The organism is Stenotrophomonas sp. SY1, assembly GCF_021202945.1.
Lineage (GTDB): Bacteria > Pseudomonadota > Gammaproteobacteria > Xanthomonadales > Xanthomonadaceae > Stenotrophomonas.
In genome coordinates, this window is the sequence record NZ_JAJOYR010000001.1 from 114,281 (window position 1) to 344,966 (window position 230,686).

General features: G+C 66.0%; 167 protein-coding genes and 1 riboswitch (2 of these 168 cut by a window edge). Of the genes, 110 read left to right on the top strand and 57 right to left on the bottom strand.

Going from position 1 to position 230,686, the window contains the following annotated elements; translation table 11 throughout:
• Both LR961_RS00465 and LR961_RS00470 read left to right on the top strand, forming a co-directional pair.
• A protein-coding gene (locus tag LR961_RS00465; protein WP_232146470.1) for a TonB-dependent receptor crosses the window boundary here: on the top strand, positions 1 to 2,297 show its 3' portion. It extends 460 nt beyond the left edge of the window; 2,297 of the gene's 2,757 nt are visible here — the last part of the coding sequence; its start codon lies off the left edge, out of view; the stop codon is at positions 2,295 to 2,297.
• 163 nt (positions 2,298 to 2,460) lie between these two features.
• Positions 2,461 to 6,234, top strand: a complete 3,774-nt coding sequence (locus LR961_RS00470; protein ID WP_232146471.1) for a LamG domain-containing protein — start codon at positions 2,461 to 2,463, stop codon at positions 6,232 to 6,234.
• Positions 6,235 to 6,477: 243 nt separating this feature from the next.
• Here LR961_RS00470 and LR961_RS00475 read toward each other — a convergent pair whose 3' ends face one another.
• Positions 6,478 to 7,353: a methylglyoxal synthase gene (locus tag LR961_RS00475; protein WP_232146472.1), complete on the bottom strand. Its 876-nt coding sequence runs from the start codon at positions 7,351 to 7,353 to the stop codon at positions 6,478 to 6,480.
• Positions 7,354 to 7,650: 297 nt separating this feature from the next.
• Positions 7,651 to 8,352 carry an AraC family transcriptional regulator gene (locus LR961_RS00480; RefSeq protein ID WP_232146473.1) on the bottom strand — a complete coding sequence of 234 codons (702 nt, stop codon included), beginning with the start codon at positions 8,350 to 8,352 and terminating at the stop codon, positions 7,651 to 7,653.
• 178 nt (positions 8,353 to 8,530) lie between these two features.
• On the opposite strand from LR961_RS00480, the gene LR961_RS00485 reads away from it, so the two are divergent.
• The 14 genes from LR961_RS00485 to LR961_RS00550 all read left to right on the top strand — a co-directional run bounded on the left by LR961_RS00485 (position 8,531) and on the right by LR961_RS00550 (position 30,073).
• A complete protein-coding gene (locus LR961_RS00485; protein ID WP_232146474.1) occupies positions 8,531 to 9,475 on the top strand; it encodes a proline racemase family protein in 945 nt (314 codons plus the stop codon).
• A 1-nt stretch (position 9,476) separates the two neighbouring features.
• Positions 9,477 to 10,583, top strand: coding sequence for an FAD-dependent oxidoreductase (locus tag LR961_RS00490; protein WP_232146475.1), 1,107 nt, complete (start codon positions 9,477 to 9,479; stop codon positions 10,581 to 10,583).
• A complete protein-coding gene (locus LR961_RS00495; RefSeq protein WP_232149126.1) occupies positions 10,580 to 10,828 on the top strand; it encodes a (2Fe-2S)-binding protein in 249 nt (82 codons plus the stop codon). The genes LR961_RS00490 and LR961_RS00495 overlap by 4 nt, the downstream gene beginning before the upstream one ends.
• Positions 10,821 to 12,125 carry an FAD-dependent oxidoreductase gene (locus LR961_RS00500; protein ID WP_232146476.1) on the top strand — a complete coding sequence of 435 codons (1,305 nt, stop codon included), beginning with the start codon at positions 10,821 to 10,823 and terminating at the stop codon, positions 12,123 to 12,125. The genes LR961_RS00495 and LR961_RS00500 overlap by 8 nt, the downstream gene beginning before the upstream one ends.
• Complete coding sequence (locus tag LR961_RS00505) at positions 12,122 to 13,024, top strand: dihydrodipicolinate synthase family protein (RefSeq protein ID WP_232146477.1); 903 nt, start codon at positions 12,122 to 12,124, stop codon at positions 13,022 to 13,024. Before LR961_RS00500 ends, LR961_RS00505 begins: the two co-directional genes overlap by 4 nt.
• Before the next feature lie 2 nt (positions 13,025 to 13,026).
• Complete coding sequence (locus LR961_RS00510; protein WP_232146478.1) at positions 13,027 to 14,622, top strand: aldehyde dehydrogenase (NADP(+)); 1,596 nt, start codon at positions 13,027 to 13,029, stop codon at positions 14,620 to 14,622.
• Complete coding sequence (locus LR961_RS00515) at positions 14,619 to 15,821, top strand: Xaa-Pro peptidase family protein (RefSeq protein ID WP_232146479.1); 1,203 nt, start codon at positions 14,619 to 14,621, stop codon at positions 15,819 to 15,821. The genes LR961_RS00510 and LR961_RS00515 overlap by 4 nt, the downstream gene beginning before the upstream one ends.
• 370 nt (positions 15,822 to 16,191) lie before the next feature.
• Entirely contained in the window at positions 16,192 to 17,772 is a 1,581-nt protein-coding gene (locus LR961_RS00520) for an APC family permease (RefSeq protein WP_232146480.1), read from the top strand.
• 116 nt (positions 17,773 to 17,888) lie between these two features.
• Entirely contained in the window at positions 17,889 to 20,108 is a 2,220-nt protein-coding gene (locus tag LR961_RS00525) for a S9 family peptidase (RefSeq protein WP_232149127.1), read from the top strand.
• A gap of 26 nt (positions 20,109 to 20,134) precedes the next feature.
• A complete protein-coding gene (locus LR961_RS00530; RefSeq protein ID WP_232146481.1) occupies positions 20,135 to 21,946 on the top strand; it encodes a DUF885 family protein in 1,812 nt (603 codons plus the stop codon).
• A gap of 560 nt (positions 21,947 to 22,506) precedes the next feature.
• Entirely contained in the window at positions 22,507 to 22,788 is a 282-nt protein-coding gene (locus tag LR961_RS00535) for a hypothetical protein (RefSeq protein ID WP_232146482.1), read from the top strand.
• A 215-nt stretch (positions 22,789 to 23,003) separates the two neighbouring features.
• Entirely contained in the window at positions 23,004 to 25,964 is a 2,961-nt protein-coding gene (locus LR961_RS00540; protein ID WP_232146483.1) for a TonB-dependent receptor, read from the top strand.
• A 115-nt stretch (positions 25,965 to 26,079) separates the two neighbouring features.
• Positions 26,080 to 27,684: an amidohydrolase family protein gene (locus tag LR961_RS00545; protein ID WP_232146484.1), complete on the top strand. Its 1,605-nt coding sequence runs from the start codon at positions 26,080 to 26,082 to the stop codon at positions 27,682 to 27,684.
• On the top strand, positions 27,677 to 30,073 hold the full coding sequence (locus LR961_RS00550) for a beta-L-arabinofuranosidase domain-containing protein (RefSeq protein ID WP_232146485.1): 2,397 nt from the start codon (positions 27,677 to 27,679) through the stop codon (positions 30,071 to 30,073). Before LR961_RS00545 ends, LR961_RS00550 begins: the two co-directional genes overlap by 8 nt.
• A 153-nt stretch (positions 30,074 to 30,226) precedes the next feature.
• Here the strand turns inward: LR961_RS00550 and LR961_RS00555 are convergent, their stop codons facing one another.
• From LR961_RS00555 to LR961_RS00575, 5 genes are all read right to left on the bottom strand, one after another.
• The gene (locus tag LR961_RS00555) at positions 30,227 to 31,261 is read right to left on the bottom strand and encodes an Ldh family oxidoreductase (protein ID WP_232146486.1); all 1,035 of its coding nucleotides are present in this window, start codon (positions 31,259 to 31,261) and stop codon (positions 30,227 to 30,229) included.
• Positions 31,262 to 31,672: 411 nt separating this feature from the next.
• A complete protein-coding gene (locus LR961_RS00560; RefSeq protein WP_232146487.1) occupies positions 31,673 to 33,118 on the bottom strand; it encodes an FAD-dependent oxidoreductase in 1,446 nt (481 codons plus the stop codon).
• Between the two features lie 217 nt (positions 33,119 to 33,335).
• Positions 33,336 to 37,790: a glutamate synthase large subunit gene (gltB, locus tag LR961_RS00565; protein ID WP_232146488.1), complete on the bottom strand. Its 4,455-nt coding sequence runs from the start codon at positions 37,788 to 37,790 to the stop codon at positions 33,336 to 33,338.
• Positions 37,791 to 38,104: 314 nt separating this feature from the next.
• The gene (locus LR961_RS00570) at positions 38,105 to 38,449 is read right to left on the bottom strand and encodes an I78 family peptidase inhibitor (protein ID WP_232149128.1); all 345 of its coding nucleotides are present in this window, start codon (positions 38,447 to 38,449) and stop codon (positions 38,105 to 38,107) included.
• Between the two features lie 131 nt (positions 38,450 to 38,580).
• Complete coding sequence (locus tag LR961_RS00575; protein WP_232146489.1) at positions 38,581 to 38,904, bottom strand: hypothetical protein; 324 nt, start codon at positions 38,902 to 38,904, stop codon at positions 38,581 to 38,583.
• A gap of 161 nt (positions 38,905 to 39,065) precedes the next feature.
• Here LR961_RS00575 and LR961_RS00580 point away from each other — a divergent pair, with 161 nt between their 5' ends.
• The 3 genes from LR961_RS00580 to LR961_RS00590 all read left to right on the top strand — a co-directional run bounded on the left by LR961_RS00580 (position 39,066) and on the right by LR961_RS00590 (position 42,590).
• Positions 39,066 to 40,181 carry a saccharopine dehydrogenase NADP-binding domain-containing protein gene (locus LR961_RS00580; protein WP_232146490.1) on the top strand — a complete coding sequence of 372 codons (1,116 nt, stop codon included), beginning with the start codon at positions 39,066 to 39,068 and terminating at the stop codon, positions 40,179 to 40,181.
• A gap of 189 nt (positions 40,182 to 40,370) precedes the next feature.
• Positions 40,371 to 40,757, top strand: coding sequence for a BlaI/MecI/CopY family transcriptional regulator (locus LR961_RS00585; protein ID WP_232146491.1), 387 nt, complete (start codon positions 40,371 to 40,373; stop codon positions 40,755 to 40,757).
• Positions 40,758 to 40,760: 3 nt separating this feature from the next.
• A complete protein-coding gene (locus tag LR961_RS00590; RefSeq protein ID WP_232146492.1) occupies positions 40,761 to 42,590 on the top strand; it encodes a M56 family metallopeptidase in 1,830 nt (609 codons plus the stop codon).
• A 554-nt stretch (positions 42,591 to 43,144) separates the two neighbouring features.
• Here LR961_RS00590 and LR961_RS00595 read toward each other — a convergent pair.
• Together LR961_RS00595 and LR961_RS00600 are read right to left on the bottom strand one after the other, a co-directional pair.
• The gene (locus LR961_RS00595; RefSeq protein WP_269670520.1) at positions 43,145 to 44,374 is read right to left on the bottom strand and encodes a ribonuclease H-like domain-containing protein; all 1,230 of its coding nucleotides are present in this window, start codon (positions 44,372 to 44,374) and stop codon (positions 43,145 to 43,147) included.
• The gene (locus LR961_RS00600; protein ID WP_232146493.1) at positions 44,371 to 46,854 is read right to left on the bottom strand and encodes a DEAD/DEAH box helicase; all 2,484 of its coding nucleotides are present in this window, start codon (positions 46,852 to 46,854) and stop codon (positions 44,371 to 44,373) included. The genes LR961_RS00595 and LR961_RS00600 overlap by 4 nt, the downstream gene beginning before the upstream one ends.
• Positions 46,855 to 47,041: 187 nt before the next feature.
• Between LR961_RS00600 and LR961_RS00605 the strand changes: the two genes are divergently transcribed.
• The 3 genes from LR961_RS00605 to rlmF all read left to right on the top strand — a co-directional run bounded on the left by LR961_RS00605 (position 47,042) and on the right by rlmF (position 49,541).
• Positions 47,042 to 47,521: a hypothetical protein gene (locus tag LR961_RS00605; protein ID WP_232146494.1), complete on the top strand. Its 480-nt coding sequence runs from the start codon at positions 47,042 to 47,044 to the stop codon at positions 47,519 to 47,521.
• Positions 47,522 to 47,783: 262 nt separating this feature from the next.
• Positions 47,784 to 48,458 (top strand): dTMP kinase, encoded by a 675-nt coding sequence (gene tmk, locus LR961_RS00610; protein ID WP_232146495.1) that lies wholly within the window; start codon positions 47,784 to 47,786, stop codon positions 48,456 to 48,458.
• An 87-nt stretch (positions 48,459 to 48,545) separates the two neighbouring features.
• The gene (gene rlmF, locus LR961_RS00615) at positions 48,546 to 49,541 is read left to right on the top strand and encodes a 23S rRNA (adenine(1618)-N(6))-methyltransferase RlmF (protein ID WP_232146496.1); all 996 of its coding nucleotides are present in this window, start codon (positions 48,546 to 48,548) and stop codon (positions 49,539 to 49,541) included.
• A 12-nt stretch (positions 49,542 to 49,553) separates the two neighbouring features.
• Here the strand turns inward: rlmF and LR961_RS00620 are convergent, their stop codons facing one another.
• A complete protein-coding gene (locus LR961_RS00620; protein WP_232146497.1) occupies positions 49,554 to 50,768 on the bottom strand; it encodes a DUF3667 domain-containing protein in 1,215 nt (404 codons plus the stop codon).
• A gap of 276 nt (positions 50,769 to 51,044) precedes the next feature.
• Positions 51,045 to 51,491 (bottom strand): nuclear transport factor 2 family protein, encoded by a 447-nt coding sequence (locus LR961_RS00625; protein WP_232146498.1) that lies wholly within the window; start codon positions 51,489 to 51,491, stop codon positions 51,045 to 51,047.
• Between the two features lie 91 nt (positions 51,492 to 51,582).
• Here LR961_RS00625 and LR961_RS00630 point away from each other — a divergent pair, with 91 nt between their 5' ends.
• Positions 51,583 to 51,918, top strand: a complete 336-nt coding sequence (locus tag LR961_RS00630; protein ID WP_232146499.1) for a hypothetical protein — start codon at positions 51,583 to 51,585, stop codon at positions 51,916 to 51,918.
• Between the two features lie 39 nt (positions 51,919 to 51,957).
• On the opposite strand, the gene LR961_RS00635 is transcribed toward LR961_RS00630, so the two are convergent.
• Entirely contained in the window at positions 51,958 to 54,036 is a 2,079-nt protein-coding gene (locus LR961_RS00635) for an IgaA/UmoB family intracellular growth attenuator (RefSeq protein WP_232146500.1), read from the bottom strand.
• Between the two features lie 480 nt (positions 54,037 to 54,516).
• Positions 54,517 to 55,185, bottom strand: coding sequence for a DUF480 domain-containing protein (locus LR961_RS00640; RefSeq protein ID WP_232146501.1), 669 nt, complete (start codon positions 55,183 to 55,185; stop codon positions 54,517 to 54,519).
• A 155-nt stretch (positions 55,186 to 55,340) separates the two neighbouring features.
• Here LR961_RS00640 and LR961_RS00645 point away from each other — a divergent pair, with 155 nt between their 5' ends.
• The 4 genes from LR961_RS00645 to plsB all read left to right on the top strand — a co-directional run bounded on the left by LR961_RS00645 (position 55,341) and on the right by plsB (position 60,912).
• On the top strand, positions 55,341 to 56,243 hold the full coding sequence (locus LR961_RS00645) for a 5'-nucleotidase, lipoprotein e(P4) family (protein WP_232146502.1): 903 nt from the start codon (positions 55,341 to 55,343) through the stop codon (positions 56,241 to 56,243).
• Positions 56,240 to 56,968, top strand: coding sequence for an orotidine-5'-phosphate decarboxylase (pyrF, locus tag LR961_RS00650; RefSeq protein ID WP_232146503.1), 729 nt, complete (start codon positions 56,240 to 56,242; stop codon positions 56,966 to 56,968). The genes LR961_RS00645 and pyrF overlap by 4 nt, the downstream gene beginning before the upstream one ends.
• Positions 56,969 to 57,301: 333 nt before the next feature.
• The gene (locus LR961_RS00655) at positions 57,302 to 58,279 is read left to right on the top strand and encodes a hypothetical protein (RefSeq protein ID WP_232146504.1); all 978 of its coding nucleotides are present in this window, start codon (positions 57,302 to 57,304) and stop codon (positions 58,277 to 58,279) included.
• Entirely contained in the window at positions 58,279 to 60,912 is a 2,634-nt protein-coding gene (gene plsB / locus LR961_RS00660; RefSeq protein WP_232146505.1) for a glycerol-3-phosphate 1-O-acyltransferase PlsB, read from the top strand. The genes LR961_RS00655 and plsB overlap by 1 nt, the downstream gene beginning before the upstream one ends.
• A 166-nt stretch (positions 60,913 to 61,078) precedes the next feature.
• On the opposite strand, the gene LR961_RS00665 is transcribed toward plsB, so the two are convergent.
• Positions 61,079 to 61,591, bottom strand: a complete 513-nt coding sequence (locus LR961_RS00665; RefSeq protein ID WP_232146506.1) for a hypothetical protein — start codon at positions 61,589 to 61,591, stop codon at positions 61,079 to 61,081.
• A 317-nt stretch (positions 61,592 to 61,908) separates the two neighbouring features.
• On the opposite strand from LR961_RS00665, the gene LR961_RS00670 reads away from it, so the two are divergent.
• Positions 61,909 to 63,033: a PAS domain-containing protein gene (locus tag LR961_RS00670; protein ID WP_232146507.1), complete on the top strand. Its 1,125-nt coding sequence runs from the start codon at positions 61,909 to 61,911 to the stop codon at positions 63,031 to 63,033.
• An 82-nt stretch (positions 63,034 to 63,115) separates the two neighbouring features.
• Here the strand turns inward: LR961_RS00670 and LR961_RS00675 are convergent, their stop codons facing one another.
• Complete coding sequence (locus LR961_RS00675; protein WP_232149129.1) at positions 63,116 to 63,319, bottom strand: YdcH family protein; 204 nt, start codon at positions 63,317 to 63,319, stop codon at positions 63,116 to 63,118.
• 69 nt (positions 63,320 to 63,388) lie between these two features.
• Between LR961_RS00675 and ttcA the strand changes: the two genes are divergently transcribed.
• The 3 genes from ttcA to LR961_RS00690 all read left to right on the top strand — a co-directional run bounded on the left by ttcA (position 63,389) and on the right by LR961_RS00690 (position 66,156).
• Entirely contained in the window at positions 63,389 to 64,288 is a 900-nt protein-coding gene (gene ttcA / locus LR961_RS00680; protein WP_232146508.1) for a tRNA 2-thiocytidine(32) synthetase TtcA, read from the top strand.
• A gap of 108 nt (positions 64,289 to 64,396) precedes the next feature.
• The gene (locus LR961_RS00685; protein WP_232146509.1) at positions 64,397 to 65,305 is read left to right on the top strand and encodes a recombination-associated protein RdgC; all 909 of its coding nucleotides are present in this window, start codon (positions 64,397 to 64,399) and stop codon (positions 65,303 to 65,305) included.
• A gap of 53 nt (positions 65,306 to 65,358) precedes the next feature.
• A complete protein-coding gene (locus LR961_RS00690) occupies positions 65,359 to 66,156 on the top strand; it encodes a SprT family zinc-dependent metalloprotease (RefSeq protein WP_232146510.1) in 798 nt (265 codons plus the stop codon).
• A 175-nt stretch (positions 66,157 to 66,331) separates the two neighbouring features.
• Here LR961_RS00690 and LR961_RS00695 read toward each other — a convergent pair whose 3' ends face one another.
• From LR961_RS00695 to hemH, 3 genes are all read right to left on the bottom strand, one after another.
• A complete protein-coding gene (locus LR961_RS00695) occupies positions 66,332 to 68,164 on the bottom strand; it encodes a methyl-accepting chemotaxis protein (RefSeq protein ID WP_269670522.1) in 1,833 nt (610 codons plus the stop codon).
• Between the two features lie 684 nt (positions 68,165 to 68,848).
• Entirely contained in the window at positions 68,849 to 69,709 is an 861-nt protein-coding gene (locus LR961_RS00700) for an alpha/beta hydrolase (RefSeq protein WP_232146511.1), read from the bottom strand.
• A complete protein-coding gene (gene hemH, locus LR961_RS00705; protein WP_232146512.1) occupies positions 69,706 to 70,668 on the bottom strand; it encodes a ferrochelatase in 963 nt (320 codons plus the stop codon). Before hemH ends, LR961_RS00700 begins: the two co-directional genes overlap by 4 nt.
• 184 nt (positions 70,669 to 70,852) lie before the next feature.
• Here hemH and LR961_RS00710 point away from each other — a divergent pair, with 184 nt between their 5' ends.
• The 8 genes from LR961_RS00710 to LR961_RS00745 all read left to right on the top strand — a co-directional run bounded on the left by LR961_RS00710 (position 70,853) and on the right by LR961_RS00745 (position 79,383).
• A complete protein-coding gene (locus LR961_RS00710; protein WP_232146513.1) occupies positions 70,853 to 71,752 on the top strand; it encodes a lipid-binding SYLF domain-containing protein in 900 nt (299 codons plus the stop codon).
• A 73-nt stretch (positions 71,753 to 71,825) separates the two neighbouring features.
• On the top strand, positions 71,826 to 72,053 hold the full coding sequence (gene tatA / locus LR961_RS00715; protein ID WP_232146514.1) for a Sec-independent protein translocase subunit TatA: 228 nt from the start codon (positions 71,826 to 71,828) through the stop codon (positions 72,051 to 72,053).
• Positions 72,054 to 72,068: 15 nt separating this feature from the next.
• Entirely contained in the window at positions 72,069 to 72,539 is a 471-nt protein-coding gene (gene tatB / locus LR961_RS00720) for a Sec-independent protein translocase protein TatB (protein ID WP_232146515.1), read from the top strand.
• Positions 72,536 to 73,285 (top strand): twin-arginine translocase subunit TatC, encoded by a 750-nt coding sequence (tatC, locus tag LR961_RS00725; RefSeq protein WP_232146516.1) that lies wholly within the window; start codon positions 72,536 to 72,538, stop codon positions 73,283 to 73,285. The genes tatB and tatC overlap by 4 nt, the downstream gene beginning before the upstream one ends.
• Before the next feature lie 98 nt (positions 73,286 to 73,383).
• Entirely contained in the window at positions 73,384 to 76,974 is a 3,591-nt protein-coding gene (locus LR961_RS00730; protein ID WP_232146517.1) for a response regulator, read from the top strand.
• Positions 76,959 to 77,825, top strand: coding sequence for a CheR family methyltransferase (locus tag LR961_RS00735; protein ID WP_232146518.1), 867 nt, complete (start codon positions 76,959 to 76,961; stop codon positions 77,823 to 77,825). Before LR961_RS00730 ends, LR961_RS00735 begins: the two co-directional genes overlap by 16 nt.
• The gene (locus LR961_RS00740; protein WP_232146519.1) at positions 77,822 to 78,403 is read left to right on the top strand and encodes a chemotaxis protein CheB; all 582 of its coding nucleotides are present in this window, start codon (positions 77,822 to 77,824) and stop codon (positions 78,401 to 78,403) included. The genes LR961_RS00735 and LR961_RS00740 overlap by 4 nt, the downstream gene beginning before the upstream one ends.
• Positions 78,400 to 79,383, top strand: coding sequence for a diguanylate cyclase (locus tag LR961_RS00745; protein ID WP_232146520.1), 984 nt, complete (start codon positions 78,400 to 78,402; stop codon positions 79,381 to 79,383). Before LR961_RS00740 ends, LR961_RS00745 begins: the two co-directional genes overlap by 4 nt.
• Positions 79,384 to 79,538: 155 nt before the next feature.
• On the opposite strand, the gene LR961_RS00750 is transcribed toward LR961_RS00745, so the two are convergent.
• From LR961_RS00750 to LR961_RS00760, 3 genes are all read right to left on the bottom strand, one after another.
• A complete protein-coding gene (locus LR961_RS00750) occupies positions 79,539 to 80,450 on the bottom strand; it encodes a BPSS1780 family membrane protein (RefSeq protein WP_332311001.1) in 912 nt (303 codons plus the stop codon).
• Positions 80,451 to 80,757: 307 nt separating this feature from the next.
• On the bottom strand, positions 80,758 to 81,522 hold the full coding sequence (locus tag LR961_RS00755) for a glutamine amidotransferase (protein ID WP_232146521.1): 765 nt from the start codon (positions 81,520 to 81,522) through the stop codon (positions 80,758 to 80,760).
• On the bottom strand, positions 81,519 to 83,309 hold the full coding sequence (locus LR961_RS00760; protein WP_232149132.1) for a GspE/PulE family protein: 1,791 nt from the start codon (positions 83,307 to 83,309) through the stop codon (positions 81,519 to 81,521). The genes LR961_RS00755 and LR961_RS00760 overlap by 4 nt, the downstream gene beginning before the upstream one ends.
• A gap of 107 nt (positions 83,310 to 83,416) precedes the next feature.
• Here LR961_RS00760 and glyQ point away from each other — a divergent pair, with 107 nt between their 5' ends.
• The 4 genes from glyQ to LR961_RS00780 all read left to right on the top strand — a co-directional run bounded on the left by glyQ (position 83,417) and on the right by LR961_RS00780 (position 92,390).
• The gene (gene glyQ / locus LR961_RS00765) at positions 83,417 to 84,328 is read left to right on the top strand and encodes a glycine--tRNA ligase subunit alpha (RefSeq protein ID WP_232146522.1); all 912 of its coding nucleotides are present in this window, start codon (positions 83,417 to 83,419) and stop codon (positions 84,326 to 84,328) included.
• Positions 84,325 to 86,397, top strand: a complete 2,073-nt coding sequence (gene glyS, locus LR961_RS00770) for a glycine--tRNA ligase subunit beta (protein ID WP_232146523.1) — start codon at positions 84,325 to 84,327, stop codon at positions 86,395 to 86,397. The genes glyQ and glyS overlap by 4 nt, the downstream gene beginning before the upstream one ends.
• A 348-nt stretch (positions 86,398 to 86,745) precedes the next feature.
• Positions 86,746 to 88,533: an autotransporter assembly complex family protein gene (locus tag LR961_RS00775; protein ID WP_232146524.1), complete on the top strand. Its 1,788-nt coding sequence runs from the start codon at positions 86,746 to 86,748 to the stop codon at positions 88,531 to 88,533.
• Positions 88,534 to 88,577: 44 nt separating this feature from the next.
• Positions 88,578 to 92,390, top strand: a complete 3,813-nt coding sequence (locus LR961_RS00780; RefSeq protein ID WP_232149133.1) for a translocation/assembly module TamB domain-containing protein — start codon at positions 88,578 to 88,580, stop codon at positions 92,388 to 92,390.
• Between the two features lie 315 nt (positions 92,391 to 92,705).
• Here the strand turns inward: LR961_RS00780 and LR961_RS00785 are convergent, their stop codons facing one another.
• Positions 92,706 to 94,190 (bottom strand): J domain-containing protein, encoded by a 1,485-nt coding sequence (locus LR961_RS00785; RefSeq protein ID WP_232146525.1) that lies wholly within the window; start codon positions 94,188 to 94,190, stop codon positions 92,706 to 92,708.
• Positions 94,187 to 95,875, bottom strand: coding sequence for a molecular chaperone HscC (locus LR961_RS00790; protein ID WP_232146526.1), 1,689 nt, complete (start codon positions 95,873 to 95,875; stop codon positions 94,187 to 94,189). Before LR961_RS00790 ends, LR961_RS00785 begins: the two co-directional genes overlap by 4 nt.
• Before the next feature lie 342 nt (positions 95,876 to 96,217).
• Between LR961_RS00790 and LR961_RS00795 the strand changes: the two genes are divergently transcribed.
• The 6 genes from LR961_RS00795 to LR961_RS00820 all read left to right on the top strand — a co-directional run bounded on the left by LR961_RS00795 (position 96,218) and on the right by LR961_RS00820 (position 117,499).
• Complete coding sequence (locus tag LR961_RS00795; protein WP_232146527.1) at positions 96,218 to 98,362, top strand: S46 family peptidase; 2,145 nt, start codon at positions 96,218 to 96,220, stop codon at positions 98,360 to 98,362.
• Between the two features lie 504 nt (positions 98,363 to 98,866).
• Positions 98,867 to 99,595, top strand: coding sequence for a winged helix-turn-helix domain-containing protein (locus LR961_RS00800; protein WP_232146528.1), 729 nt, complete (start codon positions 98,867 to 98,869; stop codon positions 99,593 to 99,595).
• A 631-nt stretch (positions 99,596 to 100,226) separates the two neighbouring features.
• A complete protein-coding gene (locus LR961_RS00805) occupies positions 100,227 to 109,103 on the top strand; it encodes an SdrD B-like domain-containing protein (protein ID WP_232146529.1) in 8,877 nt (2,958 codons plus the stop codon).
• Entirely contained in the window at positions 109,100 to 112,480 is a 3,381-nt protein-coding gene (locus LR961_RS00810; RefSeq protein WP_232146530.1) for a hypothetical protein, read from the top strand. Before LR961_RS00805 ends, LR961_RS00810 begins: the two co-directional genes overlap by 4 nt.
• Positions 112,481 to 112,490: 10 nt before the next feature.
• Complete coding sequence (locus LR961_RS00815) at positions 112,491 to 113,513, top strand: OmpA family protein (RefSeq protein ID WP_232146531.1); 1,023 nt, start codon at positions 112,491 to 112,493, stop codon at positions 113,511 to 113,513.
• A 536-nt stretch (positions 113,514 to 114,049) separates the two neighbouring features.
• Complete coding sequence (locus LR961_RS00820; protein ID WP_232146532.1) at positions 114,050 to 117,499, top strand: PAS domain-containing hybrid sensor histidine kinase/response regulator; 3,450 nt, start codon at positions 114,050 to 114,052, stop codon at positions 117,497 to 117,499.
• 195 nt (positions 117,500 to 117,694) lie between these two features.
• On the opposite strand, the gene mntP is transcribed toward LR961_RS00820, so the two are convergent.
• Complete coding sequence (gene mntP / locus LR961_RS00825) at positions 117,695 to 118,276, bottom strand: manganese efflux pump MntP (RefSeq protein ID WP_232146533.1); 582 nt, start codon at positions 118,274 to 118,276, stop codon at positions 117,695 to 117,697.
• 13 nt (positions 118,277 to 118,289) lie between these two features.
• Positions 118,290 to 118,456: riboswitch (yybP-ykoY riboswitch) on the bottom strand.
• 173 nt (positions 118,457 to 118,629) lie between these two features.
• Here mntP and LR961_RS00830 point away from each other — a divergent pair.
• Positions 118,630 to 121,119: a methyl-accepting chemotaxis protein gene (locus tag LR961_RS00830; RefSeq protein WP_232146534.1), complete on the top strand. Its 2,490-nt coding sequence runs from the start codon at positions 118,630 to 118,632 to the stop codon at positions 121,117 to 121,119.
• A gap of 255 nt (positions 121,120 to 121,374) precedes the next feature.
• Here the strand turns inward: LR961_RS00830 and LR961_RS00835 are convergent, their stop codons facing one another.
• Both LR961_RS00835 and acs read right to left on the bottom strand, forming a co-directional pair.
• Positions 121,375 to 122,040, bottom strand: a complete 666-nt coding sequence (locus tag LR961_RS00835) for a response regulator transcription factor (protein WP_232146535.1) — start codon at positions 122,038 to 122,040, stop codon at positions 121,375 to 121,377.
• 121 nt (positions 122,041 to 122,161) lie between these two features.
• On the bottom strand, positions 122,162 to 124,105 hold the full coding sequence (gene acs, locus LR961_RS00840) for an acetate--CoA ligase (RefSeq protein ID WP_232146536.1): 1,944 nt from the start codon (positions 124,103 to 124,105) through the stop codon (positions 122,162 to 122,164).
• 237 nt (positions 124,106 to 124,342) lie between these two features.
• Here acs and LR961_RS00845 point away from each other — a divergent pair, with 237 nt between their 5' ends.
• The 4 genes from LR961_RS00845 to LR961_RS00860 all read left to right on the top strand — a co-directional run bounded on the left by LR961_RS00845 (position 124,343) and on the right by LR961_RS00860 (position 129,693).
• On the top strand, positions 124,343 to 125,776 hold the full coding sequence (locus LR961_RS00845; RefSeq protein ID WP_232146537.1) for a DcaP family trimeric outer membrane transporter: 1,434 nt from the start codon (positions 124,343 to 124,345) through the stop codon (positions 125,774 to 125,776).
• Positions 125,777 to 125,927: 151 nt separating this feature from the next.
• Positions 125,928 to 126,245, top strand: coding sequence for a DUF485 domain-containing protein (locus LR961_RS00850; RefSeq protein WP_232146538.1), 318 nt, complete (start codon positions 125,928 to 125,930; stop codon positions 126,243 to 126,245).
• Positions 126,242 to 127,963, top strand: a complete 1,722-nt coding sequence (locus tag LR961_RS00855) for a cation acetate symporter (protein ID WP_232146539.1) — start codon at positions 126,242 to 126,244, stop codon at positions 127,961 to 127,963. Before LR961_RS00850 ends, LR961_RS00855 begins: the two co-directional genes overlap by 4 nt.
• A gap of 314 nt (positions 127,964 to 128,277) precedes the next feature.
• On the top strand, positions 128,278 to 129,693 hold the full coding sequence (locus LR961_RS00860; protein ID WP_232146540.1) for a coniferyl aldehyde dehydrogenase: 1,416 nt from the start codon (positions 128,278 to 128,280) through the stop codon (positions 129,691 to 129,693).
• Between the two features lie 460 nt (positions 129,694 to 130,153).
• On the opposite strand, the gene LR961_RS00865 is transcribed toward LR961_RS00860, so the two are convergent.
• From LR961_RS00865 to LR961_RS00920, 12 genes are all read right to left on the bottom strand, one after another.
• Positions 130,154 to 131,116 carry a transaldolase gene (locus tag LR961_RS00865; RefSeq protein ID WP_232146541.1) on the bottom strand — a complete coding sequence of 321 codons (963 nt, stop codon included), beginning with the start codon at positions 131,114 to 131,116 and terminating at the stop codon, positions 130,154 to 130,156.
• 108 nt (positions 131,117 to 131,224) lie between these two features.
• The gene (locus LR961_RS00870) at positions 131,225 to 132,418 is read right to left on the bottom strand and encodes a CoA transferase (protein ID WP_232146542.1); all 1,194 of its coding nucleotides are present in this window, start codon (positions 132,416 to 132,418) and stop codon (positions 131,225 to 131,227) included.
• A gap of 172 nt (positions 132,419 to 132,590) precedes the next feature.
• On the bottom strand, positions 132,591 to 134,447 hold the full coding sequence (locus LR961_RS00875) for a beta-L-arabinofuranosidase domain-containing protein (RefSeq protein ID WP_232146543.1): 1,857 nt from the start codon (positions 134,445 to 134,447) through the stop codon (positions 132,591 to 132,593).
• The gene (locus LR961_RS00880; RefSeq protein ID WP_232146544.1) at positions 134,444 to 136,633 is read right to left on the bottom strand and encodes a formylglycine-generating enzyme family protein; all 2,190 of its coding nucleotides are present in this window, start codon (positions 136,631 to 136,633) and stop codon (positions 134,444 to 134,446) included. The genes LR961_RS00875 and LR961_RS00880 overlap by 4 nt, the downstream gene beginning before the upstream one ends.
• 30 nt (positions 136,634 to 136,663) lie before the next feature.
• On the bottom strand, positions 136,664 to 137,605 hold the full coding sequence (locus LR961_RS00885) for a ribokinase (RefSeq protein ID WP_232146545.1): 942 nt from the start codon (positions 137,603 to 137,605) through the stop codon (positions 136,664 to 136,666).
• Positions 137,602 to 138,891, bottom strand: coding sequence for a serine hydrolase domain-containing protein (locus LR961_RS00890; protein WP_232146546.1), 1,290 nt, complete (start codon positions 138,889 to 138,891; stop codon positions 137,602 to 137,604). Before LR961_RS00890 ends, LR961_RS00885 begins: the two co-directional genes overlap by 4 nt.
• A 337-nt stretch (positions 138,892 to 139,228) precedes the next feature.
• Positions 139,229 to 141,409 (bottom strand): TonB-dependent receptor, encoded by a 2,181-nt coding sequence (locus tag LR961_RS00895; RefSeq protein WP_232146547.1) that lies wholly within the window; start codon positions 141,407 to 141,409, stop codon positions 139,229 to 139,231.
• Between the two features lie 366 nt (positions 141,410 to 141,775).
• Positions 141,776 to 142,654, bottom strand: coding sequence for a LysR family transcriptional regulator (locus LR961_RS00900; protein ID WP_232146548.1), 879 nt, complete (start codon positions 142,652 to 142,654; stop codon positions 141,776 to 141,778).
• Between the two features lie 185 nt (positions 142,655 to 142,839).
• Positions 142,840 to 145,254, bottom strand: a complete 2,415-nt coding sequence (locus LR961_RS00905; RefSeq protein ID WP_232146549.1) for a sodium:solute symporter — start codon at positions 145,252 to 145,254, stop codon at positions 142,840 to 142,842.
• 62 nt (positions 145,255 to 145,316) lie between these two features.
• On the bottom strand, positions 145,317 to 146,168 hold the full coding sequence (locus LR961_RS00910; RefSeq protein WP_232146550.1) for a CoA ester lyase: 852 nt from the start codon (positions 146,166 to 146,168) through the stop codon (positions 145,317 to 145,319).
• A 316-nt stretch (positions 146,169 to 146,484) separates the two neighbouring features.
• Positions 146,485 to 147,366 (bottom strand): phosphatase PAP2 family protein, encoded by an 882-nt coding sequence (locus tag LR961_RS00915; protein ID WP_232146551.1) that lies wholly within the window; start codon positions 147,364 to 147,366, stop codon positions 146,485 to 146,487.
• A 91-nt stretch (positions 147,367 to 147,457) separates the two neighbouring features.
• The gene (locus LR961_RS00920) at positions 147,458 to 149,152 is read right to left on the bottom strand and encodes a sensor histidine kinase (protein WP_232146552.1); all 1,695 of its coding nucleotides are present in this window, start codon (positions 149,150 to 149,152) and stop codon (positions 147,458 to 147,460) included.
• 232 nt (positions 149,153 to 149,384) lie between these two features.
• On the opposite strand from LR961_RS00920, the gene LR961_RS00925 reads away from it, so the two are divergent.
• From LR961_RS00925 to LR961_RS00935, 3 genes are all read left to right on the top strand, one after another.
• Positions 149,385 to 150,356 (top strand): AraC family transcriptional regulator, encoded by a 972-nt coding sequence (locus LR961_RS00925; RefSeq protein WP_269670523.1) that lies wholly within the window; start codon positions 149,385 to 149,387, stop codon positions 150,354 to 150,356.
• 212 nt (positions 150,357 to 150,568) lie between these two features.
• On the top strand, positions 150,569 to 151,219 hold the full coding sequence (locus tag LR961_RS00930) for a response regulator transcription factor (protein ID WP_232146553.1): 651 nt from the start codon (positions 150,569 to 150,571) through the stop codon (positions 151,217 to 151,219).
• Between the two features lie 123 nt (positions 151,220 to 151,342).
• Entirely contained in the window at positions 151,343 to 151,750 is a 408-nt protein-coding gene (locus LR961_RS00935; protein ID WP_232146554.1) for a response regulator transcription factor, read from the top strand.
• A gap of 27 nt (positions 151,751 to 151,777) precedes the next feature.
• Here the strand turns inward: LR961_RS00935 and LR961_RS00940 are convergent, their stop codons facing one another.
• Complete coding sequence (locus LR961_RS00940; protein ID WP_232146555.1) at positions 151,778 to 152,944, bottom strand: hypothetical protein; 1,167 nt, start codon at positions 152,942 to 152,944, stop codon at positions 151,778 to 151,780.
• Between the two features lie 262 nt (positions 152,945 to 153,206).
• Here LR961_RS00940 and LR961_RS00945 point away from each other — a divergent pair, with 262 nt between their 5' ends.
• The 10 genes from LR961_RS00945 (at position 153,207) to LR961_RS00990 (ending at position 163,784) form a co-directional block, all read left to right on the top strand.
• Positions 153,207 to 153,578: a hypothetical protein gene (locus tag LR961_RS00945; protein ID WP_232146556.1), complete on the top strand. Its 372-nt coding sequence runs from the start codon at positions 153,207 to 153,209 to the stop codon at positions 153,576 to 153,578.
• Positions 153,575 to 154,087, top strand: coding sequence for a DUF202 domain-containing protein (locus LR961_RS00950; protein ID WP_232146557.1), 513 nt, complete (start codon positions 153,575 to 153,577; stop codon positions 154,085 to 154,087). The genes LR961_RS00945 and LR961_RS00950 overlap by 4 nt, the downstream gene beginning before the upstream one ends.
• An 80-nt stretch (positions 154,088 to 154,167) precedes the next feature.
• Positions 154,168 to 155,766: an arylsulfatase gene (locus LR961_RS00955; protein ID WP_232146558.1), complete on the top strand. Its 1,599-nt coding sequence runs from the start codon at positions 154,168 to 154,170 to the stop codon at positions 155,764 to 155,766.
• A 108-nt stretch (positions 155,767 to 155,874) separates the two neighbouring features.
• A complete protein-coding gene (locus LR961_RS00960; protein ID WP_232146559.1) occupies positions 155,875 to 156,801 on the top strand; it encodes a formylglycine-generating enzyme family protein in 927 nt (308 codons plus the stop codon).
• Between the two features lie 173 nt (positions 156,802 to 156,974).
• A complete protein-coding gene (locus LR961_RS00965) occupies positions 156,975 to 157,964 on the top strand; it encodes a transporter (protein WP_232146560.1) in 990 nt (329 codons plus the stop codon).
• Positions 157,965 to 158,026: 62 nt separating this feature from the next.
• Positions 158,027 to 158,845 (top strand): DUF2092 domain-containing protein, encoded by an 819-nt coding sequence (locus tag LR961_RS00970; RefSeq protein ID WP_232146561.1) that lies wholly within the window; start codon positions 158,027 to 158,029, stop codon positions 158,843 to 158,845.
• 1 nt (position 158,846) lies between these two features.
• Positions 158,847 to 159,401, top strand: a complete 555-nt coding sequence (locus LR961_RS00975) for a hypothetical protein (protein ID WP_232146562.1) — start codon at positions 158,847 to 158,849, stop codon at positions 159,399 to 159,401.
• A gap of 160 nt (positions 159,402 to 159,561) precedes the next feature.
• Positions 159,562 to 160,110: a DUF4136 domain-containing protein gene (locus LR961_RS00980; RefSeq protein WP_232146563.1), complete on the top strand. Its 549-nt coding sequence runs from the start codon at positions 159,562 to 159,564 to the stop codon at positions 160,108 to 160,110.
• Positions 160,111 to 160,290: 180 nt separating this feature from the next.
• Complete coding sequence (locus LR961_RS00985; RefSeq protein WP_232146564.1) at positions 160,291 to 161,496, top strand: BamA/TamA family outer membrane protein; 1,206 nt, start codon at positions 160,291 to 160,293, stop codon at positions 161,494 to 161,496.
• 44 nt (positions 161,497 to 161,540) lie between these two features.
• Positions 161,541 to 163,784: a patatin-like phospholipase family protein gene (locus LR961_RS00990; RefSeq protein WP_232146565.1), complete on the top strand. Its 2,244-nt coding sequence runs from the start codon at positions 161,541 to 161,543 to the stop codon at positions 163,782 to 163,784.
• A 15-nt stretch (positions 163,785 to 163,799) separates the two neighbouring features.
• Here the strand turns inward: LR961_RS00990 and LR961_RS00995 are convergent, their stop codons facing one another.
• The 5 genes from LR961_RS00995 to LR961_RS01015 form a co-directional block, all read right to left on the bottom strand.
• Entirely contained in the window at positions 163,800 to 163,976 is a 177-nt protein-coding gene (locus tag LR961_RS00995) for a hypothetical protein (RefSeq protein ID WP_232146566.1), read from the bottom strand.
• Positions 163,977 to 164,037: 61 nt separating this feature from the next.
• The gene (locus LR961_RS01000) at positions 164,038 to 164,637 is read right to left on the bottom strand and encodes a YSC84-related protein (RefSeq protein WP_232146567.1); all 600 of its coding nucleotides are present in this window, start codon (positions 164,635 to 164,637) and stop codon (positions 164,038 to 164,040) included.
• A 79-nt stretch (positions 164,638 to 164,716) separates the two neighbouring features.
• Complete coding sequence (locus LR961_RS01005; protein WP_232146568.1) at positions 164,717 to 165,544, bottom strand: hypothetical protein; 828 nt, start codon at positions 165,542 to 165,544, stop codon at positions 164,717 to 164,719.
• A 37-nt stretch (positions 165,545 to 165,581) separates the two neighbouring features.
• Positions 165,582 to 165,731, bottom strand: a complete 150-nt coding sequence (locus LR961_RS01010; protein WP_232146569.1) for a hypothetical protein — start codon at positions 165,729 to 165,731, stop codon at positions 165,582 to 165,584.
• A gap of 518 nt (positions 165,732 to 166,249) precedes the next feature.
• Positions 166,250 to 167,032 carry a DUF2092 domain-containing protein gene (locus LR961_RS01015; protein WP_232146570.1) on the bottom strand — a complete coding sequence of 261 codons (783 nt, stop codon included), beginning with the start codon at positions 167,030 to 167,032 and terminating at the stop codon, positions 166,250 to 166,252.
• 496 nt (positions 167,033 to 167,528) lie between these two features.
• Here LR961_RS01015 and xth point away from each other — a divergent pair, with 496 nt between their 5' ends.
• Positions 167,529 to 168,299, top strand: a complete 771-nt coding sequence (gene xth / locus LR961_RS01020) for an exodeoxyribonuclease III (RefSeq protein WP_232149137.1) — start codon at positions 167,529 to 167,531, stop codon at positions 168,297 to 168,299.
• 74 nt (positions 168,300 to 168,373) lie between these two features.
• On the opposite strand, the gene LR961_RS01025 is transcribed toward xth, so the two are convergent.
• A complete protein-coding gene (locus LR961_RS01025; RefSeq protein WP_232146571.1) occupies positions 168,374 to 168,628 on the bottom strand; it encodes a GlsB/YeaQ/YmgE family stress response membrane protein in 255 nt (84 codons plus the stop codon).
• A 105-nt stretch (positions 168,629 to 168,733) separates the two neighbouring features.
• On the opposite strand from LR961_RS01025, the gene LR961_RS01030 reads away from it, so the two are divergent.
• The 22 genes from LR961_RS01030 to LR961_RS01135 all read left to right on the top strand — a co-directional run bounded on the left by LR961_RS01030 (position 168,734) and on the right by LR961_RS01135 (position 191,022).
• Positions 168,734 to 169,318, top strand: coding sequence for a 4'-phosphopantetheinyl transferase superfamily protein (locus tag LR961_RS01030; RefSeq protein ID WP_232146572.1), 585 nt, complete (start codon positions 168,734 to 168,736; stop codon positions 169,316 to 169,318).
• A gap of 587 nt (positions 169,319 to 169,905) precedes the next feature.
• Complete coding sequence (gene rsmG, locus LR961_RS01035) at positions 169,906 to 170,556, top strand: 16S rRNA (guanine(527)-N(7))-methyltransferase RsmG (RefSeq protein ID WP_232146573.1); 651 nt, start codon at positions 169,906 to 169,908, stop codon at positions 170,554 to 170,556.
• Between the two features lie 211 nt (positions 170,557 to 170,767).
• Positions 170,768 to 171,565, top strand: a complete 798-nt coding sequence (locus LR961_RS01040; protein ID WP_232146574.1) for a ParA family protein — start codon at positions 170,768 to 170,770, stop codon at positions 171,563 to 171,565.
• Complete coding sequence (locus tag LR961_RS01045; protein ID WP_232146575.1) at positions 171,565 to 172,479, top strand: ParB/RepB/Spo0J family partition protein; 915 nt, start codon at positions 171,565 to 171,567, stop codon at positions 172,477 to 172,479. The genes LR961_RS01040 and LR961_RS01045 overlap by 1 nt, the downstream gene beginning before the upstream one ends.
• Before the next feature lie 33 nt (positions 172,480 to 172,512).
• Positions 172,513 to 172,815, top strand: coding sequence for a helix-hairpin-helix domain-containing protein (locus LR961_RS01050; RefSeq protein ID WP_232146576.1), 303 nt, complete (start codon positions 172,513 to 172,515; stop codon positions 172,813 to 172,815).
• On the top strand, positions 172,812 to 173,777 hold the full coding sequence (locus LR961_RS01055; protein WP_232146577.1) for an NAD-dependent epimerase/dehydratase family protein: 966 nt from the start codon (positions 172,812 to 172,814) through the stop codon (positions 173,775 to 173,777). The genes LR961_RS01050 and LR961_RS01055 overlap by 4 nt, the downstream gene beginning before the upstream one ends.
• Before the next feature lie 72 nt (positions 173,778 to 173,849).
• Positions 173,850 to 174,572 (top strand): glycosyltransferase family 2 protein, encoded by a 723-nt coding sequence (locus LR961_RS01060; RefSeq protein ID WP_232146578.1) that lies wholly within the window; start codon positions 173,850 to 173,852, stop codon positions 174,570 to 174,572.
• A 2-nt stretch (positions 174,573 to 174,574) separates the two neighbouring features.
• The gene (locus LR961_RS01065) at positions 174,575 to 174,910 is read left to right on the top strand and encodes a lipid-A-disaccharide synthase N-terminal domain-containing protein (protein ID WP_232146579.1); all 336 of its coding nucleotides are present in this window, start codon (positions 174,575 to 174,577) and stop codon (positions 174,908 to 174,910) included.
• A gap of 102 nt (positions 174,911 to 175,012) precedes the next feature.
• Positions 175,013 to 176,797, top strand: coding sequence for a DUF885 family protein (locus tag LR961_RS01070; protein ID WP_232146580.1), 1,785 nt, complete (start codon positions 175,013 to 175,015; stop codon positions 176,795 to 176,797).
• A 361-nt stretch (positions 176,798 to 177,158) separates the two neighbouring features.
• A complete protein-coding gene (locus tag LR961_RS01075; protein WP_232146581.1) occupies positions 177,159 to 177,542 on the top strand; it encodes a hypothetical protein in 384 nt (127 codons plus the stop codon).
• 55 nt (positions 177,543 to 177,597) lie between these two features.
• On the top strand, positions 177,598 to 178,878 hold the full coding sequence (locus tag LR961_RS01080; protein ID WP_232146582.1) for a TolC family protein: 1,281 nt from the start codon (positions 177,598 to 177,600) through the stop codon (positions 178,876 to 178,878).
• Positions 178,875 to 179,897 carry an efflux RND transporter periplasmic adaptor subunit gene (locus tag LR961_RS01085; protein WP_232146583.1) on the top strand — a complete coding sequence of 341 codons (1,023 nt, stop codon included), beginning with the start codon at positions 178,875 to 178,877 and terminating at the stop codon, positions 179,895 to 179,897. The genes LR961_RS01080 and LR961_RS01085 overlap by 4 nt, the downstream gene beginning before the upstream one ends.
• A 32-nt stretch (positions 179,898 to 179,929) precedes the next feature.
• Positions 179,930 to 183,094, top strand: coding sequence for a CusA/CzcA family heavy metal efflux RND transporter (locus LR961_RS01090; protein ID WP_232146584.1), 3,165 nt, complete (start codon positions 179,930 to 179,932; stop codon positions 183,092 to 183,094).
• 289 nt (positions 183,095 to 183,383) lie between these two features.
• Complete coding sequence (locus LR961_RS01095; RefSeq protein WP_232146585.1) at positions 183,384 to 184,016, top strand: cation transporter; 633 nt, start codon at positions 183,384 to 183,386, stop codon at positions 184,014 to 184,016.
• 58 nt (positions 184,017 to 184,074) lie between these two features.
• A complete protein-coding gene (locus tag LR961_RS01100; RefSeq protein ID WP_232146586.1) occupies positions 184,075 to 184,761 on the top strand; it encodes a hypothetical protein in 687 nt (228 codons plus the stop codon).
• Positions 184,762 to 184,974: 213 nt separating this feature from the next.
• Complete coding sequence (gene rpmB / locus LR961_RS01105; RefSeq protein ID WP_232146587.1) at positions 184,975 to 185,211, top strand: 50S ribosomal protein L28; 237 nt, start codon at positions 184,975 to 184,977, stop codon at positions 185,209 to 185,211.
• Positions 185,212 to 185,221: 10 nt separating this feature from the next.
• Positions 185,222 to 185,389 (top strand): 50S ribosomal protein L33, encoded by a 168-nt coding sequence (gene rpmG / locus LR961_RS01110; protein ID WP_172675037.1) that lies wholly within the window; start codon positions 185,222 to 185,224, stop codon positions 185,387 to 185,389.
• A 153-nt stretch (positions 185,390 to 185,542) separates the two neighbouring features.
• A complete protein-coding gene (locus tag LR961_RS01115) occupies positions 185,543 to 186,922 on the top strand; it encodes an FAD/NAD(P)-binding protein (protein WP_232146588.1) in 1,380 nt (459 codons plus the stop codon).
• 63 nt (positions 186,923 to 186,985) lie between these two features.
• Complete coding sequence (gene rhlP, locus LR961_RS01120) at positions 186,986 to 187,882, top strand: rhombotarget lipoprotein (protein WP_232146589.1); 897 nt, start codon at positions 186,986 to 186,988, stop codon at positions 187,880 to 187,882.
• Positions 187,828 to 188,430, top strand: a complete 603-nt coding sequence (gene rrtA, locus LR961_RS01125) for a rhombosortase (protein ID WP_232146590.1) — start codon at positions 187,828 to 187,830, stop codon at positions 188,428 to 188,430. The genes rhlP and rrtA overlap by 55 nt, the downstream gene beginning before the upstream one ends.
• A 63-nt stretch (positions 188,431 to 188,493) precedes the next feature.
• Entirely contained in the window at positions 188,494 to 190,689 is a 2,196-nt protein-coding gene (gene uvrD, locus LR961_RS01130) for a DNA helicase II (RefSeq protein WP_232146591.1), read from the top strand.
• A gap of 6 nt (positions 190,690 to 190,695) precedes the next feature.
• Positions 190,696 to 191,022: a low molecular weight protein tyrosine phosphatase family protein gene (locus tag LR961_RS01135; protein WP_232146592.1), complete on the top strand. Its 327-nt coding sequence runs from the start codon at positions 190,696 to 190,698 to the stop codon at positions 191,020 to 191,022.
• A 167-nt stretch (positions 191,023 to 191,189) separates the two neighbouring features.
• On the opposite strand, the gene rtcR is transcribed toward LR961_RS01135, so the two are convergent.
• Positions 191,190 to 192,791, bottom strand: coding sequence for an RNA repair transcriptional activator RtcR (gene rtcR / locus LR961_RS01140; protein WP_232146593.1), 1,602 nt, complete (start codon positions 192,789 to 192,791; stop codon positions 191,190 to 191,192).
• A gap of 186 nt (positions 192,792 to 192,977) precedes the next feature.
• Between rtcR and LR961_RS01145 the strand changes: the two genes are divergently transcribed.
• The 4 genes from LR961_RS01145 (at position 192,978) to LR961_RS01160 (ending at position 198,071) form a co-directional block, all read left to right on the top strand.
• Positions 192,978 to 194,525, top strand: a complete 1,548-nt coding sequence (locus LR961_RS01145; RefSeq protein ID WP_232146594.1) for a VWA domain-containing protein — start codon at positions 192,978 to 192,980, stop codon at positions 194,523 to 194,525.
• A 710-nt stretch (positions 194,526 to 195,235) separates the two neighbouring features.
• Positions 195,236 to 196,462: an RtcB family protein gene (locus LR961_RS01150; RefSeq protein ID WP_232146595.1), complete on the top strand. Its 1,227-nt coding sequence runs from the start codon at positions 195,236 to 195,238 to the stop codon at positions 196,460 to 196,462.
• Between the two features lie 51 nt (positions 196,463 to 196,513).
• Complete coding sequence (gene rtcA, locus LR961_RS01155; protein ID WP_232146596.1) at positions 196,514 to 197,530, top strand: RNA 3'-terminal phosphate cyclase; 1,017 nt, start codon at positions 196,514 to 196,516, stop codon at positions 197,528 to 197,530.
• A 91-nt stretch (positions 197,531 to 197,621) separates the two neighbouring features.
• Positions 197,622 to 198,071 (top strand): universal stress protein, encoded by a 450-nt coding sequence (locus LR961_RS01160; protein WP_232146597.1) that lies wholly within the window; start codon positions 197,622 to 197,624, stop codon positions 198,069 to 198,071.
• A gap of 313 nt (positions 198,072 to 198,384) precedes the next feature.
• On the opposite strand, the gene LR961_RS01165 is transcribed toward LR961_RS01160, so the two are convergent.
• Positions 198,385 to 198,666 carry a DUF2782 domain-containing protein gene (locus tag LR961_RS01165; RefSeq protein WP_232146598.1) on the bottom strand — a complete coding sequence of 94 codons (282 nt, stop codon included), beginning with the start codon at positions 198,664 to 198,666 and terminating at the stop codon, positions 198,385 to 198,387.
• Positions 198,667 to 198,740: 74 nt separating this feature from the next.
• On the opposite strand from LR961_RS01165, the gene polA reads away from it, so the two are divergent.
• Positions 198,741 to 201,509, top strand: a complete 2,769-nt coding sequence (gene polA / locus LR961_RS01170; protein ID WP_232146599.1) for a DNA polymerase I — start codon at positions 198,741 to 198,743, stop codon at positions 201,507 to 201,509.
• A gap of 376 nt (positions 201,510 to 201,885) precedes the next feature.
• Positions 201,886 to 202,368 (top strand): YetF domain-containing protein, encoded by a 483-nt coding sequence (locus LR961_RS01175; protein ID WP_232146600.1) that lies wholly within the window; start codon positions 201,886 to 201,888, stop codon positions 202,366 to 202,368.
• Positions 202,369 to 202,438: 70 nt separating this feature from the next.
• On the opposite strand, the gene hemF is transcribed toward LR961_RS01175, so the two are convergent.
• The 5 genes from hemF to LR961_RS01200 all read right to left on the bottom strand — a co-directional run bounded on the left by hemF (position 202,439) and on the right by LR961_RS01200 (position 208,643).
• A complete protein-coding gene (hemF, locus tag LR961_RS01180) occupies positions 202,439 to 203,341 on the bottom strand; it encodes an oxygen-dependent coproporphyrinogen oxidase (protein WP_232146601.1) in 903 nt (300 codons plus the stop codon).
• A gap of 43 nt (positions 203,342 to 203,384) precedes the next feature.
• A complete protein-coding gene (locus tag LR961_RS01185; RefSeq protein ID WP_232146602.1) occupies positions 203,385 to 204,950 on the bottom strand; it encodes a hypothetical protein in 1,566 nt (521 codons plus the stop codon).
• 17 nt (positions 204,951 to 204,967) lie between these two features.
• Entirely contained in the window at positions 204,968 to 205,528 is a 561-nt protein-coding gene (locus LR961_RS01190; protein ID WP_232146603.1) for a hypothetical protein, read from the bottom strand.
• A gap of 43 nt (positions 205,529 to 205,571) precedes the next feature.
• A complete protein-coding gene (locus tag LR961_RS01195) occupies positions 205,572 to 206,006 on the bottom strand; it encodes an NUDIX domain-containing protein (protein WP_232146604.1) in 435 nt (144 codons plus the stop codon).
• Positions 206,007 to 206,276: 270 nt separating this feature from the next.
• Positions 206,277 to 208,643 (bottom strand): S9 family peptidase, encoded by a 2,367-nt coding sequence (locus LR961_RS01200; RefSeq protein ID WP_232146605.1) that lies wholly within the window; start codon positions 208,641 to 208,643, stop codon positions 206,277 to 206,279.
• A 439-nt stretch (positions 208,644 to 209,082) separates the two neighbouring features.
• Between LR961_RS01200 and LR961_RS01205 the strand changes: the two genes are divergently transcribed.
• The 3 genes from LR961_RS01205 (at position 209,083) to LR961_RS01215 (ending at position 212,936) form a co-directional block, all read left to right on the top strand.
• On the top strand, positions 209,083 to 210,474 hold the full coding sequence (locus LR961_RS01205; protein WP_232146606.1) for a cytochrome ubiquinol oxidase subunit I: 1,392 nt from the start codon (positions 209,083 to 209,085) through the stop codon (positions 210,472 to 210,474).
• Between the two features lies 1 nt (position 210,475).
• Positions 210,476 to 211,489 carry a cytochrome d ubiquinol oxidase subunit II gene (gene cydB, locus LR961_RS01210; protein ID WP_232146607.1) on the top strand — a complete coding sequence of 338 codons (1,014 nt, stop codon included), beginning with the start codon at positions 210,476 to 210,478 and terminating at the stop codon, positions 211,487 to 211,489.
• Between the two features lie 118 nt (positions 211,490 to 211,607).
• Positions 211,608 to 212,936, top strand: a complete 1,329-nt coding sequence (locus tag LR961_RS01215; protein ID WP_232146608.1) for an AMP-binding protein — start codon at positions 211,608 to 211,610, stop codon at positions 212,934 to 212,936.
• Between the two features lie 30 nt (positions 212,937 to 212,966).
• On the opposite strand, the gene LR961_RS01220 is transcribed toward LR961_RS01215, so the two are convergent.
• Positions 212,967 to 213,977 (bottom strand): pteridine-dependent deoxygenase, encoded by a 1,011-nt coding sequence (locus tag LR961_RS01220; protein ID WP_232146609.1) that lies wholly within the window; start codon positions 213,975 to 213,977, stop codon positions 212,967 to 212,969.
• A gap of 199 nt (positions 213,978 to 214,176) precedes the next feature.
• Between LR961_RS01220 and LR961_RS01225 the strand changes: the two genes are divergently transcribed.
• From LR961_RS01225 to fabG, 8 genes are read left to right on the top strand one after another with little or no spacing between them, the layout of a single operon-like run.
• Positions 214,177 to 214,446 carry a phosphopantetheine-binding protein gene (locus tag LR961_RS01225; RefSeq protein ID WP_232146610.1) on the top strand — a complete coding sequence of 90 codons (270 nt, stop codon included), beginning with the start codon at positions 214,177 to 214,179 and terminating at the stop codon, positions 214,444 to 214,446.
• Between the two features lie 5 nt (positions 214,447 to 214,451).
• Complete coding sequence (locus LR961_RS01230; protein WP_232146611.1) at positions 214,452 to 215,174, top strand: ketosynthase; 723 nt, start codon at positions 214,452 to 214,454, stop codon at positions 215,172 to 215,174.
• Positions 215,175 to 215,224: 50 nt separating this feature from the next.
• On the top strand, positions 215,225 to 215,524 hold the full coding sequence (locus LR961_RS01235) for a hypothetical protein (protein ID WP_232146612.1): 300 nt from the start codon (positions 215,225 to 215,227) through the stop codon (positions 215,522 to 215,524).
• Positions 215,521 to 216,492 carry an acyltransferase gene (locus LR961_RS01240; RefSeq protein ID WP_232146613.1) on the top strand — a complete coding sequence of 324 codons (972 nt, stop codon included), beginning with the start codon at positions 215,521 to 215,523 and terminating at the stop codon, positions 216,490 to 216,492. The genes LR961_RS01235 and LR961_RS01240 overlap by 4 nt, the downstream gene beginning before the upstream one ends.
• Positions 216,401 to 217,057: a LolA-related protein gene (locus LR961_RS01245; protein WP_232146614.1), complete on the top strand. Its 657-nt coding sequence runs from the start codon at positions 216,401 to 216,403 to the stop codon at positions 217,055 to 217,057. Before LR961_RS01240 ends, LR961_RS01245 begins: the two co-directional genes overlap by 92 nt.
• Positions 217,033 to 219,393 (top strand): MMPL family transporter, encoded by a 2,361-nt coding sequence (locus LR961_RS01250; protein ID WP_232146615.1) that lies wholly within the window; start codon positions 217,033 to 217,035, stop codon positions 219,391 to 219,393. The genes LR961_RS01245 and LR961_RS01250 overlap by 25 nt, the downstream gene beginning before the upstream one ends.
• On the top strand, positions 219,380 to 219,811 hold the full coding sequence (locus LR961_RS01255) for a phosphotransferase (protein ID WP_232146616.1): 432 nt from the start codon (positions 219,380 to 219,382) through the stop codon (positions 219,809 to 219,811). The genes LR961_RS01250 and LR961_RS01255 overlap by 14 nt, the downstream gene beginning before the upstream one ends.
• 31 nt (positions 219,812 to 219,842) lie before the next feature.
• A complete protein-coding gene (gene fabG / locus LR961_RS01260; protein WP_232149139.1) occupies positions 219,843 to 220,574 on the top strand; it encodes a 3-oxoacyl-ACP reductase FabG in 732 nt (243 codons plus the stop codon).
• Positions 220,575 to 220,591: 17 nt separating this feature from the next.
• Here fabG and LR961_RS01265 read toward each other — a convergent pair whose 3' ends face one another.
• From LR961_RS01265 to LR961_RS01275, 3 genes are read right to left on the bottom strand one after another with little or no spacing between them, the layout of a single operon-like run.
• Positions 220,592 to 221,380: a glycosyltransferase family 2 protein gene (locus LR961_RS01265; protein WP_232146617.1), complete on the bottom strand. Its 789-nt coding sequence runs from the start codon at positions 221,378 to 221,380 to the stop codon at positions 220,592 to 220,594.
• Complete coding sequence (locus tag LR961_RS01270) at positions 221,373 to 222,167, bottom strand: beta-ketoacyl synthase chain length factor (RefSeq protein WP_232149140.1); 795 nt, start codon at positions 222,165 to 222,167, stop codon at positions 221,373 to 221,375. Before LR961_RS01270 ends, LR961_RS01265 begins: the two co-directional genes overlap by 8 nt.
• Complete coding sequence (locus LR961_RS01275) at positions 222,167 to 223,366, bottom strand: beta-ketoacyl-[acyl-carrier-protein] synthase family protein (RefSeq protein WP_232149142.1); 1,200 nt, start codon at positions 223,364 to 223,366, stop codon at positions 222,167 to 222,169. The genes LR961_RS01270 and LR961_RS01275 overlap by 1 nt, the downstream gene beginning before the upstream one ends.
• Before the next feature lie 242 nt (positions 223,367 to 223,608).
• On the opposite strand from LR961_RS01275, the gene LR961_RS01280 reads away from it, so the two are divergent.
• Positions 223,609 to 223,884: a YcgL domain-containing protein gene (locus LR961_RS01280; protein ID WP_232146618.1), complete on the top strand. Its 276-nt coding sequence runs from the start codon at positions 223,609 to 223,611 to the stop codon at positions 223,882 to 223,884.
• Positions 223,877 to 227,218 carry an ankyrin repeat domain-containing protein gene (locus LR961_RS01285; RefSeq protein ID WP_232146619.1) on the top strand — a complete coding sequence of 1,114 codons (3,342 nt, stop codon included), beginning with the start codon at positions 223,877 to 223,879 and terminating at the stop codon, positions 227,216 to 227,218. Before LR961_RS01280 ends, LR961_RS01285 begins: the two co-directional genes overlap by 8 nt.
• A 257-nt stretch (positions 227,219 to 227,475) precedes the next feature.
• Here LR961_RS01285 and LR961_RS01290 read toward each other — a convergent pair whose 3' ends face one another.
• Positions 227,476 to 229,329 carry a monovalent cation:proton antiporter-2 (CPA2) family protein gene (locus tag LR961_RS01290; protein ID WP_232146620.1) on the bottom strand — a complete coding sequence of 618 codons (1,854 nt, stop codon included), beginning with the start codon at positions 229,327 to 229,329 and terminating at the stop codon, positions 227,476 to 227,478.
• Positions 229,330 to 229,651: 322 nt separating this feature from the next.
• Between LR961_RS01290 and mgtE the strand changes: the two genes are divergently transcribed.
• Positions 229,652 to 230,686, top strand: partial view of a magnesium transporter gene (gene mgtE / locus LR961_RS01295; RefSeq protein WP_232146621.1) — the 5' portion only. 336 nt of this gene lie beyond the right edge of the window; the window shows 1,035 of its 1,371 coding nt (coding positions 1-1,035); it begins with the start codon at positions 229,652 to 229,654; its stop codon lies beyond the right edge, outside the window.

The window sequence follows — 230,686 nt, forward strand, 5'->3', positions numbered from 1 at the left end:
TGTTCTCGCAGCTGATCGCACGCAAGACCGCCTCGGCCGACGTGGAAGAGGGCTCGCTGGGCGCCACCGTCGACCTGCGCACCGCGCGCCCGTTCGACTATGACGGCCTGACCATCGTCGGCAACGCGCAGGCCGGTTACAACGACGCCTCGCAGTCGGCGATGCCGCGCTTTGCCGGCCTGATCGCCAACAGCTGGGCTGACGGCAAGTTCGGTGCGCTGCTGTCGGTGGCATATTCCGAGCGTGAGACGGTGGAAGAGGGTACCGGTACGGTGCGTTGGGCCGGCGGCACCACCAATGGTGGCTACAACCCCAACTCCGCATACAAGGATGCGCTGCGCGCGGACGTGTATTCGCCGCGTTTCCCGCGCTACACGCTGATGGAGCATGACCAGAAGCGCCTGGGCGTGACCGGTGCACTGCAGTTCAAGCCCAGCGACCGCACCATCTTCAGCCTGGACGCGCTGTACTCCAAGATCGACGCCAAGCGCGACGAGAAGTACATCGAGGCCAACGGCCTGAGCAAGTCCAGCAATGACGGCAAGAAGGAAATCCTGGTCAACAACGGCGAAGTGCGCAACGGCGCATTGGTCTACGCGCAGATGGACAACGTCGACATCCGCGCCGAGAACCGCCATGACGAATGGACCACGGATTTCTACCAGATCAGCCTGGACGGCGAACACAAGCTGACCGACAACTTCTCCATCACCGGCAAGGTGGGTACCTCGCGCTCCAAGCACGAGAACCCGATCCAGGCCACGGTGATGATGGATAAGCTCAACGTGGACGGCTACAGCTACGACTACCGTGGCAACGCCAACAAGCCGGTGTTCAACTACGGCGTCAATCCGACCGACCCCAATGGCTGGACGCTGTCCACCATCCGCCTGCGCCAGAACTACGTCACCAACGATTTCGACAACGGCCAGGTGGAGTTCTCCTGGGCGATCGTGCCTTCGTTCACGCTGGAAGGCGGCATCCAGGCCAAGAACTTCAACTTCGATTCGATCGAACGCCGCCGTGCCGCCACCGAGACCAACGTGCCCAGCTTCAACGGCAGCAAGATCGTGCCGGTGGACATGACCGAGCTGGCCAGCCTGCAGGGCATGTCCGGCGCGCCGGGCAAGTGGGTGGTGCCCAACTTCGACGGCATCGCCAACACCTTCGGCATCCTCAGCGGCACTGGCGACTATGCGTTGATTGATTACGCACCCAGCATGCGCAGTGTCACCGAGCAGGATCGCTCCGGCTGGTTGATGGGCAAGTTCGGTTTCGATATCGGCTCGGTGCCGGTGTCGGGCAATATCGGCGCGCGCTACGTCAAGACCAAGCAGAGTTCCACCGGCACCGCCACCGCTACCGGCAAGCCGGTGGTGGCCACGGTAAGCCGCGAGTACAACGACTTCCTGCCGTCGTTGAACCTGGTGGCCGAGATCACCCCGGACTTCCTGATCCGCTTTGGCGCGGCCAAGGTGATGTCGCGTCCGGGCCTGGGCAGCCTGACCCCGGGCGTCACCGTCAGCGTCAGCGGCAGCGCCCGCACCGTCAGCGGTGGCAACCCGCTGCTCGACCCGATCCGCGCCAAGACCGCCGACCTGGGCTTCGAGTGGTACTTCGATGCCGGCGCAATGCTGGGCGTGGCGGTGTTTTACAAGGACATCGAGAGCTTCATCCAGAACACCCGCGAAAGCCGCATCTATTCGCAGAGCGGCCTGCCGGCCAGCCTGCTCGATGGCACTACCGCCACGGTCAACGACGAGTTCGTGTTCAGCGTGCCGATCAACACCCCCGGCGGCGACCTGACCGGCGTGGAGTTCAACTACATCCAGCCGTTCACCTTCCTGCCAGGCAAGTGGTCCAACCTCGGCGTGCAGCTGAACTACACCTACGTCGAGTCCAAGATCCAGTACCTGACCAGCACCGGCGCACCGGCGCAGAAGACCGACCTGACCGGCCTGTCCGAGAACGCCTGGAACGCCACGCTGTTCTATGAAGGCGAGCGCTGGTCCGGCCGCGTGTCGGCGACCAACCGCGACGACTACCTGATCCAGGTGCCGGGCACCGAAGCCGGCTTCAACAGCGCGGCCGATGGCGTCCATGGCCAGAGCGGCACCACCTTCCTGGATGCGTCGATCCGCTACCGCATCAGTGACCAGCTGGAAGTCAGCCTGGAAGGCGCCAACCTGACCAACGAAGCGCAGGAGTCGTGGGTGGCCAACCCGACCGTGTCGCTGCCGCTGGAGTACAGCGAAACCGGCCGTCAGTACACGCTGGGCCTGCGTTACAAGTTCTGATGAAAGACGCCTGCCCCGGCGCAATGCCGGGGCAGGGCAGGGATGGTGCGACGCAGAATGTGTTGACGCGTTGGCGTCGCTAACTTGGCCCACCGCGTGCGGAACCACCGACTCACCGCACGCCTCCAAGAGATGCACGATGTCACCACGTTCCGCAGGTTCCATGCTCCGCCCGCTGCTGTTGACCGCTGCACTGCTCGCAGCGCTTCCCGCAGCCGCGCAAGGCACCACCTCCCCGCAACTGCTGTTCCGTGTGTCCGCCGACAAGGGCTTCGTCGCCGATCACGCCCTGGGCGATCCGGTACCCAACTTCCAGGACAAGGTGAGCCTGGTCGACGACGGTGCGCATGGCCGCGCCATCCAGTGGCAGGACGACGGCGTGCTGTCGTGGAATGCGCCGGGCAACATCCAGGCCGCGCGTGGCACCTTGTCCTTCTTCTGGCGCTCGCGCTATGCGGTGGGTGAAGCGCCGTTCGTGATCTTCCGCGTCGGCTATGCCGACCACAGCAGCTGGGACATGGCCTGGCTGCGCATCGACTGGAACGGGCAGGGCTTTGATGCCTTCGTCACCGATGCCAACCTCGCGCGCACCCGCGTGTCGTTCAAGCTGGACAAGAACCCGACACCGGCGCAATGGCAGCACATCGCCTTTGCCTGGGATGAAGAAAAGGGCGTGAAGCTGTTTGTCGATGGCCGCGAAGTGGCACGCGCGGAAACCACGGGCGACTACGATGCCGCACTCGACCAGCTTGGCCTGGCCGGGCGGGTGATGGCGCCGTATCAGGTGCAGAGCCGCTACAACTTCCTGCGCGGCAGCGATTTCGACGAGATCCGTGCCTACGACCACATGCTGGATGCAGCGGCGGTGGCTGCCTTGGCGCGCAACGCCGAGCCACATAGCGACCAGAATGCGGGTACCTCGCAGCGTGCATGGTGGCACCGTCATGGCTGGGACGGCGCCGCACCGCCGGCGCTGTCCACGCCGGCGACAACGATTCGCAAGATCGAGTTTGCCGACGTCAAGGACAACAAGCAGTGGATGTGGAAAGGCACCGATGGCATTGCCGAAACCACCTGGCCGGGCGTCTACAACCGTTCGCGCCTGGCCGGGCGCGATGACTATTTCCAGCTGCCGGACTGGAACACCTACGTCGAAGGTGGCCAACACCTGGACCTTACCGTTCCGGACGGCGAGGGCATCAACCGCATCGAGATCCGTGGCGCTGCATTTGGCACGCTAGACGGCAGCAACGGCACGTTGTTCACCCGGCCCAAGGGCATCGTGCGCAGCGTGGACAGCTTTGCCGAACAGCAGGGCGGCACGTTGCGCTTTTCCAACATCGAGCAGGAAACGCCGATCCAGGAAATCTGGGGCTACCGCGTCAGCGATGCCGCCGAGCCGGAGGGCACGGTCAAGCAGCGCTACCTGATCGACAGCAGCGTGCAGCCGGACTACATCAATGTTGCCTCCTTGCGCGAGTACATCGATGGCCGCTTCGCGGCGGATGAACGCAGCACGGTGATGGCCCTGCCCAAGGGGGCAGGATCACGCAAGCGCAGCGCCGGTTCGCTGCCGAGCACACCGCTGCCGATCGTGCATGTGCTGATTCCTTCGGGCGTGGGCGACGCACCGGCCGCGCAGCCGCTGATCCGCAGCTGGGCGCACAGCTGGGAGAACATGCACGACGGCCTGGATGGCGTGGCCATCGATATCCCCGCGTTGGCGCTGCCGGCCACGCACGCTGGGCTGATTCCGCTGAACATCCGCATCAAGGACCCGATCTGGCCGGCACGCGACATGATCGATGTGTCGGTCTCGGTGAAGCCGGGCGAAGCGCGCACGCTGTGGCTGGACCTGCGCGACCGCATCCTCACCGCCGACAGCCTGTGGCTGTCGATCGCCTCGGCCGCGCCGGGCTTCAACGCCGCATCGCTGGATGGTGCGGAAGTGCGACTGGTGTTCAAGGACCGCAAGGAAGCGATCAAGGAACACGTTGCCGACCGCTTCAACCAGGTGCGCGACAACTGGGGATTTCTGGTCGAAGAACACACCACGTCGAAGCGGCAACGCTTGTATGCGCGCGTCTACGCCGACCTGAGCGATCTGCTGCGGGTTGATCCGGAGCACCCGCTCGGCCGCCTGTACTGGAACTACATCAGCTACAACAGCCAGGGCAGGCCACCGTTCACCGCACCGCAAGCGCCGAAGGGCGTGCCGGCGTGGGCGTTCAACCAGCTCGAGGACCTCAAGCACGTGCGTCGTTTCGTCGACTGGTGGATCGACGAACGGCAGGTGGCATACGGCGATTTCGGGGGCGGCATCTCCGATGATTCCGACCTGACCCAGCAGTGGCCGGGGCTGGCCCTGATGGGCGTGCAGCCGGACAAGCTCAACGCCTCGCTGACCGCGTTGTCCGACGCGGTGTACCGCAACGGCATGTTCTCCCATGGCCTGAGCACGATCGAGACCGACGAGCTGCATGCCTACGAGGAGGGCATCAACACCAACAGCGCGATGCTGTACCTCAACTGGGGCGACCCGCTGACCGTCGAGCGCCTTATGGAAACGGTCAAGGCGTTCGATGAGCGCATCGTCCTGCCCAACCCGCAGGGCCATCTGCTGTTCTCCAGCAACTGGTACGGTGGCAACAAGGTCTACCGCGAGCCGAACTGGCAATGGCAGAAGCCGTATTCGTTCCCGGCGCTGCATCCGGCGTTCCTGGTGGGCGAATACAACGCCGATCCGACCGGCCGCAAGTTGGTCACCGGCCTGGCCGACGGCTATCTGGCCCACGCCTATACCGACGACAAGGGCCGCTGGGCACTGCCCAACGAGATCAACTGGGCGACCGGCAAGACGCGCGGCGGCGAGTTGAACCAGGGTTCGGGCAGTGGCGATGTCATGCACCTGTTCTGGGCGGCATGGCGCTGGAGCGGTGATGACAAGTACCTCAAGGCGCTGGACTACCGCGTGGTGCGTGGCGGGCCGGGCGTGCTGTCCAACCTGGGCGAGAACTACATCGACGTGCTCGGCCGGCAGCAGGACTGGGGCAAGCAACTGGTTGCCGATGCCGACAAGGGCGGCGCCGGTTTCGCCAACATCGCCGCCTGGCAGCTGACCGGTGACATGAAGTACCTGCAGCAGCTGCATGCAGACGGCATCCAGGCCAAGGCACAACGCGAATACATGAACACCGAAGGGCATTGGTGGAGTGATCGCGTCGAAGCGCCGAGCGAGTTCCTGCAGCGCGTGCGCCTGGGTGGCATCGCGCTCAAGCGCAACCAGAGCTGGCCGGGCCACACCGTGAGCTGGACATTCGCACAAGCGGAGGGCGCCGAGCAGGTGGCGCTGGCGGTGCATGCGCCTTCGCGTGAGCGTTTCAAGGTCATTGCCTACAACGTGAGTGGCAAGCCGCAGGATGCGACGCTGACCGGGTGGAACATCGCGCCCGGTACATGGCGAATCAGCAGCGGCATTGATCGCGACGGGGACGGTGTGATCGACGGAAAGCCGCAGCTGCGTGAGGTGCTGCTGGAGAAGAGCGTCGGCACCGAGTTGCGGTTCATGCCAAGGCAGACGCAGGTGTTCGAATTCGAGTTGATCACGGCGGGCGTGCCGGTGGAGACACGTGCGGATCTGGGTATTGGTCGTGGGGATCTGCGGGTCGAAGGTGAGCGCGTGGTGCTGACCGTGCACAGCCTCGGCCATGTGGCCACGACGGCAGGGCATGCGGTGCTGGAGGATGCGCGCGGCCGCGAGGTTTCGCGTGTGGCGATTCCCGAGCTGGAGGCGCCGTTGGATCTGAAGCCGCGCACGGTGCAGGTGGAGCTCGCATTGCCTGCAGGCTTCAATCGCAGCGGCGCGCACGTACGGGTGATGCAGGAAGGGCAGGGCGGGGAAGTGACTCTTCGCAACAACCGTCTGCCGTTGGAGTAAGCAGAGCCGCCGTTCTCGTTGGAAAGAGCTGTCCGCAGATCGCGAACGGCACCCCTCCCCAGCCCTCCCCTTTGCTTCGCAAAAGGGAGGGGGCAGAAGCGGATTTCGCAGCAGACCCACAGATCATGCAGGCCTGCCCCTCCCTTTGCCGCAGGCAAGGGGAGGGTTGGGGAGGGGTAGCTCTGGCGCCTTATCGCAACCGCATCTACGATCGCGCAGCCCTCAGCCCTCAGCCCTCAGCCCTCAGCGCCGCTGCCGCCGCAACACCACAGCCTGTGCCCAGCGTTCAGCGATGTTCGGCGCGGTAATGCACACCGCTTCATCCGTCACCGTGGTGACCGCGCGCTCCAGCAGCTGGATGTCGGCTTCGTGCTGGCGTGCCACATGCGGGTCCTCGAAGAAGATCGCGCGCTGGCAACGATGCTCCAGCACACGGTCGGCGATCTGTGCGTCGCCGCCCAGCGGGCCGCTCTGGAAGCGCTGCACCCATTCCTGCTCGCGGGGCCAGCCACGGCTCCAGGCCATCTCGTTCAGATGCTGGCCGGTGGTGCCGGTGCCGATGCGCTCGGCAAACAGCGACAGCACATCGAAGTGCTCGGCAGCGAAGTCCAGCATCTGCGGCTTGCGTGCGTCGTGGGCGATCAGCGCCAAGGTCTGGTTGCCGAAATCATTGAGATCATCGGCCCCCGGGTCCGGCGCAAGACCCGCGCGGATGCGCTCCATCTCGATCCAGTCACGCGCGGTGGCAACCGTCGAGATGAAGGGCTTGCCGTGGATCACGCATTGACGCTTGAGCGCGATGGCTTCGGGGAAGATGGAAGACGGATCGACCGGGTCGATGAAGTAGATCGCACCATCGAGCGTGCGCTCCGGCGTGCCCATGCCGACCACTTCGGCCACCAGCTTCATCAGCCCGCCTTCGCGGCCGTTGGGATAGCGCTTGAGCGCCGGGTAGCCGCTGAGTGGGCCGGCGCCGGCAATGGCATCGTAGGTGCGTCCAACCGCATGCAGCTCCACGTCCAGTTCGCGGATGCCGTGCTCGCAGGCACGCAGCCAGCGGAACAGCGCCGCGTCGGCGCTCTCATGGTGCAGGCGGTTGGCGGCCAGGCCGATGCGCATCGGGGTTCCCCTTGGTTCGTTGGCTGATGAGTTTAGGTCACGCCTTCCCAGCCTGCCCATGATTGATTACAGGCGAAAGCCAAAGCCTCCTCATCCGCCCTTCGGGTTCTTTCCCCGTCAACGGGGGAGGGGAGAGATCAGGCACTGCTGTTGCTGCCCATCCCGCATGCGAGGCGATACGGGCTTGTCTGCGGACCATGGGTTCGCAGCCCCGCTGAGCGCCCTATGCGCTGGCGCAAGGGCCGGGGCGCGGAGCGGGGCTGGGGCGCGGGCAGCTCCTGAGCTTCCGCGGAAGCCTCAGCGCATCATCGCCCGGTAGTCCCTCGGGGTGATGCCCACCGTGGCCTTGAACTGCCGGGAGAACGCGCTCTGGTCCGAGAACCCGCAGGCCTGGCCGATCTCGGCGATGTTCATCTCGGTCAGCAACAGGCGCATCGCTTCCTCGATGCGCAGCTTGGTCAACAGCTGCTGCGGGCTGAGCTGGAAGACCCGCTTGAACAGGCGCTCCAGCTGCGCTACCGAAACCCCGGCGATGTCCGCCAACGCCTGCACGCGCAGCGGCAGGCCGTAGTTGGCCTGCATGTGCGCCAGTGCGCGCTGCAAGCGGGTGAACGAGGAGTCGCGGTTGTCCGGCCGGCCGAGGTCGCGCGAGATGCCAATCAGCCCGCCGATCTGCTTGCCGGCGTTCAGTGGCCGCTTGATGGTCAGGCACCAGCCGGCGCTGCGGTTGGCATACAGGTGCAGCTCCAGCTGGTTCTCGATGACCTCGCCTTCCAGCACCCGCTTGTCCTGGGCAAGGTAGGAGCTGCCCAGCCGCTCGGGAAACACCTGCAGCGCGGTTTTGCCGACCAGGTCGTCGCGGCTCTTCATCCCAAGCCGCTTCACCAGCGTGTTGTTGACGTGGGTGTAGCGGCAGTGGCGGTCCTTGATGAAGAACACCACGTCCGGCAGGGCATCAAAGATCTCCTGCAACTCATCCAGAGAAAGTTGCACATCCATCTGGGCAGTTTTCTTGTTGTGCTGCATTGCGTCGTAGGCCTTCACGTAAGAAACGGTGGCTGACGCAGTAATACAGCATTCCACGACGCGATGCGCGGTTTTGATTGTGCGGATTTCCGCATCCGCGTTGGGGAGTCTGTCCTAGCGTGGATTTACCCGGCGGGAAGAAGATGTCGCCATGCAGACCATCCACGTCATCGACTCCCACACCGCCGGCGAACCCACCCGCGTCGTCATGTCCGGTTTCCCGGACCTGGGCAATGGCAGCCTGGCCCAGCGCCGCGAAGCCTTCCGCGCTACGTATGACCATTGGCGCAGCGCCATCGCCTGCGAGCCGCGTGGCTCGGACACGATGGTGGGTGCGCTGTTGCAGCCGCCGACCGATCCGCGCTGCTGCGCGGCGGTGATCTTCTTCAACAATGTCGGCTACCTGGGCATGTGTGGCCACGGCACCATCGGCCTGACCCGCACCCTGGCCCACGTCGGCAGCATCCAGCCGGGTGAGCACCTGATCGAAACGCCGGTGGGCGTGGTCGGTGTCACCCTGCATGACGATGGCCGGGTGTCCATCGACAACGTCGAGAGCTACCGCTACCGCGCCGATGCCGAAGTGGAGGTGCCCGGTTACGGCACCATCACCGGTGACATCGCTTGGGGCGGCAACTGGTTTTTCATCACGCCGCAGACGCCGCGCGCGCTGGACATCGGCCACCGCAATGAACTGAGCAGCTACACCATCGCCATCCAGCAGGCGCTGGAGGCCGCCGGCATCCGGGGCGAGGATGGCGGGGTCATCGACCATGTCGAAATCAGCGGCGATGCACCGGATGGCTCGGGCGCACGCAACTTCGTGATGTGCCCGGGCGGCGCCTACGACCGCTCCCCCTGCGGTACCGGCACCAGCGCCAAGATCGCCTGCCTGGCCGCCGATGCCGAACTGGCCGAAGGCGAGCGCTGGGTGCAGCAGGGCATTCTTGGCAGTGCATTCGAGGGCAGCTACCGCAACGGCGGGCGCGGGGTCATGCCGACCATCACCGGCCAGGCCTGGATCACCGGCACCTCGCAGATCCTGATCGAGGACAGCGATCCGCTGGCCTGGGGCATCGGCGGGACGCGTCCCTGACATGCGCCACTTCGACCTCATCGTTGTCGGTGCCGGCATCGTCGGTGCGCACTGTGCGTACCTGGCGAGCCAGCGCGGCCGCAAGGTTGCCATCATCGAGCCGGAGGTGATCGGCGGTGGTGTCACGGCCGCATCGATGGGGCATCTGGTGCGGATGGACGACGACCCGGCCGAACTGGCCCTGGCGCGTTATTCACTGCAGTTGTGGGAGCAGTACCGCGACATCGCCGAGGCCGAATTCAGCCGTTGCGGCACCTTGTGGGTGGCGGCCACCGAACGCGAGTGGCAGGCGGTGCCGGGCAAGATGCAGCGCCTGGCCGCTGCCGGCATCGCCAGCGAGGCCATCGACGCGCACGCGCTGCGGCAACTGGAGCCGGGGCTGGCGCACGACCTGCTCGGCGGCATGCTGGTGCCCGATGAATCAGTGGTCTACCCGCCGCGCATCTGCGACTGGCTGGTGCGCCAGGCGGTCGCCGCCGGAGCCTGTCTGTTGCAGGGCCGGCGCGTGGTCGAGGTGGGAGCCGAGCAGGTCGACCTGGACGATGGTAGCCGGCTCGGTGGCCCGGTGCTGGTTGCCGCAGGCACCGCCAGCCCTCGTTTGCTGCCGGAACTGCCGATGCACCTGCGTCGCGGCCACCTGGCCATCACCGACCGCTATCCCGGCACCCTGCGTCACCAGGTGCTGGAGCTGGGCTATGCCGACAGCGCGCATGGCCATGACGATGTCAGCGTCGCCTTCAATGTGCAGCCGCGCCCGACCGGGCAGCTGCTGCTGGGCTCCTCGCGCGAACATGGCCAGCACGATGCCGGCATCAATCCGGATGTGCTGCGCAGGATGATCGAGCGCGCGCTGCGCTACCTGCCCGCTCTGGGCGCATTGAAGGTCATCCGCGTGTGGACCGGGCAGCGTCCCTGCACCAGCGATGGCCGCCCCTACATCGGCGCGGTGCCCGGGCGTCGCAACGTCTGGGTTGCCAGTGGCCATGAAGGCCTCGGCGTTGCCACGTCCACCGGCACCGCCCAACTGCTGCTGGACCTGATCGACGGCAACACCCCGGCCATCGACCCCACCCCGTACGACCCGGCAAGGGTGGCGGCATGGGCATGACCGGCGCCATGGTGAAGTTGCGCATCGATGGGCAGCAGGTCGCGGTGCTGGCCGGCAGCAGCGTGGCGGCGGCCATCGCCCATGTCGGTGGCACCACTCGCACCTCCTGCACCGGCATGCGCCGCGCACCGTTGTGCGGCATGGGTGTGTGCTTTGAATGCCGCGCCACCGTCAACGGCATCGCGCAGGAGCGCACCTGCCTGTTGCCGGTGGCCGAGGCCATGGAGATAAGCACCCATGGCTGAGCATCTGCGCTGTGATGTTGCGGTCATCGGCGCCGGCCCGGCCGGTCTTTCCGCTGCGGTTGCCGCCGCAGGGCAGGGCGCGCGCGTGGTCATCGTCGATGCATCGCCGCAGGCCGGTGGCCAGATCTGGCGCAATGACGTGCGCTTCGGCGCGCCTGCCGCTGCGCGGGCCTTGCGCGAGCAGGTGATGGTCAGCGGTGCCATGGTGCTGTCTCGGCATGAAGTGGTGGCCGCCAGCGGCGGGCAGTTGCTGCTCAACGGCGATGCCGGCGCAGCCACGCTTGAATACGGCAACCTGGTGCTGGCCACCGGCGCGCGCGAACTGCTGCTGCCGTTCCCCGGCTGGACCCTGCCCGGCGTGACCGGTGCCGGTGGCGCCCAGGCGCTGGCCAAGCAGGGCGCACCGATGCAGGGCCGGCGTGTGGTGCTGGCCGGCTCCGGGCCGCTGCTGCTGGCCAGTGCGTACACCTTGAAGCGCCACGGTGCCGAGGTGGTCGGCATCCATGAGCAGGCCACGCGCCAGCAACTGCATGCTTTTGCCGCCGCGCTGTGGCGCTGGCCGGCAAAGGTGATGCAGGCCGTACAGCTGCGTACCGCGCTGGCCGGTGTTCCGTATCACTGCGACAGCCACGTGCTGCGCGCGCTGGGCGATGCGCGGGTGGAGGCGGTGGAGCTGCAACGCGGCAACCGCACGCAAACCATCGCCTGCGATCAACTGGCCTGCGGCTTCGGCCTGGTGCCGAACATCGAGCTGGCGCAGTTGCTGTCCTGTGACCTGCATGCGCAAGGCCGGCATGCCGCCGTGCGCGTGGACGAGTTCCAGCGCACCAGCGTTGCCGGCATCTTCGCCGCCGGCGAAGCCTGCGGTATCGGTGGCGTGGACTGTGCGACGGTGGAAGGTTCCATCGCCGGGCTGGCGGCGGCAAACGCCTCCGGGGCGGCACGCCGCCTGTTCCCGCGCCGTGCGCGTGCCCGGCACTTCGCCGCGCTGCTGGGCGAGCACTTCGCCCTGGGCGATGCGGTACGCCGCCTGGCCGATGCCGACACCCTGGTGTGTCGTTGCGAAGACGTACGTTTTTCCGATCTTGCGGGCATGCACGACGCCCGCGCGATCAAGTTGAAAACGCGATGCGGCATGGGGCCGTGCCAGGGGCGCATCTGCGGCCCGGCCCTTGCCGAAATCGTCGACCTCCCCCGCACGGGCTCGCGCCCCCCCGTTTTTCCCGTTCCGTTGAACGTGCTGGCCGCGTTGCATGCCGGCACGCCAACGGATTCATCCTCAGGAGTCATGAAATGAGCAAGAGCATGTGGCAGGGCGTCATTCCTGCACTCACCACGCCGTTCAATGCAGATGGCAGCGTCGATCACGCCTTCCTCGCCAAGCACGCGCAATGGCAGATCGAAGCCGGCTGCATCGGCGTGGTGCCGCTGGGATCGCTGGGCGAAAGCGCCACGCTTTCGTTCGACGAGAAGGTCGCCATCGTCCGCACGCTGGTCAAGGCACTGGGCGATACCGCGCCGGTCATTCCGGGCATCGGCGCGCTTTCCACCGACGAAGCCGTGCGCCTTGCCCAGGCCTGCGAAGCCGAAGGCGCGCGTGGCCTGATGGTGCTGCCGCCCTACGCCTACTCCACGGACTGGAAGGAGATGAGCGCCCACTTCCGTGCCATCGCCACCGCGACCAAGCTGCCGATCCTGCTGTACAACAACCCCATCGCCTACAAGACCGACTTCACCGCCGCGCAGATCGCCGAGCTGGCCAACGCGCTGCCGCAGATCGAAGCGGTCAAGGAATCCTCCGGTGACATTCGCCGCCTTGCCGACATCCAGGCACTGATCGGCGACCGCCTGGTGCTGATGACCGGCATCGACGATGCCATCGTCGAAGGCCTTGCGATGGGCGTCACCGGTTGGATCGCCGGCCAGGTCAATGCGTTCCCGCATGAATCGGTGGCGCTGTTCGAGCGTGCCCGCGACGGCGGCTATGACGCGGTGAAGGACCTGTACAGCTGGTTCCTGCCGTTGCTGCGCCTGGATACCGTGCCCAAGTTCGTGCAGCTGATCAAACTCACCCAGCAGTGCGTTGGCTGGGGCGATGAGCGCGTGCGTGCACCGCGTCTGGTGGTGGACGGTGCCGAGCGCGCCGCCGCGTTGGAAGTCATCGAACACGCCATCAAGCACCGTCCGGAGCTGTAATCATGAGCAAGCTGCAACCTGTCCTTGTCGCCGGTGGCTGGCGTGATTCGGTGGAGCCGGTCGGCTCACTGGGTGCGCATGATCCGGCCACCGGCGAGCCGATCGGCGAGTTGTACCCGGTCAGCTCACGCCGCGAAGTGGAGCAGGCACTGGTTGCGGCAATCGGTGCGGCGGAGGCAATGGCCTCCGCCGACCCGGCGCGCATCGCAGGCTTCCTCGACGCCTATGCCGACGCCATCGAAGCCAACGCCGATGCGCTGGTGGACATCGCCCACCGCGAAACCGGCCTGCCGAAAACGCCGCGCCTGCGCGATGTGGAACTGCCGCGCACCACCGGCCAGCTGCGCCAGGCCGCACGTGCGGTGTGGCAATGGAGCTGGGCGCATCCGGTGATCGATACCGCCACCGGGCTGCGTGCGATGTTCGGCCCGCTCAGCAAGCCGGTGGTCGTATTCGGCCCCAACAATTTTCCGTTCGCCTTCAACGCCATTGCCGGCAGCGATTTCGCCTCGGCCATCGCCGCACGCGCACCGGTGATCGCCAAGGTGCATCCGCTGCATCCGGGCACCAGCCTGTTGCTGGCGCGTATCGCGCGCCAGGCGCTGCTGGAGTCCGGTCTGCCGGCGGCCGCCATCCAGATGCTGTACCGGGTGGAAGGCGCGGCCAGCGAACTGCTGGTCGGCAATCCGGCCATCGGCGGCGTGGGCTTCACCGGTGGTCGCGCCGGCGGGCTCGCGCTCAAGGCCATGGCCGACAAGGCCGGCGTGCCGTTCTACGCCGAGATGTCCAGCATCAACCCGGTGTTCCTGCTGGAGGGCGCACTGGCCGAACGCAGTGCCGCGCTGGCGCAGGAGTTCTTTGCGTCCTGCACGATGGGCAGCGGCCAGTTCTGCACCAACCCCGGCCTGCTGGTAGTGCCGCGCACCGAAGCCGGCGACCGCTTCCTGAGCGAAGCGTGCAAGCGCTTCGACGGCGCATCGGCACAGGTGCTGTTCTCGGCCGACGGCAGGCAGCATCTGAATGCCGCCATCCATGCCCTGCAGGACGCCGGTGCATGGCGCTGCGCGGGCCAGCCCGAGCCGAAGCGTGATGGCTGGTGGGTGCAGCCGCAGCTGTTTGAAGTTGATGGCGAGCGCTTCCTGCAGAACCCGCAGGCGTTGCAGGTTGAAGCCTTCGGCCCGGTCAGCCTGGTGGTGCGCAGCCGCGACGCCGCACAGGCATTGGCCATCGCCCGTGCGTTCGAGGGCAACCTCACCGCGACGATCTACCGCGCAGGCAACGGCGATGACGATGGCGTCGCCGCCGCGCTGATGCCGCTGCTGCGCCCGCGCGTGGGGCGCCTGATCGTGGACCGCATGCCGACCGGCGTGGCGGTCAGCCCGGCGCAGAACCACGGTGGTCCGTATCCGGCCACCAGCCATCCGGGTTTCACCTCGGTGGGCATGCCCGGTGCGATCCGTCGCTTCACCGGCCTGCACAGCTACGACAACGTGCCCGACGCGCTGTTGCCGCCGTTGTTGCGCGACGCCAACCCGGCGCGCGCATGGCGGCTGATAGACGGGCAATGGAGCACCGATGACGTGGGAGGCGCGGCATGAGCAGCCAGATCGGTCACCTGAGCCTGGAACAGGCGCGCGCGCGCTTGCAGCGGTGGAGCGCGCAGGCCGCGCCGATCAGCGCCGCCGAGTACCAGCAGCGCGTCGAACACGCCCGCGCACTGATGCGGGCGCAGGGCGTTGATGCGCTGCTGGTGAACGCCGGCACCTCGCTGCGCTATTTCGCGGGGGTGCCATGGGGCGCCACCGAACGGCTGGTGGCGTTGCTGATCACCGCGCAGGGCGATCCGGTGATGCTGTGCCCGGTGTTCGAGGAAGGTTCGCTCGATGCGGTGCTGCGCATCCCGGTGGACAAGCGCCTGTGGGAAGAGCACGAAGATCCGTATGCACTGGCAGCGCAGGTGCTGCACGAACGCGGCGGCACGACCCTGGCGCTGGACCCGGGCGCGGCCTTCGTCATCCACACCGGCCTGACCCGGCACATCGACGCCACGCGCGTGACCGACGCGACGGCCATCATTGATGGCTGCCGCCTGTGCAAGTCGCCGGCCGAGCTGGCGCTGATGCAGCAGGCCTGTGACATGACCCTGTTCGTGCACCAGCTGGCGGCGGGCATCGCACACGAAGGCATCGGCACCGACGAACTGGTGCGCTTCATCGACGAGGCCCATCGCGCGCTGGGTGCTGACAATGGTTCGACCTTCTGCATTGCCCAGTTCGGCCATGCCACGGCGTTTCCGCATGGCATCCCCGGCGTGCAGCACCTGCGCGAAGGCGAGCTGGTGCTGATCGATACCGGCTGCACCGTGCAGGGCTACCACTCCGACATCACTCGCACCTGGGTACTGGGCGCGGCCGATGACGCACAGCGCCATATCTGGGATCTGGAAAAGGCCGCGCAGCAGGCCGCATTTGATGCAGTGCGCCCGGGCGTGGCCTGCGAGGACGTGGATGCCGCCGCACGTCGCGTGCTTGAGGCCGCAGGGTTGGGCCCGGACTACCGCTTGCCGGGGCTGCCGCATCGCACCGGGCATGGCTGCGGACTGGCCATCCATGAAGCGCCGTACCTGGTGCGTGGCAACCGCACGCCGTTGGCGGTGGGCATGTGCGCGAGCAACGAGCCGATGATCGTGGTGCCCGGAAAGTTCGGTGTGCGGCTTGAGGACCACTTCCATGTCACCGAAGACGGCGCGCAGTGGTTCACGCCGCCGTCGGTGGCGATTGATGTGCCGTTTGCCTGACGAGCGAAGCGAGACAGAGCCCCTCTCCCGTTTACGGGAGAGGGGTTGGGGTGAGGGGAAGACGAAGCGGCCGAAGTGAAGCCCGCGATTCCACTTCGAAGAAGGGAAACGCAAGGAGCGGAGCAACAAGCAACAACACGCTGCGCGCTCCCCTCATCCGCCCTTCGGGCACCTTCTCCCGTAAACGGGAGAAGGGAAAAGCCAGAAGCAAAACCAAAACCAAAACCAAAACAACAGCCAAAACAACAGCCAAAACAACAGCAACAGCAACAGAAAACCAGCACTCACCCCACCCCCACGCAGCAGAGGCAGTACCCCGCACGAAGTCCCCCCGCTTCGCCGAAGAGTCTTCATTACCAGCAGGTGATCCATGGCTTCACAAGGCAAGTTCAAGAAAAGTCTCAGCCTCACCGACCTCACCTTCATCGGGCTTGGCTCGATATTCGGGTCCGGTTGGCTGTTCGCCGCCAGCCACGTCTCGGCCATGGCCGGGCCGGCAGGCATTCTTTCCTGGGTGTTCGGTGGCTTCGCCGTGTTCCTGCTTGGGCTTGTCTACTGCGAACTGGGCGCAGCACTGCCGCGTGCCGGCGGCGTGGTGCGCTACCCGGAGTTCTCGCACGGGCCGCTGCTCGGCTCGTTGATGGGCTTCATCACCCTGATCGCCTTCTCCAGCCTGATCGCCATCGAGGCCGTGGCCAGCCGCCAGTATGCGGCGGCGTGGTTTCCCAGCCTCAACGTACCCGGCAGCAGTGATCCCAGCCTGCTCGGCTGGGCCGTGCAGTTGGGCCTGCTGGTGCTGTACTTCCTGCTGAACTACTTCAGCGTCAAAAGCTTCGCCATTTCCAACAACATCGTCAGCATCTTCAAGTTCATGGTGCCGCTGCTGGTGATCGTCCTGTTGTTGACGCATTTCAACAGCGACAACATGACCATCCACGGCTTCGCACCCAACGGTTCGGCCGGCGTGCAGCTGGCCATTTCCACCGGCGGCATCATCTTCGCCTACCTGGGCCTGACGCCGATCGTCTCGGTGGCCAGTGAAGTGCGTGAGCCGCAGAAGACCATCCCCATCGCGCTGATCCTTTCCATCGCGCTGTCCACCGTGATCTACGTGCTGTTGCAGGTGTCGTTCCTGGGCGCGATTCCGGCCGAACATCTGGCCAACGGCTGGGCCGGCATCGACAAGCTCTACGCACTGCCGTATCGCGACATCGCACTGGCGCTGGGCCTGGGCTGGCTCGCCTTTCTGGTGGTGGCCGATGCGGTGGTCTCGCCCAGTGGCACCGGCAACATCTACATGAACGCCACGCCGCGGGTGATGTACGGCTGGGCACGCAGCGGTGGCTTCCTGCCGTCGCTGACCAAGATCGACGCCAAGTCCGGCATTCCGCGCCGTGCGCTGTGGGCCAGCTTCGGCCTGTCGGTGTTCTGGACGCTTCCGTTTCCGTCCTGGGAAAAGCTTATCGGCGTGGTGTCGGCGGCGCTGGTGCTCAGCTACGCGGTGGCACCGGTGACGGTGGCTGCACTGCGGCGCAGTGCACCGGGCATGGCACGGCCGTTCAAGGTGCGTGCCTTCGCCGTGCTGGGGCCGGTGTCGTTCATCGTCGCCGCGTTGATCGTGTACTGGTCACGCTGGCAGGTGCTGTCCTGGCTGCTGGGCCTGCAGGTGGTGGTATTCGCCGCCTACGTGCTCTACAAGCTGCCCTCGGCCGAAGGCCGCCAGCGCCTGTTGCGGCAGGTGCAGTGCTCGCTGTGGCTGATCGTGTTCTACCTGCTGATCATGCTGATGTCCTGGCTGGGCACTTTCGGCGGCATCGGTGCGGTCGGCCACCCGTGGGATTCGCTGGTGGTGGCGGTCATCGCCCTGGGCATCTATCTGTGGGCCGCACGCAGTGGCCTGCGCGCCGATGAATTGAACCTCGACGAGGATGAGGCCGAAGCAGAGGACTGAACTGCCGGCGTCACCTTTCCCGATCCACTGTATCTGCCGGAGTCTGCTTGAAAACCTCGATTGCCCTTGCCGCCCTGTTGCTGGCGGCCTCCAGCCACGCTGCACCCGTCACGGACATGCAGCGCTCACTCGCGCTGCGTGAGCAATGGATCGGCCTGACCCGCGATGTGGCGTGGCCGGCGCGCTGGCATGACGATGGCCGCTTCCATTATCGAAAGACGGTGGAGGGTGGCTTCCGTTTCCTGCTGGCCGACCCGGTCACGGGCAGAAGCGAGGATGCGTTCGATCATGCGCGGCTGGCGCAGGCCATCACCACGGCAACGGGGCAGGCGCAGCAGGCGTTGCGGCTGCCGTTCGAGGACTACAGCGAGGAACGGGCGGACGGGCACAGCATCGCTTTGCTGGACGTGGCAGGCACGTCGCTGCGCTGCGATCTGCAGGCCTATGTGTGCACACCGCAGCCGGCATCTACGCGGCGCCCGCGTGGCTTCGGCGTGGTGCGTGACCTGCGCGTGCCGGCCGACCCCACACCGCAGCGCTCACCAGACGGGCAATGGGAGGCGTTCGCGCAGGGCTACAACCTGGCGCTGCGGCGCGTGGCCGACGGCAGCGTGCGCGCGCTCACGCACGATGGTGACGCGCAGAACTTCCACGACCCGGAAAGCATCGTCTGGTCGCCGGATTCGCGGCAGCTTGCGTTCTATCGGGTAAAGCCTGGCACCGCGCGACTGGTGACGCGGGTGGAAACCGCGCCGCCCGGTGGTGGCCAGCCCAACGTGCAGTTGCAGCTGTATCCCAAGCCCGGTGACGCGGTGGATATCGAACGGCCGCTGCTGGCCGATGTCGCCAACGGCAAGTTGACCGTCATCGATGACGCGCTGTTCGCCAACCCTTACCGGCTTTCGCCGATCCGCTGGCGCGCCGATGGTCGTGGCTTCGCCTTCGATTACATCCAGCGCGGCCACCAGCGCGTGCGCCTGATCGAAGTTGCCGCCGGCGATGGCCAGGCGCGTACCGTGGTCAATGAAGACAGCCGCACCTTCGTCGATGCCTGGCGTCCGTACCAGTACGAAATCGATGACGGCAAGCAGGTGCTGTGGCTGTCCGAGCGCGATGGCTGGCGCCATCTGTATCTGTACGACGGCCTCAGCGGCAAACCGCTGCGGCAACTCACCCGGGGTGATTGGGTGGTGCGTGAGGTGTTGAAGATCGATGCCAAGCGTCGCGAGGTGTGGTTCAGCGCCAGTGGCATGGATGCCAGGCGTGATCCGTATTTCCGCCAGGCATTCCGGGTGAGCCTGGATGGCGGCGAGCCCGTACGCCTCACCCACGCCGACGCCGATCACGATGTCGCGCCGTCGCCGGATGGGCAGTGGTACGTGGACGTGCATTCGCGCGTGGACCTGCCGCCGGTGATGGAACTGCGTCGCGCCGATGGCAGCCTGGTGCGCACGCTTGAGCAGGGCAACATCGATGCGCTGCGCGCGGCCGGCTGGCGTGCACCGGAGAGCTTCGTGGCCAAGGGCCGCGATGGCAGAACCGATATCTGGGGCCTGATCGTGCGTCCGCGCGATTACGACCCGGCCAAGCGCTATCCGGTGATCGAAAACATCTATGCCGGCCCGCATGATTCGTTCGTGCCCAAGCGCTTCTGGCCGTTCGGTTACCACAGTGGTGGCGACAAGGGGATCGGCATGCAGGCGCTTGCCGACCTGGGCTTCATCGTCGTGCAGATCGACGGCATGGGCACCTCCAATCGTTCCAAGGCCTTCCATGACGTGGCCTGGAAGAACCTGGGCGACTCCGGCTTCCCCGACCGCATCGCCTGGCACCGTGCGCTGGCCGCGCGTGATGCGTCCTATGACATCTCCCGCGTCGGCATCTATGGCGCGTCGGCCGGCGGCCAAAGCACGCTGGGCGCGCTGCTGTTCCAGCCGGATTTCTACAAGGCTGGCGTTGCGTGGAACGGCTGCTACGACAACCGCATGGACAAGATCAGCTGGAACGAACAGTGGATGGGCTGGCCGGTGGATGAAAGCTATGCACGCGCCTCGGGCGTGGACAACGCCCATCGCCTGCGGGGTGATCTGCTGCTGATCGTTGGCGAACAGGACAGCAACGTGGACCCGGCATCGACCATGCAGGTGGTGGATGCGCTGGTCCGCGCCGGAAAGGATTTCGACCTGCTCAACATCCCGGGCGGCGAACACACCGTCGGACGTTCCACCGGGCCCATCGACTACGCACACCGGCGTCAGTTCGATTTCTTCATCCGTCATCTGCAGGGCCGGCAGACGCCAGCCTGGAACGCGGCGCCGGATGCTCCTTCCAGATAGGTAACGCAACCGTGAGAGGTTCCACCATGTCTGTCGCACGCCCAACCCGCCAGAAGCTTTCCGTGCTGGCACTGTCGCTCGCCCTTGCCACGGGGCTGGTAATGTCGCCGGCCGCCCTGGCCCAGTCGCCGGAAACCAAGCAGGCGCTTGCGCCGCCAGCCAACGCCACCGAAGCCAAGCTGCGTGATCTGTACAACAGCGAGTGGGACTGGCGGCAGAAGGAGTTCGCCCGCGAGAAGATCGACGGCCGCTGGCAATCGGCGGCACACCTGCCTTCGGAGACGCCGCAGGCCTGGCAGCGACGCGCCGAGTATTGGGCACAGGTACTCAAGCAGCTTGACGCGCTGGACCAGGCGCAGATCTCGCGCGAGGAGAAGATCAACGAGGCGGTGTTCCGCACCACCGTCGAGGGTCTGCACAACGGCGCGGTGTGGAAGACCTACGAAGCCCCGTTCAACAGCGACACGTTCTTCTGGGTCGGGCTCAATCCGCGCCAGCCGTACCAGAGCGAGGCCGACTGGCGTCGTTTCATCGGCCGCCTGGATGACATGCCGCGCTACTTCGCTGAAAACATCGCCAACATGGATGCCGGCCTGAAGCGCGGCTGGAGCGTGCCTCGCTCGTCGGTGCAGGGCCGCGACAACACCATCGTTCCCTACACGAAGGCGGATGTGGAAAACCCGTACCTGGCGATGTTCGACCGCATCCCCAGCTCCATTCCCGAGCCGGCGCGCAGCCAGCTGCGCGAGCAGGGCCGCAAGGTGGTGCTGGACAAGGTGGTGCTGGCCTACAGCGGCCTGCTCACCTTCATGCGCGAGCAGTACCTGACCCGCGCGCGTACCACCACCGGCGCCAGCGACCTGCCCGATGGACGTGCGTTCTACAAGACCCAGATCCGCGAGTTCGTGACCCGTGACATGACGCCCAAGCAGGTGCATGACATCGGCCTGGCCGAGGTGGCGCGCATCAACGGCGAGATGCGGCAGGTGATGGCACGGTCGGGGTTCAAGGGCAGCTTCCCGGAGTTCCTGCAGTTCCTGCGCACCGATCCGCAGTTCTACGCAAAGACACCGAAGGAACTGCTGTCCTACACCGCGTGGATTGCCAAGAAGGTCGATGGCGAGCTGAAGAACGTGGTCGGTACGCTGCCGCGTTACCGCTTCACCATCCTGCCAGTGCCCGATGAAGTGGCACCGATCTACACCTCCGGCCGTGGTGGCCTGGATTCGTGTCTGTTCAACACCTACGACCTGCCCTCGCGGCCGTTGTACAACCTGCCGGCGCTGGTGGTGCATGAGTGCGCGCCGGGCCACAGCTTCCAGGCGGCGCTGGCGCTGGAAGCACCGGCACGCCCGGACTTCCGTCAGCAGACCTACTTCTCCGGTTACGGCGAAGGCTGGGGGTTGTACACCGAATGGCTCGGCACCTTGATGGGCATCTATGAGACGCCGTACGACGACTTCGGCCGGTTGACCTTCGAGATGTGGCGCGCGGCTCGCCTGGTCATCGACACCGGCCTGCACGAGTACGGCTGGACTCGTCAGCAGGCCATCGACTATCTCGCCGCAAACACCGCGCTGGCGCATCACGACATCGTGACCGAGATCGACCGTTACATCGCATGGCCGGGTCAGGCGACGGCGTACTACCTCGGTTACAAGACCATGCGTGACCTGCGCAGCGAGGCCGAGCGCGAGCTGGGGCCGAAGTTCGACCAGCGCCCGTTCCACGACACCATCCTCAACCTGGGCTCGGTGCCGTTGCCGGTGCTGGAGTCGGAAGTGCGCAGTTTTGTGGCCGAGCGCAAGACCGGTAAGAGTGCTGTCGGCGAAGAGTGAGGCCGACCCGCAGGCTGCCTGCCGCAACAGGCAGCCTGCGGCTTTCTCTCGACGCACGCGCATCGTCCTGTTCATGCAACGGAACCCTACTATGACGTGATGCAGATAACGCACGCGCTTCGCGTCGCTTCGTCGTAGGAGCGGCTTCAGCCGCGAAGCCACCGATCTCACCGACGCCAACGATGGCTGGCAATCATTGCAGCTATTGCGCACGCACCGATTACGGAACCTCCACGAGCTTCGCGGCTGAAGCCGCTCCTGCAACGGAACGATGCGATCGTCGGGAATGCCGTGCAGCACACGTGAAACCGGGACTCATCCGCAGACTGCACGCCCTTTCCGTAGGAGCGGCGTAAGCCGCGAAGCCACCGGTGCCACCGGCGCCAACGAAGAGTGGCAATCATTGCGGCGATTGCGAATCGCACCGATTCCGGAACCTGCATCAGCTTCGCGGCTGAAGCCGCTCCTACAACGGAGCGGTTTGATCGTGTGCTGAAGATATGGTGCTGCCAACCGTAGGAGCGGCTTCAGCCGCGAAGCCACGGATCTCACCGGCGCCAATGACCGCAGGCAATCATCGCAGCGATTGCGAACGCAACCATTGCGGAACCCGCATGAGCTTCGCGGCTTACGCCGCTCCTACAACGAACTGCTGCAATGTGATTTGTGCAGATTGCGACACGTTTGAAAGCGAAAAGATTCAAACAACGCGCTTCGATAGCGATGTCATGCATCGCATCATCGCAGCGATGGCCGGAATCAAATCGCGAAATATGCGCATCCGCGCAATCGCTCGAAAGCAAACAACCACCAGCGCAGGGTGGCAGCAACGCGATAGATAATCTTGTTTGTGCGGATATCTGCATCCGATTCCGTCAAGAATCACAAGACCATCCGCATCGCCAGCAAACAGACTGGATGACAGGGAAGTTTCACCTGTCGGCTTGCATGAAGATCAAGGGATTGGTGGCTCACGCACGAAGTCGGCAGAACGACGTCCTGAACGCTGCCCCGCATTGCCGGGGGCATTCAGCCAGCTTGTCACGGGAGAGAGACCATGACAGTCGTATCTGCTTCTGCTGCCCGTTGTACGCAACACACGTCCGCAAGGCCCGCCGCGCTGCCGCGTGCCGGAACGCTCGCCGCCAGCCTGGCGGTGGCATTGTGGGGAAGCCCGCTGCTGATCGCACCGGCCATGGCACAGAGTGCCGGCAGCGATGACGCGGTCAAACTCGACACGGTGATGGTGACCGGCTCGCGCCTGATCCGCACCGACCTGGATGCGCCCAGCCCGACCACCATGGTGACCCGCGAGGATATCCAGGCCGCCGGCAGCGCTACCATTGAAACCGTCCTCAACGAATTTCCGCAGCTTGCCGCCGGTAATACGTCCAGCGTCAACAACGGCGGTGGCTCGGGCGTGTTGACCGCCAATCTGCGCGGCCTCGGCGCCAACCGCACGCTGACCCTGGTCAACGGCCGCCGCTTCATGCCGGCCGACTCCGATGGCGTGGTCGATCTGGCCAGCATTCCCGATGCCCTCATCGAGAACGTGGAGATCGTCACCGGTGGCGCATCTGCCGTGTACGGCTCCGATGCCATCGCCGGCGCGGTCAACTTCATCATGCGCAAGAACTTCAGCGGCATCGAAGCGGCGTACACGCATGGGCAGACGTCCGAAGGTGATGGTGCCTACGACAAGTACGACATCACCCTGGGCGGCAACTTCGCCGATGACCGCGGCAACGCGGTCATCTCGTTCAGCCGTACCGACCGCGATCCGGTGCTGCAGGGCGCGCGTGATTTCTCCAAGGTGCCGCTGGATACGGTGGACGGCAAGCTGGTGCCGGGTGGCTCGGGCTCCATTCCCGGCACACGCATCGGCCTGAGCGGCAGCCAGCTCGGCTCGCTGGTCGGCGTGAACCTCACCCCGGCCGGCGAATGCAGCGCCATGACCGGCATCCGCTTCGGTGAAAACGGCACGCCGCTGCCGTACTGCAACCCGCAGGATGCCTACAACTACGCGGCCATGAACTACCTGCAACGCCCGCTGGAGCGCACCCAGGTCACCGCGCTGGCCAACTACAAGGTCAATGATGCGGTCGAAGCCTATGCCGAGGTGTACTACTCCGATTCGGCCAACCGCTATCAGCAGGCCCCGGATTCGTTCACCCCGGTGACACCCGGCGCGGGCTCCTCGACGCTGCTGGTGCCCAACTTCGCCAACAACCCGGTGCTGCTGCCGGCAGTGCGGCAGTTCTTCACCGACAACGCGCACATCTTCGATCCCGATGGTGACGGCACCGCCAGCATCGTCGGCGCCGGCCGTCGTGCCGATGAACTGGGGCCGCGCTATTACACGTATGACCGCGTCAGCCGCAATCTGATCGGTGGTCTGCGCGGAGACTTCGAAGTCGGTGGTGGCCACTGGTGGCGCTGGGATGCGTTCGTGCAGGAACAGCACACCCGCACCGACACCACCCAGAACAACATGATCAACCAGGCACGCCTGGCGCAGGCGCTCAACGCCACCGTCGACAGCGCCGGCAACCTGGTCTGCGTGAACCCGGCCAGCGGCTGCGTGCCGGCCAGCATCTTCGGCCTGGAATCGATCAGCCCGGGCTCGGCCGCGTTCCTCACCCCGCAACGCGCGCACACCGAAACCTTCGACCGCAACGTGGTCGGGGCAACGCTGAGCGGGTCACTGTTCGACCTGCCGGCCGGCTCGGTGGCGATGGCCTTCGGTGCCGAGTACCGCAAGGACGAATACGCCTTCCAGCCCAGCGCGATGGACGTGGCCGGTGAGTACGGTGCGGTGTCGCAGATGCCGATGGCCGGCGAATACAGCGTCAAGGAAGTGTTCACCGAGTTCCGCGTGCCGTTGCTCAGTGGTGCGCGGTTCGCTCAGAGCCTGGCCATCGAAGGTGCGGCACGGTATTCGGACTACTCGACCATCGGTGGCGTGAACACCTGGAAGGTGGGCCTGGAATGGTCGCCCACGGACTGGATGCGTTTCCGCAGCGCATACAACGTTGCCATCCGCGCGCCGTCGTTGAACGAGTTGTACTCGCCGCAGGCGCGCGGCTTCACCTCCGGCGTTGATCCGTGTACCGCCTCGGCCAACCCCAGCGCGGCGCAGCAGCAGCTGTGCATCCAGCAGGGCGTGCCGGCAGCGGACCTGCCCAACTTCTCGCAGGGCTCGGTGGGCTTCGAGCGCACCACCGGCGGCAATCCCAACCTCACCGAAGAGAAGTCCGACACCTTCACTGTCGGTGCGGTGTTCAGCCTGCCGCAGGTGGACGGCCTGAACTTCGCGGTGGACTACTTCCAGGTGGACGTGGAAGACGCCATCACCAGCCTGGGCGCCAACCAGATGCTCAGTGACTGCTTCAGCCAGCTCGATCCCAACTCCACCACCTGCCGCGCCATCATCCGCCTGCCCAACGGCCAGATCGACGATGTGCGTTCCACCCTGCAGAACATCGGCAAGCTCAAGGCACGCGGCCTGGACTTCCAGACCGACTACCGCTTCAACGTGCCATGGGGCATCGGTGGCAACGACGGCAACATGTCGTTGACGCTGCTCACCAGCTGGTTGTTCGAGCGCTCCATGCAGGTGGTCAGCAACCAGCCGGCGCTGGATTGCGCCGGCTACATGGGCGGCGGCTGCGGTGGCGGTACCGGCGCGATCATGATTCCCGACTTCAAGCTCAACTTCACCGTTGGCTACAAGAGCGGCCCGCTGTCGGTGCGCCTGCAGACCCGCATGATCGACAGCTTCGACCTGCGCCCGGGCCTGACCGCCGCGGTCAACAAGGCGCCGCGTGTGTGGTACGTGGACAGCAACGCGATCTACGACTTCAACGAAACCGTGCAGCTGTTCGCCGGCATCGACAACCTGTTGAACAAGCAACCACCCATCCTGGGCACCGGGCTGGCCGGTGATGCCAACACCGATGTGGGCGTCTACGACGTGCTGGGGCGCCGCTACAACTTCGGCATCCGGGTCAAGTTCTGAGCCGGGGCGCCGCATCCACGGGTGCGGCGCTTTGCAGTGGAGGGCGTTGTCGGGCCGGCCGCGCGTTGGCCCGCGACGCTGCATGCAGTTCATCAGGGGAGGTAGGGTTGTGGGAATGAACAAATGGGTGCTGGCCGCTGCACTGGGCGTGCTGACGTGCCAGATGGCGGACGTGCAGGCGGGCCCGAGTGCCGCCGACATACCGGCGCGCGACGCCGGGCAGGGGCCGTATGCGCGGCTGGTGATCCGCAATGTCGACATCATCGACGGCACCGGCGCGCCGATCCAGGGGCCGTACGACGTGGTGATCGTCAACGACCGCATCGCCGAGATACGTTCCATCGGCGTGCCCGGTGGCATCGAGGCCGACAAGCGCGCGGCGGCCGGCGATCATGAAATCGACGGCACCGGTTTCACCCTGCTGCCGGGGTTCGTGGATACGCACGTGCATCTGCATGGCGACAATGACAGCCAGGGCGTACCGCCGGAATACATCCTCAAGCTGTGGCTGGCCCACGGCGTGACCACCGCACGCGAACTGGGCAGTGCCAAGCCGATCGAGTGGATGGCCGACGTCAAGCGGCGCAGCGAGGCCAACGAGATCGTCGCGCCACGCCTGGACATCTATCCGTTCTTCAACGCGATCCAACCGGGCATCAACACGCCGGCATTGGCGCGCGATGCGGTGCGCAATGCCCGCAAGCGCGGTGCCGACGGCATCAAGTTCATCGGTTCGATCCCCGAGGATGTACTGTTTGCCGCGCTGGACGAAGCCGAGAAGATCGGCATGCGCACCACCATGCACCATTCGCAGCAGATGGTGGCCTACGCCAACGTGCTCAAGACCTCCGCGCATGGGCTCGATTCGATGGAGCACTGGTACGGGCTGCCCGAGGCGATGTTCACCGACCGCCGCCTGCAGCAGTGGCCGGTGGCGTTCAACAACACCGACGAGCAATGGCGCTTCGCCGAGGCCGGGCGGCTGTGGCAACAGGCCGCCGAGCCAGGCAGCGAGCGCTGGAATGCGGTGATCGACGAACTGCTGGAACGCGACTTCGCACTCAGCCCCACCTTCGTTGCCTATCTGGCCAGCCGCGACCTGATGCGCATGACCAATGCCAGCTGGCACGGCGCCTACACGATGCCGGCGTTGTGGGACTTCTATCGGCCCAGCCGGCATCACCACGGTTCCTACTGGTTCGACTGGACGCTGGAACACGAAGTCGACTGGCGCCGTAATTACGGCCTGTGGATGCGCTTCGTCAACGACTACAAGAACCGTGGCGGCCTGGTTGGCGTGGGCAGCGACAGCGGCTACATCTACAACCTGTACGGCTTTGGCTACGTGCAGGAGATGGAGCTGCTGCGCGAAGCCGGCTTCAGTTCACTGGAAGTGCTGCACGCGGCCACCGGTGCCGGCGCGAAGATACTTGGCCATGAAGAGCGTGCCGGCAACGTGCGGGTAGGGCGCAAGGCCGACCTGGTGCTGGTGCGTGGCAATCCGGTCGCCAACCTGAAGCTGCTGTACGGCACCGGCACCATCCGCCTGGATGATGCGACCGACAAGGTGCAGCGCATCGGCGGCGTGGATTTCACCATCAAGGACGGCATCGTCTACGACGCGGTCAAGCTGCGCGCCGATGTGCGGCGCATGGTCAGCCAGGCCAAGGCCGCCGCCGGTCTGCCGGACGCACCGATGAAGGTGGCGCACGATGACTGAGCACTCCGTGCGCGGTGAGGCAGGTTGCAGTGGGCACAGCGCGATGACGCTGGACCGGCGCCGCTTCCTGGCCTGGAGTGCGATGGCCGCAGCAGCCGGAATGCTCGGCTTTGCCGACACGGCGGCGGCGTTGGCACCGACGATGTCGCGGCAGACCTTGGGCGGACGGGTACGCCTGTCGCCATCGCTGTTCCATGATTCGGTGGAGGCCACCCATGGCTATCTGATGCGGCTGTCCGCCGACCGCCTGCTGCACAACTTCCGTGAGCAGGCAGGCTTGCCGGTAAAGGCTGAGGTTTACGGCGGCTGGGAGTCGGACACCATTGCCGGGCACACGCTGGGCCACTACCTGAGCGCGTTGTCGTTGATGTATGCGGACAACGGCAAGGCCGATTGCAAGGCGCGCGCCGACCATATCGTCAGCGAACTTCGCGCCTGCCAGCTGGCGGGCGGCGACGGCTATGTGGCCGGCTTCACCCGCAAGCGCGCCGACGGCAGCATCGAAGGCGGCCGCGTGGTGCTGGACGAAGTCGCGCGCGGCGACATCCGCGCCCTGCCGTTCGACCTCAACGGCAGCTGGGCGCCGTTCTACACCTGGCACAAGCTGCTGGCCGGGTTGCTCGATGCGCACCGCTGCTGCGGCAACGCGGACGCATTGCTGGTGCTGGAAGGCATTGCCGGCTACATCGATGGCAAGCTGGCGCCGCTGGACCACGCGCAGATGCAGCGACTGCTGGACTGCGAGTTCGGTGGCATGCAGGAATCACTGGCCGAGCTGGGCGCACGTACCGGCAACGCGCGTTGGTCGCGGCTGGCGGCGCGCTTCAACCACGACAAGGTGGTTGATCCACTCATTGCCGGCAAGGATCAACTCAACCGCCTGCATGCCAACACGCAGATCCCCAAACTGCTCGGCACCGCGCGCCAGTTCGAGTTGCAGGCCACCCGGTCCGATGCGGCAGCGGCGCTGTTCTTCTGGCAGCGGGTGACCGGGCATCACAGCTATGCCATTGGCGGCAATGCCGACCGCGAGTATTTCCAGGGGCCGGATACGATCTCGCGCTACCTCACCGAGCAGACCTGCGAACACTGCAACACGCTGAACATGATTCGGCTGTCGCGGTACCTGTATCGCTGGTCGGGCGAAGCGCGGTACTACGACTACATCGAACGCGCGCAGTACAACCACGTGCTGTCGCAGCAGCATCCGGACGGCGGTCGTTTCACCTACATGACGCCGATGCTGACCGGCGAGGCGCGCAAGTATTCCGAGCCCGAAGGTGAGTTCTGGTGCTGCGTGGGCACCGGCATGGAGAGCCACGCCAACTTCAGCGATGACATCTTCTGGCAGGACGGGGCTGACATCACCGTCAACCTCTACATCCCGGCCACGTTCGAAGATGCGCAACGCGGCATTGGTCTGCAACTCCAATCGCAGCTGCCCGCGCATGGACAGGTGCGACTGACCGTCAGTGGCGACCGCGCGGCCTCGTTACAGCGGCTACGCCTGCGCCAGCCGCAATGGGCCGGAACGGTTACCGTACAGCGCAACGGCACGCCGCAGGTGCTGCAGGCGCGTGCCGGCTACCTGGAGCTGGCCGGTCCCTGGCGCGCCGGTGACCAGGTGCAGCTGGAGTTCGGCATGACTTTGCAGGTGGAGCCGTGCACGGACGATGCAACGGTGGTGGCATTGCGCCGTGGCCCGTGCGTGCTGGCGGCTGATCTTGGTCCTGCCGATCAGCCCTGGGATGGCGTGGAGCCGTGGATCGCCGCCGATGACATGGCTTCGGCATTTGCCGCCGCACCGGATGGCGACGTGTTCCAAGTGCGGCTGCCATCGCATCCGCAGGGGTTGCGCCTTGCACCTTTCCACAGTCTGCATGAGCGGCGTCACGCCGTTTACTTCCGGCATCTGGATCAGGCCGCCCTGGTACGGCGCGACCGCGAACGTGCGGCAGAAGCAGCAAACCTGGCACGTGTGGCCGAGCGCCGGATCGATCATCTGCAACTGGGCGATGACACCGACGAGGCCGCGCATCGGCTGACCACCACAGGCAATTCGTACGCGTTGGCCTACCGGCGACAGAAAGGGCGCGACGTGCGCACCGGCGGGCAGATGAGCTTCGCATTGCGTGGCACGCGCCCGGCAACGGTACTGCGGCTGCGTTACTGGGGCGAGGAACATCGCCGCCGCTTCTCAGTGGCGGTCAACGGCGTGGTGCTGGCCAACGAAGTGTTGGACGGTGGCCGAGGTGATCGCTTCATCGATGTGGACTACGAGCTACCGGCAGCGCTACATGCACCGACCGATGGCGGCTGGCAGGTTCGCATTGAACCGGAACCAGGCTATTCGGCCGGCCCGGTGTTCGGCGCGTGGTTGTTGGCGTGAAGCACACGTAACGCCTTCTCCCGCTGGGAGAAGATGCCCCGCAGGGGCGGATGAGGGTTCGTACGAAGTACTTCGCGACCCAGCATTGCGAGGCTGCGCCCCAACCCTCTCCCCAACCCCTCTCCCGTTGGGAGAGGGGCCAGCAGCGTCAGCTCAACCCGGCATCACCCGCATCGCAGGATCATCCCGCAGCGCCAACAGCTCCGCATGCAACTGCTCCGGAATGCGTACGCCGTCCACGCAACTCCTCGCACGGGCCTCATAGCGCCGCTGTGACGGCAGCCGCGCACCACTGGGTACGAAGGCATCCAGCAGCGCTTCGGCACGTGCGGCGTGCGGCGCAGGGTCACCATTGATGAAGCGCGACGGGTCCAGCGCCAGCACCAGCTCGCCGTGATACGGCGAGGCACCCGCACCGCCGTCGAGCTGCAATGATTCCTGGCTGGTGAGGTCACCGATCAGCGGCCCTGCGATCAGCTCGATCATGGTCGACAGCGCTGAACCCTTGTGGCCGCCGAAGGTCAGCATCGCGCCGCCATCGACGATGGCCTGCGGATCGGTGGTGGCATTGCCGGCAGCGTCGATGCCCCAGCCTTCGGGAATCGGCTGACCGGCGCGCCGCCGCAACTCGATCTCGCCGCGCGCCACCGCGCTGGTGGCGAAGTCGAACACATAAGGCGGTTTGTCCGGCCGGGGCCAACCAAACGCGAACGGATTGGTGCCAAGCAGCGGCACGCGGCCACCGCTGGGCGCGACCCATGCATGGCTGGGATTGCAGGCCAGGCCAACGAGGCCGGCGTCGGTCAGGCGTTCCACTTCGGGCCACAGCGCGGAGAAGTGCACGCAATGATTGATCGCCATCGCAGCAATGCCGTTGTGGCGTGCTTTCTCGATCAGGTGTGGAAGACCGGCTTCAAAGGCCAGCAGCGAGTAGCCGCCGCGCGCATCGACGCGGACGATGGCCGGCGCCTGGTCATGCACGCGTGGCACCGCGTTGCCATCGACCTTGCCGGTGCGCAGCGAGTGCGTGCAGACCAGGGTGCGGTATAGACCATGCGAAGTGCAGCCATCACGCTCACCGGCAACGATGGTGTCGGTCAGCGTCCGCACATGGCCTTCGGAAAAGCCGGCGTTGGCAAGAATGGTGGCGACCAGCGTGGCTGCGTCGGCCAGTGACAGTTGGATCATCGGATGCGGCTCCTTGCAGAATCATCGGGCGCGCATCCATCGGGCGTACAGGTGCCGTGCGTCGGCAGAAGCGCGCGGGACGATGGTGTCATGCAGGGAGCGCGGTGGCTGCGTTGAAAGCCACCGGTTTGATGCTGATAAATGCCGAATGGGGAGCAGTGGCCGAAAGCAAGATCAAAGCCAAAGCCCCCTCATCCGCCCTTTAGGGCACCTTCTCCCGCCTGCGGGAGAAGGGATTTCTGCAAGCACTATCTGCGCTCTGGCGCCCTAGCTTCGGACGCATGCCGAAGTAGCGGAGCCAAGACCGAAGCAAAAAGAGATCGAAGCAATCCCCTCTCCCGTTTACGGGAGAGGGGTAGGGGTGAGGGCAGCTTTAAAAAAGCTTCTAAAGCTCTCAACCCCCCGAACCCCTCACTCCTTCAACAACGCAACAATGCTCTCCGCCGCATCCCGCCCTTCGGCAACCGCCGTCACCACCAGGTCCGCACCGCGTACCGCATCGCCGCCGGCGAACAGCTTGGGGTTGTGGGTCTGGTAGGGCAGGCGGCCGGCACCCCCGGCGACAATGCGGCCATTGTTGGTGGCTTCCACGCCCTGCGCGCCCAGCCACTCCGGCAATGTCGGTGAGAAGCCAAACGCGATGATCACCACGTCCGCTTCCAGCAGCGATTCGCTGCCTTCGATCGGCTCGGCGTTGCGGCGGCCATTGGCATCGGCTGCGCCGAGCTGCGTCTCGATCACGGTCACGCCGATCACTTCATCATCGGCACCGGCTTCGATGGCGAGCGGCTGGCGGTTGAACAGGAAGCGCACGCCTTCCTCGCGGGCATTGGCCACTTCGCGGGCCGAGCCCGGCATGCTGGCTTCGTCGCGGCGGTAGGCGCAGGTCACGCGTGCGGCGCCCAGGCGGATCGCACTGCGCACGCAGTCCATGCCGGTGTCGCCGCCACCCAGTACCACCACGCGCTTGCCGTTGAGGTCAGGCAGGGCGATCTGGTCTTCCCAGCCGGCAATCGGCCGGCCATGCGGGTCGTTGCCGCCGACGATGCGGCTGTTCTGCACCAGGAACGGCAACGCCGGCAGCACGTTCTTCAGGTCCTGGCCGATCAGGCCGCCGTCGGTATAGCGGTAGGCACCGGTGCCGAGAAACACGGCGTCGTAGTCGGCCTGCAGTTGATCGACGGTGATGTCGCGGCCGATCTCCACGCCCAGGCGGAACTCAACGCCCATGCCTTCGAGGATTTCGCGGCGACGGTCAATCACGCTCTTGTCCAGCTTGAAACTGGGAATGCCGAACTGCAGCAGGCCGCCGATCTGCTCATAGCGGTCGAACACCACCGCCTGGATGCCGGCGCGTGCCAGCCGATCGGCGCAGGCCAGCCCGGCCGGGCCGGCGCCGACGATGGCCACGCGCTTGCCGGTGGGCTGCACCGCGTGCAGGTCCGGCTTCCAGCCGGTGGCCAGCGCGGTATCGACGATGTACTTCTCCACCGCACCGATGGTGACCGCGCCGAACTCCTCCAGCGTGCAGCTGCCTTCGCACAGGCGGTCCTGCGGGCACACCCGGCCGCACACTTCGGGCAGCGGATTGGTCGAATGGCACAGCGTTGCCGCTTCATGGATGCGGTCTTCCTGCACCAACTGCAACCACTGCGGAATGGCGTTGTGCACCGGACACTTCCAGCTGCAGTACGGGTTGCCGCAGTCCAGACAACGACCGGCCTGGTACTGCGCATCGGCCTTGTCGAATTTCCCGTACAGCTCGCCCCAATCGCCGGACGTGCGCAGTTCCACCGGAATGCGTTGCGGCATGGTGCGGGGGAGATCGAGGAACTGGAAGGCTTGCTTGCGGCTCATGGCGGACTCGTGATGTCTGGGGAGGAGCCCTTCTCCCGCAGGCGGGGTGAGGGCAAGCTGCTCGTGAGCCACTGGCTCACGCTTGGTCGAACGCCCAACGCTCCGTGTTGGGCCGGGGCGCGGAGCGAGGTGCCCCGTAGGGGCGGATGAGGGGCCTTGCTTTCAAAGCGCCCTCACCCCAACCCCTCTCCCGCTTGCGGGAGAGGGGCTCCTGGCTTCATGCAGCGTTGCGCAGCGCCGCAGCCAGCGATTCGATGCTGGCCGCCTTGGGCTTCACCAGCCAGAACTTGCCGACGTAATCGCGGAACTCGTCCAGGATCTGCTGCGCCCAGATGCTGCCGGTCATCTCGCGATGACGGCTGATCAGGGTGTGCAGGTGCTGGCGGTAGCTCTCGAAGCCTTCGGCCGAAATGCGGTGGATGTCGATCAGTTCGTGGTTGTAGCGGTCCACGAAATCACGGTCGATATCCAGCACGTAAGCCAGGCCACCGGTGAAGCCGGCGCCGAAGTTCAGGCCGACCTTGCCGAGCACCGCGACGATGCCGTCGGTCATGTACTCGCAGCAGTGGTCACCGGCACCTTCGATCACCGCCAGTGCGCCGGAGTTGCGCACGCCGAAGCGCTCGCCGGCGCGGCCGGCGGCAAACAGCTCACCGCCGGTGGCACCGTACAGGCAGGTGTTGCCGATGATGGCGGTGTTGCGGGCCTCGAAGCGCGCGCCGCGTGGCGGACGCACCACCAGCCGGCCGCCGGCCATGCCCTTGCCGACGTAGTCGTTGGCTTCGCCTTCCACTTCCAGGTTCAGGCCATCGACGTTGAACGCACCCAGGCTTTGCCCGGCGGTGCCACGGAAGCGCAGGTTCAGCGGCGCATCGACCATGCCGTGGTTGCCGTGCGCGCGGGCGATGGTGCCGGACAGGCGGGTGCCCACCGAGCGGTCGGTGTTGTGGATCAGGAAGCGATGCTCGCCCCCGCGCTTGTGCGCGATGGCATCGGCCAGCAGGTTGTCCATCTGCGTGGCCAGGCTGTCCGGCGACTGGTACAGGCGCTGCGCCGCGCAGTGCGAACCTTCGTAACGGGCCGGCGCCAGCAACCGCGACAGATCCACCTTGACGCCTTCGCGCGGTGAGACTTCCAGCTGTTCCAGCAGGTCGGTGCGGCCGACGATCTCATCCAGCGAACGTGCACCCAGCAGCGCCAGCCACTCACGCACTTCCTCGGCCAGCAGCCGAAAGAAGTTCTCCACGCGCTCGGGCTGGCCGGTGAAGTAGCCTTCGCGCAGGCGCTCGTCCTGCGTGGCCACGCCAGTGGCGCAGTTGTTGAGGTGGCAGATGCGCAGGTACTTGCAGCCCAGCACGATCATCGGGCCGGTGCCGAAGCCGAAGCTGTCGGCACCCAGCAGCGCCGCCTTGATCACATCAAGCCCGGTCTTCAGGCCACCATCGGTCTGCAGGATGGTGCGGCTGCGCAGGTCGTTGCCGATCAAGGCCTGGTGCGATTCGGCCACGCCCAGTTCCCACGGCACGCCGGCGTAGCGGATCGAGCTGATCGGCGATGCACCGGTGCCGCCGTCATGGCCGGACACGGTGATCAGGTCGGCACCGGCCTTGACCACGCCGGCGGCAATCGTGCCAACGCCGGCATGCGAAACCAGCTTCACCGACACCAGCGCATCCGGGTTGACCTGCTTGAGGTCGTAGATCAGCTGCGCCAGGTCTTCGATGGAGTAGATGTCGTGATGCGGTGGCGGCGAGATCAAACCGATGCCCGGCTTTGCATAACGCAGGCGCGCGATCAGCTCGTTGACCTTGTGGCCCGGCAGCTGGCCGCCTTCGCCGGGCTTGGCGCCCTGCGCGACCTTGATCTGCAGCACCTCGGCATTGACCAGGTACTCGGCGGTGACGCCGAAGCGGCCCGAGGCCACCTGCTTGATCTTGGAGCGCTTCTCGGTGCCGTAACGCACCGGGTCTTCGCCACCTTCACCCGAATTGGAACGGCCACCGAGGCGATTCATCGCGATTGCCAGCGCCTCATGCGCTTCCGGCGACAACGCACCCAGCGAAATGGCGGCGGTGTCGAAACGCTTGAACAGCGCTTCGGCCGGTTCCACTTCATCCAGTGGCACCGGTGTGGCGGCCGGCTTGAGTTGCAACAGATCGCGCAGCGCCGAGGTCGGGCGCGAATGCACCGCGTCCGTGTACTTGCGCCAATCCTCGGCCTTGCCGGTGCGCGCGGCGCGCTGCAGCGTCAGCACCACGTCCGGGTTGTACATGTGGTACTCGCCGCCGTGCACATACTTGAGCAGGCCGCCCACTTCGGCCGGCGCCAGTTCGTTCCAGGCGCGTGCAGCCAGCTCGCGGGCTTCGGTATCCAGCCGCGCCAGGTTGACGCCGCCGATGCGCGCGGTGGCATCCGGGAAGCACAGCTGCACCACATCCGGATCAAGGCCGATGATCTCGAACAATTGCGCGCCGCGGTAACTGGCCACGGTGCAGATGCCCATCTTGGAGATGATCTTGCTCAGGCCCTTGTAGATGCCCTTGCGATAACTGCGGCCGATCTGTGAAACCTCACCGCCCTTCTTCAGCTGCAGGATGCCGCGCCGGCCCATGTCGAACAGCGTCTGGTAGGCCAGGTACGGGTACACCGCCGTGGCACCAAAGCCGAGCAGGCAGGCCATGTGGTGCGCATCGCGCGCGGTGCCGGTCTCGACGATCAGGTTGACCTCGCAACGCAGGCCCACCTGTGAGAGATGGTGATGCACGGCGCTGGTGGCCAGCAGCGCATGCACCATCGGCCGTTCCGGCACCGGGTAGCGGTCGGACAGCAGCAGCATCACCATGCCGTCGCGCGCGGCCTGTTCGCACTCGGCGCAGATGCGCTCGATGCCGGCCTTGATGCCTTCCTCGACGCTGTAGGACAGGTCGATCAAACGGTTGCGGTCGACGTACTGCTCCATCTTCACCAGCTGGCGCAGCTTGCGTTGGCTCAGGACCGGCGAGTTCAGGATGATGTGGTTCACCGTCTCCGCACCGGCGTGGAAGATGTTGGTCTCCTTGCCGAGCTGGGTGCTCAACGACATCGCGCACTCTTCGCGCAGCGGATCGATCGGCGGGTTGGTGACCTGCGCGAAAGCCTGGCGGAAGTAGTCGTACAACGGCCGCGTGTTGCGGCTGAGCACGGCGATGGGCGTGTCATCGCCCATCGAGCCGGTGGCTTCCTGGCCGATCTCGGCCAGCGGCCGCAGCACCTGCTCCACTTCCTCGGAGGTGAGCTGGAACAGCTTGTGGTAACTGCGCAGGGTCGGCTCGTCGAACGGCTCCTCGGCCAGCGACGGATCGATCAGTTCGGTCTGCAGATAGGTGACGCCCTGGTGCAGCCATTGCTTGTACGGGGCGCGCGCACGGTTGATGCGGTCGATCGCGTCCGAGTCGAGCAGGTCGCCGCGCTTGAGGTCGATGGCCATCATCTGGCCCGGCCCCAGCTTGCCCTTGCGCACCACGCGCTCGGCCGGCACTTCCCACACGCCCGCCTCGGAAGCGACCAGGAAGTGGCGGTCGGAGGTCTGCATCCAGCGGGCGGGTCGTAGGCCGTTGCGGTCCAACGTGCAGGCCGCATAGCGGCCGTCGCAGGCGACGATGCCGGCCGGGCCGTCCCACGGCTCGCAGTTCAGTCCGTGGAATTCGTAGAAGGCGGCCAGGTCGGCGTCCTTGAATTCCAGCGACTGGGTTGCCGGCGGCACCAGGATGCGCAGCGCCTGGATCAGCTCCATGCCGCCGGCGACCATCAGCTCCAGCATGTTGTCCATGCTCTGCGAGTCGGACCCGTGCATCGAAATCACCGGGTCGAATTCGGCGATGTCGAACTTCGGCGTCTTCCACACCTTGCTGCGCGCCTGCGCCCAGTGGCGGTTGCCTTCGATGGTGTTGATCTCGCCGTTGTGGGCGAGCATGCGGAACGGATGTGCCAACGGCCAGCGCGGCATCGTGTTGGTGGAGAAGCGTTGGTGGAACACCACCACGCTGGACGCCAGCTCGTGGCGCTGCAGGTCCGGGTAGAACGTGCTCAGCTTGTCCGGCAGCACCATGCCCTTGTAGCTGATCGCCTCGGCACTTAGCGTGGTGACGTAGTAGTCGGCGACATCGCGCAGCTGCTGTTCGCTGCGGCGGCGGGCCAGGAACAGTGCCAGCGCGAACTGCTCGGCGCTCTGGCTGGCGTCGGCATCAACAAACACCTGCTCGATCCTGGGCAGCGTGTCGCGGGCCAGTTCGCCGCAGACGCTGTCATCGGTGGGTACTTCGCGCCAGCCGCGTGGCAGGCAGCCGGCGTTGCGCAGCTGTGCATCCAGTTCGTCGCGACATCGCCGTGCGGCATCGGCATCGTGCGGCAGGAACACCACGCCGGCGGCGAAGTTGGGGCCGATACGGATGCCGGCTTCTTCGGCCAGCTGGCGCAGGAACACCGTGGGTTTGCGCAGCAGCAGGCCGCAGCCGTCACCGGTCAGCCCGTCGGCGGCAACGCCACCGCGATGGGTCATGCGTGAGAGCGCGGCAATGGCGGTATCGACCAACAGGCGGGATGGCTGGTCGTCGAGCTGCGCGACCATGCCGAAACCACAGGCGTCGCGTTCGTCTTGCGGGTCGTAAAGCCCTTGCGGGGTACCGGCGGCCATCTGTGCCTCGTAGCGATGTCAGGTGAGCGGCGACACTCTTGCCCGCTCGCCAAGCACGCCATGCACACGGGAGTGAGGCGCGCCGTCCTGAATCGCTCGGCTGTGTGGGGAAAGGCCGGTGGTGGCCGCCGTCACGGCGGGCTTTACCAGCACAAGCGCCCTCGCGCTCACCCAATGCACACGGTGTGCTCTTCCTGGAGCGCACCCTGAGGTCACCGGATGCGCTCGACTAGATCACAGTTGCTGCAGCGCCGCAATACATCGTTGCTTGCGCAACCAAAGCCTTGCAGGACAAGGCTTTGGCCCTTGCCTGTTCAGCCGCAGCGCACGCCGCTGATGACGTTCTTGTCGTCGATTTCGATGTTCAGGCGCTCGCCGATGAACTCCATGGTGACCGGCTGGTTGGGCTTGAGCACGCGCACGTCGCTGGCACCGGAATCTTCCTTGGCCTGGGTCTGCACGGCGTCGGAATAGGTCTGACCGACCAGCCCCTGCACCTGGCTGGCATCGCAGCTGGCCGGCGGCGGCGGAGTGGCTTCGGCAGTGGAAGCAGCGGCCTGGGCAGCCTGGGCGGCCTGGTCCAGGGCTTGCTCCTGCTCTTCAGGCGCAGGGCCGTTGCAGGCGGCCAGGGCCAGGGCCAGAGAAAGGGCGCCAATCATGGCGGCGGGGCGGCGCAGGCCGCGCGGCGTCGACAGGAACTGCATCGGAACTCCAGAGCATAGGAAGACGCCCCAAGCATATCGCCTGTGTCTGAATGTGTACCGTCGCTCTGCACCAATGCGTGTGGGGGTTATCCGCAGCGCAGCGTGGTGATGTTGTTGGTGCGGCCTACCTCGATGACCAGGCGGTCGCCGCCGCTGGTGGTCGCCGGTGGCTGCGAAGCGAGCTGTTGGCCTGCGTTGCTGCGGACGACATCGACCTGCAGGCTGTCGCTGTCCACGCGTGCCCGTTCAACCGTATTTGGCGCGGCGGCCAGGCCAACGGCGCCACGCACCATGTCGGTGTGGCACTGGCCGGAAATCACGCCATCGATGGGTTGCACCTGCGCAACCTGCGTGGTGCTGCAGGCGGTGGCGATGATGCTGACGCCGGCCAGAAGAAGAATGCGCTGCATGGCGTGCTCGGTTGTGTGGAGTAGGTGCAGCCTGCGGCGCTGGGAGTAAGCGCGGGGTGAAAGGTGGGGGCTGCACGTTTGAGGTGCGGCTCGCTCCGCTCCCGCCGCAATCAACCTCCACTCAACCATAATCCCCGCATTCACCCGCACAGGATGTACCAATGCCGCAGCAGGAAAGCTGTCGTGTTCTCGTACTCGGGGGGTACGGCCACTTCGGCGCACGCATCGTGCGGGCGCTCTCGATCACGCCGGGCATCAGCGTCATCGCCGCCGGCCGCAACCCGGCGCAGGCGGCGGCCCGGCTGCCGGGCGTGGACCTGTCGCGTATCGAACTGTGCCGGCTGGATACGGCCGAAGCCGGCTTCGCCGACGCGCTTGCCGCCACCGGCGCGGACCTGGTCATCCACACCGCCGGGCCGTTCCAGGGGCAGGGCTTCGATGTCGCCCACAGCTGCCTGCAGGCCGGCATGCATTACATCGACCTGGCCGATGGGCGCGATTTCGTCCGCGATTTTCCTGCCCAGTTGGATGCTGCCGCGCGCGCGGCGCAGCGCAGTGCGATCAGCGGTGCGAGCACCCTTCCAGCGCTGTCCGGTGCGGTGGTGGATGCGCTGGCCGCACGGTTCGACCAGCTGCACGGCATCGACATCGTCATCGCGCCGGCACAGGCCACGCCGCTGGGCATGGCCACCGTGCGCGCGGTGCTGTCGTATTGCGGGCAGGGGTTCGATGGCTGGATCGATGGCCGCTGGCAACGTGTGGTCGGTTGGTCTGATCCGCAGCCGGTGAACTTCGCGCATATCGCCCCGCGACTGGCATCGCCCTGCGATGTGCCCGACCACGACCTGCTGGTGCAGCGCTATCCCGGCGTGGCGACGGTGCGTTTCCGCGCGGCATTGGAGCTGCCGTTCCTGTCGCGCTGCCTGGCAGCCATCGCCGGACTGCGGCGCATCGGCCTGCCGTTGCCGATGGAGGCGCTCGCAGGTGTGTTCGCGCGTGCAGGGCGCTGCTTCGACCGCTTCGGCACCGACCTCGGCGGCATGCGCGTGACCCTGCGTGGTCTGCGCGGTGGCGTCGCCCACACGGTGCATTGGGACCTCACCGCACCGATGCTGCATGGCCCGGAGATTCCCACCTTCGCTGCAGTGCTGCTGGCCCGCCGGCTGGCCGGCGGTCAGGCGCTGCCAACCGGCGCGCATGCCTGCCTCGGCCTGCTCACCCTGGCGGACTTCGAAAGCGAATTCGCGCGCTGGCAGATCGACAGTGAAGTTTCGTGAGGCGCACCCGGTAGGGCGGAACCCGCGCCGCTGCGGCCGTCTCCGCAGCCCGGTTGCCGTGCCCGGCTCGGCTCGGCACTGCGGTCCCCTGAAGCATTCAGCAAACCAATGGCAGGGGTGCCCACCGGACTATTGACTACATTTGTAGTCATGCCTACCGTGGCGACAACTGTAGTCACGGAGACGGCCATGCGCCGCAAGACCATCGGGGACCAGGAACTGGCCCTGTTGCAGTACATCGGAGAGAACGAACCCACCAGCGTGGGCGAGGTGGCAGCCAGCTTCGGCGACGCTCGTGGCCTGGCGCGTTCGACCGTGCTGACCATGATGGAGCGGCTGCGCGGCAAGGGCTATCTGGAACGCCAGCCGCACGAAGGCGTCTATCGCTACCACAGCACCGCGCAGCAGCATGAAGTGGTCAACAGCGCGGTCGGCAGTTTCGTCGAGAAGACCCTGCAGGGCTCGATCTCGCCCTTCGTGGCGTGGATGTCGGAGAAGGCCGAGGTCAGTGACAACGAACTGGCCGAACTGCAGGCGCTGGTCGCCCGGCTGCAATCGCAGCGCAAGGAGGATTGAGCCATGAACCCGATGCTCGAACTGCTCGGCAACCGCTTGCTGGCCACCAGCGTACAGACCGTGCTGCTGACGGCGCTGGTGTGGGCCTTGTGCCGCTTCGTCAAGCGCCTGCCGGCCAGCACGCAATGCGCGTTGTGGTGGCTGGTGGCGGTGCAGGCGGTGGTGGGCCTGTTGTGGGCCGCGCCGCTGGAGTTGCCGGTGCTGCCGGCGGCCGAGGCCGTGACGGTGATGCAGCAGGCACAAGCTGCTGTACCGCAGGCGACCAATGCACTGCTGATCGTGATGAACCCGTTGCCGTTGGACAGTGGCTGGTCGTGGCTGCTCGTGGCGATGGCGTTGTGGGGCGCCGGCGTGCTGGTGATGGCGCTGCGCACGTACAACGCCTGGCGCGGCAGCCGCGCTTTGCTGCGTCACGCCGAACCCTGCCGTGACCACAAGCTCAACGCGGCCCTGCAGCTTGCCGCCGAAGCGCATGGCCTGCGCCGTGCACCGCGGTTGATGCTCAGTGCCGCGGTCGATTCGCCGCAGTTGATCGGCCCCTGGCGTCCGGTACTGCTGCTGCCGGCACGTGGCCTGCCGCGCATGGCCGACAACGATCTGGACATGGCGCTGACCCACGAGCTAGTGCACCTGCAACGCCACGATCTGTGGCTGGGCCTGGTGCCGGCGCTGGCGCAGCACCTGTTCTTCTTCCACCCGCTGATCCATCTGGCGGCGCGTGAGTACGGCATCGCCCGCGAAGCCGCGGTGGATGCCGCCGTGGTCGCCGGTGACCGCCATTGCCGCCAGCACTATGGGCGCCTGCTGCTGCAACTGGGTGTCGCACCGCGTCCTGGTGCCGGCCTGGCCAGCGCATCACCCACCTTCCTCAGCCTCAAGCGGAGATTGCTCATGCTGCAGAACACCTCTTCCTTCTCGCGCATCGGTGCGGGCCTGATCCTGGTGGCGGTGGCAGCGGTGGGCGTGATCCCGCTGCGGCTGGTGGCGATGCCGGTGCCGCCGGCGCCGCCCACGCCGCCTGCCCCTCCGGCACTGACCGTGCCAGCGGCACCCCCGGCCTCGCCTGCTCCGGTGGCGGCGACGAAGGGCAAGTCGGTGACGCACACGATGATCCACACCGACGGTGACATCGACGACATGCCCGTGCCACCGGCGCCGCCCGCGCCTCCGGCAGCACCTGCCGCCCCCGCTGCACCGCCCGCACCGATCAGCACGCAGGGCGTGATCCACCTGTCCAACGACCACAGCCGCAATGCCTACGTGTTGCTGCAGGGCGATCACAGCATCATGAATGGCTCGGTCGGTGACCTGCGCAGGGTGCGACGCATGGACGATGGCAACGGTGTGTTGTGGCTGCGTCGTGACGGCAAGGATTACGTGGTGCATGACACCGCCACGCTGGCGCGCTTCCAGCAAGTGCATGCCGAAACCATGCGACTGGGTGACCTGCAGGGCAAGCTCGGTGATCAGCAGGGCGAGCTCGGCGAGCGTCAGGGGGAGATCGGCGCGCGCATGGGCGAGATCGGTGCGCGGATCGGTGAACTGGCCAGCGAGCAGGCACAGTTGGCGCTGAGCGGAGGTGAACGCACCGAGGCGCAACGCAAGGCGGCTGCGGAGGCGCGTCGCAGGTTGGCCCAGGCAAGGCAGGAAATGGATAACCCGGAGATGCGCGCGGAGATGGTAAGCCTGTCGCGCCAGCAGTCGGAACTGGGCAGGCAGCAGGCCGAACTGGGTCGCCAGCAGGCGGCGGCCAGCGTGCGTGCACAGCGTGAGACAGAGCAGTTGATCGAGCAGGTGATCCGCGATGGCGTTGCCAAGCCGGTTCGTGGGTGAGGACGCGCGCTGAGGCGTTGCTTTGAGGCATTGCTCTTCAAGCCCCTCTCCCCTTGCGGGAGAGGGGTTGGGGAGAGGGCAGAACGGAGCAGAAATACAGGAGCGGAGAGTCCCTGGTAGTCAGCACGTACGCACTCACCTCTTCGCCGGTACGGGAGGAGGGCTCGCCCTTGAAGCCCCTCTCCCCTCGCGGGAGAGGGGTTGGGGAGAGGGCAGAGCGGAGCAGAAATACAGGAACCGAAAGTCCCTGGTAGTCAGCACGTACGCACTCACCTCTTCGCCGGTACGGGAGGAGGGCTCGCTCTTGAAGCCCCTCTCCCCTTGCGGGAGAGGGGTTGGGGAGAGGGCAGAGCGGAGCAGAAATACAGGAACCGAGAGTCCCTGGTAGTCAGCACGTACGCACTCCCTCTTCCGCCCAGCGGGCACCTGCATTCGACACATCGCTGCGTCTCACCTTCGGGCGGCTTCGCCGTGCAACCCGGCAATCCTGCCGGTTTGTCCTCCTGCAACGGAAGAAGAATGGCGCCCAAAAGCCAAAGCCCAACGGGCAGTCTTCAGTCCTGCCCCACCAGCTCCAACTCCGCGAGCTCATCGGCTTCGGCTTGCACCAGATGCAGGAACAGCTGTGCCAGCGTCACCACGTCCTGGTGGTTGTGTTCGCCGACACGGCGCAGGTTGCGCGCACTGCCGCCGCGCAGGTAGTTCAACCATGCGGCCGGTGCTTCGGAACCGGGCAGGTCGTCCTCGCGGGCGATGCGCAGCAACTGCCGTTCGATGGTTGCCAGCCGGCAGTTCTCCCATCTGCCGCGATAGCGGCGGCGCGTGGGGTACAGCAGGTCCACATGATCCAGCGCGGAAATCGGATCGCCGCGACGGGCCAGCCGGTAACGTGTCTTGAGCAGCGGCGCGTCGTAGCTGCGGCCGTTGTAGCTGGACAACACCGTGGATGGCGACAGCCAACCGAGGAACACGTCCAGCATCGCGCTCTCCGCCCCCATCGTGGACATCAGCAGTTGGCGGATGCGCAGGCCTTCGCCGCGCGTGGCATCGCGATGCCAGTCCGCCGCCCCGATCATGAAAGCGCGCGTGCCGGTGCCGCCCGCCAGGCCGGTGGTTTCGGTATCGAAGAACAGCAGGTCGCACGGAGCGACGGTCTCCTCCGGTCGTTTGCTGAAAGCCAGCGACAGCGGCTGCGCGGGGATCGGCTGCGGCAGGAACGCTTCGATCAGGTGCAGGCCGGGCGCGATCACGGTGCCGGGAAGGTCACGGTCCACCGGGCCGCTGCGTTCGGCGCGCGGCGCCGGTGCAATCGCACGATTGCGCGACGCCAGCAGCCGACGCAGTGCACCACCGTCCTGCGCACGCGGCGGCGTTGCCTTGTGCTGGATCTTCTCGACCCAGCCAAACACCGAGCCGCCTTCCTCTGCCTGATGTGGGAGCGGCCTTGGCCGCGAAGCTGGCAATGCATCTGCAGCCGATGAAGAACCTGCGGCAACCGCAGGCTTGGCTTCGGCTTCCACCTGCACCGGCTTCGCAGCTGACGCTGCTCCTACAAGAGGACTGCCCGCTTTTCGTAGGAGCGGCCTTGGCCGCGAAGCTGACAATGCATCCGCAGCCGGCGAAGAACCTGCCGCAACCGCAGACACGGCTTCGGCTTCCACCGGCACCGGTTTCGCGGCTGACGCCGCTCCTACAGGAGCATCGTGGGCGCCTGCCGGGGGCGGCTTGTCCGCATGCCCTGCCTGTCTCCGCAGTGCCTTCAGCTTGTCCAGACTGATGCTCATGGCAGCAGATCGAGCGCCTCATCCATCACGACAGCCTGCACCCGCTCGCAATGTTCGGCCGACAGCAGCGACAACACCCGCAACGCCAGCGAGCGCGGCGTGATGCCGTCACCTTCTTCCTGCGCCGCCAACACCGGGCCAACGCAGGCCGGGCAACCGGCAGTGCAGTCGCAACGCTCGACCAGTTCCAGCGCGCGCTGCACCAGCTCGCCCTGACGCTGCCACAGCGGCTCGCTCAGGCCGACGCCACCGGGGAAGTTGTCGTACAGGTACACGGTCGGCACAAAGCTCTGCATCAGCTCGACCGTGCCTTCGCCGCCCTCAACGCCACGCAGCTGGCCGCGACCGGTCTGGTCGGCCACCGCGAACCACGCGCCGTCGCCGTTGCCGACCGCCTTCTGCAGGTCGCGGGCATCGGCCATCACCGCCACCGTGGCGACGATGTGCAGCGCGTATGCCGCGCCGAGGAAACCGTCGAGCGCGTCCTGCTTCTGCGCGAAGCTGCGCAGCAGCGTGGCCTGCGGCAACTGCCACCACACCGACGTGGTGTGCAACTCCTGATCGGGCAGGTTGACCGGGCCGTAGCCGATGTTCTCGTGTGTGTAGTAGCGGATTTTCTTGTAGCCAGCCACGCGCCGCACCACATGCACTTCGCCATGATGCGAATCGCCGCGCCCTGCAGCGTTGCCGTCGAAGCGGTCCAGCACCTTGAGCTTGGTGTAGTCGATGCTGTCGGTGTAGTAGTCCACATGCGTGCGGGTGACGTAGGCCTTGCGGCCTTCCCAGTCCAACCGCTCCACCTGGTAGGGCGTGCTCTGCACCATGTGGATGGCGCCTTCGTACAGCGTCAACGCGGCGGCGGAGTAATCCACTTCGGCGATGATCTTTTGTTTTCCGTCGCTGCGGTCCACCACCACGAAGTTGCCATCGGCCACCGCGCGCAGGCTCACCGCATTGGCCGGATAGCTGTCGGCGATCCATTCCCAGCGGTCGCCTTCCTGGTGGATCACCTCGGTTTCGGCCAGCGCCTGCAGGAACACCAGCGGGTCGATCGGCCCGAACGGCTCGCCGGCCAGGAACGGCAGCTCGAACGCCGCACAGCGGATGTGGTCGAACAGGATCAACGGCTGATCCGGCGAAATGCGTGCGTGCTCGGGCGAGGCGTTGGCGAAGAAATCCGGATGCCGTACCACGTACTGGTCCAGCGGCTGGCTGCTGGCGACCATCACCCCCAGCGCGGCCTGTTGCCGACGACCCGCACGGCCGAAGCGCTGCCACGTTGCCGCGACACTGCCCGGATAGCCATTGAGAATGACCACGTCGAGCGCGCCGATATCCACGCCCAGCTCCAGCGCCGAGGTGCTGACGATGCCGTCGATGTCACCCGCGCGCATCGCGCGTTCCACCTCGCGGCGCTCGGTGGGCAGGTAGCCGCCACGATAGGCGCGGATGCGCGCCGGCTTGCGCGGGTCGTTGTCGAAGATGTCCTTCAGGTACTTGGTCAGCACTTCCACCATCAACCGGCTCTGCGCGAACACCAGCGTCTTCAGCCCGCTCTTGATCGCGATGCGGGCGATGCGGTTGGCCTGCGAACGCGCCGAGGCGCGCAGGCCCAGGTCCGGGTTGATCACTGGCGGGTTCCATAGCAGCACATGCTTGGGCCCGGTGGGTGCACCGGACTCGGTGATCGCATGCACCTGCTCTTCCACCAGCGATTCGGCATGCGCATGCGGGTTGCCGATGGTGGCCGAGCACAGGATGAATTGCGGTTGCACGCCGTAGAACGCGCAGATGCGCTTGAGCCGGCGGATGACGTTGGTGACGTGGCTGCCGAACACGCCGCGGTAGGTGTGGATCTCGTCGATTACCACGTAGCGCAGGTTCTCGAAGAACTGCGCCCACTTGGTGTGATGCGGCAGGATTGCCTGGTGCAGCATGTCCGGGTTGCTGACCACGATGTCGCCATGCAGGCGGATCGCCTGCCGCGCATCACCGGGGGTATCGCCGTCGAAGGTGAAGGCCTTCACGCCGAGGTCGCCGGCGCGGTTGAGCTCCAGCAGCTCGGCCACCTGGTCCTGCGCCAACGCCTTGGTCGGGAACAGGTACAGCGCCTTGGCGTTGCCCTGCATCGCCGCGCTCACCACCGGCAGCGTGTAACACAGCGACTTGCCCGACGCGGTGGGGGTGACGATGGCGACATGCTCGCCGCGCTGGCTGGCGTCCCAGGCCTCGGCCTGGTGTGAATACAGCTGCTCGATGCCGCGCGCCTTGAGCGCGGCCTTCAGCGCTTCGGGCACATCGTCGGGGATCGGTGCATAGCTGCCTTCGCGGCCCGGGATCGTGAAGCTGCCGGTGACCCGGTCGCTGTAGCGCTTGGCCAGCCGCTTGCCGAGCAGCGAGCCGTCACGCGAAGGCAGGCCGTCGGTGGTTGCCAGCGCCCGTTCGCTGGCTTCGGTGCGGGGAGCGAGGGAGAACGCCATGCGCGCGACTGTCGATCAAAGGAGGGGCATGGAAGCACAAAGTGATCTCAGTCTGTGAGACAGGTTTGCGGCTGTTGGCTGAACGCCTGCACTCGCGCAACAAAATCTGAAGCCCGCATCCGTATCCTGCTGATTCCGGCAACGGTAGAGGGCGGTAGCGGTGGCGACACGTGGATGGCAGGGAGCAATGCTGGCCGGCATGATGCTGGCGGGTTCGACGCAGGCACAGCAGGTACCGCCGGAGCAACCGCCAACGGTCGATGCCGCCATTGAGCCGGCCGACGTGATGGCGGATGAGTCGCGGCCACCGGCCGGGACCGAAGGCAACGTCACCACGCTGGAAGAGGTCCGCGCGCTCAAACCCGAGGACGACCAGCCGCTGGACCTGTACCGCTTCAAGAACCCGGTGCAGGCCGAATCCAACCGCTTCAGCAAATCCTGGAGCGAGCCGCCCACGCCGGAGCAGATCAGCCAGGGCGGCGGCTACCTGCTGATGGGCATCAGCTACGGGCTGATGGCAGCTGCCAAGGGCCTGCACAAGCTCACCAATGGCCGCGACCAGATCCAGTCGGCCATCGCCCGTCCGCCTCCTGGGCTGACCGAGCAACAGCAACAACGCGCCGACCAATACTGCGAAAGCGATGATTGCGCGGCCGACGGGCGCTGAGCGTAAGGCGCAGCATCAGGCCCCTCTCCCGTTCACGGGGTGAGAGAGGCCGCTTACGAACCACCGGTTCGCCGCCCATCGAACGCCCTTGCGCCAACGCAAGAGCGGGGGCCGCGGAGCAGGGGTTGGGGTGAGAGGACATCGAAATCCGATCAACGCCCCGGCCAGCGGCGGATCCTAAGCCATACCCAGCCCCAGTCGTCACCCCCGCATCGGCCAGCCACAACCCCGCAAACAAGCCCATGCGTTTAAAGTAGCGCCCATGATCAAAGAACAGATTCCCGGCGGCCTGCTCATCGCCATTGAAGGCATTGATGGCGCTGGCAAGACCACCCTGGCCCAGTCACTGGCACGCGTTCTGGAAGCTGCAGGCGCACGCGTGGTGCTGGGCAAGGAGCCGACCAACGGTCCGTGGGGCACGCGCCTGCGCCAGACCGCCGCCACCGGCCGCCTGAGCCCGGAACAGGAGGTCGAATTCCTGTTGCACGACCGCCGCCAGCACGTTGAAGAGGTGATCCAGCCGGCGCTCGCGCGCGGCGATGTGGTGATCCTGGACCGCTATTTCCCGTCGATGGTGGCTTACCAGGGCGCCGCCGGCCTGCCGCTGGACGAGATGCTGCACGCCAACGATTTCGCCCCGCGCCCGAACCTGCTGCTGTTGCTGGACCTGGCCCCGGAGCAGGGCCTGGAGCGCATCCGCGCCCGTGGCGACAAGCCCAACCATTTTGAAACCGCGCAGAACCTGGAACGCTGCCGCGTGATCTTCAACCAGCTCGAACTGCCCGGCAAAGTGGTCATCGACGCAAGCCAGGGCGAGGCCGAGGTGCTGCGCGACGTGCACGCCGCCACGGTGGCCGCACTGGCACGGCGCATCGCCGAAGACGGTGGCATGAACGCGGAAAACACCCGCAAGCTGGAACGCCTCAGCGCCAACTGAAGCCCGTCGTTTTTCCGGAAAGCCACGAACCACCGCTCCTGCGGGGCTGTCTGACCGCCGGCGGCTGCCTTGGCGTCTAATACGCACATGACTTCCTCGCACCATCGGCCATCACCGCGCCGCACCGCCGCCAAGCCAGCAGCGGCGGCGACACCGTCCCTGCACCCGCGCAACCGTCACCAGGGGCGCTACGACCTGCCTGGGCTGGTCGCCATCAACCCGGCGCTGCGTGCCCATCTGGTCCGCACCCCGGCGGGCAGTGAGAGCATCGACTTCAGCAACCCCGTCGCGGTGCGCGAGCTCAACCGCGCGCTGTTGGCCAGCGACTACGGCATCGCGCACTGGAACATTCCCGACGGTTACCTGTGCCCGCCGGTGCCCGGCCGCGTGGACTACCTGCACGGCCTGGCCGACCTGCTTGCCGCCGATGCCGGTGGCACCATTCCGCGCGGCCCTGCGGTGCGCGTGCTGGACATCGGCGTGGGCGCGAACTGCATCTACCCGCTGCTGGGCCAGGCCGAATATGGCTGGTCGTTCGTCGGCAGCGATATCGACGCCGCTGCGCTGGAATCGGCCCGCGCCAATGTGCAGGCCAATGGCCTGGGGCAGCTGATCGAACTCCGGCAGCAGCATGCGCGCGGCCAGCTGTTCAACGGCCTGCTGCAAGCGGAAGAGCGTTTCCACCTGACCCTTTGCAATCCGCCGTTCCATGCTTCGGCCAAGGAGGCCGCGCAGGGCAGCCAGCGCAAGGTACGCAATCTTGGCGGCACGCCGGCCGTGCGCGGCAAGGCACCGCCGTTGAACTTCGGCGGCCAGGCCAACGAACTGTGGTGTACCGGCGGTGAGGCCTCGTTCCTGCGCCGGATGATCCGCGAAAGCGTGGACGTGCAGGCGCAGGTGCTGTGGTTCAGCTCGCTGGTGGCCAAGCGCGAACATCTGCCTGAGCTGCACCGGCAGCTGGCCAAGGCCGGCGCGGCCGAGGTGCGTGAGGTCGCCATGGCCCAGGGCAACAAGCAGAGCCGCTTCGTGGCGTGGACGTTCCACGCCGCCGATGTGCGCCGGGGCGCGCTGCGCGTCGGGTAAACCGGCCGAAGATCAGGCCGACACCCCGGCCAGCACCGCGTACATCACCACGAACACCACCAGCCAGAAGTAGATGCTGCCGATGAACACGTAGCGCGACAGCGTCACCCACCAGCGTCCGCCATACACGCGCTGCTGCATCCACAACAGATACACCGGCACCGACAGCCACAACAGCACAATGACAAGGTTTCCAAGCGCGCTGATCACCAGGCTGCCGGCTGCGTGGGTGATGCCCATGGTCAGGAAGCTGGACAGCAGCACCAGCATCAGCCATGCATGGCTGTACAGCGCCACCACCAGGTGTTCCAGATAGCCGATACCACGGCCCAGGTAGGCCGCCCGCAACACCAGCGCGAAGAGCGGCATCAGGAAGAACAGCGCGCCGGGCAGCGCGGTAAGGACGGCCTGTACGTACAGGTCGGTCTTGCCCCCCATGCGCTCGACGTTGGCCTGGCCATTGGCCAGGCGTCGGTTGAGCCAGTTGTTGACGAACTGCGGCATGCTGGAGAACACGACGGGGTTGGTCTCCGGATCCCAGGGTTTGCCGTTGATGTCGGAGTTGAAGAAGGTGCCGCCATGCCGCTCTGTGGCACGGCCTGTCGCCTGCGCCGCGCGGTTGATCGTGACTTCAGTGGTGCCCTGCGCGGCAGGCTGCGCCTGCTGCTGCAATTCGGCGGTGCGTTGCGCGGCGGCTGTATTCACCGCGGCTACCGCCACGGCGAAGGCGGCTGTGGCCGTCGGTGAACCCCCATGCTGGCCTTCGATCTTGGCCACCTGTGCGACACGCATGGCCTCTACTTCCTGCGCGGTTTGAGCGGTCGCAAAGAGCGCGTTGTCGCCGCTGTTCAATCTGATGTCGTCGGCATGCACCGTCAGCTTGCCGACAAAGAAGGTAAACAGGGTGAGGATGACGAACAGCCGCAGCGGCTGCACATAGCCAACGCGGCGGCCCTTGAGGAAGTTGACCGCCACCCTTCCGGGCACCAGCAGCTCACGCAGGGTGCGGAAGATACGCCCATCCAGATGCCAGAACGACTCGAACACTTCCTCGACCGCATGCCCGAAATGTTTGAGCGGATTGTGCGAGGACTGCCCGCAGGTGTGGCAGTAATGGCCATGCAATGCGGTATGGCAGTTCTCGCAGCTGCCATGCGCATGCGGGGTGTCTTCGACAACAGCAACAGCGGACGGCTCGGTAACGGGCAAAGCGTCGGTCTGGCTCATGGGGCTGACAGGTCGGGCTGCTGGCGGAAGCCGCATACGATAACGGTGTTTGCCGGCAGCGTTCAGCATCAGGTCTCAATGCGGTCGCGGAGGGGAAGCCCTTCCCCTTTGCGGCGCTTGATCGGCGTCGCGCCCCGGCTGGCTCGTGCTTCCGCCGGCTTGGCCGCCAGCGTTCAGTGGCAGACGCCGCACGGCGTGTAGATCATGAGCCCTCCCCCATGGATGGGAGAGGGGGTGGGGTGAGGGCGCTCCTGCTTCTGGGCCGTTGCCAGCCGGTCAGCTGCGCAGCTTCCGATGCCACAGCGCATTGACGATCACCCAGCGTCCCTCGAAGCGCCCCATCTGCAGGTGATCGATGAACCACGGACTCTCCACACGCACCGTCGCGATGTCTTCGTCCACCGCCAGCACGGTGATCGTCCGCTGCCACTGTGCGCGCGGCGTCTTCAGCGCACCTTCGCGGGTGTAGCGGATCAGCTCGTCGGAGGTCATCCGGCCCAGGCCCAGCGTCTCGTTGGGATTGGCCACCAGGTTGCGCTTGGCCAGGTCCGGATGCAGCGCGCGCGTCACCCGCGCCACGTCGCCTTCCAGTTGCCCGTCCATGTAGTCGTGGGCGGTGGCTTCGACGGCCTTCAGCGTGGCCGCGTCCGGTGGAGCAGCCACCGCGTTTCCGCTCAGCAGCAGGCCTGCCAACATCCATGCCTGGATCATCCGCATCGTCATCGCCCACTCCTGATCGTCAGTGGCGCAAGCCTGACAGCCGCCAGCCAGCCGTCAATGGGCCGGTGGTCATCCCGTCGCCCGGTGGTGCTGGATGGGTTCCTCGCCCATGCGTTACCGTGTGCCGCAACCCGCACGGATGCCCTGCCCGATGGATGTCACCCCACGATCAAGCCACCGCTCGCACAGGTTGGGCCTGCTGTCGCTGCTGATGCCTTTCGTCACGGCGCTGGCCGGTTTCATCGCGGTATCCGTGGTCCACGGCAGTCTGGAGAAACTGGCCGCCGGGCTGATCGTGGCCATCGGCGGCGGTGTGATCGGTACTGGTCTTGGCATCGCCTCGCGCTGGCGCAAGGAGCGCGACGAGTGGATGGGCTACGTTGGCATGCTGCTCAATGGTGTGCCGGTGGTGGTGCTGTTTCTTCTGTAGCGGCAGGGCAAAGCGGATGCGCCGTTGCACCTGATGACGCTAGATGCCCCCGGGCGCAGGACGCTTCTGCATGTCCTCGGCCAGGGCGCGCGTACGAGCGCGTGCCTGGCGGATGCGTCGATACAGCCACATCGCGTGGTAGATCACCAGGGTCATCGCCAGCAGGAGCCAAAGGGTGTTGACCCAGGCGATACCCACGGGATTGGTGTCTGTGGCCGTGTCCACTTCCAGGCGCAATCCGCCGGCATCGTCATGGCGGTCCACGACCACGCCGTTGATAGCAAAGGGAACGGCATGTGCGGCGAGTGTGCGCGCCTGCTCCCAACGTTCCGAGAGGTTGGTCATGTCGGTTGATTGCGGATCATCGGCCTCCGCGTTGGTGCTGACCTGGAGATCATGCGGTGCGATCAACACCACGCCACCCTGCTGTACGGACAACAGCTGGGGAGTCAAAGTCTGCAGTTGTTGCAGCAGGTGCCTGTTGGCATAAGCACGCATGATGCTGCGGAGCGCATGGATTCGTTCCTTGCGTGTGCGCATGTGGTCGTCATCCGATTCGGCCAGTTGACGAACCTCGCGGGCCAGCACCGGCCAGCTGTTCAGTGGAGTGCTGCTGTCGGTATCAAGGTGCGCACCAAGAGTGCCCACGAGTTCCGTCTGCAGCGCCTGGCAACCCTCCAGTCCGGTTTCGCAGGCCGCTTCGACCGCATCGATCATGCGAGCCATCCCGATCAGAATGACATTCGGACGGTTGGCCCTGGCAAGGATGGCCTCGATCGAGTTCTCGCCCCTGGGCAGCATGGCGTCCATCATTCGCGCCATCGGGTCTTCGACGGATTCGAGGAAGTCGGCACGTTGCAGATGCGCTATCGGCTCGGGCAAAGCCAGTTCGGGCAGGGTCACGGGTTGCCCTCCCCAACGCATGCGGCTGCAGTCCGGCAACACGACCAGGCCTGCGCTGTCGGACAGCTCAGCCAGCGCCAACTCACAGTGCGCCAGGCCCTGTAGCTGGATGTGGTCGCCAGGCCGTGGCGGATTCTGTTGCAGCGACGCGGCGGAACTGTCGGTTCGCACCTCACTCCCGAATAGGCTGAAGCGGGCGAGATTGATGTCCTTTGCCAGGCTGTCGCTGTTGAGCGAGACCAGCAACAGGCCAATCAATGCGGCGCCCAGCAACGTGATGTGCCGGCCCCATCGAATGCGCGGGAAGCGACGCTGCTCTTCAGTCAGCGACCAGCCTCTGCCAAGGCCCAGTACCCGGGAATCCCGGGTACGGACATCCATGTGCATGGACTGACCCCACGCGATACGGCCGGATTGCAGCCAGTGATCAGGCATGCCGACCTGCCTGGACTCGCCCAGCAGCAGGTGGGTGCTGACCTTGCCGTGCTGGTCCGAGGCCATGATGAGGTTCAGCGGTCCATGCAACTGGTTGACGCTGCCGCTGGTGTCGACGGCCTTTCGTGCCGCACGCCGTGGCAACCAGATAGCAACGGCCATGAAGGGAATTGCCAGCCAAGGCCAAGCCGGTTGGCCACTGGTGAGGTACAGCACCATGAAGCCCAGCAGCCAGAACCAGGCGGCAATGAAGCCCTTGTCGCTAAAGGTTCCTTCCTCGGCTTCTTCCACGGTTTCCCTGCGCTGGGAGAGCATTTCAACCGTATCCAAGGGGACGTCTCTGGAATCATCGGCAAAGGGGCTGTCCGGGGTCTGCCGTTCACCCGAGTGAGGCTCGCCGGCTGTTGTCATGGCCTGCCCGGCTTCCCAGGCCTGCTCCTGCGCGTTCTGCTCCTGCTGGCGCCGCTGGCCCTCCAGTACGTGAAAGCCGTTGAGGCGAACCACGACGGCGTGCTTGGCGGTGATGACGACTTCCGCTTCGTTATGGGCGTCCAGGAACGAAGCCGCATCAAACGGCAGCAGTACCTCCACGCCACCGATCGTGTCGTGCATGGTTTCGCCGCCATTGGTGGAGATGCCGTGGCGCAGATAATTGCCGCTGAGACGAAACACCTGGCCACTGACGAAGTTCACCTGGTGTGCCCGCCGTAGCGGTTCCATGGCTTGCCGTTCGTCATCATCCAGCGTGCGGATCGGCTGAGTGCCGCGCAGCGCCTGCAACGCACTGCGGTCGTCACTGCGCCGCAGCAGGTAGATGACGGCACTGATCAGTGCACATCCCAGGACGATGAGATTCAGCATCAGGATCATGACGCGCTCCCCGTGTCCCGGCGGCAGGGAGGGGAGGGCTGTGAACGTGATGAAACAGGCAGTGCGCCCACGGCGCGTGACGTCATGTCATGCATGGCTCCCTCCAATGGAGCAGCTTGCGGCGGTGGCTAGTCTGCATTCCCTCCGGGGATGCCGCAATGTGCGATGCAGGGAAATGTCCGCGCTCGCTGCGCCGACTGTGATGAGGCGCGTGGTTCAGGAAATGCAGGGCATTCCGGTCTGGAATTTCAGTCGATTCTCATCGACAGCACATCCTGGATGTGCCGTCTGAGCCTTCGGATGAAGTGGCCGGCGCATCGCAGCGTTGTTCTGCGCACGCGGCCACGCCATTGGCGGTGCTTGTGGACAAGCGCCACGCACGGTGGTGATTCAACCCCCAACCGCCGCCTTCAATTCAGCCAACTGCTCCTGCAATTCGGCCACGGTGGCTTCCAACTGCTGCACGCGCGCTTCCAGTGCGCTGTTGTCCGCAGCGCCCGCCGCAGACGGGGCCGATCGGTACGTTTCCGCCAGCGCCTCCATGTCCAGCGGGCCGCACATCAGGTGCATGTAGCGGTCTTCGCGCTGGCCACTGGCACGCGGCAGCTGCACCACCAGGCCACGCTGTTGCAGGCGCTCCAGTTGGTGGCGCAGGTCGGCGGCGTCGGCGAACTTGGCCATGCGCTCGCTGCGGGTGGTCAGCTCGCCGATGGTCTGCGGGCCGCGCAGCAACAACAGGCCGAGCAGGGCCACGCGCTGGCGCGACAGGTCGAGCTTGATACCGGCCAGGTGCTCGTAGCGCTCGGCGCGCGAGGAGAAGTGCTGGCGCGCCAGGCCCAGGTTTTCCAGCTGGCGCAGGGCGTGCTGCACCTTGCCTGCGTCCAGGTTCATCACCGGCTCGCGTGCGGTCTTCTGGTTGGCGGCCACCTGGGTGGCGTTGACGGTGAGCGGGTAGGCGTCCGGGGTGGTGGCCTCCTTCTCGATCAGGCAGCCCAGCGCGCGCGCCTGTGCGGCGTCGAGGATGGGGAAACTGAGGGCTTGCTGGCTGTCGTCGGTCATCGTCGGTGTTCCGGTCACGCGGGGGCGCAAGGATAGCCGAGGAAGAAAAAACCGGGGTCAGAGTCGGGTTTGCCGGGGCAAACCCGACTCTGACCCCGGTTTTTTCTCCTGAGCCGGTAAACTTGCCGGGTTTTGGAAGATTCCCGGTAGTTTTCATGTCCCGATTCCCCACCTTCACCCTGCTGGCCGGCGCCGTGTTGTCACTGGCCGCCTGCACCTCGACAGGCCGCGTGCAGCAGCCCGCCACGCCGACGGCTGCGGCCGTGGTTGCCCCCGCCAATGGCGCCAACGACAACCTCAACGCCGTGTTGTGGGTGCAGCGCTCGCAGGAATACCGTGCCAGCGCCTTGCAGACCTGGTTGCTGGCCGGCCAGCAGCTGGACCGCGCCCTGGCCGATGCCCGCTGGACGGCGCTGCTGCCGGAGGAAGGTGGCAACCACCAGTCAGCCAAGCTGAAGCCGGCCGTGGTGGTGGACGTGGACGAAACCGTGCTGGACAACTCCCCTTACCAGGCGCGGCTGGTGCGTGACGGCGGCAGCTACAGCGACGCCACCTGGGAAGCCTGGGTGGATGAGCGCAAGGCCGAAGCCGTGCCGGGTGCGGTACGTTTCGCACAGCTGGCTGCATCCAAGGGCGTGACCATGATCTACATCAGCAACCGCACCGCGGCGATGAAGGACGCCACCGTGGCCAACCTGCGCCGGGTCGGTTTCCCGGTGGCCGATGACAGCGTCTATCTGGGTCTGGGCACCGACGTGCCGGGTTGCACCCAGGTGGGCAGCGAGAAGGGCTGCCGCCGCCAGCTGGTGGCGCAGCAGTACCGCGTGCTGATGCAGGTGGGCGACCAGTTCACCGACTTCCTGCAGGTCGAGGACAACACGCTCGCCGCACGCGACGCGCTGCTGGACAAGCACAAGGACTGGATCGGCTCGCGCTGGTGGATCCTGCCCAACCCGACCTACGGCGGCTGGGAAGGGGCTTCGTTCAACAATGCATGGTCGCTGCCGGCGGACCTGCGCAATGCGGCAAAGCGCGACGCGCTGGAGGTGGCCCGATGAGCCGCGCCCCGTTGCCGCTGCGTAATGACGAGAAGCTGATCTTCGCCCTGGATGTGCCGGGCAAGGCCCAGGCCATCGAGTGGGTGGATCGCCTTGGAGACTCGGTGTCCTTCTACAAGATCGGCATGGAGCTGCTGGCCTCGGGCGAGTACTTCGACGTGCTGGACGAACTGGCCAGGCGCGACAAGCGGGTGTTCGTGGACCTTAAGTTCTTCGACATTCCTGCCACCATCGGTGGCGTCATTCGCCGTCTGTCGCAGTGGCCGGTGAGCTACTGCACCATCCACGGCTGGCACCCGGCGATGATGGAAGCCGCCGCCGCGGCCAACACGTCGGACATGCGCCTGCTGGCGGTCACCGTGCTGACGTCGATGGGCCGCCCGGATCTGGCGCAGATGGGCATCGACCGCGAGCCGGTGGACGTTGTCGTGGAGCGCGCATTGGCCGCGCAGCGCGCCGGCATCGATGGCGTGATCGCCTCCGGCCAGGAAGCCGCGCCGATCCGCGCCGCTACCGGTGCCGGTTTCTCCATCGTCTGTCCGGGTATCCGCCCTGGCGGCCCGGTGGGTGATGACCAGCAGCGCACGGTGGGCGTGGCCCAGGCCTTTGCCGATGGTGCCGATGCCATCGTCGTTGGCCGACCGATCCGCCTGGCGCCCGACCCGCGTGCCGCAGCGCTGTTGATTCAACAGGAAATTTCTAACGTATTTGAACAAAATCAATAACTTGAAATGTTATTTATCAAGTGTTGCATTAACTGAATCTGGCGCGTAGGCTACGTTCCGTCCGGCCTTGCCGGCGATGCGTCAAACCAGTCCACCGGCCCTGTGCCGGCTTGAGGAGGTCTGCCACCGGCAACGGGGCGGCCTCTTTTTTTTGGTGCCGGGTTGGGGGTTGGTAGCGCCGGGCCATGCTTGGCGGGCGCTTTTCCGGTAATGCTCCTGCCGGGCATGGCGTGGCACTACAGGCCGCCATTCCCGCCCCGTGACGCCCGTGCTTGCCGCTGTCACCGGGCTGGCCTCAAGATGCCCCGGCCTTAGGGGAGGACCAACGACGCCATGCCACGCCGTTCATTACGTACCTGCCAGCACCTGGTGTTCCTGTCCGTATGCACGGTGGCTTTGCTTGCCGGCTGCAAGCGCGATGCGGAACCCCTGCCCGGTGCCGGCACCGAACCGGCGGCGACGGTGCGGCAACTGGCCCAGCACCTGCGCCACAACGACCTGCTCGGCTATGCCAAGGCGGCAGTGCCGCCGGCGCAATACGCCGAATTGGAAACCGCCTGGGCCCAAGGCCACAGCCGCTGGCCGTTGACCGAGCTGCCGCTGGACGAAAAGCTGCCGTCGTTGCTGGCCACCCTGTCGGACAAGGGCGCCGAGCAGCAGCTGCAACGCGCTTTCCGGGCGCAGTTCGAAGGCCAGTCCGCCGCAGTCCGGCAGGCCGCGCATTCATTGGGCCTGTTCGGCGAGCAGTACATCACCCATCAGGGCGACTACACCCCGGCCGAACGCGCGCATTACGTGCAGTTGGTCAAGGCGTTGAGCGACTGGGCGCAGGCGGCGCCGCTGTCCGATGCCAAGCTGGCCAGGACCAACATCACCACCCTTACCAGCGCCGCCCGCGCGACCGGCCTGGCCGGCGAGGCGGCCTTCCAGCAGGCGGGCATGAGCGCCAGCCTGGAACGGCTGGGGCCGTTCGCCGGGGCCATCAAGCAGGTGCTGGCCAGCTACGGGCTGGAGCTGGACCAGAGCGTGGAGCAGATGCGTACCGGCCTGATCAGCCAGGACGGCGACAACGCCGTGGTGCGTGTGCAATACCCGCTGGCCGGCAAGGACGTGGATCTGCAACTGGCCCTGGTGCGGCGCGACAAACGTTGGTATCCGGCGCGCACGTTGGCCGAAGCCGATGCGGTGCTGGCCACCGCGCGCGCTGCCGAGCAGGTCAAGGCCGACGCGGTGGCGGCCACAGCGGCCGCTGAAGCCGAGGCAGCAGCGTCGCAGACCCCTGGCAACGCGGATACAGCGGCTAAGCCATAATGACGCCGATGTCGAAACAGAAATCCCGGCCCGAACAGGGCGAACTCCTTCCGTCGGACGACGCCAATGCGCCGGCCACCCCTCCTGCTGCCATCGTGCCGGGCGCCGACGCGCGCGCGCCGCATGCCCGTGCCGCCGGCCGTCGCCCGTTGTGGGCGCGCCTGCTGGGCAAGCTGATCGAGCCGTGGCTGGGCCTGAAGATCGAACCGGAACAGGCCGGTGAATACGACGACGGCCGCCCGGTCGTGTACGTGCTGGAAAACTACGGCCTGTCCAACGCGCTGATCCTGGACAAGGCCTGCCGCGATGCCGGCCTGCCTTCGCCGCTGGTGCCACTGGCCGGCGACCCCACCGGGCGCAAGCGCGCCTACGTGGCGCTGTCGCGGCGCTCCAGCAACAGCGCGCTGATTCCCGAGCAGCGCGGCGCCAAGACCCACTCCGACTCGCTGGCCAAGCTGCTGCAGGCGCATCGCGCCAACCCGGCGCTGGACATCCACCTGGTGCCGGTGTCGATCTTCGTCGGCCGTGCGCCGGACAAGCAGAGCGGCTGGTTCGCGGTGCTGTTCTCGGAAAACTGGGCGCTGGTCGGCCGCTTCCGCCGCCTGCTGGCGGTGCTGCTCAACGGCCGCGACACCATCGTCCGTTTCGCCCCGCCGGTATCGCTGCGCGACACCGTGGCCGAAGGCCTGGAGCCCGAGCGCACCGTGCGCAAGCTGCAGCGCGTGCTGCGCACGCACTTCCGCCGTATCCGTGAATCGATCATCGGCCCGGACCTTTCCACCCGCCGCCTGCTGGTGGACAAGGTGCTGGAAGCGGACCCGGTACGCGAAGCCATCGCCATCCAGGCCAAGCGCGACAACTCCAAGACCACCGACGCCTGGAAGAAGGCGCAGGGCTATGCCTGGGAGATCGCCGCCGACTACTCCACCCCGGTGGTGCGCTCGGCCAGCTTCATGCTCAGCCACGTCTGGAACCGCATCTATGCCGGCGTGCTGGTGCATCACCTGGACAAGTTCAAGGAAGCCGCGCCCGGGCACGAAATCGTCTACGTGCCCAGCCACCGCAGCCACATGGACTACCTGCTGCTGAGCTACCTGCTGTACGACCGCGGCATCGTGCCGCCGCACATCGTGGCCGGCATCAACCTCAACCTGCCGGTGGTGGGCACGCTGCTGCGCAAGGGCGGCGCGTTCTTCATCCGCCGCTCGATCAAGGGCAACGCGTTGTACTCGGCGGTGCTCAGCGAGTACGTCGCGCAGCTGGTGGCCGGCGGTTACTCGATTGAATACTTCGTCGAAGGCGGGCGCTCGCGTACCGGCCGCCTGCTGCAGCCCAAGGGCGGCATGATCTCGATGACGCTGCGCGCGTTCCTGCGCCAGCCGCGCAAGCCGGTGTTGTTCCAGCCCATCTACATCGGCTACGAAAAGCTGATGGAGGGCAACAGCTACCTGGACGAACTGACCGGCCGGCCCAAGGAAAAGGAATCGATCTGGGCACTGCTGTGGGGCATTCCCAAGGTGCTCAAGCAGAACTACGGCCAGGTGGTGGTGAACTTCGGCGAGCCGATCGCACTGAACGACGTGCTGGCCAGGATGGCGCCGGAGTGGGACGGCCAACCGATGTCCGAGGACGAGAAGCCGAGCTGGCTGTCCGGCACGGTGGATACGCTGGCCGAGCAGATCCAGGTACGCATCAATGGCGCGGCCGACGTCAATCCGATCAACCTGCTGGCGTTGGCGCTGCTGTCCACGCCCAAGCACGCGATGGGCGAAGCCGACCTGATCGCGCAGATCGAGCTGTGCAAGAAGCTGCTGGTTGAAATGCCGTACTCCGACCGCGTCACGGTCACCCCGCATTCGCCCGAGCGCATCATCGCCCACGCCGAGGAAATCAACGTCCTCACCCGCATCAAGCACCCGCTGGGCGACGTGTTGAGTGTCAGCGGCGACACCGCGGTGCTGCTGAGCTACTTCCGCAACAACGTGCTGCACCTGTTCACGGCCTCGTCGTGGGTGGCGTGCTGCTTCCAGAACAACCGCCGCATGAGCCGCGGCGGACTGCTGCGGCTGGGCCGGGTGTTGTATCCGTTCCTGCAAGCCGAGTTGTTCCTGCCGTGGAGCGAGGACGAATTCGCCGCGCGCATCGACCAGACCATCGATGTGTTCGTGCGCGAGGGCCTGCTGCAACAGGTCGGCGAGGACGACGGCGGCATGCTGGCACGCAGTACCGGCCAGACCGACGAAGTGTTCCGCCTGCGTGCCATCGGCCACTCGCTGCAACAGGCCTTCGAGCGTTACTACATCGCCATTTCGGTGCTGGTGAAGAACGGCCCGGGCACGCTGGGTGCGGCTGAACTGGAAAGCCTGTGCCAGCAGGCCGCGCAGCGCCTGAGCCTGCTGTACGCGCCGGCCGCGCCGGAGTTCTTCGACAAGACCCTGTTCCGTGGCTTCATCCAGAAGCTGCGCGAACTCAAGCTGGTCTGGCCGGACCAGAACTCCAAGCTGCTGTTCGACGAACGCCTGGACGCCTGGGCCAAGGATGCCAAGTTCATCCTCGGCCGCGAACTGCGCCACACCATCGAACGGGTCAGCCCGGAAGCGGTGAAGCCGGCCGAACCGCCGACGCCGGGCTGAGGCCGGGCGGTGCTGCGAGTTGTGGCATCGGGCCGCACTCGCTGAGCGTGGTCATGCAACCGACCAGGCACCACCGCGAAGGCGGCAGGCCTGGTCGTTTCATATCTGGCGGACGTGAGCGCGGGCCGGTCTGGGTCCGGCATCGCCTTCCCGGCAGCTAGTCAGCTCAGCCGCAACGGGCGTGCGTCATGCGGATCTGTACCTGTGCCGGCGCGCAGCGCATCGGGCCGATGCGGACGCTGTCGGCAAGGCTGCAACTGGCACCGACGTAGTTGTCGCGTCCGAAGCGGGTGCCCGTGCCTTCGCGGGTGCCCGGGCAGCGGGCTTCAAAACGGACATCGCATCCGCTTCTGGAAGGCGTGGCGCTGCGCAGATAGAGCACTGCCTTGCCGCCACCTGCGCAGGACATCGCGCCGCCATGGAAGCTCTCGCGCAGATTCTGTTCGGCCTTGTGCTGCATGTGTTGCTGCGCCGTCGATCCGCTGCTGGATGGGGTGCGTTGCCGTGACGCGGGAAGCGTGGTTGAAGACTTGGGCGGCTTCTGTTGTTCGGCGCGATCCGGCTGTTTCGTCAGCCCATCCTTGTGCGAGCGCAATGGCGCGTCCTGCACCTGCGATGGCGCCGTCGCGGTGAGCGTCAGCAACGCGGTCAACAGATAGGGCGCGCGCCTGAGGGCCATGTTCAGGGGGCCGAGTCCGCAGCGGTTCCAACGTGCGTGCGCGGCCTTCCGCCCGACTCGTCGCCAGCGGTGATGGCCGTCATTGCGGTCGTGCAGTCCCTACGCACCGTTGCCCCCGTGGTTTCCATGGCACACGTCCCTTCGCGCGGAAGGGAAGGGCCAGTTGATCCCATCCGGAAAAGCAGGAACACTCCCAGCCAGGGCTTGACAGGGGGTTGTCATGCGTGCGCACGAGTTGCCGTTGAACAGGCCGTCGATGCCGCTTGCCGTGGCTGGGGCAGTTGCGGGTACGGCCGTGTGTGAATGGGCCTGGCCCAATGCCTGAGCGTCCCGCCCTCGGCGATCTGCTGGAGTCCCTGTATGCCTCGGTGCTGGATATCTCCGCACTGGAAACCTTCAATCGGCGCTTGGCCGAAGCCACCGACAGCCACATCACCGGTGTACTGATCCACGATGTCGCCGGCGGCCGTGGCCAGGTCAGCCACATCCACGGCGTGGACAACGAGCGGCTGGCGGGGCTGCTGGCTGAAGTGGACCTGCGTGATGATCCGTGGATGCAACGCGTCACCCCGCAACTGGCCATTGGCCGGGTGCTCGACAGCGACGACTTTGTTCCGCGCGCCGAGGCACTGCGCAGCGGCTTCTTCAACAACTACTACCGCAAGCTGGACATCGTGCAGCAGGTGGCGTCGGTAGGGATGTATGACGGCAGCAATTCCGTGACCCTGTCCTTGTGCCACGGCGACGTCAGGCGCAGGTACGGCGAAGCCGAGTTGGGCCTGCTGCGCGCGCTGACCCCGCACTGGATCAATGCCTACGCGATGCTGCGGCGGCTGGGCGGGCTGGAACATCGTGTGGCAACGCTGGAACAGGCGCTGGACCACTCCCCGCTGGCGATGTTCCTGCTGAAGCCGGACCTGTCCATCTGCCGCACCAATGCCGCTGCCGAGCGGCTGCTCGGCGCGGGCATGCTGCGACGTGAGGCTGCGGTGCTGACCGTGAACGGCCGCGCCCGCGCCGGCCTGCATGCACTGCTGCAACGCGCGCTGCGTGGCACCAGCCAGCTGACCGGTGGTGAAGTGGAGAAGCTGGTCCTGCGCGATGCCGACGAACGGCCCTGCCTGGTGGTGACCGCGCACCGATTGGTGCAGTGGTCACCGCAGGAGCAGGGTGCCCTGCTCGTGTTTGCCCGCGAAGTGAGACAGGCCTCGGTTGCGCTGGAACCGGCGTTGCGCCGTCTGTTCGGATTGACCGAAGCCGAATCGCGCCTGGCGCTGGCATTGTTCCGGCATGCCGATGTTGGTGCCGCCGCGCGCGAGTGCGGGGTCACCTCGGGGACCGCGTTGAGCCGGCTCAAGACCATCTATGACAAGACCGGCGAGCACGGTCAGGCAAGCCTGGTGCGCCTGGTTGCGGCAGTCGCGGCGACGGCCGAAGGCTGATTGTTGCCTGTACCGGATTGAGTGCCCCTGCCTGGCAGCGCCATCGCTCCGAGGCCGGGAAGACACGTGCGTGACGGCTGGCTCAGGCCGGCTCGTCGGGGATCAACATGCATTCCAGCTTGATGATGCAGTCCTTGAGCTGGAGCTTGCGCCGTTTCAACCGCTTGGCATCCAGCTCGTCGTCCGGATTGGCGGCAAGGCGCGCGATGCGTTCGTCCAGCTCGCGGTGCTCGGTCCGCAGCTGGGCGATACGTTCACTGATCTCGGCGGGTGTCAGGGTCTCCACAGGCGATGAGCATACCCGGTTGCCGTGACCGGCGAGAGGGGGCATCCCCGAGCCGGTAGAATGCGGGCAATGAGTGCTGTCCTTCCCCTGCCTGATCCGGTGTCGCGCGTGACCGACCCGCGCGTGACCGAACGCGAGCACCATGCGCTCGGCAGGCGGTTGCGGCGCCAGGTGGGCGAAGCCATCGCCGACTTCGGGATGATCGAAGCCGGCGACAAGGTGATGGTCTGCCTGTCCGGCGGCAAGGACAGCTACACGCTGCTGGACATCCTGCTGCAGCTCCAGAAGAAGGCGCCGGTACCCTTCGAGCTGGTGGCGGTGAACCTGGACCAGAAGCAGCCCGGTTTCCCGGAGCATGTGTTGCCTGGGTACCTGGCTTCGCTCGGCGTGCCATTCCAGATCATCGAGCAGGACACCTATTCAGTCGTCAGCCGGGTGATCCCGGAGGGCAAGACGATGTGCTCGCTGTGTTCGCGGCTGCGACGTGGCGCGCTGTACAACCACGCCGCGCGGCACGGCTTCACCAAGATCGCGCTGGGCCATCACCGTGACGACATCGTCGCGACGTTCCTGATGAACCTGTTCCACCACGCCCAGATATCCGGAATGCCGCCCAAGCTGCTCAGCGACGATGGCAAGCACGTGGTGATCCGCCCGCTGGCGTATGTGCGTGAAAGCGACATCATCGCGTACGCCGCCGCGCGCCAGTTCCCGATCATTCCCTGCAACCTGTGCGGCAGCCAGGAAAACCTGCAGCGCCGGCAGGTCGGCGCGATGATGCAGCAATGGGACCGGGAGCATCCCGGCCGCGTCGAACAGATCGCACGTGCGCAAAGCGCCATCCGTCCTTCGCAGATGGCCGATCCGGCGTTGTTTGATTTCATGGGGCTGGGCCGCCAGGGCCCCGCGTCACTGGCCGATGCATCGCCAGGGAGCGGATGGCCGGAAACAGGGAGCGGGGAATCGTGATTCCCGTTGTCCTGACCGGTTTCTGATCGTTCCGCCCGCGCCCCGCTTTCATTTTCTGTTTCTCCCTTTCATTTCCCCTCATTCCCATTCTTCTCCGGCACCCAATTCATGTTTTTCAAGAACCTCACGCTGTTCCGTTTTCCCACCTCCATTGATTTTTCCGAAGTCGATACGCTGCTGCCGAACGTGGTGCTCAAGCCGGTTGGCGCACTGGAAATGACCTCGCGCGGTTTCATCTCGCCGTTCGGTCGTGAAGAGAAGCAGCAGTTCTCGCACCGCATCGGTGACGCGCTGTGGCTGACCGTCGGCGGCGAAGACAAGATCCTGCCCAGCGTGGTGGTCAACGACCTGCTGGCGCGCAAGCTCGAAGAGATCGAGGAAAAGGAAGGCCGCAAGCCCGGTGGCCGCGAGCGCAAGCGCATGAAGGACGACCTGCTGCATGAACTGCTGCCGCGCGCCTTCGTCAAAAGCTCGCGTACCGATGCCTTCCTGGACCTGCAGCACGGCTACGTCGCCGTGGACAGCTCCAGCCGCAAGACCGGCGAGAACGTGATGAGCGACATCCGCGGCATGCTCGGCAGCTTCCCGGCGATGCCGCTGAATGCGGAGGTCGCGCCGCGTTCGATCCTGACCGCATGGATTGCCGGCGAGCCGCTGCCCGAAGGCCTGAGCCTGGGCGAAGAGTGCGAGATGAAGGACCCGGCCGAGGGCGGCGCGGTGGTCAAGTGCCAGCACCAGGAACTGCGCTGCGACGAGATCGACAAGCACCTGGACGCCGGCAAGCAGGTCACCAAGCTGGCGCTGATCTTCGAGGACAACCTGTCCTTCGTGCTTGGCGACGACCTGATCGTGCGCAAGCTCAAGTTCCTGGACGGTGCGCTGGACCAGCTGGAGCACATCGACGAGGAAGGCCGTCGCGCCGAACTGGACGCACGCTTTGCCCTGCAGAGCGGTGAGATCCGTCGTTTGTTCCTGCTGCTGGAACAGGCGTTCAAGCTCAGCAAGGCCGATAGCTGAACCGGTAATCGGCCGGTCCCTTCCTGTCATCGGGCAGGGACTATGCTGTGCACATGGTCCGCTTGTTCCGTCGTCTGCTCACACCCACCGCGCCGGTGATCCAGCGCGACACGGTGCGCCTGCGTCTGGACGATGCCGAGATCGATGTGCTGCGCGTGCGCGACCCGCGTGCGCGCAGGCTCAAGCTCAGCGTTGATGAGCGTGGCGCGCGGCTGACCTTGCCGCTGCGCGCGAGCCTGGTTTCCGGCGAACGTTTCCTGCAGGCCAATCGCCAGTGGCTGCAACAGCAGCTGGCGCGCTTCGGTGGCGACGGCCTGCTGGCACCGCCGTTGCGGCTGCGTGAGGCGGGCATGTTGCCGCTGCGTGGCGAACTGCTGCCGGTGCGCTGGCAGGAAGGCCGTTTCACCCGCGTTGAAACCGACGCCGAAGGCATCTGCATCCAGCTGCCTTCGCGTGCCGGCGAGCCGGCCCTGCGCCGCGCGCTGCGTGAGTTCTACGAAGCGCAGACCCGTGCCGATGTCGGCCATTGGTTGCCGAAGTACCTGCCGGGCCTGCCGCGTGCGCCGGCACGGCTGCGGCTGAAGGTGATGTCCTCGCAATGGGGCTCACTGGCGCCGGATGGTTCGATGGCGCTGGACCTGGCGCTGGTGCTGGGTCGCCCGTCGGCCTTCGAATACGTGCTGGTGCACGAGTTGTGTCATCTGATGCAGGCCAACCACTCGCCCGCGTTCTGGGCCGAGGTGGAAGCGCGCTTTCCGCACTGGGAGCAGGAGCGCGACTACCTGCGCGTGGAAGGGCGCAGGTTGAAGGGCACGTTGCATCAGTTGTTGCAGGTGCGCGACGCGGCGTGATCGCCGGGTTGTGGTCGCCAATTGTTCTGGCTCTCGCCAGCCCTCCCCTGCCCACGGCCAGGCAAGCAGACAGGAGCGGCATTGCTGCCAACCGACAGGGCGCGTGGGCTACTTCCGCCTCCACGCCAAAGGCGCGGGGAGGCCGGAAAGACAACCTACCACGCAGTTCAGAACATCAGCCAACCCGTCGCACTGGCGCCTGCACGTCCGCCTCGCAACCGTCCGAATAACGGAACACGGAAACCGCTCCGGAAAGTGCATCGGCCTGCTGTTCCATCGCGCGCGCTGCCGCGCTGGCTTCTTCCACCAGCGCGGCATTCTGCTGGGTGGTTTCATCCATCTGCATGACGGTGTGATTGACCTGCTCGATACCGGAGGACTGCTCCTGTGAAGCCCCGGCAATGCGCGTCATCAGTTCGGTGACTTCCTGCACGGCGGCGACAATCTCGCCCATCGTGCTGCCGGCGCGTGCGACCAGCGCGGCGCCGTCATCGACCTTGCCCATCGAGTCGTCGATCAGCTGCTTGATCTCGCGCGCGGCCGTGGCCGAGCGCTGTGCCAGCGCACGCACTTCCGTGGCCACCACGGCGAAACCGCGGCCCTGTTCGCCGGCACGTGCCGCTTCCACCGCCGCGTTCAACGCCAGGATGTTGGTCTGGAACGCGATGCCGTCGATCACCGAAATGATCTCGGCGATGCGGTGCGAAGACTGTTCGATGGCCTGCATGGTGGTCACCACCTGTCCAACCACCTCGCCGCCGCGCGCGGCCACGTTGGCGGCGCCATTGGCCAGGGTATTGGCGTGACGTGCCGACTCTGCGTTCTGGCGCACGGTGGCGGTCAGCTCCTCCATCGAAGCGGCGGTTTCTTCCAGGTTGGCAGCCTGCTGCTCGGTGCGGCGCGACAGGTCGTCGTTGCCGCTTGCGATCTCACGCGCGGCGGTGGTGATCGACAGAGAGCACTGGGTGATCTGCCCGATGATCGCGGTCAGTCGTTCGGCGGTGAGGTTGGCATCGCGCTTCATCGCCTCGAAGTCGCCGGCATGATTGCCGGTGATGCGATGGTCCAGGTCGCCTTCGGCCAGTGCGGCGAGCATCGCCCGGATCTCGCCGGTGGCACCGGCCACCGTATCCAGCAACTGGTTGATGCCGGTGGTCAAGGTCTGGATGAAGCCGGCCTTGGCGACCGGTTGCAGGCGCTGGCTCAGGTCGCCGGCCGTGGCGGCGGCGACGATGCCGGCCACGCTGTTCTCCAGCGCCAGTTCCTCGGTGCGGTCGTGCCACTCCACCGCAAAGCCGCCGCGGCTGCCGTCGGCATTGAACACCGGCGTCACCACCTGGCTGAAATGCACATCGCCGATCTGGATGCGGCCGATGTGCTGCTGCTGCAACTGGTCAAGCATGCCCCGGATGCGCGAGGGGTTGGCATGGAAGCGGTGGATGCTGCTGCCGATCAGCGTGTCCACGTCGAAATCGGGGAAGGCCTTGCGCAGCGTGGCCTGCTGGTTGCGCAGCAGGGCCACGACCGAGTGGTTCACGTAGCGGATGATGTGCTGGTTGTCGGCGATCATCATGCCGGTGCGCGAGGCGTCCAGCGATGCGCGGATCTGGCTGTTTTCCTCGTGCGCTGCCTGATCGCGCTGCTGGCGTTCGTGCAGTTGCGCCTGCATGCGCATCACGCTTTCGGCCAGCGTGCCCGGCGCGATATCGTCCGTCACCGCGAGCGGCTGGCCGCTGCCGATGGCATCGACCATCGCACGCAGCCGGGCCGGTGCCGCGCCGAGGCTGCGCATCCGAGCCCGGTCGCGCAGTGCCAGCCACATCGGCGCGCCCAGCGACAGCACGCCCACCGCCATCACCGGCAACCAGTGCCCCGTCCATGACGCCAGCGCCAGCCAGGCCGCACCCAGCGGCAGGCCGAGCAGCAACAGCGGGTGAAACAGAATGCGGGCAGGTGACTGGCGGCGGGGAGGGGTTGGTCGGGTGGCGGGAAGCGGGCGGGGGGACATGCGAACTCCGGTTCAACAGCAACAACAGGACAAGAAAACAGCTGCGGGTTGGATACGGGCAGCGAGCACAACGGCAAGCGGGCGTGCTGGCAGTGGCCAACGCCCGGATGGAGTGGAAACGGGAAGGGGAAACGCCCGCGCTGCGCCTTCACGGCGATGGCGCGTGGCGAGTGTTGCCGCGTGGCAGGAGGGCCTGGCCCCGGAAACCATGGGCCAGAACAAAGCGGGAGCAGACATACGACGGCGGGATGCACAGGGCCGGAATGGCCTGCGTCACAACAGCTCCATGACGATCATCACCGTGTTATCGGCCGGTGGCGGCACTACTGAACGTTGCAGTGGACGTTGTGATGTGGCGGGAGCTGAAATCCTGCCTGTGCGCGTGGAGTGATTGCTTCTGTAGGAGCGGCGTGAGCCGCGAAGCCGGCAATGCATCCGCGACGAGGCATCTGCAATTGCAATTTGTTCGGCACCCACACATCTCTGGCTTCGCGGCTGAAGCCGCTCCTACAACGACCGGTTTGCACCACGCCGCTGTTGCGAACCTCGATTTCCGGGTGCAGTTGCAGGCGCGTCCTGCCCGGATGCTTTGCCGGCTTCGCGGCTCACGCCGCTCCTGCAGGGCGGCCGGCATGCGCGATGCCGTTGTTGCCAAGTGCCGCTATCCAGTCGCCAGGCCGCAGGCTACGTGCCCGGCAGCGTGGCGATGAAGTCGACGATGATGCTGGCCACTGCCTGCGGATCGTCCATGTGCACATGATGGTGGCCGGCCAGCGTGTGCAGACGGCCGTCGGGCAGCAGCGCCGCACGCTGGCTGCGTTCGGGTTCGGGGAAGTACGGCTGCGCCGGGGTGGCGTAGATCACCTGCACCGGGCATTGGATGGTGCTGACCACGTCGCAGACCTGGTCTTCGGTCATGCGTACCGCGGTGGGCAGCATCAGTCGTGGATCACTGCGCCAGGTCCAGCCGCCTTCGACCGGTTGCACACCGCGCTCCACCAGCAGGCGCGCCGAGCTTTCACTGAGCTGGTTGACCATCATCCGCGCGCGTACCGGCGCGGCCAGGTCGGGAAACACGCGCAGCTGTTTGGCATCGAGCTTCATCGCCGCGTCGACGTGGGCGCGCAGCCGTTGCACGGTTTCGTTGGCCGGTGCAGCCAGGCCACCCAGCGCTTCGATCGACACCAACGCCTGCACCCGCTCCCCGGCAACGGCCGCAACCAGGCTGGCGATGGCCGCGCCCATCGAGTGGCCCAGCAACACGAAACGCTCCCAGCCCAGTGCGTCGGCGATGGCCAGCGTCTGCACGATGGCCTGTGGCGTGGTGTACGGCGTGGTCAGCGGCAGGTGGTCGCTGAAGCCGTGGCCGGGCAGGTCGACCATGGCGATGTCGAGCATCGGCAGCTGTTCGGCCAGCGGCAGGAAGCTGGCGGCATTGTCCAGCCAGCCGTGCAGGGCCAGTACCTTCAACCCGCTCGGTGTGCCTGCGCGCAGGCCGGCGACGCGTTGCTCGCCCAGCTGCAGTTCGAATGCGGTGGCGTTCATGTCGTCTGTGCCGTTGCCAGTGCCGCCAATGCACGGGCATGCGCCGGCGCATCGTTCAGGCAGGGGATGTAGCGCATGTGCGCGCCGCGTGCGGTCAGGCTGGCGGAGAAGCCCATCGCGACTTCCTCCAGCGTTTCCAGGCAGTCAGTGGCAAAGCCGGGGCAGACCACGTCGATGCTCTTGATGCCGCTCTCGGCCATCGCCCAGAGCGTCGGTTCGGCATAGGGTTCCAGCCAGCGTTCGCGACCAAAGCGTGACTGGTAGGCCAGCGTCCATTGGTCATCGGACAGGCCCAGCGCCGCAGCGATGGCCTGGGCACTGGCTTGGCAGCGCAGCGGGTAGGGGTCACCGGCATCGGCCAGCCGCTGCGGAATGCCGTGGAAGGAGAACATCAATTTTTCGCCACGCCCGTGCTGTTGCCAATGCGAGGCGATGGACGCCGCCACGGCGGCAACCCACTGCGGGTCTTCGGCGTAGTCACGGATCAGCTCCACCTTCACCTGCGGGTTGCGTGCCTGCCATTGCTGCACGCAATCCTCGACCGAAGCGGTGGTGGTGGTGGAGTACTGCGGATACAACGGCAGTATCACGATGCGGCGCATGCCTTCGGCGGCCAGTGCATCCAGCGCCGGTTGCAGGGCCGGGCGGCCGTAGCGCATGGCATCGCGCACGCGCCACTGCGGCATTTCGTGCTGGATGTTCCTGGTCAGGCGATGGGTATGGACGGCCAGCGGCGAGCCTTCAGGCATCCATATCTGTGCGTATTTTTCCGCCGAGCGGCCGGCGCGCAGCGGCAGGATCAGCCCATGCAGCAAAGGCTTCCACAGCAAAGGGGGAATGGACACCACGCGCCGATCGCCGAGGAACTCGGCCAGGTAGCGACGTACCGCCGGGGCGGTGGGTGTCTCGGGCGTGCCTAGGTTGACCGCGAGCAACGCGGTGGTGGGTGCGTCGGACATGACGCGCATTTTCGCAGGTAACGCCGCTGAGGAGGAAATGTGCAGGCATCCGGGCTGCCCTGCCTTTCACTTCTCACGGATGATCACTGGCTCCGGGCCCTGCCACTCACCACCGATTCATAGCGGCAGCCCTAATTTCAGGCACTTGCGTTATCTTCCCGTGTATCGACCTACGGAGTTCACCATGCGCCGCCTGCCGTGCCTTGTCCTGTTGCTGTCCGCGAGCCTGTTGTCCGCCACTGCGCTTGCCGGCCCCAAGGAAGACCAGCGCGCCCGCAATGCGGTGCGGGTACTGGCTGAAATCCAGGATATTCCCGAGCAGGCCATTCCCGACAAGCTGCTCGATGAAGGCCGCGCGGTCGTGGTCATTCCCGACACGATCAAGGCTGGCCTGGTGCTGGGCGGACGTCGTGGCCATGGCCTGATGTCGGTCAAGACGGCCGATGGCAGCTGGTCCAACCCGGTGTTCATCAAGCTCACCGGCGGCAGCATCGGCTTCCAGGCCGGCGTGCAGTCCTCGGACGTGATCCTGGTGTTCCGCAATGACCGCAGCCTGGACAACATCGTGAACGGCAAGTTCACCCTCGGCGCCGATGCCGGTGTGGCTGCCGGCCCGGTCGGCCGCAACGCCGCTGCCGCCACTGACGGCCAGCTCAAGGCTGAGATCTGGTCGTGGTCGCGCGCGCGCGGCCTGTTTGCCGGCGTGGCGCTGGATGGCGCGGTGCTGCAGATTGATGATGCCGCCAACCTCGATGCCTACGGCCAGGGCACCACGCCGCGCATGATCATCGAAAGCCGCCTGACTGCTGCACCTTCCAGTGATGTGGTGGCATTCCGTGACCGCCTGGAAGAATCCACCTACGCAGCGCGCCAGAAGCGCGGCACGCAGGGCGCCGCCGCGCCGGTTGTGGCCTCGGCCAATCGCGCTGCACCGGTCAGCGTTCAGGCTCCGGTCGCCGAAGGCGCCGATACCGCCACCACCGCGCCCATTCAGTCGGCGCCGGCGCAGGCTGCGCCGCAGCAGGGTTTCCAGCCGGTGAGCGAAGGCGAAATCCGCACCGAATCGCTCGATGGCGGCAACTGACCTTTGGCATAGCGATCGGGTAATGCCCGGTGCGCTATGCTCACCCACCTTCCACAAATAACGCGAGCGGATCATGGGCAGTTTCAGCATCTGGCACTGGTTGGTCGTGCTGGTCATCGTCCTGCTGGTGTTTGGCACCAAGCGCTTGACCAGCGGCGCCAAGGACCTTGGCAGCGCGGTCAAGGAATTCAAGAAGGGCATGCGCGACCAGGACAAGCCGGCAGCTCAGCTGGGCGATGAATCGGCCAAGGCCGAGAACAGCCAGGAAAAGCAGTCCGAGCACGACAATCAAGCACGCTGATCCGGAGTACCGGGCGTGTTCGATATTGGTTTCAGTGAGCTGCTGCTGATTGCGGTAGTGGCATTGGTGGTGCTGGGTCCGGAGCGTCTGCCCAAGGCGGCGCGCTTTGCCGGCCTGTGGGTGCGGCGTGCCCGTGGCCAATGGGATTCGGTCAAGCAGGAGCTGGAACGCGAACTGCACGCCGAGGAAATCAAGCGCAATCTGCAGGATGTGCGCCAGTCGATGCAGCAGGCCGGAACCGAGCTGCGCGACCAGGCCCGCAGCGTGCAGGGCGAGGCGGATGCCTTCAAGCAGGAAGTCGAGCGTCCGGCTGACGCCGCCGCACCGGTGGCTGAAACGGTGATCGAGCCGCGGCCGATCGCCTTGGCCGAGCCGGCGCCGGAACAACTCAATCGCGCCATCGCGCTGGACGAAGTCCCCGCGCCGGCCCCCGCCGATGCCGAACCGGCCAACAGCGCCGAAGCCACGCCGGAGCGGCCGCAATGAGCGATTCCAGTTTCAATGAAAGCCCGTTGATCGAGCACCTGATCGAGCTGCGCGCGCGCCTGGTGCGCGGCCTGCTCGGGCTGGGCGTGGTGCTGCTGGCGCTGCTGCCGTTCTCACGCACGCTGTATCACCACCTGGCCACGCCGCTGGTGTCGCAGCTGCCTGCCGGGCAGACGATGATCGCCACCAACCCGGCCGGTGCGTTCTTCGCACCGTTGAAGCTGACCTTCTTCGCCGCCGTGTTCGTGGCTGTGCCCTGGCTGCTGTACCAGGCCTGGGCATTCGTGAAGCCGGGCCTGTATGCGCGCGAGAAACGCCTGGCTGTGCCCTTGCTGGGCTCGGCGGTGGCGCTGTTCTACATCGGCTGTGCGTTCGCGTACTTCCTGGTGCTGCCGGCGGTGTTCCATTTCCTGACCACGTTCCGCCCGGACGTGATCGCCATTACCCCGGACGCCACCGCCTACCTGGATTTCGTGCTGGCCATTTTCTTCGCCTTCGGTTTCAGCTTCGAGCTGCCGGTGGCGATGGTGATCCTGGTGCTGCTGGGTTGGGTCAGCCCGCAGCAGCTGCGTGATGGGCGTGGCTACGCGGTGGTGGGCATCTTCGTGCTCGCCGCGATCCTGACGCCGCCGGACGTGGTGTCGCAGCTGATGCTGGCCATTCCCATGTGCATCCTCTACGAGCTGGGCATCCATGCCTCACGTTGGTTGCTGCCGCGTGACCAGGACAAGACAGCCGCTTCCTGAATAGACCTGTCAGCACCTGACGGGGTTCTGCGTTACCTTCTGGCCCAAATCTGGCTGCGCGTTGATCGGGCAGGCGTAGGCGCGGCAAGGGGGATTGCATGACGAATAAGAACGGCGGTTGGATCGGCAACGTTTCGTTGCTTGGCAAGATGTTGGCAGCCTTTGCGTTGGTGTTCCTGTGTTTTCTGGCTGAAGGCGTGGTCAGTTACCGGACCTCGGCGCAGGACGAGGCCACACGCAGGCACGAGGGCCGGCAGATCGAAGTGATCCGTCAGGTGGGAGCGGCCATGCAGGCGGTGCGCCTGCAGCAGATCACGCTGCGCAACCAGCTGTTGGGCGAAGGCGAGAATCAGCTGGAGGTGTTGGAGCAGCAGCGCATGCTGCGTGACAAGGCGCTGGTGGCGGCCATCGCCGCAGGCGACCCGGCGCAGGTTGAACGGCTGCAACACGTACAGGCGCAGGCCAGTGTCTGGGACAGTGAATTGGCCAATGTGCTGCGTCCGGTGGCCGGTGAAGCGCTGGCAATGACGCCGCTGCAACGTCTGCATGCGGTCAGCAACCGTGGCCAGGGCAACGCGCTGGCCGCAGCGCTGGACGGTATCTACGAGTCGGAATTGACCATGCTGCTGGACGAACGCAGCCGCATGAGTGCGTGGATCGATCGTGCACACCGGATATCGCTGGCGCTGCTTGCAGTCGGCTTCCTGATCATCATCGGTGCGTTGTGGATGATGTCGCGGCTGGTGGTGCAGCCGATCAACCGCCTCACCGAGAAGATGACGCGGCTATCCAACGATGACCTGGATGTGGAGATCGATGGGCTGGGCCGTGGTGACGAGATAGGTGCCATTTCCCGTGCGCTGGAAGTGTTCCGGCGCAACTCGATGGCCTCGCGCGATGAACACTGGGTCAAGCTAAGCGTCGGCGAAGTGACGGCGGCCATGCAGGCGATCCAGGAGCCGGAGGCATATGGGCAGGCGCTGGTCTCGCAGCTTGCAGCGCGCATCGGTGCTCCCATCGGCGTGTTCTTCGCCTGGGACGAGGACCAGCAGGACCTGCGTCTGCAGGGCAGCTATGGATTCCAGCGACGCAAGCACCTGGGGCTGCGTTACGGGCTGGGTGATGGACTGATCGGCCAGGCGGCGCTGGAGCGACAGCGCATCAGCGTGGAGCAGGTGCCGGACGAATTCTTCGGCGTGCATTCGGCGCTGGGTGAAGCGCCGCCGCGTCAGTTGCTGGCAATACCGCTGCTGCTCAACGGACAGCTGCTGGGCGTGCTGGAGTTCGGCACCTTCGGCCAGTTCAGTGCCACCCAGGAAGCTTTCCTGGACAACATGCTGCCGCGTGCGGCGCTGGGCCTGGACAGCATCCGTCGCATCCAGCAGACCCGGTTGCTGCTGGAGCAGACCCGCGCCCAAGCCGAGGAGCTGCAGCGTTCGCAGGCGGCCCTGCAGGCGCAGGAGGAAGAGCTGCGCAGTACCAACGAGGAGCTGCAGGGCAAGACGGTCGAACTGGAAGAACACGCCCAGCGCCTGTCCGCCTCGGAAGAGGAGCTGCGCGTGCAGGCCGAGGAGCTGCAGGCCTCCAACGAGGAGCTGCGGCAGAAGACCGAAGTGCTCAACGAGCAGAAGGACGTGCTGCAGGTGCTGCAGCGCGAAACCGAATTCAAGGCGCAGGAACTGGCGCGTGCCAGCCAGTACAAGACCGACTTCCTGGCCAACATGTCGCACGAACTGCGCACGCCACTCAACAGCCTGCTGATCCTGTCCAAGGAGCTGGCCGAGAACGAGAGCGGCCACCTGGACGTCGAGGAAGTGGAGGCGGCGGCGGTCATCCATGATTCGGGTTCCAACCTGCTGCGCCTGATCAACGACATCCTCGACCTGTCCAAGATCGAAGCCGGCAAGATGGATGTGCATCGCGAGGAGGTGCGCATCGAGGCGATCACCCGCGAGGTGATCCGCCATTTCCGCCATATGGCGATGGAGAGCCGGTTGGAGTTCGCCATCGATGTCGATCCGTCGGTGCCCGATGCGTTGATCACCGACCGCTCCAAGTTGCTGCAGGTGCTCAACAACCTGCTCGGCAATGCATTCAAGTTCACCCGCGAAGGCAAAGTGACGCTGCACCTGGCCGTGGCCGACAGCGCGATGCGGACCCGCATCGGTGCGGCCGCCGACACGCAGCACCTGGTGCTGGCGGTGCGTGACACCGGCATCGGCATTCCCGAAGAGCGGCTGGATTCGATCTTCGAGGCATTCGAGCAGGTCGATTCGAGCACCAGCCGGCATTACGGTGGCAGCGGCCTGGGCCTGGCCATCGCCCGTCGCCTGGCGCAGTTGCTGGGTGGGGAACTGGTGGTGGACAGCGAGCACGGCAAGGGCAGCAGTTTCGCGCTGGTGTTGCCGCTGCTGTCGACATTGACCGCCCCCGCGCCGTTGCCAGTGGCGGTCGAACGGCGCCCGGAAGGGCCGCGGGTACGCACCAGCAGCGCACCGTTGATCGACTGGATTGCCGATGACCGCCATGCCATCGCCGCCGGTGAAACGGTCATCCTCACCATCGAGGACGACCCCGCATTCGCGCGCATCCTGGTGGACCTGATCCGCCGCAAGGGCCACCGCGCGCTGGCTGCGGCCGATGGCGAAAGCGGCCTGGAACTGGCGCGCCGCTATCGCCCCACCGGCATCCTGCTGGATGTGATGCTGCCGGGCATGGATGGCTGGTCGGTGCTGCAGCACCTCAAGCACGAGCCGGTGACGGCTGCCATACCGGTGCATTTCATTTCAGCCGTGGACGAGGCGGCCAAGGGCGTTGCGCTGGGTGCGGTGGGTTACCTGACCAAGCCGGTGGACCGCAAGGCATTGATCGCCGCCTTCGATCACCTGCTGGAAGTGGCCGGCAAGATCGTGCGCAAGCTGCTGCTGGTCGATGACGATGATGATTCGCGGTTGGCGCTGACCCACCTGCTGCAGGCCGACAACGTGGAGATCGACCAGGTTGCCTCCGGCGAGCAGGCACTGGAGCGCATCGCCACCCACAGTTACGACTGCATCGTGCTGGATCTCAATCTGGGCGGCATCTCCGGCGTGGAGTTCCTGGAAAAGGCCGCCACGCTGGTGGCGGTGCCGCCGGTGGTGATCTATTCCGGCCAGGAGCTCAGCCGCGAGGACAGCCTCAAGCTGCGCCAGTACACCGACAGCATCGTGATCAAGGGCCAGCGCTCGCCCGAGCGGCTGCTCGATGAGGTGAGCCTGTTCCTGCACAGCATCGGTTCGCGCGGTGCCGGCGCCACACCATCGGACGACCAGAACCTCGCCGGCCGCCAGGTGCTGCTGGTCGATGACGACATGCGCAACCTGTTTGCCCTGTCCAAGTCGCTGCGCGCGCGCGGAATGAACGTGAGCATGGCCCAGGACGGCTACAAGGCCCTGCAGCAGTTGCAGGAAAACGAGGGCATCGAGCTGGTGTTGATGGACATCATGATGCCGGGCATGGATGGCTACGAAACCACCCGCGAGATCCGCAAGCGTGCGCAGTGGGCCAACCTGCCGATCATCGCCGTCACCGCCAAGGCCATGCACGGTGATCGTGACAAATGCCTGGATGCCGGCACCAATGATTACCTGACCAAGCCGGTGGACCTGGACAAACTGCTGTCGATGATGCGCGTATGGCTGCAGAAGTAGGCACATCCAACATGCCGGCCGGTCGCGATGAGATCGACGACATCGAAGTCGACGCCTTCGTCCAGGCCATGTCGCGGCGCCACGGTTACGATTTCAGCGGTTATGCGCCGGCGTCGCTGAAGCGACGCGTGCAGTCGCTGGTACCGGCGCTGTCGGTGCAGCACGTCGGCGAGCTGACCGCGCGCGTGCTGCGTGACGATGCAATGGTGGCGCAGGTGGTGTCGCGGCTGTCGGTGCCGGTGTCGGAAATGTTCCGCAACCCGGCAGTGTTCCGGAAGCTGCGCGACGAAGTGTTTCCGCTGCTGGCTTCGTACCCGCAGATAAACATCTGGCAGGCCGGCTGCGCGCATGGACAGGAGGTCTATTCACTGGCGATCCTGCTCAAGGAAGCCGGCCTGTATGACCGCTGCCAGATCTACGCCACCGACTTCAGTGACGAGGCACTGGCACGCGCACAGGAAGGCATCTTTCCAATCCGCGACGCGCGCTTGTACTCGGAGAACTACCTGGCCGCTGGTGGCCGGCACACGCTTTCGGACTACTACCACGCACGCTACGACTTCATGAAGCTCGATGCACGGCTGCGCGAGCGGGTGACCTTCGCCAACCACAACCTTGTCTGCGACGGGGTGTTCTGCGAAGCGCAGCTGATCCTGTGTCGCAACGTGCTGATCTACTTTTCCGATGCGTTGCAGGACCGCGTACTGGGCCTGTTCCGCAACAGCCTGGTACGTGGCGGCGTGCTGTGCCTGGGCAACCGCGAGTCGATCCGCTTCGCACCCAGCGCCCGCGATTTCGTGCCGCTGGATGCGGAGCTGCGGTTGTATCGCAATGCCGGGGCAATGCCTTGAGCAGCGGTCCGAAATCCAGGCCGCAGGTGCTGGTGGTGGGGTGCTCGGCAGGTGGCTTGTCGGCACTGCACCAGTTGCTGGGCGGGCTGCATGCGCCGTTGCCGGTGCCGATGGTGGTGGTCTGCCACAGCGGCTCGGAAGACATGCGCACCTTCTGCGAACTGCTGCAGAGCCGCAGCGGGCTGCCGGTACAGGAGGCCGAGGAACGGCAACTGCCGGCGCCGGGCGTGGTCTACGTGGCACCGGCCGGCTATCACCTGCTGATCGAGCGTGACGGCCGCTTTGCCTTGAGCGTGGATCCACGCGTGGCGTTTTCGCGGCCGTCCATTGATGTGTTGTTTGAATCGGCGGCAGAAGTGTGGCGCGATCGCGTGCTCGCATTGCTGCTGACCGGCGCCAACGCCGACGGTGCCGAAGGCAGCCTGCGGGTCCGCCAATGTGGCGGCACTCTGATCGTGCAGGACCCGGACACCGCGCAGGTGCCGATGATGCCGGCCGCTGCGCGCGAACGGGCCGGTGCCGACCACTGCCTGCCTCTTTCCGAAATTTCCCCCTTGCTGGAAACCCTATGCTCGTGACCAAGCCCGTTACCGCGCCGCGACCGAAAATCCTGGCGGTGGACGACAACCCGGCCAACCTGCTGGTGATCCGCCGCGTTCTGGCCAAGCTGGATGTGGATGTGGTCGAAGCCAGCTGCGGCAACGATGCACTGAAGGCCACACTGGATGATGAGTTCGCGCTGGTGCTGCTGGACGTCTACATGCCGGACATCAACGGCTTTGAAGTGGCCGAGATCCTGTCGCAGGAAGAGAGCACCCGGCAGACGCCGATCATCTTCGTCACTGCCACCTACGCCGACGATGTGCACCGGCTCAAGGGCTACGGCTTCGGTGCGGTGGACTACATGGCCAAGCCGCTGGAAGCGACCATCCTGTTGTCCAAGGTGCAGGTGTTTCTGGAGTTGTACCGGCACCGGGTAGCGTTGCGTGATGCGCTGAGCGAACTGTCCGAGCGCAACCGCCAGCTGGAGATCGAAGTGGAGCAGCGCAAGCAGATGGAGCAGGAGATGCGCCATCTGGCCATGCACGACATGCTCACCGGCCTGCCCAACCGCGCGCTGTTCATGGACCGGCTGCAAAGCGCGCACCATCGTGCGTCACGCCACGGCGGCATGTTCGCGCTGGTGTACGTGGACGTGGATCGTTTCAAGGATGTCAACGACACCTGGGGGCACGGTGCCGGCGATGCGCTGCTGGTGGAACTGGCTGCGCGGCTGTGCAGCACCCTGCGCGAGAACGACACCGTGGCGCGTCTGGGGGGCGATGAGTTCGCGCTGGTGCTGGAGGAGTTGGAAGACATCCAGGACGCACACCGCCTGCTCGAGCGGGTGCGTGCGGCGCTGCTGACGCCGATGAGCTACCAGCGCGACGGCCAGGAAGTGATGCTGTCCATTGGCGCCAGCATCGGCCTGGCGGCCTATCCGGTCGATGGCGCCGAGGTGGATGCGTTGCTGCATGCAGCCGACCAGGCGATGTACCTGATCAAGCGCAAGGGTTAGGGCGCGCAGCACAGCACGAGGAACGTGGCAGCGGCAACAGCGGCGAAGGTGATCACCGCGTTGCTTGACCCGTCACTCCCGCCTGCGCGGGAATGACGGGCGGGAAAGCATGGCAGCCATTGCGCGGCTCCAGCCTGCCCCAGTTTCCGGCGGCATCAGGCCTCGAACACGTGGCCCTTGTTCAGCGGCGGCGGCGTGCCGTTGCCGTTATTGGCCGCAGCCGGCGCCAGCATCTGCTTCCACGCCGCGTAGACCGAGCCGGCGAACACCGGCATCAGCACCGCCATCAACAGCAGCTGCGCGATGGCCATGGCCGCGGCCTGGCCGGCGACCAGGCCGATGATCAGCGCCACGATCATCACCGCGAAGTAGATCGCGAAGATCGCGATGAAGGCCAGCACGAAGAACACCAGCATCGCCGGCAGGTTGTGGGCGCTGGCACGCAGGCTCTGACGCAGTGCCTGCACGCCGGTGGCGTTGTCGAACATCACCTGCGGCGGCATCACGAACAGCGCCAAGGTCAGCGCGGCGAAGGTGCCCAGCATCAGCAACAGCCACAACAGGATGCGACCGGCCGGCAGCGTGCCGACCAGTGCCTCGATCTGCGACGGCTCCGGCTGCACGCCGGACTGGCTGATTTCGTTGAGCTTGAGCGTCACTTCCGAAAGCTTCTGCAGGCCATCGGTGCCGACCAGCACGAACAGCAGCGCGCCCAGCACCAGCGCCGCCAGGAACTGCGGCAGCAGCGCCATCAGCAGGTGCGGCGCGCGGCCTTCCTGGACGCCGTGCAGCAGGTGTGCCGGACGTGCATGACGGCCCTGGTCGACCTCGCGGATGGCCCACAGCAGGCCGCCCATGAACAGCGGCCCGGCCAGGATCAGCAGGAATTGCAGCACCAGGCCGATAAACGCCGGGGCCAGCAGCGCCAGCGACAACACCAGCGAGGTGCCCACGCCCCACAGCACGCCAAGCGAACCCAACGCCAGCGGCGCGCGCTTGAGCAGACCAAAGCCGGTCAACAGCCATTCCGCACCGGCAGAGGCCGGTACCTTGCGAATCTCGCTCATTGCAGTTCCGAAACAGGGGGGGACGCCGGGCAGGCCGACGTGCGCGGATTATCGCCTGAAACCCCGGTTCCGGTTATGAGGAACAAGTCATGGCTGGTGGGATGGAGTAGTGCGTCGGGTCAGCCTGGAGGCAGAGAGCACCCCTCCCCAACCCTCCCCTTGGCTGCGCCAAAGGGAGGGGGTAGAAGCGACGGCGCTGCCATCCGATCGACCTGCACGAACCGCCCCTCCCTTTGGCGCAGCCAAGGGGAGGGTTGGGGAGGGGTAGCTTCTGAACGGCGAAAGATCGCGAGAACCCGATCCCGGCCTACGAATGCCGCTGCACCGAACCCCGGAGCCCGCCGTCATCAATCCCGCCCCGCCGCACATGCCGCACGAAGCGGCGCAGCAGCTGACGGGCCAGCGGCGCGGCGCTGACCTCGCGGGCGACGCTGCGGGCGCAGCCGCCGTGACGGGCGATGCAGTCGGCGCGGGCGCGCACGTAACCGCGCATGTGGTGGGTGGCGAACTCGGGGTGGAACTGCAGGCCCCAGGTCTGTTCGCCCCAACGGAAGGCGTGGCAGTTGTCCTGCGCCGAGCGGGCCAGCACGGTGGCGCCGTCTGGGGCGCGCAACACGGTCTGCAGATGGGTGGCATGGGCCGGGAACCGCGCCGGCAGGCCGGCAAACAGCGGGTCGGCCGAGGCCGGGGCTTCGAGTTCCAGCTGGATCGTGCCCGACTCGCGTCCACTCGGGTTGTAGTCGACCTGCCCGCCCAGCGCATGAGCCAGCAACTGGTGGCCGTAGCAGATGCCCAGCAGCGGCATGCCACCGTGGGCGGCTTCGCGCAGCCAGTCCGCGCTGCGCTCGCTCCAGTCGGCGCGGTCGGTGACGAAGGCGGCCGAGCCAGTGACGATCGTGGCGGCAAAGCCGTCGCGTTCGGGCAGCGCCTGGCCGTGCTCGACGTTGACCACCACGGTTTCGGCCGGCTCCAGGCCGGCGGCAACCCGAATCCAGTGCGGGAAGCGCCCGTAGCGCTTCAGGGTCGGGAACGGCTGCCCGGTTTCAATGATCAAGAACGGCTGGGGCTTCATTCCGTGGGCGGCAGGACAGACAGGACTTCCTCGATTGTAGTCAGCCCCGCGGCCACCTTTTCAAGCCCGGTGCGGCGCAGGGTACGCAGCCCTTCACCACGTGCGGCGCGGCTGAATCCGGCCAGATCCATGTCGCGGGTGATCAGTGCGCGCAGCCGCGAACCCAATGGCAGCAACTCATACAGGCCAACCCGGCCCATGTAGCCGGTGCGTCGGCACTCCAGGCAACCGACCGGCGCATATGCGGTGATGGCATCAGGTAATGCATCACCGGCATCACGCAGCGGCGCCCAATCGGCGTCATCGAGCGTGTCGGGCACCTTGCAGTGCGGGCACAGCGTGCGCACCAGGCGCTGCGCCAGCACCCCGTTGACGGTGGAGGCGATCAGGTAATGCGGCACGCCCAGATCGAGCAGGCGGGTGATCGCCGAAGGTGCATCGTTGGTGTGCAGGGTGGACAGCACCAGGTGGCCGGTGAGCGAGGCCTGCACCGCCATCTGCGCGGTTTCCAGGTCGCGGATTTCGCCGATCATGATGATGTCCGGGTCCTGTCGCAGCAGGGTGCGCACGCCGGCGGCGAAGTCCAGGTCGATGTTGGCCTGCACCTGCATCTGGTTGAATTCCGGCGCGATCATTTCGATCGGGTCTTCCACCGTGCACACGTTCACGTCCGGCGTGGCCAGTCGCTTGAGCGTGGAATACAGCGTGGTGGTCTTGCCCGAGCCGGTCGGGCCGGTGACCAGCACGATGCCGTGCGGGCGGGCCACCAGTTCGTTCCAGCCGGCTGCCTCTTCCGGGCTGAAACCCAGCTGCTCGATGCTCTTGAACGCCGAGTCGGGGTCGAAGATGCGCATCACGCACTTCTCGCCGAACGCGGTGGGCATGGTGGACAGGCGCATTTCCACTTCGCGCCCGCCTGGCGAGCGGGTCTTGATGCGGCCGTCCTGCGGACGCCGGCGCTCGGCCAGGTCCATGCGCCCGAGCACCTTGATGCGGCTGACCACGGCGGTCATCACCGACGGCGGAATCTCGAACACCTTGTGCAGCACGCCGTCGATGCGGAAGCGGATGCGGCCCTTGTCGCGGCGCGGCTCCATGTGGATGTCGCTGGCGCGCTGCTCGTAGGCGTACTGCAGCAACCAGTCGACGATGCTCACCACATGATGGTCGTCGGCGTTGACGTCGCCGGAGCTGCCCAGTTCCACCAGCTGCTCGAAGCTGGGCAGGCCGGTGCTGTTGCCGCCATCACGCACGTCGCCACGGGCACCGCGCACCGAGCGGGTGACGCCGAAGAACTCCATCGAATAGCGGTGCAGGTCCAGCGGGTTGACCAGCACGACATCGATCCGGCGCCGGGTCAGGTGCTGCAGGTCCGGCATCCAGTCGCGCGCCATCGGCTCGCTGGTGGCCACCAGCACGCGCTCGCTGTCCACGGCCAGCGGCAGGATGCGGTGCCGGCGCGCGTAGGCATGGGAGACCACGGCAGTGGCGGCGGCCACGTCCACGCGGGTGGGGTCGATGCGCAGGTAGCGGGTGTCGGTGCGGGCGGCCAGCCACTCGGTGAGCCGCTCCAGGGCCAGCTCACCGGTCGCCGGCGGCGCAGCGGCCAGCTTCAGATTGGCCAGCAGCACCAGCGGATGCACCTCGCTGGCATTGCGCGCGCCCTGGGCGGAAAAACGGATGCGTTCCTGGTCCTGCGCAGCGACCAGGCCATCGCCCAGCAGGGCGCTGACCACATTGGAAAACTGCAGCCTTCCGGTGGCGATCGCGACGGCAATCGGCGGTATCTGTGCGCTTTGCGCGGCGTGCTGTTCCACCCCAAACCCCTTGCTGGCACGGCCATCGGGCGGCCGCTGGCTATACTAGCGCACCCCTTTTGCATGGCTCAGGCAGCATGTCCGTGACCCCCAACGTTCCCATCACCTTCCAGGGCCTGATCCAGACCCTCAACGATTTCTGGGCAAAACAGGGCTGCGTGCTGATCCAGCCGCTGGACCTGGAAGTGGGCGCCGGCACCTTCCATCCGGCCACCTTCCTGCGCTCGATCGGCCCGGAAAGCTGGAACGCGGCCTACGTGCAGCCCAGCCGCCGTCCCACCGACGGCCGCTACGGCGAGAACCCCAACCGTCTGCAGCGCTACTACCAGTACCAGGTGGCGATGAAGCCGAGCCCGGACAACATCCAGCAGCTTTACCTGGATTCGCTCAAGGCGCTGGGCATCGACCCGCTGGTGCATGACCTGCGCTTCGTCGAGGACAACTGGGAATCGCCGACCCTCGGTGCCTGGGGCCTGGGCTGGGAAATCTGGCTCAACGGCATGGAAGTCACCCAGTTCACGTACTTCCAGCAGGCCGGTGGCCTGGAGTGCAAGCCGGTGCTGGGCGAAATCACCTACGGTCTGGAGCGGCTGTGCATGTACCTGCAGAACTGCGACAACGTCTATGACCTGATCTGGACCTACGGCCCGGACGGCACCCCGGTCACCTACGGAGACGTCTACCACCAGAACGAGGTGGAGCAGAGCACCTACAACTTCGAGTACGCCGACGTGGAAGAAATGTTCCACCGCTTCGACGCCTGCGAGAAGGAAGCGCAGAAGCTGGTCGAAGCCGGCCTGCCGCTGCCGGCCTATGAACAGGTCTGCAAGGCCTCGCATTCGTTCAACCTGCTCGATGCGCGCCGCGCCATCTCGGTGACCGAGCGCCAGCGTTACATCCTGCGCGTGCGCGCGCTCGCCATGGCCGTGGCCAAGCTGTACGAGGCCAAGCGCATCGAAGCCGTGGCCGCCAAGGAGGTGCAGGCATGAGCATGCAACCGCTGCTGATCGAACTGGGCGTGGAAGAGCTGCCGGTCAAGGCGCTGCCGGGCCTGGCGCAGGCATTTTTCGATGGCGTGATCGACGGGCTGGCCAAGCGTGGCATCGCCTTCGAGCGCGATGACGCCAAGCCGTTGTCGACCCCGCGCCGCCTGGCGGTGCTGCTGCCGGGCGTGGAAACCGAACAGCCCGAACAGCATTCGGAAGTGTTCGGCCCGTATCTGAACATCGCGCTGGACGCCAACGGCGAGCCGACCAAGGCGCTGCAGGGTTTTGCCGCCAAGGCCGGTATCGAGTGGACCGCGCTGGAGCGCACCACCGATGCCAAGGGCGAGCGCTTCGTGCTGCGTTCGGTCACCCCGGGCGCGCAGACTGCAGCGCTGCTGCCGGAGATCGTGCGCGAGGCCATCGCCGCGATGCCGATTCCCAAGCCGATGCGCTGGGGCAGCCACGAGTACGCCTTCGCCCGCCCGGTGCATTGGCTGGTGCTGCTGCACGGCAACGACGTGGTGGATGCCGAGCTGCTGGGTTTGAAGTCCGACCGCATGAGCCGTGGTCACCGCTTCATGGCCGACAAGCAGGTGTGGTTGAGCAACCCGGGCGACTACGTCGAGTCGCTGAAGGCGGCCAACGTGCTGGTCGATGCCGACGCGCGCCGCGAGCGCATCGTCGCCGAGGTCAACGCTGCAGCCGCCCAGGCTGGCGGCGTTGCGCGCATCACCGACGACAACCTGGAGCAGGTGGTCAACCTGGTCGAGTGGCCGGCGGCGGTGATGTGCAGCTTCGAGCGCGAGTTCCTGGCAGTGCCGCAGGAAGCGTTGATCGAGACGATGGAGATCAACCAGAAGTTCTTCCCGGTGCTGGATGACGGCGGCAAGCTGACCGAGAAGTTCATCGGCATCGCCAACATCGAATCCAAGGACGTGGCCGAAGTGGCCAAGGGCTACGAGCGCGTGATCCGTCCGCGTTTCTCCGATGCCAAGTTCTTCTTCGATGAAGATCTCAAGCAGGGCCTGGTGTTGATGGGCGAGGGCCTGAAGACCGTCACCTACCAGGCCAAGCTCGGCAGCGTGGCCGACAAGGTGCAGCGTGTCAGTGCGCTGGCGCAGGTGATTGCCGCCCAGGTGGGTGCCGACCCGGTGCAGGCCAAGCGTGCCGCCGAACTGGCCAAGAACGACCTGCAGTCGCGCATGGTCAATGAGTTCCCGGAACTGCAGGGCATCACCGGCCGTCATTACGCCGTCGCCGGTGGTGAATCGCCTGCCGTGGCACTGGCCATCGATGAGAGCTACCAGCCGCGTTTCGCCGCCGATGACATTGCGTTGTCGCCGCTGGGCAAGGTGCTGGCGATCGCCGAGCGTCTGGACACGCTGGCCGGTGGTTTCGCTGCAGGCCTGAAGCCGACCGGCAACAAGGACCCGTTCGCGCTGCGTCGCAATGCGTTGGGGTTGGCGCGCACGGTCATCGAGTCGGGGTTTGATCTGGACCTGCACGCGCTGCTCAGCGCCGCCAACGCGGGCCTGGCCGAGCGCAAGGTGCAGGCCGATGTCGGCGAGCTGTACGACTTCATCATCGACCGCCTGAAGGGCTACTACGCCGACAGGGGCGTGCCGGCCACCCACTTCAACGCCGTGGCCGAACTGAAGCCGGTCTCGCTGTACGACTTCGACCGCCGCATCGACGCCATCGGCACCTTCGCCCAGTTGCCGGAAGCCGAGGCACTGGCTGCGGCCAACAAGCGCATCCGCAACATCCTGCGCAAGGCCGAGGGTGAGATCCCGGGCATGATCGACGCGTCGCTGCTGCGCGAGCCGGCCGAGAGCGAGCTGGCCGAAGCGGTGGCTGCGGCCATCGACGATACCGGCGCCAGCCTGCAGCAGAAGGACTACGTGGCCGTGCTCGGCCGCCTGGCCCGTCTGCGCCCGCAGGTGGATGCGTTCTTCGACAACGTGATGGTCAATGCCGAAGACCCCGCACTGCGCGGCAACCGCCTGGCGCTGCTGCGCACGCTGGGTGACCGCCTCGGCAGCGTGGCCGCGATCGAGCACCTGTCCAGCTGATCGGATGGTTGTTTCAACAAACAGGGCCCGCGAAAGCGGGCTTTGTTTGTTTGGAGGTTGGGAGAAGCAGATGGTGGCGACTTGCCGCAGCAGAGGGCCGTTCTTGTAGGAGCGGCGTCAGCCGCGAAGCTGGCGGCCCACCAGATGCCGAGCATGTATGCAATCGCACATCTCTCCGGCGCGGGCATGTTCCCGGCTTCGCGGCCAAGGCCGCTCCTGCAATGGCCGGCCTGCATCCAGCCGCTGTTTGCGAATCGGCAGTACCAGATCCAAGCCCCCGCCATACCGATCCCCGCGTTACCGCGCTGTGATTTTGCCGGTCATGATCACCCCGGTATCCTGACCGGCATGCAGCCCTACCGAATCGCCCAGATCCTCCTGTTTGCCGCGTCTTTGCTGACGGCAACCATCGCCCATGCCCGCGGCACCATCGACAAGGTGCAGATCAAGGGCCTGGACAAGGGAGCCGATGCCGAGATCATCGAGAACATCGAAGTCTCGCTGTCGCTGTATGACGCCATCGGCAAGGTGCAGGGTGAATCGCGGCTGGAGTACCTGCTCTCGCAGGCCGAACGCCAGACCCGCCAGGCGCTGGAACCGTTCGGTTACTACAACCCCACCATCAGCATCGATGCGCCGCGCACCGGCGACAACCTGCAGGTGCTGATCCAGGTGGACAAGGGTCAGCAGATCAAGGTGCGCCAGGAGGAGGTGATCATCACCGGGCCGGCTTCGCGCGACCGCTACCTGCAGGAAGATCTGGATGCGTTCACCCCCAAGGCCGGTCAGCCGTTCGACTCGGTGAGCTACGAAGCCAGCAAGGTGGTGATCACCCGGCGCCTGGCCGAGCGTGGCTACTTCGATGCCGACTTCACCCAGCGCAAGGTCGAAGTTACCCGCGCCGAGAACGCCGCCGACATCTTCCTCAGCTGGGACAGCGGCCGCCGCTACAACATGGGGCCGACCACCTTCCAGGAGGATTACTTCCGCCCTGGCCTGTTCGAGCCGCTGGTGTACTGGGAAGAAGGCAGTTACTGGCACGAAGGCAAGCTCGACCGCCTGCGTGAATCGCTGACCAAACTCGATTACTTCAGCGTCATCGACATCCAGCCGCGCCCGGACCTGGCCGACGAACACGGCGACGTGCCGGTGAACGTGAAGCTGACCAAGGCCAAGCGCACCATCTACACCGCCGGTGTCAGCTACGGCAGCGAGAGCGGCGCGGGTGTGCGCGGCGGCGTGGAGCGCCGCTACGTCAACCGTCGTGGCCACAAGCTCAATACCCAGCTGGATTACGCGCAGCGGCGCAAGAGCCTGATCACCAGCTACCGCGTTCCCGGCTTCCGCTGGCTTGATGGCTGGTACACCTACGCCATCAGCGCCTACGACGAGCAGACCGATTACATCGACATGCGCAACTTCAAGCTCATCGCCAGCCGCAGCGGCGAGATCAACGAGCATTGGACCGCCATCGTCTCGATGAACGCACTGCGCGAGCGTTGGCGCTATGGCACCGGCAAGACGTTCAATGACCCGGTTTACCAGTACTCCACGCTGGTCTATCCGCAGTTGACCGGCGACTACATCAACGTCGATGACGAGAGCTTCCCGCGCAGCGGCTTCAGCGGCAACGTGACCATGCGCGGCGGCATCGAAGGCGCCGGTTCGGACACCAGCTTCGTACAGGCCGACGCCACCTTGCGCTGGTTCATTCCGGTGGGCGCTGCCGACCGCCTGATCCTGCGCGGCCAGGCCGGTACCACCTGGACCAGCGACCTGGTGGCCATGCCGCCAAGCCTGCGCTATTTCGCCGGTGGCGATCGCTCCATCCGCGGTTACGCCTACCGCGAAGTCGGCCCGCGCACGCCACCGCCGGACAACTACGCGCTGGGCGCCAAGAACCTGGTGGTCGGTTCGGCCGAATACGAGCATTACTTCAATGGCGGCCCGTGGGGCGCGGCGGTGTTCGTCGATACCGGCAGTGCGTTCGACAACAACATCGACCTGCATACCGGCGTGGGCATCGGCGTGCGCTGGAAATCACCGGTGGGTCCAGTGCGCATCGATATCGCGCGGGGTCTGAATGACCCGGATTCGGCGTTCCAGCTGTACCTCAACATCGGAGCCGACCTGTGAGCCGCCAACCGGACGACGTGACACCGGAAGAACGCGAAGCCCGCATCGCCGAGCTGCGCGCCAAGCGCAAGGCGCGGCTGCGCACGCTGGCCATCCGCAGCGGCATCAGCGTGACGGTGCTGGTGCTGCTGGGGCTGTTTGCCCTGTACTGGTTGCTGCAGACCGTGGCTGGGCGCGAAGTGTTGTTGGCGCAGGTGGTGGCACGGTTGCCGGCCGGTTCGTCGTTGACCTGGAGCAAGGTCGAAGGCCCGTTGGCCGGGCCGCTGGTGCTGCACGACCTGGATTTCCGCTTCAACGACCTGCATTTCACCGCCGGCCAAGCGTATCTGGACCCGGACATCCGTCCGCTGCTGGGCCGCAAGCTGCGCCTGGATGCGCTGCGCATCACTGACGCCACGCTGGAGCTGGGCCCACCGGAAGACAAGCCGTTCGAACTGCCGCGCTGGCCGGACGTGCTGCCAGCCATCGACCTGCCGCTGGCGCTGCAGGCCGACACCATCGTGGTCGACGGCCTGCGCATCACCCAGATGCAGCAGCCGATCATCGACATCACCCGCATCCGCGGTGGCATCGAAGCGGCCGATGGCGAAGTGCGTACCACCCAGCTCAAGGTCAACAGCAACCTGGGCGATTTCCGCATCGACGGCCATTACCTGCCGCGCGAGGATTACCAGACCGACCTGACCGTGCGCGCGCTGATGGCGCCGCGCCCGGGCCAGGCACCGGCACGCCTGGGCCTGGTGGCGCGCGGCAACCTGGCGCACATGGAAGTGGCATTGGCCGGCTACGTACCCAAGCCGTTGCATGCCCGCCTGGTGTTCGACGGTCGCAACGACCCGGTGTGGAGCGCCTCGGCCCGCAGCGAGGAACTGGACCTGGGCCAATTGGTGCCTGCGCAGTTCATGGCCGAGGCACCGGCCGCGCTGGCGCTGGACTTCAACGCGCGTGGCCGTGGCGGCAAGGCGCAGTTGCAGGGCCGCGTGCGCCAGGGCGACCAGGAACTGGTGCTGGCGCCGTCCAACATCATTCTCGACAACCAGGTGCTGACCGTCGCACCGCTGGTGGTGGAAGCCTTCGGTGGCACCGTGCGCCTGCAGGGCAAGGCGGATTTCACCGATACCCAGAACCCCGGCTTCCGCTTCGCGGTGGTGGCTGACCAGCTGACCTGGACGCCCGAACCGGATCCGGCCGCCGCCGACACCACGCCTGTACCGCTGCACCTGAAGCAGGCCAAGCTGGGTGTGGCTGGCAACCTGAAGAACTGGGCGGCCATCGGCAATGCCGACGTGGCGCGCGAGCAGCAGGATGCCAACCTGGATTTCGACGTGCGCGGCAACGACCAGCAGGCGCATATCGAACACCTGACCGCGACCACGCCCGGTGGCTCGCTGGATCTGACCGGTTCGGCAGCGTGGGCACCGGAGTTGGCGTGGGATGTGAACGCCAAGCTGGCCCGCTTCGATCCCGGCTATTTCCTGCCGGGTTGGGAAGGCGACCTGTCCGGCACGCTCGCGTCCAAGGGCAAGCAGCTGCCGCCTCCGGCCGGTACCGAGGAGATGCTGTTCGAGGCCACGGTCGATGTGCCGCAGCTCAAGGGCCGCCTGCGCGGCCGCAGCGTGGATGCACGCGCCAAGCTCGCCCTGCAGGGCAAGCAGGGCGAAGGCGACGTGCGCCTGGTGATGGGCGATAGCCGCATAGAGGCCAAGGGCAAGGTGGGCGAACGTCTGAACGTGGACGCACGGCTGGAGCCGCTGCGCCTGTCCGATCTGCTGCCCGACGGCAGCGGCAGCCTAGCCGGCACCCTGCAGTTGCGCGGCACGCCCAGCCAGCCTGACATCACCGCCGACCTGCGCGGCAGCGGCCTGCAATGGGAAGACTGGAAAGCCGGGCAGATCAGCATCAACGGCCACCTGCCGTGGAAGGGCGACAACGGCGCCCTGCAGGTGCAGGGCAATGCGGTGGAAGTGGGCATGCTGCTGGACAGCGTGCGCATCGACGCGCGCGGCAGCGTGCAGAACCTGCGCCTGGATGCGGACACCGGCAATGAGCTGGGCACCCTCGCACTCAGTGGCAGCGTGCGCCAGGTCGGGCAGGCGTGGCGTGGCGAACTGGCGTCGCTGCGCGTGGCGCCGGCCAAGGGCGCGCCGTGGCAACTGCGGCAAGCGGCGGCGTTCAACGTGCAGGGCAGCAACTTCAGCCTGGGCGATGCCTGCCTGGGCGCGGACACTGGCGGCGCGTTGTGCGTGGCCGCCAACTGGCCGCGAGAAGGCATCAAGCTGCGCGGCGATGCCTTGCCGCTGGCGCTGGTGCAGCCGTGGCTGCCGCCCAACGAGGGGCGGCGCCTGCACCTGCGCGGCGAAGTCACCCTGGATGGCAACATCCGCCCGCGTGGCAACGCCTGGGAAGGCAGCTTCAAGGTGGCCTCGCCCGAAGGCGGCATCCGACTGGGTGACAACGCACGCGGTGAGCTGGTGCGCTATGACCAGTTCTCGATCAACGTGGACATGCAGCCCAACAGCATCAAGGGCTACCTGGGCGTGGGCTTCCAGGGCGACGGCTTCGTCGATGCGCGGGTGCAGACCGGCTGGGAGCCGAATGCGGCATTGACCGGCGAGCTGTACCTGAACATGGCGCGCCTGTACTGGATGGAGTTGTTCTCGCCGGATCTGGTGCGGCCCAAGGGCCTGGTCGAGGGACACGTCAGCCTGCGCGGCACGCGCTCGCAGCCGACCCTGGGCGGTGAGGCAAAACTCAGTGACTTCACCGGAGAACTGCCGGCGCTGGGGCTGACCCTGAGCGAAGGCGTGGGCGACTTCATCGCACAGCCCGATGGCTCGGCGCGGATCAGTGCTTCGGCCAAGACCGGCGGTGATGGTGCACTCAAGGTGGACGGTGGATTGTCCTGGTTCGGCGATGCACAGCCGCTGCAACTGCATATCCACGGCGAAAACGTATTGCTGGCCAACACCAGCGAGATGCGGGTGGTTGCCAACCCCGACCTGGACTTCACTTTGGCCGGCACCGCGATGGAACTGCGCGGTAGCGTGCATGTACCCGAGGCCGACCTGGACCTTGAGCGTCTGGATCGGGGTACTTCGGTATCGGAGGACATCGTGGTGCTGGACCCGGTGGACCCGGAAGAAGGCCCGTCCTCGCCGCTGGACATGGATCTGACCGTCAGCCTGGGCAACAAGGTCAAGATGAGCGGCTTCGGCCTGAAGGGCGCGCTGACCGGCAAGATGCAGGTACGTGCACGGCCGGGCCGCGAGATGACCGCCAACGGCGGGTTGGAAGTGAGCGGCCGTTACAAGGCCTATGGCCAGGACCTGACCATCACCGAAGGCCAGCTGCTGTGGAACTACGGCATCGTTTCGGACCCGCGCATCAACATCAAGGCCGAGCGCGAGGTGGGTGACATCACCGCCGGCATCCATGTCACCGGCCGTGCGCAGGCGCCGAAAGTGGACGTCTGGTCATCTCCGGCGATGTCGCAATCCGAGGCGCTTGCCTACCTGGTGCTCGGCCGCAGCATGAGCATGGCCAGCAGCGACCAGGCACAGCAGGTCAACGCGGCCTCGGCGGCGCTGTCGGCCGGCAGCGGCCTGTTGGCCGCGCAGGTGGGTGCCAAGCTCGGCCTGGACGACGCCGGCGTGAGCCAGTCGCGCGCGCTGGGTGGTTCGGTGATCGGCGTGGGCAAGTACATAACGCCCAAGCTTTACGTCGGTTACGGCGTATCGCTGGTAGGCAGCGGTTCGGTGTTGACCCTGAAGTACCTGCTGCGGCGCGGCTTCGACGTGGAAATCGAATCGTCCACCGTGGAAAACCGTGGCTCGGTCAACTGGCGCACGGAAAAGTAAGCGGCAATTGGAGCGGGGCGGATCGGCGGTTGGCAGAGGCAGGCGCAGCGACATGTCGCTGCAGGAGCGGCGTCAGCCGCGACACTGACAGCATGTCCGTACTGGTGGATGTGCAATTGCAGGGATGTCCTGCCTCGGGCACGTCGCCAGCTTCGCGGCTGACACCGCTGCTGCAGGCGCCGGCTGCGGAAGGCCCGCGCAGCACCACCGGTAGTGCCGAGCCATGCTCGGCAGGGGCTTCACCGGTAATGCTCCAGCGCAGCATGGCTGCGCTCTACTTGCCAATCGCGGTATCACCAATGCCCAGTCCCGGCCTTACCGCTTCCGCAGCCGCCAACGTTCGAAGCCGTAGATCAGCAGCGCCAGTCCGCCGGTCAGTTCGGCATAGGACAGCTTCATGTGGCTGGTGACGAAGGGCGCGACAAAGAACAGGCCGATGGCCAGCATCATCGGTACCACCCTGGCCACCGATGGGAAGTTGCGCAGTACCAGTATCGTCACTATCCACAACGCCGCGCCGCCAAATATGGAGCCGATGAACCGCACTTCCGTTCGACCGATGGCAATGCCAATCACGGCCAGGCCAGGGATCAGCAGCGGCAACATGCGTTGCCACAACAACTTCCACGGCAGCGTGCCCATGCCTACCAGCATCACCACCCCCACGCCGATGCCGCCCAGGGTCAGCAGGCTGCCGGCCGCCGGCCAACCACGACCGGCGCTGATCTCGGCAATTGCGCCCATCGTGTAGACCACCACTGGCAACAACAACCACAGCGCCGACAGCATCAATCCACGCATCAGGCCAAGCAGTGCGCGGTTGCCGGTGATCCGGCTTTCATCGGTCACCTCGTGCCAGAACTGCACCTGTTCGGCGCGCAGCGGCGGACAGGGCAGCGTGTCCCCAAGATTGCCGAGCTGTTGCAGGGCCGCGCGCATCCTGTCCACGAGCGCTGGATTCCAGGCACTGCACAGCGCCTGCAGGCGACTGCGAGGACGCACCAGCAGCTCGCGGTAGCGATGTGCGTCGGCCTGGGTCACCGAGCCGTTGTCGCCTGCCCGCAGCACCTGCGCCAGCATCGACTCGTTGCCCGCCTGCAATACCCAGCGCAGATGCATGGCACGGCGCATGGCCGACAGCGTGTCCGGGTCGACGTCGCTGCCAATCTCATCCCAGCCGAAGGAGGTCGCAATCTGGTCGAAGTTGGCAGCACAGATGGCCAGCTCGCCCGGGTATAGCCGCTGCAGCAGCAAGGCGCCGGCGTCGGCCTTGCCACTGAGCGACCACAGCTCCGGACAGGCGAGCAGCCATTGGCCAAAGGCGACATCGCTCATTGCCTGTGCAGCGTCGAGCACGCGGGCAACCAGCGCATCCAGGTCGATCCGCTGTAGCGGCATGGCCGTATCGACCGCCTGGAATGCAGGCGCCGCCGGCGTTGCAGGTGCGTCCTCGATCACCGCCATCGGCACGGCATGCAGTGCCGGTGCGGATGTCGCCTGCGTCCACTGCGGGTCGGGAATGACCAGGTCGGTATCCGGGTCTGGTGTATCGTGCGGCGCCAGCATCGGCTGGGCCTGCGAACCGTGCAGTTCCTGCTCCTGCTCCTCGATGGCTTCGGCCTCGAACTGTTGCTGGTAGCGGTGCCATTGCAATGCAGTCTGGTAGGCCTCGTGCAGCCGCTGGAAGGCCTCGGGGTCATCGTCGGGGCGGTTGCCACGCAGCAGCCGCGCATAGGCCCGCTTGATCGCACGTTCGTCCGCGCCCTGCTCCAGCTCCAGTACTTCCAGCGCCCAGTTCAATACACGCCCTCCAGCGCATCCAGCGCTTTGCTGAGCTCGTGGCGGTGGCGTTCGACCCGCTGCGTCTCCTGGCTTTCCAGTGCTTCGCGGAACTGCAGTAGCCAGCCCTGCAGCTGATCGCGCTGGTCCACATACTCGGAATACATGCGCTCGGTGCGGGCGATCAGTGCAAGGTTCACCTGCTGCTCGCGCGGGTGGATCTTCAGTGCATCCAGCGCCTGCAAGCGTTGGCGGATCTGCTCCGGTGCCAGCACGCCGGGGTTCTGCTCCAGCACCAGCTCATGACGCTTGCCCGATGCGTTCTCGGTGACTTCCACCTGCAGGATGCCGTCCACGTCATAGGTGAAGCGGGTGGTGACGGAGCGGTCGCCCTCGCCCTCGCGGGTGGTCAGCGGCACCTGCAGTTCACCCAGCTTGATGTTCTTGTCCACGGTCGGGCTTTCGCCCTGATAGACATCGATGCGCAGGAACTTCTGTTCGGCGTGGATCGGGTGGAAGACATCCTCGCGGCTAACCGGCACCACGCTGTTGCGCTGGATGATGGGGTGGAAGTAGCCGCTGCGTTCCTTGCCGTCCGGCCCCATCCGCGACACCTGCGTACCCAGTGTGTACGGGCACACATCGGTCAGCACGACTTCCTGCAGCGAACTGTCGCGTGCCTTCATGCCTGCGGCCACGGCGGCGCCCAGCGCGATGGCCTGGTCCGGGTTGATGTGACGCAACGGCAGCCGCCCGAACATGCGCGTGGCCAGGCGCGTGACCATCGGCATGCGTGCGGCACCGCCGACCAGGATGATGTCGTCCAGCGCATCGGGCTTGAGCCGCGCATCGCGGATGGCGCGTTCGATCGGTGCGCGCATGCGTTGCAGCAGCGGCTCGCACAGCTGGGCGTAGCGGGTTTCGTCAACCGACCACTTCAGTTCGCGCCCGGCCAGGGTGATTTCCAGTTCGACCAGGCTGCGCGCGCTGAGTTCGCGCTTGAGTTGTTCAAGCCGCTGCAGCAGCTGCGCCTGCTCGACGCCGTCCAGCGTGGCGGTATCCAGGCCAGTCTCCTGCTTGAAGGCCTGCACCAGCACCTGCAGGAAATCCTCGCCACCGAGGAAGTTGTCGCCAGCGCTGGCATGGACTTCGACGATGCCGTCGAACAGCTCCAGGATCGAAACGTCGAACGTGCCGCCGCCAAGGTCGAGCACCAGGATGCGACCTTCCTGCTCGCGCTGCTGCAGCCCATAGGCCAGCGCGGCGGCGGTGGGTTCGTTGATCAGGCGCTCGACGCGAATGCCGGCCAGCTCACCGGCGGCGCGGGTGGCCTTGCGTTGTGCATCGGAGAAATACGCCGGCACGCTGATCACCGCTTCCTCGACCTTGTAGCCGAGTGCGGCTTCGGCATCGGCCAGCAATGTACGCAGCACCAGCGCGGAGAGTTCTTCCGGGCGGAAGCGATGCTCACCCAGGCGGGTTTCGCGGTGAGTGCCCATCCAGCGCTTGAAGTGCGCCACGCTGGCCTGCGGGTGGCTGACCAGCCGGTCGCGCGCGGCCTGCCCGACCAGCACCGCGCCATCGACCACGCTGACCACCGAGGGCGTCAGCACCTGCCCATGCGGGTTGGGAAAAAGCACCTGGCCGTCAGCCGTATGCATGCCGATCAGCGAATGCGTGGTGCCCAGATCAATACCAACAATCATCCTTGAAGCCCCTGTTCAGTTGTGTGGCGATTGTAGGCAACAAGCGGGGATTGGAGGTGGTGGGATTGGCAGAAAACAGGTGCAGCGACCTTCCATTGCAGGAGCGGTGTAGGCCGCCACGCCGGTGATGTGCCCGACGTCCGGCATGTCTGCAATGGCAACCAGAACGGCAGGGAAACATTCCCGGCATCGCCGCTTGCGCCGCACCTGCATCCTTCGGCCTGTATCGACCGCAGTTGCCAATTCCGCCAATTCCAGTCCTCGCCCATTACCGACGGCGGTTGCCGCTCCCGGCCGCCATCGCTACTGTCGGCGGCTGTTCTGTAATCCGCTGGAGTTCCAATGACGCGCAAACCGCTTACCGCCGCGCTGGTGCTGGGCATGAGCCTGGCTGCTGCCGCCAACGCCAACGAGGGCATGTGGATGCCCACGCAGTTGCCGGAGTTGGCAAAAACGCTGAAGGAGGCCGGCTTCAAGGGCAATCCGGCGGAGCTGGCGGACGTCACCGCGCCGCCGTTGAGCGCGGTGGTGCGGGTGGGTGGCGGTACCGGTGCGTTCGTGTCCGGCGATGGCCTGCTGCTGACCAACCACCACGTGGCCTATGGCGTGATCCAGTACAACGCCAGCAAGGAACACGACACCATCAATGACGGTTTCATTGCCCAGGGCCGCGCCGATGAGCGCGCCGCCAACCCGGATTACCGGGTGCTGGTGACCGTGGGTTTCGACAAGGTCACCGATGACGTGCTCAAGGACGCGCGCGGCAAGACCGGCCGCGCCTATTACGACGCGGTGGAGAACGCACGCAAGCGCATCGTCGCCGACTGCGAGGCCGAAGGTGGCGTGCGCTGCTCGGTGGCCAACATGTACTACGGCACGGATTTCTACCGCATCCGCCAGCTGGAGCTGACCGATATCCGTCTGGTCTACGCGCCGCCGCGCGCCATTGGCAACTACGGCGATGAGATCGACAACTTCATGTGGCCGCGCCACACCGGCGATTTCACCCTGCTGCGCGCCTATGTCGGCAAGGACGGCAAGCCGGCGCCTTACAACAAGGACAATGTTCCGTATCAGCCGCCGGCACACCTGAAGATGTCGCTGGATGGTCCGATGGAAGGTGATTACGCGATGCTGGCCGGTTACCCCGGCACTACCTATCGCCTGCGCACCGCCGCCGAGTTCGCCAGCCAGATCGACACCGTGCTGCCGCGTCGCGTGGAGGTGTTCCAGCAGTTGATCGACACCATCGAAGCGGCCGGCAAGAGCAATGCCGATGCGCGCACGCGTTATGCCTCGCAGCTGCAGTCGCTGAAGAACAACCGCAAGCGCGCTGCCGGTGAACTGGAAGGCCTGCTGCGCAGCGATGCCAAGACCCAGCGTGCGCAGGATGAACAGGCCATGCTGGCCGCCGCCGATGGCAAGTACAAGCCGGATATCGATGCGCTGTTTGCTTCGTTGGCGGCCGACCGCGAAGTGGGCGCCAGCGAGTTCCTGGTAACGCTGCTGTCCAGCCAGACCCAGTTGCTGCGTTCGGCCATGTTGCTCGAGCGCCTGCGTATCGAATCGGCCAAGCCCGATGCCGAGCGTGAGAGCGGTTACCAGCAGCGCGACCAGGCCCTGATCGAAGGCGTGCTCAAGCAGGTACAGCGTCGCTACGACCCGACGGTGGAAAAGGCGATCCTGACCGCGCTGCTGACCCGTTACCAGCAACTGCCCGATGCACAGCGCGACGCCCATTACGACAACCTGTTCGGCCGTACCCCGGCTGAGCTGGGCAGGCATCTGGATGAGATGTACGCCCAGACCAGGCTGGGCGACGAAGCGCAGCGTCTGTCGCGCTTCGAGTCCGCGCGCAAGGGCGGTTTCATCGAAGGCGACGCGCTGGTGTCGGTGGCGTCAGCGCTGGTGATGGCGCAGCTCAACGCCGAGCGCGAGAGCAAGGCACGAGAGGGTGAGCAGCTGCGCCTGCGTCCGTCCTACATGCAGGCGCTGTTTGATTGGCGTGCAACCCAGGGCCGTGCGGTGTATCCGGATGCCAACAGCACGCTGCGCATCAGCTATGGCAAGGTCGAGGCGCTGCATCCGCGTGATGCGGTGAGCTACTCGCCGGTGACGACCGTGGCCGGCATCGTCGAGAAAAACACCAATACGGTGCCATTCGACGCACCCAAGCCGCTGCTCGCAGCCATTGCCAAGGGTGATTTTGGCAGCACTGCCGACCCGGCATTGAAGACCCAGACGGTCAACTTCCTGACCAACCTGGATACCACCGGTGGCAACTCCGGTTCGCCGGTGCTCAACGCCAAGGGCGAGCTGATCGGCCTGAACTTCGATTCGAACTGGGAATCGGTCAGCGCCAGCTGGTGGTTCGACCCGCGTTACAAGCGCGCGGTGCATGTGGACATGCGTTACCTGCGCTGGTTGCTGGCCAAGGTCTACCCGGCGCCGGAACTGCTCAAGGAAATGGGCGTACCGGTGGAGTAAGCACGCACCGGCAAAAGCGCCTGCCTGGGCAGCGAGCCAACCCCGCGTTCTTCGGAGCGCGGGGTTTTTCGTTGATGGCAGGTGGCCACTGCGTGATCGGGTTCCTGTCGCACGGCATTGCCGGATAGGCCTGTCGTTGCCGCCCTCAAACGATCATCGCGGTTACGTATTGCGCATTCGCCCACAGTGGATGCGCTGGGTGAATGGCATGACTGTTGCACCTTGACGACGGCCTGATGCCACGTTCCTGGGTCCTACTTGTCGCTGGGCGGTTATGACACGTGACACCGGCCTGCGTCCCGAAACGCCTGCTACGGCGCTGTTTCACAGTTTTTTGGAAGGTTGGTGGGGAGTTCCGCAGCGCTGACAGGCCGGATCGAGGCTTTGCCTGATGGCTGAGTAAGACCAAAGCTAAGGATTGTCTGGGGAGTAACTGACATTACGCTGGGCTAAGATTCCCCCCGACTAGGCAGATCGCTTGACCTGCAGAACAGGGGAGAACGAGTGGCATTGCTCGATAACAACGCGGCGGCTGACGCCGACAACGCGCAGGCATTGGCGCCGCTGCGGGTCTGGATCGTGGGCAATCTCGACATCGTGCAACCGTTGCTGCGCTACGGCGCACAGGTGCATGCGATGGATAGCATCGAAGCGCTGTACCGCGAGTTGGCGATCGTGCCGTGTGACGTGGTGTTGATCGACACCGCATTGATGGGCAAGGGGCTGGCCACCACGGTCGGGCATCTGCGTCGGCGCGACGACCTTGGCGTGGTGCTGCTGGTGGATGCGGCCACGCCGCAACGCATTGCCGAAGGCCTGTGGGCCGGTGCTGACGCCTGCATGCCACACCGGCCCGAGCCGGATCTGCTGGCGGCCAAGCTGTACAGCCTGCGCCGGCGCCTGCCCGGCGAACTGGCACAGGTGCAGGAGGCGGCAACCGGCAGCGCCCGCTGGGAACTGGAGTCCGGTGGCTGGAACCTGCGTGCGCCCAGTGGCACGGTGCTGGCCCTGACCGAAGCCGAGCGTGCGTTCCTGTCCTTGTTGTTTGCCGCGCCAGACGAAACCGTCGGTCGCGAGCGGCTGATTGCGGTTCTCACCGACCAGCCATGGAGCTTCGACCCGCACCGGATCGAAGTGCTGGTCCACCGGCTGCGCAACCGGGTACGCAGTGGCACCGGCTGCACCCTGCCGGTCCGCGCGGTGCGGGGCTCGGGCTATCGCCTGACGCTCTGACCGGGCATTGCGTCGCGCCGGGGGTGGTCGGCGCAATGTCACAGTTTTCAGTGAAGCCCCCGGCGCGCGAGCCAGGCCAGGGCCAGTCGTGCTGGCGCTGATGCGCAGTGGGTGGAGCAACGCCCCGCTGCCGTTCAGCGGGTGCCGAACCCCGCTTCGGAAGGGTGCATGGCCCACGATCCCGCTCGTCGATGCAGGCCCCGCTCCTCTGCCAGGACGCTTCCAGGGTTGCCGGACTGTCGCCTGTACCCGCCGTTCAGCGCAGTTGGCCGTCGCCAGTGCTGTCGTGCAGCAATGCGAAGTCCGTCACATTAATTTTTAGTTCACATTTTTGAAGATGGCGCATTCATCTGTCTGAGCGCTGGATTAAGTGAATTTCTTGTTAAATCAAGTGTTTGCGAAATTTATGGAACGCAGTCGATTGCTGGAATGTGACCCAGTGAGAGTTTCAGCCAACAAAAGGCACTGTAACTGCCCCGAAGCAGGGTAAGAATCCGCGCCCTCACAAGCACCTCATGGTGCTGAACAGGTGTTCCGTTGGGGCGGAACACCTTCCAAGCCAACACGACAACGCCCGGATTGCCAGGAGAACTGGTGACCCGGTTGACAGCGTTTTGCAGAGGGTTGCCCGGTGAACAAGCAGTTCGAGCAGTGCATTGCCAGTGATGGCGTCAACGCAATGGGACAGCGGGGCCGCAACGGTTCACGCTGGTATGCACGCATTGCCCGATCGGTGGCGCTGTTGGCCTTGCTGCCGGCAACGGCACTGGCCACCGTGGTGCCACAGAGCGTGAACGTGCCGGCCAACATGGGCCAGGGCATCGATACCGCGGTGAGCATCAACTGGTTGCGCACCGCCAGCGACGCCAGTGAAACCACTGTCTCCGTGGTGTTGCCGGCCAATGTCGAATTCGTGCCAGCGGTCCCGCCGTCCACAGACGACTGCACCTACAACAGCGGTACCCGTACCGTGTCCTGCGCGGTGGCGGCCGGTGCGGCCTCCAACGGTTCGCTGGGCTTCACCATCCGCGCCCAGGGCGTGGGCAGCAGCTTCAACCTGACCGCACGCTCGAGCAACAGCCCCACTTCGGCGACCAACACCACCACGATCCGCGAAACCGGCAACCTGACGGTGGACAAGGTGCTGACGGCTCCATCCGATGGCGAAAGCGCCACCGGCAGCACCGTCACCTTCGAACTACGTCCGAACATCGCCAATGGCGGCAGTGACTTGCCGGCGGGCGCCAAGATCGTCATCACCGACCAGTTGCCGGGTGATGCAGCGAACGTGGTGCAGAGCATCACCGCCTCCGGCGGCAGCGTAGCGTGTGGATCGGTCGCCACGGCCAACAGCACCCGTCGCTTCACCTGCACTTACAGCGGGCCGATGAGGGCAGCGGATCTCAATGCGGCCAAGGTCACCGTGGTCATGCAGACCAACGGCCTGGGTACGCATACCAACAACGCCAGCATCGCCACCGAAAACGACAACTACTTCGACGCCGACCCCAACGACAACGCCGACAGCGCCAGCTACGAGGTAGTGCTGGGTACCGATATCGAAGCGCAGATCAGCTTCCCCGGCCAGCCGCTGGAAGTGAACACGCCGCAGGATCTGGTGCTGACCTATCAGAACCATGGTCCGCAGACGAGCACCGTCGGCGGCACCATTGCCACGATCATTCCGGACGGCTTCGTGATCGGCACCTTGCCGACAAGCTGCGTGGCCGAGCCGAACAGGCAGCTCACCGTTTCCGGGCAGACCATCAGCGGCACGCTGGTGACCTGTGATGCAGGCGTGGTGGCGCCGGGCAGTGAAGTCGCCTTCACCATTCCGGTCACCACTCCTGCGACCGGCACGGGCGGGCGTTTCCCGGTGGTGGCCACGCCGCCGGCCAGCCTGAAGGACTGGAACCAGGGCAACAACGCCAAGCTCACCCCCTATCAGGTCAACGAGCCGTACACCGACATCCGTCTGTCCAAGCGCAAGAGCCCGGACGGCAAAGCGATCGCCCCGGGTACGGCCATCACCACGACGCTTACTGTCAGCAACGGCACCAGCAGCACCAGCGACGCGCAGTACACGCCGGCCCAGCCGCTGTACGTGGTCGATTACATGCGCCCGGAAGAAATCGATGCCAGCTTCGGTGTGGGTGGCCTGGCCAACATCACCGACGCCGCTGTGTGGCAGTGCTCGGTGGAGCGTGGCGTGATGCCGCCGACAAACCATGGCGGCAAGACGGTTCGCGTTCGTTGCCAGACCACCGGCACCGGCACGCTCGTGCGTGGTGAAAGCATGGGGTTGTCATTCCAGACCCAGGCCACGGCCATTGTCGGCCAGGCGACGCTGTCCAACTACGCCTGCGCCGGTGCCAGTGCACTGACCCAGCTGGGCATCAGTGCCAGCAATGGCGCACAGCCGGCCGACAAGGAAACCAACAACGACTGCGACAGCGCCGGTAACGGCCTGATCCTGACCGATGTGGTCAATGACACCGCCTGGGTCAACATCGAGAAGTCTTCCTCGGTGGACGACAGCACCTGGGTGGATGAAGCCGCCAACGCGCCGACCCTGGCAGCGGACAAGGACCGGCTGTACTGGAAGATCGTGGTGACCACGCCGAGCACGGCGGAAAAGCCCAACCAGATGGTCATCCCGACCCTGCAGTTGACCGACAACGTGCCAGGCGTCCTGAACAATGGCCCGTTCCAGACACGGGTGAGCATGACGCGGCGCCAAATCCTGCCGGCGGGCAATGGCAGTTTCAGCGAATGCAACGCACCGGCACCGGGTGCGGCCACCTTCCACTGTGACGTCAAGAACGTCGCACCCGGTACTCGAATCGAACTGGTGCTGGAAGTGGACCGCCCGCTGTCCTCCGGCAGGTTGACCAACACCGTCGAGGTGGCCTCGCCCGACGCGGTGCTGTCCTCGCTGCGCGCGGACGGCAAGTACGGCGACGACGCGGCAATCATCGTTGCCCCGCGCACCGACTACCGGATGACCAGCAAGGTGGTCAGCCCGGCCAATGAAGTGCTGATCGGCGAGCCGATGAGCTTCACCCTGACTGCACGCAACCACGGCCCGGATGCCGCACCGGTGGGTGATTTCGTCATCACCGACACGCTGCCCGTCGGTACGCCGACGATGACCCAGGTGGCTTACGACATCATCGATGTCGTGCCGGCCAGTGGCAGCCCGTTGGACTGCAACATCAATCACAGCAGTGGCCTTGTCACCTGTACGAATACCGCTCTGATCGCCTCGCAGACCACCCATACGGTCACCATCAAGGCCCGCGTCAAGAAGCCGGCCAATCTGAGCGTGGCTGCCGGCGGCGTCGTTTACAGCAATGTCACCAACACCGCCAAGGTCGAGTCCACGGGCTTGATCTGCCAGTACCTGCCGGGTTCCTCGACGGCCTGCAACGATGCCGCTTCGCAAGGCAACAACAACGCCTCGGTGGACTTCGTGGTCAAGGTGCCGACCATCGACCTGCAGGCGCGCAAGACCCAGGTTTACCCAGCCGGGCGCAATGCGTTCGTGGCCGGCGACCAGCTGCGCTATCGCCTGACTGCTTTCAACATCGGGCCGTCGCAGGCCGAGAACGTGGAGGTCCGTGACCTGCTCACTCCGCCGACCGGTTTCACTGTCGCCTTCGACAAGGTGGAGAGGGTCAATGCTGCTGGCCTGATCAGTGGTTACACCTACAAGCAGGATGCCAACGTCAGCTGCGCCCAGGTGGGCCAGGAGCTGGTTTGCACCCTGCATCCGATCGAGGCCAACAACCGCCTGGACAAGAACCAGCTGGTCACCTTTGAAGTCGTGTTCAACGTCATCGGTGATTCCAGCCGCCCGGTGGTGTTCGACAACCGCGCCTATGTCTGCGGTGACGAAACCACCAATTACGAGGCACGGGGCGAATGCAGTGCCGATCCGGACGTGGCCGGCAACAACATTGCTTCGGTGAATGATGTGCTGTTCCCGGCCTCGGACCTGGAAGTGGTGAGCAAGACCACCGTCACCGCTGGCCCGGTCGATATCGGCCAGCCGATCCAGTACGACATCGTCGTGCGCAATGCCGTTGGCAGCACTGTGGAGAAGATGCGCGTCACCGACACGCTGCCCAAGGGCTTTGCGTGGGTGAACGATGCAACCCATGCGCTGAACGTGAAGGTCGATGGTGGCAGTGCCGCCACCCTGAGTGGTGTGGTGCGCGCAGCAGGCAGCAAGCCGGCCGCCGGCACCGACAACGTGTGCTACCTCTCCAGTGGCCCCTCCTCGATCACCGACAAGGACCAGCAGCAGGCAATCACCTGCGACCTGGGCGGCAACTTCCCGTCCGGTGCTGGCAACACGCTGACCCTGACGCTGTGGGCACGTGCCATGCCCGGCGTGTTCGCCGGCGGCTACGCGCCGGCCAACCACACCAACAACGTGAGCATCGAACCGGGCCGCGACGACAAGGATTCGCCGACCTCGGTGGACCAGGTGCCGACCAACAACAACGGCAGCTCCACCACCCAGGTACGCAACGCCAGCCTCGGCGGCCGCGTCTTCGCCGACGACAATGACAACGGTGACCAGGACAGTGGCGATACCGGCATTGCCGGCGTCACGGTGACGCTGACGGGCACCGACCTGTACGGCAATCCGGTTTCGATCACCGCCACGACCAATGCCAATGGCGACTACCAGTTCAACAACCTGGTGCCGTCCGACAGCAATGGCTACAGCATCATCCAGACCCAGCCGGCCGGTTATGCCGCCAATGGCACGCCGCAGCCGAATACCCTGCGCCCGAACCGGAACCAGGCCAGTACCGGCGTGACCGGCACCTTCAGCGCTGACAACACCCCCACCACCAGCGAGATCAGTGGTGTGGTGCTGGGCGGCGGTGGCGTGGGCGTGCAGTTCGATTTCCCGGAGCCAAGCGAGCGCAAGCTCTCCGGCTACGTTTACATCGACCAGGACAACAACCGCGTCTTGAGCAGCGCCGATGCACGCATTGGCAGTGCCACCGTGTACCTGGACGAAGTGGAGACCGGTCGTACCCTTACGGCGACTACCGACAATGTCCAGAACCCGGGCTTTTATGAGTTCACCGGCTTGACCGCCGGCAAGACCTATGTGCTGCGCGAGCCGCTGCCCACCAATCCGGCCGGTCTGCAGAACCTGCCTGCCGCGGTGAACCCGGGCAAGATCGGTGGCGTGCTGTGCGGTCCGGTCTGTCTGGTGTCCACCACCGGCAGCGAAGACAAGATCGCCGGCATCAAGCTGGTGGCCGGCAACGGCACCGAGTTCAACTTCGGTGAAAACATCACCACCGCCATCTCCGGCAAGGTCTACCTGGACCGCGACGACAGCGGCGTCCAGAACGGTACCGAACCGGGCATTCCGGGCGTGACCATCACCGTCACCGATTCCAGTGGCGCCGTGGTGTGGACCGGTCCCACCGCCGCTGATGGCAGCTACAGCGTGCCCGGCTTGATTGCAGGTCACGACTACACCATCACCGAGACCCAGCCGGTCGGCCTGAAGGACGGCCGGGAGCACACCTCCAACGTCATCGCCATCACCCAGCTGCCGCCGGCCGGTTCGTCCGGCAACAACTTCGGTGAGCTGGCCGCCTCGCTGGCTGGCCGCGTGTACCTGGACCAGCTCAATGACGGTCACACCGCCAGTGATCCGGGCCTTGGCAACGTGCAGGTCACCCTGAGCCGTCGTGACGGCCAGCCGGTGCTTGATGTGCTGGGCAAGCCGGTGCCGGTGCAGCCCACCAGCCCGATCGACGGCAGCTATGCCTTCATCGACCTGCCGGCCGGCGACTACATCGTCACCCAGCAGCTGACGCAGCCGGTCTACACCCCGGCCGGTGGCAGCGCGACCACCACCCTCAACGGCACCACCACCGCCGGCACCGTCATCGACGGCACCGCGGGCGTGGCAACGGCCGTGCGTGACACCCCCAGCGCCATCACCGGCGTGGTGTTGAATGCCGGCGGCAAGTCGGTGGACAACAACTTCGGCGAGATCCTGCCGGTGTCCGCCTCGGGCGTGGTGTTCTTCGATCTCAACAACAATGGCGTGCAGGAACCGGGCGACGCCGGCATCGGTGGCGTGGACATCCGCCTGGTCGGTACCGACGACCAGGGCAACCCGGTCGACACGACCGTGCCGACCAATGCCGACGGCAGCTTCAACTTCGATGGCCTGCGTCCGGGTACCTACACCCTGATCGAACCGACCCAGCCGGTGGGCACCGCGCAGGGCAAGACCACGGCTGGCCAGCTGGACAGCACCAAGGCCGGCAGCGGTACCGCCAGCAATGGTGCGGCACCGGAGTCGAGCAAGATCGCCAACATCGACCTGAGCCGTCCGGGTGATCTCTCCAGCGACAACCTGTTCGCCGAAGTGCCGACCAACAGCGGCATCGCCGGCAAGGTATGGCTGGATGCCAACAACGACGGGGTCATTGATGCCGGCGAGAACGGCATTGCCGGCGTCGAGCTGGAACTGACCGGTACCGACATCAACGGCAACCCGATCGCGCCGGTCACCGTCACCACGGGTGCCGATGGCAGCTACAGCTTCCTCAACCTGCCCCCGGGCGAATACAAGGTGGTGGAGAAGCAGCAGCCGGCCGGCACCAACGATGGCAAGACCAAGCCGGGCAACATCGGTGGTACGCCGATGGGCAATGGCTCGGCCGAAGGCAGCGCTACCGCGCAGAATCCGTCGTTCATCGGCACGATCACCGTTGGCGTGGGCCAGGTGTCGGTCGAGAACAACTTCGGTGAAGTGCCGGCAGCCAGCATCTCCGGCAACGTCTACAACGACAGCAATGACGATGGCATCCGCCAGCCCGAGGAAGGCGGCTTTGCCAACGTCACCGTCGAGTTGACCGGTACCGATGACCTGGGCAACCCGGTCACGCTGACCACCACCACCGACGCCAACGGCAAGTACAGCTTCGAGAACCTGCGCCCGGGCACCTATGTGGTGACCGAGCCGAACCAGCCGGCTGAAACGCTCAATGGCAAGACCACCGCCGGCAGCACCGGCGGCACGGGCAGCAATCCGTCGACGACCACCTCGCAGATCACCGGCATCGTGCTCAAGCCGGGTGACGAGTCGGTGGACAACAACTTCGGCGAGATCGGCGATTCGCCGGACATGCTGGTGAGCAAGTCGTCCGACACGGTGAAGTTCACCGTCAACAACGTGGCCAGCTACACCATCCGCGTGCGCAACGGCGGGCAGCAGGCGTCCAAGGGCGAGTACATCGTCAAGGACCGCTTGCCGGTGGGCCTGAACCTGGCGGAGATTCCGTCGGGCAACGGCTGGACCTGCACCGGCGCGGTGGGCGATACCCGCTTTGAATGCCGCAGCGTTGAAGTGCTCAATGCCGGCGTCACCTCGGCATCGGCCATCACCGTCAAGGTCAACGTCACCGCCGAGGCCGCCAAGGCCGGCACCGTCAACAACGCCGTGCTGGTGGAAGGCGGCGGCGAGAACGAGTTCCGCACCCCGACCACCACCGAGCGCACCGCGTTCGAAGGTGATGTCACCCAGTTGCCGGTGTGCGATACCGCCATCACCCAGAACGTGTGCCGCGTGCCGAACCAGGTGCAGCTGTCCGCGTCCGTGGGCGGCACCGTGTGGTTCGACAAGGGCAGTGATGACGCCCTGCTCGACGGCGGCGATGAGCGCCTGCAGGGCTGGGTGGTGGAACTGGTCGACGCCGACACCGGTGCGGTGGTCAAGACCACCACCAGTGCCGTTGATGGCAGCTACCGCTTCGGCGATGTGGTGCCGGGCGTGAAGTGGAACATCCAGTTCCGCGAACCGACCACCAACGTGGTCTGGGCATGGCCGGTCAACCGCGAAACCGCCGGTGGCATGGGCGTGAGCTGTGATGCGAGCAAGGCCCTCAGCGATGGCGGCGTCAGCGCCTGCCGCATCGCCGACAACGGCATCAGCCAGTTGCAGGTGGTGCTCAAGGCCGGCGATCACCTGCCGCAGCAGAGCCTGCCGGTGGATCCGTCGGGCGTGGTGTATGACGCGGTCACCCGCGATCCGGTGCCCGGTTCCATCGTCACCCTCAGCCCGGTGGGCATGTGCAGTGGCTATGACCCGCTGGGTTCGCTGCTCAACGCCGCCGCCGGTGGTTACCGCGTGGAAGGCAATGCAGTGTCGATGACTGTCGGCAGCAACGGCTTCTACCAGTTCATGTTCGGCCCGGCGGCGCCGGCACGTTGCGAGTTCCAGCTGACGGTGACCCCGCCAGGTGGCTACAAGTTCGTGTCCACGCTGATTCCGCCGCAGGCCGGTTCGTTGTCGCCAAACAGCGGCAGCACCATCCTGCCGGAGTTGAACAACCCCACCAACGGCGCCGGTACCAGCCATCTGGTGCAGCCGCAGGCCAACGCGCCGACCGGTGCGGTAGGCACGGCAACCCAGTACTGGCTGAGCGTGTTTGCCGGTTCGGCCACCGCCGGCATCGTCAACAACCACCTGCCGCTGGATACCGCCGAGGCGACCGGCCTGGTCATCACCAAGACCGGTGACCGCCAGACCGCCGAGATCGGTGACACCGTGCAGTACACCATCACCGTGCGCCAGACCTCCGGCAGCGCGATGGCCACCGTCAACATCGTTGACACGCTGCCGCGTGGCTTCACCTACATCGACGGCACCGGCCGTGTGGGTGGCCGTGCCGTGGACGCGCCGTACGGCAAGCCGGGCCCGCGCCTGGGCTTCGACCTGGGCCCGATCAACGTCGGCGAACAGCTGGTGCTGACCTACCGCGTACGCGTTGGCGTCGGTGCGCAGCAGGGCGACGGCATCAACCGTGCGCAGGCCCATGGCTGCTCCATCACCGGTGGCTGCATCAACACCGATGCGATGACCCCGCTGCCGGGCTCGGTGCCGTCCAACCATGCGCAGTACCGCGTGCGCGTCACCGGTGGCGTGTTCACCGAGGAAGCGTGCGTGCTGGGCAAGGTGTTCGTGGACTGCAACAACAACCACGTGCAGGACCACGAAGAGCTGGGCATTCCGGGCGTGCGCCTGTACTTCTCCAACGGCACCTGGATGATCTCCGACTCCGAGGGCAAGTACAGCTACTGCGGCCTGACCCCGCAGAGCCACACGCTGAAGGTGGACCCGTCCACGTTGCCGGCCGGCTCGCGCCTGACCACCAGCAGCAACCGCAACCTGGGTGATGCCGACAGCCTGTTCCTGGACCTGAAGAACGGCGAGCTGCATCGCGCCGACTTCGTCGAAGGCAGCTGCTCCAACCCGCTGCTGGAACAGGTCAAGGCCCGCCGTACCCAGGGCGAAGTGCGCGCACCGGAAACTGAAACCGGGCAGTCGCCGCTGCGTTTTGAAAGCAAGCCCGCCCGTGCGCCGCAGCAGGCCACGGACTCGGCCAACCAGAGACCGATCGTGCATCCGCGACCCAACCCGCCCTCGGCATCGGCCTCGCAGGAGGTGCAGCCATGAGCCGCCGCAACCTGCGTGCGATGCCGCGCCTGAGCCTGCTGGCCTGCGCGCTGGCCACCGCCACCGTGCCGGCCGTTGCCCAGAACGTGGGCAGCAGTACCCGCTTCACGCCGGTGCTGGGTGATGCGACCACGTTGTATCCGCGTTCGCTGGTCACCACCGATACGCCGCCGGAAGTGGTCGCCGCCCGCTCGGGCGAAGCCGACTACAGCCGCAACGTCGGCGTGGACCGCGTCTCGGTGGAAGTGGACCGCGATGGCGTGCCGGCCGATGGCCAGACGCCGGTGCACATCACCGTGCGTCTGCTCGGCGCCGACGACAAGCCAATGGCCGGCAAGGCCTACGCCACCATCGAGAACAGCGGTGGCCGCATCCGCCTGCCGGGTTCGCGCACCGACGAGTTCGGCCCTGGCGCGGCTGATGCCGACAAGGTGATGCCGGGCGTGCAGGTGGAAGTGGAAAACGGCGTGGCCCAGTTCGAACTGGTTGCCCCGCACGATCCGCAGGACGTGGTGCTGCGCATCACCGCCGGCGGCCAGACGGCCGAAGGCACGATCGGCTTCCTGCCGGAAATGCGCGAGCTGCTGGCCACCGGCCTGATCGAAGGCATCGTCAACTTCCGCAACAAGTCCAACGCCAGCCTGATCTCGCCGGTGCAGCACAACGATGCCTTCGACCGCGACATCCGTCGTTGGGAAAAGACATTCAACAACGGCAAGGCCAATGCCGCCGCGCGCACCGCGTTCTTCGTCAAGGGCCAGATCAAGGGTGAGTACCTGCTCACCGCGGCCTACGATTCGGACAAGGACGTGCGTGGCCGCCTGCTGCGCGACATCCAGCCCGAAGAGTTCTACCCGGTGTACGGCGACTCCTCGCTGCGTGGCTTCGACGCGCGCTCGGCCGAGCGCCTGTACGTGCGCGTGGACAACAAGCGCAGCTACCTGCTGTACGGCGATTTCCAGACCGGCGACACGCTGGCCACCAGCAGCGGCATCGGTGGCAGTGGCCCGATCCCGCAGCGCAGCCTGAGTACCTACAACCGCACCGCCACCGGCCTGGGCTGGCACTTCGAAAGCGAGCGCGTGCGTAGCAACGTGTTTGCCATCGAGGATTCGCTGCGGCAGATGATCGAAGAGTTCCGCAGCCAGGGCAGCGGCCCGTACGCGCTGCGCAACAACGCGGTGCTGGAAGGCAGCGAGCGCGTGGAAATGATCGTGCGCGACCGCAACCAGCCCACCCGCATCGTCTCGGTCAAGCCGCTGGCGCGTCTGGTGGACTACAGCTTCGAGCCGTTCTCCGGACGCATCCTGCTCAACCAGTTCCTGCCCTCGTTCGACAGCGATCTCAACCCGGTGTCGCTGCGCATCACCTATGAACTGGACCAGCAGACCGAGAAGTTCTGGGTGGTCGGTGCCGATGGCCAGTTCAAGCTGACCGACAAGCTCGAAGTGGGCGCATCGGCAGTGGAAGACCGCAACCCGTATGCCGAGTTCAAGATGGGCAGCGTCAACGCCGGTTACCGCTTCGGTGAGAACACGATGCTGGTCGCCGAGTTCGCCCGCACCCGCAGCGAGGTCAACACCAACTCGCTCAACCAGGTCACCTCGCAGGGTTTGAAGGACGTGGTGGGTGAGGTGGAAGGCGATGCATGGCGCGTGGAATTCGCCCATGACGGCGGCAAGTTCGACGCCCGCCTGTTCGCCGCACGCACCGACCCGGAGTTCAACAACGCTGCCTCGCCGTTGTACGGCGGCCGTGGCGAGTACAACGCACGCATGGCGTATGCGGTTGGCCCGCGTCTTGAGTTGTATATCGAAGCCCTGCGCAGCGAAGACCGCAATCCCGATGGTGGTGAGCGCGATGCCGGTGGTGCCGGTGTGCGCATCGGCGCCACCGAGCGCCTGACGATCGACCTGGGCCTGCGCAGCATCCGCGAAACCATCGGCGTGACCTCGCCGTGGTCCTCCGGTGCGCCGTTCGGCCAGGTCGGCGGCCTGACCGGTGGTTTCGCCACCGGTGCTGGCGGCGGTGCACTGGGGTACGGCCAGCAGGCACTGGATCCGGCCACCGGCCTGATGGTCATCAACGGCTCGTCCTCGGGCAGCGTGATCAACAGCGACCTGCCGGTCGGCACCAAGCTCGAATCGGACAGTGCCCGCGTCGGCCTGGGTTACCGCTTCAGCGACAAATTCAGCGGCGGTGCCGAGTACGAACAGAGCGTCAGCGGCGAAGACCGCAACCGCGTTGCCGCAGGCGTGGATTACCAAGTGTTCGAACGCAGCCGCCTGTATGGCCGCTACGAAAAGCAGACCGGCCTGACCAGCGCCTACGGCATCACCACCACCGACCGCGAGGCCGATGCGCTGGTGTTCGGTATCGACAGCAGCTACCTGCGCGACACCCAGACGTTCTCCGAGTACCGCATGCGCGACTCGATCAGCGGCCGTGACGTGCAGGCTGCCTCGGGTATCCGCAACAACTGGGACATCGCCCAGGGCCTGCGCTTGAGCAGCTCGGTGGAGCGGGTGAACGTGGTGGCCGGTGACACCGGCGACAGCACCGGCCTGGCCTTGGCGTTGGACTACAGCGCCAACCCGTTGTGGCGCGGCGCCATCCGTGGCGAGCACCGCATCTCCGAGGACGTGCCGGGCACCACCGCCAACGAGGCTTTCAACACCACGCTGCTGCAGTTCATGGTGGCGCGCAAGTTGAGTCGCGACTGGACCCTGCTGGGTCGCAACTACCTGCTGGCCACCAACTACGAGGAGCGTGGTGACGTGCTGCAGGACCGCTTCCAGCTGGGCGTGGCCTACCGCGACACCGACCGCAACCGTATCAACGCGCTGATGCGCTACGAGTACAAGCTCGAGCGTGACGAGAGCGGCCTGATGCTGGTCGATGGCGACGTGGTGGATGGCACCAGCCAGGACGTGCGCACCCGTGCGCATATCGTCTCGGCACATGCCGACTGGCACCCGTCGCGCCCGTGGTGGCTGACCGGCCGCATTGCCGGCAAGTGGCAGCGCGACCAGTTCGCCTATGGCGACGGCACCCGCGTGAACAGCAGCTTCAACGCCGTGCTGGTTTCCGGTCGCGTCGTCTACGACATCACCGAGAATTGGGACATCGGCGTGCTCGGCTCCACTTTCCGTGGCCAGTACGGTGCCAACCAGTACGCCTTCGGCATGGAAGTGGGCCGGCTGTTGCGCCAGAACCTGTGGTTGTCGGCCGGTTACAACTGGACCGGTTTCGAAGGCGACAGCGACCTGAACGGCTACGAGTACACGCAGCAGGGTGCGTTCCTGCGCCTGCGCTTCAAGTTCGATGAAGATCTTTTCCGTCGGGACCCGGTTCGTTACCGCGATCCGGCCCGCTGAGGACGACACCATGACTCTTTCGCATCTGAAAACCCCTTCGTTCCGCACGCTGCTCGCTGCTGCCGTGCTCACCGTCGTTGCCGGCACCGCCAGCGCGCAGCAGACCCAGCTCAACCCGCAGGCCAAGCGCATCACCGATGAGGCCATCCATGCCGACCTGGAGTCCTACGAGGTAACGCAGGGCCGCATCCAGGCGCTCAACGATGGAGGTCGCCCGATCCGCGATTACCACCTGTCCAAGGCCCAGTGCTGGCTGGACGTGTCCTTCCACGAATACACCCGCAACGACCGCAGTGACTTCCCGCAGGAAGCGCTGACCGAGTCGGAGAAGCTGATCGTGGACATGGAGAATGGTGTCTCGCCGATCCCCACCGACACCGCGCTGGTCAACAACGCCAAGTACCTGCGTGCCGACCTGTGGCAGCGTCTGAAGGTCATCCACGGCACGCCGGGCTTCGCCTGCGCCGCGCAGAAGGTGGCCTGCGGTGAAGTGGAGCTGGTGCATGCCGGCAACGAGTTCAACCAGCAGCAGTGGCGTCATTCCAAGCCGTACATCCAGATCGCTGAAGACCTGGTCAACGAAGCCGAAACGGCGGCACGCCTGTGCGGCGTGGACCCGGCAGGCCCGGCGGTGGTTCCGGTGGCGGCAGGCCCGCTGATCGCCAACGTGCTGTTCGAGTTCGACCGCGACGGCTACAAGGACATCCGCACCTACTCGCTGGAAAGCGTGGACCGTGCATTGGCCACCATCGCCGCAGAGAAGCGCACGTTGAGCGGTGTGACCCTGGTGGGCCATGCCGACCGCATGCAGGGCAATGGCTTTGACTACAACCAGGCCTTGTCCGAGCGTCGTGCCAAGACGGTGCGTGAGCTGCTGATCGGCCGCGGTGTTGCTGGCGACAATATCCGCTACGAATACCGCGGCGACACCCAGCAGGTGCAGCAGTGCGATGGCGTCAAGCCGCGTGCGGCGCTGCTGGAATGCCTGCTGCCGAACCGCCGCGTGGAAGTGCGCTTCGAGCTGGCACAGTAAGTTCGATTCAGTTGTTGGACACAGAACGCCCCGGCAATGCCGGGGCGTTCTGCTTTTGTTGGCTCTCTTTCCCTGGCGATGTGGGAGCCAAGCTGCACCTTGCTGAAAAGCAGGGTGCAAAGCCGCACTTCGTCGAAGCGGAGCGAAGCCGCTTCGGCCCCCTCCCTTGCGAAGCAGGGGAGGGTTGGGGAGGGGTAGCGCTCGCGGTGCTGTTGCTTGAACAGATACCCGTACACAAGTCTGTTGAAGCAATCCAACACCGAAGAGCAAGAACCAAAGCACCCCTCCCCAACCCTCCCCTTCACCTGCGGTGAAAGGGAGGGAGCGGGGCCGCTTCGGACCCCACTGCCTGCGGCGCAAGCGAGGGAGCAAGGAAGCCGGAGCGCTGCCAGCCAACCCAGAGCCGCAGCATTCCGCCCCCTCCCTTGCGCCGTAGGCGGAGGGGAGGGTTGGGGAGGGGTAAGGCTCCAATCGCCCTCAGCCCCCAACCCAACGGAATGGCTACACTGGGCCGCTCCGCTCGACGGGTTGTGCACTTGGTCTCCAGCTGGATCCTGCTCCTGGTCTCCCTCGGCTACGCCGCGCTGCTGTTCGGCGTGGCGTGGTGGGGCGACCGTCGCCCGCTGTATCCGGACCGCCCCTGGCTGCGGCCGGTGGTCTACAGCCTGGCGCTGGCGGTGTACTGCTCGTCATGGACCTTCTATGGCGGCGTCGGCACCGCGGTGCGCTACGGCATCGGCTACCTGCCCATTTATCTTGGCCCGCTGCTGATGCTGGCCTTCGGCTGGCGCATCATCGAGCGGCTGGCGCTGATCGCGCGCAGCGAGAACGTGGTCTCCATCGCCGACTTCATCTCCTCGCGCTTCGGCCGCTCGCGGCGGTTGGCGGCGCTGGTGGCCTTGATCGCGCTGGTCGGCGTGGTGCCGTACCTGGCGCTGCAATACAAAGCCGTGGCGATGAGCGTGCAGGTATTGAGTGGCAATGCCGGCGGGCAGGGGCCGCTGACCGACCCGGCGTTGTACGTGGCCTTGCTGATGGCCTTGTTCGCCATCCTGTTCGGCACCCGCCAGGTGGATGCCACCGAACACCACTACGGCATGATGCTGGCCATCGCGCTGGAGTCGATGATCAAGCTGTTGGCGATGATCGCGGTGGGCCTGTTCGCCTACCTGCTGATCTCCGACCGCGGCGAATCGGTGGTGCAGTCCGCGCGCACGCTGTTTGAAGGCATGCCGCCGGTTGGCTTCGTCTCGCAGACCTTGCTGAGCTTCCTGGCGCTGATCTGCCTGCCGCGCCAGTTCCACGTGGCAGTGGTGGAGTGCGGCAACGCCGGCGATGTGCGCCGCGCGCGCTGGATGTTCGGCGGCTACCTGGTGCTGATCTCGCTGATGATCATCCCCATCGCCACGGCCGGCGCGGCGCTGTTCGGTACCGGCCTGGCCTCCGACGACACGCTGGTGCTGGCTCTGCCGATGTCCGAAGGCAGCGTGATGCTGGCGCTGGTGGCCTACGTGGGCGGCTTCTCCGCCGCCACCGGCATGGTCATCGTTTCCTCGATCGCCCTGGCCACCATGATCAGCAACGATCTGGTGATGCCGCTGCTGCTGCGCCGCAGTGGCGACCACCGCGAAGCGGCTAGCATGGCTTCGCGCGTGCTTTGGATACGCCGCCTGGCGATCCTGCTGTTGGCGCTGGTGGCCTACGGCTATTACCGTGGCAGCAACAACGACACCATGCTGGCCACCTACGGCCTGATGGCGTTCGCGGCGGTGGCGCAGTTCGCGCCGGGTCTGATCGGTGGCCTGTACTGGCGCGGTGCCAGCCGGCGCGGCGTGGAAACCGGCATGCTGGTTGGCTTCGGGGTGTGGATCTACACCCTGCTGGTGCCGGCGCTGAGCCATGGCGGCTGGCTGGATGAAACGCTGTTGCAGCACGGCCCGTTCGGCATCGCCTGGCTGCGTCCGCAGCAGCTGTTCGGCCTGGCCGGCTGGGACGGGCTCACCCACGGTACGTTCTGGTCGCTGCTGCTCAACACCGCGACGATGCTGCTGGTGTCGATGCGCTGGCGCCCGGATGTGAATGAGCGCCTGCGCGCGGCGCCGTTCCTGGATCCCTACGCCAAACGGCCGGTGGTGTCCGGCGACTGGCCGGCACACGTCAAGGTGCGTGACCTGCTGGCCTTGGCCACGCGGGTGATCGGCGACAACCGCGCACGCCGCGCCTTCATCGAACAGGCGCAGTCGCTGCATCGCGATTTCCAGCCTGCCGCCGCGGCCGACCGCGTGTGGGTGCAGTTCACCGAACGCCTGCTGGCCGCCTCCATCGGTGCGGCCTCGGCGCGCCTGCTGCTGACCAGCCTGCTGCGCGGCTCGGGCATGGACCTGGGCGAAGTGGTGGCGGTACTGGACGAAGCCGGGCAGGAGCTGCGATTCAACCGCGAGATTCTTTCCACCACGCTGGAGAACATCAGCGCCGGCGTCAGCGTGGTCGATCCGGAAATGCGCCTGACCGCGTGGAACCGCCGCTACCAGCAGATGTTCGGCTATCCGGACGGCATGCTTTACGTCGGCCGCCCGGTCGCCGATCTGATCCGCTACAACGCTGAGCGTGGTGAGCTGGGCGAGGGCGATATCGAAATCCAGATCAACCGCCGCATCGGCTACATGCGGGCCGGCTCGCCGCATGTGTTCGAACGCACCGGTGCCGATGGCAAGGTGATCGAACTGCGCGGCCAGGCGTTGCCGGGCGGTGGTTACGTCACCAGCTACAACGACATTACCGACTTCAAGCAGGCCGAGCAGGCGTTGCTGGAGGCCAACGAAACCCTGGAACAGCGCGTGGCCGAGCGCTCACAGGCGGCCGAGGCCGCGCAGCAGTCCAAGACCCGCTTCCTCGCGGCGATCAGCCATGACGTGCTGCAACCGCTCAATGCCGCGCGCCTGTTCGCCTCGGCCCTGCGCGACAGCCTGCCCGAGACCGACGAACAGCGGCACCTGGCCGAGCGTGTCGATGCGTCGCTGCGCGCGGCCGAAGAACTGCTCGATGGCCTGCTCGACGTCTCACGCCTGGATGCCGGCGGCCTGCGCCCGACCATCACCGAATTCGACGCCAGCGTACTGGTGCGCGAACTCGCCGCGCAGTACACGCCGGTGGCAGCGGGGCGCGGCCTGCGCCTGCATGTGTTCGCACGGCCGGCCTGGGTGCGTAGCGACCGCCGACTGCTGCGCCGTGTGTTGCAGAACTTCATGGCCAACGCGCTGCGCTACACGCGCACCGGCCGCATCGTGCTGGCCCTGCGCGTGCGTGGCGAACAGGTGGAACTGCAGGTGTGGGACACCGGCCCGGGCATTCCCGAGCACCACATGCAGCAGATCTTCAACGAGTTCCATCGCTACCAGCAGCCATTCGACTGGGGCGAGCAGGGCCTGGGCCTGGGCCTGTCGATCTGCCAGCGCATTTCGCGCCTGCTCGACCATGCCTTGAACGCGCGCAGCCAGCCCGGCCACGGCAGCATGTTCTCCATCACCCTGCCGCGCGTGGCGGCACCGGCCAGCAGCGCACCACCGACCGCGCCGGTTTCCGCTTTCACCGGCGATGATTCGTTGGCCGGCATGCGCGTGCTGTGCGTGGACAACGACCAGGAAATCCTCGACGGCATGCGCGCGCTGCTGGGCCGCTGGAAGGTGGAGGTGATCGCCGCCAGCACCGTGGACATGGCCCTGGAAAAACTGGCCGATCAGCCCGACGTGATGCTGGTGGATTACCACCTGCATGATCGCCTCGATGGCCTGGACACGCTGGTGGCATTGCGTGAAGCCGCCGGCCGGCCATTGCCGGGCGCGCTGCTGACCGCCGACGGCCGCGACGAGCTCAAGCGCATGGCCCGAGAGCGCGGCTACCGCGTGTTGACCAAGCCGGTGAAGCCGGCCTCGCTGCGTGCCTTCCTCACTGCGTTGAACGACCCGCGCTACCGCCGCACGCCATGAAGCGGTAGCGCCGAGCCACGCTCGGCGGACCAGCAACTCCTACGCTGCGCGCAAGGGAGGGAGCAGAAACACAGCCTGGTCGTCATCAGACCGATCACGCATCGCCGCTCCCTCCCTTGCGCAGCAGGGGAGGGTTGGGGAGGGGTGCTTCCGCACTCGCACTTGGGCTCTGGCTTCGAACCACCGCAGCAACGCTCAACCCGCCGCGTGCAGGTGCTCGTAAAGAATCGTGCAGCCGATGATGATCAGGATCACGCCGCCGATGATCTCCGCGCGCTTGCCGGCCATCTCACCGAGCACGCGGCCGAGCATGATGCCCAGCGTCACCATGGTCAGCGTGCACAGGCCGATCACCAGCGCGACCACGCCGATGTGGACATCCAGGAATGCCAGGCCCACGCCGATGGCCATCGCGTCGATGCTGGTGGCAAAACCGGTGACGGCCAGCGCCCAGAAACCATGCCGGCCCTTGCCGTTGTCGCCGTCCGGTGTTTCTTCCGGATCGCTCTTGAGCCCGGCAATGATCATGTGCAGGCCCAGCGCACCCAGCAGCACGAACGCGATCCAGTGATCGAACGCTTCAACGTACCGCGAGGCGGCGCGGCCCAGCAGCCAGCCGATGATGGGCGTGATTGCTTCGATCACGCCGAAGATCACACCGGCGCGCAGAGCATCCGCAAAGCGTGGCTTGCGCATCGCCGCGCCCTTGCCGACCGCTGCGGCGAAGGCATCGGTGGACATGGCAAAGCCAATCAGAAGAATCGAAAGTGGCGACATCTGGACTACCGGGCCGGGCTGGGACGCAAACGGCATGCGGCACGCCCAACCTGAAGTTGTGCACGCACGCCGCTGGTCTCGCCAACCGGGTCTGGCTGCCCACGCCACGGCGCACTGGCCGAGTGTGTTGACGTGGGCGCTTCCAATGCTGGAAGCAGGCTACTCCCCAAGGGAATGCGGATTCTAGCATGGCCGCTGGCGGGGCCAGCAGCTGCAATACGCCTGTCACATTCCGCTGGCTTCATGGGCGCCGCATCGCGGCCGTACCAGGCCGTGCGATGCGCCGGAAAGCGGCACTAAAGCCCCATCCGCCACGGCCGATAAAGGTGCGTCCCTACGCCCGGAGTCGTGGCATGAAATTCCCGCTTGGAATCGCCCAGAAGCTGCGCCTGAGCCTGCTGGCGCTGGTGGTCGGCCTGGCCGTCATTGGTTCAGCCTACGCCTGGCTCAGCGCTGGCATGCAGCGCGCCGATCAGCGCCTGCAGAACTACCAGCAGGACGCCGCGCGGCTGGAAGCATTGGCAGCCGCCTTCGCCGAGGTGCGGCGCGCGCAGGCCGAGTATGCCATGTCGTTTTCGGCGCCCGCCGGCACCGCCTTCCTGGCTGCCAGCGAACGGCTGCAGGCTGCATTGGCATCGTCGGCAGGCAGCGCGCCGTGGAGCAAGGAGCTGGCCACGCCCCTGCGCGGCTACCTGGAGTCGGGCAAGGCACTGGATGAACGCATCAACGAGCTGGGCCATGACGCCGACAGTGGCTTGCAGGGCGACTTGCGCGGTGCCGTGCATCAGGTCGAGAACCTGATCGGCAACTACGACGTACCGGCGCTGCAGGTTTCGATGCTGACCATGCGTCGCTACGAGAAGGATTTCATCCTGCGCCGCGAGCAGAAATATGCCGATGAACTGAGCGCGCAGGTGATGCCGTTCGAACTGCTGTTGCAGCAGGCGCGCATGCCCGAGGACATCAAGGCACAGGTGCGCGATGCCATGCAGCTGTACCAGGGTGCGTTCCTGTCCTACGCGGCGGCGCGCTTCGGCGCCGACAGCGAGACACAGGCGATGGATGATCTTGCCGCGCAGGCTGGGCCGGTCGTCCAGAAGCTGCAGCAGGAGCAGCGCACCGCATTGCAGCGGCAACGCGCAGAGCAGGCGTCGGCACGCACCTGGATGAATGTTGCATTTGCCGTCACCGTTCTTCTGGTCGGGCTGCTGCTGGTCACCTTGCTGCTGTTGCTGCTGCGTGCGGTCAGCCGCCCGCTGGCCGATGCGGCCGACTTCGCCCGCGCCATTGCCGATGGCCATCTCGATGGCAGCCTGGTGGTGCGCAACACGCACGACGAGATCGGGCGGCTGGCGACGGCGCTGATGCAGATGCAGGCCAGCCTGCGCGAGCGTATCGCCAGTGAGCGCATCGCCGCACAGGCCAACCAGCGCGTACGCCAGGCGCTGGACGTGGCCGGTGCGGCGGTACTGGTCACCGATGCCGAAGGCCGCGTCGTCTATGCGAATGAAGCGTTGGCGTACAGCTTCGCGCAGGCCGGTATCGGCCAGGCGATGGACACCGGCACCGACGTGGCGGTGTTGGGTGAGGACGTGCTGGCGGTCCTGCGCAAGGCGCAGCAAGCGGCCTCTGCTGTCGATGCGGAAGTGGAGCTGGGCAACAGTGGCTTTCTGCTGCGCACCAGCCCAGTGCTGGAGCACTCGCGCGTGCTGGGGTTGGTGATGGAGTGGCAGGACCGCCGCCTCGAACGGGTGATCGTCAACGAGGTGGCCGCCGTGGTGGCCGCCGCCGCCGCGGGTGACCTGCAGGGGCGCATCGCACTGGACGACAAGCAGGGTTTCGTCCGCCAGCTGGGTGAACGCATCAACGCATTGCTGGATAGCGTGCAGGCGCAGCTCGGTGATGCCACACGGGTGATTGGCCATTTCGCGCGCGGCGATCTGAGTGCGCGCATGCGTGACGACGGGCGGGGCATCTACGCCACGCTGCGCCAGGGCCTGGAGGTGGCGATGCAGCAGGTGGGCGGCATCGTTTCCAGCATCCAGCAATCGGCCGGCAGCGTGCAGGAGGCAGTGGACGACATGGCCAGCGGCACGGTCGATCTGTCCGGGCGCGTCGAAGAGCAGGTGCGCGACGTGAATGACGCATTGCAGCGGGTGCGATCGGTAGCCGGCGAGGCCCGCGAAAATGCCGGCAGTGCGCGGCAAAGTGCAGCGGTCTCCGAGGCGGCAAGCCTGGCGGCGGAACGTGGCAGTGAAGCCACCGCTGCGGCGATCAGTGGCATGGAACAGCTGCGCGCATCGTCGCGGCATATCCGCGAGATCGTCGCTACCGTGAACAGTCTTTCGTTCCAGACCAACCTGCTGGCACTCAATGCGGCGGTGGAAGCGGCACGTGCCGGCAGCCACGGTCGCGGTTTTGCGGTGGTGGCCGGTGAAGTGCGGATGCTGGCGCAGCGTTCCGCCGAAGCATCGCAGCAGATCCGCGTACTGGTGGATGAGTCGTTGCAGCAGGTGGAAGCCGGCGCGCGGCTGGTGGACACCAGTGGCGAGGCGATGCACGACATCAGCGGCCGGGTGCAGCAGGTGGTGACAGCGATGGCGCGCATCGACGCCGCATCGGAACGGCAGGTGGTTGCGGTCGATGATGTGGAGCGGTTGCTACGCCGCATTGGCGAGGGCACGCAGCAGAGCGGCAAGGTCGCGCGTGCCTCCTCGCAGGCGGCGGTGGAGATGCGGGCGCAGGCGCAGGAGTTGGCGGCGGCTGCGGAGCGCTTCGTGGTGGCGGCCGAGTTGGAAGGCGAACAGGTGCAAGCGGCGGAGGAGTTGCGACGGTCGGCGTGAGTGGCGGAAGGCGCCCCCTCCCCAACCCTCCCCAGCACCTGCGGTGCAAGGGAGGGGGCCAAGGGCGGCATGGCCGTGATCCGACAGCGCGCACGCTTCGCCGCTCCCTTTGGCGGAACCAAGGGGAGGGCGGGGGAGGGGGTGCTTGCGGTGCATGCGGAACCCGCTGCCGCGTATGCGGCCAGCGATAGCTCAAAGATGAAGGTGCTGGGATGGCATCCCAGTCTGCGATTCCATCCGAACCGGCGTTGCGGCTCAGTCTTCTTCCGGCGGCAGCACGATGGCGTCGTCGTCGATGGCCAGCTTACCGGCCATCAGCACCGCCTGGGTGCGGTTGGTGACGCCCAGCTTGCGCAGGATGGCGGTGACGTGGGCCTTGATGGTGGCTTCCGATACGCCCAGGTCGTAGGCGATCTGCTTGTTCAGGCGGCCGACGCCGAGCATCTGCAGCACGCGGAACTGCTGCGGGGTCAACTCGCGCAGGCGCTGCCCGACTTCGCGTTCTTCATGGTCGGTGGGCGGCACGTTGTGCGCTTCGGCCGGAGCCCAGCGTTCGCCATCGAGGATGGTGCCCAGCGCATGGCCAATCGTGTCCGAATCGGCGGATTTTGGAATGAAACCGAATGCACCGTGGTCGAGTGCGCGACGCATCACGGTGGCCTCCTCGCGGGCGGACACCACCACGATCGGCAACTGCGGATGCAGCGAACGCAGGTGCACCAGTGCGTTGAAGCCCTGCGCGCCGGGCATGTTCAGATCCATCAGCACCAGATCGGCATCGGGATGCTGTTCGGCCAGTGTGTACAGCGCTTCGACGCTGTCGGCCTCCAGCAGTTGCACGCCGGGAATGACGCGTTGCACGGCGCCCTTGAGCGCTTCGCGGAACAGCGGATGGTCATCGGCGATCAGGAGGGTAGGCATGTGCGGTCCAATGCAGGTGACGGAACCGGGTCCGTCCAGGGTGACAGGATAGCGGTACTGACGCCGGCCAATGCCCTCCGCACTGGCCGGCGAAGGGGGCACGTACGTGCCCCTCGAACACTCACCTGACCTTGCGCTCTTCCACCAGCGACGCGACCACCGACGGGTCGGCCAGCGTCGAGGTGTCGCCCAGCTGGTCCGGTGCGTTCTCGGCGATCTTGCGCAGGATGCGGCGCATGATCTTGCCCGAGCGGGTCTTGGGCAGGCCCGGTGCCCACTGCAGGTGGTCCGGTGCGGCGATCGGGCCGATTTCCTTGCGCACCCAGGTCACCAGTTCCTTGAGCAGTTCGTCGGTCTGCGGCTCACCGGCCACCAGGGTGACGTAGGCGTAGATGCCCTGGCCCTTGATCTCGTGCGGGAAGCCGACCACGGCGGCCTCGGCCACCTTCGGGTGCGAAACCAGTGCGCTTTCCACTTCCGCCGTACCGATGCGGTGACCGGACACGTTGATCACGTCATCGACGCGGCCGGTGATCCAGTAGTAACCGTCTTCGTCGCGACGGCAACCGTCGCCGGTGAAGTAGCTGCCCGGATAGGTGCGGAAATACGTATCGATGAAACGCTGGTGGTCGCCGTAGACGGTACGCATCTGGCCTGGCCACGAATCACGGATGATCAGGTTGCCTTCGGCGGCGCCTTCCAGCGGTTCACCATCGGCGCTGACCAGTGCCGGCTGCACGCCGAAGAACGGCAGCGTGGCCGAGCCCGGCTTCAGGTCGATGGCCGCCGGCAGCGGCGAAATCAGGATGCCGCCGGTTTCGGTCTGCCACCAGGTATCGACGATGGGGCAACGCGAATCGCCGACCACTTCGTAGTACCAGCGCCAGGCTTCCGGGTTGATCGGCTCACCCACGCTGCCGAGCAGGCGCAGGCTCTTGCGCGACGTGCGCGTGACCGGGTCGGCGCCTTCGCGCATCAATGCACGGATCGCGGTGGGTGCGGTGTAGAAGATGGTGATCTGGTGCTTGTCGATCACTTCCCAGAAACGCGAGGTGTTCGGGTAGTTGGGCACGCCCTCGAACATCACCGAGGTGGCGCCGTTGGCCAGCGGGCCGTAGACGATGTAGCTGTGGCCGGTGACCCAGCCCACGTCGGCGGTGCACCAGTAGATGTCGTCCTCGCGCAGGTCGAACACCGCTTCGTGCGTGTACGCCGCATACAGCAGGTAACCGCCGCTGGTGTGCAGCACGCCCTTCGGCTTGCCGGTGGAGCCGGAGGTGTACAGGATGAACAGCGGGTCTTCGGCGTTCATGCGCTCGGGCTCGCACTCGGCCGGCTGGGTGTCCACCACGTCGTGGAACCAGCGGTCGCGCGGGGCCTGCATGTCGACCGCGCCACCGGTGTGGCGTACGACCAGCACCGTTTCCACGGTGTTGGTGCCCGGCAGCTTCAGCGCGGCATCGACGTTGGCCTTCAGCGGCACCTTCTTGCCACCACGCAGGCCTTCATCGGCGGTGATGATCAGCTTGCTGCGGCAATCGCCGACGCGGTCGGCGATGGAGTTGGCGGCAAAGCCACCAAACACCACCGAGTGGATCGCACCGACGCGGGCGCAGGCCAGCATCGCCACGGCGGCGTCAACGATCATCGGCAGGTAGATGGTGACGCGGTCGCCCTTCTGGATGCCGAGGTTGCGCAGCGCGTTGCCCAGGCGGCACACGCGCTCGTACAGCTCGCGGTAGGTGACCTTCTGTGCGGGCGTGTCGGGGCTGTCGCCTTCGAACAGGATGGCGGTCTTGTCGCCGCGCGTGGCCAGCTGGCGATCCAGGCAGTTCACGCTGACGTTGAGTTCGCCGTCCTCGAACCACTTGATGCGGAAGTCATCGAGCTTGTAGCTGACGTTCTTGATCCTGGTCGGCTTGACATACCAGTCCAGCCGCTCGGCGGCCTTGGCCCAGAACGCATCCGGGTTCTCCACCGATTCGCGGTACAGCTGTTGATACGTGTTCTTGTCGATCTTTGCCGTGGCGGCAAACTTGGGATCAACGGGATAAACATCAGTCATGGCAACCCTCACCTTTGCACTTGTAACCAATGGATGCGCTGTGCCTGCGACACAGCCGGACCCACCAAGTGTGCCGCATCCGGCATACCCCGCGCTGCCCCTTTGATTAGACGATGGTCGAATGCCCGCCCACTTACGACTAATGGCGAATAGCCGCCCGCTGGCGCCGCCGCGCACCCTGCCCGGGACCGTGCAGATGGCGCGGCCATCATTGCCAGTCGGGAGAGAGACTGATCCATGAATACCCACATGTTGAAAACGGCCCGCAAGCCGCTCGTCGCGGCGATGTTCGTCGCGTTGCTTGCGCCGGGCATGGCGTTTGCACAGACGGCCAAGGAGAAAGCGCTTGAAGCGCGCGTGGCCGATCTGGAGCGCCAGGTGCAGTTGTTGTTGTCTGCCCAGCAGCAGCAACAGACGGTGATCACCCAGACCCAGAACGACGTGGTGCAGGTGCAGCAGGCACAGGCCGCACGTCCGGCCGTGGCAGCAGTGCCGGCCGGCAAGCAGCCAATTCAGGTCACCACCATCACCCCGGGCGCGGCACCGGGCACAACCTTCAAGTTCGGCGGTTTCATCAAGGCCGACTTCTTGGCCACGCGTACCGGCGACGGGCAGCTGGCGGATGACGCCACCGGCCGTTCGCTGTACCTGCCGGGGCAGACACCGGTGCACGGTGCCGGCGGTTCGGGCAAGGCATCTGACGTGGACTACAACGCACATGCCAAGTTCTCGCGCTTCAACCTGGGCGTGGATTACCTGGGTGAGAACGGCGACAAGGCCGGCGGCTTCGTCGAGATGGATTTCTTCGGCAACTCGCTGGGCAACCAGACCGCCACCAACACCTACGGCGTCACCCTGCGTCACGCCTACATGTACTGGAACAAGTGGCTGGCCGGCCAGACCTGGTCCAACTTCATGGACCCGGCCTCGATTCCCGAAGCGGCGGACTTCGTCGGCCCGACCGACGGCGTGGTGTTCGTGCGCCAGACCCAGGTGCGTTACACCAACGGCGGCCTGAGCATCTCGGCGGAGAACCCGGAAACCACCACGCTCACCGGCGCTTTCAACCCGGTGACCGGCAAGTGGAACGTGCCGGCGGTGGCCAACTCCGACCGCGGCTCGATGCCTGACCTGACCGTGCGTTATAACTGGAAGGGCGATTGGGGCACGTTCGGCATGGCCGGCCTGGTGCGCCAGCTCAAGGTGGACAACCAGACCACCGGTGCCGATGCCAGCAAGGTGGCAGGTGGCCTGACCCTGGGCGGCAAGTGGGTCATGGGCGACAGCGACAGCCTGCACTACCAGCTGACCGGTGGCGAAGGCATCGCACGTTACATCGGCCTGGGTGTCACCGCCGACAGCGGCTACGACGCACTCCGTGACGAGCTCGATCCGACCGGCGTGATCGCCGGTTACGTTGGCTGGCGCCACGCCTTCACCTCCAAGCTGCGCACCAACCTGATCTACGCACGCAGCGACTACGACAACGATGCGTCGATCACCGGCGACCTGGTGACCAAGAGCGTGCAGTCCATCCGCGGCAACGTGTTCTATACGCCGATGCCCAAGGTCGATATCGGCGCTGAACTGATGTACGGCGTGCGCGAGATCGAGAACGGCAAGAAGGGCGATATCAGCCGCCTGCAGTTCACCACCAAGTACAGCTTCTGAGCCACCGGCAGCGGCGCCACGACGGCGCCGCTGCCAATGCAGAACACGCAGTACGCACCATCTCCCTACCCCCACGGGGAGCACTCATGCTTCCGCGCCGGCGTGCATTGCACGCCAGTGCGGCCGTATTCCCGATCTCTGGAGAATTCCGATGAATGCTTCCGTCGATCCCCGTGTTGAGCGGATCGCCTCCCACCCCGCCTACAAGCGGCTGCGCACCACGCGCAACCGGCTTGGCTGGTTCCTGACCATCCTGATGTTGATCGGCTACTACGGTTACATCGGCCTGATCGCCTTCGACAAGGCATTCCTGGCCACGCCGATCGGCGCCGGCAAGATCACCACCGTCGGCATTCCGATCGCGTTGGGGCTGATGGTGTTCACCATCCTCATCACCGGCTTCTACGTGCGCCGCGCCAACAAGGAATTCGATCAGCTGACCCAGCAGATCGTGGAGGACGTTAAATGACTCGTTCGTTTCTGCGCTCGGGCGCCGTGCTGGCCTTGATGGCGGCAAGCGGCGCGGCGTTGGCGGCCGGCGGCGACATCGGCCAGACCGTGCGCCAGCCCACCAACTGGACCGCGATCATCATGTTCGCGACGTTCGTGCTGGCCACCCTGGGCATCACCAAATGGGCGGCCGGCCGCACCAAATCCGCGTCTGATTTCTACACCGCCGGTGGCGGCATCACCGGCTTCCAGAACGGTCTGGCCATTGCCGGTGACTACATGTCGGCGGCTTCGTTCCTGGGCATCACCGCGGCGGTGATGACCAATGGTTACGACGGCCTGATCTATGCGCTGGGCTTCCTGGTCGGTTGGCCGATCCTGACCTTCCTGATGGCCGAACGCCTGCGCAACCTTGGCCGCTTCACCTTCGCCGACGTGGCCGGCTACCGCTTCCAGCAGAAGCCGATCCGCATGTTTGCCGCCTCCGGCACGCTGGTGGTGGTGCTGTTCTACCTGATCGCGCAGATGGTCGGCGCAGGTGCGTTGATCAAGCTGCTGTTCGGGCTGGATTACTGGGTGGCAGTGGCGCTGGTTGGCGTGCTGATGATGGTCTACGTGCTGTTCGGTGGCATGACCGCCACCACCTGGGTGCAGATCATCAAGGCATGCCTGCTGCTGTTCGGTGTCACCTTCATGGCCTTGATGGTGATGTGGCACTTCAACTTCAGCTTTGAGGCGCTGTTCACCGAGGCGGTGCGGGTCAAGACCCAGATCGCAGCCAACAGCGGCAAGAGTGCCGAAGAGGCAGCGACGACGGGGCTGGCGATCATGGGGCCCGGTGGCTTCGTGAAGGACCCGATCTCGGCCATCTCGTTCGGCATGGCGCTGATGTTCGGTACCGCCGGCCTGCCGCACATCCTGATGCGCTTCTTCACCGTTCCCGATGCAAAGCAGGCACGCAAGTCGGTGCTGTGGGCGACCACCTGGATCGGCTACTTCTACATCCTGATCTTCATCATCGGTTTCGGTGCGATCGCACTGGTGCTGACCAACCCCGAGTACGCCGATCCGGTGACCGGCACCATCCAGGGTGGCCCGAACATGGCCGCCGTGCTGGTTGGCAAGGCGGTGGGCGGCAACCTGTTCATGGGCTTCATCTCGGCGGTGGCGTTTGCCACGATTCTGGCGGTGGTTGCGGGCCTGACCCTGTCCGGTGCCTCGGCGGTGTCGCATGACCTGTATGCCACCGTGTTCAAGCAGGGCAACCCGCCGCCGGGCTCGGAGCTGCGTGTGTCGCGCATGACGACGCTGGTGCTGGGCGTGGTCGCGGTGCTGCTGGGCATCGTGTTCGAGAAGCAGAACGTGGCCTTCATGGTGTCGCTGGCCTTCGCCATCGCCGCCTCGGCCAACTTCCCGGTGCTGATCCTGTCGCTGCTGTGGAAGGACTGCACCACGCGCGGCGCGGTGATCGGTGGTTCGCTGGGTCTGGCTTCGTCGCTGATCCTGACGCTGCTGTCGCCGTCGGTGTGGGTGGACACGCTGGGCAATGCCGCCGGCAGTGCTCCGTTCCCGTACACCAGCCCGGCACTGTTCTCGATGACCATCGCGTTCGTGGGCATCTGGTTCTTCTCGATCACCGACAAGAGCCGCAATGCGCAGGCCGAACGTGCCGCCTACCCGGCACAGCAGGTGCGTGCCGAGACCGGCATTGGTGCGAGCAAGGCTTCGGATCACTGATGGTCTAGCCATGTTGTGAACACAGGCCGCCCTGCGAGGGGCGGCCTTTTTTTGTGCTGTGGCGGGAAGGCACCCCTCCCCAACCCTCCCCTCCGCCTGCGGCGCAAGGGAGGGGGCCAAATGCGGCATTGCTGCAATCTGTCAGGCCTCGGGCCAGCTGCTTCTGCCCCCTCCCTTGCGCCGCAGGCGGAGGGGAGGGCTGGGAAAGGGGGCTCTGCAGTCAGGTCTCAGCAACTGTGCCTAACGCCACCACCTCTTCACCGCCAATCGCATCGGGGTTTACAGTGGCCGCTTACCCGGGGAGGGGAGGCACCATGGAATCGCAGAGCGATACACAGGCAGCACTGGAAGCAACACTGGCGCAGTTGCGCCAGGCATGGATGCGGCAACGGCCCGATTACGCGCAGCGGCGCGATGACCTGCGCCGGCTGCGGGCGGCGTTCAAGGCGCGGATCGGCCAGATGAGCGAAGCCATCGCCGCCGACTTCGGCCATCGTTCGCACCACGAATCGGTGATTGCCGACGGCATGACCGTCACCGGCGAGATCGATCACCTGCTCTCGCACCTGCGCGGCTGGATGAAGCCCGAGCGGATCGGCGTGGGTTGGCGGTTCTGGCCGGCGCGGGCACAGCTGCGCGCGGTGCCGGTTGGCGTGGTCGGGGTGATCTCGCCCTGGAACTATCCGGTCAACCTTGCGCTGGTGCCGTTGGCCACCGCGATTGCCGCCGGCAACCATGTGCTGCTCAAACCTTCCGAGCACACGCCGCAGACCTCGGCGTTCCTGCAATCGTTGCTGGCCGAAGTGTTTCCAGCCGAGCGCGTGAGCGTCGTGCAGGGTGATGCCCGCGTGGCATCCGCGTTCTCGGCTTTGCCGTTCGACCATCTGGTGTTCACCGGTTCCACTGCGGTTGGCCGCAAGGTGATGGCGGCTGCCGCGCAGCACCTCACTCCGCTGACGCTGGAGCTGGGTGGCAAGTCACCGGCGGTGGTGGCGGCGGACTACCCGGTTGCCGGCGCAGCCGCACGGCTGGCGACCGGCAAATGGTTCAACGCCGGGCAGACCTGCATCGCGCCGGATTACGTGCTGATCGACGAGGGCCGCATCGATGCGCTGGTCGAGGCACTGCGTGGGCAGATCCGGTCACGCTATGGCGATTTCAGTGATGCCGGTGACTACAGCCGGATCATCAACGATGCGCAGTTCCAGCGGTTGAAGGACTATGTGAGCGATGCGCGTGGGCGTGGTCTGCAGGTGATCGAGCTGGCGCAGATCGATGGGGAGCGGTCGCGCCGTGAGCGCTTGTTCCCGCCCACCCTGATCCTGCAGCCGGGTGACGATGCCACGGTGATGCAGGACGAGATCTTCGGTCCGATCCTGCCGATCCGCAGTTACCGGAATCTTGATGAAGCCATCGCCACCATCAACGGCCGCGACCGGCCGCTTGCCTTGTATCCATTCAGTCATGACAAGGCGACGGTGGAGAAGATCGTCGGGCAGACCGTGGCCGGCGGCGTCACCGTCAACGACACGCTGCTGCACTTCGCCATCAACGGTTTGCCGTTTGGTGGCATCGGCGCCAGTGGCATGGGCGCGTATCACGGCCGTGCCGGTTTCGATGCGATGAGCAAGCGCCTGCCGGTGTTGTGGCAGACCAAGCGTGCGGGCAGTGATCTGCTGCGCCCGCCTTACGCGAAAGTATCGAAGTTCATCGACCTGATTTCGCGTTGAAAGAGAAAAGCCGTAACCGGACCGGAGCCCGGCCGGTTACGGATGACGCCGGCGCGAGGGAGAGGGAGCCGGTGTCGGAAAGTGATTGTTGGCCCCTCTCCCGTTTACGGGAGAGGGATTGGGGTGAGGGCAAGCTTCTAACGAGCGAACGTCAAAAGCGCCCCCATCCGCCCTGCGGGCACCTCGCTCCGCGCCCCTGCCCAGCGCAGCGCGCTGGGCGTTCGGTCTTGTACGAGCCAGTGGCTCGTAAGCAACAAGCCCTCACCCCGCAGGCGGGAGAAGGGAGGTCGTCAGGCTTCTGCCTTGAGCCCCTCTCCCTCCGGGAGAGGGGTTGGGGAGAGGGTTCGGGCGAAGCCCGCTGAGGTTGATTGGCACGCGGCTGCGTGCCTACCCTCATCCGCCCCTTCGGGGCACCTTCTCCCGGTGGGAGAAGGGTGGTGTTCCGAGTCCTTGCGGTCGCTTACTTGCCCAACTCATCGGCAATACGCTGACGCAGCGTCTGCAGATCCTTGGCAAACGCATCAATGCCGGTCGCCAGCTTTTCAGTGGCCATCGGATCAGCAGCCAGGTCCGCATCGAACTTCGCTTCATCAATCGCCGCGACATTCACCGCTTCGGCCGCACCGGCCACCAGCTTGCGCGGCAGTTCGCCGAAATCGGCGTCCAGCTTTTCCAGCAGGTCCGGCGAGATGGTCAGACGATCACAGCCGGCCAGCGCTTCGATCTGCGCGGTCGAGCGGAACGAGGCGCCCATCACCACCGTGTTCGAACCGCGACGCTTGAACTCGGCGTACACGCCGCGCACGAACTGCACGCCCGGGTCTTCGTCGATGCTGGCCGGGGTCTGGCTGTTGGCCACGTACCAGTCCAGGATGCGGCCGACGAACGGCGAGATCAGGAACGCGCCGGCTTCCGAGCAGGCCAGCGCTTGGGTCGGGTTGAAGATCAGCGTCAGGTTGCAGTCGATGCCCTCGGCCTGCAGCACGCGCGCGGCTTCCACGCCGGCCCAGGTGGCGGCGATCTTGATCAGCACCTTGCTGCGCGGCACGCCGGCCGCTTCGTACATGGCGATGAACTCGCGCGCCTTGGCAATCGTCGCTGCGGTGTTGTGCGCCTGGTCGGCGTCCACCTCGGTGGACACGCGGCCGGGCACCAGCTCGGCCAGCATCGCGCCGACGCCAACGGTCAGGCGATCAACCACGGCGTTGGCGACGTCCTGCACGTCACCGGATTGGGTACGGCCCCACTGCAGCTCGCGCTCGATCAGGCCGGCGTACACCGGCAGGTCGAGCGCCTTCTTCACCAGCGTGGGGTTGGTGGTGCAGTCCACCGGGCGCAGGCGCTTGATGGCGTCGTAATCACCGGTGTCGGCGACGACGACGGACAGTTCGCGCAGCTGGGCGAGCTTGGATGCAGCGGTCATGCGGTTGCTCCGGGATGGGTTGGTCAGAGGAGCCGGACGGGTGAAGCCCGATCCTCTCCCCAACCCCTCTCCCGAAAGGAAGAGGGGGCTCAAGCACGGTCGGCGTGCTCAGTCCGTGGCGCAGTCATCGCTGACAGTGGTGATGACTGCAGCAGTGTCCTGGTCGAACACCGGTGCGGCGAACGGCTGCGGGCCTGGCGTGCGGCCGAACACGATGGGACGGGTGATGCCGCGATAGTTGCCCAGCAGCGGGTGCGGCAACGTGGTGATCATTTCTTCGGCCAGCACCTGCGGGTGCTCGAACATGTCTTCCACCTTGCGTGCAGCGGCGCACGGTACTTCTTCGCCGAACAGCGCTTCCCACTCCAGCGCGCTGCGGGCGGCCAATGCCGCATGCAGCTTGGCCAGCAGCTCGTCCGAATGCTCGGCGCGCTTGCGCACGCTGTCGTAGCGCGGCTCGGTGCCCATCTCGGGCAGGCCGATCTTCTCGCACAGCGCCTGCCAGAACCGCGGCGTGTTGGCCGAGATGTACAGATGGCCGTGCGCGGTCGGGTGGATGCCGGTGACGCCGCCCGAGCGCATGTCGCGGCCCACGCCTTCCGGCTCGCCATCGGCCCAGATCATCCGTGCCGACTGCATGGTCAGCGCGCTGCGCAGCAGCGACACGCCCACGTACTGGCCCTCACCGCTGCGCTCACGCTCGTACAGCGCCGAGGAGACACCGGCGGCCACCAGCGCGGCAGCGTAGTAGTCCACCACCGAGCCGTACAGGATTTCCGGCGCGCCGCCGGGTTTGCCCTGCATCGCGCACATGCCGGTCATGGTCTGCAGCACCTGGTCGTAGCCGGCCTTGTCCTTGAGCGGACCGCCTTCGCCGTACCCGGTGACCGCGCAGTACACCAGGCGCGGATTGATCCTGTTGAGGCTGTCGAAGTCGATGCCAAGACGGGCCGGCACGCTGGGGCGGAAGTTGTGTACCAGCACGTCGGCTTCGCGCACCAGGCGCATCAGCACCGCGCGCTGGTCCGGTTCCTTCAGGTCCAGCACCACGCCGCGCTTGGAGCGGTTCACGCCGAGGAAGGCGCGGCTTTCCGCTTCCAGCGTGGACGGGTACTTGCGCAGGTTGTCACCGACCGGCGGTTCCACCTTGATGACCTGTGCGCCCTGGTCGGCCAGCAGCGTGCAGCCGTACGGCCCGGCGATGTAAGCGCTCAGGTCCAGTACGCGGATGCCGCTGAGCGGGCCGGCGGCGCCGTCGCGCCGGGCGATATCGAAGGGGGAGGGGCTTTGGCTTCCTGACATGGGGTGCACTCGATTCCTTGCCTGCAGTTTCCTCCCGGTGTGCGGGAAGAAACATATCGTGCGGGTATTTTCAGCGAGGACAAAAAACTTCCACAGGAGGTTCGGCCTGTCCCCGGATACGCTTCGTGGCCGGTGCCCGCCGCCCGAAGGAAAACAGGCAACGGCCGCGATCTCATTGCGGCGCCAGTGACAGCCAGCTCAGGCGCCAGGCACCGTGCTCACGCCCGCCGCAGCGGTAGTACGGCTCGAACACCAACGGCTCCCGGCATTCCAGCTGCATGGTCAGCGTGGCGCCTTCGCCGTGGTCTTCACCCACCCGCAGCCACTTCGACGGGTCGCCTGCCGGCAGCTTCACCGTTTCATCGGTCTTGAAGCCGTCGATCAGCGTGGTCGCATACACCAGCGGGCCGTAGGTCAGGCCGACGTATTCCCAGCGCAACACTTCCTGCGCAACCGGCGAGCCGTCGGGCGCACGCGATTCCTGCACGTTGATGTTGGCCGCGCGCTGCAGGTGCGGCTGCATCGGCAGCTGCAGGGTGACCAGGTCACCGGCCTGCCAGCGGCGCTGCAGCTGCACGTAGCCATCGTCGCCGGCCTGCACCGGCACGCTGACGCCATTGACCTGGATGCGTGCGTCCTCGGCCCAGGCCGGAATGCGCAGGCCGATGCTGAAGGTGGCCGCCTGTTCCGGCGACACGCGCAGGGTGATCTGGCCATCGAACGGATAGCGCGTCTGCTGTTGCAACTGCACCGCACCGGCCTCGGCATGCGCCAGCGTGGCCTGGCCGGCGCCGTAAAGATTCACCCGCAGGCCACCGTCGGCGGCAACGCCGTAGGCGATCTGCGGCAGTTCCTCCACCGCCATCGCGCCGGAAGATTTGCAGCAGCGCCAGTACGTGGTGTGCACGCGCTTGCCGTTGGGGAAGGTGTAGTAGCACCAGTCCTCGCCGTTGGGCGCCATCGCCGCGAGCAGGTCGTTGTAAGCAGTGCGTTCCAGTTCGTCGGCGTACCGCGCATGGCCGGTGATGGCCAACAGCTCGCGGTTGAGCTGCATCCACGCCAGCACCGAGCAGGTTTCCACATAGGCCTGCGGGAAGAACGTGCGTGGTGCGTTGAACACTTCACGTGAACGATGCGCCACGCCGCCCCACGGACCACCGCCGAGGGTGAGGTGCTGCTCGCGGATGTTGTTCCACAGGTTGTCGATGGCGATGCGGTAATCGTGCTTGCCGGTGGCCTTGTACAGCTTGGCCAGGCCGACCAGGTTCCATGACAGCTGGTAGGCCTTGCCGGTGGCGATGAACGCGGCATCCTCGCCAGCGATGCCCTTGTCGAGCAGTGCAAGGCGCGGGTTGGCATTGGCCTGCTGCAGGATCTTCTCGGCCAGTGCCAGATAGCGTGGCTCGCCGGTGACCAGGTACAGGTCGGCGGCCGGGTCCAGCAGCACCGTGGCCGACATGCCGTGGTGATTGCCCAGCGTGGTGATGTCGATACCCGATTCCAGCGCCTGCCAGCACAGGTCGGCGATGCGACGCGCGGCTTGCAGGTAGCTGTCATCGCCCAGCGCCCGCCAGGTTTCCAGGAAACCCAGGATCAGGTAGCTGTGGGTCCAGATGTCCCACGTGCGCAGCGCCGGTTCGCCGTTCCAGCTCTCCGGCTTTGGCGGCTGCGGCACGGTGAAGCGGCGGTCGGCGGCGTAGTTGCCCAGGTAGCCATCGTCGTCCTGTTGGCTGATAAGCCAATCGGCGACGCGGCGCAGGTTGGTTTCCAGTGTCGGCTGGCTGCCCTGCGCCACCGCACGTGCGGTGGCCGACAGCCACTTGCCGGCGTGTTCGCCGTACCAGTCACCTTCCTGGTTCTGCTGCTTGTGCGCCTGGCCGAAGATGCTGATCGACGGGCTGCTTTCATCGACGATGAAGTGGCTCAGCCGGCCGCTGCGGTTGGCGGCGAGCATCTGCCCGAACAGGCCGTCCAGCTGCACCGCCGCCGGGGCCACCAGCCGCTGACCGTGGTGGATGGCGGCACTCATGCCGCATCCACCACGCAACGGAAGCCGAGCATGCCGCTGCGGTCCTTGGCCGGTGCCATCAGCAGGTACTTGCCGTGCTGGTCCAGGCGGTAGGCCTGCGGGAAATACCAATGCGAGGTCTGCGGCTGGTAGCTGGAGCCACCGCGCAGCACGGCGGCGCGGGTGTGCTCGTCAATGAACTCATCGGTCCACTGCCACACGTTGCCGACCAGGTCTTCCACGCCGAACGGGCTGGCGCCCTGCGGATGCGCATCGACGTCGGCAGGCGCCAGCACGCGGCGGCCACGGTTCACCTGCGGCACGCGTTCGGCGTCCCATTCATTGCCCCACGGATAGCTGCGGCCATCGCTGCCCTGGGCGGCGTACTGCCATTCCCATTCGTGCGGCAGGCGCTTGCCGGCCCACGCGGCGTAGGCACGCGAATCCTCCAGCGACACCCACACCACCGGCTTGTTCTCCCAGCCGGCGCGCGGTGCGCCATCGACCCAATGCGCAAGGAAGTTGATGTCATCGGCAGGGCGGTAGCCGGTGGCATCGATGAAGGCCTTGAACTGCGCGTTGGTGACCGGGAAGCGATCGATATGGAACGCGCTCATCTGCATGTGCTTGCGGTGATGACGACGCGGGCAGTCTTCCCACGGGAACTGCACGTCCTGGCCCGCCCAGTTGAAGCCTTCGATCTCCACACCGCCGACGGCGAATACAAAATCGCCCGCCGGAATGCTGACCATGCCGGCCGGTGCACTGGACTGTGCCGGCGTGGCCGGGATCTCACGCAGCTGCTGGCCGAGCGCCCTCCACGCACCGGAATAACTGTTGAGCGGCTGCTCTGCACGCTTGGCGGCATCGGCCATGAATGCATCGAAGCCTTCGAGTACGACGCCCGGCTGCACGCTCAGTAACGCGCCGAAGCCACGTGCTTCCATCGGCAGTTCAATGATCGCCACGCCATCGCGGATCGACGGCGACAGTTCCACGCCGTGCCACACGTCGTAGTAGCGCGTGCCGTCCACATGCGGCAGGCCGATCTGCTCGCCGTTGACCGCGTACTCGTTGCGGTTGATGAAGGTGTGCAGGCTCAGGCCATCGACCGGGAACTTGCTGGCGAAGATGCCGCCCTGGTAGCAGACCTGGTACGGCTCCCAGTCCATCGACACGACCAGCTGGGGGAACTGGCGGTAGATCGCGGCGATGCGGCGCAGGGTTTCACCATCGCGCGCGGTGAACTGGTTCCAGATGCCCCAGATGTTTTCCCAGGCGTTGTAGCCGATGCCGTTGAAGAAGCAGTACTGAAGATCGTGGTTGCGGTTGCGGCCCCAACGGTTTTCGTAATTGACCATGTGGCGCGGCTCCAGCCACTTCCACTTGGACACCGGCGGCACCGGGCCGTCGGGCGCCTTCTTGCCCCAGCTCTGCACGTTCCAGATCAGCTGCTCTTCGGAGCTGATGGTGGATTCGGGCTGCACCACCACCGGGTTGCCATTGGCATCGCAGGCGTCGAAGAACGCACGCGGCACGCCGTTGAAGGTGTCACCGTTGATGCCATCGGCGCCGGTGGCCTTGATGATTTCGGCCAGGCCGTCCCAATGGGTGACGCCCGGATCACGGGTGCCGTGGTCCCACGGCTTGGCCGGCAGGAACACGCGCACGCCGCGCTTCTGGAACGCCTGCACGGCGGCCTTCAAGCCTTCCAGACCGCCCGGCAGCGTGTGCGCCAGATCGAACTGGTTGCGATCGTCGATGCCGATGTTCGGGTAGATGTACCAGATCAGTACCGAGTCCAGCCCGCCGAAGCGTGCGATCAGGTCATCGAGGTACTTGTCCACCGTGTACTGCGCGGTGTCCACGTCGAAGAAGTAACGGTCCTCGACCATCATCTGCGCGTGCACGAAGTTGCGCTGCGCCCACTGCAGTTCGGGGCGGCGGTAGTTCACGTCGGTGTAGCCGATCCGCACCAGGTGCTCGCGGCGCCAGTCCTTCAGTTCGGTCAGCCAGTCGCCGGCACTGGCGTTGGCATCGATCATCCAGCTGCCGATGTCGGCGAACGGCCATGCAGGCGCCTTGCCCGGCGTGGGCAGGTAGCGGCCGGTGGTGACGTGCGAGAACTTGTACTCGGTGGTGATTGCCTCGCGCCCGTAGTCGGCGGCTTCGTTGTCGTAATCAGGCGTGGTGTAAGGCGAGGTCATGGCATTCATCCAACGGAAAACTGAAAGGGCTTACAGCGCGCACCATGCCGCAAGCGCGGCATGGGCGTCGGCGCCGGGAACGCGGCTGGCATCGGCCAGCAGCGCGGAGACTTCGGCGTGATCGGGAATACTGGATTGTGCGCCCAGCCGTGTGCAGGCCAGGGCAGAGGCGGCGCTGGCGGCAAGCAGCGCATGTTGCAGGGCTTGACCACGGGCCAGTGCCGCCACCAGCGTGCCGCAGAACGTGTCGCCGGCAGCGGTGGTATCGAGCGGCGAAATGGAGAACGCCGGTTGCAGCAGCGTGTGGCCTTCATTGCGCGCCAGGCAACCGCGCGCGCCGAGGGTGACGATCACGCACGGCACGTCCAGCCGCGACAGGCCAGTGGCCAGATCCGGCGGATTGCCGGCCACCACGTCCAGTTCGCCTTCGTTGACGATCAGCATGTCCAGCAGCGCCAGCAGCTCGGCCGGCAGCACCTGCGCCGGTGCGGCATTGAGCGCGACCTTGACCCCGGCCGCATGCGCTGCGCGTGCGTAGGCCAGAACGGTTTCCAGCAGCGTTTCCAGCTGCAGCAGCAGCCACTGCACGCCATCGAGTGATGGCAGGTGTTCGGGGGTCAATGCCATGTTGGCGCCGGGCGCGACGGTGATGGCGTTCTCGGCATCATCGGACAGGCAGATGAAAGCGGTGCCGGTGGACAACTGCACATCGCGCACGGTGTGCAGCTGCACGCCCGCATCGATAAGTGAAGCTTCGATCGGCCTGGCGAAATCATCGTTGCCCAGCGCCAGCAGCATCCGCGTATCGGCGCCACCGGCACGCGCGCAGGCAACGGCCTGGTTGGCGCCCTTGCCACCGGGGAAGGTGCGGAACTCACGGCCGAGCACGGTTTCACCCGGTGCCGGCACGTGCGCGGCGCGCACCACGAAGTCGAGATTGGCCGAGCCGGCGACAAGAACGGTGGAGGTCATGGAATGGCCTGGTAAACGAGGTTGTAGAACGGCGTGGCCGGCGAGGGCAGGCGCTTGTCGCCTTCAGGCAGGTACTGCATCAACAGGATCGCGATCAGCTTCTCGCTGCGGTCCACGGTGAAGTAGGTGGAGGCCGCACCGGACCAGCCGAACTGACCAACGCTGCCCAGCCGTCCACGCACGGCCGGATTGGTGACGACATAGCCACCCAGGCCGAAGCCTTCGCCATTGCTGAAGCCGGCGATGGCCGGCGTGAAGCCGCCGAGCTGGTCGGCCATCATCAGGTCGATGGTCTTGCGCGAGAGCAGGCGCACGCCGCCTTCCTGGCCGTCGTTGAGCAGCATGCGTGCGAACTTCAGGTAGTCGGCGGCGGTGGAATACAGACCGCCTGCGCCGCTGTCGTAGTCCTTGCGACGGACCCCGGGTGTGCGTGCGCTGGCGCCATCGTCCAGCACCAGCGTGCCGTTGGCGGTGCTGGTGGGCAGATCAACCACGCGGTGGCGCTGGTTGGCCGGTACTTCAAAGCCAGTGTCGTTCATGCGCAGCGGCTCGAAGATGCGCTGCTGCACGAACTGCGCGAACGGTTGGCCGCTGACCACTTCGACCACGCGCGCCAGCAGCTCGGTGTTGCTGCCGTCGTAATGGAAATGCGTGCCCGGTGCGTCGGCCAGTGGCACCTTGGCCAGGCGTGCGGCGACGTCCTGCAACGATGTGGCGCTGTCCACATCGGCGCGTTGCAGCAGGCCGGTGGCGACCGCATGTGCGTCGCTGTCGTAGGCAAAGCCGCTGGTGTGGGTGAGCAGGTGGCGCAGGCTGATCGCGCGCGGTGAGCGCGTCAGTTGCGGATGCGCGTCGTCGCCACCGCCGACCAGCTCGGTCCCGGCAAATGTAGGGATGAAGCGCGACAGCGGATCATCCAGTGACAGCTTGCCTTCCTCCAGCAGCATCAGTATCGCCACCGAGGTGACCGGCTTGGTCATCGAGTAGATGCGGAAGATGCTGTCGGCCTGCATGGGCCGGGTTCCTGCCAGATCGGCGTGGCCCCATTGTCCGTGGAAAACGATGCGGCCCTGATGCTCGACCAGGGCGACGGCACCGGGGTAATGCCCAGGGCCGGTGGATTGTTCGAGGAAGGTTTCCAGGCGCTGCCAGCGTTCGTTGTCTGCCGCGTGCACGCTGCTGATGCCTGCCAGCCAGCCCATCGCGCCCAGCAACAGGCTGCGGGCGATGCGACGGCAGCCGGTGGGTTGCATCGCGTTCTTCATCGATTTGGAACCGCAAAGCATGGAAGCCTCCAGTAGCAGGGACGCGCCTTGACCCCTCTTCCTTTGCGGGGCGATACGAGCATGCGCACGAACCACCGGTTCGCAGCGTGTTGAGCGCCTTTGCGCCAGCGCAAAGGCCGTGGCGTGGAGCGGGGCCTGGGGAGCCAGGGAGAACAGCATCTGTGCGGCCCAGCGGACTGAGCGTATTGCATGCGCAACCCCTCTTCCGCCCCTTTGGGGCACCTTCTCCCGCAAGGGGAGAAGGGGTAATGCGATGCCTTGGACAGTAGCCCGGCGCATCCATCAAACCAGAACGGCGCCACAGTTGCCTGCGGCGCCGCCCGTTGTTGCCTTGCTATCAGAACTTGATGGTGTGCGACAGCGACACCATCCGGCCGCGGCCGGAGAAGTAGTTCTGCCAGCCCGGCAGCTGCGACCAGGTCAACACGTACTGCTTGTCGAACAGGTTCTCGATGCCCAGCGACAGTTCGCCGTAACGGCCGGTGTCATAGTTCACGCTCAGGTCCCACAGCGCGTAGCCGTAGGTGTCCTCTTCGTTGAGATAGACGCTGCCGTTGGCCGGATTGACGAAGGTCTCGCGCAGATCGCGGCTGAAGGTGCGGCTCACGCCGAGGGTGGCGTTGAGGTTGTCGGTCGGGGTCCAGGTCACCGAGGCGTTGGCCTTGTCCGGCGAGATGTCCAGGATGCCCATTTCCTTCTTCAGGCCCGAGCCCGGGTAGTACTGGGTCTGGCCACGGATGCGCGAGTACAGGAAGGTGGCCTTCCACTGCTCGTTGAAGGTCCAGGCGCTGTTGAGCTCGAAGCCTTCGATCTCCACCGGAGCGCGGGTGAGGATGAAGTCGTCGGTGGCCTTGTCGATGGTCAGGGTCGAGCCGAAGTCCGAGTTGGAGCGGTACACCGACGCGCCCACCTGGCCCTTGGCACCGCGCCAGTTGAAGCCGATTTCGCGGTTCTCGGTGATCAGCGGCTGCAGGTCGGCGATGCAGGACACGGCCTTGCAGGGGCTGTTGGCCTGGATGTTGCGCAGCGGGATGCCGACGTTGGCGATGCCGAAGCCTTCGGAGTACGAAGCAAACACCGACCAGGCATCGTTGATGCGCCAGATCGCGCCGAAGTTGGGCATGTTGGCCTTGTAGTCCATCTTGCCGCCCTGCACCGGGGTGTTGTCGCGGAACGCAACGGTGGTGTAGCTGTCGATCTCCAGCTCACCGTCTTCGCGACGGATGCCGGCATCCAGCGTCACCGGGCCGATGTCCCAGCTCAACTGCACGTACGGCGCGATGCTGGTGTACTTCATCGGCGGCACCCACAGGCGGTTGGTCAGGGCCAGGCGCTGCTCGGCGGTGTCTTCCACCAGGTCCAGGCCGCTGCGCAGGCGCAGGCCTTCAACCTTGAACAGGTCGCTGTAGGCGTAGCCGAAGCGCAGGCCCTTCTTCTCGCTGTTGATTTCCGACTGGTCCCAGATGCGCTCGGTGCCCGGCAGCATCGGCTTGACCAGCTGGCGGTCGTCGCCGTTCTCGGGCACGTAGCGCATGGCCTGCTCGGCCCAGTACGCATCCACGCTCAGGTCGCCGCCGAAGAAATCGGCGTTGGTGTACTTCACCGCGAACTGTTCGAAGTCGTTGAACTCGGCCAGCGAACCGGCGATGGAGCCCTTCTCGGCGGTGTTGGTGGTGGGCTTGGTGCAGCCATCGTCACCAGCGCGGCAGCCTTCCACGGGGATGTAGTTGTGCTTGCCGCCGATGTGGAAGTTGCTGTAGCTGGCCTGGATGCGCTGCATCTGGCCTTCGCCGAAGTTGTAGCCGCCCTTCAGGAACAGGTTCTTGCTGTACGAATCGGACAGCGAGCCGGAGGTGTTCAGGCCCACGCGGCGGCCGTCGCCGTCATAGGCGATGCCACGGTCGATATAGGCGCCGCTGATCAGGAAGTCGGCCGCTTCACCACGGTAGGTGTGGGTGATGCCGATCTTGGACTGGTCGCTGTTGTCCTTGAACTGGGTGCCGTAGCGGGTGTTGACGATGGTCTGGTGGCCATCCACCTCCGGGTTCTTGGACAGGTAGTTGATCACGCCACCACCGCCACCGATGCCTTCGGCAGCCGACGGACCATTGATGACCTCGATGCGGCCGATCACGCCCATGTCGGTGAAGGTGCCGTTGCGGTTGCCTTCGCGCAGCGGCGAACCCTGCGGCACGCCGTCGAACAGGCGCAGCGCGATGCGGCCACGCAGGGTCTCACCGGAGCTGCTCATCGCCTGCGAGGATTCGGAATAGCCCGGCACCATGCGTGCGAGCACCGCGGTGGCGTCTTCGGTCAGGTTCAAGGTGCGCTGCACCTGCTCCTGGGTCACCAGGGTGACGGCGCCAGGCACCTTCTCGATGGCAACCGGCGTACGCGTGCCGGTGACCATGACCTGGTCCAGGTTTACTGCTTGGTCGTTGCTGTCCTGCGCAAAGGCCGGGCTCATTACGCTGGCGAGCAGTGCGGCGCTGATTGCAGCCGAAAGTGGCTTGATCATGTGTTCCCTCTCCCCCGGTTTGAATGTGCGACGGAGCGGGCAAGGGGAGCCGACTGCGCCAGATAACGACGGGGACTAACGCCCCTTTTTGTTCACCGTTTGACCGCGCGCGATATCCCGTGACAGGACGACTGCGGCGTGGTGCCGGCATTGGGCGTGAGACTAGGCGTGGCTCCGCAGCGATAGAAGCGCGGTTCTGTATGTTCACTGCCTAGGGTTTGTTGCGATTGGATGACGGCGGCGCGTTGTTGGCCGCCGGCGGAGCGGAGCCATGCTCGGCTGCGGCATTGCCGGGGTTGTTCCCTGCCGAGCGTGGCCCGGTACTACCGCTTCAGAAGCCCTTGCCGAGCTTGGCTCGGCACTGCATCAGGGGGCCTGCAACAACGCCGCGCGGGCTTCCTCCAGCAACACATTGACCTGGCGCAGGCGCACCGAGGCGCGTGACCAGACCATGCCCAGGCGACGCGGTTCGCTCGGCTCGGGCAGCGGGATGCTCACCACCGAGATGCCTTCGGGCCAGGGCTTGGCCCAATCGGGCACCAGCGACACGCCCAGCCCGCGATCAACCATCACCGCAATGGCGTTGAGCGCGTTCAGCTCGAAGCGTTCGCGCGGCACGATGCCGACGCGGCGCAGGTATTCATCGGCCTGGCGGCCACCCCATTCATGGCGGTCGTAGCGGATCAGCGGTTGCTCGCGCAGCAGCTGGTGCGGGTCGCAGCCGGCCAGTCGTGCCGGTGCCAGCACCACCAGCGGCTCCTCGCGCAGCAACTGCCAGTCGCAGGTCTTGGGCAGCGCGAACGGAGCTTGCAGCACCATCGCCGCATCCAGGTCGCCCGACTCCACCGCGCCGTACAGGTCGGCCGAATAACCGGGCTTGATGAAGACGTTGATCTCGGGGAACTTGGCCACCATCCGCGCCAGGATGTCAGGCACCAGCCCGCCCAGTGCGGTTGGGCAGGCGCCCAGGCGCAGTTCGCCGGCCATGCCGGTTTCATTGGCGACGCTGCGCAGGTCGGCTACGCCACGCAGCAGGTCGCGCGCGCGCTGCAGGATGCGCGCGCCTTCCTCGGTGACGCTGACGGTACGCCCGGCACGCGCGATCAACGGCGCGCCAAGCTCGCGTTCCAGCGTGCGGATCTGTTGGGCCACGGCAGCGGGCGTGATGTGCAGCGAACGTGCCGCCGCTGCCATCGAGCCACGGTCGACGACGGTGACGAATGTATTGAGGAACTGGGTTTCCACGGTCTGATCTCTATGTCGCCGAAGCCAAACTCCCCTTTCCCGCCAGCGGGAGAGGGCGCCCGAAGGGCGGGTGAGGGGCTGCTTGCTGGAAGCTTCCCCTCACCCCCTGCACATCTCCCGCTGGCGGGAGAGGGGGGCAGGCAGCGGCAATCGGCGAATTTTACGCCACCGTGCCCGGCCCGTTTTCACACCGCATCCTGCTTGTAGATCGTCAAACCCTTCAGCGAACGCTGCGGCGCCGGGAAGAACAGGCTGGCCACGTAGCCGATCACGATGCACAACATGATCGAGATGGCCAGGTAGAAGTACGGGTGCACCAGGCTGAACCACCACGCCACGAAGGTCAGGATGATCGAGGCGGTAACGCCGATCGCCACGCCCTGCGAGTTCGCCCGGCGGGTGAACATGCCCAGCGTGTAGGCACCGGCGAAGCCGCCGCCGAGCAGGCCGGCCAGCTCGATGGAGACGTCGAACAGCGAGTGGATGTCATAGCGCGACATGATCAGCGCCAGGCCAATCGCGGTCAGGCCCACCAGCACGGTGGAGATCTCGGCGAACAACACGCTCTTGCGCGGGTTCGGGTTCTTGGCCAGGCGCTCGTAGAAATCCACCGAGATCAGCGTGGCCACGCTGTTCATGATGCTCGACAGCGTTGCCATCGCCGCGGCGAACACGCCAGCGATGATCAACCCGGTCACGCCCGGCGGCAGCTCGGCGGCGATGAACAGCGGGAAGGTGGCATCGATCGGCAGCAGCGGGTCCAGGCGCTGCGGGTTGTTCTTGTAGAACACCCACAACGCGGTGCCGATGCCGTAGAAGATGAAGCCGCCCGGGATCATGATCGCGGCGAACGCCCAGATCGAACGGCCCGCTTCCTTGTCCGACTTGGTGGCCAGGGTGCGCTGCATCAGCACCTGGTCCTTGGGGAAGGTCAGCACCACGTCGAACACCACCAGGAAGATGAAGCCCCACACGGTGGCCTTGGTCAGATCGAAGCTGAAATCGAACAGCTTGGTCTTGTCCTCCATCGCTGCGGTGGCGACGAACTCGCCAAAGCCGCCCTTCAGCGTCCACACGATGAACAAGATGGCGAAGATCGCGCCACCCATCTTCACGATCACCTGCACGAAGTCGGTCCAGATCACCGCCTTCATGCCGCCCATCGCGGTGTAGATGATGGTGAACACGCCCATCATCATGATGCTCCACACCACGCTGATGCCGGTGATGGTGGCGATGGCCAGTGCCGGCAGGAACAGCACCACGCTCATGCGCGCACCGATCTGCATGACGATGCACAGCGCGCTGGCGAGCATGCGGATGGCCGGGTGGAAGCGGGTTTCCAGGTAGGAGAACACGCTCATCAGGTCCAGCCGGCGCAGCAGCGGCACGATCCACACCGCCACGAACATCAGGCCCAGCACCGCGATCAGGTTGTTGGTCAGGTACTGCCAGTTGGTCTCGAACGCCTTGGCCGGAATGGCGATGAAGCTGATCGAGCTGGTGTTGGTGGCATACAGGCTCACACCTGCCGCCCAGAACGGAATGCTGCGGCCACCGACGAAGAAGTCAGCGGTGCTGCCGCGCTTTTCGCGGAAGTAGAACCACGCGCCCATGCCCAGCATCGCCGCCAGGTAGACGATGATCACCGCCCAGTCCAGCCAGCCCAGCAGGTGCTTGCCGCTCTGCAGTTCAAAGTTGTGGAAGCTGCCATCGGCGCCGGCCCAGGCCAGGCCATTGCCGAACGCGGCGGTTGCGACCGGCGCGGAGGCAGTGGTGTCGTCGAGGTTTGCCCAGGCGCTGGTGATGGTGTGGAAGGTACGCGCGTTGACCACGCCGGAGGCATCGCGCAGCTGCATCAGCAGGTGCGCCTGCCCCAGGGCGCGCAGTGAGCCCGGCACCAGCGTGCCGTCGATCGGTGGCGTTGCCTGCCAGCCTTTGTCCACCGTCCAGCGCCACAGCTGCTGGGCGCCACCGGCCGGTGCATCGATCACGTAAAGCGCGCCCTTCTGCGCCTGCATCGCGGCCGGCCCGGCGTTGCCTGGCCACAGTGCGGCCGGTTGCCATTGCGGGCTGTCGATGGGCTTGCGGTAGAGCTGGGCGTTGCCGGTCGCGTCCACGCCGGCCACATAGAAGGTGCCGTCCAGCGCGGTGAACACCGCATCGGCCAGTGCCGTTGGCAACGGCAGCGTGCGGTTGCTGACCAGTGCATTGCCCTTTACCGCGACCTGTTCCAGGCGATCGCTATGCCCGGCATCGGCGCCGGTCAGCAGCCAGTTCACACCGCCGATATTGGCGCTGGCGTGGATGCCACCGGCTTTGAGCTTGCCCAGCCCCAGCGGCGCCCACGCCTTGTCACCCTTGCCCAGCGACCAGGCGTTGTCGCCGGCCAGGGCCAGCATGCGTCCGTCCACCGACAACAGCTGCTGCGGTGGGGTGTTGCCGGGCAGTGCCGGCAGCGTGCCGGTGGCAACCGAGTTCAGGCTTTCCGCCGAGGCCAGGCCGGCCACTGCAAGCAACGAGACGGCAAACAACAGGCGCAAGCCGATGGTGAGGTGCTGTTTCAGGCAGGCCGATGCGTTGGCCACAAGCTTGGTCATGGGATGAAACCCCGGAAGGAAAACAGAAGTGACGGCACGCCGTCACGGAACAAAAACCCGCCTCAACCCCGGCTGGCGGTTGCAGCGATGGCCTCGGCGCGGCGCAGGAACGGCGCGTCGATCATCCGGCCTTCAAACAGGAATGCGCCGCGTCCCTGCGCATCGGCCGCGCGGGCGGCAGCGACAATACGCTGTGCCTCCTCGACCACGGCCTCCGGCACGCTGAATGCGGCGTTGGCCAGCGCCACCTGGCGCGGATGGATGCAGCTCTTGCCGATGAAACCCAGCTTGCAGGCCAGCTCGGCTTCGATCCGGAAGCCTTCGCTGTCGGCCACGTCCGGCCAGGCGCCGTCGCAGGCAAACACGCCGGCTTCGGCGGCGGCCATTTTCACCGCCAACAGGATGCCGTGCACGTTGGCCGGCTCGCGGGCGATGCCGTTGGGCGCGAAGAGGTCGCCCAGCCCCAGCTGCAGGCCGGCCACGCGCGGATGCGCGGCGGCTAGCTCGGCGGCCAGGCGCAGCCCGCGCGGGGTTTCGATGTTGAGCAGCAGCCCGATCGGCTGGCTGACGCCGTTGGCGGCCTCGGCCAGCTCCAGCGCGGCGACGGCCTGACGCACCTGTGCGGCCGATTCGATCTTGGGAAGGTTGAGCAGCCACACGCCGGGCAGCGCCACGGCGGCGAGGTCGTCGGCGAAATGCGGGCTATCGGTGGCATTGGTACGCACGATCAGCAGCTTGCCGGCGTCGGCGACATCGGTGCGGGCAAGGAACGCGGCGACCTGCGCACGCGCAGCCTGTTTGCCAGCCTCGGGCACCGAATCTTCCAGGTCGAAGGACAGGGCATCGGCCGCACCGGCCATGGCCTTGTCGAACAGTTCCGGACGTGCGCCGGGGACAAACAGCTTGCTACGCATGGGGTTCCCTCTAAACCTTGAGGGCAGTCTGCGCGAATCGGAAGGCTGTAAAAGTGTATTCCCCGACATTCACGAGATAGTTTTTGTTGTTGTTTGCCGATCCTGTTCCCAGCAGGGCAGCGGCCCGCCTCCTGGGCGGGGCCGGGGGTTGAGCGGGACGCTGCGTGTGCGGTTTGACGGCGCCGGGCCAGCAGATGTGGCCCTGGTCGCACGGTGTGCGGATGTGCGGCAGCAGGCGGTGGCCTGTTCAGCAGCAAGGCTTGGCCGACACCTGCCCATGGCCTGGGCGCCGGTTCTCAGCCTGGCGTCTGCAGGCTCATTGCACGCCCGGGATCGGGATCGCCAACGCCTCTTTCTCGGCATCGCAGCCGTTCGCTTCGGCACCGCTGCCGCGCAGGATGTCGATCTCGGTGCGGGCCAGGGCCATGTCCCGGTTGAAGTCGGCGTTGGCATGCAGCTTGGCCAATGCGCCGGCGGCGACCGCACGGCCTTCGAGTACGTCGCTCTGCCAGTGCGCGTTGCAGATCAGCCGGTTCTCACCGAAGGCGCGACCGCGCGCGAGCAGTGCGTCGGCCTGGCCGGGGCTCAGTTCGGTCAGCAGCAGGGCCCAGGTCCAGCCGATGGCGGTATGCCCGGACGGGTAGGAGCCGTCGCCACGGAGTTCGGCTTCATCGGCCGGTGCGCAGGTGCGCTCCTTATAGAAGACGAACGGGCGGGTGCGCTTGTAGTGGTTCTTGGCGCCGTAGGTGGCCAGCCCGGCATCGACCAGCGTGCGTTGCAGCAGCAGGTAAAGGTGTGGCGACTGCTGCTGGCTGATCGGCACGCCCAGTGCGCAGGAGAACGTGTTGGCGACATGCGGGAAGTGCAGGTCCGCATCGGCGCTGGCCAGGGCATAGCGCAGCGTCGAACGCAGCCGCTGTGCGGCGCGGTGGACCGCCTGGTCCTGGGCGAACCCTGCAGAGCCCCTGGCCGGCGGTGGTGGCAGCAGGGCCAGGCTGTCGGGCAGGTCATGACCAAGGTAGCCGGCGGGGACGCCCGGCCGCAGCTCGGGTACCGGCGCGGGTGTGGTGGGCACCTTTGCCGGAGCGGGCGCATCGGCAGTCAACGGGGCGGTGCTGCAACCACCGGTCAGCACTGCAGCGAGCAACAGAGCCAGGCCGCTGCACGTGCAGGCGGAGGGTAATTGCGTCCGTTTCATCTTCGTATCCGGCGACATGGGCGGTCGGGTCACTGTGTCGTTGGGCCGACAGGCGCACAACCGCCTTTCTACGCGGGGGCCGTCAGTATGTTTACTGGGGACAGGGCGCTGTTACGGCCAGCGCGTCCTGCGCCGGCGCGGCGACCGGAAAGCGCACCTCGATGCGGGTGCCGCCCAGCGGGCTGCGTTCGACCAGCAGCACGCCGCCGAGCAGCCGGGCGCGTTCCTCCATGCTGATCATGCCCAGGCCTGGCGATACCGGCAGGCGCGTAGGCGTGGGCATGCCAATGCCATCGTCGTCGATGCGCAGCACCATGTGCTGCCCGCGTATGGCCACCAGCACCTGCGCCACACGGGCGCGGGCGTGCTTGTCGATGTTGTTGATGGCTTCCTGCACGATCCGGAACAGGCTCAGCTCCTGGTCGTCACTGAGCCGGGGGGTATCTTCGATGGTGCAGCGCAGATTGAGCGTGCCGCGCGCGCTGCGTTTGCTGCAGAACGCATCCAGCGCGCTGGCAAGGCCGGTGAAGCGCAGGATGCTGGGGTGCAGTTCGTGCGAGATCGAGCGGATGTCGTTGGAGACCGAGAGCAGCTGATCCTGCAGTTCAACCACACTGGGACGGTCGGCCGCGGGAATCTGGTTGCGCAGCACGCTGAGTCGGATCGAGATCGCCGCCAGCGACTGGTTGACGTCGTCATGCAGGTCGCGTGCGATACGCGTGCGTTCCTCTTCCTGCACGACAAGCATCCGTCCGGTCAGCTCGCCAAGACGCCGATACGCCTGTTGCAGCTTGAGGTGGCCGGACAGCTTCTGCTCGGCCAAGGCGCCAAGGAAAAGCAGCGCGGCGCCGGCGCCCAGAATCCAGATCTGTGCGGTGACCAGGTTGTGCTCGGCGTCGGAGAACGCAAACGGCCCCAGTCCGCGCACGCTCAACTGCATGCCGAGCACGGCCACGATCAACATGCTGATACTCGCGCCGGTCACACCGAACACGATCAAGGCCAACACCAGCAATGGAATCGGTGCGAGCGCGAGCAGCGGGATGGCCACGCCGTCGTTCCAGTGCATGCCCCAGACCACGCCTAGCACACACAGCAGCAAAGACGCCAGGCCGACACTGCGCCAACTCCAGCCGTGTCGCCGTTCGGGGGAACGCACGATGCGCGCAAGGTTGACGATGGTCGGCACGACAAGCAGGTAACTGACGCAGTTGCCCAAGGCCAGCATGCTGACCGTGCCGGGCATTGGCCCTTTTGCATTGCCGTCGAAGAACAGCGTTTGCCACCATGCGCTGCACAGCGGCAGTGCCATGCAACCCAGCAGCAGGAACAGCGTGATCTCGCGATAGCCCTCCAGCGGTGCGCGTGAACCGCGCCAGCGCAGCAGAATCCATGCAACCGCCACGACCAGTGCGAACTCGCCGAGGCTGGCGATCACCCAGTGCACCGCCACCGAAGGAAACAAGGCGAACGCCAGGAGCGTGCCGGTGCAGGCGGCCAGCACGCACAGGTGCCATGCCGGACGCGGTGCAAACAGCAGCCATCCCAGCAGCAGCGGACCGGGAATCCACAGCGCGTGCAGGCGGAAGCCAAGCGTCTGCGCGATGCCCGGCAGCAGGTGGCCAAGCAGGCAGCCAAGCAGAAGCGGCAGCCCATATGTGAGCGTGCTGTGCAGGTTCAGTGAGTGTGGTGTGTATTTTCGCGTTGAGGTTGCAGCTGTCCCTGCGCCGTCGGCGTTCGCATGTACTGAACCGATGTGCTTGACGTTGGCGACCACGTTGAACATGGACCTCGAAACGGCGTGCGTGGAAGAGCTTCGGATCGACGGGGGTTCATCACGGCATCCCTGTCAAAGGCGTGCCGTTTTAACGATGTGTCGACGTGATGCGGTTCACGCTTGGCAGGCAGTACAGCTGCGTTGTGCATCCAGCAGTGCTGTATCCACCCGGCAATCACACCGATCAAAGCATCTTGCCGGATTGGGCGCTATCCAGTTTCCGACGTGCCCGGGAGGCCGCATGGACGAACCGATGGCCCACTACAGCCGCTTCGTGGTTGACGGCTTTGATGCCGATGCGCTGTTGGGCGTTGTACGTGACACCCGATTCGAGCAACGGTTGCTTGCGGCCGGGCATTTCCGCGCCTGTCTGCAGCGCCTGGTGTTTCCGGAATTCAGCCTGGACAGCGGTACTTACACGCTGCCGATCTTTGCCAGTGGCAGCTTCAGCGAAGGCATGATCGCATTGGCGCTGGCGGTCTCCTGCACACGGCCGATGTGGGCCAATGGCCGCTGGATCGGTGCCGGCGAGGTGATGGTGTTCGCCGAAGACAGCGAGTTGAATGTGCGCCCATGGCCGGGCGGCTGGCAGTGGGCGGTGCTGCTGATTCCGCGCGAGGTGCTGCAGAAGGCGGCGGTGCGCAGGATCGGGCGTGAGCTGCGCTTGCCCCAACGTGGCTGGTATAGCCGGCCCTCGGCGCCGGGCATCGCGCACTCCCTGCGTTATGGCGTGACCAAGGTGCTGGACGATGCAGCCACGCGGCAGGGGCTGGTGACGTCTGAACAGGTGGCCGCACAGGCTGAACTGCTGTTGGCCGTGTTTGTCGATGCGGTGAGCGCCAGCGATGCGGGTCCGGGGCGACGCGAACGGGGCGTCTGGCTGGAACGCCATCGCGATGCATTGGTGCGGCGCGCCGAGGAGTTCCTCAAGGCAAACCTGGATCGGCCATTCGACAGCCTGTCGCTGTCGCTGGCGCTGGGTGTGGGCGAACGGCAGCTGGAACGGCTGTTCCGTGACGTCTACGGTCATGGCCCCTGCCACTGGCAGCAGATGGCGCGCCTGAATCACGCGCGCAGTGCCCTCCTGCATGCCGAAGGGCGAGCGAATGTGACCGAGATCGCAACCCGCTATGGGTTCAATCACCTTGGGCGGTTCTCGGTGATGTACCGCAATGTCTTCGGTGAATGCCCACGCGACACGCTGCGTTCCTGAATTGCCGGCGCAGGCATGCCAGCACCGAATCGTCGGTAAAGCCCTGCCATGCAGACCTGACGCATCACAGCCGCATCACGCCGGTGCTCGCATGTTCTGCGCTCTGTCGGGTGAATGTGGTACGCGTTCTTACGGTGTGCAGGCCGTAGCGCGGCGACAAGGCAGCCCGCCAGTTCAATCAGGGGATGATTGATGCCAACGGAGGCAGCGCAATGAGCGTTTCGTGTATGCAGTCAACAGCTACGCCGTTTCGCAGGGTCCTGGTAGCCGACGACCACATGCTGGTGGCGCAGGGCATCGAGCGATTGCTGACTGATTGCTTCGAATCCATTGAGTTGGTCGCCTCGGGTGAGGAACTGGTCGAGGCGCTGCGGCGCGATCCGGCGGATGTGGTCGTGGCAGACATCAGCATGCCCGGCATCAGCGGCATCGATGCGATGCGGGTCATGCGCAACGAAGGCTGCCCTACGCCCTTCGTGTTCCTGACCATGCACAACGAATCGAACATGGCCGTCGAAGCGCTGCGTGCCGGCGCGCGAGGCTATGTGCTCAAGAGTGCGGCCGGCGAGGAGCTGGTGCGTGCGCTCAACGGCGTGATGGACGGACAGACCTATGTATCGCCAACGCTGGCGGCCAACGCCATCGCAAGCTCGGGCAGGAGCCGGTACACGCTGACCGAAAAACAGCTGTGCATTCTTGAATACGTTGCCCGCGGCCTGCGTTCCAAGCAGATTGCCTACGAGCTGGGGGTCTCGGTGCGGACGGTGGAGTCGCACAAGTACGCGATCATGCAGGCCCTGGGCGTCCACGGAACGCTGGAGCTGGTGCGCAGGGCCGAGCAGGAAGGCCTGATCCGCCACTGATGCCCCCCGTCGGCTACGGGATCAAGGCAAGTAAATTTACTTGCCCTTCCACGGTTGTTTTTCCCTTGTCACACAGCGGGCGGGCGCGACACCATCAACGCATGCGTCGAACTGGCGGGTGCCATGAATGTCGTCCGTGTTCTGTTGGCCGAAGATGGAAATGCGATGGCATGGCAGTTGCGTGATCTGCTGTGCCAGAAATTCGAGGTGATTGGCCTGGTCCAGGACGGCATGTCGCTGGTGCAGGCGGCACGGCGCATGCGTCCGGATGTGGTGGTCACTGACATCGCGATGCCGCAGATGAATGGGCTGGACGCGGCGCGAAGCCTGCGCCAGCAGCGGCCGGGGCTGGGCGTGGTGTTCATCACCGTGCATGCCGAGCCGCAGATGGTGAGCCGCGCGATGGCGTTGGGCACCTGCAGCTACGTGCTCAAATCCGATGCGGGCGACGACCTGTTGCAGGCGGTCAGCGCGGCGATGGGCGGGGTGTCGTTCGTATCCCGTTCGCTGTGTGGTTCGGGCCGGAACTGAACAGCCTGGCGTTCATTGGACCGCGGCTCAGACCAGCACGCCGAGCAGCTTTTTGACCAGATCGTCCACCGACATCGCAAACAGCACCAGCGGGAACAGCGGCACCACCGCGTGCAGGGCGATCCACAGCAGGTTCCAGCGATTCAGTGGCACCACCGACATCGATACCAGGTTCTGGTAGACGCCGCCGAAGTCGGCCAACGCCGAAGCGTCGCCATGGTCGAGCAGGGACTCTGCTTCGCCCGGCTTTTCCGCCACCGGCTGCCAGCGTTGATCGAACAGCGCTGTGGCGTGGTTGCCCAATGCATCGAAACGGTACAGCGCGTGGCGCTTGGTTCGCATCATGGTCGGCATCAGCAGCAGCAACGGTGCGATCAGGAAGAGGGTGGCGCCGATGACGTAGCCGGCCAGCAGGTGGCGCATGTCGTACAGACTCTCGCCCAGATACTCGATGTGGTTGATGCAGAAGCCGGAGAGCAGGATGCCGCCGGTCAGCGCCAACACCGCAAAGCGCTCCTGTGCCAGGCCGATGAAGGCAAGGCCGCCGGCACCGTCGGGGTGTTCGGCATACAGGCTCAGGCCGGCACGCGGCAGCCGGTACAGCAGGCAGGTCCACAGCACGAAACGCCACAGCCACAACAAGCCCACCAGCCGGAACAGGGGCACCGCCACCCATTCGTACCAGCGCCCGGCCGGTGTCAGCGCCCCGTCATGCAGGCGCCAGTCGACCACGCCAGGCAACAGGCTGACTGCGGTGCTGGTCATCAGCAGCGGCGCGAAGGCGATCAGCACGCACACGGCCTCCGGCAGCCAGCTGTCGCGCCAACCACGCACGCGCTGCAGCAGTGCATCCAGGCGTGCCTGTCGCCTGGGATGCACCAGGCCGGCATGTGTCAACTGGCGAAATGCATTGCGCAGCAGGGCGTCCGAACGTGGTGCGGCGATCACCAGCAGCGGCAGTGCCAGCAGCAGCCTGCTCAACGTCGCGTAGTCACCGAGCAGCGTCATCATGGGCGGCTGCTGCCACAACGTGCCGGCCCTGGCGGTCAGCACCAGCAGCGGGATCACGCAGACCGCGACGATGGCCGCCGCCAGCCATGCTGCCAGGTGAACCCTTCCGCTCAACATGCCTGCGGCGTGCATGGCGCGATGCACCAGCCCGCCACGCATCAATGAGTACATGTCCCGGTTCATGGCGATCCATGGCGCAAGTGGTGGAAGAGGACGCGGCGCACGTCGCCAGGCAACGCGGCCGAATCGAGCATAGCGCGCCGGTGCGACACGGCTGACGCAGTAAAAATACTGGGCGCGATGCAGTACTAATCTCGATTGTTCGGGCCGCACCCCACGGTCAAGCTGGGGCTCTGTCGCAAAGGCCCACGCAATGATTTCTGTGTCTGTGATCGACTTTGCAAGCCGGTTCTGGATGGACATGATGGAACGAACGGATGGTCCGATGACCTTTCGCTTCTTCCTGCAGCCGACGATGGCATTGATCACGGCGTTGATCGACGGAATCAAGGATGCAAAGGCCGGCAAGTCGCCCTACGCCTGGCTGCTGTCCCATGGCTCCCTCGACGAGCGCAAGGTGGTATGGCGCGAAGGCGTCACCGCCACCACCCGCATCCTGCTGCTGGGTGTGGGCATGGATGTGATCTACCAGTTCCGCGTGTTCGGTGGCTTCGAGTACCCGCTGGAGACGCTGGTGATCGCCATCGTGCTGGGCTTCGTTCCCTACCTGCTGCTGCGCGGTCCTATCAACCGCATCGCCAGCCATTGGCTGCGCCGCGACGCTGACTCGTCCAACCCAAAGAACCCCAAGCCATGAGCGAACAGGATCCCGCCAAGCGTTTGTCCGAGCGTGCACTCAAGATCAAGCAGGCGCGCGATCTGCTGGGTGGCACCGATGAGGCATCGATCGAGCTGTCCTCGCGCCGCACCGGCATGTCCTTCCAGCGCACCCGCATGAGCGCGGACCGCACCCTGATGTCGATCATCCGCACCGCGCTGTCACTGATCGGCTTCGGCTTCACCATCTATCAGGTGTTCGGCCATCTGCTGCAGACCACGGAGGTGGGGTTGAGCCCGCATGCACCGCGCAACTTCGGCGTGGCACTGGTCGCGCTGGGGCTGGTCATGCTGACCCTGGGCATCGTCTACCACCTGCGTTACATGCGTGGGCTACGCGCCGAGCGTGTGCTGATGATCCAGGAAGGCCTGGTTCATGGCGAGAGCAACTACCCGGTTTCGCTGACGCTGATCACCGCCGGCCTGCTGTGGCTGCTCGGCCTGATGGCGATCGTCAGCATGACCTTCAATGTGGCGCCGTTTGCCTGACGCTCCGAACCACTTCGCAGTCCCGCAATCCCGTACGCCGGCGCAATGCCGGATCACCACACGTTCCATTGGAGAGTGTCATGGCACCAGCGAAAGCCGCCCCGGCCAAGAAAGCCGCCGCCCCGGCGAAGAAGTCCGCCAGTGGCAAGCGCCCGAACATCCTGGTGATCTGGGGTGACGATGTCGGCATCAGCAACCTGAGCTGCTACAGCCGCGGCCTGATGGGATACCAGACGCCCAATATCGACCGGCTCGCCAACGAGGGAATGCTGTTCACCGATTCCTACGGTGAGCAGTCATGCACTGCCGGACGCTCATCCTTCATCACCGGGCAGAGCGTGTACCGCACCGGCCTGTCGAAGGTCGGCTTCCCGGGCGCACCGGTGGGCATGAGCGACAAGCTGGTGACCACTGCGGCCCTGCTCAAGAACCAGGGCTATGCGACCGGCCAGTTCGGCAAGAACCACCTCGGCGACCTCAACCAGATGCTGCCGACCAACCATGGCTTCGATGAGTTCTTCGGCAACCTCTATCACCTCAATGCCGAGGAAGAGCCGGAGATGTACGACTACTTCCCGGAGAAGGATTTCCCCAATTTCAGGAAGAACCGTGGCCCGCGCGGCGTGATCCACAGCTGGGCGACCGACAAGGACGACCCGACCAAGCATGAGCGCTGGGGCAAGGTCGGCAAGCAGAAGATCGAGGATACGGGCCCGTTGACCGTCAAGCGCATGGAAACCTGCGACGACGAATTCGTCGCCGCCGCCAAGGATTTCATCCAGCGCCAGCATGACGATGACAAGCCGTTCTTCGTCTGGCTCAACACCACCCACATGCACATGTTCACCCACACCAAGAAGAAGAGCCTGGGCCAGGCCGGGCGCTGGCAGTCGCCTTATCACGACACCATGATCGACCACGACAAGAACGTGGGCGAGATGCTCGATTTCCTCGACGAGCTGGGCATCGCCGAAGACACCTTCGTGATGTATTCCACCGACAACGGGCCGCACCGCAACTCCTGGCCGGATGCGGCAACCACGCCGTTCCGCAGCGAGAAGAACACCAACTGGGAGGGCGCGTTCCGCATCCCGTTGCTGGTGCGCTGGCCCGGGCACGTCAAGCCCGGCTCGGTGGCCAACGGCATCGTGCAGCACCACGACTGGTTGCCCACGTTCCTGGCGATGGCCGGTGACCCGGATGTCAGCGCGAAGCTGAAGAAGGGCTACAAGGCGGCCGGGCGTACCTACAGGAACCACATCGATGGCTTTGACCTGACCGGCTACCTGACCGGCAAGGAGAAGGAAAGCCCGCGCAACATGTTCGTCTACTTCAGTGACGACGGCGACGTGCTGGGCATCCGCTACGACAACTGGAAGGTCTCCTTCATGGAGCAGCGCTGCCGGGGCACGATGCAGGTATGGGCCGAGCCGTTCACGCGGCTACGCCTGCCCAAGGTTTACAACCTGCGGACCGATCCGTACGAGTACGCCGACATCACGTCCAACTCGTACTACTCGTGGTTCCTGAAGCATGACTACATCCTGTTCGGTGCCTTTGCGATTGCCGACAGGTTTGCGGCCACCTTCAAGGAGTTCCCGCCCATTCAAACGCCAAACACCTTCACCATCGATGACGCGCTCAAGGCGCTCGGTGATGCTGCCACCGGCAGTCACTGAGACGAGCCCGCGAGCGGGCCGCCAGCCACCACGGATGGCTGGCGGCGTGCTGATCTTTCCGGTGCTGGGTGGCGTTGAAGAGGCAGTCATCGTGATCAAGGAGACGTTGTGAACGTAGTTGCTGACTCAATGATTGATATCGCCGGTGGCGTGTTCCTGATGGGCTCCAACGACCATTACCCGGAGGAGCGTCCGGCGCACAAGGCGCGGGTGGCACCATTCCGGATTGATCGGTACCCGGTGACCAACCGCGAGTTCGCGCTTTTCGTGCGTGAGACCGGGCATGTCACTGCGGCCGAGCAGCCCGCCGATCCACGCGATTATCCGGGTGCCGATCCCGCCCTGCTGCTGCCGTCCTCGGTGGTGTTCGTGCAACCGCCGGGCCCGGTGGACATGAACAACACCCACAACTGGTGGCATTACATCGCAGGCGCCGACTGGCGCCATCCGCGTGGGCCGGGTTCATCGTTGCAGGGCCTGGACGATCACCCGGTGGTACATGTGACCTTTGCCGATGCACTTGCCTATGCGCAGTGGATGGACAAGGACCTGCCCACCGAAGCGGAGTGGGAATTCGCCGCACGCGGTGGCCGCGAGCCCACCGAGTTCGCCTGGGGCGACAGCCTGACCCTGGACGGACGCCACCAGGCCAACACCTGGCAGGGCCAGTTCCCGTGGCAGAGCCTGGACGAGGACGGCCATCGCTGGACCTCGCCGGTGGGCAGCTATGCGCCCAACGACTACGGCCTGTACGACATGATCGGCAACGTGTGGGAGTGGACCAGCGACTGGTACCAGCAGCACGACCAGCTGCAGAGCAAGGCCTGCTGTGCGATCGACAATCCGCGTGGTGGCGAGCGCGAACGCAGTCACGACCCGCGCGATGCAAGCGCGGTCCCGCGTCGGGTGATGAAGGGCGGCTCACACCTGTGTGCGCCCAGCTACTGCCGGCGATACCGGCCGGCGGCGCGCATGGCGCAACCCATTGACACCTCCACCTGCCATGTCGGCTTCCGTTGCGTGGAGCGCGGATGAACCTGCACGGCCAGCTTTCGGTTGCGTGTTGGAGCCTGCGCGATGTCTCCACTCGTGGCGCCGCCCTCCGGCCAGCCGGGAACGGCTGGATGGCCGGGTCCTGGCCGCCTGGCGCCGCCGGATGTCCCGCTACACCGCATCACACCCCTTGATCGATTCCGGAGATGACCGCCATGGCAGCATCAGACCGCATTGGCTCCCCTGCCTGCCGCCAACGGAAGCTGGCGTCGTTGGTACTGGGCATGCTGGGCATCGCACTGGCCGGGCCGGCGATCGCCACCGAAGGTGCGATGGGGCGCTCGATCACCGGCATGCAGATCACCTCCTACGCCGGGGTCATCCCGCCGGATCCGGGCATGCAATGGTCGCTGAGTTACATCCAGTACGACGGCAAGATTGGCACCAGCCGCGCCGCACCGGTTGCCGGGCAGGTCTCCTTCGGCCTGGAAGCCGACGTCAGCCTGGTCGCGGCCACCGGCGTCTATGTGTGGCCGACCAAGGCCGGGCGCTGGAACTTCGCCTCCATGCTCACCGTGCCTTACATCGATGCCGAGGCGACGGCCGACCTGGAAGGGCCATTGGGTGCCCGTCGCCAGGCCAAGGACCATGCATCCAACCTGTTCGACGTGTACTTCGCACCGGTGATCGCCGGCTTCCACATCAATGAGGTGCAGCATTTGTCCTTCGGTGTGTACGTCTACGCTCCTACCGCCGAGTACGACCCGACACAGCTGGCCAATCCCGGCATGAACGTGTGGACCTTCTCGCCGGCCGTTGGCTACACGCACCTGTTCCAGAAGGGCACGCTGGAGTTCAGCGTGCTCGGTGCAACCGACTGGTACACCCGCAACGATGACACCGACTACAAGAACGGCGTCGTCGCCCGCGTGGATGCGCTGGTGGTCAAGCGCACCGCCAGCGGCTGGGGCTTCGGCGCGGCCGGTGGCTGGATCCAGCAGCTGCAGGACGACAAGGGCGACACCGCCGATCGTCTGGACGGATTCAAGGGCCGCTCGTTCGGGCTGGGGCCGGTGCTGACCTACGGCAAGAAGTGGTCCGGCGGCGAGCACCTGGACGTGTCATTGCGGTACGTCAGCGAATTCAGCGTCAAGAACCGCTTCGAAGGTGATCCGGTGAGCCTGACGATCAGCGCCGGTTTCTGAGTCCAGTCCGGTCATGGTTGTGACCGGGCTGTCTGTGTTCCCTGCCATGCGGAGAAACGGTCATGTCCCCTGCATCAAAACCCCTTGCCTGGACGACCGGCCTGTTGCTGGCGACGCTGGTGCCCTGCCTGCACGCGGCGCCGGCCGAGGCCAAACCGGCCGCGCCAGCGCCAACCACGGCCGCTGACAGCGAACGCGACCCCGCCGCACTGGCGGCGCTGGACCGCATGGGCGCCGCGCTGCGTGCCCTCAAGCAGTTCTCGTTGACCTCTGATGCCAGCACCGAAGTGGTGCTTGATGACGGACAGAAGATCGAGCTGGACGGCGTGGTGACCTACAAGGTCAAGGCACCCAACCAGTTGTTCCTGGAGCTGCGCAGCGACCGCCAGCTGCGGCAGCTGTTCTATGACGGCAGCACCCTGTCGGTGTACTCGCCGCGGCTCAAGTACTACGCCCAGGTCGACGGCATGAGTGCCACGCTGGGGGATCTCGTCGAGGATGCGGCAACCCGCTACGGCATCGATCTGCCACTGGCCGACATGTTCCTGTGGGGCACGGACAAGGCTCCCAAGACCGCGATCCGTGGCGCGTTGTACATCGGTGGCGGCACGGTGGACGGAGAGCCGGTTGACCAGTACGCCTTCAAGCAGGAGGGCGTGGACTGGCAGTTGTGGGTATCCACCGCGACCTCGCTGCCGAAGAAGCTGATCATCACCTCGCTGGACGATCCGGCACTGCCGCAGTATCGCGCGCAGCTGCGTTGGGATACGCGCACGCCGGTGGCCGAGACCGCATTCCGGTTCGCACCGCCGGCCGATGCATCGCGGATCAAACTGGTGCCGGTGGTGATGGTGGTTTCCGCAGACCCGCAGGAGAAGTGACATGCGCACCCGTACCCGAGTCGGAAACGGCATTCCCCTGCTGCTGTTGATCGCAGCCACGGCCACGTTGTACCTGGCGCTGCCTGTGGATGCCGCCGCCGTGCAGCGTGGCGGTGGGCAGCACGCCGGTGCCCGTGCAGGCGCGCACGCTGGCGGGGCACGTGCCAGCGCCCACACCAGCGTCAACCGGGCCGCGCAACGGCCGCAGGGCGGCAACGTCAATCGCAATGCCCAGGTGAACCGCAACGCCCAGGTCAACCACAACCGCAACGTCAATCGCAACGTCAACGTCAACCGCGATGTGCATGTGGACGTGGATTACCACGACGACCACTGGAACAGCTGGGACGATCACCCGTTCGCGACAGCCGCCGCGGTGACCGCAGGCGTGGCGGTGACCTCGGCGGTGATTGGTTCGATCGTCAATTCGGTACCGCCCAGCTGCGTCACCACCGTGATCAACGGCATGGCCTACCAGCAGTGCGGCAACGTCTGGTACGAGCCGCGCTATTCGGGCACCACCGTGCAGTACGTGGTGATCAACCCGCCGCGTTGAGCGCGCCTCGGTAATTTTCCCGGTCGCGACTCGGTAGTAATGCGCATTACCTGGAAGCGCCGTGGCTTTATCGTGATCGACACAAGTGCTGCAACCACCCCACATGAGGACGGCTCATCGCGGCACGTCCATAACCATCCTGGAACTGGAGACTCGCGTCATGAAAGCCATTGCCATTGCCGCCGTTCTGGCGACCTCGCTGGTCGCCTGTACCTCCACCCCGACGGTGAAAACCGACTTTGATCCGTCGGCCAACTTCGGGGGCTACAAGACCTACAGCTGGGCGCTCAAACCCCAAGCCGGCTCGCCGCTGGTGCAGCAGCGCATCGTCGACGGCATCAATGCGCGGATGCAGGCCAAGGGCTTGCGCGAGGCGCCCAATGGCGACATCGCACTGGCTGCGCACATCGCCAACAGCCAGAAGCAGACTCTGGATACGTTCTACAGCGGAACCGGCATGGGTGGCTGGGGTTGGCGTGGTGGGTGGGGTGGTGGCATGGCGATGGGAAGCGCCTCCACCACCGTACACACCTACGACGTAGGCACCCTGGTGCTGGACATGTTCGACGCCCGCACCAAGCAGGCAGTGTGGCGTGGGACCGCCAGTGGCACCGTGCCCAGCTCGCCGGACAAGGTCAATGTCGCCGTCGATGCAGGGCTGGACAAGATGTTCGCATCGTTCCCGCCGGGCTCGACCGCGCCGCGCTGAATGCACCGGTAGCACGCTGCAAACGATTCAAACGCGCGGGGCCATGTCGGGAAATCTCCCCCCTCCACCGGCATGGCCCCGCGCACCTTGATCGCCGGGCCGCGTGGTTTCGCCACGGGTCACGATGTGCAAGGCAGCAGCCCCGCTGGCACTCCTTCACTGCGGAACATGAGGTGGTCTGTGTCGATCGGCAACGCTGCAAGGGTGGTAACACTGTTGGTGCTGGCATCGCCCGCGCTGTGCAACGCACAGGAAGCCACCGCGACATCGGCCGCAGCAACACCTGCGACAACGCCAGCGTCGGCGCCGCACACCTCGCTGTTCCGTGATGCCGAGGATGGCCATTTCGACATGTCGCGCTGGTTGCTCGAACATCGAGGGTTCCTGCCGGTGCCGATCGTCATCACCGATCCGGCGGTGGGCAATGGCGGCGGCGTCGCACTGGCGTTCTTCCATCGACAACCGCCAACAGCAACCGGCGATGCCCCGGCAGACGGCAAGCCGAAGATGGCCACGCCCGACATCTACGGTGGCGCGGTGATGCGTACCGAGAACGGCAGCAAGGCATATGGAGTGGGGGCATCGCTGCATTTCGACGATGACCGCTGGCGATACAGGGGCGGTGTCGCCAAGGCTTCCATGAACCTGGGGTTCTACACCCCGGGCACGCTGTTCCCGACGCAGAAGATCGAATACAACACCGACGGCATCATGTCGTTCCAGCAAGGCTTCCGGCAGCTGGGCAAGCGTGACCTGTATCTGGGCCTGGCCTGGATCTACATGGATCTGGACGTCGGTTTCGAGGTGGCCTCGGACCGTGAGCAATTCAAGCCGCATGAACTGTCCAGTCGCACCTCGGGGCTGGGGCTGTCACTGGAATATGATTCGCGCGACAACCCGTTCACACCCTCAAGTGGCTGGCTGGGCATGATCGAAGGCAATTTCTACCTGCCGGGCATCGGCAGCGAGAACAGCTTCCAGAGCTACCGGGGCCATGTTTACGGTTATTGGCCGATTGGCAAGCATTTCATCCTCGGTGGGCGCGCCGATGCGCGCTGGGCCAACGGCGATATTCCGTTCTATCGGCTGCCCTACATCGACCTGCGTGGCATCGGTTCGGCGCGCTACCAGGACACGCGCGCGGCGGTACTGGAGACCGAACTGCGCTGGAACATGACTCGACGCTGGGCACTGATCGGCTTTGTCGGTGCCGGCCGCACCTGGGGCCGGCACAACAGCTTTGGTGATGGTGCCAGCCAGGTTTCCAAGGGTGCCGGCGTGCGTTACCTGATTGCCCGCCAGCTCGGCATGCATGTCGGCCTGGATTATGCCTGGGGGCCGGAGGACGATACGTTCTACATCCAGGCCGGCAGCGCATGGCGATGAAACCTCCCCCGTCAGTATTCCGATCCTGGTGTGCCTGCAGTTGCGTGCTGGCGCTGTTGCTGCTGCCGCCCGGGCTGCAGGCTGCGGAAGGAACGGTCCGGCCCACGGTGCCGAACGTGGATGGCAACAACTGCGGGGTGCGAGCCCCGGGGGACCAGCGCCCGCGTATTGGCCTGGCACTGGGCGGTGGTGGCGCGCGCGGCATCGCGCATGTGCGCATCCTGCGCCAGCTGGAAGCACTCAACATTCCGGTTGACTGCATTGCCGGAACCAGCGCCGGTGCGCTGGTCGGCGCGTTGTACGCGACCGGATCGAGCCCGGAACAGATCGAACAACTGGTCCTGAGCACCGAATGGATGACGATGTTCAGTGACACCCTGCCGCGTCGCGAACGTTCGCTGCGGCGCAAGGCAGACGACTATGTGCAGCTGGCTCCGCTTGGCATCGGACTGGGCGGTGGTGACAAGGCGGTGGCACTGGCCGGTGGTCTGTCCGAAGGCGAAAAACTGATGGGGTTGTTCGAGCGCGCGACGGGCGGCAGCCGGGTCAGCGGCGATTTCGACGACCTGCCCATCCCGTTCCGTGCCATCGCCACCGACATCAATACCGGTGAAGCCGTGGTACTGGCCAAGGGCAGCCTGCCGATGGCGATGCGGGCCAGCATGTCGCTGCCGGGCATCTTCCGCCCGGTGGTGATCGATGGCCACGTATTGCTTGATGGCGGGTTGTCCAACCAGGTGCCGATCGACGTGGTGCGTGGCATGGGCGCCGATCGCGTGATTGCAGTGGACGTGGGTACGCCGCTCAAGCCCTTGGATGGCAATGCCAGCCTGGTGGATGTGGTCAGCCAGCTCAGCGGCTTTCTGACCACGCGCAGTGCGCAGATCCAGCTCGACAGCCTGGGCACGCAGGATCTGCTGATCTCGCCGGACCTGACCGGCAAGGTTGCCACCGGTGATTTCGACAAGGCGCCCGAAGCGTTGCGGATCGGCCAGCTCGCCGCAGACAAGGCCACGCCGGCATTGCGCGCGTTCGCGCAGAACCCGGACGAGTACCGGCAACTGGCCGCCGTACGCGCACAGCGGGCGACACCAACCGCGCCTGCGGCCATCGAGTTCGTCGATGTGGTCAACGACACCGGTTATGCCGATGAGCTGTTGCTCTCCTACCTGCCGGTGAAGCTGGGCCAGCCGCTGGACGTGCCCGCCATGCAGGCCGGCGCCTTGCGCGCGTATGGCATGGGCACGCTGGCCAGCATCACCTATGACGTGCAGGAACGTGACGGCAAGACCGGCGTGGTGATCACCGCGCATGGCAAACCCAATGGACCGGCCTACCTGGAAGCCGGCTTGAGCCTGAGCAACGATCTGGAAGGCAATCACGAAAGCAACCTGCGCGCGGGGCTGCTGTTCGCTCCGCTGTCGCCGTATGGCGCCGAGGCACGGGTCGGCCTGCAGATCGGAAGCGAACCCGCGCTGACTGGCCAGTACTACCACCCGTTCGATCTGCTCGATCGCTATGCGTTCCAGGTGGACGGCGGGTTCCAGACCCGCTCGTTCAATCTGTACAACGATGACGGCGACAAGATTGCGCGGTACCGGGTACGCCGCATCGGTGCGACCTTCGGCCTGGTGCGCAATGTTTCCAACGTACTGACGCTGAGTGCCGGGGTCGAGCGTTACACCGGCAATGCCAAGGTGGAAGTGGGCGATCCCACGATCCCGCGGGTGCATTTCGAGGAAGGCGCGCTGGTCGCGGCGGCCACGCTGGACGACATCGACAGCCTCTACTTCCCGCGTGATGGTTACCTGGTCAATCTGGGTACCTACCAATCACGCACCGGTCTGGGTGCGGACAGCCGCTTCGGACAGATGGACCTGGATGCGGTGGCGGCCAAATCGTTTGGCAAGCATGCGCTGCAGTTCGGGCTGCGCTACCACGTCACGTCTTCGGGTACCGCGCCGGTGCAGAGCCTGTACCGGCTCGGCGGTCGCTGGCGGCTGGCCGGTTTCCAGCACAACCAGCTGACCGGCCAGGACTACGCGCTGGGTTTTACCGGCTACACCTACGAACTGGGCAAGGTGCTGGGCCGCTCGGCACAGGTGGGAGGCACGGTTGAATATGGCAATGCCTGGCAGCGCCGCAGCGACATGTCGCTCAGCGACGGCATCTGGAACGGCAGCCTGTTCCTGGGCTTTGATTCGTGGATCGGCCCGTTGATCTTCGGCGTGGGCTTCCGCGAAGGCGGCCAGAACGTGCTGTTCATCGAACTGGGTCAATCGCTCTGATCGGCAATGGTGCGGCTACCGCACCTGCGCCAGGATCACGCCCAGTGCACCGATCCAGCAGGTAATCACGAACCAGGCCAGCACCGCGTTGGCGGAAATGCCACGGTGGCGTACCAGAAGGCTCACCACCAGCGCGGCCAGCATCGGCACCAGAAACAGGCTGATGATCCAGATCAGGGGATGCTCTTTCATGCGCGGGCTCCTGTGATGACGAGGGACAGGCGAACGGTGGCCGTTGCAGCGTAGCGCGGGCTCAGTTCAACTTCTTGTCCGGGTAGTAGCGGGTGCCCTTGACGGTCAGTTCGGCCGCCAGCCCGGTCCCGGTCATCTGGTACACCCAGACCGCATCGGAGACCTGCGCCGCACCGGCCACACCGGCACCGGCCCCATCGACCTTGGCCGCAAGCGTGGCCTGGCCACCGATCTGGATGCCCTGGGTGATGAAGTCGTTGTAGGCCTCCGGCGTCCTGAATATCCACACCAGATCGAACTGCTTGGCACCAAAGCCCAGGCCGGCCTGGACTTCGACCATGCGCATGAAGGTTTCCTGGCCGCTGCGATTGTCGATCGCCACACCGTGGCCGCTGCCACCGCCGGCGATCAGCACCTTGAGCCCGACGCTGCGGAATACCGCATAGCCGGCGGCGTGTTCGACTGCGTGGCGGGCGTCAGGTTGTTGTGCGTACAGGCGCGAGAGCACCAGGGCCGCTTCCTCGCGTGCCTTGCGCTGCGCTTCATGCTTTTCACTGGCCGCAGCGGGCGTACCGGGGGAGCTCTGGCCGCTGCTGCTGCAGCCGCCGAGCAGGCCGGCAAGCAGTGCAATGGCAACGGCGGGGAGAGTGAGGGACTTCATCTTCGTGCTCCGGTCGCATGCGGGGCCCGGCCAGCTCCAGGACCTCGTCAGTAGCGGCGCGGCGCACGATGCGCCGGCCTTACTCGGGAAAGACCAGTGTGACCATGAGGCGGCCAGTCCAGCGGTTGGCGTACTGCGGACGATCGAGGTTGTAGAAGCCGCCCACGCCGATGCTCACCGGTGTATGCCCAAGCCGCAGCACCTTCGATACGGTGGCGCCCAAGGGCACCGTCCATGCATCGCTGCTGGCGGCCTTCCAGTTGTAGTTGGTTTCGGAAGTGAAGCTCAGTGACCAGCCATCGGGCAGGTTGCGGGTGACGAAGGGCTGGACGCTGGTGCTGCTCACGTCATCGCGATCGCTGTCGCCCCCAATCGACCAGACATGATTGGCCAGCGCGCCGACCGTCCAGGACTTGGTCTTGTGGACAAGAATGAAGGCCGGGCCCAGCGAATACTTGCCTGTGCCAAGGCTGTCATGCGAAGCGGTGTCCAGCAGCGCGGCGGCACCGAACCCGAATTCGGTGCCATGCGCTTCCGACGCGGTCTTGGGGATGTAGTAGCCCTGCACGAAAAGATCGCCGGTGCCGTGCTTGTCTTCCGGAAACTGGTTCCAGCTCAGCGGCAGGATCGGGCGCAGGATGAACTTGCCGTTGTCACCCACGAAGGGGATCACCGGCTGGATCTTCAACTGTTGGTTGTGGAAGTCGCCGCCCGGCCCGACCGAGCCCAGGTAGTTGTACTGAAACGGCACCGAGATCAGCGCCGCGCCAGGGTCGGCGAGCTTGCGCGCGATGTCGTCCGTGGAGGACGTGGTCGCCGTTGTCGTCGCGGCGGTGGACGTGCCCTGCGCGGCGGCGTGGCCTGCACATAGCAGGCATCCCAGCGCCAACAGTTTCAATCCGGTCATGCACCTGCCTCCTGTTGCCGTGTTGATGTGCGGTGCGTCATTGCGGCGAGTCGACCACGATGTACTGCACGGTGGTGCCGACGTAGCGCGGCTGGTACCAGGCGTTGTCGCAATGCTGGTAGCCGATGCCGTTGACGATCACCGTGGTGCAATCCACCGGCAGCGAATACACGATCGAACCGATCATTGCCGAGGTGACCGCAACGCCGGCAGTGAACGCGGCCGCATCCCAGAACGGGTGATCCCAGTACGGCGGCGGAGGCGGCGGCGGGTAGGGATGGGGCCCCGGCCCTGGGCCCGGGCCTGGTGGCGGCGGTCCGGGCGGATGCGGACCCGGCCCTGGGCCTGGACCCGGTGGTGGCGGCCCGGGCGGATGCGGACCCGGACCCGGACCAGGACCAGGACCAGGACCAGGATGTGGTCCTGGATGCGGTCCGGGGTTCGGCCCCGGCCCCGGATGCGGTCCCGGTTCGGGGTGCGGGCCGGGCTGTGGTGCAGGGCGGGGGCCGGGTGGACGTGGTGCCAGGCCACCGCCGGCATGGGCCATGCCGCCACCGAAGCCGCCCGGACGGGCGACGGAATGATTGGCGAAGGCACGCAGGCCGGGCCGCGCATCAGCCGGAGCCGGGTACAGCATCGCTGCACCGGCAAGTGTCAGCAACGCACTGCCCGACGCGCTGCGCAGAAGAGAGCGAAGTTCCATGCTCAGTTGCCTCCGTTGGCGGTTTGGGCAGCCACGGCCACCGGAACGAACACGATCCTGGTCGCGCCGGAGGGGTTGAACGCCAGCTCCTTGGGGCTGACCGCGCGTTTGGTGTCCCAATGCAGCGTGGCCACGTAGTCAGGCAAGGCCGGATCGTTGTGGCTGGTGATCACCACTTGTCGAGGCAGCTGCGTGGCATCGGAGATCCACACCTGCCAGTCCACGCCGGGCATGCGGTAGGCGTAATGCTTGCTGCGCTCACCATCGATGGTTTCGGTGCCCACCAGCATCGCCGAGGTGAAGCGGTCGGTCGGGAACGCCGGCGTGCCCCACAGGAACAGGTCGGCCAGCGGGAAATCCACGCCGTAGGTGGTGGCCGATTCGGCCAGAAGCGCCTGGGTCGGCATGTTCAGATCATCCACGGTGGCGTAGTACTTCAGGCGCGGCGAGTAGATGGTCAGCGTCTTGCCGTCGTAGAACAGCTGGCGGTGCTGTTTGTCGCTTTGGACTTCGACGAAGAAGTGATCCGGCTCGCGCACCTTGTAGTTGACGGTGCCGGTGAGCGCCAGCTTCTGGCCATCATCGAGCACGTAGTCGGTGATGGTCCTGGCCGACAGCGTGAAGTTGTCCAGCGCCCGCAGCGCACCGCCCATCCGGGTGAGCGCGGTGACCGCGTCGGCATCGACGGTGGGCGCACTGGTTTGCTGCGCATGTGATGGGAGGCAGAGCAGCATTGGCCCGGCGAGGGCAAACGCCAGCAGCACGATCGATCTGGTGCGAGGCATGGGCGTATCCAGAGTGATGGTGGGTGGATGAGTCCGAAAGGACTCCCGAATGCCACTGTGCGCACGCTGTAGCGGCCGGACAAGCGGAGTTCCACCGTAAAGATCTAGGTATTTCTACGGGCCCGGCGGCTGCCGTGACGATGTTGCGAGGATGAGATGCCGGCAGGCATCGGCGGCGTCGTGAACCGCCGTTCTGAGCACCAGCGGTGCTGCTGCATCGTGTTTGTCCGTGGCTGTCGAACGGGCGTCACGGAGGAGGCCGCTGATACGCATCATGTGCTGCTCGCCGGGCAGCAATCGGTTGTCTGCACGGTATCGGAGCTTCTTTTTAGCGGAGTGATGTTCTCGGCCGGCCGGCCGCAGTGGAGTAAGGTCTGGCAAAATTGCCCGGCCAAAACCCCGTGTGTTCAGCGCTGCGGTTTGGGAGCACGCAGGGAGATCCGTTCCCCCTGGCGTGTCCATGAATTCAGAATCAGAACGGTTGGATATCTCGCATATGCGCATCGCTTCGTGGAACGTCAACTCACTCAATGTCCGCCTGCCGCACCTGGAACAGTGGCTGGCCGACTTTGCTCCCGACGTGGTCGGCATCCAGGAAACCAAGCTGGAGGACCACAAGTTCCCGGATACGCGCCTGCTCGAACTGGGCTACCGCAACGTGTTCGCCGGGCAGAAGACCTACAACGGCGTCGCGCTGCTGGCGCGTGATCCCATCGAGGATGTGCAGATCGGCATTCCCGGTTTCGAGGATGAGCAGAAGCGGGTGATCGCCGGCACCGTCAATGGTGTGCGCATCATCAATCTGTATGTGGTCAACGGCCAGGACGTGGGCACCGACAAGTACGAGTACAAGCTGCGCTGGCTGGCGGCGGTGCACGACTGGATCGCCGCCGAACTGCAGAAGTACCCGCAGCTGGTGGTGCTGGGCGATTTCAACATCGCCCCGGATGCGCGCGATGTGCATGATCCGGTGGTCTGGAACGAGAACCACATCCTCACTTCCACCGCCGAGCGCGCTGCTCTGCAGAGGCTGCTGGATCTGGGCCTGCACGACGGATTCCGCCTGCACAATGACGCTGGCGGCATCTTCAGCTGGTGGGATTACCGCGCCGCAGGTTTCCGTCGCGACCTGGGCCTGCGCATCGACCTGACGCTGGTCTCCGATGCACTCAAGTCACGCGCGGTGGCCTCGGGCATCGATCGCGAGCCGCGCACCTGGGAACGCCCCAGCGACCATGCGCCGGCCTGGGTGCAGATCCAGCAATGAGTCAAAAGGAATGAGGAACGAGCAGCGGCAAGAGCGACACCGCCCTTGCGTCTACTCGTTCCCGGCTCCTGTGTTCAGCGGACCTTCTTGCGGGTAAACAGATTGACGATGGCCAGCAGGATCACCGCGCCCAGCAGCGACAACAGGAACGAGCGGATGGTGATGCCATCGCCGATGCTGCCACCGCTGAACAGAAAGCCGGCCAGCATGGCACCGACAATGCCGACCACGACATTCAGGATGATGCCCTGCTGCGCATCGCGGCGCATGATGAGGCTGGCCAGCCAACCCACGACGCCACCGACGATCAACCAGATGATGATGCCCATGCCTGACTCTCCCTGCCGGAATGCACCTGAGAGGGTGCGGGAGTCACAGTCAACGCGCCCGACCGTGAAATCGGTGTCGTTCCGTTGCAGCCGGGCTGGCGCGGCATGGTGACGGGCGCCTGGCAGTTCGGGCCGGTGCAGGTGTGGCTGCTGCCGCATACCCCGGGCACCCGCGGCGAGCCACAGGCCCGCGAACTGCTGGCCGCCGAGCTGGGCTACAGCCCCCAGGGGCTGCCGCTGACCCGAGACGAGCGCAACCGGCCATGGCTGATCGGTGAACTGGCCCATTACGGCACCGGCTGGAGCCACAGCGGCGGTCATCTGCTGGTGGCGCTGGGCGAGGGCGCGCGGCTGGGAGTGGACCTGGAGCAGCAACGGCCACGCCGGCAGATGCGCGAGGTTATCCGTCGTTTCTTCCATCCCGATGAGATCGCCTGGCTGGACGGTTTGGATGACGCCGACTGCCAGCATTGGTTCTTCCGGGTGTGGTGCGCCAAGGAAGCGCTGTTGAAAGCGCATGGCCACGGCATTTCCTTTGGTCTGGAGAAGCTGCGTTTTGCCGCCGACGAGTCGGGTGCATTGCAGCTGGTGTGGTGCGACCCGGGGCTGGGTGAGGCGTCGCGTTGGCATCTGCACGAGTGGCAGGCCACCGCGGACTTCCGCGCGGCATTGGCCTGGTACCCGCTTTGATTCAGCGGTAGCAGCCGCAACCGCGGTAGCTGTTGCGGTTACCCCCTCCCTTTGGCCGAAGGCCAAGGGGAGGGCCGGGGAGGGGTGCTGCGGCTGTGGCTCTGGCATCTGAGGCAAGCCTTTGCCTTTCGCTGTTGTCCAAAGCCGAAGCAGAAGCAGAAGCAGGATCAAGGGCTTTCACTCCCCTTCGAGGAGCGAGCCACCGTTCTTTGCTCGTGCAAAGAAACCTGGCGCAAAGAGACGCCTTTTCAACAGCCGAATGGCTGGTCAAGCACGCCCCGCCTCCGCGCCCACGATGCTGTGTATCGCGGGTCCACTCCGCTGCCGGGATTTTTCGACGGGACATCCTTGTCCCGTCGAAAAACGACGTGCATTCATGCACGTCGCCCCGTTCGGGTCTTGTCCGTCAGCTCCGTCAGCTCCGTCGCTACGGAAGGGGGAATGGAGGTCAAAAGCCACGGCAACAGCTGAAGCCGAGCAAGCACCCTCTTCCCCAACCCTCCTCCTGGCCTTCGGCCAAAGGGTGGGAGCGCGGCTGGCGGCGCGCCGATACGGCCGTTCCGGTCACTCCTGCGATAATCCCCGCCATGAACGACACCACCCTTCCGCGCGAAGTCGCCACCGACCTGCACAACGGCCTGCAGGCCATGGGCCTGGACACCGCACTGGCCCAGCCCCTGCTGGCCTACCTCGCACTGCTGGTGCGCTGGAACCGGACCTACAACCTCACCGCCATCCGCGACCCGCGCGAAATGGTCACCCGCCACCTGCTCGACTCGCTGGCCATGGCCAGCCACGTCCAGTCCGGCACCCTGGCCGACCTCGGCACCGGCCCCGGTCTGCCGGGCATCCCGCTCGCGATCACCCATCCGCAGCTGCAGGTCACCCTGGTCGAAAGCAACGGCAAGAAGGCCCGCTTCCTGCGCGAGGCCGTGCGCCAGCTCGGTCTCAAGAACGCCCGCGTGGCCGAATCCCGTGCCGAGGCGCTGGATGAACCCGGCAGCTACGACAACCTCACCGCCCGCGCCATGGACACCCTGGCCGGCATCATTGAAGTTGGCGGCCACCTGCTGCGGCCCGGTGGCCAACTGCTGGCGATGAAGGGCGTCTACCCGCATGACGAGATCGCCCAGTTGCCGGCTGACTGGCAGGTGCTGGAAGTGCGCCCGCTGCAGGTGCCCGGCCTGGTTGGCGACCGCCACCTGGTCGTGGCCGAACGCAGACACCTCAACGGCTGACCCCTGCCGAACCCTCCGCTTTGCTGCGTATGAAGAGAGGCAGCAGAAGCCGGCCCTTCCTGATAAGTGGGCGGAACACCCCCTCCCTTGCACCGCAGGGGAGGGCCGGGAAGGAGTAGCTTGGGGCCACCCCCACCGGCACGCCGATTTCCGCCTGCGGGCTGGTACCCGCATAATGCCCAGTCCAACCCCGCCTACGAGGCTCTCCTGCATGGCTCGCATCATCGCCATCGCCAACCAGAAAGGCGGCGTCGGCAAGACCACCACGGCCGTCAACCTGGCTGCTGCCCTTGCCGCCGCACCCAAGCGTGTGCTGCTGGTCGACCTGGATTCACAGGGCAACGCGACCATGGGCAGTGGTGTGGACAAGCGTGAGGTTGAAGCCTCCACCTGTGACCTGCTGCTGGGCGAAAGCACCGCTGCCGACGTGCGCGTGAAGGCGGCCGAAGGCTTCGACCTGCTGCCCGGCAACATCGACCTCACCGCCGCTGAAATCCAGCTGATGGAGCAGGGCGAGCGCGAGCAGCGGCTCAAGCGCGCGCTGGCGCCCATCCGTGACGAATACGACTACATCCTGATCGACTGCCCGCCGGCGCTGTCGCTGCTGACGCTCAACGCGCTGGCCGCCGCCGATTCGGTGATCGTGCCGATGCAGTGCGAGTACTACGCCCTGGAAGGCCTGAGCGCGCTGGTGGAAACCATCGATGCGCTGAAGGTCAACCTCAACCCGGCGCTGGAAATCGAAGGCGTGCTGCGCACCATGTTCGACGTGCGCAACAACCTGGCCAATGCCGTTTCGGCGCAGCTGACCGAATACTTCGGCGACCGCGTGTTCCGCACCATCGTGCCGCGCAACGTGCGCCTGGCCGAGGCGCCCAGCTACGGCCAGAGCATCGTCGGCTACGACCGCGCCTCGCGCGGTGGCGTGGCTTACCTAGGGCTGGCCGGTGAAATCATCCGCCGCAACAACGAACGCAAGCAGGCCTCGCGGGCCGTGGAGGCTGTCTGATGGCAACGGCGAAGAAGCGCGGCCTGGGCCGGGGTCTGGATGCATTGCTCGGCCACAAGGGCGCGGTGACGCCGGTGACGATGGCGGCCGTGGCCGAACCGGAGCCGGGTGAAGTGCTGCGCAAGCTGCCGCTGGACCAGTTGCAGCCGGGCAAGTACCAGCCGCGCCGGGACATGGACGAGGGCAAGCTGACCGAGCTGTCCGAATCGATCAAGGCGCAGGGCATCATCCAGCCGATCCTGGTCCGCCAGATCGAGGGTGGCCGCTACGAAATCATTGCCGGCGAACGCCGCTGGCGCGCCTCGCGCCTGGCCGGGCTGGACGAAGTGCCGGTGGTGGTGCGCGACCTGGAAGACCGCACCGTCATCGCGATGGCGCTGATCGAGAACATCCAGCGTGAAGATCTCAACCCGCTCGAAGAAGCCCAGGCCCTGGCGCGCCTGGTCAGCGAGTTCTCGCTGACCCACGCTGAAGCGGCGCAGGCGGTGGGCCGCTCGCGTGCCTCGGTATCCAACCTGCTGCGCTTGATCGACCTGCCCATCGGCGTACGCGTGCTGCTGGAAACCCGTCGCCTGGAAATGGGCCACGCCCGCGCGCTGCTGACCCTGGCGCCGGAGCTGGCCACCAAGCTGGCCGAAGAAGCCGCCGAGGAAGGCTGGTCGGTGCGCGAAGTCGAGCACCGTGCCCAGCAGTTCGCCGCCGGCAAGGTGCCGGGTGCGCGCAAGGCCAAGCCGTCGCCCACCGCGCCGCAGGCCGATATCGCTTCGCTGGAAACAGAACTGTCCGAATCGCTCGGTACAAAGGTGGCCATCAGCCACGGCCGTGGCGGCAAGGGCAAGCTGGTCATCCATTACACCGATCTGGACACGCTCGAAGGCGTGCTCGAGCGGCTGCGTACCCGTCAGCAGGGCTGACGTTCCTCCTACCCCCGAGGTGCATGCAAGGCAATGAATCCAAACAAGGTCGATCGCAATCATCTGTTGCGTCTGACCGACCTGCCGAATGTCGGGCCGGCCTGTGAAAAAGATCTCCGTCTGATCGGAATCCGCGTCCCTGCGCACCTGCGAGGGCGTGACGCCTACGACATGTACGCGCAGCTGTGTCTGAAGACCGGCGTGATGCATGACCCTTGTGTGATCGACGTGTTCCTGTCCGTCGTGCACTTCATGGCCGGCGAGGCGCCGCAGCCATGGTGGGCTTTCAGCAAGGAGCGCAAGGCCGCCATGGCCAAGGAGCCGCTCACGTTATGACCATCCTTGTCACCGGTGCTGCCGGTTTCATTGGTGCCTACACCTGCCAGGCCCTGGCCGCGCGCGGTGAGCGCGTGGTCGGGCTGGACAACTACAACGACTACTACGACCCGCAGCTCAAGCGTGACCGCGTGGCCGCGCTGTGCCCGCAGGTGGATATCCGCGCGCTGGAGCTCACCGACCGGGACGGCCTGGCCGCCCTGTTCGATGAGGTGCAGCCCACCGGGGTGATCCACCTGGCCGCACAGGCCGGCGTGCGCTATTCGCTGGAAAACCCGCACGCCTACGTCGAAAGCAACCTGGTCGGCTTCGTCAACATGCTGGAGTTGTGCCGGCATCGTGGCGTACAGCACCTTGTATATGCCTCCAGCAGCTCGGTCTACGGCAATTCGGCCACGCCGCCGTTCTCCGAGGACCAGCGCGTGGACCAGCCGCGCTCGCTGTACGCGGCCACCAAGGCCGCCAATGAACTGATGGCCTACACGTATGCGCAGCTGTACGGCCTGCGCGCCACTGGCCTGCGTTTCTTCACCGTCTACGGGCCGTGGGGACGGCCGGACATGGCACCGCTGCTGTTCTCGCGCGCGGTGCTGGCCGGGCGCAGCATCGATGTGTTCAACGACGGCCACATGCGCCGCGACTTCACACATGTTTCTGACATCGTGGCCGGTATCCTCGGCGCGTTGTCGCATCCCAGCGCCGAGGCCACGCCCCACCAGGTGTTCAACCTTGGCAACCACACACCGGTTGAGCTGGAACGTTTCATCGACGTGATCGCCGCTGCGGCGGGCCGTCCGGCGCACAAGGTCTACAAGCCGATGCAGCCGGGCGACATGGTGCAGACCATGGCCGATACCGCGCGGGCAAGGGCCGCTTTCGGCTACGAGCCGGCCACGCCGATTGAAACGGGCCTGCCGCCGGTGGTGGAGTGGTGCCGCAACTACTTTGGATCGCGTGCCTGACTCATCTTCCGCTAAGCCGGGCACGGGAAAACAAATCTCCCCTCAGGTGTTGCCCGGCAAACGGATCTTGTGATGAATCAGCCCGCGCTTTCGGTGGTTGTTCCGGTGTTCAACGAGCGCGACAACGTCGCGCCACTGGTCAATGAAATCACTGCGGCGCTGCGTGGCCGGGTGCCGTTCGAAATCGTCTACGTGGACGACAACTCGCGCGATGACACCCTGCAGGTGCTGCAGTCACTGAAGGCGGCAAACCCCGAACTGCGGGTGCTGCACCACGTGCAGCAGAGCGGGCAGAGCACGGCGGTGCGCACCGGGGTCAAGGCCGCACACGGGCCTTGGATCGCCACCCTCGATGGCGATGGCCAGAACGACCCGGCCGACATCCCCAAGCTGCTGGCCGCGCGTGAGGCCGAACCGGCGCAGGTCAAACTGTTCGCCGGCTGGCGGGTCAACCGCCAGGACAGCGGCTCCAAGCGCTGGGCCAGCAAGTGGGCCAACGCCATCCGCGCACGCATGCTGCGTGACGACACGCCCGACACCGGCTGCGGTATCAAGCTGTTCGAGCGCGAGGCATTCCTCGACCTGCCGTACTTCGACCATATGCACCGCTACCTGCCGGCGCTGATGCAGCGCGCCGGCTGGAAGACGGTGAGCGTGCCGGTCAACCATCGTCACCGCACCGCCGGTGTGTCCAAGTACAACAACCTGGGCCGCGCGCTGGTCGGCATCCGCGACCTGCGCGGCGTGGCCTGGCTGATCACGCGCTCCAAGCGCACGGCGGTGGAGGAGGTCTGAGCATGGATTTCATGAACCAGCCGCTGACCTGGCTGGAGTGGACCGGCGTGCACATGTCGCCGTGGAAGCTGATCGGACTGACCGGCGCGTTGATGTTTGGCGGGCGCTGGCTGGTGCAGTTCATCGCCTCGCGTCGTGCCGGCAAGCCGGTGATCCCGCGGCTGTTCTGGTACATGAGCGTGCTGGGCAGCCTGATGACGCTGAGCTACTTCGTGTTTTCGGCCAAGCAGGACGCGGTGGGCGTGATCCAGAACCTGTTCCCGGCGTTCACCGCGTTGTACAGCCTGCGCCTGGATATCAGGCACCGTGGCTGGAGGCGCGACAAAGCAGAGCATTGAGGCCTGCGTGATTTCGGCGGATTTGCTGCCTGATTCGGTCTAGGTCGGCCGGTAGGTTCAGTGCGATGATCCGGGGACTGTCTGTTCCGGGGAATCCTGATTGTGAAATCGCCGCTTGTCGCTGCCCTTCTGCTTGCCCTTGGCCTGAGTGCCGTTCCTGCCTTCGCCGCCACGCCGGCTGCACCGTCCTCGCTGGCCGTGCAGAACGCCGACGCGCAGTTCAAGGCGATCTACGAGAAGGAATGGGCCTGGCGCCAGGCCGGCGGTGGTGAAGCAAGCGAGGACAGTGATGCACCGGCCAATTCCACCCGGCTGCCCGATGTCAGCGCACAGGCGCAGGAGGCCCGGCTGAAAGTTTGGGACGACGTGCTCAAGCAACTGGAGGGCATCGACCCGAAGACCCTGTCGGCCGACAACCAGGTCAACTACGCCATCTACCAGTACCAGGTCGAAAGCCTGGCCGACGAAGTGCGGCTGCGCGCCTACGAGATGCCGTTCAATTCGGATTCCTCGTTCTGGTCCAACCTGTCGTTCATGGCCCGGCGCGAGATGAAGACCGCGCAGGATTACCGCAACTACATCGCCCGCCTCAACGACGTGCCGCGTTACTTCGACCAGCAGATGGTCAACATGCGCGCCGGCCTGGCACGTGGCTTCAGCGTGCCGCGCGCGGTGCTGGAAGGCCGTGATGTGTCGATCTCGACCGTGGCCGAGCTGAAGGACCCGACCGAATCGCCACTGTACGAACCGCTGAAGAAGCTGCCGTCCAGCATTCCGGCCGCCGAGCAGCAGAAGCTGCAGGCCGATGCGCGGCAGGCGATCAGCGGCAGCGTGGTGCCGGCGTTCGGCAAGCTGCTGACCTTCTACCGCCAGGAATACGTGCCGCAGTCGCGCACCACCCTGGCCGCGGAGAAGATGCCCGGCGGCAAGGAGTTCTACCAGCAGCAGATCCGCGAATACACCACGCTGGACATGAGCCCGCAGCAGATCCACGCGGTGGGCCTGAGCGAGGTCAAGCGCATCCAGGCGGAGATGAACGCGATCATCGACAAGGTGGGCTTCACCGGCAAGAGTCCGGAAACCCGCTTCGCCGACTTCCTGGAGTTCCTGCGCACCGACCCGCAGTTCTATGCCAAGACCCCGGACGAGCTGCTGTGGCGCGCGGCGTGGATCTCCAAGCGCGTGGATGGCGTGATCGGCAAGTACATGACCCTGCCGCGTGCGCGCTTCACCATCGTGCCGGTGCCGCCGGACATCGCCCCGTTCTGGACCGCCGGCCGTGGCGGCATGGGCACCTACTGGCTCAACACCTACAACCTGCCGGCACGCCCGCTGTACAACCTGCCCGCGCTGACCCTGCATGAGTCCGATCCGGGCCATGCCCTGCAGGGTGCGCTTGCCGCCGAGCAGGGCGACCAGCCGGACTTCCGTCGCTACAACTACATTTCCGCCTACGGTGAAGGCTGGGGCCTGTACACCGAGAAGCTCGGCGTGGAAATGGGCATCTACCAGACCCCGTACGAGGACTTCGGCCGCCTGACCTACGAAATGTGGCGTGCCTGCCGACTGGTCATCGACACCGGCGTGCACCACTACGGCTGGGACCGCGACCGCGCCATCGCCTACCTGCGCGACCACACCGCGCTGAGCGAGCATGAAGTGACCACCGAGGTGGACCGCTACATCTCCTGGCCGGCGCAGGCGCTGAGCTACAAGCTGGGCGAGATCGCCATCGTCAAGCTGCGTGCGCAGGCCGAGAAGGAACTGGGCGACAAGTTCGACATCAAGTCCTTCCACGACGCCGTGCTCAAGCAGGGTTCGGTACCGCTGCCGGTGCTGGAGCAGCAGATCAACGCCTACATTGCTCAGCGCAAGAGCGAAAAATAAGGCCGAAGCAAGGGCGCCCTCATCCGGCGCTACGCGCCACCTTCTCCCGCACGCGGGAGAAGGGCTTCAGTGCTGCAATTGCAGGCGCTGCTCCAGCGTGCGACCAACCGGCCCCTTTCCCGCAAGCGGGGGAAGGGCTTCAGTGCTGCGATTGCGGGCATTGCTCCCGTTCGCGGCCAACCGGTTCCTTCTCCCGCACGCGGGACAAGGGCTTCAGGGCCGCAATTGCAGACATTGCTTCCGTTTGCGACCAACCGGTCCCTTCTCCCGCACGCGGGAGAAGGTGCCCGCAGGGCGGATGAGGGCGGGTTTTGGATCGCTGCGATTGTGTAACGGCCCCCACCACCGCTAGGCTGCGTCGATGCTGCGCTCCCTGCGCCACCGCCGACTGTTCCTGCTGCGCCTGCTGATGCTGGCGTTGGTCGGCATGGGCGTGTTCGGGACCTCGCTGGCCTCGGCGCTCACCGATATCCACATGCTGTCGCATACCGACAGCGGTGTCGGCGTGCATGGTCATGATGATGCTGCCCTGGCCGTCGCTCCCGACGCCGAGGACGCCGCAAACGCCCTGTTGCATGCGCTGGTGCATTGCGTGGACTGCCATGGCCACGGCGGCGTGCTGCCGACGATTGCACCGGCATGGTCGCTGTCGTTCCCGCCGGTCCAGCAGGCACCATTCGCACAGGTGCCGCAGTGCGATTCGCAGCCGCCGGAGAGCCTGTTCCGCCCCCCGATAACCGCCTGACGTCCCGGCCCACGGCCGGCTCCCACGTCAGTACCTGTTATCCGGAGATTTCCCCATGTGGATGCGCCTGGCGGCTGTTGCCGCTTTTGCGCTGGTTCCGTGCGTGCATGCGCAGGAACCGGCACCTGCTGTTCCGTTGACCCTTGATGCGGCCGTCACCCGCGTCGCGACCGATCACCCCGACCTGCGCCTGATCGACGCCCAACGCCCCGTGCTGGAAGCGCAGCGCGATATCGCTTCGCTGCGCCCGCCGCTGCAATTGGGTGTGGATGTCGAAAACTTCCTCGGCAACGGCGACAGCCGTGGCGTGCAGGGCCTGGAAACCACGGTGAGCCTGTCTGGCGTGCTGGAGCGCGGTGACAAGCTTGATGCGCGCCGGTTGCTGGCCCAGTCCAACATCGACGCGTTGGCGCCACAACGTGCCACCGCGCGGCTGGACCTGCTGGCCGAGACCGCGCGCCGCTATCTGGCCGTGGCCCAGGCGCAGTCCGCCCTGGACATCGCCCTCACCGACATTGAACAGCGTCGACGTGCGGTGAGCGCCGCGCGGTTGCGCCTGCAGGCCGGTGCCTCGCCCGAATCGGTGTTGTTCACCGCGCAGGCGATGCTGGCCCAGGCCGAGCTGGACCGCGACCGCGCCACCCAGGAAGCCGCATCGGCGCGGCTGGCACTGGCGGCCTTGTGGGGCGAACGCCAGCCGGGTTTCAGTGCGGTCAGTGGTGATCCGCTGCAACTGCCTGCTGCGCGCGACTTCGATGTGCTGGCCGAAGAACTGCAACGCGCACCGGAACTGGCAGAACTGCTGGGTGAGGAGCGCATCCGCCAGGCGCAGCTGCAGTTGGCACGCACCGCCACTCGTCCTGACTGGAACTGGCAGGTCGGCGTGCGCAACAACCGCGCCGACAGCAGCACCTCGTTGGTCGGCGGTTTCAGCATCCCGCTGGGCAGTAACCGCCGCGCCGCACCGGAAATCCGCGAAGCCGAAGCCAACCTCGCGCTGCTGCCCTATGAACGCAAGGCGCGTCAGCAGCAGCTGTACGCAACGCTGGCCGAAGCGCATGGCCGCTATGCCGGCGCGCGTCTGGAAGTGGAGCGGATGAAGCGCGATGTGCTGCCGCAGTTGCAGAAGGCCGAGCGGGCCGCCGAACAGGCCTGGCGCGCCGGTGCCGCCAGTTACATGGAGTGGGCGCAGTTGCAGGCAATGCGCATCGAAGCGCGCCAGCGCCAGCTCGATTCGGCCGTCGCCGCGCAAACCGCCCTGATTGAAATCCAGCGCCTTACCGGCCAGTCGATGCTTGCCGAAGACGCCACCGTTGCCATGGAGAACGCACGATGAGCCGCACCACTTTCATTTCCACCACGGCGCTGGCGCTGCTTGTCCTGTCCTTGAGTGCCTGCGGCGGCAAGCCAGATGCGGCCGCGCCTGTACAGGCCGAAGAAGCCGGCCATGACGAAGCAGGTCATGGCGAAGCCGGCCACCAGGACGAAGGCCATGATGAAGCCGGTCACGCGCACGACGAGGCCGAAGAAGAGCTCGCCGACAGCACCACCATCAAGGCGGTGATGGCCGCCCAGGCGGGCATCGTCAGCGCAGCGGCACAGGCCGGCACCATTGCCGACGAGCACGAGGTGCAGGGCCTGCTGACGCCGGTGGATGGCCGCGTGGCGCAGGTGATGGCGCGTTTCCCCGGCCCGATTCGCGCGCTGCGCGCCAATGTCGGTGATCGCGTGAAGGCCGGCCAGGTGCTGGCCAGCATCGACAGCAATCTCAGCCTCACCACCTACAGCGTCAGCGCACCGATCAGTGGCGTGGTGTTGTCGCGCCAGGCGCAGGTGGGCGCGGTCGCGGGCGAAGGCACGCCGTTGTTTGAAATCGGCGACCTGTCCGAATTGTGGGTGGACCTGCACATCTTCGGCGCCGATACCCAGCACATCACCGCCGGCGTGCCGGTCACCGTGACCCGCATGACCGACGGCGTCAGCCAGGGCACCACGCTGGAGCGCGTGTTACCTGGTACGGCTACCGCCAGCCAGAGCACCATCGCCCGCGCCAGCGTGCGCAATGACGACGGCCTGTGGCGGCCCGGCGCGGCGGTGAAGGCCCGCATCGTGGTGGCCATGCAGCCGGCCGAGGTGGTGGTGCCGCTGTCGGCATTGCAGAGCATGGAAGGGCGCGATGTGGTGTTCGTGCGCGAAGGTGACAACTACACCGCCCGGCCGGTGACGCTGGGCGCGCGCGATGCCACCAAGGTGGAAGTGAAGCAGGGCCTGCGTGTGGGTGAGCAGGTCGTGGTCGAGCAGAGTTATGTGGTCAAGGCCGATATCGGCAAGGCGGGGGCCGCGCATGAACATTGATTGCCGCCGCCCCGCGCAGGGAGGGCCGGACCATGCTTGAGCGGATCATCCGCGCGGCCATCGCGCACCGCTGGTTGATGATGATGCTGACCCTGGCGTTGATCGCCGTGGGCAGCTGGAGCTTCACCCGCTTGCCCATCGACGCCACGCCCGACATCACCAACGTCCAGGTGCAGATCAACACCGCCGCCGAAGGCTATTCGCCACTGGAGGCTGAGCAGCGCATCACCTGGCCGGTGGAAACGGTGATGGCCGGCCTGCCGAAACTTGAGCAGGTACGTTCGTTGTCGCGCTACGGCCTGTCGCAGGTGACGGTGGTGTTCAAGGACGGCACCGACATCTACTTCGCCCGTCAGCAGGTGGCCGAACGCCTGCAGCAGGTGAAGTCGCAGATGCCTGAAGGCCTGGACCCGCAGCTGGGGCCGATCGCCACCGGCATGGGCGAGATATTCATGTACACGATCGACGCCGATCCGAAGGCGCGCAAACCCGATGGCACCGCGTACACCGCCACCGACCTGCGCACCCTGCAGGACTGGGTGGTGAGGCCACAGCTGCGCAACGTGCCCGGCGTTACCGAAGTCAACACGGTCGGTGGCTATCAGCGCCAGATCCACATCACCCCGGACCCGGCCAAGCTGCGCGCGCTGGGCTTCACCCTGGACGATGTCGCCGAAGCGGTGGAAGGCAACAACCAGAACATCGGTGCCGGTTACATCGAGCGCAATGGCCAGCAGTTCCTGGTGCGCGTGCCCGGCCAGGTGAGCGGGCTGGAGGAGATCGGCAACATCGTGCTGGCCCGTCGCGAAGGCGTGCCGATCCACGTGCACGACGTGGCCGAAGTCGCCGAAGGCCCGGAACTGCGCAGCGGCGCGGCCACCCAGAGTGGCCATGAAGTGGTGATGGGCACGGTGGTGATGCTGGTCGGCGCCAACAGCCGTGAAGTGGCGCAGGCCACCGCCGCCAAGCTGGAACAGGCGCAACGCAGCCTGCCCGAAGGCGTCACCGTCACCGCCAGCTACGACCGCACCGCGTTGGTGGACCGCACCATCCAGACCGTCGCCAAGAATCTGCTCGAAGGCGCGTTGCTGGTGATCGTGGTGCTGTTCCTGCTGCTGGGCAATTTCCGCGCGGCGCTGATCACTGCCGCGGTGATTCCGTTGGCGATGCTGTTCACGCTGACCGGCATGGCACGCGGTGGCGTTTCGGCCAACCTGATGAGCCTTGGCGCACTGGATTTCGGCCTGATCGTTGATGGCGCGGTGATCATCATCGAGAACTGCCTGCGCCGCTTCGGCCAACGCACACATGCACTGGGCCGGGCGATGACGATGGAGGAGCGCTTCGCCGAGACCGCCAGCGCTACCGCTGAGGTAATCCGCCCCAGCCTGTTTGGCCTGGGCATCATCGCGGCGGTGTACCTGCCGATCTTCGCGCTCACCGGCGTGGAAGGAAAAATGTTCCACCCGATGGCGATCACCGTCGTGCTGGCCTTGACCGGCGCGATGGTGCTGGCGCTGACCTTCGTGCCGGCGGCAATCGCGTTGTTCCTCGGCGGCCGCGTGGAGGAAAAAGAGAACCGCCTGATGGCGTGGCTGCGTCGCCGCTACGAACCGCTGCTGGATTGGGTATTGCGGCATGGCCGCTGGGTGGTGGCCGGTGCGGCGGTGCTGGTGGTGGCCTGTGGGCTGCTGGCCGCGCGGCTGGGCAGTGAGTTCGTGCCCAACCTGGACGAAGGCGACGTGGCGATGCACGCCATGCGCATTCCCGGCACCAGCCTGACCCAGTCGGTGGCGATGCAGAAGCAGGTCGAACTGCGCCTGATGCAGGTACCGGAAGTGGCCACGGTGTTCTCCAAGATCGGCACGCCGGAAGTTGCCTCGGACCCGATGCCGCCGTCGGTGGCCGACACCTTCATCATGATGAAGCCGCGCAAGGAATGGCCGGACCCGCGAAAGCCACGCGCGCAGTTGCTGACCGAGCTGGAAGCGGCGGTGGACGAGCTGCCGGGCAACAACTACGAGTTCACCCAGCCGATCCAGATGCGCATGAACGAGTTGATCTCCGGTGTGCGTGCCGACGTGGCGGTGATGCTGTTTGGCGATGACATGGAGACGCTGGCACAGGTGGGCCAGCGCATCGCCGATGTCACGGCCAAAGTGCCGGGTGCGGCGGACGTGCGGCTGGAGGAAACCAGCGGCCTGCCGTTGTTGACCATCACACCGGACCGCAGCGCGTTGGCCGGCTACGGGCTCAATCCGGGGCAGCTGCAGTCCACCGTTTCCACCGCCGTGGGTGGGCGCGTGGCGGGGCAGTTGTTTGAAGGCGACCGTCGCTTCGACATCGTCGTGCGCCTGCCGGAAACACTGCGCCAGGACCCGGCCGCACTGGCCGACCTGCCGGTGTCGCTGGAGCCGGCCTTGGCGCAGGACAACGCCGATGAATCCAGTCGTGTGGGCGATTGGCGCAGCGGTGACGCACGCACCGTGCCGTTGCGTGAGCTGGCGCGTATCGAAAGCAGCGAAGGGCCGAACCAGATCAACCGCGACAACGGCAAGCGTCGCATTGTGATCACCGCCAACGTGCGTGACCGCGACCTCGGCAGTTTCGTGGCCGAGTTGCAGGATGCGGTGGACGCGCAGGTGAAAGTGCCGTCGGGCTATTGGGTGGAGTACGGCGGCAGCTTCGAGCAGCTGATCTCGGCCAGCCAGCGCCTGGCGATCGTGGTGCCGGTGACGCTGGTGCTGATCTTCGCGCTGCTGTTCTGGGCGTTTGGTTCGGGCAGGGATGCGGCCATCGTGTTCAGCGGCGTGCCACTGGCGCTGACCGGCGGTGTGCTGGCGCTGGCGTTGCGCGACATTCCGTTGTCGATCTCGGCCGGCATCGGCTTCATCGCCCTGTCCGGTGTGGCGGTGCTCAACGGGCTGGTGATGATCAGCTTCGTGCGTCACCTGCGCGAGCAGGGCCGCAGCTTGGACGTAGCGGTGCGTGAAGGCGCATTGGGCCGTCTGCGGCCGGTGTTGATGACCGCGCTGGTCGCGTCGCTGGGTTTCGTGCCGATGGCGTTCAATGTCGGTGCCGGCTCGGAAGTGCAGCGGCCGCTGGCAACGGTGGTGATTGGCGGCATCGTCTCCTCGACGCTGCTGACCCTGCTGCTGCTGCCGGTGTTGTACCGCTGGCTGCACCGGAAGGTCTGACGGCGGGCGGAACTACGCTTGAAAGCCCCTCTCCCGTTTACGGGGTAAGAGGGGCCGCTTGCGAACCACCGGTTCGTGGCCCGTCGAACGCCCTTGCGCCAGCGCAGGGGCCGGGGCGCGGAGCGGGGGTTGGGGTGAGGAGCGCTCTTGGCTCGCAATGCACTGGGAGCACGAAACACTCCGGATGCGCAGCGCTTACTAAGCGCCACGGAACCCAAAGGACCTACAACCTCCTGCAAACGATCCGCTTCAGCGCGACAATAGCCGCGACGAAAACCTTGAGTCCCCCATGAGCGACTGTTGCGGCTGTGGCAGAACCCTGGAAGTCGAACGCATGCAGGCCCGGCAGCGCCGGGTGCTGGTCCAGGTGCTGGCGATCAATCTGGTCACCTTCGTGATGATGATGCTCGCCGCCTGGCACAGCGGTTCGGCCTCGTTGCTGTCCGGCAGCCTGGACAACCTCGGCGATGCGCTGACCTACGCGTTGAGTCTGGCGGTGGTCGGCGCCAGCCTTGCCGCCAAAGCGCGGGTGGCGATGCTCAAGGCGGTGTTCATCCTGTGCGCGGCCATCGCGGTGGCGGCGGGCATCGGCTGGAAACTGGCGCACCCGCATCTGCCGCTGTTCGAAAGCATGGGCATTGCCGCGCTGCTGAATCTGGCCGCCAACCTGCTGTGCCTGCGCCTGCTGTGGCCGTACCGGCAGGGCGACATCAATCTGGCCTCGGCCTGGGCCTGTTCACTGAACGATGTGTACGAAGGCGGCGCGGTGATCCTGGCCGCACTGGCGGTGTGGATCTTTGGTGCTGGCTGGCCGGATCTGCTGATCGCGGTGGCGTTGCTGCTGCTGTTCCTGCGCTCGGCGTGGCGGGTGGCGCGTGCGGCCTGGCGTGAGCTGCGTGGTGCGCAGGCGATTGCGTCCTGACTTGATGTGCGTGATCCCGGCTGGCTAGAGTCGGGCGGTATATCCAGGGAGCGGGCCCATGCGATTGCGCCATCTTGCCGTAACGGTTCTGTTGTCGCTGTGTGGCCCAGCCGTCGCGCAGGACAGCACCATCTACATCGAGTTCCTGTGGTCCAGGACACCGACTGAGGCGATTGCCCGACAGCAGACCCGGCAGTTCGTCATGACGGGCGATCACGAGCACCAGATCTGTGTTGCCGCCAATGCCATGACCGACGATGTCGGCGGCCTGCAGCTGGAGCTGCGCGATGCCGACGGCAAACGGGTTTCCGTACACCGCTATGACGACTACCGCGGTGCCAAACGGTGCTACCGGGCCGACCTGGGCATCGGCGGCAGGCCGGGAGACTGGACGGCGCATGTCCTCCTCGGTGACGGTGGCACCAACACCGCGACGATCCGCGTCGATCCAAGCCTGGAGGACTCGCCGTTGTTCCAGGAGCGTGGCATTCCCTACGTCGCCGGCCGCCCGAACTACGATGCCTCGATCCCGCCGGAACAATGGTCGGGCCGACTGGTCTGGGCGATGGACGTCGACCCGCAAGGCAAGGTCACCCATGTGGAGGTGGAAGTGGCCGAGGGCGTGGGTGAACGCCTGCGTGACCGCGCCATCGCCGCCGGCTACCTGAGCCTGTTCCCGCCGGACCCGGGCCGGGCCGGCACGCCGCTGCGCTGGCGGCGGAGCCTGGATTTCGCGCCCCAATAGGCCCCGCTGCGGCCGGTGATTTGCACCCGGGGCCTTGGCGCGGCATAATTGCCGGCTCGCTGTGTCCGGAAACCTCCGGATTGGTGGCCGGGAACACGTCATTCGGCCCACCCTCGACAGCGTAACCCTTTGATTCCCATGACGTGTGGCGGGTGACCGCCGGGGCCGCCGTCTTCCTGGCTAAGGAAGTCACCAACATTACCGAGGTGCGCAATGTCCCGCGTATGCCAAGTTTCCGGCAAGCGAGTGCAGACGGGTAACAACGTCTCGCACGCCAACAACAAGACCCGTCGTCGTTTCCAGCCGAACCTGCACGAGCGTCGTTTCTGGGTCGCCAGCGAGAATCGCTGGATCAAGCTTCGTGTTTCCGCGCATGCACTGCGCACCATCGACAAGAACGGCATCGATTCCGTTCTGGCTGAGCTGCGTGCCCGCGGCGAAAAGGTCTGAGGAGTAAACGATCATGGCAGGTAAGCGCGATAAGGTCCGTATGATTTCCTCGGCCGGCACTGGCCACTTCTATACGACCGACAAGAACAAGAAGAACACCCCGGGGAAGATGGAATTCCTGAAGTACGATCCGGTTGTTCGCAAGCACGTGATGTACAAGGAAGGCAAGATCAAGTAATCCACACGGATTGCCTGGTTTTACCGTTCCACCCAGAACCCGCCGCAAGGCGGGTTTTGTGTTTCAACCGTGTGAAAAACCGGAACGCATCGTCCATGAGCACATGCAGCCAGGGCATCAGATGTACCGGCCGCATCGCCTACAATCGGGACAATGAGCGTTGTCGATATCCCCGGGCCGTGTGATGTGGCCATCATCGGTGGCGGTGCCGCCGGCGTCCTGACCGCCATTGGCGTGCTGCGTGCCGCGCAACAACCGTTGCGTGTGCTGATCCTTGAGCCGTCGTTGCCGCTGGCGCGCGGCGTGGCCTATGCCACCACCTATCCCGAGCACCTGCTCAACGTGCCGGCCGGCAAGATGGGCGGCTTCCCCGACAAGGTCGAGGATTTCCTCGATTACCTGCTGGATGTGCAGGTCTTTCCGGGCATCGGACGCGACACGCTGGCGACGATGTTCGTGCCGCGCCGCCTTTACGCCGAATACCTGCGCCAGCGCCTGCAACAGGCGGTGGAAGCGAGCCGCGCGCAGTTGGAAATCCGTGCCGAGCGGGTGCAGTCGCTGGATCGCCATGACGCCGGCTTCCAGCTGACGTTGACGTCGGGCCAGCGGTTGACCGCACGCAGGGTGGCGCTGGCATCGGGCAATGCGTTGCGTCCGCTGCCCGCGCGCGGTGCTGGTGCATTGCCGCAGGACAGGCGCATCGAGGCCTGGGACTTCGATGCGGTGCGTGGCGTGCCCGGCAATGCCGATGTGGCCATCGTGGGTTCCGGCTTGAGCATGGCCGATACCGTGGTGTCGTTGCTGGCGGCGGGTCATCGCGGTCAGATCCACGTGCTGTCGCGTCACGCGTTGCTGCCGTTGCCGCATGCCAAGGGGCCGGCAGCCGATTACGACCCGCAGCCATTGCTGGCGATGAACCTGCGCCAGCGCGTGCGCGCGCTGCGCCAGCATGCCGCCGATGCCGCCTTGCGCGAGATTCCCTGGCAGAACGTGATGGAGCGCATCCGTCCGCTGGGACAGGCGCTGTGGCAGACGCTGTCCGTCGATGACCAGCGCCGTTTTCTGCGCCACGTGGTGCGTTACTGGGACGTGCACCGTCACCGCATTGCCGCCTCGGTGCATGCGCAGTTGCAGGAGTTGCAGCAGCAGGAGCGCCTGCATGTGCATCGCGGCCGCCTGGAAACCGCGTTCGCCGAAGGTGCCTGCGTGCAGTTGACCGCACTGGACAAGCGCCGCCTGCCGGTCCAGTTGGACGTGCACTGCGTGATCAACGCCACCGGCGTGGAGATGCGTGCGCAGGCCATGCGCAATGCCCTGCTGCAACAGCTGCTGGGCAGTGGCCTGGCGCGACCGGGGCCGCACGGCATCGGCGTGGACAGCGCGGACGATGGCAGCCTGATCGACGCCGATGGCAAGGCCGAACCACACGTCCAGGTGCTGGGCAGCCTGCGCATCGGCAACCTGTGGGAAAGCCTGGCCATTCCCGAACTGCGCGGGCAGGCGGCGCAAGCGGCGGTGGCGTTGCTGGGCTGATTGACCCCGGCCTTTGGTGGGCCGGTATAGTGCCGGCACCAAGCCACAAGGAGAGCGGGGGAAATGGAATTCGATACCGGTATGCGCCGTGCTTTCATCAGCGGGCAAACCAGGCGCAGCCGTTGGTTGTTGGCTGCCGGCGCGGTATTGCTGCTCGGCGGCTGCGCATCATTGTTTGACGGCGGCACCGAGCGGCGGGGTGTTTCCAGCAGCGTGGTGGATTACCTGTATCCGCCGGGCCAGAAGTTCGAACCGGCCACCGAAGGCGAGGTGCCGCAGGTGCGGCTGCCGGCACGCGTGGGTCTGGTGTTCGTGCCTTCGCACAATGATCCGGTGGGTGTCAGTGCCGCCGATCGCAGTGCCTTGCTGGAAAAGGTACGTGCAACCTTCCGCGCGCAGCCGTTCATCGAGCGCATCGAAGTGATTCCGGATGGCTACCTGCGTTCACGCGGTGGTTTCGACAACCTGGAGCAGGTGGCGCGCATGTACAGCGTGGACCTGGTCGCGCTGGTGTCCTACGACCAGATCATCCGCACCGACCAGAACGCGGCATCGCTGCTGTACTGGACGCTGGTGGGCGCTTACACCATCCACGGCAACAACAACCAGGTCAGCACGTTTGTCGACACGTCGGTATTTGATGTGAAGACGCGCACGTTGCTGTTCCGCGCGCCGGGCACGGACCAGCGTGACGGCGGCTCGACCGCCGTGCGCGTGGACGAAACCCAGGTGCGTCTGGCCGGTGAGAGCTTCGGCGTGGCGATGACCAACATGACCGGCAATCTGGACAAGGCCATCGCTGATTTCTCCGTGCGTGTGCGCGAGGAAGGCCAGGTCAAGCTGGTGGACCGCCGTTCCGGCGGCGAATGGCGACGTGGCAGTGGCGGCGGCGGGAGTACGCAGTGGTGGGAACTGGCCTTGTTGCTGGCTGGCGCCGGCCTGCTGTTGCGGCGACGCTGATCCTGCTGCTGCTGGCGGCACTGGTCAGCGCAGCTGCATTGCGCTGGCCGGAGCTTGCCGAGCTGGCGGTGCTCGATCGTGGCGCTGTTGCAGGCGGACAGTGGTGGCGCCTGTGGAGCGGGCATCTGCTGCACCTGGATCCGGCACATGCGCTGCTGAATCTGGGGGCGCTCGCGGTGATCCTGCTGCTGGCGGTGCGTCAGCGGATGCTGGGTGAGGTGATTGCGGCGGCGGTGCTGGGCATGCCGTTGTTGTCGCTGGCGCTGTTGTGGCTGGACCCGGCGCTGGATTGGTATGCCGGCCTGTCCGGCCTGCTGCATGGGCTGCTGGTGATCGTGCTGGCGCGCCGAGGCGGTGCCATCGCCTGGCTGTTGCTGGGGCTGATCGCACTCAAGCTGGTTTACGAATGGCGCTTTGGCAGCCGCTGGGAGGGGTGGACCGTGATCACCCTGGCCCATCGCCTGGGCGCGGCCGCGGGTGCGCTGTGGGCGACCGCGGACTGGCTGCTGGCATGGGCGCGAATGCGCGTGGCCCGGCCCGGCCCCTGAGGGAAGCCATGCCATGCGGCCTGCGTTGGGGGAACCACGCGCAGCGTGACGTAAAATGTGCCGATGGATGTCTCCCACCTTCTCGACGGGCTGAATGAAGCCCAGCGCGAGGCCGTTTCCGCGCCTCCTGGTCACCACCTGATTCTTGCCGGCGCCGGTTCCGGCAAGACCCGCGTGCTCATTCACCGCATCGCCTGGCTCAACGAAGTCTTCGGCGTGCCCACGCACGGCATCTTCGCGGTGACCTTCACCAACAAGGCCGCCGGCGAGATGCGCCACCGCATCGATGTGCAGTTGCCCAAGGGCAGCCGTGGCATGTGGATCGGCACCTTCCACGGCCTGGCCCATCGCCTGCTGCGCCTGCACTGGGCCGAGGCCAAGCTGCCTGAAGCCTTCCAGGTGATGGATTCGGACGACCAGCTGCGGCTGATCAAGCGCGTGGTACAGCAGCTGGAGCTGGACGACGGCAAGTACCCGCCCAAGCAGGTGATGTGGTGGATCAACGCGCAGAAGGATGAAGGCCGCCGCCCGCAGCACATCCAGCCCGAGCCGCACGACCAGTGGGGCGAAACCATGCGCCAGGCCTATGCGGCCTACCAGGAGCGCTGCGATCGTGCAGGTCTGGTGGACTTCGCCGAGCTGCTGCTGCGTGCGCATGAGTTGCTGCGTGACAACCCGGCGCTGCTGGCGCATTACCGCGCGCGTTTCCGCGAAATCCTGGTGGACGAATTCCAGGACACCAACGCCATCCAGTACGCCTTCGTGCGTGTGCTGGCCGGCGACAGCGGGCATGTGTTCGTGGTCGGCGACGATGACCAGGCCATCTACGGCTGGCGCGGTGCGAAGGTCGAGAACGTGCAGCGCTTCCTGAAGGATTTCCCGGGTGCCGAAACCGTGCGCCTGGAGCAGAACTACCGTTCCACCGCCAACATCCTGGGCGCGGCCAATGCAGTGATCGCGCACAACCCGGACCGCATCGGCAAGGAGTTGTGGACCGACAGCGGCGACGGCGATCCGATCGACCTGTACGCGGCCTACAACGAGATGGACGAGGCGCGTTACCTGGTTGAACGCGCGCGGCAGTGGGTACGCGACGGTGGCAGCTACGGCGACGTTGCCGTGCTTTACCGCAGCAACGCGCAGTCGCGCGCCTTCGAAGAAGCGCTGCTCAGCGAGCAGGTGCCGTACCGCGTGTACGGCGGCATGCGCTTCTTCGAGCGCGCCGAAATCAAGGATGCGCTGGCGTACCTACGCCTGATGACCAACCGCAACGATGATGCGGCGTTCGAGCGCGCGGTGAACACGCCGACGCGTGGCATCGGTGATCGCACGCTGGATGAAGTGCGGCGCATTGCGCGCCAGCAGGCGTTGTCGTTGTGGGAAGCATCGATGCTGGCCACCCAGGGCAATGACCTGACCTCGCGCGCGAAGAACGCGCTGGCCGGTTTCATCAACCTGGTCCAGCAGATCACCACCGAGACCGGGGAGATGGACCTGGCCGAGCGCATCGAGCATGTGCTCACGCGCTCGGCGCTGCGCGAGCATTGGGGCAAGGAAAGCCGCAACGCGCTGGATTCGGAATCGCGCATCGACAACCTGGACGAACTGATCTCGGTGGCTTCGCGCTTCGTGCGTCGCGATGACGACATCGAAGAAGGCGCCGAGGACATGAGCGAGCTGGTGGCGTTCCTGTCGTATGCCTCACTGGAAGCCGGCGAAGGCCAGGCGCAGGCCGGCGAAGAGGGCGTGCAGCTGATGACGCTGCATTCGGCCAAGGGTCTGGAGTTCCCGTTGGTGTTCCTGGCGGGCATGGAAGAGGGTTTGTTCCCGAGTGCGCGGTCGCTGGAGGAAAGCGGGCGGCTGGAGGAAGAGCGCCGGCTTGCCTACGTCGGCATCACCCGTGCGCGTCAGAAGTTGATCCTCGGCTATGCCGAATCGCGTCGTATCCACGGCCAGGACAACTACAGCCTGCCCTCACGCTTCCTGCGCGAGATCCCGCGCGAGTTGCTGCATGAAGTGCGGCCCAAGGTGCAGGTATCGCGCCCGGCATCGCTGGGCGCCAACCGGGTGATGGGTGGCCACGCCAACATCGAGGCGCCGCCGATCAAGCTCGGTGCGCTGGTCACCCATCCCAAGTTTGGCGAGGGCATGGTCACCGACTACGAAGGCAATGGCGCGCACGCGCGCGTGCAGGTGGAGTTTGCCGACGCCGGCAGCAAGTGGCTGGTGATGGCGTACGCCAACCTGACGGTGCTGTAGGGGCGCATGGTCCGCAACGTCCTGTTCGTATGCAGCCAGAACCGGCTGCGCAGCCCGACGGCCGAGCAGGTGTTTGCCGACTGGCCCGGCATCGAGACCGCCTCGGCCGGGCTGAAGCCGGATGCGGAGGTTCCGGTAACGCCGGAACTGCTGCAATGGGCGGATCTGATCATGGTGATGGAGCCGGTGCACAAGCGCCGGCTCGTTGAGCGCTTCCAGCCCTGGCTGCGCGACAAGCGCGTGGTGAGTCTGGGGATTGCTGATGATTACGACTTCATGGCGCCGGCGCTGGTGCAGCTGTTGAAGCAGAAAGTGCCGCCGTTGTTGCGGTGAGAGTGCGAAAAGCGACCCCTCCCCAACCCTCCCCTTGGCTACGCCAAAGGGAGGGAGCAGGAGCGTTGTTTCGCGGCGATCGGACCGAACTGCGGGAGCCGCTCCCTTCCTTGCGCAGCAGGGGAGGGCTGGGGAGGGGTAACGCTTTGCGTTTCACGCTTCACACCTCATTCCTCCGCAGCACGCCCGCGCACCTGCTCCCAATCCAGCCCAAACTTCGCCAGATACTTTCGCAGCCGATCCGCATCATTGGTGCTCGCGCGCTGTGTGCGTGACACCGCGAACAGCTCGCGTCCCGCCGCCGACAGCGAACGCGAACGCAGACACACGCGCACCACGTCCTCCAACTGCACGCGATCAAATCGATCCAGCTCCATCGCCGCATCGCCCATCAATGCAGTCAATGGCGATGCTTCAGCGCCGCCATGCCACTGCCGACGTAGGCGGCCAATCTCGGCATCCACCTCGTCGGTTCGGATGCGCCCGGCCATGGACAGCGTCGCCATGCGGACAATACTGGCGCCAAGGTCCCGGAAGTTGCCGCGCCAGGTGGCTTCAGTGCTGGTGGCAAACGCCAGATATCGCGCCCGTGCTTCCACGTTGAAGCGCACGCGTTCGTGCTGGTCGCGTGACCAGCGCTCCAGTTCGAACTCCAGATTGGGTTCGATATCCTCGCTGCGCTCGGCCAGGCCGGGCAGCTGATACGTCCACAAGTTCAGCCGCGCCAGCAGGTCCTCGCGAAAACGACCCTGGCGGACATCATCCTGCAGGTCGCGGTTGGTACCGGCAATCAGCTGGAAGTCGCTTTCCACCTCGCGGTCGCTGCCGACCGGCAGGAAGCGCTTTTCTTCCAGGGCGCGCAACAGCATCGCCTGCTCGTCGGCACCCAGTTCGCCAATCTCATCCAGGAACAGCAGGCCCTTGTCGGCCGAGCGCAGCAGGCCGGCGCGGTCGCTGCTGGCGCCGGTGTAGGCGCCTTTGGTGTGGCCGAACAGCGTGCTCATCGCGCCATCGCCACGCAGCGTGGCGCAGTTCACTTCGACGAAGCGGCCCGGCAACTGGTGCTTGTTCTTCTTCAGTTCGAATACGCGCTTGGCCAGCTGGCTCTTGCCGGCGCCGGTCGGTCCCATCAACAGCATCGGGGCGCGCGAGCGGGTGGCCACGGTTTCAATCTGCTCAATCATCCGGTTGAACGCCGGGTTGCGGGTGGCGATGCCGCTCTTGAGCAGGTCGCGGTCCTGTAGCTGTTGCTGGGCAAAGCGCTGGGCGATGTGGTCGTAGCGCGACAAGTCCAGGTCGATCACCGCGTAGCTGCCCGCATCGCCGCTGATCTGCTTGCGCGGCGGCGAGGTCTGCAACAGCCGGCCTGGGAAATGGCGGCTTTCGGTCAGCAGGAACCAGCAGATCTGGGTGACGTGGGTGCCGGTGGTGATGTGGACATAGTAGTCCTCTTCATCCGGCCGGAATGGGTACTCGGCGAGGAAGTCGTGCAGCCGTGCATACACGCCTTCGAACTCCCACGGATCAACCAGGTAGTTGTCGTGCAGACGGACCTGCGACTCTGGCGACACCAGTGCCAGATCATCGCTGACCAGGCGGGCCAGCTTGCCGAAACGGCGCTCGTCCAGCAGCAGTTCCAACCGGTCGAGTTGAAAATCCTCATGCATGCCCAGGGCGACGCTTGGGCGCCACTTCTCCCAGCGGCCAGGGCCGCTGCCGGCATCGAGTTGGGTGCCGAGCATGCCGAAGACTACCTGTCGCTTGGACATATCCATTCCTATAAAAAGCGCTTCAAAAGTATACGAAATTTATTTTTCACGGTGCGTTGGGAGTGGCTGGAAATAGAAAAATATCTTTTAAAATCAATCAATTGATTCGTTCCATGGAAAGTTGGCACGGGCATTGCGTTTATAGGGCCAGGACAAGACGCGGGCATTCCCGCCAAGGAGTACCAGATGGCCAACGCAACCCTTTTCGCTTCCCTGCGTGGTGCGCTGCTGCCGAAGGCGCAGGCGCGCAACGAGGCCGGTGGACTGGCCTATGCACGTGACCCGCGCACGGCGTTGGCCGTGTTCGCAGCCACCGGCTGCCTCAACAGCACCTTCTACGGTGATGCCGAGACGCAGCTGGAGCAGGTGCTGGCGCTGTGCAACGGGGTCGATGCCGACTTCGTCGCCCGCACCGCGGTGTACGCGCATACCGTTGCCCACATGAAGGACATGCCGGCGTTGCTGCTGGCGACGCTGAGCGTGCGCGATGGCGCGGCATTCGCCGCCGCCTTCCCGCAGGTGATCGACAACGGCCGCATGCTGCGCACGTTCGTGCAGATCATGCGCAGCGGCCAGGTTGGGCGTCGCTCGCTGGGCTCGTTGCCGAAGCGCATGCTTCGCCAGTGGCTGGAGCAGGCTTCGCCGAAGGCGATCATCCGCGCCGCGATCGGTCAGCAACCGTCGCTGGCCGACGTGATTCGCATGGTCCACCCGAAGCCGCAGGACGCTGCGCGCGAAGCGCTGTATGCCTGGGTGATCGGGCGGCCATACGACGAGGCGCTGTTGCCGGAGGAGTTGCAGGTCTACGAAGCGTTCAAGCGCGACCAGCGAGCTGCGTTGCCGGACCTGCCGTTCCAGTACTACACCGCGCTGCCGCTGGACACCGTGCAGTGGGCGACATTGGCACGCAATTCGTCATGGCAACAGCTGCGCATGAACCTCAACACCTTCGCGCGTCATGGGGTGTTCGAGGATCCGGCGATGGTGGAGGTGGTAGCAGCCAAGCTGCGTGATCCGCTGCTGATTGCGCGTTCGCGGGTGCTGCCTTACCAGCTGCTGATGGCCTATCACGCTGCCTCCGCGTTGCCGCGTCCGATCCTGGATGCGCTGCAGGATGCGATGGAAGTCGCTACCGCATCGGTGCCGACGGTGCAGGGCAAGGTGGTGGTCGCGGTGGACGTCTCCGGATCGATGCAGTCGCCGGTTACCGGCTATCGCAAGGGTGCCACGACGGCTGCGCGCTGCGTGGACGTTGCGGCACTGATCGCGGCCTGCGTGCTGCGCGGTCATCCGCAGGCGGAAGTGCTGCCGTTTGATACGAAGGTGCGTCCACAGCAGTTGAACCCGCGTGACAGCGTGATGACCCTGGCGCGCCAGTTGGCCATCAATGGCGGCGGAACGGCGGTGAGCACGCCACTGGCGTATCTCAACCGCAGGCGCGCGGAGGTGGATCTGCTGGTGCTGGTATCCGACAACGAGAGTTGGCGTGACACCCGTGGCAGCGGTGCGACCGCGACCATGCGCGAGTGGGCCGCGCTGAAGGCGCGTTGCCCGCAAGCACAACTGGTCTGCATCGACCTGCAGCCGGTGGCCACCAGTCAGACGGTGGAGCGTGAGGATGTGCTGCACGTCGGTGGCTTCAGCGATGCGGTGTTCGAGCTGCTGGCCGATGCCAGCCTGCCGCCCGACCAGCGCCCGCGCTGGGTGGAGAGGATCACCGCCATGCCCTTGTAAAGACGACATGGAAGTCGTCGCAATGATGCCCGGCTGGCAATGGGGCCAGCCGGGCCCGGACAACAGGATTTCATATGCATATGGAAGAAGGCGGATGCCGGTCTGACTACATCGATTACCCGGGCGCGAATCCGGGAGTCAGGCCAACCCTTGCCACCTGCTTCCATCCCTTCAATGTCGGTGTGCACGAATGCCGACGGAACTACAGCCTGTCACGCTCCAGGTCGCGGGTTCGAATCCCGCCCGCCGCAGCCATGCGTCGGTAGCTCAGTGGTTAGAGCAGGAACGCTGCACCGCCATCGTGGCGTTGCAGCGAAACGTTCCGTCACTCTTGTCATGCACAGCGGCACCCGTCGCAAAGCTTCATGCGGAAGCATGAGGTTGCTTCAATGTCGGCACGCAGGAATGCCGAAGGAACTACAGCCATTGACGCTCCGTGTCGCGGGTTCGAATCCCGCCCATCGCCGCAACGCGGTGGTAGCTCAGTCCGGTAGAGCAGGATGTTCCTTCAACCCTCGTCGTGCGCGTCGGCACCCCCAGCAAGCGTTGCATGCGGTGAATGCCGGTGGAACTACATTGGTAAGCCCTTCGGGGTCGTCCGGGTTCGAATCCCGGGAGCAACGTTGGGCCTCTGGCCTGATGTTGCTGAAAGGTTCCATCACCCTTTGTCACCGCACCTTTTAAGATTTCGAAATGACAGGAACATCATCATGAGCAATATCAACTACAACGTCATCCAGCAGCCAGGTGCGGCGCCGATCAAGCTGTGGACGCGCGGCGTGCCGCTGGAAGACCAGGCCCGTGAGCAGTTGCAGAACATCGCGCGGCTGCCGTTCATCCACAAGTGGGTGGCGGTGATGCCGGACGTGCATCTGGGCAAGGGCGCGACCGTGGGGTCGGTGGTACCGACCATCGGCGCGATCATCCCGGCGGCAGTCGGCGTGGATATCGGCTGCGGCATGATCGCCACCCGTACCACGCTCACCGCCAGCGATCTGCCGGACAACCTGTCGCAGCTGCGCAGCGCGATCGAACGTGCCGTGCCGCACGGCCGCAGCGTGGGCCGCGGCGGACGCGACAAGGGTAGCTGGGACACGCCGCCGGAGCTGGCGATCGAAGGTTGGTCACAGCTGGTGGCCGACTTCGAGCTGATCTGCGAGCGCCATCCCAAGCTGAAGAACACCAACAACCTCAAGCACCTGGGAACGCTGGGGACGGGGAACCACTTCGTCGAGGTGTGCTTGGACGAGGAGCAGCGTGTGTGGTTCATGCTGCACTCCGGCTCGCGTGGCGTAGGCAATGCCATCGGCACCTACTTCATCGAACTGGCCAAGCAGGAAATGCGTCGCTGGATGATCAACCTGCCCGACCAGGATCTGGCTTACCTGCCCGAGGGCAGCGTGCATTACGGTGACTATGTATTCGCGGTGGACTGGGCGCAGCGCTTCGCGCGCATGAACCGCGAGATCATGATGCGCAACGTGGTCGCCGCGGCGCGCACGGTGATCGGCAAGCCGTTCCAGGCGCAGGCCGAGGCGGTCAACTGCCACCACAACTACGTCAACCGCGAGCACCACTTCGGCAAGGACGTGCTGGTTACCCGCAAGGGGGCGGTGAGTGCGCGCAAGGGCGAGATGGGCATCATTCCCGGCAGCATGGGGGCCAAGAGCTTCATCGTGCGCGGGCTGGGCAACGAGGACAGCTTCCACAGCTGTAGCCACGGCGCCGGCCGCGTGATGAGCCGCACCCAGGCGCGCAAGCTGATCAGCGTTGATGACCACATCAAGGCCACCGCGCACGTGGAATGCCGCAAGGATGCCGAGGTGGTGGACGAGTCGCCGGCCGCGTACAAGCCGATCGAGGCGGTGATGGAAGCGCAGCGCGACCTGGTGGAGATCATGCACACCCTGCGCCAGGTGGTATGCGTTAAGGGATGAATACGATGGCCCTGCCGTGCATGCGGCAGGGCGTCTAAGGAAGGCAACACAATGGACATGATTGAGATCGATGGAACCCTGGGCGGGGGGCAGCTGCTGCGCTCCGCGCTTACCTTGAGCCTGTGCACCGGCATTGGCTTCACCATGCAGGACATCCGGGCCACGCGTGCGCGCCCGGGCTTGATGCGCCAGCACCTGACAGCAGTGAACGCTGCGGCGCGGGTCGGCAATGGAACGGCCGCTGGCGCGGCACTGGGTGCCACCACGCTGCGCTTCGTGCCCGGTGCGGTACAGGCCGGTGACTACCATTTCGCCATCGGCAGCGCCGGCTCGGCAACGCTGGTGTTGCAGACCCTGTTGCCTGCGTTGTGGCAGGCACCCGCGCCGTCTCGGCTGCGACTGGAAGGGGGGACGCACAATCCGCTGGCACCCAGCGCTGATTTCATCAGCGCGTGCTATCTGCCGGCATTGGCGCGGATGGGCGTCCAGGTGAATTTGCAGTTGCACCAGTACGGTTTCCATCCGGCCGGAGGTGGTGTTCTGGAAGCGGCCGTGCTGCCGTGCGCGGCCTTGTCGCCATGCAGCTTCGACCAGCGTGGGCCGCTGCAGTCCGTGGAGGCGAGCGTGCTGATGTCCGGGCTGCCTGCGGCAATCGGTCAGCGTGAGCTGGATGTGCTGGCCAGCCGGCTGGGTGTCCCGGCGCATCCGCGTCAGATACGGATGGTGCGGCCGGCGTTGGGGCCGGGAAATGTGGCCGCAGTGACGGTGCAGCATGGAGATCATGTGGAACTGTTCGACAGCCACGGCGAGCGTGGCGTGTCGGCCGAACAGGTTGCCGGGCGACTGGCCGATGCGGTGCAGCAGTATCTGCGAGGCACGGCATGTGTTGGCGAGCACCTGTCCGACCAGTTGCTGCTGCCAATGGCATTGGCCGGCGCCGGCAGCTTCACCACACGGGCCATCAGTGAGCACCTGCGCAGCAATGCGCGGTTGATCGAGAAATTCCTGCCGGTGGAGTTCGACTGGCAGGCATGCGCTGACGGCTGGCAGGTAAGGGTCGCCCACTGAGGCGCAGCAGTCCGATTGATTCGGCTCAATGCACTGCGGCAACATCGGGTGTGCAATGGTTACTGTCTACCCTTCACACCGGAGAACTGCCATGTACAAGCGCATCCTGATTGCCACCGATGGTTCCGATCTCTCCGCCAAGGGCCTGCAGAAGGGCCTTGAGCTGGCCGCCCAGTTGGGCGCCCATGCCGACATCGTCACCGTGTCCGAGCCCTGGGCGGTGGGCATGTACGACGCCATGGGCTGGAGTGCCGGCTACGAGGCCAGCCCGGAGTACAAGAAGGACCGTGAGGCGGCGGCGCAGAAGATCCTGCAGCCGGCGGTGGAAGCGGCACATGCTGCCGGCATCGCCAATGTGCTGACCCACCACGTGCTGGACCGCTACGCGGCCGACGGCATCATCGACACCGCCACGGCCTGCAACAGCGACCTGGTGGTGATGACTTCGCATGGCCGCCGTGGTGTCACCCGCGTGCTGCTGGGCAGCCAGACCGCCGAGGTGCTGGCCCGCAGCACCGTGCCGGTGCTGGTGATCCGCTAAGTCGCCTGGGCCTGGCGGTCAGCGCCAACCCTCCTCTGCTTCACAGGGGAGGGGCCAAACCCTGCTCGCTGACTGTTCGCATGAATGGTTTCCTCGCCTTGGTGCAGCCCAGGCGGAGGAGGGCTGCGTGCACGCCTCACTGACGTGCGCTTCGATCAATGCCTGAAGGTCAGGCCGCCGGCTCGGGTCAGTCAGGGAACGGCAAGCCCCGGCGCAGCCTGGGCGCGTGTGTCAGATACCGCGCGGCCGGATTTCCCCATCACAGCCGGATCGCCTTCCCGCACTTGGCGCGGGAAGGCAGCCGGCATCAACCTCACCAGCTGTACAGCTTCCAATAAACCGGCTTGGTGCCGTCGTTGTCGCTGTCCATGCGGCCGTCACCGTCACGGTCGTACATGTAGAACGGAGCGCCACGGGCGGGGCTGACCTTGACCATGCGCAGCTGACCACCGACGCGGTACTCCTCGATGGTGTCGCCGTTGTCCATCACCTTGCGGGCGACGTCGGCGCCGGTGACGTCGACCGGGGAGGCGTCGCCGCCCATGGTGGCGCAACCGGCCAGGGCCAGCAGGGGGACGAGCAGCAACTGCTTCATGGTGGACATTCCTCGGTATCGGCGTGGGTTTGATTATGCCTGTGGCGATGTCCGTGCCGCGTAGAATCGCCACCATGAGCAGATTAGTCCTGATTGACGGTTCCAGTTACCTGTACCGCGCCTTCCATGCGCTGCCGCCGCTGTCCAACGCCGCCGGCGAGCCCACCGGCGCGCTGTTCGGCGTGGTCAACATGCTGCGCGCCACGCTGAAGGAGAAGCCCGAGTACGTCGCCTTCGTGGTCGATGCGCCCGGCAAGACCTTCCGCGACGAGATGTACGCCGAGTACAAGGCCAACCGCCCGCCGATGCCCGATGACCTGCGCTCGCAGGTGCAGCCGATGTGCGACATCGTGCAGGCCCTGGGCATCGACATCCTGCGTGTGGACGGCGTGGAGGCGGACGACGTGATCGGCACGCTGGCGCTGGCCGCCGCCAACGACGGGCTGGAAGTGACCATTTCCACCGGCGACAAGGATTTCGCCCAGCTGGTGCGCCCGGGCGTGGCGCTGGTCAACACGATGACCGGCAGCCGTACCGACTCCGACGCGGCGGTGATGGACAAGTTCGGCGTCCGCGCCGACCAGATCGTCGATTACCTGGCCCTGATGGGCGATACCGTCGACAACGTGCCCGGCGTGGAGAAATGCGGCCCCAAGACCGCCGCCAAGTGGCTGGCCGAATACAACGACCTGGACGGCGTGATCGCCGCCGCCCCGACCATGAAGGGCAAGATCGGCGAGAACCTGCGCGCGGCCCTGCCGCGGCTGCCGCTCAACCGTGACCTGGTCACCATCCGCACCGACGTGGCGCTGGAACAGGGCCCGCGCGACCTGCAGCTGCGCGAGCAGGACGTGGACAGCCTGCGTGAGCTGTATGCGCGCTACGGCTTCACCCAGGCGCTGCGTGAGCTGGGTGGCGTCGCAGCACCGGCTGCGGCCGACGATTCCAAGGTCAGCCTGCGCGGCACCGCCGCCGGCTATGCCCGGTCCAGCGATGCCGCACCGGCACCGGCGACCGATCCGGCACTGGCCGGCAAGGGCGAGTACGAAACCGTGCTGACCGGCGAACAGCTGCAGGCCTGGGTGGAACGCCTGCAGGCCGCCGATGAGTTCGCCTTCGACACCGAAACCGACGCTCTGGATGCCATGCGCGCCAACCTGGTGGGCGTGAGCCTGGCGGTCGAGCCGGGCAAGGGTGCCTACATTCCGGTAGGGCACAACTATCCGGGTGCGCCGGCGCAGCTGCCGATGCAACAGGTGCTCGATGCGCTCAGGCCGCTGCTGGAAGACGCCGGAAAGAAGAAGCTGGGCCAGCACGGCAAGTACGACATTCACGTGCTGCGCCGTCACGGCGTGGACGTGGCCGGCTATGCCGATGACACGATGCTGGAGAGTTTCGTGCTCAATTCGACGGCCACCCGTCACGACATGGATTCACTGGCGCAGCGCTACCTGGGCTACACCACCACCAAGTTCGAGGAGGTGGCCGGCAAGGGCGCCAAGCAGATCTCGTTCTCGCAGGTGGGCATCGACGAAGCCGGCCACTACGCCGCCGAAGATGCGGACATCACCCTGCGCCTGCACCGCGTGCTGTCGGCGCAGCTGGCGGCGGAGCCGTCGCTGGAGAAGGTGTACCGCGAGATCGAGATGCCGCTGGTGCCGGTGCTGGCGCGCATCGAAGCCAACGGCGTGGCGATCGACGTGGCCGAACTTAAGCGGCAGAGCGCGGACCTGTCCTCGCGCATGTTGGCCGCGCAGCGCAAAGCCACCGAAATGGCCGGGCGCACCTTCAACCCGGATTCGCCCAAGCAGCTGCAGGCGGTGTTGTTCGACGAACTGGGCCTGCCGGCGCTGGTGAAGACGCCCAAGGGCCAGCCCAGCACCAACGAAGAAGCGCTGGAGGCCATTGCCGAGCAGCACGAGCTGCCGCGGGTGATCCTGGAGTATCGCGGTCTGGCCAAACTGCGCAGCACCTACACCGACAAGCTGCCGGAAATGGTCAACCCGGATACCGGCCGCGTGCATACCAGCTACCACCAGTCCGGTGCGGCGACCGGGCGGCTGTCCTCGTCCGACCCCAACCTGCAGAACATCCCGATCCGCACCGACGATGGCCGTCGTATCCGTCAGGCCTTCGTCGCGCCGCCCGGCCGTTTGTTGATGGCCTGCGATTACTCGCAGATCGAGCTGCGGATCATGGCCCACCTGTCCGAGGACCCGGGCCTGGTGCGTGCGTTCGAGCAGGGTGCCGACGTCCACCGTGCCACCGCCGCCGAGGTGTTCGGGCGCGCGCTGGACGAAGTGACGCCGAATGAGCGCCGTGCCGCCAAGGCGATCAACTTCGGCCTGATGTACGGCATGAGCGCGTTCGGCCTGGCCAAGAACCTGGGCATCGACCGTGGCCAGGCGCAGGATTACGTGGCGCTGTACTTCAGCCGCTACCCGGCGGTGCGTGACTTCATGGAGCGGATGCGCGTGCAGGCACGTGAACAGGGCTACGTGGAAACGCTGTTTGGCCGCCGCCTTTACCTGAACGACATCCACGCGCGCAACCAAGGCCTGCGTGCCGGCGCCGAGCGCGCGGCGATCAACGCACCGATGCAGGGCACCGCAGCGGACATCATCAAGCGCGCGATGGTCGATGTGGACCTGTGGTTGCAGGGGTACAGGGACCAGGCGCGGATGATTCTGCAGGTGCACGACGAACTGGTGTTCGAGGCCGATGCGGATTTCATCGACATCCTGCGTGGCGAGGTGGAAACGCGCATGGCCGGTGCTGCAACCCTGCGTGTTCCGCTGGTAGTGGACACAGGCATAGGCGAAAACTGGGACCAGGCGCATTGATGGAGTTTCATGAATGCGCCACGGTCCGAAATGGCCTGCGCGCATTCATTGTCAGCGGGGCTTGGCGGGAATGAATCGCTCCTTAATTTGCCGGAAATGCTCGCGGATTCTTCACGAACCATCAATGTTCAAGGTGGTGTTATAGACCCCGACAAGCGCAATGCTTGTCGCTGGATCTCTCCCATCCCCTGGAGCAGATCTCGGAGCGGGGATTCCTCCCCAAATGCCCGCTCCCCGGCCCCGTCGACCCCCCCCTGGTCGGCGGGGCTTCTTTTTGGGCCGGAGAAAGTCCAGCCGGCGCGTTCAACGCGCGCCCTCGCACGGTGTTGATCCCCACAGGCCGAGCATGCCCGTGGGTTACCGCAGGGAGAGGACGATGTCGGAACTGTTCGCGCTGTCGATGCCGTGGTGGGAGTTCATCCTGCGCGCGGTGGTCGTGTACGTGGTGGTGCTGGCGATGGTGCGGGTGGCCGGCAAACGCGCGCTGGGGCAGTTCACCCCGTTCGACATGCTGCTGCTGGTGCTGCTGGGCAATGCGGTGCAGAACGCGCTGCTCGGCCGGGACACGTCATTGGGTGGAGGGTTGTTGCTGGCAGCGACGCTGATCGCGATGAACTACGTCGTGGGCTGGATCACCACGCGCAGCGCGGTCGTTGAGCGGGTGATCGAAGGCGAGCCGGTGGTGCTGGCCCGGCACGGCCACGTGCTGCAGAAGGTGCTGCGCCGCGAACTGGTGAGCAAGGCCGATTTCGCCAAGGCGCTGCGCGATGCTGGCAGCGACCAGGTGGACGACGTGGACCTGGCGTTGCTGGAGACCAACGGCCACATCACCATCATCCTGAAAAAGGGCAGCCGCTAGTGCCGGGTCATGCCCGGCAAGATGGCTTGCCGATACCTTTCGTGCCGAGCCTGGCTCGGCACTACTGGTTTCATTCTGAAAGCCAGTCGCGCGGCACCAGATAGGCGGCCAGGCGCGCTTCGTCGCTGCCGGTTTCCGGTTGGTAGCCGTATTCCCAGCGCACGCGCGGCGGCAGGCTCATCAGGATGCTCTCACTGCGGCCACCGCTCTGCAGGCCGAACAGCGTGCCACGGTCGTAGACCAGGTTGAACTCCACGTAGCGGCCACGGCGGTACAGCTGGAACTCGCGTTCGCGCTCGCCATACGGCGTGTCCTTGCGGCGCTCGACAATCGGCAGGTACGCATCGAGGAAACCATCGCCCACGGCACGCAGGTAGGCGAAATCGGTGTCGAAGTCGCCATGCAGGTCATCGAAGAACAATCCGCCCACGCCACGCGTCTCGTTGCGGTGCTTGAGGAAGAAGTATTCGTCGCACCAGCGCTTGTGCTCGGCGTAGCGGTTTTCGCCATAAGGCGCGCACAGCTCGCGGGCCACGCCGTGCCACTGCTGCACATCCTCGTCGAATGGATAGAACGGGGTGAGGTCGAAACCGCCGCCGAACCAGGCCGCCACCTTCTGCCCATCACGCTCTGCCTGGAAGTAGCGCACGTTGGCGTGCGTGGTGGGCAGGTAGGGATTGCGCGGGTGGAACACCAGCGACACGCCACAGGCGCGCCACGAGGCGCCAGCCAGCTCCGGGCGGTTGGCCGAGGCGGACGGCGGCAGGCGGGTGCCGGCAACGTCGGAAAAACCGATGCCGGCCTGCTCGAACACCGCGCCGTCGCGCAGGATGCGGGTGCGGCCACCGCCGCCTTCAGCACGCTGCCAGCGGTCTTCGATGAAGTGGGCCTGGCCGTCGGCCTGCTCGATGGCGCTGCAGATGCGGTCCTGCAGGCCGGTGAGATAGTCGCGTACGCGGTCGAATTCGTTCATGTCCGTACTTTAGCGCAGGCCCTGGTCGGGGCCATGTCGGGGCTTACTTGCGGTTGGCCTTGCCGGTGTCGGGGGCTGCATCGGTTTCGACATCGGCCTCGATTTCATCGGCGGCGCGCTGGAGCTGCGCGCCGAGCCCGAGCAGCGCCCAGTTGGTGGTGGCATACACATCGCACGCCACGTGCGTTCCCTTGCCATCGCGGTTGCAGATCCACAGCAGCTTGCCGGGCAGGTCCTCGTCCTCGGTGTGCTCGTAGACCGAACGCAGGTTCTCGCAACCCGCGCGCACGCCGACCTGGCACAGCTTCAGGTAGTAGGGCGCGGCGGCCTGCCAGTCGCCGGCCAGCGCCTTGCGGTGGCCCATGGCGTTGCAGCCCTGCAACTTGCCGGCGTCGCAGCAGGCCTGCGCATCGCCGGTGGGGCAATCCTGCGGCAGCGGCAGTTCGATGAAGGTGACGGGCGCGGTGCAGTGGCTGGCACCGCCTGTGCGCGCATACACCGCGTAGCGGTTCCAGCGGTCCAGGCCCAGCAGGCCGCCGTTGGTCAGCGGCTTGAACACGAAGTCGCCGCCCTTGTCGTGGCGGATGTGGATGTTGCCGTTTTCCAGACGGGCGCGCATTTCGCTGCCCATGCCCAGCGTCACCAGGCCCTGGTCGCCGAACGACAGCTCGCTCATCAGCCCGGTATCGGCGGCGTAGTCGCCGCAGGGCAGCGTGCTGGCGGGCGCGGCGCGGAACTGGCCGGCATCCAATGCCAGCACCGACGAAGCGCGTTGGCAGGTGCGCTCATCGCCACCGGCGCGGCAGGCCAGCTGCAGGGCCTGGCCGGCGGCCAGGAAGTGGCCAGCGTTCCAGTGCGCGTCGGCTACTTTTTCGCAGAAGCCGGCATCGGGTTGTTGCCGGCACAATTGCAGCAGCTCCCCCAGCGGCGCATCGGCAAGCACCGCTTCGGCGCCGGAAAGTGCATCGGCAAATGCCTTGCCCAAGGCTTTGCCGAGCACCTCGCGTGCGGCTTCACGGCAGGCGTTTTCGTTGAACAGCGGCGACTTCTCCTTGCAGACCTCGGGCTCTTCCAGCTCAGGATCGATGTCGTTGCCCTGCTGTTGGGCCTGTTTCTCGTAGCTGGCAAGCAGTGCATTGCAGGCGAACGGCAGGTCTTCCTGGCACCACTGCTTCAACAGCTGCGGCGAGGCGCTGCTGGCCGATTCGATGCAGCTGTCGATGTCGGCGCGGCAACTGCCGGCGACCGGCGCCGGTGCCGTCGAGCAGCGTGCCGGTGCATCGAGCACGTAGTCGGCGAGTGTGGCCGTGATGCGCTTGCCGTCGGCGCTGAGCGTGTAGCTGTCGGTGTAGCCGCTGGAGATGTTGGCGGCGTGCAGCGTCTGCCCTTGCTGGCGGATCAGGTAGCGGATCGGCGGTTGGCCTTCGTAGCGATGCTCGGCCTGGCCACTGCTTTCCACGACCAGGCGGGCACCACCATCAACGGCGTTGTAGCTGCCGCAGGCCAGCGTGCTGGCGGCCATCGCCGGCATTGCGCTCATGGCCAGCAGCGCGACCAGCACGCGTGGAAGACGCCCCGTGAACGGGCGGCGAAGGGGGAACAACAGCATGACGACTCCTTGTCGTATCAATGGAAGAGGGCGCGGACCTGCGGGCGCTGCAGTTTGACCACCAGCCAGGCATGCAGCGCGGCCAGGCCGATGGCGGCAGCGCCGGCGCTGAGCAGCGAGAACCAGCGCCCGGCACGCAGCTGCACGCGCAGATCGTGTGCGCCGGGGGAGGCGAGCAGGTCGGCAGGCACCATCGCCTGCAAGGTGTCGAACATGATGTTGATCAACGGCAGCGCGGCGACGTTGGCCAGGGCCACGAGCACCAGGAAGATGATCAGCCCGCGTCGCCCCCATTCGCGGCGCTTGAAGAAGCCCCAGCACGCTGCGAGGAACAGCACCGAGCTGATCAGCATCAGCAGCGTCAGGGTGGTCGCATGGGCCTGAAACCAGCGGAGTTGGTCTGGAGCCAGCAGGCCGTCGTGCTCCAGCCAGGCGATCAGGTCCATGCGCCCGAACGCTGAGACGGCCAGCAGTTGCAGCAGGCACCAGACAACGCCAAGCACGCCCATCAGCAACGACAGTTTGGCGGTGAGATCGACGAAAGCGCTGGCGCGCGAAGGAAGTTCGGGTGGGGACACAGGGACGGCAGTGCGTTTGAACGTGCGCGCACTATCGCCGGATTCAGTCGGTTTTCCCAGCGCTGGAACGCAATGCGGCAAGCGCCGCCGGCAGCATGTGGCGTGCGCTCAATGGGGCCAGCTTCACGCCATGCGGGGGTTGCAGCGGAACCCATGCCAGTTCGGCGATCTCCGCCTGCACCTGCGCGGTGCCGGTGGCATTGACCAGGAAAGCTTCGCCCTGCACGCGATGGCCGGGTTCATTGACTGCGTTCTCTTCGAACAGGCCCAGCGGTTGAGCGCTGGTGGTGTCCATGTGCACGCCCAGTTCTTCGTGCAGCTCGCGCGCCAGTGTCTGCAGGGCGGTTTCGCCGGGCTCGCGCTTGCCGCCGGGCTGGATGAAGGTGTCCGAGCCGTGCTTGCGGACCACCAGCACCTGCTGGTGCTGATCGAGGATGACGGCGGTGACGATGCGGATGAGCCTGGCGGCGGACGACATGGCGTTGTTGCGTGGCGGTATTGGTGCGGGATGGTAGCGGAGCAGTGGTTCGGGGGTTGTGGCGGGCCGCGAAGGGCACCCCTCCCCAGCCCTCCCCTTCGCGCTGCGAAAGGGAGGGGGCTGTGGTGCGTGGCCTGATGGATCGCGGCAAGGGCCGCTTCTGCTCCCTCCCTTTGCCAAAGGCAAGGGGAGGGTTGGGGAGGGGTGCCTTCGCCGCCGTCACAACAGCACAAACAACAAGGGCGCCTTGCGGCGCCCTTGTCGTGTTGCTTACTTCAGTTCCTGCTCGAACAGCTTGAGGATGCGCTTGTACTGGTCCAGCCAGGAATCGGCGCGGGTGTAGCCGTGGCGTTCCAGCGGGTACGGTGCGATCGACCAGTTGTCCTTGTGCAGCTCGATCAGCTTCTGGGTCAGGTTGATCGAATCCTGGAAGAACACGTTGTCGTCCATCATGCCGTGGGCGATCAGCAGGTTGTCCTGCAGGCCTTCGGCGTATTCGATCGGCGAGGAGATGCGGTACGCCTCCGGGTCGATGTCCGGCGTGTTGAGGATGTTGGCGGTGTAGGCGTGGTTGTACTGGTGCCAGTCCACCACCGGGCGCAGCGCGGCGCCGGCCTTGAACGTGCCCGGCGAGCGGAACAGCGCCATGAAGGTCATGAAGCCGCCGTAGGAACCGCCGTAGATGCCGGCATGGTCGCGGTCACCCTGCTTGGTGGTGACCAGCCAGTCCAGGCCGTCCTTGTAGTCCTCCAGCTCCGGGTGGCCCATGTTGCGGTAGATGGCCGTGCGCCAGTCGCGGCCGTAGCCCTCGCTGCCGCGGTAGTCCATGTCCAGCACGATGTAGCCCTTCTGCACCAGAAGGTTGTGGAACATCTGCTCGCGGAAATAGTTGGAGTAACGCGCATGCACGTTCTGCAGATAGCCGGCGCCATGCACGAACATGGCGATCGGGTACTGCTTGCCCGGCTCCAGCGTTTCCGGGCCGTAGTACTTGGCCCAGACGTGGCCGGCACCATGCTTGGACGGCACCTGCACCATCTGCGGCTGCACCCATTCGCGGGCCTTGAACTCGGCGCTGCGGGTGTCGGTGAGCTTGCGTGCTTCACCGCCGCTGGCTGGCTGCACGGCGACCTGTGCCGGCAGATACGGCGCGGAATAACGCACCAGCAGCTGCTGGCCGTCCGGCGACAGGCTGAAATCCTCGACGCCATCGAGTGCGGTCACTTCGCGCACGGCACCGCCGTTGGCATCGACGTTGCAGACTTCGTAGTCGCCCGGCCACTTCTGGTTGCACAGGAAGTAGAAGCTGCGGCCGTCAGCACTGATTTCCGGAGCGGAGGTTTCCCACTTGCCGGAGGTCAGTGCCTTTGGCTTGCTGCTGCCGCTCTGCGTGTACAGGTGCGAATAGCCCGACTCCTCGGACAGCAGCCACAACGTGCTGCCATCGGGCATCCAGCCGAAATCGTTGAAGCCCCAGTTGATCCAGCCGCCGTCGGTGAGGCGGTGGCGGGACTCCAGCCTGGCGGTGGTGGCGCCGGTGGTGGCGATCCAGCGGTCCTTGTTGTCGTTGGCGCGCAACATGATCGCCGCCTGGCTGCCATCGGCATTCCAGCGGATGCCGCCGCCCATGAACTCGCTCATCAGCGCTACCGGGCGGTTGCCCTTGAGCGCATCCTTGCCGGCCTTGCGGCGCAGTTCGGCCAGCGGGTCGGTGCTGATGCCCGGCAGCTGGTCCAGCGACAGCGCTTCGACCTTGCCGGTGACTGCGTCGGCCAGCCAGAACGTATGCGGTTCGGGATTGTTGCGACCGACGCGGGTGCGGGTGTCCTCGGCTTCTTCGTAGCCGGACTCGGTGACGTACAGCGGCATCTTGCCGCCACGGCCTTCTTCGTAGCCCTTGGGCTTGGTCACCACGATCAGGTGGCGCGCATCGGGCGAGAGCACGCTGTCGACGATCTCCACCTCGGTGCCGAGGAAGATCGGGCCGGGCGCGCGGGTAGGATCGGCCTGGCGCCAGCGCTCGCCCTGTTCGCGCAGTTCCTCGCGCTGGGCGCGGTCGTTGCGCAGGGTGGCCAGGGTGCGCATCTGCTGGTCGCGCAGCACGTCGGCCTTGGGCGCATCGGCGGGGTTCTTGTCGGCCTTGAGCTGGGCCACCTGGCTGGTGACGCCACTACGGGCGTTCCAGTGGAACCAGTTGTTGCCCACCTGCCAGATCACGCCGCCATCGCTGGCGAAGTTGACGCCGCTGGCGCGTTCATTGCTGCGGGTGAGCTGGGTCAGCGCGCCGCTGCGCAGGTCGCGTACGAACACATCGCCATTGCGCACGAAAGCCATGCGCTGGCGGCTGCGGTCGTAGACGCGGCTGGCCGCATCCAGCGTGCCGCGCTGGTCGTCGGCGACCTGCTGGGCCACGCCGCCAGTGGCGGGCAGGCGGAAGGTGTCGCGCACGGCGCTGCCCTGGCGCTTGAGGTTGTATTCCACCTGCTGGCCGTTCCACGACCACCAGGCCGATTCCACCGGCGGCCCGATCCAGTCCGGATCGGCCATGGCCTGTTCGATGGTGATCGGCGTGGGCGCGGCATGAGCGCTGCCGAAAGCGGTCAACAACAGCAGGGACAGGGGCAGAAGCTTGGGCATTGCGGGCACCGGTGAAGAAAACCGCGCAAGCGTAGCAGTCCGGTTCCGGCGGGGGCTGGGCCACAGGTCATGGCGGCCCGGTTTCGGCGGGTGAGATGCCGGAATCGGCAAGGTTCTGCGCTGTTTGTGGCTGTGTCGTGGGAAAGGAAAGGGCACAGGGGCTTTCACGGGGGGGAGTTGGTAGCCAAGAGCACCCCTCTCCAACCCTCGCCTTCGCTGTGCGAAAGGGAGGGGGCTGGAAGCGGGCTTTGCTGCGGCCTGACAGACCTTGCGGAGCCGCTCCCTCCCTTGCGCAGCAGGGGAGAGTTGGGGAGGGGTAATGCCGTTGCTTGTTGAGCGCGCTGCGACCTTTTGACGCACTGCGACAACCCGTCACATCCGCTTTTAACAAGCGCGCAATGACAATGATCAACATTCGCAACGATGCAATGAGGCAACCGTGGACGCGTTGTTGTTGTCACGGATCCAGTTCGGGTTCGTCGTGAGTTTCCATGTGCTGTTTCCAGCCTTCACCATCGGCACGGCCAGCTGGCTGGCCTTCGTCGAATGGCGCTGGCTGCGCACGCGCAACCCGGTATGGCGCGAGCTGTTCTTCTTCTGGCAGAAGATCTTCGCCGTGTCCTTCGGCATGGGCGTGGTCAGCGGCATCGTCATGGCCTTCCAGTTCGGCACCAACTGGCCGCGGTTGAGCGAGGTGGCCGGCACCGTGATCGGCCCCTTGCTGACCTACGAAGTGCTGACCGCGTTCTTCCTGGAAGCCAGCTTCCTCGGCGTGATGCTGTTCGGCTGGGGCCGGGTGTCGCCGCGCCTGCACTTCTTCTCCACCTGCATGGTGGCGCTGGGCACGTTGGTGTCTACGTTCTGGATCCTTTCCTCCAACAGTTGGTTGCACACGCCGGCCGGTTACACGCTGGTCGATGGCATCGTGCACCCGCAGGACTGGTGGCAGGTGGTGTTCAATCCCTCCTTCCCGTACCGGCTGGCGCATATGGCGCTGGGTTCGTTCATCACCACCTGTTTTGCCATTGGCGGGGTGGGCGCGTGGTACCTGCGCCGTGGCGTGCATGTGGAAGCCGGCCGCAAGATGCTGGTGGCAGCGGTGGTGTTTGCTGCGATCACCGTGCCGGTGCAGGTGTTTGTCGGCGACATGCATGGCCTGAACACGCTCGAACACCAGCCGATGAAGATCGCCGCGATGGAAGCGCACTGGCATGAAACCCGGCCCGGCGAGGGCGTGCCGCTGGTGTTGTTCGCGGTGCCCAACGAGAAGGAAGAGCGCAACCATTTCGAAGTGGCCATTCCCAAGCTGGGCAGCGTGATCCTCACCCACAGCCTGGACGGAAGCTTCGCCCCGCTGACCTCGGTGCCGGTCAGCGAACGGCCGCCGGTGGTGCCGGTGTTCTATGCGTTCCGGATCATGGTCGGACTGGGCACGTTGATGCTGATCCTGGCGTGGATATCGGCTGTGCAGTTGTGGCGCGGGCGTCTGCTGCAGTCGAAATGGCTGCTGCGCGGCTGGAACTGGATGTTGCCCAGCGGCTTCATCGCGCTGGTGGCGGGCTGGTTCGTCACCGAAATGGGACGCCAGCCGTGGGTCGTATACGGCCTGCTGCGCACCGCCGATGCGGCCGGGCCGCAGACCGTGTGGATGACCGCGCTGTCACTGGCGGTCTACGTGGTGGGTTATGTGTTCGTGTTCGGCTGGGGCATCTGGTACCTGGTCAAGATCGTGCGCAGCGGTCCGGTGTCGCAGGAACCGCCGCACGAGGACGGCGCGCATACCCCGGCGCGGCCGCTGTCGGCTGCCGATGAACCGCTGGAGGGACGCTGACATGGACATGGCAACCTGGCTGCCGGTGGCATGGTTCGCGGTGATCGGTTTCGGCGTGCTGATGTACGTGGTGCTGGACGGCTTCGTGCTCGGCATCGGCGTGCTGGCGCCGTTCGCCGAGGATGAGGAGCAGCTCGACGTGATGATGAACACCGCCGCGCCGATCTGGGATGGCAATGAAACCTGGCTGGTACTGGGTGGTGCCGGTTTGATGGCGGCTTTCCCCAAGGCCTATGCGGCGCTGTTGTCGGCGTTGTACCTGCCGGTGCTGCTGCTGGTGATGGCGCTGGTGTTCCGCGGCGTGGCGTTCGAATTCCGCTTCAAGGCCCATCGCTCACGACGGTTGTGGAGCGTGTCCTTCGCCCTGGGCTCGCTGCTGGCCTCGTTCGCGCAGGGCGTGATCCTGGGCGCTTTGGTGGAAGGCCTGTCGATGCAGGACGGGCGTTACGTGGGCGGCGCGTTCGGTTGGTTCAGCCCGTTCTCGATGCTGACCGGCGTGGCGGTGGTGACCGGCTACGCGCTGCTGGGCAGCACCTGGCTGATCCTCAAAACCGACGGCCGCGTGCAGGCGTTGGCCCGTTCACTGACCCGGCCGTTGATGGTGGCGGTGATCGTGTTCATGGGCCTGGTCAGCACCTGGCTGCCGTTCCTGCAGTCGCGGGTGATGGAGCGCTGGTTCAGCAATGGCAACTTCTGGTGGTTGTCGCCGGTACCGCTGCTGACGCTGGTGGTGGCGGTGGCCCTGTGGCGCAGTGCCACGCACCCGCGCCGCGATCTGCCGCCGTTCCTGCTGACGCTGGCGCTGTTCGTGCTGGGCTTCATCGGCCTGGTACTGGGCATGTGGCCGTACCTGCTGCCGCCCTCGATGACCCTGTGGCAGGCCGCCGCGCCGGTCTCGTCAATGGGTTTCAGTCTGGTGGGGCTGGTACTGCTGCTGCCGGTGATCCTCGGCTACACGGCCTGGTCGTACCGGGTGTTCCGCGGCAAGGTCACGGCCGGGAGCGGTTATCACTGAGCCGGGCGGGCTTGCCAGCGGCGCGGTGTGCGCCCAAGCTGGCCGCCCGCCGGGTGCGCGCCTGCATCCTGAAGCCGTCCTCACAGGTTGTCGCAGCCGCATGCCGTTAGTTGTCAAAATGCCATCCTCCCGTCCCCGTTCCCCGCTTGCGGTGGGCAGCGCCGATCGGTTGCTGGCCGCCAGTGCGGGATGGCAGGTGGAACTGGGGACGTTCCTGGCCCAGGTGCGTGGCGTCGCCGCGCTGCTGCCGGAGGGCCGCCACGTCATCAATCTGTGCGAGGACCGCTATCGCTTCCTGGTCGCGTTCTGCGCGGTAGCGCTGCGTGGACAGGTCAACCTGCTGCCGTCTTCGCGTGCGCAGGCAGTAGTGGAAGACGTGGCGCAACGTTACGCCGGCAGCTATTGTCTGGCCGATACAGCAAGCGAACAGCTGCCGGAAGGCTGCTTCATGTTGCCCGAGGTATTGCCGCAACTGGCCGGCGATATGCCCACGCTGGATGTGGAGCAACTGGTCGCCATTGGCTTCACGTCCGGCAGCACCGGAGTGCCCGGTGCCAACCCCAAGACCTGGGGCTCGTTCGTGGCCAGCACCGGGCAGAATCTGCAGGCGCTGCAAAGCCTGTGGGGCCAAGCGCAGCCATCGATCGTGGCCACGGTGCCGTCGCAGCACATGTACGGCATGGAAATGGCGGTGCTCATGCCGCTGCTGGCGCCAGCCACGCTGCAGGCGGGCAAGCCCTTCTTCCCGCAGGACGTGGCGCTGGCCCTGGCCGAAGTACCCGCGCCGCGCGTGCTGGTGACCACGCCGGTGCACCTGAAGGTGCTGGTCGAGTCCGGGGTGGAACTGCCGCCGCTGGCCGGCATCGTCACCGCCACCGCGCCGCTGCCGCAGGCTCTGGCCGCCGCTGCCGAGAAGAACTTCGCCACCGAAGTACGGGAGATGTTCGGCTCGACGGAAACCTGCATCTTTGCCCGTCGTCGTACCGCTTGCGAGGAGGCCTGGCAACTGCTGCCGGGCGTGCGTCTCTTGCCGCAACCAGATGGCACGCGGGTACATGCGCCGCACCTGCCTGCCCCGGTGATGCTGGCCGATCTGGTCGAACTGCTGCCGGGGGATCGCTTCCTGCTGCGCGGTCGTCGTACCGATCTGCTGGAGATCGCCGGCAAGCGTGCGTCGCTGGGCGACCTGACCCGCAAGCTGCAATCCGTGGCCGGTGTGAGCGATGCGGTGGTGGTGCAGCTGGCACCGGAGCCGGGGCATGCGGTGGGTCGCATCGCCGCGCTGGTGGTGGCCGCCGAGCGTGAGGAAGCCAACATCCTGCATGACCTGCGTCAGCTGATGGACCCGGTGTTCCTGCCGCGTCCGCTGCGCAAGGTGGAAGCATTGCCGCGCAACGAAACCGGCAAGCTGCCGCGTGACGCGGTACTGGCCCTGCTGGGCCATTGAACAGGCCGCGCGTGGTGCGCGGCCTTCACTTCAGGCGGCGTGAACGCCGTCGATCTCCACGCGCAGGTCGCGCCGGCATACAACGGCATTGAGCACGATGTAAGGCACCCCGTCGGGCAAGCGTTCGCTCAGTGCCTGGCGCACGCTGGCGATTTCGGCAGCGTCGCTGACGTAGACCTTCAGCCGGCTGCCCGCACCAAAATGCTCCGGCAGCGACGGCCGGTGCCGCCGTGCGGCGCCGATCAATGCTTCGAAATTGTTGAAGGTTTCCTGCAGCTGCCGTTCGGTGCTGTCGCCGTGCAGGGTGGCGTGGCCAACCACGCTGGCGGTGCCTGACAGCAGCAACGGCAGGTCGCTGCCGGTCGCGGCCAGCATGGCGCGGGCGAAGCTGGGTGATTGCGGGCCGTACTGGCGCGGGTAGTGGTAGGCGCTGACCTGGCGCGGGTTCTCCAGCGGCGTGCCGGGATTGCGCGCCGCCAGCCAGTACACCTGCAGTACGCGCACCCCGTCGACGCGGCCGACCGCGGTGGCCGCAGGCAGGGTGCGGGTATCGATGGCGCCGATGCCATGCGCGCGGCCCACGCAGAACTGCCGGTAACGCTCCTGGTCGCCCTCGCCCTCGATGATGGCATCCATGTAATTCCAGATGCGCAGCAGGTGCGGGTAGTCGTGTGCCGGCAGCGCTGCCAGCAGCCGTGCATAGGCATGTTCGGCGGCGCCGCTGATACCGCCGTGTGCGGCTTCTTCGACCTGCATGACGCCAAACATCAGCGCGCCGTCGCTGGCCCAGGCCAGGCCATCGGCATCGCGGCCACAATTGACCGGATACCGGCTGCGCCAGACTTCCAGCTGCGCGGGTGCATCGGCCTGCAGGCCAACCTGCAGATAGCGCGGGTCGTCACTGGGCGGGGCGCCGTCACCGGCCTGGAAACCAAAGATCGCCAGCACCTGTTCATCGGCCAGCAGTTCAGGCAGACGCGCTGGATCAGCGTAGTCCACGCTCAATGCGGCGACCTGGGCGGGGGTGGTGCGTGCGTTCATCGAGCAACGCTCCGCAACGGCGACGGGCAGGGCCGGAAACGTGTCGAGGAGAGCTGGCAGGGGCGGGAAATGGGCGTCATTGCTCGATGAATCAGGCTTGCAGAGGCCGCAATGATACCGTGCGCGCCCGCGCTGCCATGGTTGCGCTGTGGGCGGGGATGCCGGATCGTTGCGGCTTTCTTTGCCCGTGGAAGTGGAAATGTCGCAACAAACCGACGCCGAGCGTGAACTGGCGGGGCTGCTGGTCGAAAGCCTGAACCTGGAAGATGTGGACCCGGCGCAGATCGACCCGGAAGCGGCCCTGTTCAACGACGGACTGGGGCTGGACTCGATCGACGCACTGGAACTGGCGCTGGCCATCAGCAAACGCTACGGCTTCCAGCTGCGCTCGGACAACGACGACAACCGCCGCATCTTTGCCTCGCTGCGTGCGCTGTCGGCACACGTGCAGGCCAACAAGACCGCCTGAGCACGATGAACATGGCCAGTCATGAGCCCGGCCATGGGCCGCTGGCGCTGGCACTGCGTGTAATCCTGCTGCTGGCATATCCGGTGCTCTCGCACGTGGCCAGCCTGCGCAACGAAGGCATGTGGGCCGCCGCAGCGCTGTTCGGGCTGGTACTGCTGTGCCTGCTGGAACCGCTGGCACGGCGCCGGCCGCTGGCCTGGGCTGGTCTGCTGGCTTCGGGCCTGCTGCTGTACTGGGTAGGTGCTTCGGCGTGGGCGTGGATGCTGCTGTTGGCCCCGCCGGTGGTGTTTCCGCTGTTGGTGGCCTGGGGGTTCGCCCGCTCGCTGCTACCGGGCCAGGTGCCGCTGATCGGTCGCATCGTGCAGGCCTTGTATCTGCGTGCCGGCATGCCGGTAACCGAGGCTCTGGAGCGCTATACGCGGCGGCTCACCGCTGCCTGGGCGATGGTGCTGAGCCTGCTGGCGGCGATCAACCTGGTGCTGGCGATGAGCGCGGTGCCCAATGGTCTGCTGGCGGCGTTCGGCATCCAGCCGTGGTGGCCGGTGACCCACGAGCAATGGTCCTGGTGCGCCAACATTGCCGACTGGGGGCTGATTGGTGGTTTCTTCGCGCTGGAATACGCGGTGCGGGCGAAGCTGTTTCCCAAGCGTCCTTACCGCAATGCGGTGGACTTCGTGCGGCAGATGGGCCAGCTGGGCCCGGCATTCTGGCGCGACCTGCTGCGCTGAGCGGCGGCCCTGCCGCTATCCTGTGCGGCCCTGCTCGCCGACTGGATGCCATGCAGTTCGTCATCGCCCCCGATCATCCCTGCCTGCCCGGGCATTTTCCGGGGCGGCCGCTGGTGCCGGGCGTGGTGCTGCTGGAGCAGGTGCTGCGCGCGGTCCACGCCGAAACCGGCATCGCAGTGGGTGCGTTGCGCCTGCCGCAGGTCAAGTTCATGGCCCCGCTGCTGCCGGGCCAGGTCGCGCGGGTGGAACTGGAAGGGCAGGCGCCACGCTGGAAATTCCGCGTGTTGCGCGAGGCCGACCTGCTGGTGCGTGGTGAGCTGGTGGTGGTCGCCGACGAGGCGCAGCCGTGAACGAAGTCGATTGGAAGCATCGTCCCGAAGGTGGCGGTCGCGGCCCCATTCGCCTGATCGGGCTGATTGCACGGCGTGGCGGACGCAGCGTGGCCCGCGCCTGCCTGTATCCGATCACCGCATATTTCTTCTTCATGCGTGGCAGCGAACGTCGTGCATCGCGCGACTACCTGCAACGCGTGCTCGGCCGGCCAGTGCGCAGCTGGGATATCGCGCGTCACATCCACACCTTTGCCGCCACCATCCTGGATCGGGTGTTCCTGCTGGCCGGGCGGCAGCACCTGTTCGACATCCGCACCGAAGGCACCGAGCAGCTGCTGGAGACGATCGACCAGGGGCGCGGCGTATTGCTGTTCGGCTCGCACCTGGGCAGTTTCGACGCGTTGCGCGCGTTGTCGCGGCAACGTCCGGACCTGAAGCTGCGGGTGTTGCTGGACCGCTCGCACAACGAGGCGATCACCGAGCTGCTGGCCGAGCTGGATCCGGCCCTGGCTGCCGGCATCATCGACGCCGGACAGGATGGGCCGAGCATCGCTCTGGCGATCCAGCAGGCGTTGCAGGAAGGCGCGATGGTGTCGCTGCTGGTGGACCGCGTGCGTCCGGGCGATGCGGCGGTCAGGGTGCCGTTGCTGGGCGGCGAAGCACCGTTTCCTGTGGCACCGTGGTTGCTGGCCAGCGTGTTGAAGGCGCCGGTGATGCTCGTCTTCGGCCTGTACCGCGGCGGCAATCGCTACGATCTGCACTTTGAGTCTTTCGCCCAGGCCGTGGACATCCCGCGTGCAAACCGCAGCGAAGCCCTGGCGACGCTTATCCAGCGTTACGTCTGCAGGTTGGAGCATCACCTGCACGGCGCTCCCTACAACTGGTTCAACTTCTATGACTTCTGGCAATCCGAAATTCCGTCGTCTCCGCCTGCTGAGCGTGCTGCTGGCGAGCGTGGCGACACCGGCGCTGGCCAGCGGCGTTGATGCCGGCTGGATCCTGCGCCAGCTGGCGCAGCCGGCACCGAGCCAGACCGGCTTCGTGGAACTGCGTGGCTCGGCCCTGCTGAAGGAACCGTTGCGCGTGGAGGGACAGTACCGCCGTCCGGATGCCGCAACGCTGGTACGCGAAGTGCGCGTGCCCTACGCCGAGACCACCACGATCTCCAATGGCCAGGTCACCATTGCACGCAGTGGCAAGCCACCGCGCGTGTTCTCGCTGCAACGTGCGCCGGAGTTGACGGACCTGCAGGCCAGCTTCGGTGCCATGTTGGCCGGCGATCTGGCCGCACTGGAGCAGAGCTACCGGCTGCAGCCATCGGGCACCACGCAGCAGTGGCAACTGCAACTCACGCCAAAGGCCGAAGCGCTGGCACGACGCGTGCGCGCCGTGACCCTGCGCGGCCAGGGCAAGGAGCTGCGCTGCATCGAAACCCAGCCGGTACGCGGTGACCTGCAACGTACCCTGCTGGGCAGCGCCGCTGCGGCAGCTGGCAACGTGCGCCAGGCCGATGCGCTGGCCGCGCTGTGCACGGCCGGCGGTGCGCGTTGAAACTGTCCGCGTCGCAACGCATCGGTCTGGCCATCGGTTGGTTGTTGCTGCTGGGCCTGCTGACCTTCTGGATCAGCTCACGGGTCCAGATCAGCGGTGACCTGCGCAAGTTCATGCCCGATGCGCGCACCCCGGCGCAGAAGCTGTTGCTGGATGAGTTGGGCGAAGGTCCCGGTGCGCGACTGTTGCTGGTGGCACTGTCAGGCGCCGCGCCGGAGCAGCTGGCTGCGCAATCGCGCGAGCTGCGCAGCACGCTGGCCGCCGATGCGCAGTTCGAGCTGGTGGCCAATGGTGAACAGGCGGGGTTGGATGCCTTTCCCGAGCGGCTGCTGCCCTACCGTTATCTGATCGAAGCGCTGCCGGCCGATGCGTTTTCCAGCGCCACGCTGCGCGATGAACTGCAGGCGCGGCTGCAGGACCTCGGCTCGCCGGCCGGTGGCCTGATCGAACCGCTGCTGTCCTCGGACCCGACGTTGCAGGTGCTGCGCGTGGCCGAATCGCTGCAGCCGGCTACCGCACCGCAGCGCATCGACGAAGTGTGGTTCGACCGCAGCGGCACGCAGGCCCTGTTGCTGTTGCAGACGCATGCGGCCGGCTTCGACCCCGGGGCGCAGCAGGCGGCGGTGGATGCGATCAATGCCGCTTTCGCCAAGGCTGCCGGTGGCAGTGGCAGCCGCATCGAACTGAGCGGCCCGGGAGCGTTCTCGGTAAAGATCGGCAACCGCACCGCCAAGGAAGCCAGCACCATCGGCACGCTCGATACGATCGGCATGATCCTGCTGTTGTGGCTGGCCTACCGCAGCTGGAAGATGCCGATTCTTGGCTTCCTGCCGCTGGCCAGTGCCGGCCTGGCCGGTCTTGCCGCAGTCGCGCTGGGCTTTGATGGCGTGCACGGCATCACCATCGCGTTTGGCTTCACCCTGATCGGCGTGGTGCAGGACTACCCCATCCATTTCTTCAGCCATGAGCGGCCGGGGCGTTCGTCCTGGGACAACGTGCGCGCGCTGTGGCCCACCTTGGGCACCGGCGTGATCGCCACCTGCATTGCCTATCTGACCTTCCTGTTCTCCGGCGTGGAAGGGCTCAAGCAGCTGTCGGTGTTCACCATCACCGCCTTGGCGACGGCGGCGCTGGCCACGCGTTTCGTGCTGCCGGCGCTGGTCGATCCCGCCACGCGCGACTTCGCCGATTCGGCCCGGCTGGCGCGCTTGTGGGCGCTCACCCGTCGCCTGCCGCGTCCGCGCTGGTCGTTGCTGGTGTTGGCGATGCTGGCGTCTGGTGTGCTGTTGTGGGCTCCCGGCGCGTTCTGGCAGAACGACCTGGGGCGGCTGACGCCGGTCGATCCACAGGACCTGGCGCGCGATGCGCAGCTGCGCAGCGAACTGGGCGCACCGGATGTGCGCTACGTGATCATCCTGCGCGGTGCCGACACCCAGGCCGCGCTGGCTGCCAGCGAACGGCTGCGCCCGGCGCTGGATGCGCTGGTGGTCAATGGCGCCTTGGAACGCTACGACATGGCCGCACGCTACCTGCCCAGCGTGGCGACGCAGCAGCAACGGCAACAGCAGCTGCCCGATGACGCCAGCCTGCGTGCGGCGCTGGCCGAAGCGGTGGCCGATACGCCATTCCGCAGCGATGCGTTCGAGCCTTTTGCCGCTGACATCGCGCGCGCGCGCTCGGCACCGGCGTTGCTGCCGCAGGATATGGAAGGCACGCCCTTGGCCACGGCAATCGGCGGTCTGCTGCTGCAGAACAAGGATCACAGCACCGCGCTGGTGTCGCTGAGCGGTCTGCATGACATCGATGCGCTGGCTGCTGCCGCGCGCAGCCAGGGCGGTGAACTGCTGGACCTGAAGAATGCCTCCGAATCACTGGTGGCCGACTACCGTGGCCGCGTTCTGGCAGCGCTGGCGGTGGCGGTAGTGCTGTTGTCGGCCACGGTGTGGGCGGTGCTGCGCTCACCGCGCCGGGTGCTGCGCGTGCTGCTGCCAATGGCGTTGACCACGCTGCTGGTGCTGGCGGTACTGCGTGGCATGGGAGTGGAGTTGAATCTGTTCCATCTGATCGGGTTGATCCTCGCCGCAGGCCTGGGCCTGGACTACGGCCTGTTCTTCGAGCACGCCGGCGACAGCCACGCCGACCAGCTGCGCACGCTGCATGGCCTGCTGGTATGCAGCCTGATGACGCTGCTGGTATTCAGCCTGCTGGGCCTGTCGTCGATACCGGTACTGCGCGCCATCGGCAGCACCGTGGCGCTGGGCGTGGTGTGCAATTTCGTGCTGGCGCTGCTGGTATCGCGGCATCCGTTGCAGGAGATGGTCGATGATCGGGCGTGAGCAGATCCTGGCGCTGGTGCCGCATCAGGCTGGCATGTGCCTGTGGGACGAGGTACTGGACTGGTCGGCAGAGCAGATCCAGCTGCGTGCGTTCAATCACCTTGACCCCGGGCATCCGCTGCGCAGCGATGGGCAGCTGCACGCAATCCATCTGTGCGAATACGGTGCGCAGGCGATGGCGGTGCACGGCGGCCTGCGCGCGCGTGAGCGCGGTGGTGCGGCGACGCCCGGCGTGCTGGTCGCGTTGCGCGAGGTGCAGCTGTACGTGTCCCGCATCGACGATCTGGACGGTCCGCTGCTGGCACAGGCGCAGGTGCTGATCGAATCCGATACCAGCCAGCAATATGCGTTCTCCGTGCACCATGGCGACCAGTTGCTGGCCGAAGGCCGTGCGGCGGTGATGCTGCAGCTGCCTTGAACTTCTTTTTCTGACGACAGGATTTCAATCGATCATGACCAGCCAACGACGTGCTCTGGTAACCGGCGGCAGTGGCGACATCGGTGGCGCGATCTGCCGCAAGCTCGCCGCCGATGGCGTCCATGTCATCGTCCACGCCAACGCCAACCTGGCGCGTGCGCAGGCGGTGGTTGAGAAGATCCTGGCCGAAGGCGGCAGCGCGCAGGCGGTGGCGTTCGACGTGGTCGATGGCGAAGCCGCATCCGTCGCCTTGGACGCATTGCTGGCTGATGGCCCGATCCAGATCGTGGTCAACAATGCCGGAATCCACGACGACGCCCCGATGGCCGGCATGGATGCGCAGCGCTGGAAGCGGGTGATCGATGTCAGCCTGCACGGCTTCTTCCACGTCACCCAGCCGCTGCTGTTGCCGATGGCGCGCACGCGTTGGGGGCGCATCGTCAGCGTGTCCTCGGTGGCAGCGGTGCTGGGCAATCGCGGGCAGAGCAACTACGCCGCCGCCAAAGCCGGGCTGCATGGTGCCAGCAGGTCGCTGGCGCGAGAGATGGCCAGCCGTGGCATCAGCGTCAACGTGGTCGCGCCGGGCGTGATCGAGGGACAGATGGCCGCCGAGGCGTTCCCGCCGGAAATGATCAAGCAGGCAGTGCCGGCGGCGCGTGCCGGCAAGCCGGAAGAAGTGGCCGCGCTGGTTGCGTTCCTGTGCAGTGATGCGGCCGGTTACATCAACGGCCAGGTGATCGGCATCAACGGCGGCATGGGCTGAAGCCTGCCGCCGGGGACTCAGGCCTTGCCGTCGGCGTCGTCGATGACCGGCGGGTTGGCGCGGATGGTGCGGTACACGCGCCAGATGTGGCCATGCCGCAACGCGAACAGCACGATGTGGCTGGTGATGCGGTAGAGGTCCTGCAACGGCCGGAAGTGGCTGGGGCGGAACTGTTCACCGCTGTTGGCGCAGCGATACCGGGAATCGATCGGCACTGATACGCAGCGCGTACCCAACTGGCGCGCCGCGGAGATAACCAGCTGCGCTTCGAACACGAAACCTTCGGCGGGAATGTCACGCAGGGCGATCACCTTGGCCGGATAGAAGCGCTGCCCGCTCTGGCTGTCGACCACCTGGTAGTGCGTGCCCCAGGCGATGCCCCAGTCACCGAACTCGTTGGCCAGGCGCCGATACAGCGGTTGTGAGGCGCGCTTGCGCAGGCGGGCGCCAATGATGATGCAACCCGGATGACGGTTGGCGCTGGCCAGCAGGCGCGGCAGGTCGCCGGCGGCATGCTGGCCGTCGCCGTCCATGGTCAGCACGCCGTGCAGGCCGCGGCGCAGTGCTTCGGCAAAGCCGGTGCGCATTGCATCGCCCTTGCCACGCCGTTGCTGGTGGCGCAATACGATGACCGGAAGGTCGGCGATGCATTGTGCAGTGCCGTCATCGGAACCGTCATCAACCACGATCACATGCGGGAAAAGCGCCAATGCCCCCTGTACGACTTCGCGGATGCGTAGTGCCTCGTTGAGTGCGGGAATCAACACCGCAACATCGTTGGGAGACAGTTGCGCTGGCTCATTCATGGGTGAGGCTGATCCTTAGCCGTTGGTGATCGCTTGCAGGCAGCAGTACCTGCTCACCTTCCATGGCCAATGCTTCCAGCAGGGGCAACACGGAATGCATGGCATTGCCATGCAGCAGTTGTGAAAGTGGACCGTGCGTGATTTCGGCGGCCTCGGCCGCGGCGGCCTGCAGCGTCAGCGTCAGCGTGGGCAGGCCCGGATGGGGGCTGCGCGAGAGCACCAGTGCCACGCCAAGCAGCCCTTCGCTGGGGGATTGTTCGACCAGCGGTGCCGTCGCGGTGCCGTCGTAGGCAACCAGCAATACCGCATCTTCGCCTGCCTGCAGCTGCACCATCGCTTCCAGCAGGCCCTGCGCAAAGCTGTACGCGCCGGCGCTGATTGCGGTGGCCGGTACATGCGTGCCAGCACCGATGGTCCAGTAACCGGCGGCCGCATTGTGCACCGAGTTGTGGAAGCGGGTTGGCGAGATGGCACGCGGGTCTTCGGCCAGCGTCGCGCACATGTAGTCGGTGATCGACAGTTCGCCATGGGTGGAGGTGAACACCGAGGACAGGACGGTCGGTGAACGATCGGCGGCCTGGCAGGCGGCCAACGCCGCTTCCAGCGCCACCGCAACAGTGCCCGGCGCGCGTCGGCGTTCGTTGGCGGCCAGCAGTTGTGGCGAGGGCCGGGCAGGCGTGTCGTCCGGGCGGATGCCGTTGCGCATCCACGCGCAGGCGCTGTCCCAGTCGGGCAGGCCGGTGCCCCAGAAGCCGATACCTTCCACGGTTGCCTGCAGCGTCTGCATCATCGTGCCCTGCCAAAAACCAGCGAGCAGTTGTTGCCGCCGAAGCCGAAGGAATTGTTCATCGCATAGCGGATGTCGGCCTGCGCGTTGTCGAAACGGATCTGCGGTCCGCAGGCCGGGTCAGGGATCTCGCTGTTGAGCGTGCCCGGCAGCAGACCTTCGTCCAGTGCCAGCAGTGCGAATACCGATTCGACGATGCCGGCCGCGCCCAGCGTGTGGCCGGTCCAGCCCTTGGTCGAACTGGCATGCAGGCTGGCCGGGAACATTGCGGCCACTGCGGCAGCCTCGATGCTGTCGTTGGCTGGTGTCGAGGTGCCGTGCAGGTTCAGGTAGCCAACATCGGCTGCGCTGATGCCGGCTCGCTGCAGGGCGGCCTGCATCGCCAGTCGGGCGCCCAGGCCTTGTGGATGGGGTGCCGACATGTGGTGGGCATCGCTGGATTCGCCATAGCCGCGCAGCTGCAGATCAGCGCCGGGGCCGGCGCCGGTGCGTTCAAGCACGGCAAAGCCGCCAGCTTCGCCCAGCGACAGGCCAACGCGGCGCGCGTCAAACGGTTGGCAGGGCGTGGCGGCGACAAGCTGCAACGAGTTGAAGCCAAACAGCACGCTGCCACACAGAGTGTCCACGCCACCGACCAGCGCAGCATCGGCCAGCCCAGCCTGGATCAGCCGCGCGGCCTGGGCGAACACCTTGGCGCTGGATGAGCAGGCCGTGGCCACCGTGACACAGGGCCCGCGCAGGCCGGTCGCGGCCTGCACGAAATCGCCGAGCGAATGCGGGGTATGGATACGCGGGCGCTGCAGATCCGCAGGAAAGTGGCGTATGCCCTCTGCGTCGGTGGTCAGCCGGGTGTAAGCGGCTTCGGTAGCGCCGATGCTGGAGGTCGAGGTGCCCATCACCACCGCCACGCGCTCGGCGCCGTGGCGGCCGACGACCTCGGCCAGTGTCTGCACGATGCAGTCCTGCTGCAGTGCCAGCCAGGCCAGGGCGTTGTTGCGGCAGTCCAGTTCGGCCAGGTGTGCGGGCAGGGTGATTGCTTCCACGCCGTCGACGCGGCCGATCCAGCAATCCAGTGGGTCGGTGCCGAAATCATTGCGACGCAGCCCGCTGCGGCGCCCGCGCAGCCCGTCGCGCTGCGCATCCAGGCCCGCCCCCAGCGCAGTGGTGGCGGTGTAGGCCAGAACGTCCAGCGGGGCAATGGGCTGAGCTGAAGCAGTGGGCACGCGGGCTTCCAAGGGAACAACGGGGCGCGAGTATATAGACGCAGGCTGAGGCGCGGCTGCCTGGGGGGGCTGGTGCGGGCAGTTGGGCGTACATGATGCTGATGAAAATGAATGCAGTCCCTGAGCTAAATGCCCGGCGTTTCTAGGATTACGCCTTTCACCAGCGCCAACTTTCCGACACAATCCCAGCATTCCCGAGCAGGGCCAAGCCCGCTGGCATGCAAGCCTACGTCTATAAAAGCCAACGCAAGCAGGACACCTTCATCTACCTCGCGCAGCGCGATGTTTTCGATGTGATCCCCGCCACGCTGAGTGCCACGCTGGCACCGTTCACCTTTGTGCTGGAAGTGGCGCTGACCCCGGAACGTCGCCTGGCCCAGGTCGATGCCGCGCTGGTGCGCGCCAACCTGGCCGAACACGGCTTCCACCTGCAACTTCCGCCGCAACCGCTGGCGCCGGTGAAGATCGCGCGCATCGACGGTCGCGATGACTGAGGCCCTGCGTACCCGGGCTATCGCCACCGCGCTGGTTGCCGGGCTGTTGCTGACGCTGGCCACCGCTTTCGGTGGCGTGGCGGCAGCCGTGTGTGGGGTGCTGGCGCAGCCGGCCTTCGCGCTGGCGGTGTCGTGGCTGCGGCGTACCCGCACGCTGACCCCGTCGCTGACCTTGTTCAGACGCGAGTTGCCCGGGCTGCTTGGCCTGTGGGCCGGCGCCACCGGCGCGGTTGCCTTGCTGGTGTCCTGGCCGTTGGCTGCGCTGCATGACAGTGGCAGCCTTGCGGCGGTGCTGGCCCTGAGCGTGGCCATCAGCGTGGCGGTGCTGGCGCTGTGGCGCACCTGGCCGCTGTGGCATGCGCTGGAACGTGAGGACAGTTCGCTGTCGGCCCAATGGCAGGCGCTGACCGGTCGGGGCCTGGATTCCTGGCACGGCCTGGGCGCGGCGGCCATCGTGCTGCTGCTGTGTGCCACGGTGGTGGCACCTGCCTGGCCGGGTCTGCTTGCCGATGGCCTGCGCTGGCCGCTGGCCATCGCCAGCGCGGTGCTGGCGCCGCTGTTGCATCGCGTGTTGCAGGCCATCCCCGGCGCGGGATTGGCGACAACGGGCGAGGCGGTTGCCGAGGTGGCCCGCTTCGATCCATTCGCCGAAGCACAGGCCGCACCCGCGCCGCTGGAGCCGCTGGCCCAGCACGAATGGGTGCCGCATCTGTACGAGGCCGCGCGTAGTGGCCGGGTTGACCGCGCGCTGCAGCTGCTTGAGGCCGGTGCCGATGCCGCTGCGTTGCCGCCGGCCGACACCCGCGACCAGCGCAGTCTGGTGGTGCTGGCGGCGGTGCTGCCGGACCTGCGCCTGCTGCGCGCGCTGATCAGCCGTGGCGTGGACGTGAACCAGCCGCATCGAGGTATGACCCCGCTGCTGGCGGCCACCCGCGACAGCTGGCACGGCCGCCCCGAGGCGGTGATGACGCTGCTGGCCAACGGCGGTGACCCGCGCGCCACCGACACCGAAGGCAACACCCCGCTGCATCACGCCGCACGCAGCTCCGATCCCGGTGTTGCGGCGCTGCTGCGCGATGCCGGTGCCGAGATCGACACCCTCAACCACGACGGCCACAGCCCGCTGGCGGTGGCCTGCCAGGCCGGCAACTGGCGCCTGGCCAAGTTCCTGCTCGAGCGCGGCGCCAAGGTTGAACCGACCGACGGCGTGCCGGTGCTGGTGCCGGCCGCGGCCAGCGAGGACGACGATCCGGCCGGCGTGCAGCTGCTGCTCAAGTACAAGGCACGGCTGGACGCCCGTGATCGCCAGCGCCGCAGCGCGCTGCACGAGGCCGCACTGGCCGGCCATGCCGACATCGTCCAGACCCTGCTCAATGCCGGTGCCAACATCGAGCCGCGTGATGCGGCCGGGCGCACGCCGTGGCTGGATGCGGCTTCGCAAGGCCACGTCACCGTGCTCGAGCACCTGCTCGCGCACCAGCCTGAAGTCAACGCGATTGATGGCGAAGGCCACAACGCGGTGCTGCTGGCCTGCCGCGCCGAACATGTGTCGGCGGCGCTGATCCGGCGCCTGCTCGAACTGGGCATTCCTGCCGACCTGGCCGGCAGCGATGGCCGTCGCGCCATCGACCATGCCGCCGCAGCAGGGCGCTGGAGCATCGTTTCGCTGTTGGATCCGGCCTATCCGCTGCCGGCGGCGGTGAGTGATGCCGCTGCTGCGTCGGTCGATGCCGCAGATGGCGCCGACGCCACGCCGGTCCTCAATGACCGCGCACCGCTGGCGTTGCTGCGTGAGGCCTTGGTGTTCGGCAATGTCGATGGCATGGCGCCGTTGGCCAAGCTGTGCTCGGCGATCGAGTTGGGTGGCCTGCTGCATGACCCCGAGCTGGCCCTGCAACCGCGGGTGGTGGACTGGCTGCTGGCCCACGGTGCCGCGCCGGAAGTGCTCGATGCCTGCGGCGACACGCCGATGTTCGCGTTGCTTTCGCGTGGCGTGGATGCCATTCCCACCTTGCAGGTACTGCTCAAGCATGGCGTTTCGCCGGCCGGGCGCGGCGGCTTGACCCGCCTGCTGGCAGCCTGTGCGCAACATGACAACGGCTCGCGCAGCACCGAGCAGTTCGCGCTGGAGCTGCTGGAACGTGGTGCCGATCCGTTCGCGCCGTCACCGGCCGGCGACCCGGCGCTGTCGCTGGCCGTTCGTCTGGGTTGGCTGAAATTGCAGCAGGGCCTGCTGCTCAATGGCGTGGACCGCGAGGCCCGCGACAGCCACGGCATGACCGCGCTGCACCTGGCCACCGCGTTGGCCCGCGAGGCCGCGCTGAAATTGCTGCTGCAGCAGGGGGCCTCGCCTGATGCGCGTGCCGCCGACGGTCAGACGCCGCTGGGCGTGGCACTGTCCAGCGGCCGTCGCGATCTGGCTGATTGGCTTGATTGGCGTGGCTGGTCGTTGCCGTTGCGCGTGTTGCGCGATGCTGACGTGCCGGCTGCGGCAATGGCCGGTGACGCCGATGCGGTGCGTCGCCTGATCAACCTTGGCCTGCCGGTGGACGCAGTCGATGCACAGGGCTGCACGGGCCTGCTGCGCGCGGCCGGTGGCGGCCATGCGGCGGTGGTCGACCTGCTGTTGTCGCGCGGTGCCGAGCCGCAGCACGCGGCTGCCAGCGGTGCCACGCCGCTGTCGGCGGCGGTGAGCATGCGTCAGACCGATATCGTCGCCGCGCTGCTCAATGCCGGCGCCCAGCTTGAACATCGCCTGCCCGGTGGTGTCACCGTGCTGATGCTGGCTGCTGCCCTTGGCCTGCCGGATATCGCCGCGCGCCTGCTCACGGCCGGTGCCGACGTGCACGCCGGTGACGACCAGCAACTGGCGCCGCTGCACTGCGCCGCGTTGTACGGTTTCACCGCGCGCGATCGCAGCCGCCTGCTGGCCCTGCTGGACACGCTGCTGCTGGCCGGCGCCGAACCGGACCAGGCCTCGGCCGGCACCGTCACGCCGTTGCTGCTGCTGCTGGGCGCGCGCGCCGAGCCGGGCACTGCCTGCGATGAGCAGGTGGTGCTGGCGGCGGTGGAGCGCCTGCTGGACGAGGATGTGGCGCTGGACGTGCGCGACCCGCGCGGTTTCGGGCCGTTGCACCTGGCCGCATTGCATGGCCTGCCGTTGCTGGTGCAGCGCCTGCTGCGTGCCGGCGCCGACCCGGAGATGCGCGATGCGATCAACCGCAGCCCGCGCGACATCGCGATCATGCGCGGTTTCATCGACGTGGCCGGCGAGTTCGAACCGGCGGTGCCGGGCGTATCGTCGATGGCGCGGTTCCTGCGCGACCGGGGCTGATTGCAGAGATCGGGGAAGGGGACTCGCGGCTGCGCCTGCTGAAGCTCCTTTCCCCGGCTCGACCGTCCCTGCGGCGCAGCCTTCGCGCGTTGATCGGCGCGCAGGTTCGTGGCGTGCAAACGGTGCTCTCCAACCCCTTGCCTTCGGCAAAACGAGGCAATGGTTCCGCGTGATCGGCCAGTTTGCGGCGAACGCCGCTTCCAGCCTTTCGCGTAGCGAAGGCGAGGGCCGGTGTGCCGCCGCACTGGTTATTGCGTTTACGAATCCCGAATCGCGCTTCCCGAATCTGCGCCCTTGAGCGGATCCCGATTGCCGGCTGCCGAATCAGGGCCCTCGCCCACATCGGCCTCGAACAGATCCATCAGATCGGCACGTGCATCGCGCGAGGTCTGCATCACCGCGGCTTCATCGTCGTAGACCAGGTGCTGGGCCTTGAGCAGCTGCTCATCGTGTGCGCGGAAGCGCTGCACGTGGTCGCGCGCGATCTCCTCGGGAATGCCCAGCGCAGTGAGTACGCGCTCGCTGGCTTCCAGACTGGAGCCGAACACTTCGCGGAACGGCTCGGCCGACATGTCCATCAACTTCCAGGCGTGCTGGCGGTTGCGCGCACGTGCCAGCACCTTGGCGTTCGGATACATGCGCCGCACCAGGCGCACAGCGCGCAGGTTGGTTTCCGGGTCGTCCATGGTCATCACGAACACGCGGATGTGTTCGGCGCCGGCCGAGCGCAGCAGCTCCGGCCGGGTGGGGTCGCCGTAGTAGAGCTGGTTGCCGAAACGGCGCAGGTCTTCGACCGTATCCGGGTCCGCTTCCAGCGCCACGAAGGGAATGCGCTGCGCGGTCAGCAGGCGCGCGACGATCTGGCCGAAGCGGCCCATGCCGGCGATCAGCACCTGCGGCCGCTGCGCGCCGGCATTCTTCAGGCCTTCATCGGGCGCGTGTTGTGGGCGCGTGGGTTGCGCCTTGCGCAGCAGCAGGCTGCGTTGCAAGGCAATCACCAGCACCGGGGTGATCGCCATCGACAGGCTCACCACCGCCACCAGCCGGTCATGGTTGATGCGGCCCAGCAGATTGACCCGCTGCGCTTCGTTGAACACCACGAAGGCGAATTCGCCACCCAGCCACAACAGGCTGCCCAGCATCAGCGCGCTGCGCAGCGGCAGCCGCGCCGCCAGGCCGACGATCACCAGGATGGAGAATTTCACCAGCAACAGCACCGCCACGCCGGTGGCGATCAGTGTTGGTTCGGCGGCCACCCGGTCCAGGTCGATGCCCATGCCCACGGCGATGAAGAACAGACCCAGCAGCAGCCCCTTGAATGGTTCGATCTGCGATTCGATCTCGTGGCGGAACTCCGAGTCGGCCAGCAGCACGCCGGCCAGGAACGCGCCCAGGCTGGGGCTGAGCCCGGCACCCTGCATCAACCACGCCGTGCCCAGCACCACCAGCAGGGCGGTGGCGGTGAACACTTCGGGCATGCGCGTGCGCGCGACAATGCCGAACAGCCGGCGCAGCACCGGCCGGCCCAGGCCGATCACCAGCGCCAGCGCGCCGATGGCGATGGCTGCGTCCTGCCAGGTGAGGGTTTCATTGCGCGCGCCGCCCAGCAGCGGAATCGCGGCCAGCAGCGGAATGGCGATCAGATCCTGGAACAGCAGGATGGCAAAGCCCAGCCGCCCGTAATCGCTGTTGAGCGCCTTGTGCTCGGACATCAGCTGCAGGCCCACCGCAGTGGAGGACAAGGCCAGCGCGGTACCGACGATCAGCGCGCTCTTCCAATGGAAGTTGTACATCAACAGCAGCCCGCCGAGCACGCTGGCGGTGATCAGTACCTGCACCGTGCCGCCACCGAACACCGGTCGTCGCATCACCATCAACCGCGATGGCGACAGTTCCAGCCCGATCAGGAACAGCAGCATCACCACACCGACCTCGGCGGCATTGAGGATGCGGTCGGCATCCTGCACGAAGCCCAGCACATGCGGCCCCAGTACCACGCCGGCAGCCAGGTAGCCCAGCACCGCGCCCAATCCAAACCGCTTGAACACAGGCACGGCGATCACTGCTGCAAGCAGCAGTACCAAGGCCAGTTCCAGACCGCCGCTATGCATGAACGCCGTACTCCGTGGGGCTGTGCAATGAACCGGCGGCGCGTGTGTGCCGGCCGGGCCTCATTATGCGGGCTGCCCTGTCAACGAAAACGAATGTCGCCCCAACCGGTGGCCGCAGCGGTTCGTGCAGGGTTGACCGCACCGGCCAACGGGGCCAGACTCGCGCCGCTGCCGGCGTTGCCGCAGCACCTTTCCGGAGTCCAACCCATGCCCAGCGACAGTAAAAGTCGATCTCGAACGACACCAGCGGTGACGACGGCCTGAGTGGGCTGATTCGCCAGTGCTGGTGTTGCGTGCCCGCATCGCACACAGGCGAATCAACATGAACCAGAAGCAGCTCCTGCGCCCGGTGGTGGATGCCGCCACCCTGAGTGCACCCCTTGCCGATTTCAACACCGCCGACGCGGTGGAATACCTCAACGCCCTGGAACTGCCGCAGGCGGCCGACACGCTGGCGGCATTGCCGTTGCCGCGTGCGGTCAAACTGCTGGAAGCGCCGGAGCTGCAGCACGCCGGTGAGCTGGTCGCGGCGATGCCAGCGGCCCGCGCCGCGGCGCTGCTGGGCCTGATGGCCGATGACCGCGCCACCGACATCGTCCACGAACTGGATGACGTGCAACGCGCGCGACTGATTCCACTGCTGGCGCCGGAAGCGCGGCAGTCGATCCAGTTGCTGCTGAGCTATCCGCCCAACACCGCCGGCGCATTGATGACCACCGAGTTCGTCGGCGTGCCGGCGGACTGGACCGTGGCCCAGACCCTGCAGCACATCCGCGAAGTGGAGCGCAGCCGCGAGACGGTCTACGCCATCTACGTGCTCGATCCGCAGACCCGCCAGCTACGGCAGGTGGTGACGATGCGGCGGTTGATCACCGGCGCGCCGGAAGACTCCATTCTCGATGTGGCCCAGGTCAACCCACCGGTAACCGTGGATGCGTTGCTGGACCAGGAAGAAGTCGCGCAGCTGATCCGCCGCCACGACCTGCTGGCCATCCCGGTGGTGGACGCGCAGCAGCAAATGCTGGGTATCGTCACCGTGGACGACATCCTGGATGCGTTGATCGATGAATCCACCGAGGACGTGCACAAGTTCGGTGGCATGGAGGCGCTGGACAAGCCGTACATGCAGATCGGCTTCTTCGAGATGTTGCGCAAGCGTGCCGGCTGGCTGAGTGTGTTGTTCCTCGGCGAGATGCTGACCGCCAGCGCCATGCAGCACTACGAGGACGAACTGGCGCGTGCGGTGGTGCTGACGTTGTTCATTCCACTGATCATGAGCTCCGGTGGCAACTCCGGCTCGCAGGCGACTTCGTTGCTGATCCGCTCGCTGGCGCTGCGTGAACTGCGCCTGCGCGAC

Coding starts and splice junctions, on each gene's coding strand:
- LR961_RS01230 (WP_232146611.1), top strand. CDS start 214,452: ATGAACATGGCCAGTCATGAGCCCGGCCATGGGCCGCTGGCGCTGGCA.
- LR961_RS00630 (WP_232146499.1), top strand. CDS start 51,583: ATGGGTTCCTCGCCCATGCGTTACCGTGTGCCGCAACCCGCACGGATG.
- LR961_RS00970 (WP_232146561.1), top strand. CDS start 158,027: ATGTCCCCTGCATCAAAACCCCTTGCCTGGACGACCGGCCTGTTGCTG.
- hemF (WP_232146601.1), bottom strand. CDS start 203,341: ATGAACGAATTCGACCGCGTACGCGACTATCTCACCGGCCTGCAGGAC.
- LR961_RS00880 (WP_232146544.1), bottom strand. CDS start 136,633: ATGACCTCGCCTTACACCACGCCTGATTACGACAACGAAGCCGCCGAC.
- LR961_RS01225 (WP_232146610.1), top strand. CDS start 214,177: ATGTCGCAACAAACCGACGCCGAGCGTGAACTGGCGGGGCTGCTGGTC.
- LR961_RS00965 (WP_232146560.1), top strand. CDS start 156,975: ATGGCAGCATCAGACCGCATTGGCTCCCCTGCCTGCCGCCAACGGAAG.
- LR961_RS00505 (WP_232146477.1), top strand. CDS start 12,122: ATGAGCAAGAGCATGTGGCAGGGCGTCATTCCTGCACTCACCACGCCG.
- LR961_RS00910 (WP_232146550.1), bottom strand. CDS start 146,168: ATGCGTAGCAAGCTGTTTGTCCCCGGCGCACGTCCGGAACTGTTCGAC.
- LR961_RS00495 (WP_232149126.1), top strand. CDS start 10,580: ATGACCGGCGCCATGGTGAAGTTGCGCATCGATGGGCAGCAGGTCGCG.
- LR961_RS01215 (WP_232146608.1), top strand. CDS start 211,608: ATGCCATCCTCCCGTCCCCGTTCCCCGCTTGCGGTGGGCAGCGCCGAT.
- LR961_RS00750 (WP_332311001.1), bottom strand. CDS start 80,450: ATGAGCGAGATTCGCAAGGTACCGGCCTCTGCCGGTGCGGAATGGCTG.
- gltB (WP_232146488.1), bottom strand. CDS start 37,790: ATGGCCGCCGGTACCCCGCAAGGGCTTTACGACCCGCAAGACGAACGC.
- LR961_RS00540 (WP_232146483.1), top strand. CDS start 23,004: ATGACAGTCGTATCTGCTTCTGCTGCCCGTTGTACGCAACACACGTCC.
- LR961_RS00995 (WP_232146566.1), bottom strand. CDS start 163,976: ATGAAAGAGCATCCCCTGATCTGGATCATCAGCCTGTTTCTGGTGCCG.
- plsB (WP_232146505.1), top strand. CDS start 58,279: ATGACGCCGATGTCGAAACAGAAATCCCGGCCCGAACAGGGCGAACTC.
- LR961_RS00550 (WP_232146485.1), top strand. CDS start 27,677: ATGACTGAGCACTCCGTGCGCGGTGAGGCAGGTTGCAGTGGGCACAGC.
- LR961_RS00545 (WP_232146484.1), top strand. CDS start 26,080: ATGAACAAATGGGTGCTGGCCGCTGCACTGGGCGTGCTGACGTGCCAG.
- LR961_RS00605 (WP_232146494.1), top strand. CDS start 47,042: ATGCTGGCCGGCATGATGCTGGCGGGTTCGACGCAGGCACAGCAGGTA.
- LR961_RS01090 (WP_232146584.1), top strand. CDS start 179,930: ATGCTTGAGCGGATCATCCGCGCGGCCATCGCGCACCGCTGGTTGATG.
- LR961_RS01150 (WP_232146595.1), top strand. CDS start 195,236: ATGAGCAATATCAACTACAACGTCATCCAGCAGCCAGGTGCGGCGCCG.
- LR961_RS00895 (WP_232146547.1), bottom strand. CDS start 141,409: ATGATCAAGCCACTTTCGGCTGCAATCAGCGCCGCACTGCTCGCCAGC.
- LR961_RS00620 (WP_232146497.1), bottom strand. CDS start 50,768: ATGAGCCAGACCGACGCTTTGCCCGTTACCGAGCCGTCCGCTGTTGCT.
- hemH (WP_232146512.1), bottom strand. CDS start 70,668: ATGTCCGACGCACCCACCACCGCGTTGCTCGCGGTCAACCTAGGCACG.
- LR961_RS00685 (WP_232146509.1), top strand. CDS start 64,397: ATGTTTTTCAAGAACCTCACGCTGTTCCGTTTTCCCACCTCCATTGAT.
- LR961_RS00865 (WP_232146541.1), bottom strand. CDS start 131,116: ATGACCGCTGCATCCAAGCTCGCCCAGCTGCGCGAACTGTCCGTCGTC.
- LR961_RS01015 (WP_232146570.1), bottom strand. CDS start 167,032: ATGCCTCGCACCAGATCGATCGTGCTGCTGGCGTTTGCCCTCGCCGGG.
- LR961_RS00735 (WP_232146518.1), top strand. CDS start 76,959: ATGGCTGCAGAAGTAGGCACATCCAACATGCCGGCCGGTCGCGATGAG.
- LR961_RS00905 (WP_232146549.1), bottom strand. CDS start 145,254: ATGACCAAGCTTGTGGCCAACGCATCGGCCTGCCTGAAACAGCACCTC.
- LR961_RS00815 (WP_232146531.1), top strand. CDS start 112,491: ATGACTCTTTCGCATCTGAAAACCCCTTCGTTCCGCACGCTGCTCGCT.
- LR961_RS00655 (WP_232146504.1), top strand. CDS start 57,302: ATGCCACGCCGTTCATTACGTACCTGCCAGCACCTGGTGTTCCTGTCC.
- LR961_RS00850 (WP_232146538.1), top strand. CDS start 125,928: ATGAATGCTTCCGTCGATCCCCGTGTTGAGCGGATCGCCTCCCACCCC.
- mntP (WP_232146533.1), bottom strand. CDS start 118,276: ATGTCGCCACTTTCGATTCTTCTGATTGGCTTTGCCATGTCCACCGAT.
- LR961_RS01160 (WP_232146597.1), top strand. CDS start 197,622: ATGTACAAGCGCATCCTGATTGCCACCGATGGTTCCGATCTCTCCGCC.
- LR961_RS00845 (WP_232146537.1), top strand. CDS start 124,343: ATGAATACCCACATGTTGAAAACGGCCCGCAAGCCGCTCGTCGCGGCG.
- LR961_RS01145 (WP_232146594.1), top strand. CDS start 192,978: ATGGCCAACGCAACCCTTTTCGCTTCCCTGCGTGGTGCGCTGCTGCCG.
- LR961_RS00580 (WP_232146490.1), top strand. CDS start 39,066: ATGCCGCAGCAGGAAAGCTGTCGTGTTCTCGTACTCGGGGGGTACGGC.
- rsmG (WP_232146573.1), top strand. CDS start 169,906: ATGAACGACACCACCCTTCCGCGCGAAGTCGCCACCGACCTGCACAAC.
- LR961_RS00830 (WP_232146534.1), top strand. CDS start 118,630: ATGAAATTCCCGCTTGGAATCGCCCAGAAGCTGCGCCTGAGCCTGCTG.
- ttcA (WP_232146508.1), top strand. CDS start 63,389: ATGAGTGCTGTCCTTCCCCTGCCTGATCCGGTGTCGCGCGTGACCGAC.
- LR961_RS00520 (WP_232146480.1), top strand. CDS start 16,192: ATGGCTTCACAAGGCAAGTTCAAGAAAAGTCTCAGCCTCACCGACCTC.
- LR961_RS00950 (WP_232146557.1), top strand. CDS start 153,575: ATGAGCGAACAGGATCCCGCCAAGCGTTTGTCCGAGCGTGCACTCAAG.
- pyrF (WP_232146503.1), top strand. CDS start 56,240: ATGAGCCGCGCCCCGTTGCCGCTGCGTAATGACGAGAAGCTGATCTTC.
- polA (WP_232146599.1), top strand. CDS start 198,741: ATGAGCAGATTAGTCCTGATTGACGGTTCCAGTTACCTGTACCGCGCC.
- rhlP (WP_232146589.1), top strand. CDS start 186,986: ATGGAATTCGATACCGGTATGCGCCGTGCTTTCATCAGCGGGCAAACC.
- LR961_RS00925 (WP_269670523.1), top strand. CDS start 149,385: ATGGACGAACCGATGGCCCACTACAGCCGCTTCGTGGTTGACGGCTTT.
- LR961_RS00665 (WP_232146506.1), bottom strand. CDS start 61,591: ATGGCCCTCAGGCGCGCGCCCTATCTGTTGACCGCGTTGCTGACGCTC.
- LR961_RS00875 (WP_232146543.1), bottom strand. CDS start 134,447: ATGAGTGCCGCCATCCACCACGGTCAGCGGCTGGTGGCCCCGGCGGCG.
- LR961_RS01065 (WP_232146579.1), top strand. CDS start 174,575: ATGGATTTCATGAACCAGCCGCTGACCTGGCTGGAGTGGACCGGCGTG.
- LR961_RS00930 (WP_232146553.1), top strand. CDS start 150,569: ATGAGCGTTTCGTGTATGCAGTCAACAGCTACGCCGTTTCGCAGGGTC.
- LR961_RS00525 (WP_232149127.1), top strand. CDS start 17,889: ATGCAGCGCTCACTCGCGCTGCGTGAGCAATGGATCGGCCTGACCCGC.
- LR961_RS01195 (WP_232146604.1), bottom strand. CDS start 206,006: ATGTCGTCCGCCGCCAGGCTCATCCGCATCGTCACCGCCGTCATCCTC.
- LR961_RS00595 (WP_269670520.1), bottom strand. CDS start 44,374: ATGAGCATCAGTCTGGACAAGCTGAAGGCACTGCGGAGACAGGCAGGG.
- LR961_RS01045 (WP_232146575.1), top strand. CDS start 171,565: ATGGCAACGGCGAAGAAGCGCGGCCTGGGCCGGGGTCTGGATGCATTG.
- LR961_RS00490 (WP_232146475.1), top strand. CDS start 9,477: ATGCGCCACTTCGACCTCATCGTTGTCGGTGCCGGCATCGTCGGTGCG.
- LR961_RS00810 (WP_232146530.1), top strand. CDS start 109,100: ATGAGCCGCCGCAACCTGCGTGCGATGCCGCGCCTGAGCCTGCTGGCC.
- LR961_RS01220 (WP_232146609.1), bottom strand. CDS start 213,977: ATGAACGCACGCACCACCCCCGCCCAGGTCGCCGCATTGAGCGTGGAC.
- LR961_RS00600 (WP_232146493.1), bottom strand. CDS start 46,854: ATGGCGTTCTCCCTCGCTCCCCGCACCGAAGCCAGCGAACGGGCGCTG.
- LR961_RS01075 (WP_232146581.1), top strand. CDS start 177,159: ATGCTGCGCTCCCTGCGCCACCGCCGACTGTTCCTGCTGCGCCTGCTG.
- LR961_RS01270 (WP_232149140.1), bottom strand. CDS start 222,167: ATGCAGACGCTGCAGGCAACCGTGGAAGGTATCGGCTTCTGGGGCACC.
- cydB (WP_232146607.1), top strand. CDS start 210,476: ATGGACATGGCAACCTGGCTGCCGGTGGCATGGTTCGCGGTGATCGGT.
- LR961_RS01280 (WP_232146618.1), top strand. CDS start 223,609: ATGCAAGCCTACGTCTATAAAAGCCAACGCAAGCAGGACACCTTCATC.
- LR961_RS01290 (WP_232146620.1), bottom strand. CDS start 229,329: ATGCATAGCGGCGGTCTGGAACTGGCCTTGGTACTGCTGCTTGCAGCA.
- LR961_RS00500 (WP_232146476.1), top strand. CDS start 10,821: ATGGCTGAGCATCTGCGCTGTGATGTTGCGGTCATCGGCGCCGGCCCG.
- LR961_RS01285 (WP_232146619.1), top strand. CDS start 223,877: ATGACTGAGGCCCTGCGTACCCGGGCTATCGCCACCGCGCTGGTTGCC.
- LR961_RS00730 (WP_232146517.1), top strand. CDS start 73,384: ATGACGAATAAGAACGGCGGTTGGATCGGCAACGTTTCGTTGCTTGGC.
- LR961_RS00560 (WP_232146487.1), bottom strand. CDS start 33,118: ATGAGCCGCAAGCAAGCCTTCCAGTTCCTCGATCTCCCCCGCACCATG.
- uvrD (WP_232146591.1), top strand. CDS start 188,494: ATGGATGTCTCCCACCTTCTCGACGGGCTGAATGAAGCCCAGCGCGAG.
- LR961_RS00470 (WP_232146471.1), top strand. CDS start 2,461: ATGCTCCGCCCGCTGCTGTTGACCGCTGCACTGCTCGCAGCGCTTCCC.
- LR961_RS00475 (WP_232146472.1), bottom strand. CDS start 7,353: ATGCGCATCGGCCTGGCCGCCAACCGCCTGCACCATGAGAGCGCCGAC.
- LR961_RS01010 (WP_232146569.1), bottom strand. CDS start 165,731: ATGATCGGTTCGATCGTGTATTCGCTGCCGGTGGATTGCACCACGGTG.
- LR961_RS01255 (WP_232146616.1), top strand. CDS start 219,380: ATGATCGGGCGTGAGCAGATCCTGGCGCTGGTGCCGCATCAGGCTGGC.
- LR961_RS00700 (WP_232146511.1), bottom strand. CDS start 69,709: ATGAACGCCACCGCATTCGAACTGCAGCTGGGCGAGCAACGCGTCGCC.
- LR961_RS01025 (WP_232146571.1), bottom strand. CDS start 168,628: ATGGGCATCATCATCTGGTTGATCGTCGGTGGCGTCGTGGGTTGGCTG.
- LR961_RS01060 (WP_232146578.1), top strand. CDS start 173,850: ATGAATCAGCCCGCGCTTTCGGTGGTTGTTCCGGTGTTCAACGAGCGC.
- LR961_RS00535 (WP_232146482.1), top strand. CDS start 22,507: ATGACCGCAGGCAATCATCGCAGCGATTGCGAACGCAACCATTGCGGA.
- LR961_RS00530 (WP_232146481.1), top strand. CDS start 20,135: ATGTCTGTCGCACGCCCAACCCGCCAGAAGCTTTCCGTGCTGGCACTG.
- LR961_RS01185 (WP_232146602.1), bottom strand. CDS start 204,950: ATGCTGTTGTTCCCCCTTCGCCGCCCGTTCACGGGGCGTCTTCCACGC.
- LR961_RS00860 (WP_232146540.1), top strand. CDS start 128,278: ATGGAATCGCAGAGCGATACACAGGCAGCACTGGAAGCAACACTGGCG.
- LR961_RS00795 (WP_232146527.1), top strand. CDS start 96,218: ATGACGCGCAAACCGCTTACCGCCGCGCTGGTGCTGGGCATGAGCCTG.
- LR961_RS00755 (WP_232146521.1), bottom strand. CDS start 81,522: ATGAAGCCCCAGCCGTTCTTGATCATTGAAACCGGGCAGCCGTTCCCG.
- LR961_RS00790 (WP_232146526.1), bottom strand. CDS start 95,875: ATGATTGTTGGTATTGATCTGGGCACCACGCATTCGCTGATCGGCATG.
- LR961_RS01030 (WP_232146572.1), top strand. CDS start 168,734: ATGGTGACGGGCGCCTGGCAGTTCGGGCCGGTGCAGGTGTGGCTGCTG.
- LR961_RS01095 (WP_232146585.1), top strand. CDS start 183,384: ATGAGCGACTGTTGCGGCTGTGGCAGAACCCTGGAAGTCGAACGCATG.
- rlmF (WP_232146496.1), top strand. CDS start 48,546: ATGACTTCCTCGCACCATCGGCCATCACCGCGCCGCACCGCCGCCAAG.
- LR961_RS01245 (WP_232146614.1), top strand. CDS start 216,401: ATGACTTCTGGCAATCCGAAATTCCGTCGTCTCCGCCTGCTGAGCGTG.
- LR961_RS00870 (WP_232146542.1), bottom strand. CDS start 132,418: ATGTCAGGAAGCCAAAGCCCCTCCCCCTTCGATATCGCCCGGCGCGAC.
- LR961_RS01085 (WP_232146583.1), top strand. CDS start 178,875: ATGAGCCGCACCACTTTCATTTCCACCACGGCGCTGGCGCTGCTTGTC.
- LR961_RS00940 (WP_232146555.1), bottom strand. CDS start 152,944: ATGAACCGGGACATGTACTCATTGATGCGTGGCGGGCTGGTGCATCGC.
- LR961_RS00590 (WP_232146492.1), top strand. CDS start 40,761: ATGAACCCGATGCTCGAACTGCTCGGCAACCGCTTGCTGGCCACCAGC.
- LR961_RS00515 (WP_232146479.1), top strand. CDS start 14,619: ATGAGCAGCCAGATCGGTCACCTGAGCCTGGAACAGGCGCGCGCGCGC.
- LR961_RS01050 (WP_232146576.1), top strand. CDS start 172,513: ATGAATCCAAACAAGGTCGATCGCAATCATCTGTTGCGTCTGACCGAC.
- LR961_RS00945 (WP_232146556.1), top strand. CDS start 153,207: ATGACCTTTCGCTTCTTCCTGCAGCCGACGATGGCATTGATCACGGCG.
- LR961_RS00885 (WP_232146545.1), bottom strand. CDS start 137,605: ATGACCTCCACCGTTCTTGTCGCCGGCTCGGCCAATCTCGACTTCGTG.
- LR961_RS00835 (WP_232146535.1), bottom strand. CDS start 122,040: ATGCCTACCCTCCTGATCGCCGATGACCATCCGCTGTTCCGCGAAGCG.
- LR961_RS00915 (WP_232146551.1), bottom strand. CDS start 147,366: ATGAAACGGACGCAATTACCCTCCGCCTGCACGTGCAGCGGCCTGGCT.
- rpmB (WP_232146587.1), top strand. CDS start 184,975: ATGTCCCGCGTATGCCAAGTTTCCGGCAAGCGAGTGCAGACGGGTAAC.
- LR961_RS01165 (WP_232146598.1), bottom strand. CDS start 198,666: ATGAAGCAGTTGCTGCTCGTCCCCCTGCTGGCCCTGGCCGGTTGCGCC.
- rtcR (WP_232146593.1), bottom strand. CDS start 192,791: ATGTCCAAGCGACAGGTAGTCTTCGGCATGCTCGGCACCCAACTCGAT.
- LR961_RS00690 (WP_232146510.1), top strand. CDS start 65,359: ATGGTCCGCTTGTTCCGTCGTCTGCTCACACCCACCGCGCCGGTGATC.
- LR961_RS00890 (WP_232146546.1), bottom strand. CDS start 138,891: ATGCTTTGCGGTTCCAAATCGATGAAGAACGCGATGCAACCCACCGGC.
- LR961_RS01080 (WP_232146582.1), top strand. CDS start 177,598: ATGTGGATGCGCCTGGCGGCTGTTGCCGCTTTTGCGCTGGTTCCGTGC.
- LR961_RS01200 (WP_232146605.1), bottom strand. CDS start 208,643: ATGCCCAAGCTTCTGCCCCTGTCCCTGCTGTTGTTGACCGCTTTCGGC.
- LR961_RS00980 (WP_232146563.1), top strand. CDS start 159,562: ATGAAAGCCATTGCCATTGCCGCCGTTCTGGCGACCTCGCTGGTCGCC.
- glyQ (WP_232146522.1), top strand. CDS start 83,417: ATGTCCGTGACCCCCAACGTTCCCATCACCTTCCAGGGCCTGATCCAG.
- LR961_RS01005 (WP_232146568.1), bottom strand. CDS start 165,544: ATGACCGGATTGAAACTGTTGGCGCTGGGATGCCTGCTATGTGCAGGC.
- LR961_RS01000 (WP_232146567.1), bottom strand. CDS start 164,637: ATGAAGTCCCTCACTCTCCCCGCCGTTGCCATTGCACTGCTTGCCGGC.
- LR961_RS00645 (WP_232146502.1), top strand. CDS start 55,341: ATGTCCCGATTCCCCACCTTCACCCTGCTGGCCGGCGCCGTGTTGTCA.
- LR961_RS00510 (WP_232146478.1), top strand. CDS start 13,027: ATGAGCAAGCTGCAACCTGTCCTTGTCGCCGGTGGCTGGCGTGATTCG.
- LR961_RS00855 (WP_232146539.1), top strand. CDS start 126,242: ATGACTCGTTCGTTTCTGCGCTCGGGCGCCGTGCTGGCCTTGATGGCG.
- LR961_RS00640 (WP_232146501.1), bottom strand. CDS start 55,185: ATGACCGACGACAGCCAGCAAGCCCTCAGTTTCCCCATCCTCGACGCC.
- LR961_RS01100 (WP_232146586.1), top strand. CDS start 184,075: ATGCGATTGCGCCATCTTGCCGTAACGGTTCTGTTGTCGCTGTGTGGC.
- LR961_RS01265 (WP_232146617.1), bottom strand. CDS start 221,380: ATGAATGAGCCAGCGCAACTGTCTCCCAACGATGTTGCGGTGTTGATT.
- tmk (WP_232146495.1), top strand. CDS start 47,784: ATGATCAAAGAACAGATTCCCGGCGGCCTGCTCATCGCCATTGAAGGC.
- LR961_RS01175 (WP_232146600.1), top strand. CDS start 201,886: ATGTCGGAACTGTTCGCGCTGTCGATGCCGTGGTGGGAGTTCATCCTG.
- LR961_RS00975 (WP_232146562.1), top strand. CDS start 158,847: ATGCGCACCCGTACCCGAGTCGGAAACGGCATTCCCCTGCTGCTGTTG.
- glyS (WP_232146523.1), top strand. CDS start 84,325: ATGAGCATGCAACCGCTGCTGATCGAACTGGGCGTGGAAGAGCTGCCG.
- LR961_RS00480 (WP_232146473.1), bottom strand. CDS start 8,352: ATGGATGTGCAACTTTCTCTGGATGAGTTGCAGGAGATCTTTGATGCC.
- LR961_RS00670 (WP_232146507.1), top strand. CDS start 61,909: ATGCCTGAGCGTCCCGCCCTCGGCGATCTGCTGGAGTCCCTGTATGCC.
- LR961_RS00710 (WP_232146513.1), top strand. CDS start 70,853: ATGCGCCGCCTGCCGTGCCTTGTCCTGTTGCTGTCCGCGAGCCTGTTG.
- LR961_RS00935 (WP_232146554.1), top strand. CDS start 151,343: ATGAATGTCGTCCGTGTTCTGTTGGCCGAAGATGGAAATGCGATGGCA.
- LR961_RS01135 (WP_232146592.1), top strand. CDS start 190,696: ATGGTCCGCAACGTCCTGTTCGTATGCAGCCAGAACCGGCTGCGCAGC.
- xth (WP_232149137.1), top strand. CDS start 167,529: ATGCGCATCGCTTCGTGGAACGTCAACTCACTCAATGTCCGCCTGCCG.
- LR961_RS00625 (WP_232146498.1), bottom strand. CDS start 51,491: ATGACGATGCGGATGATCCAGGCATGGATGTTGGCAGGCCTGCTGCTG.
- LR961_RS00955 (WP_232146558.1), top strand. CDS start 154,168: ATGGCACCAGCGAAAGCCGCCCCGGCCAAGAAAGCCGCCGCCCCGGCG.
- LR961_RS00920 (WP_232146552.1), bottom strand. CDS start 149,152: ATGTTCAACGTGGTCGCCAACGTCAAGCACATCGGTTCAGTACATGCG.
- LR961_RS00695 (WP_269670522.1), bottom strand. CDS start 68,164: ATGTCCCCCCGCCCGCTTCCCGCCACCCGACCAACCCCTCCCCGCCGC.
- LR961_RS00585 (WP_232146491.1), top strand. CDS start 40,371: ATGCGCCGCAAGACCATCGGGGACCAGGAACTGGCCCTGTTGCAGTAC.
- rtcA (WP_232146596.1), top strand. CDS start 196,514: ATGGACATGATTGAGATCGATGGAACCCTGGGCGGGGGGCAGCTGCTG.
- acs (WP_232146536.1), bottom strand. CDS start 124,105: ATGACTGATGTTTATCCCGTTGATCCCAAGTTTGCCGCCACGGCAAAG.
- LR961_RS01055 (WP_232146577.1), top strand. CDS start 172,812: ATGACCATCCTTGTCACCGGTGCTGCCGGTTTCATTGGTGCCTACACC.
- LR961_RS00485 (WP_232146474.1), top strand. CDS start 8,531: ATGCAGACCATCCACGTCATCGACTCCCACACCGCCGGCGAACCCACC.
- tatA (WP_232146514.1), top strand. CDS start 71,826: ATGGGCAGTTTCAGCATCTGGCACTGGTTGGTCGTGCTGGTCATCGTC.
- LR961_RS01115 (WP_232146588.1), top strand. CDS start 185,543: ATGAGCGTTGTCGATATCCCCGGGCCGTGTGATGTGGCCATCATCGGT.
- tatC (WP_232146516.1), top strand. CDS start 72,536: ATGAGCGATTCCAGTTTCAATGAAAGCCCGTTGATCGAGCACCTGATC.
- LR961_RS01040 (WP_232146574.1), top strand. CDS start 170,768: ATGGCTCGCATCATCGCCATCGCCAACCAGAAAGGCGGCGTCGGCAAG.
- LR961_RS01235 (WP_232146612.1), top strand. CDS start 215,225: ATGCAGTTCGTCATCGCCCCCGATCATCCCTGCCTGCCCGGGCATTTT.
- LR961_RS00570 (WP_232149128.1), bottom strand. CDS start 38,449: ATGATTGGCGCCCTTTCTCTGGCCCTGGCCCTGGCCGCCTGCAACGGC.
- LR961_RS00575 (WP_232146489.1), bottom strand. CDS start 38,904: ATGCAGCGCATTCTTCTTCTGGCCGGCGTCAGCATCATCGCCACCGCC.
- LR961_RS00555 (WP_232146486.1), bottom strand. CDS start 31,261: ATGATCCAACTGTCACTGGCCGACGCAGCCACGCTGGTCGCCACCATT.
- LR961_RS00775 (WP_232146524.1), top strand. CDS start 86,746: ATGCAGCCCTACCGAATCGCCCAGATCCTCCTGTTTGCCGCGTCTTTG.